Genomic DNA, 230,686 nt, shown 5'->3' with positions numbered 1-230,686 from the left:
GAGGGCTTCGAGTTCGCCTCCGAGGAGGCGCGGGAGCAGTCGTTCGAGCTGCTCGCGAAGCTCACGAAGGACATGCAGGACGCCTTCCTGTCGCGGCGGTCGAGCGAGCTCCGGCGCATCGTCTCGGTGGTGCACGTCGTGCTCGTCGACTTCTTCACCGAGCGGCTCGCGGGGAGCCTCGGCGACTTCGCCGCGCGGGTCGTGCGGGACGCCAGGACGTCCGAGGGCAGGGCGTTCGCGTACAAGGTGACGAGCGAGGCGTTCCCGCGCTTCCGCGCGGCGTTCGAGCGGCACCTCATGGTGATGCTCGTCGGGTTCGCCGAGGACGAGCTCGTCGCGCAGCTCGCCGACACGGCGGGCTCCGAGCGCGACGAGACGATCCTCTTCATCACCGACCCGCACCTCTTCAGCATGATCTGCGGCGAGGTCTGCGAGGGGCTATACGAGTTCCTCTGCAACGAGGGCTTCCTCGATCTCCCGCCCGACTGGCGCCGCGCCTCGACCGCGCCGACCGACGGCTGATCCACGGTCGACCTGCGGCCGACCGACGCTGAACGACGCTGAACGACGGCCGCCGACGAACCGCTCACAGAACGCTCACCCAGGAGACACCCAGGGACATCATGAGACGTCACGACGTCGCGCGAGCGGGCTCCGGCCTGCTCCTCGCTCTCACGCTGCTCGCCGGATGCGCGCGCGGCCCCGATGTGGACGCCTCGGGGCTCGCGCTGCGGCGCGTGGTCATCTACAGGAACGGCGTCGCGTACTTCGAGCGCCGCGGGCTCATCGACGCCGATCAGGTGACCTTCCGCGTGCGCAAGGAGAAGGTCGGCGACTTCCTCGCGACGCTCGCGGTCATCGAGGCCGGCGGCAGCAGCGTGCGGAGCGCGTCGTTCCCTGTCGAGGTCGACGACGGCGCGGGCGACGACGACGCGCCGCCCGGGCCCGAGGTGACGACCGCGCCGCGGCCGCCGGACGACAAGGGCGCGAACGCCGGCAAGAAGACGGGGGACGAGGACGAGCTCGAGAAGGTGAAGCTCACGCTCGACGGGCGGGAGCACGACCTCGTCGTCGGCTACGTGGCCGAGACGCCTGTGTGGCGGCCCTCGTACCGGCTCGTGATGGGCGCGGGCGGAGCCCCGGGCGCCGCGGGCGGCGCTCCGGGCGCCGCGTCGAAGCAGGCGCACCTCCAGGCGTGGGGCATCGTGCAGAACCTCTCCGGCGAGGACTGGAAGGGGGTGAAGCTGTCGCTCGTGGCGGGCGCGCCGCTCGCCTTCCAGGCGACGCTCGACCAGGCGGCGATCCCGCCGCGCCCGATCGTCAGCGACCAGGGCGAGGTGATCGCGTCCGTGCCGACGAGCGAGACGACGCTCGCCTCCGAGGCCGCGCCGCCGCCGCCGCCGCCCGCCCCGATGCCGATGGACGCGCCGCTGGCCGAGGCAGGCGCGGCCGACGCGTACGCGCCCGAGGCCGAGGAGGCCCAGGCCGCCGGCAGGCCAGGGGCGATGAGCCGGGCCGAGGCGGCCAAGCCGGCCGCGAAGCGCGCGACGGTGCCGCACGCCGCTCCCGCGCCGGCGGCGGCGCCGCAGTGGAGGGGGGCGGCGCCGGTCCAGCAGCCGAAGTCCATGGAGCCCAGGCCGATGAACCCCTCGCCGCCGCGCAACGTGAGCGCCCTCGCCGCCGTCGCGATGGAGGCGGGCACGACGCGCTACGACATCCCGTTCCCTGTCGACATCCCCGACCGGAGCGCGACGATGGTCCTGCTCCTCGCGAGGCAGGTGCCCGGCGAGTCGATCTTCCTGTTCGCGCCGGACGGCGGCGTCCCCGCGTCGAGCTCGCACCCGTTCCGGGTGGCGCGCTTCACGAACAACACGCAGGGGCTGCTCGAGCGCGGCCCCATCGCGGTCTTCGAGAACGGCGCGTTCCTCGGCCAGGGCATGGTCGAGCCGCTGCCGCCCGGCGCCACGACGACGGTGCCGTTCGCGCTGGAGCGGGGGCTCGCGGTCGACACCACGCGCGAGGAGAGCGCCGAGGGCGCGCGCCTCGCCAGGATCGAGGGCGGCGCGCTCGAGATCGAGCGCGACTGGGTCACGCACACGAAGTACGCGATCCGCAACGGCGGCGACGCCGCGGCGAGGACGCTCGTGAAGCACCCGCGGCTGCACGGCACGCGCCTGCACGCGCCGCCGAAGGGCACCGAGGACAACCTCGGCACGGGCAGCGCGCTCGTGCCGATCGACCTGCCGCGGCGCGGGACGGCGGTGCTCGACGTCGACGAGCGGCGGATCTTCCGGCAGCAGATCGACTGGCTGAGCCAGCTCGCCGACGACGCGGTGCAGGCCTACCTCAAGGACCCGCGCGCCGACGCGGCCGTGGCGAAGCAGCTCGGCCAGGCCTGGGAGATCCGGGGCAAGCTGCGCCCCGCCATCGACGAGCGCGACAAGATCCTCGCGGAGCAGCAGCGCCTCGAGCAGCAGAGCCACGAGCTCCGCCAGAACCTCCGGGCCATCGAGAAGAACCGGACCGCCGACGAGCTCCGCCGCGAGCTCACGGATCGGCTCGCGAAGGCCTCGGTGCGCCTCGACGAGATCACGAAGCGCGTCATCGTGCTCGAGATGCAGATCAACGAGCAGCAGATCCGCTTCCGCGATCTCACGAACGAGATCAAGCTCCTCGCCCCGCTCTCCCCGGTGCGCGCCGCGCCTGCAGCGCTCCGCTTCGGGCTCTGATCCGGGCGCTGCTCGCGCCATGGTCCCGGTGGGGATGGCGGTCATCCCCACCGGGCGCGACGCCGTCCGGCGGGCGTCGCTCCTCGCCGACGACCTCGCCTACGACCTCGCCGGCTTCGTCGCGCTGGGCGGCTGCCGCACGGTGCCCGCGTGGGTCCAGCTCCGCTCCATGCCCGTGGCGAGCCAGGCCACCTCGACGCGCTCGCTCCCGAAGACCGCGGCGACGCGATCGCCCCACTGCGCGGGGGCGGGGAGCTCCACGCTCTTCTGCTCCTTGATGCTGCCGAGCGCCTCCGCGCCGACGAGGAACGTGGCGATCCCCTCGCTCGCGAACGCCGACACAGCGGTGCTCGGCACGAACGGCGCGACGACCGCGCGCACCGACGAGAGATCCGTCGCGCGCTCCGCGACCGCGCGCACCTCGTCGAGCGTCGACAGCACGAGCGCCACGCCGCCGCCGGCCGCCTTGCCCTCGGCCGGCGCGGCCTGCGCCTTCTCGTCCGCGGCCGCCGCGGCCGGCGGCGCCGCCTCGGCCGGCGCGGGGGCCTTGCGCCCGCGCGCCCCGACCGCCGTGCGCCCGTTCCCCTTCGGCACGCCCGCGAGCACGTCGAGCGTCAGCGGCCCCTTCCAGGGCACCGCCGGCGGCGCCGGCGGCGGCTTCTTCGTGCTCACCTGCTCGCCCTTCTTGTCGCGGAGGATCAGCACGTCGTCGGTCGGCAGCGCGCGCGGCACGGTCACCCGCACCGGCCGCTTGAACGACCGCGGATCGCCCACCGCGCCCGTGGCCACCGCGTAGGCCAGCGTCTCGGCCGAGGCCACGACGAACGACGGCGCCCCGGCGATGCGCGGCTCCGGATCGGCCGTGCGCAGCGATAGCCCGCCGGGCGGCGGCGGGTAGATCTCGGACGTCACGACGCGCCGGTCCGGCTCGACGATGCGCGCGCCGGTCGCGACGAGGTCGACGAGCGCGCCCGACTGCGCGAGCACCTCGAGCACCTGCCGCGACGGCGGCGCGACGAGCAGGTCGAGGCGCGAGGGGACGCGCTTCGACTTGAGCAGCAGCGCCGCCGCGAGCATGTCGCGCAACGTCACGCCGGAGTCGCCGCCGAGGACGACCTGCGCCACCGGCTTGCCGGCGAGATCGCGCACCGGCCGCACGACGCCCTCCTCGTCCATGAGCAGCGGATCGACCGTGCCGAGGTCGATCGACACGACCTCCTCGCACGGCGCGCCCGGATCCGGCACGAGCGCGCGGTGCGCCTTCGACCTGCGCTGATCGCGGAGGAAGACCTCGGTCTTCTCGTCGCTCACGAACAGCGCCGCCGCCGCGCCCACCTGCGGCGCGATGCCGCAGAGCACCGCGCGGTCGCCCACAGAGAGCAGCCGCGCGCTCGGCCCGGCGAACTCGAGGATCACGGGCGCGTGGTGCTCGCCCTCGATGCGCCGCACCACCTCGTCGAGGTTCCTGCGCAGGAGCTCGAGCGCGACGTCCCGCGCGCACACGAACGGCCGCACCCGGCCCGAGAGGTGGATCTGCACGCTGCGCGGCGGCCGGAGCCAGGCCGAGCCCGTGGCGAGCGCCTGACCGAGCTGGCTCGGCGACACGACGAGCGACAGCATGCCGATGCCGCCGACGGTCGCGAGCCGCGGATCGTCCGTGAGGGCGAGCCGCGCCGGCGCCGCGAAGCGCTCCAGGTGCACCGGCGCGGGGAAGCCGATCCCCGGCCGCGCGATCGGGATGTTGTAGGTCGGGAACTCGGGCGACACCGAGTGCGGGCTCCCCTCGTCGACGTCGGCGAGCGAGCTCGCGTCGGCCACGCAGGTGCCGTCGTAGGCCACGGCCACCTCGACCGGCGTCTTCTTCATGCCCGTGGCGATGGCCTCGGCCAGCGCGCGGGACGGCGCCCTCGAGAGGATTACCTGGTCGACCTTGACCTGGACGAGATCACCGCGAAGCTGAGGATCCGTCGCCCTCCCGGCGAGGATCTTCTGGGGCATCGTGCGGGGGGGATCCCCGGCTCGCGCACGCATAGATGTTGGGCCGTCCTTGTTTCTTGCTGAGCTGGGGACGGCGCACGCCGTTCCCGACCACGTTTGACGTCCTCCCGCCGGCGAGACGCGCCGTCGGGTTCGCCCCGGGCATCGCCGCGGACGAAAGAACGGCCGCACGTTAGCCGCTCGCCGGGACAAGGGTCAAGGCGTGCTTTGGAGCGGGCCCCTTGGGGCGGGAATCGCCCGGCTGGGACCAGGATGCAAGAGGCAAAGCGCCCGCGCCGTTCGGCGCCGTTCCGCGCCTGTTCAGCCGGTCCCACTCTTCCAACGTTGCCCTTGTTCCCTTGTTGCGCTCGCGCCGCCGCTGCCGGGCGGGCGGCGCGGGCGGCGGCGACGCGCGCCGGCGCCCGGACCGGGCGCGTATGACGTCGGGTCAGGTTCGTTTGTTTTCCCGATCGTGCCGCGCTTGGGTAGTCTCGGCGCATGTTCCAGGCCGTGCTGAAGGAAGTCGTAGAGAACACCGAGGGCGGCATCGCGACCCTTCTCATGGATTTCGAGGGGATCGCGGTCGACAGCTACTCCAAGCCCGGGGCCGCGTTCGACATCACCACCATCGGCGCGGAGTTCAGCGTCGTGCTCAAGTCGATCCAGCGCGCCGCCGAGATGCTCGACGCCGGCAACGCCGCCGAGATCGCCATCCAGGCGGAGAAGGTCACGACGCTCATCCGCGTCGTGAACAGCTCGTACTTCGTGGCCTTCTCGATGACGCCCGACGCGAACATCGGGAAGGCCCGGTACCTCCTGCGCACCAAGGTGCCGGTGCTGCTGAAGGAGCTCTCCTGAGCAGCTTCAGGATCTCGGTCATCTCCGGGCCGAACCTCGATCGACTGGGCAAGCGCGAGCCAGCGATCTACGGCACGGCCACGCTGGATGACATCCACCGCGCCGTCGAGGAGGCCGCGCAGGCCCACGGCGCCTCGGTGTCGTGCATGCAGTCGAACTGCGAGGGAGAGCTCGTGACCGCGATCAGCCACGCCGGCGATCGCGGCTTCCACGGCATCCTCCTCAACGCCGGCGCCTACACGCACACGTCGATCGCGCTGTACGACGCGATCCGCGCGAGCGCCCTCCCGACGGTCGAGGTGCACATCTCCAACCCCGACGGCCGCGAGCCGTTCCGCCGCCGCTCGCGCATCGCGCCGGCCTGCATGGCGCGCGTCGCGGGCTTCGGTCCGAGCTCGTACGTGCTCGGGTTGCTCGGGTTGCTCGGGCACCTGGAGAAGGTCCGACCGGACGAAAGAGGTTGAAGATGCGCCGTCACTCTGGTTGAAAGGCGGCAAACATCGATGGCCGAACGTCCTTCCATGAACATCAACCTCAAGCAGTTGCGGGCGCTGGTTCGCCTCCTCGAGAAGCGCAACGTGAGCGACTTCGAGTTCGAGGACGAACACGTTCGCATTCGTCTCACGCGCGGGGGCTTCGCGCCGCAGGCCGGGGCGCAGCAGCTCGCGCCCGCCGCTTTCCACATCCAGAGCGCGCCGGTCGCGCAGCCCGCTCCGGCGCCCGCGCCCGCTCCGGCGGCCGCCGCCGCGCCGCCGGCGCTTGCGGCGGCCGCGCCCGCGCCCGCCGCCGCGAGCGACGAGGGGGTCACGTACGTCACCTCGCCGTTCGTCGGCACGTTCTACCGATCGCCGTCGCCCGACGCGCCGCCGTTCGTCGAGGTCGGCGCCACGGTCCGCGTCGGCCAGGCGCTCTGCATCATCGAGGCGATGAAGCTGATGAACGAGATCGAGGCGGACGCCCCCGGCACCATCGTCGAGATCCTCGTCGACAACGGCAAGCCGGTCGAGTTTGGCCAGCGTCTCTTCAAGGTGCGGCGCAGCTAGCGCTGCCCGGGCGAGGGTGCCGTGTTCCAGAAGATCCTGATCGCCAATCGCGGCGAGATCGCGATGCGCGTCATCCGCGCCTGCCGCCTGCTCGGCATCCGCACGGTCGCGATCCACTCCGAGGCGGACGCCGCGGCGCTGCACGTCCGGTTCGCCGACGAGGCCGTGTGCGTCGGCCCGGCCGACGCGTCGAAGAGCTACCTCAACATCCCGCAGATCATCGCGGCCGCCGAGGTCACGGGCGCGGACGCGATCCACCCGGGCTACGGGTTCCTCTCGGAGAACGCCAAGTTCGCCGAGCTCTGCAAGAAGTGCCGCCTCACCTTCATCGGGCCGAGCCCGGAGGCGATGCGGACGTGGGGCGACAAGGTCTCCGCGCGCGAGGTCGCGAAGCGCTTCGGCATCCCGATGCTCAGCGGCACCGGCGTGCTGAAGAGCGCGGCCGACGCGGCCGAGCAGGCCGAGCGCGTCGGCTACCCGGTGATCCTGAAGGCCTCCGGGGGCGGCGGCGGCAGGGGGATGCGCATCGTCCGCCACGCCGGCGAGGTGCAGCGCTCGTTCGAGATCGCGACGCAGGAGGCCCTGACCGGCTTCAAGAACCCGGACGTCTACCTCGAGCGCTACGTCGAGTCGCCGCGCCACATCGAGTTCCAGGTGCTCGCCGATCAGCACGGCGGCGTGTGGACGCTCGGCGAACGCGAGTGCTCGCTCCAGCGCCGTCACCAGAAGGTGATGGAGGAGTCGCCGAGCCCGGCGATGGACAGCGAGAAGCGCAGCCAGATGGGCGACATCATCCGGGCCGCGATCCTCGAGACCGGCTACACGGGCCTCGGCACGCTCGAGTTCCTCATGGACGAGCGCGGCGAGCTCTACTTCATGGAGATGAACACCCGCGTCCAGGTCGAGCACCCGGTGACCGAGATGGTGACCGGCGTCGACCTCGTCGCGCAGCAGATCCTCGCCGCCGCGGGCGAGCGCCTCTCGCTGCCGGACACGCGCCCGTGGAGCTTCCGCGGCCACGCGATCGAGTGCCGGATCAACGCCGAGGATCCGCGCTCGTTCGTGCCGTGGCCTGGGCTCATCACGGAGTACCACTCGCCGGGCGGCGTCGGGATCCGCGTCGACTCCGGCGTGTACGGCGGCTTCCGCGTGCCGAGCTCGTACGACTCGCTGGTCGCCAAGGTGATCGCGCACGGCGCGAACCGAGCCGAGGCGCTCGCGCGGCTGCGGTGCGCGCTCGACGAGTTCATCGTCGGCGGCATCCGCACCAACATCCCGCTGCACCAGGCGCTGCTGCGGGATCCGGACGTCATCGCGGGCAACATCTCCACGCACACGATCGAGCGCGTGGTCTCGCAAGGCTTCTGACCGCGGCGCAGGGCGCCCGCCGGGCCGGCGCCGCCCGCGTCGACGCGGGCGCGCCCGGCGGCGCGCGCGCGGCGGCCCCTCGGGACGACCGCGATGGAGCGCGCGTCGCCGTGCGAGCGGGCGGCGCGCGGTCGCGCCGCGCGCCGGCGAGCGCAGGCGTTGCGCGATCGCGGCGAACGGCGCCACGCGCGCGTCGCGAGGCCGACGAATGTTGCCCGAGAGGCGGGTAGCAGGCGCGGCCCGGTGCTACTTTACGTCGCCATCGAGATCAGGTGAGCAAACCCCTTGAAATAGAAAGCATTTGCCGCGGGTATGGAAGCGAACGCTGGAGTGCAGGCTGACTTCTCTTCGTGGGTGCAGGCGACCTCGGACGCTTCCGAGCTCGAGCTCGGAATCCCTGGCTTCGGCTACGCCGACCTCTTCGACCCGGCGAAGCTCGCCGAGCTGACGGAGCGCTTCGAGACCTACTTCCGCGCGTCGGACGAGGGCGCCTACGCGCGCTTCGACGCGTACCGGACGTCGTTGCTGTCCGCGCAGGCGGCTGCCTCCGGCGCCAGCGGCGACGCGGCCCGGCCCGCGCTCACGCCGGAGCAGGTCTCCGAGGCGCTGCTCGCGGCGGCGCCGCACGTCGGCCGCTTCGTGGCCCGGCTGTTCCGCGTCGAGCGGGAGGTGCAGGCGCAGATCGACGCGACCCTCGAGCGGAGCGTCCTCTGGGATTTCAAGCGGGAGTTCTCGAAGAAGCGCCTGTTCAAGCCGAGCCCCGGGAAGGCGTGGCAGGGCACGCACGTCGAGGCGGCGCACGCGGCGCGGCGGTCGCTCGCGGCCATGGGCGCGCCGGCGAGCGCGCTCGACACCGGCTCCGCCGCCGAGGAGCTCGCGATCGCGCGCGCGACGCTCGCGCTGATCGAGGTCGACGAGATCGCGCGCAAGGCGGCCAAGGCCGGCGGCGCGAAGTGGACGGACGAGCTCCGCGCGCGGGCGGCGAAGTCCCGCGCCGCCCTGCGGGAGGACCCGGCGCTCGCGGAGCGCGTCGCGCAGGCGGTCGCCGTCGCGGGCGACGCGCCCACCGAGGCCGAGGACGCGGCGGTCGTCGCGTTCGCGCTCGACGCCATCGAGGCGTGGCTCGCGGCGCGGCGCGCGGACGAGCACGACCCGGCGCGGCGCTGGCCGACGCTGAAGGCGCCGCGCACGCTCGACTACCAGGCGCTCGTGCAGCTCCACAAGAAGAGGGACCCGGGCGGCAGCGGCTCGGCCGAGCTCCTCGTCGGCCCCGAGCACCACCGGCGGGATCGCGACGGCTTCGCGCTGACCGACCGGCGCGCCGGCCCCCGCGAGGTCGAGAGCCAGGTCGACTACTGCCTGCTCTGCCACGATCGCGACAAGGATTCGTGCTCCAAGGGCCTGCGCGACAACAAGACCGGGGCGATCAAGTCGAACCCGCTCGGCGTCGAGCTCCACGGCTGCCCGCTCGACGAGAAGATCAGCGAGATGCACACGATGCGCGGGAAGGGCGAGTCGATCGCCGCGCTCGCGCTCGTCTGCATCGACAACCCGATGTGCCCCGGCACCGGCCACCGCATCTGCAACGACTGCATGAAGGCGTGCGTCTACCAGAAGCAGGATCCGGTCGACATCCCGCAGATCGAGACCGCGGCGCTAACGGACGTGCTGTCGCTCCCGTGGGGCCTCGAGATCTACGGCCTGCTCACGCGGTGGAACCCGCTCGACGCGCTCAGGCCGCACGCGCTCCCGTACAACGGGAAGAACGTGCTCGTCGTCGGCCTCGGCCCGGCCGGCTACACGCTCTCGCACCACCTCACGCGGCAGGGCTTCGCGGTCGCGGCGATCGACGGGCTCAAGATCGAGCCGCTGCCTGTCGAGCTCACGGGCGACGAGGCGCGCCCGCCGCGGCCGGTCCGCGACTTCAAGCGCCTCTACACCGAGCTCGACGAGCGCGTCCTGCTCGGCTTCGGCGGGGTCAGCGAGTACGGGATCACCGTGCGGTGGGACAAGAACTTCCTCACCGTCCTCTACGTCACGCTCGCGCGGCAGCGCCTGCTGCGCATCTACGGCGGCGTGCGGTTCGGCGGGACGGTCGACCTCGACGACGCCTTCCGGCTCGGGTTTCACCACGTCGCGATCGCGGCGGGCGCGGGGCGGCCGACGATCATCCCGCTCAAGAACAACCTCGCGCGCGGCATCCGCAAGGCGTCGGACTTCCTGATGGCGCTCCAGCTCGCCGGCGCCTACAAGCGCTCGGCGCTCGCGAACCTGCAGGTGCGCCTGCCGGCGGTGGTGATCGGCGGCGGCCTGACGGCGATCGACACCGCGACGGAGCTCGCGGCGTACTACGTCGTGCAGGCCGAGAAGACGGCGGACCGGATCGACGCGCTCATCGCCGAGCGCGGCGAGGCCGCCGTCCTCGCGATGTTCGACGAGGAGGAGCGGGAGTTCGTCGCCGAGCAGCGGCGCCACGCCGAGGAGATCCGCGACGAGCGCGCGCGCGCCGCGCGCGAGGGGCGGCCGCCGCGCTTCCAGGGGCTCGTCGACGCGTGGGGCGGCGTCTCGCTCGTCTACCGCAAGCGGCTCATCGACTCGCCGGCCTACCGGCTGAACCACGAGGAGGTCGCCGCGTCGCTCGAGGAGGGGATCCGCTACGTCGAGAACCTCGCCCCGGTCGAGGCGGTGCTCGACGAGCGCGGGTGCGTCGCGTCGCTCGTGTTCGATCGCCAGGCGATCGTCGACGGCAAGTGGCGGAGCACGGGCGAGATGGTGTCGATCCCCGCCCGCACCGTGTGCGTCGCGGCGGGCACGAGCCCCAACGTCACGTACGAGAAGGAGCGCCCCGGGTCGTTCGCGTTCGACAAGTGGCGTCAGTTCTTCCAGCCGCACCGCGCGTACGTCGGCGAGGACGGCGCGCTGAAGGTCGAGCCGGCCCAGCCGCGGGAGGGCTTCTTCACGAGCTACAACGACGGCGAGCACGCGGTGAGCTTCTACGGCGACAACCACCCGCACTACGCGGGGAGCGTCGTGAAGGCGATGGCGAGCGCGAAGGACGCGTACCCGTCGGTCGTCGCGCTGTTCCAGCGCGACCTCGCGCGGCTCGGCGAGGAGCCGCAGGCGGCGCGCGACGCGCGGCGGCGCGACCTGTTCGCCCGCCTCGATCGCGACTTCGTCGCGGTCGTCGAGCGGGTCGAGCGCCTGACGTCGACGATCGTCGAGGTGGTCGTGCGCGCGCCCGCGGCGGCGCGGAAGTTCGAGCCGGGGCAGTTCTACCGGCTGCAGAACTACGAGGTGAGGTCGCCGGTGATCCGCGGGACGCGGCTCGCGATGGAGGGGCTCGCGCTGACGGGCGCGTGGGTCGACAAGGAGAAGGGGCTGCTCTCGCTGATCGCCCTCGAGATGGGCGCGTCGTCGCGGCTGCTCGCGGCGCTGCGCCCGGGCGAGGAGGTCGTCGTGATGGGGCCGACCGGGACGCCGACGGACATCCCCGAGGGCGAGACCGTGCTGCTCGCCGGCGGCGGGCTCGGCAACGCGGTGCTCTTCTCGATCGCGAAGGCGCTCAAGGCGCGCGGCGACCGCGTCATCTACTTCGCCGGCTACCGCCGGGGCGAGGACCTCTTCAAGCAGGACGAGATCGAGGTGGCGACCGACCAGGTCATCTGGTGCACGGACGGCGGCGCGGACATCCCGCCGCGGCGCCCGACGGACCGCCATTTCCGCGGCAACATCGTCCAGGCGATGCGGGCCTACGCCGAGCGGCACCTCGGCGGCGAGCTGGCGAGCCTCTCGGAGGTCCGGCGCATCATCGCCATCGGCTCGGACAAGATGATGAACGCCGTGCGCGAGGCGCGGCACGGCGTGCTGGCGCCGCACCTCGATCCGAAGCACGTGGGCATCGCGAGCATCAACTCGCCGATGCAGTGCATGATGAAGGAGGTCTGCGCGCAGTGCCTCCAGCGGCACGTCGATCCGGAGACGGGCAAGGAGACGCTCGTCTTCTCGTGCTTCAACCAGGATCAGCCGATCGACCACGTCGACTTCAAGAACCTCGCCGCGCGGCTCCGGGCGAACACGGTGCAGGAGAAGCTGTCGAACGCCTGGCTCGATCACCTGCTCGCCGAGCGCCCCGATCTGCGGCACGTGTGACGGCGGCCGCGGCGAGGCGGTCGCCCGGGGGCGCGTCGCGCCTCGGGCGACCGCGCGCCGGCTCGCGGTCAGCTCCCGGCCGGCAGCTTGATCTTCGGCTCCTTGGGGTGGCGCCGGTACAGCAGGATCGTCCGGCCGAGGGTCTGCGCGACCTCGGCGCGGAGCCGCTCGGACAAGGACTCCGCGACGTCGCCCAGCTCGTCGGGGCACTCGGTGCCCAGGCGCACCTTCACGAGCTCGTGCCGCTCCAGCGCCGTGTCGACGGCCGCGACGACGCCGTCGGTCAGGCCGGCCTTGCCGAGCTGCACGACCGGGTCGAGGTGATGCCCCAGCGCCCGGAGGTGGCGGCGCTGCTTTCCAGTGAGATCCAAAGCGTTCGGCCTTTCTTGGGGCGCCCGCGCTGATCGGGCCCGTCCCTGGACCGACATCTCGCGGGCGCGTGCCGGGTCATACCGGCCCCGAGGCAAGAGGAAAAGGGGCGGGCGCTCCGCGAAGGCCGATGCATGGTGGGTGTACAGGGGTAAATGTGCGATAGTCTCGATGCCCGATGCCCGATGCCCGACGCCTGATGCCCGACGCCTGATGCCCGACGCCCGGCACGAGCGGGCGGGGTGTTGTCGCCGGGCGCGTGCGCGCGCCCATGGGCGTTGCGCGTGCGCGGTCCTGCGTCCCGGGCCGCTCAGGGTTTTGCTTGACGTGGCCCCCCAACAGGCATCCCCTGGATAGAGCGGCCGGCGTATCGACAGGGGATCGAGCGCTCGGATCGACGGAGACATGGGCTCATCGGGCGAGCGAGAGGCGGTACCGACGCAGGACGGGGAGCTCCCTCGTCTGGATGAGGCGGCGGACCCGATCGAGCTCACGGTCCACGACGAGGTGAGCCCCTGCCCGTACCTCGACGAGGTCGACGCGCGGATGCCGCTCCGGGTGCCCATCCGGCCGCTCACGCGGGCGGAGTTCGACCGGAGGCTTGTCTCGGGCAACCGGCGCCACGGCAAGCTGCTCTACCGCACCCAGTGCCCCTCGTGCCGCGCGTGCGAGCCGATCCGGATCCTCGTCAGCGACTTCGTCCCCGGGCGCACGCAGCGACGCGTGCTCCGGCGGGGCGAACAGATGATCGACGTCGAGATCGGCCCACCCGTGACCACGCGGGAGAAGGTCGCGCTGTACAACAGGCACAAGCACGGCCGCGGGCTGATGCGCGACGACGGCCCCCTCGGCGCGGCGGGCTACGAGGCGTTCCTCGTGGACAGCTGCTGCGAGACGTTCGAGATGCGCTACCGCGTGGGCGGGCGCCTCGTCGGGGTCGCCATCGTGGATCGCGGGCTCGAGTCGCTGTCGGCCGTCTACTCGTTCTACGATCCCGCGCTCGAGCCGCTGAGCCCCGGCGTCTTCTCGATCCTGAAGCAGCTCGAGCTGTGCCGCTCCTGGGGCCTGCGGTACCTCTACCTCGGCCTGTACGTCGAGAAGTGCTCGCGGCTTGTCTACAAGGCCCAGTACCTGCCGCACGAGCGGCTCATCGGCGGCCGCTGGCAGCGCTTCGACCGGAACGCACCGGCGGCGCCGTGACCAGAGCGCGCCGCTGGATTGCGTGAGCGCTCCGGTTCATGAACGGCCCATGTGGAACCGCACCCCGGCCTTGATCGCGTGCGCTGTGCTCTCGGCCCTGCTCGCCGCCGCGTGCGGCCAGACGAGGCCGATCTTCGACCGCGGCGGCGGCGGTGCGGGGGGCGGCGGCTCGTCGGCGAGCGGAGAAGGCGGAGCGGGCGGAGCAGGCGGCGGGCCGTCCGGTGACGACGGCGGCGGGGCAGGGTAGGGGGCGCCCATCGTCCGCGGCCCGGTTGTGTCCTCGCATCGCCGGGCCTAGACCGCTCGGGTGCATCCGCTCGCAGAGAAGGTCCTCGCCCGCGACACGCGCGCGACGGCGCGGGCCTGCCGGCTCGTCGACGATCGCGCCGGCGACCATGCCGCGATCCTGAAGGATCTCTTCCCCCACACCGGCCGCGCCTGGGTCCTCGGCGTGACGGGCAACCCGGGGGCGGGCAAGAGCACGCTCACAGACCGGCTGATCGGCGCGTTCCGCAACCAGGATCGCCGCGTCGCCGTGGTGGCTGTCGATCCCACGAGCCCGTTCACCGGCGGCGCCATCCTCGGCGACCGCATCCGCATGCAGGCGCATTTCGGCGATCCCGACGTGTTCATCCGGTCGCTCGCCACCCGGGGCGCGCTCGGCGGGCTGTCGCGCTCGGCGATGGACGTCGCGCGGGTCCTCGATGCATGGGGCGCCGACGTGATCCTCGTCGAGACCGTCGGGGTCGGGCAGGACGAGCTGGAGATCACGCGCATGGCGCACACGACCCTGGTCGTCGCGGCGCCCGGGATGGGCGACGAGGTGCAGGCCATCAAGGCGGGAATCCTCGAGTGCGCCGACGTCTTCGCCGTGAACAAGGCCGACCGGGATGGGGCCGACGCGGCGGTGCGCGACCTGGAGCTCATGATCGCGCTCGGCGGCGAGGTGGCGAAGGCCTCCGGGCGGGCGCGCGGGCACAGCGCGGCGGCGCTCCACGCCCGCGCGGCGGGCGCGGCGGGTCCGCTCGGCGAGCCGTCCGAGGGGCCCTGGACGCCGGCGATCGTGCGCACGGTGGCCACGCGCAACGAGGGCGTGGCGGCGCTCGTGGACAGGCTGGAGGCGCACCGGGCGTGGCTGTTCGGCACCGAGGCCGGCGCGTCGCGCCGGGAGGAGCGCCTGCGCGAGGCGATGCACGTGCAGCTCCGCGACGCGCTCACCGACGCCGCGGTCGTCGCGCTAGGCCCCGCGCTCGATGCGGCGGTACACGCCGTCGCGCGGCGCGAGATCGACCCCTACACGGCGTCGGAGCGGCTCGTCGAGTCGTTCCGCACCGGCGCCGCCCCGCCGGGCGACGGGGCCTGAGACTTCGAGGCAAAGACACGAACACGCAAAGACGCGGAGGCGCGGAGACGCGAAAAAGAAGATATCCTGGATTCTGACGCCATCGCGTCTTCTGCGTGTTCTTTGCGTCGATACCCCGCGAGGCAGAGCTCGAAAGGGATCTCTGACCTGGAGGTTCAGTCGATGCACCGATCCAGCGCATCCTTCTCGCGCTTGCAGGCGACATCCCACTTGTAGTCGCGGCAAATTCCCGTGTCGTCCTCGCACGCGAGGAGCTCTTCGTACCTGTCGAGACAGCCCCTGCGGTCCGCGTCTTCGTACCTGGAATCGTAGCGATCGAGGCAATCGCCGTACTTGCGATCGTCGCACCCCTCGCAGTCGCACTTGTAGTCGCAGAGATCGCGCTCCAGCCGGCCGCACGCGGCGGTGAAGAGGCAGGTGAGCGCGGCTATCAGGGGCAGAGCCTTCATCACGTCAGTCTACCCTGCGCCCTCGGCGCCAGGTCAACACGCAGCTCGCGGCGGGCGCGTCGAGCTGCGGTGAGCCGCGCTGACCTGCTCCACGTCTGCACGTCTGCCCTCAGCGGGCTCGACGCGCGACCTGCTCCGCGTCGACGGCGCTCACGGCTGCGCGGCGCGGCGCCGGGGTGGGCGCGGCGGCTTTCGCCCGACGTTCTCCGCGCGGAACGCGCTCGGGCACGCGTCGCTGATCCCGCAGCCTCCGCACGCCGGCTTCCTGGCGAAGCAGATCCGGCGGCCGTGGAAGACCAGCGTGTGGGACAGCATATCCCGGTCGCGCTGCGGGAAGAGCGCCCCGAGATCTCGCTCGATCTGCTCCGGCTTGTCGCTCTTCGTCCATCCGAGCCGCTGCGCCAGGCGCTGTACGTGGGTGTCGACCACCACGCCTTCCGGCGCGCCGAAGGCGACGCCGAGCACCACATTCGCTGTCTTGCGCCCGACGCCAGGCAGCTCGACGAGCTCGGCCAGCGTCCTCGGCACCTCCCCGCCGTGCCGCTCGATGAGGTCCCGCGCGAGCCCCACGATGTTCCTGGACTTCTGGTTGAACATGCCCATCCCGAGCCGGCGGAGCAGCGCGGCGATCTCGGCGGGATCGGCGCCCGCGAGCGCGCGGGCGTCGGGGTATGCGCCGAACAGGTGCGGCGTCACCTTGTTGACGAGCACGTCCGTCGTCTGGGCGCTCAGCACCGTGGCCACGAGCAGCTCGAACGCAGATGTGTGATTCAATTCACAATGCGCGTCCGGGTGCAGCACGCGCAGCCGCGCGTAGATGGCCTGGGGCGGCGCGCCGGGCCGCGCGCGCGCCGGCGCCCGGGCCGCCGCGGGGGGCGCGGCCGCCCTCGCACGGTCAGCGGCGGCCGCCGGCGGGCGCCGCGCGCTCCGTCCGGCGGTCGCCGCCCCCTGCGCGGGGCCGCGCTTCGATGTCTCAGCTGACGAAGGCGCGCTTCCGCGTCTCATGCTCATCGAGGAGCTTCTCGACGCTCGCGAGGGCGTTCTCCACCGACTCCTGCACCATCTGCAGCACCGTCGTCGCCGAGCCCTTCAGCGCCTCGTAGTAGCGCTGCCGCTCGGTCGAGTGGATGATCGACGGGGGCAGGCCGGTGCGCAGGAGCAGCATGTTCATGAACAGGCGCGCGACCTTGCCGCTGTCGTTCGGGAACGGATAGACCCGGAGCAGATCGTAGTGCGCGCGCGCCGCGATCCGGATGCCGTTCCGCGTCTTCCGTGTCTCGGGGTCGTTCAGCCAGTCGATGATCTGCCGCACCTTGTAGGCGATCTTGTCCGGCGGCGCGTACTCGTGGAAGTAGAGCCGGTGCTGGGGGATGTCCTTGCGGTATTTCACCGTCTTGAGGTCCCCCTCCTCCGGATGGAGGATCAGGTACAGCTTCTTCACGCAGTCGACGGTGACCGGCGCCCGCTTGTTCTCGCCCTGCTCGCGCACGTACGCGATGGCCTCCTTGTGGCGCCGGATGTCGTCGTACGTCGGCTGAAGGCTCGAGTCCGCGACGAGCGGCGCCGGGCCGCTGAGCGCCGCGCGCAGCTCGTCGAACGTGTAGACCACGCCTTCGAGCGCGCTGTCGTGATAAATCCACGACATATCGAGGCTGTCGATGTAGCGCCGCCGGAAGTCCTCGGACTGCGCGTTCAGCCGCTGCTCGATGAGCGCGCTGCGCTCCTCGATGGTGGCCCGCCGCGGGGGCGGCAGCATCGGGAGGGGCAGCGTGACGATCCGCGGCGGCTCCCGGAGCGGGACGCGGCCCGATCGGCGCTCGATGGACGCCGCGCCCTTTCCCTTCGCCGTGCCCGGCCGCACGCTCTTCTTCTCGGAGACCGGCCTGTCGCTCGCGCGCTGGGGCCTGTCGCTCGCGCGCTGGGGCCTGTCGCTCGCGCGCTGGGGCCTGTCGCTCGCGCGCTGGGGCCTGTCGCTCGCGCGCTGCGGCTTGTCGCTCGTCCGGCGCGGGCGCTCCGCCTCGACCGGCGCGGCCTGCTCCCCGCCTTCCCTGAGCTTCAGCCTCTCCTTGAGCCTCGGCTCGTCGTCGGACCTCAGCTTCTTCTTCTTCTTCCGGAGCTTCGTCGGCTCGGCCGCCTGCGCCGCGAGCGCCCGCTCGGAGCGCGCCGCGACCTTCCTCCGGACGAGCCTCGGCTTCGCGGCCTTGACCCGCGCGAGCCTCGGCTTCGTGCCCTTCGTGGCCCGCGCGACCCGCTTCTTCGCGGCCTTCGCGCTCCGCGCCCGCCCGGCGACCGCCCTGGTCCTCGCCGCCCTCGGCTTCGCGACCCGGGCCCTCGTCACCCTGGCCTTCGTGGCCCTGGCCTTCGTGGCCTTCGCCCGCGTCGCCTTGGCCTTCGCCGCCCTCGCCTTGACCTTTGTCGCCCGGGCCTTCGCCCTGGCCTTCGTGGTCCTCAGCTTGGCGGCGGCGCGCGTCGACCTCGCCTTCGTCCTGGCGGCCGTCTTCTTCGCCTTGGCCGCGCCGGCCCGCTTCGCGGCGGCGCGCGTCGTCTTCTTCGCCTTGGCCGCCGGTTTCTTCCTGGCGCTCGTGCGGGTCGCCCGCGCGGGCGCGCGCGTCGCCTTTCGCCGCGCCGGGGCCGCCGACTTGCGGGCGGTCGCCCGTTTTGTCGTGGCCTTCCGGCGCTTTGCCGCCTTCACGGCCGAGGTGCGTCGCGCAGCAGGACGAGAGGCCGCGGCCTTCCGCTTCGGCTTGCGCGCGGTCGATCGGGCGGCAGGTTTCGCCTTCCGCGTCCGCGCTGTCGCGGCAGCTCGCCTGGAGCTCGCCGCGCTGGCCTTGGTCGCTCTCTTCCGGTCTTTTTTCGAAGTTTTTCGGGTCTTCTTTGCCGCCATGGGCGTGCTTTCACACAATCGCTCAGGCTGCCCGCTGCCACGCTGCGGCGAGCTAACATACGATCGAAAGGGCCTAATGCCGGCCCGCAGCCTAGCAATTTGAGGATTTATCCGTCAACCAGTCCGGTGCGGAAGTCTGCCGAGAGCGACCCCCCCGGGGCTGGATCGTTCCTGATCCAGGAAGCGCGCTGCGACGTGCGGCGCTCGCGGCGGGGCGGCGCCGCCGGGGCTGCCCCGCCGCGAGCGGGCGCCCTCCGGGGGCCATTCCCGGCGATCTCCATCATCATCCACCCCGCGCGGGCTCAGCTATCGACGTTGATCCCGAGCCGCTGCCGGACGGCGAAGTACTCCTCGCTGACGGCGTAGAGCAGGAGCTCCTTGAGCCGCTCCTTCTGGTTCACGGCGGCGCTCGGGTCGTCGGCCGCCTTGATCATCTCCTGCGCCAGCTCGAGGTCGTTGGCGAGGAGGAACCCGGCGCGGTCGGCCGTCAGGTCGATGCCCGACACCCAGCGCTTCAGATCGATGGCGCCGGCCTGGAGGAGCTTTGTCACGACGCTCGCGAGCTGATCGCGCGACGGCCCCACGATGATCGGATCGAGGGCGGCCAGGTTCTCCATCACCGGCCCCTCCAGCTCCTTCGTGATCGGGAACGTGGGCGAGATCAGCTTGATCGCCGCGAACAGCCAGGCGCGCAGGCCGGTGCCCGTCGGCACCAGGTGGCGGATGTACATGCCCGGCCGGTAGTAGGTGAGGTGGCGGGCGGCGATGAACGCCGCGGCCTGGGTGGGCAGCTCCATCTGGAGCGCCGCTGCGCCGAGCACGATCGCCGGCACGTGCGCGTGGAGGAACGAGACGCCGCCGCCGTCGTTCGGGTTCTGGAACGTCAGCGGAGGATCGAGGCCGAGCACGCCCGCGGCGTAGTTGAGCGTCTGCGACATCGGGTAGGGGTGGCGCGCGAGGTCGATCTGGTAGGCGAGCTGGTAGCCGAGCTCCTCCAGCGACTGCCCGTTCTTCCTCAGCACGGCCGGCTCGATGACGCCGAAGATGGCGGTCAGGAGCGGGTCAGCGTCCGGGTGGATGAGCCCGGTCGCCCACCCCTCCTCGTCGAGCGGCTGCTGCGCGGCCGCCACCGTGTCCGGGCGCAGGCGCCGGAAGAAGCGCTCCTCGTCCGGCTCGGCCGCGCTCAGGCAGCAGAGCGCCTGGCAAAGGCAGAAGGCGGCGTCGGCCCGCTTCGTCTCGGTGTACAGCTTCCGGAGCAGCCGGTAGGACTCCGGCCGGTACGGGTTGCGGCGCAGGATCGGGATCTGCGCGGCCACCGCCTTGTCCAGGTACTGCGCGGGGCTCTCGGCGTAGAGGCCGGCGAGGAGCTCGTTCCGCTCCTCGTTGTCCGGATCGAGCGTCTGCGCCGCCTCGTAGGCGTCGATCGCGTCGCTCATCCAGCCGAGCTTGTCCTTGTAGAGGACGCCCAGCCGGTCGAACGTCTCGAGCATCTTCGCCGTGTCGTTCTCCTCGGTCGCCCGGTCGAGCTCGACCTTGAGCAGGCGCTCGACGTCCTCGTGGTCGCCCTTCTCGCCGCGGATCTCGATCGCCTCCGCGAGCGCCCGGGTGAGCGACGGATCGAGCTCGAGCACCTCGTCGTAGAACCGGGCGGCCCGGTCGAGATCGCCGAGCTGCCGCGCGCTCACGATGGCCGCCGTGTGCAGGTACTTCGCCTTCTGCCGCTGGTCGTCGATCTTGGCGGCGAGCTTCAGGACGATGTCGACGAGCTTCGACCAGTCCTTCTCCTCGCTGTAGAGCTGCATCAGCTTGGTGAGGATCTTCCGGTCGTCCGGCCGCTCGTCGAGCGCGGCCACGTAGCTCTTCGCCGCGCGCGTCCGGTCGTTCAGGTGCGTCGCGAGCAGGTCGCCGATCTCGAGCAGGAGCGCGCTCCGCTCGTCGCCGCTCACGACGTCGAGCCGCCGGTGCTTGAGGCGCACGACCTCCTCCCACTCCCCCTTGGCCTCGAAGACCCTGGAGAGGAGGGCGAGCGGGGCAGGGGACTCCGGGACGAGATCGGCCGCCTCGTTCAGCGGCCCGATCGCCCCCTCGGCATCGCCGGCCGCGAGCCTCGCCTCGCCGAGCCGGAGCAGGGCGTCGGCCCGCTCCCGCTCCGGCAGGCCGGCGCCGAAGCGCTCCACGAGGCCCTCGTAGAGCTCCGCGGCCTCCCTCGCCCGGCCCGCGTCGAGGTTGACCTTCGCCGCGCGCGAGATCGCCGCCGGGTCGTCGGGCGCGAGCGCGAGCAGCGCCTGCACCGTGCCGATCGCCTTGCCGCTCGAGCCGCTCTTGCTGAGCGCGTCGACGTAGCGGAAGAGCAGCTTGAGCCCCTGCTCCCTCGGCAGGGCGTCGGCCCGGTTCGCGAGCGACTCGTAGTGGCGCGCCGCCTCGAGGAAGCGGCCGGCCTCGAACGCGAGGTCGCCGGAGATCATCAGCCCGAGCATGCTCGTCGGGTCGAGGTCGACCGCCCGCGTCGCCGCCTCCGCGGCGCGCGCGTCGTCCTTCACGCGCTCCCGGAGCAGGAGCGCCATCTCGCCGTAGAGCCTGGCCTTCGCGAGGTTGCCCTCCGCGGCCTCGGCCTCGCGCGCGATGAGCTCGACGGCGCTCGTCGCGTCGCCCCGGGCGAGGTAGGCCGCGCGAAGCGCCGAGCTCGCCCCCGCGCTGTGCGGCTGCGCGTCGAGGGCCATCTTGTAGCGCTCGATCGCCCCGTCCCGGTCGCCCTTCTCCTCGAGCAGCTTCGCCGCGCGGATCCAGAGATCCGCCCGGCTCTCCGCCGTCTTGGCCGTCGCCGCGAGCGACTCGATCGCGCTGAGCGCCGCCGCCGCGTCGCCGGTCGCGGCCCGCACGTGCGCCAGCGACTCGAGCGCCCCGGCGTGGTGCGGGTCGATCGCGAGCACCCGCTCGTACGCCTTGCGGGCGCGCTCGGGCGACCCGATCTGCTCGAGCAGCACGCGCCCCATCGCGAGCAGGATCTCCTCCCGGCGCTTGTCGTCGGGGACGATGCCCAGCTGCCGCTCGTAGAGCGCCACGACGTCCTCCCACCGCTCGAGGGCGCGGTAGTGCCGCCCGAGCGCGACGAGCGAGCCCTCGTGCGCGCCGTCGATCCGGAGGATGGCCTCGAGGGCCTCGGCCGCCTTCGCGTGGTCGAGGAACTCCTCGTCGTAGAGGCCGGCGACCCGCTCGTGGAGGTTGATCTTCTGGCGCGGCGTCGCGCTGACCTCGATCTGCCGCTCCAGGTTCTGGAGGAGCTCCCTGTAGCGCCCGGCGCGGCTGTAGATGCGATCGAGCCCGCGCAGGGCGGTCAGGCTCGTCGGATCGAGCTCGAGCGCCGCCTCGTAGCGGCGCGTGGCCTCGTTCAGGTCGCCGAGGCGGTCCTCGTAGAGCTCGGCGAGCTTGCACATCGCCTCGACGCGCTCCTCGCCCCGCAGCGCCTCCGCGCGCCGCTCCAGGATCTTCGCGTAGCCGGCGTGGTCCTCCAGGCGCCGGTAGATCCGGAGCAGCGCGTCGCTCGTCCTCGTGTGGCCGGGGTCCTCCGCGAAGATCTGCTCGTACAGGTCGCGCGCGCGGCCCGCGTCGTTCAGCTTCGTCTCGAGGAGCTCGGCGGCCGCCGCGCGGAGGTCGCGCGCCTCGCCCGGGGTCGCGGCGCGGTCGGCCCGCGAGAGCAGCACCTGGACGAGCTCCTGCCACTGCTGCGCGCGGCGGTAGACCTGCGCGAGCCCCTCCAGCGCCTTCTCGTTCGCCGGGTCGAGCCCGAGCACGAACTGGAAGCACGGGATCCCGAGGTCCGCCCGCGCGACCTTCTCCGCGTACCAGGGCCCGAGCCGGTTGAAGAGCGCGATCTTCGGCTCGGGGGCCATCGCCTCGTCGGTGCTCGCCTGGCTCAGGATCTGGAGCGCCTCGGCCCAGATCTTCATGTCGCTGCCGGCCGCGCGCTCCAGGTCGACGGCGTACGCGTCCTGCTCGGGATCCTGGGCGAGCGCCTGCGCGAAGGCGAACACCCCCTGATCCTTGTCGTCGAGCTCCCGCACGTAGAGGTGCCCGATCTCGTTCAGCGCCCGGGCGCGCTCTCCCGCGCTCTCGGCCTTCTCGCTGCGCTGGAGGAGCATCTCCACGAGCTCCTCGTGCTTGCCGAGCGCCTTGCGGAGCTCCTCGAGCGCGCTGAAGGCGATGTCGTCGCCCGGATCGCGCTCGATCAGGCCCACGTAGACGGCCTCCGCCTTGTCGTGGAGCTTGCCCTTCTCGTAGATCCGGGCCGCCCTGAAGTGGAGGAGCTTCTTCGCCGCGGCCGCCTCGGCGCCGCCGTCGGCCGCGTCGATCTGATCGGCGGCCATCGCGAGCGCCTCGGCGACCCGCCCCGGGTCGGCGCCCTGGTCGACGGTCGCCTCGACCGCGAGGGCGAGGTCGGCCTCGGTGGGGCTCGCGACGAGCCGATCGATGAGCTCGTCGAGCTGCGCCTCGCTGATCGTCGCCCCCTTCTGCGGCGGCTTGCCGAACAGCTCGACGGCGTCGAGCGCCGCGCGCACCTCCCTCGGCCGGCCGTCCGGCGACTTCGCGAGCAGGCGGCCCGAGAGCTCGTCGACGTCCTTGCCGACCCACCCGCGCGGCGCGACGGCGCTCGGCGCGGGCGGCGGCTCGGTGAGGTGCGCGACGGCGACGTCGACGGCGGCCGCCCCCGAGAACACGGGTTTGCCCGTGAGGAGCTCGAAGAGCAGCACGCCGAAGGCGTAGAGATCGCTCGACGTGCCGACGCCCTCGCCGCGCAGCTGCTCGGGGCTCGCGGTCCGGACGAGCTCCGGGCTCGACCACCCGGCGCCGAGCCGGTCGCCGCCCACGTCGACGAGCACGGGGAGCGGCTGGCCGTCCTCGTCGCGGGCGACGATCACGTTCTCCAGCTTGAGCGCGCCGTGGACGAGGCGGCGCTCGTGCAGCGCGGCGAGCCCGCTCAGGATCCCGCGGAGCAGCGGCCTGGCCTCGTTGATGTGGAGCGGCCCCGATCGCGCGAGGCGCGCCGAGAGCGGCAGCCCGTCGATGTGCGTGTACGCAACGAACGCGCGGCCGCCCACGATCCCGGCCTCGACGCCGCTCGCCAGGTTCTCGTGGCGCACCTGCGCGGCCAGGCGGACGTGGGTGAGGAACCTGCGCAGGGCCCGGCCGTCGCGCGTCGCCTCGCGCCGCAGCACCTTGAGCGTCCGCGGCTCGGTCCCCCGGGTCGCCGCGTAGACGAGGCCGCGCGGCCCCTCGTCGATTTTTCTCGTGATGACGTAATCGCCGAACGTCTCGCCGGCTGCGAGCTCCTCGGGGAGGCTGAGCCCCTGGGCGCCGAGGGCGCGGACGCGGGCGTCGACCTCGGCGCGCGAGGCGATCACGGCGTCGATCAACGCCTCGATGGCGTCGACCTCGACGCAATGGTCCGTGAGCGCGCGTGCGAAGGAGGCCTTGGAGGCGTTGCCGCCGATTTCGGCCGGGTTGAAGCCGAGGAGGTCGGACGACAGGGCCATCATTTCATCAAGCGAGAAGAGGCGCTCGAGCTCGCCTCGGACGATATCAATGGACATGGGTCTCCTCGGGCCGAGCCCTCGTGCCGGTGAGCGCGCGGCGCTGCCGGCCTGCCGGACGGCGGGGCGTGCGTCATGCTAGCGAAGCTTGCGCCTCCATGCGACCTCCGACGACGTCCGGTGTCGCCGGCGTGACAGGTGGTCGCGGCCGCGCGTCGGCGGCGGTCGACGGGGGCATACGTCGGCGCGGCGCGCGGCCATGCTGCGCGATCTGCGGCGCGCGGGCGCGAGGCGACCGCGCGCAGCGCGCCGTCGTGTCGACCGCTCGATCGGGCGAGATCCGGTGGGGCAACGCGGAGTTGCAGGAACGTTGGAGGAAAGTTGACAGGATTGCATGCGATGTGCGAGCGGATGGCTGTGCGTCGAATAGCGCTGTTCCTGGAGCGGACCCTCCCCATCGCGGTGCTCATCGTCGCGGTGGTGGGCGCTCCGATCATGATCTTCTCGCCACAGGGGTTGCCGCGCCTGCGGGAGCTCGAGAGAGAGCTCGCTGACGTCGAGGAGGAGAACGCCGAGCTCGGGCGGCAGATCGAGGCGCTCCGCGGCAAGGTGGCGCGCCTCCGCGACGACCCGACCGCCGTGGAGCGGATCGCGCGCGACAACCTGGGTCTGGTGCGGCAGAGCGAGGTGGTCTTTCAGTTCTCCCGCTGACGACTCGAGGGCCCGGCCTTCTCGAGGGCTGTTGTCGTATCGATCCGCAGGGCTCGTCCGGAGAGCGCCCAGCCTGATCACGTGAGCTCGCCCGGCCGGCACCGCCGCCGGGCTCCCCGGCGCTCCTCGATGGGGCGCGCGGCGAGGCGTGTTCGCGCCGCGCGGCCGGCCCGTCCATCCCGCGGGCTCTCCTTATAGAAACATCGGCAGACCGGTCGTCACGAGGTGCCGGCGCGCCGCGCGACGCTGGTGACCGCGCGCCGCGTGACGCGCCGAGGTGCCGGCGCGCCGCGCGACGCTGGCGACCGCGCGCCGCGCGCCGCGTGACGCTCCGAGGTGCCGGCGCGCCGCGCGACGCTGGCGACCGCGCGCCGCGCGCTGGCAGCGTCCTTTCTGGTATCGTGTGGCGAGTGTCGCTAGACCTGGGCCGTCTCCTCATCTCCGTCGGCGCCGTCTCCAAGGCTGAGGTCGAAGCCGCCCTCTTCGTGGCGGTCCTGCGGGGCATCTCGTTCCCTCGCGCCCTCATCGACCGCGCGGCGATCAGCGAGCGCGCCCTGGAGGAAGAGCTCGAGCGCCGCGGCGGCCTCGCGCTGCGACAGGTCGTCGGCGCCCGCGAGCTCGTCGCGCGCCTGCCGCGCGCCATGTGCCGCCGCCTCGGCGCCGTCCCGATCCGCGTCGATCCCGGCGTCGGCACCATCGACGTCGCCGCCGCCGACCCGCTCGATCGCCACATCGCCGACGAGTTCAGCTTTCACCTCGGCGCGCCCGTGCGCATCTTCCGCGCCCCGATCACGGCGGTCGAGGAGGCCATCCGCGCCCTGGAGCTCGACGAGCGCGAGCAGATCCCCGTCCGCTCGCGCCGGGCGACCCCTGCCTTCCCGCACGGCGCGCCGCAGTCGACAATCCCGCCGCCGCCGTCGTACGAGGTGCCGATCCCGCTCATCCGGCGCGCCTCGGTGCCCTCCTTCGACGAGCCGGGCCTGCTCGATTCGGACGCCGGCAACGCGGGCCGCCGCGGTCCGGCGCACAACGGCCACGCGTTGCTGGCCGACGTGCCCGCGTCGCAGGAGGACCCGATCCTGCCGCTCCGCCACGCCAAGGCCGCGCCCGGCGCCCGAAGCGCGCGCGCCTCGTCGTCCTCTCCGGTCGCCCGGCGGCCGCTGGACGAAGGCCGCGGCGCCGGCGGGGCCGCGCGGCGCGCGCCGGCGCCCGAGCCGCCTGCCGTCTCGTTCCCGCCGCCTCCGCCCGTCGAGATCTCCCCGCCCTTCAAGCTGCTCGCCTCGATCATGCCCCCGAGCTCGCACGGCCCTGACAGCGGGACGGACAGCGGCGGGCGCGAGCCGGCCCCCTCGACTCGTCGGCTCGGCCGCCTGCCGCTCGACGCCACCTCCGGGCCCGCGCCGTCGTCGGCGCGCCGGGGCTCCGCCGACGCGGCGTTCCCCTCGTCGCGCGTCGGCCGCCGTCCGGAGAGCGCCGCGCCGCCGTCGAACCGGCGCGCCGGACGGCTCCCGGCGTTGCCCCCCGCGCCCGAGCCGGATCTCGCCGATGCGCTCGACGACGAGCCGCCGCCGCAGCCGTTCGTCGATCTGAGCGACGTCATCGACGCGCTCTACCTCGCGCGGACGCGCGACGACGTGGTGCGGCTCGCCCTGCGGGGGCTGCGCCTGCTCGCGCGGCGCGTCGCCATCTTCGCGGCGCACCGCGGGGTGTTCCGTGGGTTCGCCTGCAACGCGGAGTTCGGCGATCAGGAGGCGCTGCGGAAGCTCACCCTCCCGATGGATCAGCCGAGCGTCCTCGCGACGGCGGTGGCGACGCACCTCTACGTCGGGCCGATCCCTGGCACGCCCACGCACGCGCCGCTGCTCGACGTCATGGTCAACCCGAGCCTCGACGTCGCCGCCGTCGCGGTGCAGGTCGTCGGCCGGCCCGCGATGATCCTTGTCGCCGACCGGATCATCGACCCCTCGAGCGGCGCGCGCCGGATGGTCGAGCTTGCGCGCGCGGTCGGCGAGGCGTTCAGCCGGATCCTGTCCGCGCGCGCGTGAGCCGCCGCGCGAGCGCCTCGGCCGCGACGACCCGCGCGTGCGGCGCGGGCGCGGACCGCGATCGCGCTGCACGAGGCCACGCGGCGCGCGGCGCAGGAGCTCGCGCGCGCCGGCGGCATCGCCCGCGTCCAGGATCACCGCGCGCGCCGGGCTCCAGGGCCCCGGCGCGCAGCGCGCGCTGTGCGGCGATCGACACCGTCTGCGACAAGGTCGCGACGATCATCGCCCGCACGGACATGACCCGCGGACCGCAGGGCGCGCGGGGGCGAGCGCGCGGCACGCGTCGGGACGAGCGTGCGCCGCGCGTGAGGGCGAGCATGCGCCGCGCGTGAGGGCGAGCATGCGCCGCGCGTGGGGATGAGCACGCGACGCGCATCGGGATGACCACCAGGAACGCGTCGGGTGGAACATGTAGCGCGCGTAAGGGGGCGCTCAGCGGACGATGTCGGCGCGCACTGTGGAGAAGCGCGTCGAGAGAGCGCGATACGCGGTCGGAGCGTTGCTGATCGCGGCCACGCGCGCGCACCCCGCGGCGCGCCGCACGCGCACGACGCCGCAGGCGCTCGCGCGCATCGACACCACGATCATGGCGCGGAGCACGAGCCGATCGGCGCCTCCTCGACGCCGTGACGATGCGCGTGAGCATCGCCCCGACCTGCGATGTGTTGCGCGCGCGGTCGTCGGCCAGCGCCGGCACGTGTCGTAGATCTGAACGCTGGTCATCTAACCTGGCGTCGTCGGCGCGCAGGGGCCGGCGTGGCCGATCGCCGCTGGGTCCACGGCGCGATCGCGCAGGTCGACGGCGCGCCGCACCCTGTATTTGCCGCTGTTTCAGCGCCCCGGCCGCGTCTCGCGCGCCGCGCGGCGCGCGCCACGATGCCGGCCTCGCGTTGCAAACCTGCGCGCCGCGGCTTTCATCTGCGCAACCCAGGAAGGAAAATCCCGATGCTTGTCGCCGTGCAAGTGCGCGTCGCCAGAACTCAAGAGGTGTGATTTTCCAGTGTGTCTGTTCGCCGTGATCTGTTCGCTTCGCGTGTCGCAGGAATTTTCTCGTGCCAGGAGAAATGAGTACGCTCCTTTCGAAATTTTTTACAATCCGGAACCCTTTTTCTGAACGTCGGTCAGATTTGGCTATCCGACTGAGGGTCAAATCGGGTTAAGGCATTTGGGTCTCTTCGAATTCGCGTGGACAGCGTGATTCGCCTCCCCCGAAAGGAGCTTCAAATGCATCCTGCAAAGCCGCACCAGAGCAATGTGGTCACCCGTAAGTTCGCGGTGGTGGTCGCTGGTTTGACCGCCGTTGTGGCTGGTTGCTCGGCAGACGTCGGCGACGCCAACACCGAGGCAGTCGGCACCAACCAGCTGGGATTTGACGACTTCGAGCGGACCGTTTTCCGCGAGCCTGATACCGGCGTCTACATTGTTAACGGGGACACGCCTGTCGTGGATGTCAAGCATCTACGCGAGTTCTGGGAGACGCATGTGCGCGATGGTGCGCTGATCGTCAACCAGTCTGGCCGGAGGGACGTTGTCTGGACGACGGAGCAGCGGCGCAATCTCACCTACTGCGTGAGCACGAGATTCGGGGACAGGTACGAGGAGGTCGTGGCGGCGATGGAGGAGGCCGGCAGGGCGTGGGAGGAGGTCTCCGACGTCGACTTCATTCACGTGGAGTCGGCCGACTCGGGCTGCACGTCGAGCACCAGCAGCGTCCTGTTCGACGTGAACCCCGTGAACGCGGGCGGCCAGTACCTGGCGCGCGCCTTCTTCCCCGGCCAGTCGAGGTCGACGCGGAACGTGCTGATCGACAGGACCTCTTTCGGCAGCACGCAGCCCGACCTGACGGGCATTCTCCGCCACGAGCTGGGGCACACCCTCGGTTTCCGGCACGAGCACACCCGTCCTGAGGCCGGCTCCTGCTTCGAGGACAACAACTGGCGCGCCCTCACGGAGTACGACGGAGCGTCCGTCATGCACTATCCCCAGTGCAACGGCTCCGGCGACCGGACGCTCAACCTCACGGACAAGGACATCGACGGCGTCCGGTCGCTCTACGGCGCCGCGGCCGGCGGCGAGGGCGGCGGCGGCGAGGGCGGCGGCGGCGAGGGCGGCGGCGGCGAGGGCGGCGGCGGACGGCCGGTCACCGAGACGTTCAGCGGCCGCGTCGCGCGGGGGGCGTTCGATGCGGTCGGGCCGGCCGAGGGAATCGAGGTCGTGCCGGGGACGACGTTCACCGTCGTCATGACCGGGACCGGAGATCCCGATCTCTTCGTGAAGTTCGGCTCTGCGCCGACGGCGAGGTCGTTCGATTGCCGGCCTTACCTCAGCGACGCCAACGAGACCTGCACGATCGAGGTCCCCGCGGGCGAGACCCGGGCGTTCATCAAGGTGCACGGCTACACGGCCGCGACCTACGACATCGAGGTGAGCTACTCCGCCCCCGGCGAGCCCGCCTCCGGCGGCGGCACCGCGACGACGACGACCTTCGAGGGATCCATCGCGCGGCGCGAGACAGCGTCCCACGGGCCGATCGCCGTCGTCCCGGGCACGTCGCTCCGGGCCGTGATGAGCGGCACCGGCGACCCCGACCTCTATGTTCGGTTCGGCGCGGAGCCCACGCTGAGCTCCTTCGACTGCCGTCCTTACCTCGACGGCGCGGACGAGACCTGCGAGCTCACCGTCCCGGAAGGGCAGTCCCAGGCCTTCCTCCTCGTGAACGCATACTCGACAAGCACGTACACCGTGAACGTCGAGCACACGAAGCCCTGAACCGCCGTACGCGCGGAGCGCCAACGCAGGAGAGGGGCGAGGGGCGGCGAGGATCGCCAGGGCGCGGAGAGCCCGCGCCGCGGAGGGACACCGAGGACGGCCATCGCCGCTTCGCGGTGTCCTCCGTGAACGCTCTTACCGATCTCCAGCCCGTCCGCGGGTGGGCTCATCCAGAGCGCCAGCGCGCGGCAGCGACACTCCCGCCCTCCTCGCAGGCGGTCTCCATGGCCGCGTCGCCGAGGGGGAGGGAGGTGATGAACTCCTCATCCACCGACAGCGCCGCATCGCCGAGCACCACGAACGTGTCGCGGCCGTCCTCGACGACGAGCTGGTCGCCGAGGATCTCGTGGCTTTCGGCGGTGACGTCGTCGAAGAGGCGGGCGCTCGGCGCCGCTTGCGCCGCCCGCCGCGCGACCCACGCCGCGACCGGCGTCACCATCGAGCCCACCGGCGCATAGATCGTGGCCCCGCCGGTCGGGATCCTCACGAAGCCCGGCGCCTGGCCGGCGCGGCGGAGCAGCGCGGCGCCGTGCTGTGGATCGAGGATCATCCGCTTCACAACGCCTGCGGCGTCGCTGAGCGAGACGTCCGCGTAGACGAGGCGACCCGCGGCGTCGAGCTCGGCGTATTCGCGCAGGACGCCGCCGGGCCGGAGCGCGCCTGCCGCCGCTGGGCCCCCGCCGGCCTCCGCGCGCGACCGGCGGGTCTCGCTGGAGAGGGTCTCCGACCCATCCGGTCGGATCCGCCGCTCGACCCGGCTCTGCGCGCCGGCGGCGCCGAAGAACGTGTAGACCTTCATCTCGGCCCTGGCGCTCGTCTCCCCCGGAAGGCAGGCGGCTGCCGCTCCGGCGACGCGGTCAGCGACCGGATTTGCGGCCGGACTTGTCGCGCCGTCGCCACATCCCGCGAGCAGGCTGCCCGTGAGCGCGACGGCGAACAGTGAGGTGCATGTACTCATACCCACTCTTCGCCCGCGCCTCCTGTTTATTTCATGACCGCTCTTTTTCGACGGAGCGGCTCGCGCCGGGCAGGCAGGGCGGATGCGGCCCGGGGTGGGCGCGTCCCCGGACGCCACGACGAGACCCTGCGGGAAGCGCGCGGGCGGCATGCTGGTGGAACGCGGGCGCACGCGGGAAGCGCGCGGGCGGCATGCTGGCGGAACGCGGGCGCACGCGGGAAGTACGCGGCGCGCTCGCGAGGAAATCGACCTTCGCACCGCGGTGAATGATAGGCTGCACGCGCGGATCCCTCCTGGGACGCTGCTGCTTGCCCATGCCGAACGAGACCCCTCACGCTCTTCGCTTCACCTGGCTGCTGGCCGCGCTGCTCGTGGAGTCCGTGGCGTTCGCCGGATGCATCGGCGATCCGTTTCAGGTCGGGGGCGGCGCCGGGGGAGGCACGGGCGGCAGCGGCGGCGACGAACCAAAAGGCGGCGGCGGCGGCGAACCGATGGGCGGCGGCGGCGCGGGCGGCGCGACCGGCGGGGGACCGCCGTCGGTCCCGGTGACGTGGCCGGACTCCGCGACGAAACGCTGCTCGGATGGCACGATCGTGCTGGAGCAGTGCCCGGAACCGTCCGAGCCCTTCTTCGGACAGGACGGGAGCTACGAGATCGCCGTCCCCTCGTACACGGAACGCGAGGGCACCGTGCGGGACTCGGTGACCCGGCTGGTGTGGGAAAAGCCGCTGGAGAGCGAGACGCTCATCTTCGCCGCCGCGAAGGAGCACTGCGACGCCCTCGCCGCCGATCAGCTCGGCGGCGTGACAGGGTGGCGCCTGCCGACGCTGCGCGAGCTCGTCTCCATCCTCGATTTCGGCCACACGACGGCGTTCCAGGACGTCTTCGGGACCATCCCGGGCAGCGTCTACTGGTCCGGGACCGACGTCGCCGGCACGCAGAGCTCGTTCGCGTGGGGCGTGCTCACCAGCGACGCGAGCATCGGGTTCTACCCGAAGGAGAACAGCGCCAACGCGCGGGTGCTCTGCGTCGGGGGCGAGCAGGCGATCCCGCCGGCCGATCTGTCGTCGTTCGGCGAGGAATGGGCGCTCGATAGCTCGACGGGGCTCGTCTGGCAGCGCCAGCACGCCCTCGGTACGTTCGACTGGAGCGGCGCGCTCGCGCACTGCGAGGAGCTCACCCTCGCCGGCAAGAGCGACTGGCGGTTGCCGAGCGCGAAGGAGCTCCTCTCCATCGTCGATGATCAGCGGCTTGGGCCGGCGACCGACCCGGAGATCTTCTCGAAGGCGTCGAGCAGCTTCTGGTCGTCGACGCCCGCCCTCGGCAGCGCCGACAGGGCCATCGTCGTCAACTTCAACAACGGCGCGTCGCAGGACAACTCGGTCCGCGATCAGCGGCTCACGCGCTGCGTTCGCTCCGACCGGTGAGCGCCGGCCGCTCCGGCGCTCACCGGAGCGGCTCAGCCCCCGGGCTTGACGAACTTCAGGACGAAGCGGTCGCTCTGGCCCCGCTTCTCGCCCGCCACCATCGGCGACGCGTTCCAGTCGCGCGTGTCGGCGGGGGTCCGGAGGAAGGTCGCCTCGGCCGCGAGCCGGAAGCCGGCCCGCTCGACCTCCTCGCGCACGACCTTCTCCTCGATGCGGTGGAGCGTCTTCACCTCCGTGACCCCCGTCGCGTCGCGCCCGCTGTGATCGATGATCGCGAACACGCCGCCGGGCTTCAGCGCGCGGAAGATCGCGCGGTTCATCGCGGCGCGGTCGACCTCCAGCCACACGGCGTCGTGATAGAAGAGGATGAGGAACACGGCGTCGAGATCGCGCGCCTCGGGCGGCAGCGGGTCGTCGAGCTCGCGGTCGACCCGGACCACCGGCTTCATCACCGGCTTCTTCAGCCGCTCGCTCCACGGCTTCTCGGCGAAGCGCTCGAGGACGAAGCGGTTGTTCTGCGCGTAGACGACCCCGCTCGGGCCGACCGCCCGCGCCAGGAGCTCGGCCGTGTACCCGCCCCCGGCCATGAGCTCCGCGACCTTCATCCCCGGCTGGATGCCGAAAAAGGCGAGCGTCTCCGCGGGCTTGCGTCCGGCGTCGAGCGCCTTGTCGGCGTCCGCGCGATCGGCGGCGTCCACGACGGCGCGCAGGGCCGCGGGCACCTCGACCGAGGTGACCTGGGACGGCGCCGGAGCGGCCGCGTCGCTCGGCGCGGGGGACGTCGCGGCCGGCGTCGCGTCGGGCGAGGCGGGCGGCGCGGAGGGCGGAGCGGCCGGCGCGGCGGGGGGCGCGGAGGAGCAGCCGGTGAGCGCGGCGAAGGCGAGGGCGAGGGGGGAATGATGGCGTCGCACGCCCGCGCTGCTAGCCGAGCGGGCTCAGCGCCGCAAGCGGGTCGACGGCGGCGCGCGGCGCGCCGCGGCGGTCAGCGCAGGTGGACGACGGCGGTGCCGGCGCCGGTCAGCGCAGGTGGACGACGGCGGTGCCGGCGCCGGACACCGTGACGGAGAGCTGCTGCGTGCGGGCCGGGTCGGCCCCCGAGGTCGCGCGCAGGTTGAAGCTGCCGCACGGCCAGCGGTACTCACCCGGCGCCCGCACCTCCTCGGGGCCGCCGGCGACGAGCCACGCCTCGCCGGCGTCGATGCGCAACGCGCCCTGGCACGTCGCGGCGCCCGGGTCGGCGCCCGGCGCGGGCGCGGCGCCCGGGTCGGCGCTCGCTGCCGGAGCGGGGCGCTGCAGCGGCACGAGCGCCGCCCTCGCCGCGGCGGCGACGTGCGCACGCGCCACGGCCGACGCGCGCTGCGCCGCCGCGGGGTGCGTCGCGCTCAGCCGGCCCCGGCTGACGCGCACGCCGGCGATCGCGATGCCGACGAGCGCGGCGCACGCGATCGCCGCCGCGAGCAGGCGCTGCCGCGCCGCCCCGGCCGCCGGGACGGCCACGCCGGGCGCCGACGACGGAGGCCGGAGCTCGTCCCGCGTCCGCGGGGCCGCGCCGATCGCCGCCTTCGCGACCGGGGCCAGGAGCGGATCGAGCGAGCTCTCGTCGCCCGAGGGAGGCGCGACGGCGTGGAAACCGCCGCTCAGCGGGGCGCTCGACGGCTCCGGGAGCGCCGCGTCGGCGCCGTCGAGCGGCTCGAGCCCGCCGGAGGGCGCCTGCGAGGGCGCGCCAGGGCGCCGCGTGACGCGCAGGGTGAAGGGAGCGTCCGCGTCGGCGCGCGTGAGCTCGCCGCCCTCGAGATCGTCGTCGTCGCCGGGGGGCTCGGACGCGGGGGAGACGGATGTGGGCGGGCCCGCCGGGCGCGACTCGGGCGGCTCCCTCAGCGCGGTGTTCACGAGGGCCGCGAGGTCCTCCGGCGCGGCGATCGCGTGGCCCGCCTCGCGCAGCGCCTCGATCGCCTCCAGCATGGCGCTGGCGTCGGGGAAGCGGTCCTCCCGGCGGGGCGCGAGCGCGCGCGCGAGCAGCGCCTCGAGCGCGGGGGTGACGTCGGGGCGCAGATCGCTCGCGCGCAGCATCTGCCCCTCGCGCGCCGCCGCCATCCGCGTGGCGGCGCTGGTCCCGGGGAACGGCCGCTCGCCGGTGAGCATCTGGAAGAGGACCACCCCGAGCGCGAACAGGTCGGCGCGGGCGTCGACCTGCTCCCCGTCGAACTGCTCGGGCGGCATGTAGGTCGGCTTCCCGACCAGATCGCGCCGGGCAGCGTCGCCGGCGCCCCCGCGCACGGCGATCGCCACGCCGAAATCCGCGATCTTCACCGCGCCGCTCAGCGAGATGAGCACGTTCCCCGGGCTCACGTCGCGGTGCACCATGAGCCGCCCCTCGGCGGCCGAGCGCTCGTGCGCGTAGCCCAGGCCCTTGAGCACCTCGGACGCGACGAAGAGCGCCACCGGCACCGGAAGGGACTCCCCGCGCGCCCAGAGCCACCTGCAGAGGCGACCCAGATCCGTCCCGGATACAAATTCGAGCACCAGGTAGAAATCGCCCGCTTCATCGATGCCGAAGTCGAGAACCGCATCGATGTTGGGGTGCTCGAAGCGGGTCATCATGCTCGCCTCGGCCAGGAAGAGCTGCCGGAGGTCGTCGCTGCCGGCGTGCATCGGGACGATGCGCTTGATGGCGACCGGGACCTCCGCGCCGTCGGGCCCGAGCGCGACAGCGCGAAACACCTCGCCCATCCCGCCGCGCGCCATCCGCGGTCCGATGGCGTAGTGGCCCAGAACAACCCCCCTCGGTGGCGCGCTCTCCACGGTGCCCCGAATCTAAATGGCACCCAGGGGGCGGGTAAAGGGGCGAGCGCGCTCGACCACCGGAGATCCCCGGTCTGGATTGCACAAATCGACTCGCGGCGTTCGTGTCATCGACGGAATTGCGCCGTTCCGGCGCGGCGCGGGCGGCTGCGACCCGTCCGGGGCGCACATTCGCGCGGGGGCGCCGGCGTGAGGCGCCTGGCGGCGGATGTCGCTCGATCTGCGCGCGTCTGATACAAGTCCGCTCCGGACATGACACACGCTGCCTCGACCGAACCGACTCCGGTTGTCTTCATCACGGGCGCCTCCGCTGGATTCGGCGCCGCCATTGCCCGCCGCTTCGCCGGCCTGGGGGCCCGTCTGGTCCTCGCTGCGCGCCGTCAGGACCGCCTGGAGGCGCTCGCCGCGGAGCTCACGGGCGGGGGAGGGAGCTCGCCGGGCGGCGGGCGGGCTGCGGCGGTGCACGTCGTCCGGCTGGACGTCCGCGACCGGGCCGCCGTGGACCGGGCGATCGCGGATCTTCCGCCGGAGTTCTCCGAGGTGTCGGTCCTCGTCAACAACGCGGGCGGCGCGATCGGCCTCTCTCCGGCGCACGCGGCGGATCCCGACGACTGGGAGCAGATGGTCGACACGAACATCAAGGGACTGCTGTATTGCACGCGGGCGCTGCTGCCCGGCATGGTGGCGCGCGACCGGGGGCACGTCATCAACATCGGCTCGGTGGCCGCCGAGACGCCGTATCCCGGGAGCAACGTTTACGGGGCGTGCAAGGCGTTCGTCGCGCAGTTCTCGCTGAACCTGCGGGCGGATCTCCTCGGCAGCCGGGTGCGCGTCACCGACATCGAGCCTGGCCTCGCCGAGACCGAGTTCTCGCTCGTGCGCTTCAAGGGCGACAGCGATCGCGCCGCCGCCGTCTACCAGGGCGTGAAGCCGCTCTCGGCCGAGGACATCGCCGAGGCCGTCGTCTGGTGCGCGACGCTCCCGGAGCACGTCAACGTGAACCGGCTGGAGCTGATGCCCGTCATGCAGGCGTTCGCCGGCTTCGCGGTGAAGCGCAGCTAGAGCGACGAACGGGCTGAAGAGGCGAAGAGAGAACGAGAATTTAACGCAAAGGCGCAAAGACGCAAAAAGAGATCTCTTTCTTTGCGCCTTTGCGCCTTTGCGCCTTTGCGTTGATCTCAGGGCTTCCAAGTTGGTCGTGTGCTATAGCCACGTCGCCCAGGCTCACCCCTGGGTGCAGGAGAGAATAAAACCACAGAGGCACAGAGGGCACAGAGGGGAGAAGAAGAGAGGGAGGGGAAGAGAGCCAGAATTGATTGTTCTCTCCCTCTCTCCTCTGTGCCCTCTGTGCCTCTGTGGTTCGTCTCTCTCTATCTCTCCCCACGGAACCACGAACGCCATGGGCTCAGGCCTGGTGGAGCAGGAGCGCCAGGAGGCCGAGCGCGGCGCGCTTGCGGAGGCCCTCGACGGACTCGGTGGCGCCGACGCAGAGAGGGCAGCCGGCCTTGTCGCAGCCGCACCCCGAGATGAGCTGCCGCGTGCGCGCGAGCAGCTCGTCGCGCTGCTCGTAGATGCGCTCGGCGAGGCCGACGCCGCCAGGCACGTTGTCGAACAGGAACAGCGTCGGATCGAAGACGCCGGCCACCTCGCTGCCGGGCGGGACCTCCGGCGCCCGCGCCTCGCTGCCGTCCTCGAGCGTCTGGCCGATGTCGCGCGGATCGCACATGAGCGAGAGCGTCGCGACCGTCTCCAGCGCCCGCGCGATGCCGCGCAGCCCGTCGATGGCGGTCGCGCGGCCGAGGCCGAGCTCCTCGCAGAGCGGCTCGGGCACCGTGAGCCAGAACGACGTCGTGTGCATCTGGATGTCGGGCAAGCGCACGTCGCCATAACCCGTGTTCTCGTGCGTGTAGAACTTGATCTTCTTGTACCCGACCACCTTCTCCACGATGCTCACCTCGCCGAACGACGCCGCCGCCCGGCCGAGCGGGGCGGTCGCGCTCTCGTCGAGGATGCTCACCTTGCGGTGCGTGAGCGCGGTCGTGAAATAGTCGGGCACGACCTTCGTCACGAAGGCCTTGTGGTTCTCGTAGTCGAGCCGCTCCACCTGGTACTGCTCGCCGTCGTGCTGGTAGATGGCCTGCTCGTGGAGCATCGTCGGCGCGGCGCGCCAGTCGAGCTCCGCGAGCGTCTTGCCGTGGGCCTTGTCGATGATGACGAAGTTGTCCCAGCCCACGGATCGCAGGCTCACGTGGTTCGCAGGGTAGGCGTCGGTCGCCCAGTGAAAGCGATCGTTCGACTCGTGGACGACCCCGTTGTCCTGGAGGAAGCGGAGCGCCGCCACCGTGTCGTCCGGCGGCATCGCCGCGTAGGACTCGCCCTTGAGGAACGGCAGCTCGAACGCGGCGCACTTGAGGTGCTGCACGAGGACCTCGGTGTTGTGCGGGTCGATGCGCGCCGACTCGGCACCTCGCTCGAGCAGGTAGTCCGGGTTCCGGGCGAGGTATTGATCGAGCGCCGCGCTCGTCGCGCACAGGACGGCGATGCTCGTCTTGCCGCGCCTGCCCGCGCGGCCGAAGCGCTGCCACGTCTCGGCGACCGAGCCCGGATAGCCGGCGCAGATCACCGCGTCGAGCTCGCCGATGTCGATGCCGAGCTCGAGCGCGTTCGTGGCCACGACGCAGAGGATCTCGCCCTCGCGCAGCCCCCGCTCGACCCGGCGGCGCGTCTCCGGGAGGTAGCCGCCGCGGTACGCCATGATCGCGTCCTCGGCCCCGATCTCCTTGCCGACCCCCTCGCGCAGGTACTTCAGCATGATCTCGACCGAGTTGCGCGACTGGCCGAACACGAGCGTGGGCACCCGGGCGCGCGCGAGATCCCCGGCGAGGCGCACCGCGCTCTTCAGGGTGCTGGCGCGCACCCCGAGCTCGGCGTTGACCACGGGCGGGTTGTACAGGAAGAAGCGCCGCGGGCCCCGCGGGGCGCCGGACTGATCGATGAGCTCGATCTCGTCCTCGGCGACGCCGAGCAGGCGCGCGGCGTGCGCCCGCGGGTTGCCGATGGTCGCGGTCGCGCAGAGGAACGTCGGGCTCGATCCGTGGAAGGCGGCGACGCGGCGCAGCCGGGCGATGACGTGGGCGACGTGCGACCCGAACACGCCACGGTAGGTGTGCAGCTCGTCCAGCACGACGTAGCGCAGGCGCTGGAACGTCCGCGCCCAGTGCGCGTGGTGCGGCAGGATCCCCGCGTGGAGCATGTCGGGGTTCGTCATCACGATGGGGCTGCGCTCGCGCGCCGCCCGCCGCGCGTCGCCCGGCGTATCCCCGTCGTAGACGATCGCCGGGATGGTGAGCCCGGCCTCGCGGATGAGCGCGTGGAGGCCGGCCTCCTGGTCCCGGGCGAGCGCCTTCGTCGGGTAGAGGTAGATCGCGCTGCCGCCCTGGCCCGACGCGGCGCCCTCGGCCAGCGCGTCGAGCACCGGGAGATGGAAGCAGAGGCTCTTGCCGCTCGCGGTGGGCGTCGCGACGACGACGTGCCGCCCGGCCCGGGCGGGCTCCGCCGCGCCGAGGGCGTCGACGCGCGCCTCGCGGGCGGCCGAGAAGGCCCGCGCCTGGTGGTCGTAGAGCCGCGTGATGCCGCGCCGCTCCAGCGCGCCGCGGAGCGCCGGCGAGAGCGCCTCGGGCATCGGGGCGGTGCGCGCCTCGGCCGGCGGCATCTCGCGATCCGCCGTGAGACACGGGCGAACGTAGCCGGAGGCAAGCCACGACGAGATGACCGTCTCGACGCCGGTCTCGATCTTCCAGGGGGGCGACGGCATGACGCGGGTATACTAAACAGATGCGCCGTGTCGCTCAACCGGATCGGGAACGGCGGCCGCGGCGGGGGGATCGGCCTGGCACCACCACGCCGGACCGATCAGGCGGCGCGCGGCGCGGATCCGGCGCGAGGGAGACCAGGGCCCGCGCGGCAGGCGCGCGTACGGGGGAGAGGGCATGTCCGATGTCCGCGGGCGAGATCCGCTGTTCGCGGGAGATCCGCTGTGCGCTGGACCGGTGCGCGGCCGAGGTCCTGCTCGCGACGCGCGACGCACGCTGTCGGATGACCCGTTTGCGCGCAACCGCTGGGAAGCGCGGATACGGCGCGTGAGGCGATGGCTCAGCGTCGCCGTGGCTCCTGCTGCCGCGACGGACAGCGGGCTGCGCGCGGCGTGGGCGCGCTAGGGCGCGGCCCGAGGGCCCGCGGGCCTGGTGTGCTGGTTGCCTGAGGATCGAGCCGACCGGCGACGGAGATCCGGAGTCGAGTCCCACATCCGCTGTTTGACCCGCCGTTCCTGGGCGACCGCGCGACCGCGCGACGGCGCGCACGGGGCCGGCCACGAGGTGTTGACCATGAGAAAGGCAGTGATCTTGGCGCTCGCCGGCGCGTCGGCGGCGGGGTGCGCCGCGCGCGCGCCGACGTTCGACGAGCGGCTCTTCGCGTCGCAGGCGCTGATCCGGACCGCCGAGGAGGTCGGCGTCGAGGAGATCCCGCGGGCGGATCTCCACCTCCGCCTCGCGCGGGAACAGGTGCAGAGAGCGCAGCGGCTGTCGGCCGAGGGGGCGCCCGATCGGGCGCGGCGCATGCTCCTGCGCGCGCAGGCGGACGCGGAGCTCGCGATCGCCTGCGCGCGCGAGGCGCGGGCGCAGGCCCTCGCGCGCGAGGCGCTCGGGGAGGTCGGATCCATCCAGGAGGGGCTCCGCTAGGGGCGCGGGAGGAGGCGCAGCGATCATGCGATTCAACCAGGGGACGGTGGCCATGCTGCTCCTCGGCGGGCTCCTCGGGTGCGCGAGCACCCCGCTGCCGCCGAAGGAGCTCATCAGCGCGAGGAAGAGCTACGAGCGCGCCCGGGCGAGCGCGGCCGCGGAGCTCGCGCCCATGGACCTGCACGACGCCCGCGAGGCGCTGGAGCGCGCGGAGCGCGCGTTCGCCGACGAGCACGAGCTCACCGAGGCGAGGGACCTCGCCTACCTCGCGGATCGCCGCGCGCAGCTCGCCGAGGCGCTCGGGCGCATGGCGGCCGCGGAGCGGCAGCGCGGCGCGGCCCTCCAGGCGTACGGCGAGCTGCACCTCGCGCTGCGCAGGAAGCGGGCGCCCCCGGCCGATCCGGTCCATCCGGGGGAGCCGCCCGCGCAGCAGGTGACGCCGACGGCGCGGGCGCGCGCGTCCGGCGGGGAACGCCCGCTGGTGATCATGAAGGGGCGGTGAGCTGATCCGGAGCGGCCGCGACGCCTCGGACCGGGAGCGGCGCGACGCCTCGGACCGGGAGCGGCGCGACGCCTCGGACCGGGAGCGGCGTGACGCCGCGCGTCCTGCGGCGAGCGGCGAGCGGCGAGCGGCGAGCGGCGGCGAAACGATGGATGAGCACGGCCGCCGTCGGCGCCGGCCCTGCTCCCGGCCGTTTGCTCCGCGCTCTGGCATCGCGTAGAAGCGAGGACGATGTCCTCCGACGGACCTCACGCACCGCACGAGCCGCACGGGTCGCTGGCGCCGCGAGCGTCGACCGCCGCCCACCTGCTGCCGGACGAGATCCCCCCGGGCGAGCGGGCCTCGCTCACCTTCATGGCGATCGTGGCCTCGGTCTCGTGCGCCGCCGATCTGGCGACGAAGGCGTGGGCGCACGCGCGGCTCGCGGGGTTCGACCCGAAGCGGTCGGGCCCGAAGGTGCTCACGGTCATCCCGGACCACCTGGACTTCATCTTCGCGCAGAACCCCGGTGGGGCCTGGAGCTTCCTGCGCAGCCTCCCGGACGGGCTGCGGCGGCCGTTCTTCCTGTTCGTCTCGGCGGCGGCGATCGTCTTCATCTTCTCGATCTACCGGCGCGTCCACAGGGACCAGACCGCGATGAAGTGGGGCCTCGCGCTCGCGCTCGGCGGCGCGATGGGGAACCTCGTCGACCGGATCCGCTACGGCTGGGTCATCGACTTCATCGACGTGTACGTGTCCCGCGGTGGCCAGGAGTTTCACTGGCCGACGTTCAACGTGGCCGACATCGCGATCGTCGCCGGGGTCATCCTGATGTCCACGGACATGATCGCCTCCGCCCGCAACGCGAGCGCGCCGGCGGCCGACGCCGGCGGCGCCTCCGCGAGCCCTGCAGGCGGCGACCCTCCGCTCTCGGCCGAGGCGCCCCCGCCCGCTCCTCCCGCGAGCTGACCGGCGGCATCGCCGGAGGGCGCAGCCGGGCAGGCTGGGCGCCCGGGACCGGAACGGGGAGCCGGGACACGCGGAGCGGAGGGCACGGATGTGCGAGACGTGCGGGGCGACGCGGAACACGCGCGGGGCGATGCGGAAGACGCGCAGGAGCCGCGAGACGCACGACGCAGCGCGCCCGCGGAGGGAAGCCTTTGCCGGAGCGCTCCGTTTGTCGTAGAGGAACGCGTTCCGCATGACTGAAGACGCGACGCCGCGAGATGCCGCCGTGGAGACAAAGGGTGCCGACGCGGAGCCGGAGCGCTCCGCGCGCGTGGACGCGCCGGGAGGCGAGCCGCCGGCTCGCGCCGGACGCAGTGAAGAGGAGCGCGGCTCCTCGCCGGACGGAGACGCCGACGACGTTGTCGCGCCAGCGGCGCCCACGTACCGCCCGTCATACCCGTTCCTGCTCGGCGTCTCGTTTGTCACGCTCGTGGCCGACCTCGGGACGAAATGGTGGGCCAAGGACCGCCTGGAGCCGCGGGTCCTCGCGGAGCTCGCCGACGCGCCGCGGCCGCTCGCGTTCCGGAAGATCGAGGTGATCAAGGATCACCTGAACCTGATCTACGCGAGGAACCACGGCGGGGCGTGGGGCATCCTCGGCGACGAGAGCGAGGCGATCCGCCGGCCGTTCTTCCTGCTGATCTCGCTCGCCGCGATCGCCTTCATCGTCTCGCTGTACCGGAAGCTCCACCCGTCCCAGATCGCGCTCAAGTGGGGGCTGCCGCTCGTGCTTGGCGGCGCGCTCGGGAACCTCGTCGACCGCGTCCGCTACGGGTACGTCATCGACTTCATCCAGGTCCGCTTCACGCCGACGTTCGTGTGGCCGACGTTCAACGTGGCCGACATCGCGATCGTCGTGGGCGTCGGGCTGATGGCGATCGACATGTTCTCCCCGCGTCGCCCCGAGCTCGCGGAGAAGACGTCCGGCACGCCCGGAGCCAAGGCTTCCGCGAGCTGACCATGCGTCCCGAGCTGTTCCGCCTGCTCGACGTCGCGTTCCCTGCCTACTTCCTCCTGCTGCTCGCGGGCTTCCTCTTCGCGACGGCGGTGGGCGCGCTCTGGGCGCGCCGGATCGGCGAGGATCCGGACGTGGTCGTCGACCTGGGGCTCGCCTGCCTGCTCGCGGGCGTCGTCGGCAGCCGGCTGCTCCACGTCGTCGCCGACGGCTACTTCTGGGATTACGTGCACCTGTGCACCGACCCGTCGCAGGTCGACTGGAAGGTCGAGCAGGCGCTCTGCGAGCCGCGGTACCACGGCGTCTGGGACGCCGCGAAGGGGGTGTGCCATCCGACCGAGCGCGACTGCCTGGCGTGGGCGAAGTTCTGGGCCGGCGGCCTCACGTACTACGGCGGCTTCATCGGCGCGTCGGCGGCGGCGTACTGGCTGCTCAAGCGCGACAGGTTCCCGTTCTGGAAGGCGGCGGACATGGCGGGCTTCGCCGTCCCGCTGGGCCTCGGGTTCGGCCGGATGGGGTGCCTGCTCGCCGGCTGCTGCTTCGGCATGCGCACCGACGGGGCGCTCGGGCTCTCGTTCCCGCCGAACAGCCCCGCCAGCGAGGCGCAGTTCAAGCTGCACGAGCTGGTGAGCCCGCGCGTGCCGTCGCACCCGGTGCACCCGACGCAGATCTACGAGTCGGCCATGTCGTTCGCGATCGCGGCGATCTGCATGCTCTACGTGCACGGGCGGAAGCGGTACGACGGGCAGGTCTTCGCGACGTTCCTCGGGCTCTACGCGCTCGGGCGCTTCACGCTCGAGTTCGCGCGCGCCGACGACCGCGGCGGCCTCCTCGGCCTGTCGACGTCGCAGCTCATCGGCGTCGCGATGGCTGCCGTCGCGGTCGCGATCCACGTGATGCGCAGCCGCAAGGCGGCGCCCGCCGCACCGGCGCCCGCGGCCTGAGCGCCGCGGCAAGGCCGTGAGCGCCGCGGCAAGACCGCGAGCGCCGCGGCAAGACCGCGAGCGCCGCGGCGAGGCCGCGAGCGCCGCGGCAAGGCCGCGAGCGCCGCGGCAAGACCGCGAGCGCCGCGGCGAGGCCGTGAGCGCCGCGGCGAGGCCGTGAGCGCCGCGGCGAGGCCGTGAGCGCCGCGGCGAGGCCGTGAGCGCCGCGGCAAGACCGCGAGCGCCGCGGCCATCCCGGCCGCGAGCCGCGCGGCCGGTCCGTGTCAGCCCTGCGTGACTTCCTTTTCCTTGCGCTTCTTGTAGGCGGCGCGCTGGGCGTCCGTCGGCGGCTTGCCGAAGACGTACGCGAGGCCGATCGAGCCCACGTAGAGCAGGCACATCGGCACGGCCATGACGAGCTGGCTCGTGATGTCCGGGGGCGTGAGGATGGCCGCCAGGATGAAGGCGCCGAACACGAACCAGCGGCCGAACAGGATGAGCTGGAGGTAGTTGATGACCCCGGCGATGGAGAGGAACAGCACGATGAGCGGGATCTCGAAGATGATCCCGAACCCGAGCAGGAGCTGGGCGACGAAGTCGAGGTAGTCGCCCATCATCACGGTCGGCGTGATCGTGATGTCGCCGCCAACCGTGCCGGCCATGCTGAGGAAGTAGCCGAACGAGATCGGGAAGGCCGCGCGCCAGCCGAACAGGCCGCCGCCGACGAACAGGAGCGTCGAGAACAGGACGAACGGGATGACGTAGCGCTTCTCGCGCGCGTAGAGGCCGGGCGCGACGAAGGCCCAGAGCTGGTAGAAGATGAACGGCGAGGCGAGCGCCGCGCCGCCGATCATCGAGAGCTTGAAGTACGCGACGAACGCGGCCGCGGGCGCGCCGAAGTGGAGCGACGGGGTGCCCGGCAGGCTCTGCTCCCGCCACGCCTGCACGAACGGGACGGTCAGGAAGTGGAGGAGCTGCTCGCGCACCTCCCAGCCCACGACGCACGCCGCGAAGAACACGAGCACGCTCCGGACGAGCCGCTTGCGCAGCTCATCGAGGTGCTCCCAGAACGACATCGGCTTGTCTTCGGAGAGATCCTCCTCCGCGGCGCTCGCCGCGCCGCTGGACTCCGGAGAATCGCCCTTCGCCGCCACCTGCTCCTGGCTCATGACGCCGCTCCGCTCCCTGGCGCGCCCTGAACCGCCGCCGCCGTCTCGGTCACCGTCACCTTCTCCGTTGCCGCCGCCGCCGGCGCTGCTGCCGCTCCTGCGGGCGCGGCCGACGCCGCCGGCGCTGCTGCCGCTGCGTCCGTCGTCGCAGCGGCCGTCGGCGCTGCTGCAGCCGCCGCTGCGGGCGCCGCGGGCGCCGCCGTCGCGGCGGGGCTCGTCGTGCCTGCGGTCTCCGCGTCGATCTCGGCTCCGTACGCGTCGCAGCCGAGGACGGGGTACTCGCGCTCCCGGAGCGGCTGGACGGCCGGCGGGGGCGGGGGCTCGGGCTCCGGCTCCGGCGGCCTGACGCGCGGCGTGGACGCGACGACCGTGCCGACGGACGCGGCGGCGTCGCGGATCGGCGTCACGAGCGTCTCGATGACGTTGACGCGCGACAGGGAGCGGAGCTCGCGGATCTCGCGCTCCAGCCCCTCCTGGCGGATCAGATCGTCGATGCCGCTCTGCGTCCGGAGCTCGGTCGTCATGCGGCGGAGCTTCGCGATCCAGCTGCCCGCCGACCGCATCATGGCAGGCAGCCGCCGGGGGCCGACCACGATGATGCCCACGATGATGAGCACCACGATCTCGCCGAAGCTGAAGCCGAACACCGGCGCAAGCTAGCGCGCGCGCGGGCGGGGATCCATAGCGACCCTCACGCCGGCCGCGGCGGCGCGCTCGGCCCGCCGGCAGCGCCGTCCGGCGCCGCTCGGGGCCGCGAGGCCCCGCGGCCGCCCGAGCGCTGCGCCTCGGCCTGCGATCGCGCGAGCTGCCCGCAGGCCGCGCCGACGTCGCCGCCGCCCGAATAGCGCACGATCGACCCGACGCCGGCCGCCGCGAGCACCGCGCGGAAGGCCGCGAGCCGCGACGAGCGCGCGAACGGATCGGCCGCGGCGCTCCGCGGCTCGGCGGCGGCCCGGTGCCCGGCGTCGGCGGCGCCGGGCACCGGCAGGGGCGCGTCGGCCGCGCCGATGGCGTTGTACGGGATGAGGCTGAGCCGCGGCGAGACGCCGTGCTGCGCCGCGAAGCCGCGGACGAGCGCGGCCAGGCTCGCGGCGTCCTCGTCCGCGTCGTTCTGATCCGCGAGGAGCGTGTACGCCCACATCGGCGCGTGGCCCGTCGCGCGCGCGTGCTCGCCCACGGCGGCGAGCACCTCCTCGAGCGGGTGCGCGCCGTCGATCGGCATCAGCAGGCGCCGCCTGCCGGGGCGCACCGAGCCGAGCGAGAGGCCGAGGCGGACCCCGGGGACCTCTGCCGCGAGCCGCCGGATGCCCGACGGCAGCCCCGCGGTGCACACCGTGATGTTGCGCATGTCGATCGCCTGCGCGCTCGGCTCCGAGAGCACCCGGATCGCCTGGATGACGCGGTCGGCGTTGGCGAGCGGCTCGCCCATGCCCTGGAACAGCACGCCGTGGACGCGCGCGCCGCCGCCCGCGCGCTCGGCGGACGCGTCGAGATCCCGGCGGATGAGCCGCACCTGCTCGACGATCTCCCAGGCCTCCAGGTTGCGCGTGAGCCCCATGCGCCCCGTGGCGCAGAAGGCGCACGCGAGCGCGCAGCCGACCTGCGAGCTCACGCACGCCGAGTACCGCCCCGGCCGCTCGAGCGGGATGCGCACCGACTCGACCGTCGCGCCGTCGTCGAGGCGGAAGGCGTACTTGACGAAAGGATCCTCGGCGCTCGCGCGCCGCTCCACGAGCGCGAGCGTCCTGACCTCGCCGATGGCGCGCGCGGCGTCGAGCGCGGCGCGCCGGACGGTCGCGGGCGCGCGCGCGGGCAGCTCCCCGAGCCGGTGCGCCAGCGAGACGATGCGGCGCGCGTCGGTGATGTCGATGCCGCACGCCGCGGCGAGATCCGCGGGGAGCACCGCCTGGAGCGCGAGGCGCGGGCGGCGGTCGTCCGTGCTGCTCTGGGGCGCGCTGCTCTGGGGCGCGCTGCTCTGGGACACGCTGCTCGGCGCGCTGCTCTGGGGCACGCTGCTCGACGGCGCGCTGCTCTGGGGGCGGAGATTCACGGCCGGTACCGACTAGCGCGCCAGGGCGGCCCAGTCTACGGTCGGCCGCGCATGCTCCGCCCGATCCGCTGGATGTGGCGCGGTAGCGCGTCGCTCCTGGCGGCAGGGCTCGGCTTCTTCGCGCCGTTCGGGCACCACGATGGTGCACCTCGGGGGGCGGTGACGGCGGCGTTCTGGCGTCGTCGGTGCCTCATCGAACGGCTCCTGCTCGCGCCGCTCGCGCCGGACATCGCGATCGCGATCGCGCCCGGCGCCGTCCGGCGCGATCGCGATCGCGCATCCGGGCTGAATCGCGGCCGCAAGTCCATGGATTCACATCAGATATCGTCGGCACACGGGCTGCAACGGGCGGCGCTCGGAGAGGAGCCCGACGCCGATGATGATCCGAAATACCCCCGACTCGTCCGTCACGTTCTCGCTCGCGGAGCTCGCGAAGATCGAGGAGGCGCGCGTGCGGGAGGAGCACCTCCAGCGCGCGCGAGCGCGCGAGCAGGAAGCCCGCGAGCAACGCGAGGCAGACGCGCGCCGGCGCGCCGCCGAGGCGGCGCGGGCCGCCGCCGAGGCCGAGGCGCTGGCGCAGCGCGAGCGGGAGCAGGCCGAAGCGGAGGCGCGCGCGCAGGCGCGGGAGCGGGCGGCGCTCGAGGTCGCGCGCATCGAGGCTGAGGCGAAGGCGCGCATCGAGGCCGACAACGCGGCGCGCGCGCACGAGCTGGCCGTCGTCCACGCGCGCGCCGAAGGCCGGCGCCGCAGCCTGGTTCACGCGCTCGCCGCCGGGCTCGGCCTCGCGCTGTGCGGCGGCGCGGCGGCCGCGTACGGGGCCGCGCAGCACGTGGCGAGCCTCCAGCAGGAGGCCCGGCGGCTCCGCGACGCGCAGGCGGCGCTGGCCGAGGAGCGCGAGAGCGCGAGGGCGGCCGAGCTCGCGGCCCTCGATCGGCGCCACGCCGCGCTGCGCGGCCGGCCCCTCGCCCGCGACGCCGAGGAGGCGCGCGCGACCGCCGAGGCGGCGCGGAACGCCCTGGATCCGCGGGCGCTGAACCACGACAGGCTGCGGGCGTTCGCGGACGCGCTCGACGCGCTCGACGCGCGGATCGACGCGCTCGAGAGGGTCGCCGCGCTCGATCGGCGCCACGCGGACCTCGCCGCCTGGGCCGCCGAGCGGCGGCGGCCCGAGGCCACGGCGGCGGCCCGGGCCGCCGCGGCGCGCGCGAGGGCGGGCGCCGACGAGGGCGCGCTCCGCGCCTACGAGGGCGCGCTCACGCAGCTGCGGGAGGCGCTCGCCCGGCCTGCGGCTACGGCGCCGGGCCCGCAGCCGCAGATCCGGCCCCCGCAGCCCGCGTGCACGAACCCGGGGGACCCGATGTGCGGTCTCGACGGGCGGCCCCTCTGAGGCCCCGGCGCGGCGCTTCCCACGCTCCGGAGGTGCGTGGCACCCTGCGAGGAGAATGGCCAAGGACGTGCCGAGCACCAGCGAGCACCGGAGCCCGGTGCGGCCCGAGGCCGGGCGGCGGCGGCCGGCGCTCGTGTGCGCCTTCCCGCGGCCCATGGCGTTCGCGCTGCCCGACTCCGGGACCGTCATCGGCCGCGCCTGGCTCGCCGAGCGCGGCCTCGCGGACACGGAGGTGTCGGGCAGGCACCTGCGGATCGATCGCGCCGGCGGCGCGCTGCGCGTCGCGGACGTCGGGTCGCGCAACGGCACCTGGGTGAACGGATCGAGGCTCGCGCCGCGCGACCTCACGCCCCTCGATGACGGCGCTGTGCTGAGGCTCGGGCGCATCCTCCTCGTCTTCCGCGAGGAGCTCCACGGCCCCCTCGACCCGGCGCCGCCCGTGGGCGGGCTCGTCGGCCCGTACGGCCTGCGCGCCGTCGCGCAGCCCCTCGGCGCCCTGCCGCGGAGCCGCGCCGGCAACGTGCTCATCGAGGGGGAGACCGGCGTGGGCAAGGAGCTCGTCGCGCGCGCCGCGGCGGCGGCGCTCGGGCGCGCGGCGCCGTTCGCGGCGGTGAACGTGGCCGGCGTCGCCCGCGGCGTCTTCGAGTCGCAGATGTTCGGCCACGTGGCGGGCGCGTTCTCGGACGCGCGCAGCGCCGCGCCCGGCATCGTCGTGGCCCACGACGGCGGGACGCTGTTCCTCGACGAGATCGGCGAGCTCGACCTCGATCTCCAGGCGAAGCTCCTGCGGCTCCTGGAGAACCGCGAGGTGCTGCCGGTCGGGGCGCAGCGGCCGGTCCACGTGAACGTGCTCGTCGTCGCGGCGACGAACCGGGACCTCGAGGAGATGGTGGCGCGCGGGGCGTTCCGGCGCGACCTCCTGGCGCGGCTCGCGATGGCGCGCATCCACGTGCCGGCGCTCCGCGATCGGCGCGAGGATCTGTTCAGCGTGGCGTGCGAGCTCGCGCGGCGCGCGGGCGCCGCGCTCCCGGCCGAGGCGGTCGAGGTCGAGGCGATGGAGCGGCTGCTCCTCGATCCGTGGCCGAGCAACGTGCGCGGGCTCGACGCGGCCCTCGCGGCGGCGCGCCGCCTCGATCACGAGCCCGGGCTGCGGCTGTGGGCGATCGAGGAGGTGCTGGGGAAGGCGCCGGACGACCAGAGGGCAGCGCTCACGCAGGAGCTCGTCGAGGCCGCCCTCGCGGCCGCCGGGGGCAACGTGACGTCGGCCGCGGAGCGGCTCGGCGTCTCGCGCGGCAAGCTGCTGCGCTTCCGCAAGCGCACGCAGGGAGGGGAGTGATCGCGCCTGGTTCTACCCGCCACGAGCCCTGCCGGGGATCCGGAGAGAGATTTCGACGCAAATTCCGACGTTTCCGGTTGCGCAGCATCGATCGGCAGGTGCGGGAACCAGCAGGATTGACGTTGTAGACGCCATGTCCCTCTGATGCCTGGCCACTGAAAGTTTCAATAGGACCACAGATGACCTTCATCACGCTGCCATACTCGTCGGGTGACCGTCCACCTCTTCATATCCGGCCCGGCACCATCGATTTTTTATTGAAGGAGGAGGACGGGACGCTCCTCAATGAGCTTCATGGACGTCGCTACCTGGAAAGCCGCTCGATCGAATCCTTGTTGAGCGTCATCCAGGGGGATGAGCCGCTCGTGGAAGTTTCATTCCTGAAGAGCTCGACGCGTGTGCGTGGATACATTCGCCCTGGTGCGATCGAGCTCATCACGGCTGTGGGGGGCGTAACGAGGGTACACACTTCACGTGATCGAGATTGCAACCTCGCAGAGTCGCCGAGCGAGTTGATGGCCAGGCTTCCCGATGAGGCGTTCGACTGTGTGCACAGCGACGATGGACAGGCGGTTTATTTTCGGCGCGATCGATTGCTTGGAGTATCTCCCCTTGAATGTTCGTCCATCTATGCCTACAGCTTCGACAGCCGGGAGCGTGTGTACAGCGGCCAGTTCGAGCCGAGCTGGGTGACGGACATGACAGCCGCTCAGGTCAAACGCGGTCGAGCATTTTTCCGGGCGAACCGGATGAAAGGCTTCCGGGTGGACCAGGATGGGAATAGTGAACTGCACGGGGCGGTCATGCTTGCGGGCCTATCGGCCGAGGCTGTGCTGAAAGTATGTCCGATCGCGCATCCGGTGTCTTTTGCGCAGTGCGCCGCCGGGCAAGGTGGAACGGAATATAGATACGATTGGGTGTTGGAGCGGGACGCGATCCATGCGATCGTTCCGAGGAACCCTGGGATGAACTGGGACACCAGTGTCGGTGTCCCATTTCTAGGTCTCGACACGATCGATCCGGTCGACAAGCTTCTGGCTCAGCTTGATCTGGCGTCGTTTGTTCGGTTGACCCGAAGCTCGGCCGGACGCGGTCCGAACGTTCCATGGGAGTACGACCCCCGGCATCCGTGGGCCTACTATCGACCGGAATCCATTCTGGCCATGGAAGCGAGAGACGACGGGACAGCGATCGCGACGAGGACCAGCTCGCATATCGTCGATGAAACACCGGAAGAAGTTCTGGGGGCCCTGGTGGGCGCAGCCTGCCGCACGTGTCCTGGCACGATCTCTGACCCGCAGGGCTAAGGGGCCTTGGCGGTGAAGACCTAACTGGTCGGGACGGGGGGTGTCGCCTCGCCGGCCCGGAGGGGACGAGCTTCGCCGGCTTCCTCCGGCAGAACAGGCGCGGGCTTCCGGATGTCGTGGTGGAAGGCCCGGGAAGGTGCGGAGGGTCGTCGCCGACGCGACATTGACGATGACGCCGCTCTTCTGCTTCACCATATGTGGGATCACATGCTTCATGCAGAGCCATGGTCCCTTGAGGTTGGTATCGATGACTCGATCCCAGTTCTCCTCGGTGCTCTCCGCGGCAGGGGTAAGATCTCCCAGGATACCTGCATTGTTGATCAGCACATCGATCCGCCCGGAGCGGCGGAGGGCGGCGTCCACGAGGTGGCGGATGTCGGCGTCCTTCGACACGTCGGTCTGGACGAAGAGAGCCTTGCCGCCCGTCGCCTCGATAGCAGATACCGTCTCCCGTCCATTCTCGGCGTTGCGGTTGGCCACCACCACGCTGGCTCCCTCGCGCGCCAGCGCGAGCGCCGTCGCTCTCCCGATGCCGGTCCCTCCACCTGTCACGATCGCGGTCGCTCCCTCGAATCTCTGCTTGGTCATGTTCTCCCTCGAATCTTCGTGACGACTTGTACCGTCACGCATCGAGGGATGAAGGGAATCCAAACGTATCGGAGACGTCAAGCCCTCACCTGCGCAACCTGCCCCCGTGTGGACATCCTTTGGTGCAATCCGACACCTCTGCTGGAATCGCAACGCTCTCTCATGCGTGCGCCGAACATGTCGAAACCACGAGGAAATTGGGGGGTTGAAAGGCCGAGGCGCAGAGGGACAGCGGAAGATCCGCAAAGTCTCTCCCATCTGCACCTCTATCACTATTTTGCGTTCCCAGCGTGCTCGGTGTTCTAAATAGCCGATCCCGAATCGGCAACAGGCGAGCTGAGTACCGGCCGCAGGCTCGCGGGCGACCCCGGGTACGGGGCGAGGGCCTCCAGGCAATCATCCACCTCCTCGACGAGTTGGTCGATGCTCGCGCACCGATGGTTGCAGGTGACGTTGTCGTGGACCTGCTTCCAGACACGTTCGATGCGGTTGTACTGGGGCGCGTACGCCGGCAGGAAGTGCAGCACGAGCTTGCCTCCCGCGGCCTCGACGAATGCTCGGGTCTTCTTGCTCGTGTGGATGCCGAAGTTGTCGACGATGACGTGCAGCCGCCGGTAGCGCCGGTAGCGGCGCAGCAGCGCGGCCAGCGCCGCGATGAACAAGTCGCTGCTCTTGCGAGCGCCGAACGCCCACGTCAGCTTGCCCGAGCCGATCGTCAGCGCGCCAGCGACGTCGCGCTTCTGGTTGTTGCCGGGCGTGAGCACACGCTTCTGCCGACCGCGCCGCATCCAGTCGAGCCCGAGCCGCGGGTTGAGATCGACATCCATCTCATCGGCGTAGAAGGCGATCTCGTCGCGAGGCAGGCTACGGATCAGCGTGCGGATCGCTCCGATCCTGCGGCGCTCGCGCGACTTCGGCCACGGGCAGCGGACGACGGGACGGGGGCGCTTGCGGCGCGCTCCCATCGCTCGCAACAGCCGACCGATGTGGCCGACGCTCAGGCGCAGTCCGGTGTCGCGTTCGAGCTGGAGCGCCAGCAGCTCGCGCATTCACGTCGGCCGTGCCCAGCCGAAGTCCTGCGGGCTCGCGTCGAGCAATCGCTCAAGTCGCCGCCGGTGCGCTGCAGATACCTTGAGGCAAGCTTTCCGTTCAAGCACTTGGAATTGCTGGCGTTCCCGAATCAGGATCGGGAATTTAGCGGTGCGCGCGGAACTGGAGAGCACGCCGGTCGCCGCGGTGATCCGGCTGCAGCCGGCGCTCGCGGCGTTGACCGGCGACGGCGCGGTGGCGTTGGGGAGTGGCCCGAGGAAGATCGGCCGCGAACCACCGAGTTAGCCGTGCCGCCAGGCATCGATGGGGGCGCGTACCCCTGAGCTCGGTCTTGCCCTGAGGGCGGCTGCTCGGCGGGGAGTCGTTCTCAACGTCGCGCTACGTCGAGTGGGCCGTGCTCATGAAACGTACCTTTGTGTTCGATGCTTTGAGGTCGAGCGGCGGCTCCTCCAGATCGCGCTCGGCAGGGGCTCCGACCCGCGGTTCTACGGAGTCTTGGCGCAGCGGAAGCCGATGCTCCAGCCGCGCGCCGCGGAAGCGCTCGGGCGGCGGTGCGCGGAGCGCACGTACTGGCTCTCGACCGTATCCCACCCGCCGCCGCGGAGCACACGGCGGGAGTCGTCGCAATCGTCCCTGTCGTAAGGGCAATAATGGCTCTCGGTCCACTCCCACACGTTACCGGCCAGGTCCAGGGCGCCGGCGGGCGATTTCCCGGCCGGCGATCGCCCGACGGGGGCGGTCGCCGGGGCCGCGTCGTCGTCGTTGTACATGCGAGGCCACGGGCCCTTGCCGATCTTCTCGAGCCGCTCCGTCAGCATCCGGCTGCACTCCGCGCCGCAGGCGTTGAGGCGCTCGCCCGAGGGGGGCGCGTGGCCCCAGGGGTAGGTCCAGGCGTCCTTGCCGCGCGCCGCGAGCTCCCACTCCGCCTCGGTGGGCAGCCGCTTGCGGGAGGCGGCGCAATACGCCTTCGCCTGGTACCAGTCGACGCAGTTGATGGGGTGGTCCGGCGCCTCGGGGCCGTTGCAGAACTGGCTCCAGAAGGCGCGGCCGTTCGGCGTGAGCCCCTCCGACTCGACGGTTCGCAGCGGGCGCTCGCAGGATTCGCAGTCCCAGTAGGCCTTCACCGTGACCTCGGTGACGTCGAGGCAGAACGCCTTCACCGTCACGCCGTGGCGCGGCGTCTCGTCGCTCGGCGTCTCCGCGTCGGCGTCGGAGCCCATCTGGAACTCGGCGTCCTCGATGAGGACCATGCCGGCCGGGCAGCCACCGCCCGACGCGGCCGGCGGAGGGCGCAGGAAGAGGTACACCCCCGCGCCCGCCGCGCACGCGGCGGCGAGCGGCACGGCGCGCCGAAGGCGGGGGGCGCGCGCGCCCGAGGGGCCCCGCGCCGCGGGCCGCTCCGCGACGGGCGCGTGAAGCGCCGTGTGGCCGGCCGCGGGGTCGGCGGCGGAGCTTGCTGTCGCAGGGGCGCCCGAGGTCGCGAGCTCGCCCGCGCTCGAGATCGCAGGCCCTCTCGCGAGCTCGTCCGCGCCCGAGGCCGCAGGCTCGCTCGCCAGCTCGCCCGCGTCGTGCGGCGCGCCCCGGAGATCGACCGGCGCGGCCACGGTCGTGGCGAACGCCGCAGGGTGGTGGCGGCCCGCGAGCGCGTCGACCTCCACGATCGGCGCCGCCAGGCCAAGGAACGCGTCGACCATCTCGCGCGCCGACTGGAATCGGCAGCTCGGATCGACGGAGAGCGCCTTGGCGAACCAGTCGTCGATCGACCCCGGCAGGCCCGGCCTCTGCTCGGTGGCGGGGCGGAACTTCCCCTTCAGGACCGCCGCGCCCACGGCGACGAACGAGCTGCCCTGGAACGGCAGCGCGCCGGTCAGCGCCTCGTAGAGCACGACGCCCAGCGACCAGAGATCCGAGCGGAGATCGACGTCCTTGCTCCCCTCGAGCTGCTCGGGGCTCATGTAGGGAGCCGATCCGATCACCATCCCGGTCTCGGTGAGCGCCGGGTTCGCCGCCGGCACCGCCGCGTCGCCCGCCATCTTGGCGACGCCGAAGTCGAGCACCTTGACGAAGAGCGGGTATTCCTGGCTCCCCTCGGTGATGAAGACGTTGTGGGGCTTGATGTCGCGGTGCACGATGCCGTGCTCGTGGGCGCTCTCGAGCGCGCTCCCCACCTGCCGCACGAGCGACCTCGCGGTGTCGAAGCTGAGGCGGCCGCCGCGCTCGAGGAGCTCGGCGAGCGAGAACCCGCGCAGGAGCTCCATCACGAGGTACGGCACGGCGCCGTCGACGGCGCCGTAGTCCATGACCCGCACGACGTGCGGGTGCGCGATCCGCGCGGTGGTCCTCGCCTCCCTCTGGAAACGCGCGACGAGGGAAGGGCTCTGCGCCACCCGCTCGGGGCGGATGAACTTCACCGCGACGTCGGTGTCGAGCGCGAGGTGCCGCGCCGCCCACACGACCCCCATCCCGCCCTGCCCGAGGGGCCTCAGCAGGTGCAGCTTGTCGGCGATGACCGCGTCAGGGCGGAGCTCCACGGTGCGCCGGCGATGGTACCACCGGCGCGCCGGCGCCCGTGGCCTGGCGCGCTGGCCCAGGCGAGGGCTGGCGCGCCAGCCCCGGCCGTGCGCCACGCGCGCATTTCGAGCGACCGATGACACGCGCGGAGAGGTTCGTCAGGGAAATGCAGACCACGGTCGGTCGAGGGCGTCTCGCGTGGACGTGGCGGCGCGGCCAGCGGCGGGCCACAAAGGGGGCGTATGCCGCTCAGCGAAGCGCTCGCCGCCGCCGATCCGCTCGACGCCCTCCTCGCGCTCCTGCGGGGCAAGCGGATCGTGGCGCTGACGGGCGCGGGGTGCAGCACCGAGTCGGGCATCCCGGATTACCGCGGGCCCGAGACGCGGCGCCGCGCGCGGAACCCGATCCAGGGGCGGGAGTTCTCCCGCTCGGCCGAGATCCGGCAGCGTTACTGGGCGCGCGCCGTGATCGGCTGGGAGCGGTTCTCCCGGGCCGAGCCGAACCCGGCGCACCGCGCCCTCGCGCGGCTCGAGCAGGGCGGGCTCGTCGAGGGCCTGATCACGCAGAACGTCGACGGCCTTCACCAGGCGGCCGGCAGCCGGCGCGTCATCGAGCTGCACGGCAGGCTCTCCGAGGTCGCCTGCCTCGAGTGCGGCGCGACGGAGGCGCGCGCGGCCCTGCAGGCGCGGCTCCTCGCGCAGAACCCCGGCTGGCTGCGGCTCGCGGCCGACCTCGCGCCCGACGGCGACGCCGATCTGCCCGCCGAGCACGTCGCCGGCTTCCGCGCGCCGCCGTGCCTCCGCTGCGACGGGCCGCTCAAGCCGCGCGTCGTCTTCTTTGGCGAGAACGTGCCCAGGCCGATCGTCGACGAGGCGTTCGCGCTCGTCGACGCGGCGGACGCGCTCCTCGTCGTTGGCAGCTCGCTGGCGGTCTTCTCGGGCTACCGCTTCGTGCTGCGCGCCGCGCAGCGGGGCATCCCGATCGCCATGGTCAACCTGGGCGAGGCGCGCGGCGAGGAGCTCGGCGCGCTGAAGGTCGAGGCCCGCGCCGGCGAGGTGCTGCCGCGCCTCGCCGAGGCGCTGACGGGCGCGCCCCGGCCGGTGGGGTGGATCAGCCGAGCCGGTACATGACGTCGGTGCGGAGCACGTACTTGCGCCCGCGCGTCACGGCGGCGCCCCGGTGGAGCCGCCGGTGCTCGAACACGAGCGCCATGCCGCGCTGCGGGGCGATGCTGGAGGCGCCCCAGAAATCGGTGGTGCCGCCCTCGAAGCCGTCGTTCAGGTAGATCATCGCGGTGAAGAGGCTCCGCTCGGCCTCTCGGACGAACGATCCGTCGCCGTGCCAGTTGAAGAACTCGCCCTCCGTGTAGCGGTAGGTGCGGAAGCGCTCGTTCAGCCCGACGGCGTTGTGGGCGCCCCAGCGCAGCGGCATCCACGGCGCGAGGCGCTCCCAGAGGCACAGGGCGAGGTCCGGGTCGTCGAGGAGGACGCGGCCGTTGTTTCGCACCTCGAGGTTGACAACGTCGGTCCCGCCGATCGGCGCCTGCTCGAAGCCGTGCTCCTCGGCGAGGCGGATGAAGCCGTCGCACTCCTCGGGCGACAGGAGGTTCGTCACCGTGAAGATGCGCAGATCGTCGGCGTAGGCGGTGCGCTGGGCGGGGCGTTCGGCGTGCATCGTGCTCATGCGGGGAGGATGTGCCCGGGCGGACCGGATCCGACAGGGCGGGACCGGGCAGGACCGGGCAGCGGGTTGCAGGGCACGGCGCGGGGCCGGTCCGGGCGCGGGGCCGGTCCGGGCAGGACCGGGCAGCGCGGTGGACAGGAGGGCGCTGGACCGGTCCGGGCAGGACCGGGCAGCGCGGTGGACAGGAGGGCGCGGCGTCGCCGATCATCGAGCGCTCGCAGCGATGGCACGGGTCCCGAGGAAGGGCCGCGGCGCGGAGCCCGCGGTCCGTTTCAACCACACGCTCCTCCAGAGGGCGCGGATCGAGCTCGGCCTGACGCAGGAGCAGGTCGCCGCGTCGATCGGCGTCGATGTGCGGACCTACCGCCGCTACGAGTCGGGCGCGGTCAACGATCCGCGGCTCGGCTTCTCGGTCAGGAGCCCGTCGCGGCGGCGCATCCTCGAGCGGCTCGGCGCCGAGCTGGGCATCGCCGAGGCGGAGCTGCTCATCGGCGAGGCCGGGGGCCCGGAGGCGGAGCTGCTCGTCGGCGAGGCCGGGGTCGCGCCGGCGGAGCAGGCTGCGGCTGCGGCGGAGGCGCCCGCCGCCGCCCCCGCGCCGCCGCGGGCAGGCGCCCCGGCGTGGCGCCCGCTGCACGCGCACACGCTCCAGCGCGCGCGGCACTTCGTCGGGCGCGCGGACGTCCTCGAGCGGCTCGCCGCGTGGGCCGACGCGTCGCCGCCCCGGCCCCGGGTCCTCGCGCTCCTCGGCGTGGGCGGGGCGGGCAAGACAGCGATCGCCGAGCGCTTCCTCCAGGGCCTCGGCGACGCCGCGCGGCCCGGCGGGGTGCTCGTCTGGAGCTTCTACGACGACCCGAGGACCGAGGCGTTCCTGGACCAGGCGGCGGCCTACTTCGCGCCGCGCGCGGGCGCCCCGGGCGCGCCCGCGCCGCCCGCGCCGGCGTCGCCCGGCGAGCAGCTCGCGCGGCTCAAGGAGGCGCTGGGGCAGGGGCCGCCGCACCTGCTCGTGCTCGACGGGCTCGAGGCCGTTCAGGCCGAGGGTGGCGGCGGGCGCGCGCACGGCGAGCTCCGCGACGCGCTCCTCCGGCGGCTGCTCTGCGCGATCGCGGCCGGGCTGGGCGGCGCGCGGGCGCTCGTCACGTCGCGCTTCGAGCTCGCGGATCTCGCCGCGTGGGACGACGGCGACGGCGGCGGGCTCGCCGCGATCCGGCCGGCGTCGCTCTCGCCGGACGACGCCGCGTCGCTCCTGCGGCGCTGGGGCATCCGCGGCGACGACGGGGCGCTGCGCGGGCTGTTCGAGCGGACGGGCGGCCACGCGCTCTCGGTCGCCGTCGTCGGCTCGTATGTCGGCGCGTTCCTCGGCGGCGACGCGGGGCGCCTCGCCGTGGCGCGCGCCGCGGAGCTCGCCGAGGTCGAGCGCGACGACGTGCTCGCCCGCCGCCTCGGCTCGGTGCTCTCGGCCTACGCGCGCGCGCTCCCGCCGGGCGAGCGGGACCTGCTGGCGCGCCTGTCGGTGTTCCCGGCCGGCGCGGGCGAGGCGGCGCTGCTCCAGCTCGCCCGCGCCGGCGGCGAGCTCGCGGGCGCCATGGCGGGGTGGGGCGCCGCGGAGCTCGCGCGCGGGCTCGCGCGGCTCGAGCGGCTGGGGCTCGTGTTCGCGGCGCGGCAGGGCGAGCCCTGCTACTCGACGCACCCGTTCGTGCGGCAGCACTTCAGGTCGCTGCTCGGCGTGCCGCCGGAGCGCGTCCACGCCGCGGGGAGCGCCGCGCCGCCGCCGCGCCTCGGCGGCGCGCCGCGCCGGCCGCCGCGCGAGCGGCCCGCGCTCGACGCGTACGAGGCCGTCCTCGTGGAGCTGCTCGGCGCCGGGCGCGCGGCGGAGGCGTATGACATCTACGCGATTGGCCTCGGGGGCTTCGCGACCCTCGGGCTCCAGCTCGGCGACATGGCGCGCGGGGCCCGCATCCTGCGCGCGTTCGCGGGGGGCGACGACCCGCGGGGCATGCCGGCGTCGCTGCCCGCGCGCGCGCGCGCCGCGCTCGCGTACGACGCGGGGCTCTACGCGGGCGCGCTCGGCGATCTCGCGTTCGCCTGCGCCTGCTACGAGGCGCACAACGAGGCCGCCGAGGCGCTGGCCGACCCGGCGCCGCTCGCGACGGGCCTGCGCACGCTCGCGTACACGCTGCGGCTGCGCGGCGATCTCACCGGGGCACGCCGGCTCGTCGAGCGCTCCGCGGAGGTCGCCGAGCGCGGCGCGGATCGCGCCAACGCCGTGCGCGCGCTGGCGCTGCTCGGCGCGGTGCTTCACGACCTCGGCGAGGTCGAGGCGGCGGCCGGGCGCTTCGCGCGGCTGCGGGCGATGGGCGACGCGCCGTTCGCGCGCCGCGGGCTCTGGGAGTCGGAGCACGACCTCGCGCTCGGGCGCCCGGGCAGGGCGCGCGAGGCGACGGAGCGGAACATCGCCGTGTGCCGGCGGCGCGGCTGGGAGGGGCACGCGGCGCACGGGCACACGCTGCTCGGCCTGGCGCTGCTGGACGGAGGTGGCGGGGGCAGGGGCGGCGACGGCACGGGCGGGGGCAGGGGCGGCGAGGGCGGTCGCGGCGGCGACGTCGCGGCGGCCGAGGCGCACCTCGCCGAGGCGCGGCGCTGGGTCGCGGCGACGGGCGAGGTGGAGGTCGCGCTGCGGTGCCACGAGCTCGCGGCGCGGATCGCGCTGGCGGCGGGGCGGCTCGACGAGGGCGCGCGGCAGGCGATGGAGGGGCAGCACGTGGCCGAGGCGTGCGGGTTCGGCCCGTTCCGCGCGCGGCTCGCCGTCGTCGCCGCGCGGTGCGCGCTGGCGCGCGGCGACGACGGCGCGGACGGCGCGGACGGAGCGGCCCCGGCGAGGGCGCTCGCCGGGTCGGCTGTCGCGTGGGCGGGCGAGGACGCGTGGGCGAGGGCGGACGCGCTGCACTGGGCGGGCGTCGCCGCGGCGCGGGCCGGCGACGCGCCGCGCGGACGGGAGCTGCTCGCCGAGGCGGCGGCGCTGAGGGAGCGCCTGCGGCACCCGGAGGCGGGCGTGTCCCGGGAGGCACTGGCGCAGCTCGGGTGAGGGGAGCGAGCGTGCAGCGTCCCGCGTGAGATCGCGCCGAACGGAGCGCGGGGCGCTGTCTTCGCTCCCTTTCGTGCTCTGGCCATCGGCGGTGATCGCGCCTGTGTAACCTCTCGCTGTCGCCGTCAGGTGACGTCGATCGGTCCTTGCGCAGCTTCCGCGAGCGGCTGCGTCGGCTGCACTCCCTTACTTCGCACGGAGCGTCCATGTCCTGCCGACCTTTCTCCCGCATCACCTCGTCCTTCATCGCCCTCTCGCTTGCGCTGGGGGCATCCGGCCCAGCGCTGGCCGCGCCTGTCGTCATCGCCGAACCGGTGGCGCCGCTGCCCACGGGGGAGGGCGCCGGCCTGTGCGGCGTGGTCCGCACCTCGTCCGACCCCTTGAAGAACTTTGGCCTCCTCGACAAAGAGGACTTCATCGAGGGGGTCAACGCCTTCATCGACGAGGGGCAGCCCGACCTCGCGAGCTTCGAGGTGAGCACGCCGCTCGATCTCTCGAACAACAACGACACCGGATCAGCGCTGAGCTTCGGCGACTTTCGCGACGCTGTCGCCGGCTGCCCGGCAGGGGGGTGCGACTTCGCCGAGAACGACCCGAGCGCGTCGTTCGGCATGCGCCTTCGCGGCTACCTGGCCGTGCCGCCCGAGCACGTCGATCAGCCGCTCCACTTCGGCTTTTACGCCGACGACGCCGTGGCCGTCGTGATCTACGACGCCCTGCAGGCAGCGCATCCGGTGGTGGTGCGGCCGACGGCGCTCGGCTTGCCGAGCTGGCGCATGACCAACACCGTCACGTTCGCCCGGGAGGGCCTGTACCCGATCGAGATCCTTTATGTCGCCGTCGCCGAGCACTCCGCGCTCGAGATGTCGGTCCTGGTCGGCGAGTTCGAGGATTTCGAGCTGGGCGTGAACGAGAACGGCAGCGTGAGCCTCGCGGAGTCCGGCTTCACGCTCGTCGGGCCAGCGTCGTTCCATCGAGCCCTGCCCGGCGACGCGACACAGGACGAGGCCGCCTGTACGCAGTGCGGCCGCGAGTTCGTCGGCCTGGCAGGAAACAACGGCTGCGGTGAGGGCGCCTTCTGCAACAGCGCTGCGCTGTGCCAGCCGTGCGTGCTCAACGACTACTGCGGGCCATCCTGCCAGCGTTGCGACGGCCATACGCCGCGCTGCGCTCTCGTGGATGGCACGCCGGCGTGCGTCGCGTGCGTGAGCGACGCGGACTGCGATGCCGGCGAGGTCTGCGACCTCGACGAGCATGCCTGTGTCGCGCCGCCGCCCGAGCCCGGCGAGGGCGGCGCAGGCGGCGCTGGCGGCGCAGGCGGCGGGGGCGGCGCAGGCGGCGCTGGCGGAAACGCGACACCCGGGCCGGGCTCGCCGGGCTCCGAGGAGGGGGGCTGCGCGTTCCGGGCCGGCACCCCGGGCCAGAGCGACGGCGGGCTGGCGCTCGCTCTCGCGGGTCTCGGGATCGCGCTCGCTCGCTGGCGGCAGCGCGCGTCCGCGCGGTCGGGCGCGCCCGGGGCGCGGGCGCCGCGCTGAGCTGCCGCGGGGCTGCGGCGACGAGCGAGCGCGCCCGGGGAGGCGAGCCGAGCGCGCCCGGGGAGGCGAGCGTCGCGCCTGGCTGCAGCGGGGCTGCGGCGAGGGGCGCTCGCCGATCAGGCCGTCACCGGGGCGCGCCGCAGCAACCGCTGCAGGATGTCCGTCGTCTCGGCGCTCCGCTTGAGTCCGGCGAGGCGCTCCTCGATATCGCGCTTCAGCACGGCCGCCATGACGGGCTCCAGCACCGGGGCGAGGACCCGCGGGCGCGCCGTGAAGTTGTAGCGGAAGGTGACGCGCGTCCGCCGCGGCGACAGCGCCTTGAAGAGCCACGCGCCCGAGAACAGGCGGAAGACCGGCGGCCCCTGGGTCATCGTGATGGCCACCTGCTCGGGCGGGTTCATCGTGATGTACCGGGCCTCCATCGACAGCCCGTTCTTCGCCCGCACCCACACCCGCACGCCGACGGCGGGCTCTGTCGCGCCGTCGCGATACCGCATCTCGCGGAGGAACGGGTCCCACTCGAGCCGGAGATCGTGGTCCTGCGCGAGCGCGAAGAGCTCGTCGGAGGCGGCGTCGATCTCGGCGGTGGTCTGGATCGTGGGCATGGCGGTCAGGAGGATAGAGCCGCGGGGAGCGCGGTGGCGAGGGCCTCGGTCTCTCGGGCTTGCCTCAGGCCAGCGAGGTCGCGCGGCTCCGGAGCTCGAGGGCGTGCTCGCGAGCGCGTCGATCGCGAGCACGCCCCGCCGGTGCGGCGAATGCCGGTTCGTTGACGTCCCCCGAGGACCCATGTAGCCCGCCTTCATGGATCGATCGGTGTTCGGTTTCGCTTACATGACCGTGACCGTGGTCGCGCTGGGCGGCTGCAACCGGGGATACCAGACGGCAGCGGAGCTCGAGACCGCCGAGCGCGGGCCGACCCACTGTGCCAGCTCCTGTCATGAGCTCGGGATGCGGATGTCCGCCTTCGTGCTCGTCGACCGCGGCGTGGCGGGATGCGTGTGCGAGCCTGTTCAGGCGCCGGCAGGCGCCTATCCCGCGCCTCCTCCGGCTGGCGCGCCACCGGCGGGCGCCTATCCCGCGCCGCCCCCGGCCGGAGCGCCGCCGGCCGCGCAGCCCCAGAGCCGCGCGTCGGCCGGGGCCGCGGCGGGCTACGCCGTGCTCGAGGCGCAGCGGCGGCAGGAGGAGCAGGCGCAGCGGGCCGGGGTAGAGGCCGCGCGGCCGAAGTGAACCGAGGCGGGTGCGGGCCGCATGATGCGGCCCTCAGGATGGCCACGGTTGGCTCTGTGGGGAGCAGGCGTGGCATACTCGGCCGGACCGATGAACGAGCCGGCGCGCAAGATTCTCTACACCCATGCCGAGTACCTCGAGCAGGAGCGGGCGAGCCCGACGAAGCACGAGTTCCTGAACGGTGAGATCTTCGCGATGGCCGGCGGAACACCGGAGCACGCGCGCCTGTCCGCGAGCGTCATCGCCGAGCTCCGGGCGCAGCTCCGCGGGCGTCCCTGCGCGGTCTACGCCTCCGATCTGCGCGTCCGGGTGCAGGCGACCGGGCTGTCCACGTATCCTGACGTCAGCGTTGTTTGCGGGAGGCTGGAGCGCGATATCGAAGACAACGACGCAGCGCTCAACCCGATCGTCCTGGTCGAGGTAGGTCTACCGAGACCCGCTCGCGCAGGCCCCGCCAGGCGCGCAGGCGTGACCGTGCGGCGCAGGGGCTGCCGAGCGCTGGGGGGCTGACGCTCGTCGGGCGGTGGCATCAAGGCCGTGGTGGCAAGGATCGGAGGTGCGGCAGCGGGCGGGGAGCCCTCCCGCGGGGGGTCGCATCTGCGGACGGGAGCGGCTGTGCTCGCTCCGGACACGGCCGCCATCACCGGCTCCAGCACCGGGGCGAGGACCCGTGGGCGCGCCGTGAAGTTGTAGCGGAAGGTGACGCGCGTCCGCCGCGGCGACAGCACCTTGAAGAGCCACGCGCCCGAGAACAGGCGGAAGACCGGCGGCCCCTGGGCCATCGTGATGGCCACCTGCTCGGGCGGGTTCATCGTGATGTACCGGGCCTCCATCTTTACCCGGTCGCGCCGCATAACGTACGCTCGAAACGTACGCCCGAAACGTACGCCCGGAAGCGGTCGCGCGATCGATGATGCGCGCGGCGGCTGGGCGCGACGATCGACGGGTCACGAGGCGCATTCATGGCAGAGCTGGGCGCGTACACGTTCACCGCGAAGCTGCACGAGAGCGCGGGCGTGGTGATCCATCGGGCCGTCCGCGCCAGCGACGGCGCCCGCGTGGTCGTCAAGATCGGCAAGGGCGGGCCGCTCGCGCCGGCGATCCACGGCGCGCTGCGGCGGGAGTTCGCGCTGCTGCGATCGCTCGACCTGCCGGGGGTGATCAAGGCGCACGCCCTCGAGACGCTCGGCGACGAGCTCGCGCTGGCGCTCGAGGACTTCGGCGGCCGCTCGCTCGATGCGCTGTTCCACGCCGGCGCCCTCGACCTCGCGGCGGTGCTGGCGATCGGCGTCGAGGTGGCGGGCACGCTCGATCTGCTGCACCGCTATCCGCTGCTGCACCGCGACGTCAAGCCGCACAACATCGTCTATAACCCGGCGACCGGGCAGGTGAAGCTCATCGACTTCAGCCTCGCGATCGCCGGCGGCGAGGACCGGGCGCCGCGCGTCGACGCGGGCGCGGGCGCGGGGATGGCGGGCACGCTGGCGTACATGGCGCCCGAGCAGACCGGGCGGATGAACCGGCCGGTCGACGCGCGCTCGGACCTGTACTCGCTCGGCGTCACGCTCTACGAGCTGGTGACCGGGGTGCTGCCGTTCGAGGCCGGCGACGCGATGGAGCTGGTCCACAGCCAGCTCGCGCGCGTGCCGGTCGCCCCGGCGGCGCTGATGCCGAACGTGCCGCAGGTGCTGTCGGACATCATCATGAAGCTGCTCGCCAAGGCGGCCGAGGATCGCTACCAGAGCGCGGCCGGGCTGCGGGCCGACCTGCAGCGCTGCGCGGCCGCGTGGGCAGCGACGGGGACGATCGAGCCGTTCGCGCTCGGCAGCGCCGACCGGCCGTCGACCCCGCGGATCCCGCCGCGCCTGTACGGACGGCAGCAGGAGATCGACGTCCTGCTCGCGACCTACGCCGGCGTCACCAACGGCGCGCGCACGCTGCTGCTCGTGCGCGGGCCCGGCGGCGCCGGTAAGTCGGCGCTGGTCCGGACGCTGGCGGCGCCGGTCGCCCGCGGCGGCGGGTTCTTCGTCGCCGCCAAGTGCGATCAGTACGACCACGGCGCGCCGTACGCCCCGATCGTCGCGGCGCTGCGCGAGCTGTGCCGCACCCTGCTGACGGCCGCGCCCGCGGACCTCGAGGCGTGGCGGCGCGCCCTCGCGTCCGCCCTCGGCAGCAGCGGCAAGCTCCTCACCGATCTCATCCCCGAACTCGAGCTCATCGTCGGCCCGCAGCCCGATGTCCCGCGGCTCGGCCCCGCCGAGTCGCAGAACCGCTTCAACCTGATCTTCACCGCCCTGCTGCGGGTCTTCGCCGCCGCCGACCACCCGCTCGTGCTCGTGCTCGACGATCTGCAGTGGGTCGACCCGGCGTCGCTGCGCCTCGTGCAAGAGATGCTGCTCGACGCCGAGTGCAGGCACCTGCTGGTGCTCGGCACCTGCCGCGACGACGACGTCGGCGGCGGGCACCCGCTGCCGGCCGCGCTCGCCGATCTGCGCGCGGCGGGGGTCGAGGTCGGCGACGTGCCGCTCGGCCCGCTTTCGCTCGCCGACGTCGAGGAGCTGCTGGCGGACACGCTGGTGATGGAGCGGCCGCAGGTCGCCGCGCTGGCGCGGATCGTCGGCGAGAAGACCCACCATAACCCGTTCTTCATCGGCCAGTTCCTGCTGTTGCTCGCCGAGGACGACCTCCTGCGCTGGGACCCCGCCGCGTGCCGGTGGGGGTGGGACGACGCGCAGGTGCAGGCGCGCGACGTCACCGACAACGTCGTCGCCCTCGTCACGAGCAAGATCCGCCGCCTGACCCCCGCGGCCCAGCGGCTGCTGCAGCGGGCCGCGTGCGTCGGCTATCGCTTCTCGTGGCGCGTGCTCGCGGCCGTCGGCGGCGACGGCGACGGCGACGACGCCGCCGCGGCGCTCGGGGAGCTGGTCCGCGAGGGCCTGGTGGTGCCGCTCGCCGGCGGCGAGGGCGACGATCTCCACCGCTTCCTCCACGACCGCGTGCAGCAGGCCGCCGACTCGCTGCTGGCGAGCGAGGTGCGGGAGGCGACGCACCTGCGCGTCGGCCGGCTGCTGCGCGACGCGTACCCGGCGGGCGTGCCCGACGAGGCGCTGTTCGACGTCGTCGGCCACCTCGACCTGGCGCTGCCGCGGATCGGCGGCGACGAGCGGCTCGACCTTTCGCGGCTCAACCTCCGCGCGGGCCGGCGGGCGCGCGCGGCGACGGCCTACCACGCGGCGCGGCAGTACTTCCAGGCCGGCTGCGAGTGCCTCGGCGCCGACCCGTGGGCGCACGGGTTCGAGCTCGGGTTCGCGCTGCGCGTCGAGCTGGCCGAGTGCGCGTACCTGTGCGGGGCGTTCGCCGAGGCCGACGCGCTGTTCGAGGAGGCGCTCGCGCGGGCGCGCTCGCGCGAGGAGCGGGCGCAGGTCTACGACCTCCGCGTCCTCCTCCACGCGGCGATGGGCGACTTCGCGGCGGTGGTCGCGGCCGGGCGCGCGGCGCTCGCGATGTACGGCATCGGCCTGCCCGACGAGGGCCCGGCGCTGCAGGAGGCCGTCGCGGCCGCGTTCGCGGCGGCCCACGAGAACCTCGGCGAGCGGCGGATCGGCGCCCTGCTCGACGCCCCGCCGGCGCGCGACCCGGACGTCGAGATCGTGATGCGGCTCCTCGCGTCGATGTCGGGGCCGGTGTTCGTCGGCAGGCCGGCGCTGTTCCCCCTGATCGTGCTGCACATGGTCAACCTGTCGCTGCGCCACGGCAACGTCGACGGGTCGGACTACAGCTACGCGGTGTACAGCATCCTGCTCGCCGGCGTCACCGGCGAGCTCGGCGAGGCCTACGAGTTCGGCGAGCTCGGGGTCAAGCTCAACGAGCGCACCGGCAACCTGCGCACCCGCTGCATGGTGCACTTCTTGTTCGGCACGTCGGTCGTGTTCTACCGCCAGCCGTACTCGGCCGGCGAGGAGTACCGCGACTCAGCGCGCCGCGTCGCGCTCGAGGTCGGCAACTTCGCCTACGTGTCGTTCTACTGCCTGCAAACGGCCGCGCTGGCGCTGATCGCCGACGCCGACATCCGCGGCGCCGCGGCCCGCATCGACGACGTCACGGCGCTCCTGAGGAAGACCCGCGACGTCGCGTCGACGGCGGTTGTCGAGTTCATGCGCCGCGTGGTCGTCAACTTGATGGGCGAGTCGGCGACGAGCGCCCTCGGTGGCGACGGCTTCGATGAGGACGCGTTCGTCGCCAGCATGCCGCCCGGGGGGCTCGTGCCGTGGCTCTACGCGGTCAGCAAGCTGCGCCTCGCCTACCTGTACGGCGAGCACGAGCGAGGGCTCGAGCTCGCCGCCCGCGCCCGCGCGCTGCACGAGAGCGGCGCCGGGGCCGGGCACGTGTACTCGCCCGAGCAGTACGCCTATTCGGGCCTGGTCGCCGCGGCCCGCTGGGACGCGGCCGGCGAGGCGGAGCGCGGGGCGCTGGCGCAACGGCTCGAGCGCGAGCGCGCGGCCCTGCGGCCGTGGTCGACGAGCAACCCGTCGCAGCTCGTGGCGCTCCAGCACCTGCTCGACGCCGAGGCGGCGCGCCTGGCCGGCCGCGACGCCGAGGCGATCGCGGGCTACGAGCAGGCGATCACCGAGGCGCAGGCGCGCGGGCTCGTGCTCCACGCGGCGCTGGCGAGCGAGTGCGCGGCGCGGCTGCACCTGCGCCGCAAGCGTCGCGCGCTGGCCGCCGCCTACCTGCAGGACGCCCACGTCGGCTTCGCCCGCTGGGGCGCGGCCGCCAAGGCGAGCCAGCTCTTGCTCACCCACGCCGACCTGCTCGCCCCGCCCGCGCCCGCCCGCGCCGGGCACAGCACGGGCCGCTCGACGAGCACCAACCGCCTGCACGGCGGCGGCTCGCTCGACCTCGAGGGCCTGATGCGCGCCGCGCAGGCGGTCGCCGGCGAGCTGGTGCTCGACCGGCTGCTCGACCGCCTGATGCGGATCGTGATGCTCCGCGCCGGCGCCCAGCGCGGCTTCCTGCTCGTGCCGCGGGGCGAGGACCTGTCGATCGCCGCCGAGATGCGCGCGGCGCCCGACGAGGTCCGCGTCGGCCTCGACCAGCCGATGCGCGACGACGCCGCCCTGGCGACGTCGGTGGTCCGCTTCGTCGCCCGCAGCCGCGAGGGCGTGCTGCTCGGCGACGCCGGCGCCGAGCCCCGCTTCGCCCGCGACCCCTACGTCGCCAGCCAGCGCCCGCGCTCGGTGCTGTGCTTGCCGCTGCTCCACCAGGGCCGGCTGTCGGGGATCCTCTACGTCGAGAACAACGCGACCCGCGACGCCTTCGCGCCCGAGCGCGTCGAGCTGCTGCAGCTGCTGTCGGCGCAGGCGGCGGTGGCGATCGAGAACGCCCGGCTGTACGCCAGCGTGCAGCAGGCCCGCGAGCAGCTCGAGCAGCAGGTCGAGGCGCGCACGCACGAGCTGCAGACCGCGCTCGAGCAGGTCCAGGTGGTCAACGCCGACCTGGTGCGCCAGGGCGAGGCGCTGCGCGAGGCCCACGCGCAGACGCGCCGCGAGGTCGTCGAGCGCGAGCGGGCCGAGCGCGAGCGGTCGGCGGCGCAGGCGGAGATCTTGCGCGTCCAGGAGGAGCGCCTGGCGGACATGGCGGCGCCGCTGCTGCCGATCACGGACAGCATCATGGTGATGCCGCTGATCGGGCTGCTCGACGACGCCCGCGCGTCGCAGGTGCTCGAGACGGCCCTCGAGGGCACGGTCCGCGCGCGCGCGCGGGTGGTGATCCTCGACATCACCGGCGTGCGCCAGCTCGACGCCGCCCCGGCGGCGATCCTCGCCCGGACCGCGAGCGCGCTGCGCCTGGTCGGCGCCCAGGCGATCCTCACCGGGGTGCGGCCCGAGGCGGCCCAGCAGCTCGTCCGCAACGCCGCCGGCCTCGACGGCCTGCTGACGCTCGGCACGCTGCAGAGCGGCATGGCCTACGCGCTCGCCTGTACCCGCGGCTGAGGCGCCGGCGCCGCGGCCGGGGGGCGTTTCGGCGGCTCCGTGGCGAGGAGTCACCGTCGCGGTCGTGGGCGAGCGAGCTCGCTTGCCAGCGGACGGGCGTACCCTTGCTCCATGGGGCGGCGCGCTCCAAGGCGCCCGAGGTGGAGGCGGCGGGGATCGCAGGTGCGGCAGCGGGCGGGGAGCCCTGCCGAAGGTGGATTCGCGTGCGGGGACGGGAGCGGCTGCGCTCGCTCCGGAAAATGCGGGCGATTGTAACGCCCGGGCCTCCTCGCGGGATGAGCGGGTGGACCCGACGAAAGGACCTCATGACCGCGCCTTTCACCCTGCACCACCCGTCACGTACGATGTCTCACATGCCCGTGTCGCGACCCGCGATGGTCGACCTCCGGCTGGATCCGGGTGGCGACGTGATCCTGAGCTGGACCGAGGCGCCTGGCGCCAGGAACAAGATCCTCCGCCGCGACGAGATAGCGCACATCCAGCGCTTGGCCGACGCGGTAAGCCTCGCGGAGGCTTCTGGACAGAGCGCCGCGATCGTCAGCTCCCGCACGGCTCTGAGCGCTGCGCTGTTCGAGCTGCTGGACGGCCCCGAGCGCGCGCTCGCGCAGCGCATCACGAAGGCAGAGGCCGAGCGCCGCCGGCTCGATCTCGTCGTGCGCGCGCGGAGCGACGACCGCGGCGCGCTGCGCTCGCACCCCGCCACGTGGATGCGGTGGGAGCTGCTGCCGTTCGCGGAGACGCGGCGCCGCGGGGCGCCGCCGCTCACGGTCGTGCTGCAGCTCGGGCCCCAGGACCTCGGCGTGCCGTACGTGCTGGAAACCGGCGGCCTCCGCATCTTGTTCATGGCTTTCTCTCCTCACGACGCGCCGCCGGAGCTCGATTTCGAGCGCGAAGAGGAGGAGCTGCTCGCCGCGATCGCACCCATGGCTGAGCGCCGCCGCGCCCGCCTGCGCGTCGTCGAGGAGGGCACGCTCGACGATCTTCGCGCGGCGCTGCTCGTCGAACGCTTCGACGTCGTGCACCTGAGCGGACACGGCGTGCTGACGCCCGACGGCCCGCGGCTCGTCATGGAGGATGCGTTCGGCGGCAAGCGCCTCGTCTCACCGGCGGAGCTCATCGACGTGCTGGAGCGCGCGAAGGCGATGCCGGAGCTCGTGATGGTGTCGTGTTGCCACAGCGCCGAGGTCCGTGGTTCGGTCGCGAGCTTCGCGGCGGAGCTCGTGGCCGCGGGCGTGCCCAACGTGCTCGGCTGGACGCGTCCGGTTCGCGACGATCTGGCCACACTGGCCGCGTCGTCGCTGTTCGAGCAGCTCGCCGCCGGCAAGACCCCGGTTGAGGCAGCGCAGGTCGCGCGCGACCGGATGCGGCGCACCGAGGAGGGGGCGCCCGCGCCTTCGTATGCCTGGGGGACGCTGCACCTCGTCAGCGGATCGGCGGCTGGCTTCCGTATCGACGACGGCGCCGCGCCGCTCAGCGAGCGCGTCGATCGCGACGAGATATACAAGTTCCTGGGCAGCCAGATGCGCGTGCTCCAGACGGGCTTCGTGGGCCGGCGACGGCTCGTGCAGCGGCTGCTCCGCGTGCTCCTGCGCGGGCAAGACGTGCAGAAGAGCGGAGCGCGCGACGTGGCAGGCGCGTGTGTCTTCGGGATGAACGGCGTCGGCAAGTCGTGCGCGGTGGGTCGGACGATCGAACGCGCCAAGCAGCACACGCCGGAGCTCGGTGTGGTGGTCCTGCATGGCGCGATCGACGAGCGCGGTGTGCTCGAGGCGTTCAAGGAGGCCATTGCCGTTGGAGACGAGGCCGCCGAGAAGCTCCTCGCACGCGCCGACGAGAGCGTGTTGCAGCGCGTGCGGCGCCTGATGGAGCACTGGCGCAGGCGTCCTCTCGTCATCGTGCTCGATGATTTCGAGCAGAACCTCGAGCGAAGCACGGGCGGTCCCTGGCTCGTGAAGCCCGAGGCGGCCGCGCTGCTCGAGGCGCTCCTGCCCACCTGCGCCACCGGCAAGCCGAAGCTCTTGATCACGTCGACGGCCGAGTTTCGGGTCCCGGGGGCGAACGACCGGGCGCTCGCCTTCATACCGCTCGGCCCGTTCGACAGCGCGGCCGTGAGGAAGCTCTGGATGCGTGGGCAGGCGTCGAACGAGCTCGCGAGCGTTTCGCTCAAGAGCTGGCACGACCTCGCCAAGCGGCTCGGCCGCAATGCGCGTGTCCTCGCCTGGGCGCGCGCGCTGCTCGCGCGCAAGACGGACGAGGAGCTCGCCGCCGTCGCTGCCAGCGCGTCGGCGAAGCTGCCGGTTTGGGCGCCGGGCGACGAGGCGAGCGAGGAGAAGCACGCCGAGCTGGCGCAGATGTTCTTGCGCCACATGGCCTACGATCAGGCCAAGGCGGCATTCGGTGAGCCGGCGATCGAGTTCGTGAGGCGGGCGCGGGTCTTCGAGGCCGCGGTGCCGAGGGAGGCGTTCTCGGCGCTGACAGAGGGGCTCGCCGTCGATATCGACCGGGACCTGGACGTGCTGGCGAGCTGGGGGCTGCTGGAGGTCGGTGAGCTCGACGGCGCACGGGCATACCGGGTGAGCCCGCTCGTAGAGCCGCAGTTCGAGGTGGCCGACGCGGCGCGGTGGCACGAAGCGGCGGCCGAGGCCTGGGAGACGCTGGCCGAGAAGGCGGCGTCCGGTGCGGTGTGGATCGAGCGCACCGAGGCGGCGTGGGAGCATGCGCTGCGCGGCGGGAATGTTGCGCGCGCGGAGCGACTCGCGCGCCGCATTGACGCCGCACTCCACAATGCGGGTCTCTACGCCCACAACCTGTGGCTGGCCGAGCGCCATGTGGAGGCGCTACCGGAGTCGCCGTTCGGACATCAGTGGCTCGGCTACGCCGAGTTCAAGGCGGGGCGGTCTCCGGCTCGCGCTGCGGAATGCATCCGGCGAGGTCATGCGCTTCTGGTCCGTGCGCACGGCACGGAGGAGCACCCCTCGGTGGCCGCGTCGCTGCACGCGCTGGGCGGCGTGCTGATGGCGCAGGGCGACCTTGCGGGAGCGCGAAAGGCGCTGGAGCGCTCGCTGGCGATCGATGCCAAGGTGCACGGCACGGAGGAGCACCCCTCGGTGGCCGCGTCGCTGCACGAGCTGGGCGGCGTGCTGAGGGCGCAGGGCGACCTTGCGGGAGCGCGAAAGGCGCTGGAGCGCTCGCTGGCGATCGATGCCAAGGTGCACGGCACGGAGGAGCACCCCTCGGTGGCCGCGTCGCTGCACGAGCTGGGCGGCGTGCTGAGGGCGCAGGGCGACCTTGCGGGAGCGCGAAAGGCGCTGGAGCGCTCGCTGGCGATCCAGGCCAAGGTGCACGGCACGGAGGAGCACCCCGAGGTGGCCGCGTCGCTGCACGAGCTGGGCGGCGTGCTGAGGGCGCAGGGCGACCTTGCGGGAGCGCGAAAGGCGCTGGAGCGCTCGCTGGCGATCGATGCCAAGGTGCACGGCACGGAGGAGCACCCCGAGGTGGCCGCGTCGCTGCACGCGCTGGGCGGCGTGCTGAGGGCGCAGGGCGACCTTGCGGGAGCGCGAAAGGCGCTGGAGCGCTCGCTGGCGATCCAGGCCAAGGTGCACGGCACGGAGGAGCACCCCGAGGTGGCCGCGTCGCTGCACGCGCTGGGCGGCGTGCTGATGGCGCAGGGCGACCTTGCGGGAGCGCGAAAGGCGCTGGAGCGCTCGCTGGCGATCGATGCCAAGGTGCACGGCACGGAGGAGCACCCCTCGGTGGCCGCGTCGCTGCACGCGCTGGGCGGCGTGCTGATGGCGCAGGGCGACCTTGCGGGAGCGCGAAAGGCGCTGGAGCGCTCGCTGGCGATCGATGCCAAGGTGCACGGCACGGAGGAGCACCCCTCGGTGGCCGCGTCGCTGCACGAGCTGGGCGGCGTGCTGAGGGCGCAGGGCGACCTTGCGGGAGCGCGAAAGGCGCTGGAGCGCTCGCTGGCGATCGATGCCAAGGTGCACGGCACGGAGGAGCACCCCTCGGTGGCCGCGTCGCTGCACGAGCTGGGCGGCGTGCTGATGGCGCAGGGCGACCTTGCGGGAGCGCGAAAGGCGCTGGAGCGCTCGCTGGCGATCGATGCCAAGGTGCACGGCACGGAGGAGCACCCCTCGGTGGCCGCGTCGCTGCACGCGCTGGGCGGCGTGCTGATGGCGCAGGGCGACCTTGCGGGAGCGCGAAAGGCGCTGGAGCGCTCGCTGGCGATCCAGGCCAAGGTGCACGGCACGGAGGAGCACCCCTCGGTGGCCGTGTCGCTGCACGCGCTGGGCGGCGTGCTGAGGGCGCAGGGCGACCTTGCGGGAGCGCGAAAGGCGCTGGAGCGCTCGCTGGCGATCGATGCCAAGGTGCACGGCACGGAGGAGCACCCCTCGGTGGCCGCGTCGCTGCACGCGCTGGGCGGCGTGCTGATGGCGCAGGGCGACCTTGCGGGAGCGCGAAAGGCGCTGGAGCGCTCGCTGGCGATCCAGGCCAAGGTGCACGGCACGGAGGAGCACCCCGACGTCGCGACCACGTACGCGGCGCTCGCAGACGTGCTGGGTAGCGAAGGACGGATCGAGGAGGCGGTCGCGATGAACTACCGTGCCCTCGAGATCCGCGACCAATGCTTCGGTACGCGGAACCATTACATGTCGGCCGAGACCGAGGTGGCGCTCGCAATGTTGCTCTTCCGCCTCGGCCAGCAGGACGAGGCCGGCGACCTCCTCCGACACGCCCTTCAGGTCCTCGCCGAGCAGGTACCGAACCACCCCATCCTGCAGCAGTTCCGCGCCCTGATGCAGGACCAGCCAGGCTAACCTGCATCCCAGTCGTGCCCCTCGCTGACCTCCTCGCCCAAGCCGCCGTGCTCTCGGCCCCTTCCGACGCGACCGATCTCGCCCCGCTGCGCGCGCTCCTCTTCGGGCGTCTGCGCGCGTCGGGCTGGGCGCCCTCTGGCGCCCTGCGCGGCCGTCCTCCGCGCCTCTCCGACAGCGACGAGGCCCTGCTCGCCGCCTTCGTCCGAGGCGACGCCGCGGCCTTCGACGCCCTCTTCGATCGCCACGCAGCCCGCCTCAACGGCCACGCGCGACAACGGCTGCAACTTCATGCCGCCGATGCTGCCGACGCCGTGCAGGAAGCCTTCCTCGTCCTTTTCCAGAAGGCAGAGGCCGTGCTCGCCCACGACCCCGTGAACGTCCCTGGCTTCCTCTTCGGCACCTTGCGCAACAAGGCGGTGCGCGTCCTGGCCGCACGCTCGCGCGAGGCAGTCGTCGGCCCGATAGACGACGATGAGCTCTCCCTCGACGAGGACGGCCTCGCTGCGCTGCTCCGGCGCGAAACCGCGGAGAGGCTCGCCTCGCTTCTGGAGCGCGCTTGCAATCCGCTGGAGCAGGAGGTCGTCATCATGGGCCTCGACGATCGCGACGGCCCCGAGATCGCACTCGCTCTCGGCATCACCCCGAACCACGCACGCGTGCTCCGTCACCGCGCCCTGCGCAAGCTACGCGAGGCGCTCTCTCACGAGGAGCCGTCATGATCCCGTCGCCCTATCCGGCGCCGCCCGCCTGCACCGACCCGCAGTTCGGCGCGCAGGCGACCCAGGCCCTCGGTCTGCTCCCGCCGACCGCCGTCGCCGCGCACCTCGTTGTCTGCCCCGCCTGCCGCCTCCAGCGCGCCGCCTTCGCCGGCCTCGACGCCCACGCCGTCTCGCCCACGCCGGCCCTCCGCGCCGACCTGCGCCGGCTCGCGCTGCGCCGGCTTCCCAGGCCCTAGCGCCCCCGCGGCTCATCTCAAAAGCCGGACGTCGCGCCAGCGGAGCACACGTGGACGATTCCACCGCGGCAGCTTCGTGCCAGGCGGCGCTGCGCATGTCCGATCGTATGCCGCAGGGCCTGCGGAATGACACTACGTGTATCCCGCCGTTTACAGATCGGCCTGCGAAATGACACTACGTGTATCCCGCCGTTTACAGATCGGCCTGCGAAATGACACTACGTGACCACAGCCATTCCCGCCCCGGGCTCCGTGGCCACGGGGGCGCCTCCCACCGCAGCCACGTCCCCCTCGCGACGAGATCCTGCGCTCCTTCGAGCACGCATCCGGCGAGCACACATCCGGCGCCGGTGTGGCCCGCGGTTGCGCTCGCCTGGATCTACGTTCCCGGAATGGCCAAAGCCAGAACCAAACAACAGCACACCGGGAAGGCGCCTGTGGCGGCTCCCACGGCAACAACCACCTACCACGCCTGCTACAAGCGCTTTGCCCCGCTGGCCGCGGAGATCCCGGAGCGCGAGGTCGAGGTCTGTCGCGCGGACGTGCGGATCGCCTTCGCCAACGTGAAGCGCGGCGTCCAGGCCGCCTGCGCCGATCCGGCGCGCATCCGGCGGGCGCTGCCCGAGCTGCCGCTCGATGACGTCCTCGCGCTGCCGGACCTCGGCCGCGCCCTTGTGTTCGCCGCGACGCGCATCACGGCGAGGCCCGCGAGCTCGGGTGAGATCGAGGCGAAGCTGGCGATCGTGACCGAGCTGCGCGAGCCGATGCTCGCGCTCGCCGAGACCCTGGCCAAGCGCGGGCTCCTGCCGAAGGACGTCGTGGCCGAGATCCGGGCCGGTAGCGGCAAGTACGACCTGGCCAGCGACGGGATGGCGCTGGCCCACCTGTACGAGGAGCACGCGGATGCGCTCCGCGGAAAACACCCCTTCACGCGCGAGGAGTTCGAGCAGCTCCGCGAAGCCAGCGAGTGGCTTCTCGACACCCTCACCCCCGAGGGCGCCCGCCGCCCTGTGACGAAACAGCGCGGCGAGGCCGAGAAGATGCGCGATAGGCTCTGGACCCTCCTGGTCCGGCGCCACGCGGACCTCCGGAAGATCGCCTATTACTTCCACGGCGACGCGTTCGAGGATGTCGCCCCGAAGCTCATGTCGCGCCTGTCGAGCGCTGCTGCCAAGGACGCGGGCGAGGAGGTCGAGGCAGAGGAGGGTGTCGACGACGACGCCACCGGCGAGGACGCCAGCGGCGGCGCGGGCGAGCAACCGCCCATCCCGCTGTCTCCGTAAGCGGGCCGCGTCCCAGCGCGCCGCGCGCGCCCGCCGACGCACGCGCGGCGCGTGCCCACCGACGGCGCCGCGCGCGCCCGCCGACGCACGCGCGGCGCGTGCCCACCGACGGCGCCGCGCGCGCCCGCCGACGCGCGCGCGGCGCGTGCCCACCGACGGCGCCGCGCGCGCCCGCCGACGCGCGCGCGGCGCGGAACACAAACGGGCCCCGGGAGCCCCCCGTAACTAAGGGGATATGAGCGCACCTCTCTCGTCCCCCGCCGGCACCTCCCGCGACCGCACCTGGAACGCCCTTCATACAGCCGCAGTGGAAACGCTCCCCGGCGCCTTCAGGCTCATGGGCGTGGCCGAGGCCGACATCGACGACCTCCTTCAGGAGGTCCTCCTCGCCACGTACCGGACCCTGGATCGGTTCGACCCCGACTGGGCCCCGCCTGAGAGCGAGGCCGGCGATCTCGCGCGCTGGCACGCCCGGCGCCAGCACCGCAGCGCCGAAGAACGATGGGTGTTCGGGATCGCGTGGCGGAAGGTCGGCCATTACCTGGAGCGCGCGTATCGCCGCCGCGAGGTGTCGCACGGCCTGCTGCCGACGTCGTGCTCCGAGGCCGTCGATCCCGCGCCGCTCAGCGAGGAGCGCGCCGTGGAGCGCGAGCGGCTGGAGCTCGTGATCGACGTGCTCTGGACGCTGGCCCCGGAGCGGCGGCTCCTCCTCGTGCTGCACGAGGCGTACGAGGTGCCGCTGGTCGAGATCGCGCGGGAGCTCGGCATCAACTACAACACCGCCACGAACCGGCTGCGCCTCGCCCGCGAGGACTACCGCGCCGCCGTCAAGCGGTTGCGCCCGGAGCACCGAGACGTGCTGCGCGGGTGCTGGCTCGGGTTGCCGCTGGCATCGGAGCTCCTCGTGCGCGAGGAGGGCGGAGCGATCGCGCCGGCGTCGTGTGAGATCAGCCCTCCTGCGCCACCGGCTGAGCGGGCGCTGCCCGTGTCGTCGTCGCCGCCTGCATCGTCGCCGCCCGCGCTGCCGCCGCCTGCGTCGTCGCCGCCCGCGCTGCCGCCGCCTGCGTCGTCGCCGCCCGCGCTGCCGCCGCCGTCCGCGCTGCCGCCGCCTGCGTCGTCGCCGCCCGCGCCTGGACCCATGGGGGCAACGCGCGTGCGTCCCTGGCTGGGCGAGCTGGGGCGCGCCCTTGGGTGGAGCGCGGTGGGCGCTGGAGGCGCCCTGGGTTTGCTGTTTGCGCTCGCGCCGCCGCGGCCGCTCTGGGCGGACCGTTTCGGCCCACCGGTGGAGGCGCTGTCCGCGGTGACGGCGCTGTCCGCGGCGCGGAGCGCGCCGGTCGAGGTGACGCCGCAGGAGATGCCGGAGCCGCAGCCGCCGCAGCCTGTCTCGCCGGCTCCCGACGCGACGCTCCGGCGCGACGTGGCGCCGCGTCCAGCGCCGGCGGCAGGCGCGCGGGAGGACTCGTTCGCAGAGGAATACCGGCTGCTCGACGCGGCGCAGGCGGCGCTCTCCGCGGGCGACACCGCCGCAGCGCTCCGGCACATCGCGCTTCATGAGCAGCGGTTTCCGACCGGTCGGCTCAGGTCGGTGCGCGAGCGGATCCGGAAGCTCGCGCAGGCGCGACTGGCCCGCTCCGCGGAGGGCGCGGCGAAGGAAGAGCCGTCGCGATGAGCTGGTCTCACCACGGGCGGGCTCGGCACGCGCGGCCTGCGCGCTGCGTCCTCGGGCCGCTCTGGCGCTGCGTCCTCGGGCCGCTCTGGCGCTGCGTCCTCGGGCCGCTCTGGCGCTGCGTCCTCGGGCCGCTCTGGCGCTGCGTCCTCGAGCCGCTCCGTGCCGTCCGGCGAGGGGCGTTGGCCGCTGCCGCCGTCCTCGGCGCCGCGTGTCTCCTCCGCGCAGCGGAAGCTCGCGCCGAGGCGGAGCTCCGTCCGAGCGCGGCGCGGCTCGACTACGTGCGCGGGCGAGGCGCCGAACGCTGTCCTGACGCCTCGTTCCTGCGCGCGGAGGTGGCGCGGGTGGCCGGCGCCGACCCCTTCCGGGACGACGCTCCGCTGCTGGTCTCGGTCAGGATCGAGCGCCAGGGGGCCGAGCTCGTGGCCTCCCTGGCGCTGCGCGAAGGGCAGGGGAACACCCGGTGGGCCGACGGGCTGACCACCAGCAGCGCGTGCGAGGTGCTCGTCGCCGGCGTGGGCCTCGCCATCGCGACGCAGCTCCTGCGCGCGTCAGAGCGGGCGCCGGCCGAGCCTCCGCCGGCCGAGCCTTCGCCGGCCGAGCCTTCATCGCGCGGGCCTGCACGGGTTTCGCGGGAGCCGCCCCAGGCTCCGCCAGCCGCGCACGCGCCGCGCGGCGCGCCCGAGCCGGCGGCCGGGGCTGCTCCGGAGCCACCTCGCACGTTTGCGCCGGAGCCGCCAGGTTCGCCGGTCAGGGCAGCGAAGGCAGATCCTTCCGCGCCGTGGCGGATCGAGGCGGGGCTCGGGGCCACCGTGGGGCTGGGGATCACGCCGGGGGTGGCGGCCGGGACGACCCTGGCCCTCGGCGTGCGCTGGTCCGACTGGTCGGTCGCCGTGGAGGGGCGGGGGCTTGTCTCGCTGGCGAAGGAGGTCGCCGACATGCGTATCCGCACGACGGCCTTCACGGTGTCCAGCCTGGCATGCGTTCGCGGCCGCCCCCTGTTCGGCTGCGGACTTGCGACGCTCGGTGCTGTCCGGTTCGTCCCGGAAAACCCGTGGAACATGCGTGTACGCCGCAAGGCCCTGTTCGGGGTAGGGGCACGGCTCGGCAGCGCGTGGCCACTCTCGGAAAGGTGGTCGGCGTACGGTTACGTCGAGGCGCATTGGATCGTGGAGGATGCGCTGCTCCGGCGTCAGGGCGACGGGGGCGAGACGGCTCCACCCGTGAGCTGGTCGTCACCCCCGCTCGCGGCAGCGCTCGGGTTGGGGGTCACGGCCTTGTACTGAGCGAGGCGTGATCTGTAGACCCGTGCTCATCGGGACCACCGGACCCATGGCAATTTTTCTGCGGAGCACGTAATGCGTGATGGGACAGAAACGATGACGTGGGCTGTTCGTTGTAAGCTGCCGGCTCTCTCCTGTAGTTTGCTCGGCATGCGCATCTTCTACGGCATGCTGGTGGGGCTGTTGTTGTCGGGCTGTGGTGAAGATCCGGTTGTCTACGGGCCTTGTCAGCCTCAGGAGTACGGCAATCCAGGCTGCCCGTACCCCGAGGCGGGCACCGGGGATGAGGGCGGAGGCGGGGACGGGGGCGCAGGGGGTGCCGGTGGTGCCGGCGGCGGCGACGAGACCGCCTGCGCCGGTGACTGCATCCCGCCGGCGCCCCTCGGCTGGTTCGGTCCGGCGCTGCTCTGGTTCGGTCCGCCGGACCAGGCGCCGGACTGCCCCGCCGAGGCGCCGAACGTGGGCTACGAGGGCTTCGCTGACCTGTCGCCGGCGCCGCTCGCCTGTGCCGCCTGCCTGTGCGACCCGCCGGACGCGGCCGCGACGTCGTGCCAGCTCCCGCTGGGCTGGTCGGCGCACGCGGCGACGTGCGCCATCCCTGCCCCAGACACCGTCGAAACGGCCTTCGCGGCGCCCGACGGCTGGGACGGCGCCTGCACCGCCGCGAACGCCATCCCGGCCGGCCAGGACTGCGGCGGGCAGCCGTGCGTGCAGTGGCTCTCCGTCGAGGCACCGACCGTGCTGGTGACCGCCGCCTGCACGCCGAGGGTGGACGAGCCCCCGCCGCCGGAACGCCTCGATCCGTGGCAGACCCGGGCGCTCGCCTGCGTGCCCGGCGCCTACACCGAGTGCCCGGGCGACCGGAGCACCTGCATGCCGTCGCCGGAGCAGCCCGGGGTCCCGCCGCCAGGCGGCTTCCTGACGTGCATCTTCCACGAGGGCGACGTGACGTGCGCGGAGCCTTACCTGGCCAGGCACGTCTTCTACGGCGGCGCCGACGACACGCGCGGCTGCTCCGAGTGCGCCTGCGGGGAGCCGGAGGGGGCGTCGTGCACGATCATGGCCTCGGTCTACAGCGACGGCGCGTGCACGGACCTGCTCGCGTCAAACATCGTGAGCTCCATGACGCCGTTCTGCGGGGTCACGCCGCCCGGGGTCGCCCTCGGCAGCAAGTCCGCGGAGGTCGTCGCCGTGGATCCCGGCGGCTGCGCGCCGAGCGGGGGTGAGCCGGTCGGCGAGCTGCTGCCGGAAGCGCCATCGACGTTCTGCTGTCTGGCGTAGCCCTCGCAGGAGCCATCAGAAGCACAGCACCTGCTTCCACGCACCAGGAGGCCGGCCAGGGATCCGGAGCGAGAGATCAACGCAAAGGAGCAAAGGCGCAAAGGCGCAAAGGCGCAAAGAGGAAGGGCAGAATTGTGCATTTTTGCGTCTTTGCGTTCTTGGCGCCTTTGCGTTGATCTCTCGCTCGACCCCGCGGCACACAGCTTGCCATGCACCCCGCCCGGGCGACGCGGCCGTCTCATGCCGAGATCGCCCGGCCCCGGAGCAAGGCGATGGACGGCGCAGCCAGGGACATCTTCGTCATCAGCGATCTGCACATCGGTGACGGCGGCGCGCGCGACAACTTCGAGTCTGGCAAGAAGACGCCCGAGCTGCGCGCATTTCTCGACCACGTGGGCAGCGAGGGAGGCGAGCTCTTCCTCCTCGGCGACGTCTTCGAGCTCTGGCAGATGAACCTCAGCCTGCTGCTCGTGAAGCGGCGGGCGCTCCTCGACCAGCTCGCCTCGCTGCCGCTCGTCTACGTGCCCGGCAACCACGATGTCGACCTCCTGCACTTCATCGACACGGACTTCCTCCATCACCCCTTCTTCGCCTGCATGCGCGCGCCGTTCGGCCGGGAGCTCGGGGGCAGGCGGTTCCGCTTCTGCCACGGGCACGAGAGCGACCCGTTCAACGCGGGGAATGACCCCGGCTTCGGCCGCATGCTCTCCATCTTCGCCGGCCTCTTCGAGGACCAGAACGGCTCTCCCGTCCTCAGGAGCGGCGAGAGCGTGGAGGACGTCCTCGAGCAATTCGGCGACTCGATGCTCACGATCTGGAAGCACGCCCTCGCGACGGTGAGCCAGCGCGGGGCGAGGGGCGAGGCGAGAGGGGATGTGCGCCCCGGCTCGGCGCTCACGCCGGTGCAGAGCCCGGGACGGCTCGGCGAGCACGTCGTCGGGGTCCGGGCAGAGCTCGAGCGGGGCGACCACGACGTGGCGGTGCTCGGGCACACGCACAAGGCAGGTCGTATCGGCGACTGGTACTTCAACAGCGGCGCATGGGCCGGCCCCCTCAACTCGTTCCTTCGCATCTCGCCCGACGGACACGTCCGCTATCTGGAGTGGAAGGACGGGCGCGCCGTCGAGCGAGAGATGCCCGTCGTGCTCCCGGGCGCGAAGCCCGGCGGCGCACCTCGGCCGGCGAAGAACCCCGTCGCCGCGGCCCGCTCCGCCGTGAGGGCGCTGTTTCCGAGGCCGACCCGGCCGGAGCGCTCCCGGTGGATCCTCATCGCGCAGGGCGCCCTCGCGATCTCGGTCGGCGCCGGCGCCCTGACGATCTCGGTGGGACACGGCGCGTCCGCGGGGTGGCGGCTGCTCGTCTCGGCCTTCGCCGCGTACGCGCTGCTCGACGGCGCCCTGTCGCTGGTCGGCGCATCGCGCGAGCCGCCCGTCAGGCGCCTCCTCTCGCTCGTGCGCGGCGTGGCGAGCGTCCTGCTCGGCCTCCTCGTGCTCCGCCGCGGTCACGTGGTCGAGATCTTCGTGATCCTCGCCGGCATCTCGGCGTTCATCGCCGGCGCGCTGCGCGTCGCGGCGTCCGTCGTGCTCAAGGGCATGGTGGAGTCGAGGTGGCTCTTCGCCGCGGGCGCCGGCGCGATGCTCGCCGGCCTCGTCCTGCTCGCGATGCCCGCGTCGGCGGTGCTGCTCAAGCTCGTGCTGGCCGGCTACCTCTGTTACTACGGCGCGGGGGAGCTCATGGCCGGCATCTTCGGGCAACGATTGCCCAGGGCGGCCGGCTCCCGCGCCCTCGCGTGAGCGTCGCGTGAGCCTGATGGCGCGCCGAGGGACCTGTCCGTCCAGGGCCGCGGCCCGGGCGCACAATCGCGCCCGGGCCGCGCGCCGTTGATCTACGCTGCCGCGCACCCCGGCACGCCGGCGGCCGAGCGCGCAGGAAGCTGCTTCCCAGCCTCCAGGTGCGACCGGGCGCCGGCCGCTCTCGCAGCCCCGGCGCGGGCCCACCCGCCCCCGCCGCGCGCCGCGCAGGGCCGAGGGCCCAGCGGAGCTCCAGCCATGAACATCCCCCTCCCGATGTCTCCCTCCCGCGCCTCGCTCACTGGCCGCGCCTCGCTCGCCGCCCTCGCCGGGCTCGCCTCCCTCGCCGCGTGCGCCGCGCCGCACCCGCCGCCGGCCGGGCCGCCCCCGGCACCGCCGCCGGCCCCCGCCGCCTCCCAGGCCGCGCCGCCGGGGCCGCGCTTCGACCAGATCCCGCGGCTCGACTTCAACCGCATCGCGGTCGAGCTCGACCTGCCGCTCTTCTGGACCGCGGACAGGAACAGCTCGGGCGCCGTCGAGCCCGACGAGGTCGCCGCGCTCTGGCACCACACGAAGGCGCCCGCCTGGGTCGCCGCCGGGGCGTTCACCCCGGAGTTCACGTCGGCGTACGCCGCGATGGTCAAGATCAAGGCCGAAGGGCACCCGCGCGCCGGCCTCGACGACGCCGAGAAGCGCCGCCGCGACGCCGTGCTCGCCGAGCTCGCGGCCGGCCGTCCGTCGCTCCTCCAGTCCGACTTCCGCGGCGCGCCGGCCGAGGACCGGGCCATCGTCGGCCACCTGCTCAAGGTGGCCGAGCTCATCGAGCAGCTCCACGCGAAGCAGCTCGGCTCCGCCGGCATGGCCGACAAGATCCCGCCCGACGATCCGGCCAGCCGGGCGCTGTTCTGGCGCAACCAGGGGCCCTGGTGCGAGCAGCCGAGGACCCGGAACGATCCGAGCTGCAGCGCGGTGCCGGGCAACCCGCCGCGCATCACCGGCGCGTACCCGGCGCGGCTCCAGCAGGACAGGAAGTTCTGCGCGGCGCTCGAGGCGCGCCCGGACCAGCAGGCGCTCCTTTCGCCCTTCACCGTGGTCGTCGAGCAGGGCGGCGCGCTCAAGGCCGTGCCGTACAGCGAGGCGTACAGGCCCGAGATGGAGGCGGTGAGCCGCGAGCTCAAGGCCGCGGCGGAGGCGATCCAGAGCCCCGGCGAGGCGGCCTTCAAGGCGTACCTGCTCGCGGCGGCGCAGGCGTTCCTCGACAACAGCTGGGAGGCCGCGGACGAGCCCTGGTCGAGGATGAACGCCGAGAATTCGCGGTGGTACCTGCGCGTCGGGCCGGACGAGACGTACTGGGAGCCGTGCAGCCGCAAGGCGGGCTTCCACATGAGCTTCGCGCGCATCAACCAGGAGTCGCTCACCTGGCAGAAGAAGCTCGAGCCCGTGAAGTCGGACATGGAGGCGGCGTTCGCGGCGCTCGCCGGCGCCCCGTACAAGGCGCGCCAGGTCGCGTTCCACCTGCCCGACTTCATCGACGTCGTCGCGAACGCCGGCGACTCGCGCGCCGCGACCGGCGGGACCGCGGGGCAGAGCCTGCCGAACTGGGGCCGGGTCGCGACCGAGGGGCGCGGCCGCACCGTGGCGATGGTGAACCTCCTCCAGGACGACGACACGCGCGCCGCCCTCCGGGAGGCCACGGCGTCGCTGTTCTGCAAGGCCACGATGGAGAGCGTGTCGCTCGAGCGCCCGGTCGCGACGCTGAGCACGGTGCTGCACGAGGCCGCCCACAACCTCGGCCCGACGCACAACCACAAGGTGAAGGGCAAGACCGAGAGCGAGATCTACGGCGGCCCGCTCGCGTCGATGCTCGAGGAGCTGAAGGCCCAGACCGGCGCGCTCTACTTCAGCGGCTGGCTCGCCCAGAAGGGCGTGATCGACCCGACGCTCGCCCGCCTCTCCGAGGCGAGGGACGTGATCTGGGCGTTCGGGCAGATCGGGCAGGGCATGTACACCGCCGGCGGCGAGCCGCGGCCCTACGGCCAGCTCGCCGCGATCCAGCTCGGCAGCCTGCTCGACGCGGGCGCGATCGGCTTCCACCGCGGCGAGGTGGCGGCGAACGGCACGGACAAGGGGTGCTTCTCGATCCAGGCGGACAGGATGCCCGCCGCGGCGGAGGCGCTCGCGAGGACGGTGCTCGGCCTCAAGGCGCGCGGCGACAAGGCGGCCGCGCTGCGCCTGCGCGAGACGTACGTCGAGAAGGACGGGGCCTGGAAGGGGCTGCGCGGGGTGATCGAGGAGCGCATGCAGCGCATGCCGCTCGGCAGCGTGATCTACGCGATCGAGCTGTAGTCGTGACCTCGGCGCAGCCCGACGAGACGGCCCCGCCTGCGCCCGCCGGCGCATCGCCCCGGGCGCGCGGTGGCCGCGCGCGCCGCGCCGTCGGCCTGCTCGCGCTGGTGGGCCTGCCAGCGCTCGGCCTCGGCGAGCTCGCGGCGCACGTCCACTTCAGCCGGCGCGCCCCGGCCTTCGACGACTGGGGCGAGGTGAAGGCGCCCCTCGCGGCGATGAAGCAGCCCGGGGACCTCGTCGTCGTCGCGCCAGCGTGGGCCGATCCGGCGGCGCGCCGCGCGCTCGGGGACGAGCTCCTGCCCCTGCGCGACGCGGCGAGGCCCGACGAGAGCCGCTACGCGGCCGCCGTCGAGATCAGCGTCCTCGGGCAGCGCGCCGAGGAGCTCGCGGGCTTCCGCGAGGAGAGGCGGCAGGAGCACGGCCGGTTCGTCCTCCGGCGCCTCGTGAACCCGTCGCCCGCGCGCGTCGTGTACGACTTCGTCGACAAAGTCGCGCCAGGGTCGGCGGACGTGCGCGTCACCGACCCGCCGGCCGCGTGCCGCTGGAACCCGCGCGCGCGCGTCGCCGCCGGGGGGCTCGGCGGCCACCCGACATTCCCGGCCGAGCGCTTCGAGTGCCCCGGCGGGCCGTTCTTCAACGTCGGCGTCACCGTGATCGCCGACGAGGAGTTCCGCCCGCGCCGGTGCATCTGGTCGCACCCGCCGCGGGACGGCGCGATCGTCACGCGCTTCCGCGGCGTGCCGCTCGGCTCGGTGATCCGGGGGCACGCGGGCATGTACTGGATCATCGAGCGGGAGCAGAAGGGCGCGCCGGTCACGCTGTCCGTGCGCGTCAACGGCGCGCCCGTGGGGGAGGCGACGCACGTCGACGGCGACGGGTGGGCGGCGTTCGAGTTCCCGCTCGGCGCCCACGCGGGCGCCGCGAGCGCCGAGGTGGAGTTCGCCGTGACGTCGCCCGACTACACGCACCGCCACTACTGCTTCGAGGCGGACACCCGATGACGCGAGCCGCGCGGCCCGCCCCCCTCGCGCCCGCCGACGGCGCCATCGCGCTCGCGTTCGCCGCGGCGTACGTCGCCCTGCTGCTCGCGACCGCGGGCGACCTCGGCTACGCGCGCGACGAGGGGTTCTACTTCGTCGCCGCGAACCGCTACGGCGCGTGGTTCCAGGCGCTCGTCGAGGCGCCGCGCGCCGCGCTGGCTCCGGAGGCCGTCGACGCCGCGTGGTCGGTGAACCGCGAGCACCCCGGCCTGATCAAGTCGCTCTTCGCGCTCTCCAACCTGGTGCTGCAGAAGCGGCTCGGGCTCTTCGCCATGGAGGGCACGAGCTACCGCTTCCCGGCCATGGTCCTGTCGGGCGCCGGGGTCGCGCTCGTGTACCTCTGGGGCACGCAGGCGCGCGACCGGATCGCCGGCGCGTCCGCCGCCGTGCTCTTCGCGATGCTGCCGCGGTACTTCTACCACGCGCACCTGGCGTGCTTCGACGCGCCGATCGTGACCGTGTGGGCCCTGTGCGCGTACGCCTACTGGCGCGCGCTGCGGGACGGCGGCGCGCTGTGGCCGGTGCTCACCGGCATCGCGTTCGGCCTGGCGCTCGACACGAAGCACAACTCGTGGTTCTTGCCGATCGTCTGCGTCGCGCACGCGGTCGCCCTGGAGCTCAGGGAGCGCATCGTCGCGCCCGCCGCGCCGCCGCAGCAGCAGCGAGGGGCCCGGCGGTCGCTCGCGGCGCTCGCCGCGATGGCGACGATCGGCCCAATCGTCTTCTACGCGCTGTGGCCGTGGATCTGGCGCGACACGCTCCCGCGCCTGCGCGAGTACGCGTCGTTCCACCTGAACCACGAGTACTACAACATGGAGTTCCTCGGCCGGAACCACTGGACGCCGCCGATGCCGAGGGCCTACGCGCCGGTGATGACGGCGGCGACGGTGCCCGTCGTGACGCTCTGCCTCTTCGCCGCAGGGCTGTGCGCGAGCGCGCGCGAGCGCCTGCTGTATCCGCTCGCGTGCGCGGCGGCGCGGCTCGCCCCGCCCGGCGGCGCGGGGGCGCTCGCGTCGGTGCGCGCGCTCGCCGCGCGGCTCCGTCCGCCAGCGCACGACCCCGGCGGCACGGCGCTGCTCTGGTTCCTCGCGATCGCCGCCGTGTACGGCGCCTGGCTCTCGCCGAGCACGCCGATCTTCGGCGGCACGAAGCACTGGATGACGGCGTACCCGTTCATCGCCCTGTTCGCCGGCGCGGCCTTCTCCGCCGCGGTGAGGCGCGCGCGCGTCGCGCTCCGCGCGCTCCTCCGCGCCCGGCGCGGCGCTGGGCTCCTCCGCGCCCGGCGCGGCGCCGGCGCGAGGCCAGGCGCCTTCGCGCGCGCCCCGCGCAGCGCCGCGCTCGAGCGCGCCGCGCGCGGGCCGCTCGTGCCGGCGCTGCTCGGGGCGGCGGTGGTCGCGGCGCCGATCGCCGAGACGCTTCACGCGCACCCGTGGGCGCTGTCCAGCTACACGCCGCTCGTCGGCGGCCCGCCCGGCGCGGCGACCCTCGGGCTGAACCGCACCTTCTGGGGCTACACGACCGGCGCTGTCGTCGACTACCTCAACGAGAACGTCCCGCCCCGCGGGACGGTGTACGTTCACGACACCGCCGGCCCGGCGTGGGACATGCTGCTGCGCGACGGGCGCCTGCGAAAGGACATCCGCGGCGTGGGGGCTGTCGCGGGCGCGGACTTCGCCCTCTACCACCACGAGAAGCACATGCTCGGGCAGGCGTACCAGGCGTGGGTCGCGTTCGGGACCACGCGCCCGGATCACATCGCCGGCCTCGACGGGGTGCCGGTGATCCTCGTCTACCGCAACCCGGCCCGCTGAGCGCCGTCAGCGCTTCTTCGCCGCCGCCTTCTTGGCGGGCGCCTTCGCCGCCTTCTTCGCCGGAGCCGGCGAGGTCGCCCTCTTGGCGGGCGCCTTCGCCGCCTTCTTCGCCGGCGCAGCCACAGCCTTCGCCGCCGCCTTCTCGGCCGGGGCGGCCGTCTTCTTCGGCGCGGCGGCCGCCTTCTTCGCCGGCTCCTTCTTCGCGCCCCGGCCCGCCACCGCCCTCGTCTTGCTCGCCGCGGGCCGCTCTGCCGCCGGCTCGGCCGGCTTGCGGAGCCTCGAGGACGCCGCGGGCTTCCTGGCGCGCGCGTCGTCCTCGCCGTCGAGGTCGTCGTCCTCGTCCTCCAGATCGTCGTCCTCGTCGACATCCTCGTCGTCGAGGTCGTCGTCGCCCTCCTCGAGCTCGTCCTCCAGGTCGTCGTCCTCGCCGTCGAGGTCGTCGTCCTCGTCCTCCAGATCGTCGTCCTCGTCGAGCTCGTCCTCGTCGTCCTCGTCGTCCTCGCCGTCCACCGCACGCGCCGGCGCCGGCGCCGGCGCGGGCTCGCGGCGCCGTGACGACGGCGCGTCGGCGCGCTGCGGCGCGGCGGACGGCTTGCTCGCCGCGCCGAGCTCGTTCAGCGGCTCGCCGAGCACGGCGGCGATCTCGCGCGTGAAGTCCGTCATGTGGCTGTCGACCTCGAGCGCGTCCTGCTCGGACAGCGGCGTGAGCCTCAGCCGGAGGCCCCGGTCGCCCACGAGCTCCCACGACGCGGCGCAGCCGCCCTCGCGCAGCATCCTCGAGGCGATCGCGTCGATGCGCTGGCGCAGGCCGTTGCGCGCCCCGGCCTCGATCCGGCGCTGGAGCTCGAAGCGGCGCTCCATCATCGGCAGCGCCACGACCTTCGCCTCGACGAGCTCCGAGAGCTCGTCGGCCACGGCCTCCTCGAGCTCGAGCCGCGCGTCGGGATCGCTGCTCTCGACCGAGAACGTCGCCTCGCGCAGCTCGGCGTCGTAGCCCGTGAGCTTGCCGCCGGCGGCCTCGGCCGCGCGCGCCAGCACCTCGCGCAGCACCTGCGCCGGCGCGCGCTTGCCGACCGTCGACGCCACGTACCCGAGCGTGTCGAGCCGCACCTGCACCGGGCCGTCGTCCTCGAGCGCGAGCTCGGGCCGCGGCCCGAGCAGCGCGTCGCGCATCACCCGGAAGACGTCGCGCTTGATGACGTTGTCCTCGGTGAAGATGTCCTCGACGTGCTCGGACTCCATCAGCGTGCTCGTGAGGCTCGCGACGAGCTCCTCGACCTGATCGTCGAGCTCGTCGCTGCCGAACGTGCTCGTGACCTCTCCCTCGACGATCGCATACGGCTCGAGCCGGGGGGTGATGGCCGCGATGACGCCGGACATCTTCTCCTCGAGCTCGCGCGCGAGCGCTGTCGCGCCGCCCCTGGCCACGAGGATGTGCCCGTGCGCCTTGAGCGCGTCAACGATGCTCGTGGAAAGTCGGCGGGAGAGATTGCGCTCGTTCACGAGGCGCGCAGCTTACACGGTTTGCGCGGGCTGGCGATACGAGACCGCGGGTCAGACGTGCTCAGGGGTCGTTCTCGATCACCTTGATCAGCACGCCGCCGATCCGATCCGGGATCGCCGCGCGCGCCGCGTCGGCCCCTCCGGACCGGACGCTGACGCGCACGATGAAGCCGACCCCGTCCTCCCGCTCGACCCCGATGCCGACACACCACGGCTCGCCGCCGATCTTGGCCTTGAGCTCGTCCTTGGCCCGCCGGGCCGATCCCACGTCGCTCATCTCGTTCACCTCTCCTGGGTTCTCGCGCGCCGAGAGACGCCTCGCGCGCTCACTCGCTGTAACCGACCGCCAACACCTGCCACGTCGCGGGCGCGTCGGCGACATCGACGATGCTCGCCGCGAACGTCCCGCTCGCAGAGGGCGCGAGATCCCCGTCTCCCACGGGGATCTGGCTCACGCCGACGACCTTCCCGTCGGCGCCGTAGAGCGACACGATCGCGAGCACCGACCGCGCCGTGAAGCTCGACTCGTTCGTGATCCTGCCCGACACCTGGTAAGGGCTCTGCCCGCGTGTCGGCGTGAACTTCGTGTCCGCGATGGCGAGCTTCGCGAGCTTGCCACGGAAGGACGCGGCCGCGGGGGCGATCTCGGCCTTGAACGTGGCGAGCGCGGCGGGCCTCGGCGTCGTGAGCAGGCACGGGACCTTCTCGCCCGGCGGCAAGAAGCGCACCTGGGTCGCGCAGTCGCCGCTCGCGAGGGCGGCGCCGCGGGCGTCGTAGAGCGTCACCCTCGCGCTGGGGGCGCCGACGGGCAACGTCCCCGTGTTGTGGATCTCGCCGACGACATGGTGGAGCTTGCCGGCGCGGGACGGAAAGCCCCGGAGGTCGCGGATCTCGGCGCCGAGCACGCCCCGGTCCGCGCCCGCGTCGGGCCCGTCGACGAGCCCGTCGAGCGTCGACGCCGGGGGGAGCGGCGCAGGCCGCGCGGCGATCTCGCGGGCCGCGACGCCCGCGGTGACGTAGATGGCCACCGCGCCTGCAAGGATGCAGAGAAGGAACACGGCGCCGCAGCCGATGCCGAGGTAGAGCGCGAGGTGCGAGCGCCTCGGCGGCGGCCTGAACGGCGCGACGCTTCCATGTCCCGGCGGGGCGCCGAACGGCGGCGGAGGCTGACCGCCCCAGCCCGGAGGGCCGTAGCCGCCCGGAGGGCCGTGGCCGCCCGGAGGGCCGTAGCCGCCGTAGCCGCCGCCCGGAGGGCCGTGGCCGCCGTGGCCGCCGCCCGGAGGGCCGTGGCCGCCGGGAGGGCCGTGGCCGCCGTGGCCGCCGCCCGGAGGGCCGTGGCCCCCCGGCGGGGGGCCGCCTGGCGGAGGGCCGCCGGGGGGGTGGTTCGCCGCGCCGCGCGGCGCGCCCTGCTGGTCCATGGCCCGCGCAGTATGCCGGAGAAGAGGCCTCCCGGATCAACCCCGCGGCGCGCGGGGCATCACAGGTGCCGCCGCGCGATCTCGGCCCACGTGCCGGTCGGCTCGAGCTCGAGGTACCTGCGCCAGCACGGGCGCGCCTGCGTGGGATCTCCGACCTGCTCGTACGCCATCGCCAGGTTGTAATAGGCGTCCGCGAAGCGCGGATCGCTCGCGATGGCCCCGCGGAAATAGCGGATGGCCTCGGCCGCGCGGCCGCGCTCGAGCATCACGTAGCCGAGGTTGTACTGCGCCTCCGGCTGGTGCGCGTCGAGCTCGAGCGCCTTCATGTAGAGCGCCTCGGCCTGCTCCTCGGCGTTGCGGCGGAAGCAGATGTTGCCGAGGTTCGTGTACGCGATCGCCAGCCACGGATCGATCTCGAGCGCGCGCCGGTAGAGCGCCTCGGCCTCGTCCATCGTCGACGGGTCCTCGTCGAGCTGGCTGGCCTGCATGTAGAGCTCGTACGCCGTGCGCGCGCGCTCCCTGCCCACCTTCGGGCGGAGCACGCGCACCACGTCGTCGCGCAGGTCCTTCACCTCGAAGTCGAGCACCATCTGCCCGGTGAGCGGCTCGAACGCGCCCGACGCGCTCCGGACAACGACCGCCTTGCCGTCGAAGGCGACGCGCAGCTCGGCGAGGGGGCGCGTCACCTTGGGCAGCGCGGAGCGGATGTTGTCGATCGCCCGCGCGACGTCGCGCAGGCGCACCTTGCGGGCGAGGAGGTCGCGCGCGGCGCGCAGGGCGATGAGATCCGAGAACGTGTACGCGCGCCGGCCGCGCCGGCGGCCGCTCGGCGGCGCGATGCCGGCGCGATCGAGCGAGCGCAGTCGCCCGGGCGAGATGCCGAGCAGCCGCGCGACCTCCGTGCCGGTGAACATGTCGGTGACCGGCTCGCGCGCGCCCGGCGCGGGCAGCGGCGCGTCCGGCTCGCCGGCCCGCGGGGCGGGCGGGGGCTCCGACACCCGCCCTCCACCAGGGCCGAACACGACGTGGATCACCTTGTCGGAGTCGCCGGAGGCGGAACGGTCCTTCTTGCTCATCGCAGCGTCGCCGGCTCCGCGCCGAGGTTCGGCGGAGGCAGAGCGCGTCGTGTGGAGCCTACCTCGCCCAGGGCCGGATGGCTCCCGTTCTTCACGAGGAAAGGCGCGTCAAGCGGGCACGGTGTTCGGTGGATCTTTCGCATGGCGATCATGCGCCCGAGGGGCGCGCCGTCTTCGGCGAGGTGAGCAGCACGCGCGCCGTGACGTCCACGGTCAGCGCGAACGAGGTCGTGGCCGCGCGCTGCGCGAGCGCGCAGCGGATCTCGGCCTGCATCGGGCCGAGCGGGCCGCCGGCGCGCGCGGTCGCCTCGCGCTGCGCGACGCGGAGCGCCCGCAGCCGGAGGTGGGGGTCGAGCGCGAGCGCACGGTCGAGCGTCGGGTCGAGCGGCGCGTCCAGCGGCAGCGCGACGAGCAGGCTTGTCGACCCGTAGTACACGAGCGCGCCCTCCTCGTTGCGCGTGCCCCCTTCGCTCAGCACGTCGGCGTGATCGAACAGCGCGTGAAGGCGCCCCGTCGAGCAGGTCACGAGCTCGACGCGCCGCCGGCAAAAGAGCGGCGGGATCTGGACCTTCGCCAGACCGGGACCTGGGAGACGCTCGCAGCGCGGCATTGCGATCGCGATCGTGGCATCGCCGCGCGCCGCTTCCCAAAACCGCGCGGAGATCCGCACAAAGTTGCGGCGACACGCGCTTTGTGCGGGACGCAGCGCCGCGCGCGTCCGCCACGAATTTGGCCGTGCGGGGCGCGCCTTGCCAGGATGCGCGCCGCACCGAAGGGGGCGACGCGCGTCGTCAGGATGCGCGCCGCGCCGAAGGGGGCGACGCGCGTCGTCAGGATGCACGCCGCGCCGAAGGGGGCGAAGGAGCGACCATGAGCTACACGGGTACGGAGCGCCGCAGGCACCGGGTCTTCATCACCCGCAACACGGAGTATCACGTCCGCGACGACATCTGCGTCGCCGTCCGCGACAGGGCCGCGCGGAAGTTCAGGCCAGCCCACCTCGCGCTGCACCTGAAGCTCCAGGGCGCGGTCCGGATCAACCCGAACGGCGTCGTGATCCCGGAGCCGCAGAACGCGCGCGTCGGCGCCCCGATCTACTTCACGCAGGTCGATCCCGACGGGCTGGAGCGGCAGATCGTGACGAGCCGCGTGGAGAAGATCGAGCGGCCCGAGAAGAGCACGGTGATCGAGTACCCGTCGTGACGCGCGCCGAGCGCGCCCTCCCGGCCGGCGTGGCCGCCGGCGGGAGGGGGGGCGCGCCGCGCTCGTCGCGGCGAGGTCGCGCGGCGACCGCGCGCTGCCGGGGAGCGGCGCGCGCGGCGGCGGTCAGCCGAGCGTGCAGAAGCCTTCGTAGTCGATGTAGCTGGTGATCGTCGGCGACTCGCCGCAGGCGGGGCAGTTCTTGTCGCGGCGCAGCTTGAGCTCGCCGAACTTCATGCGCAGCGAGTCGTAGGTGAGGAGCCGGCCGATGAGCGGCGCCCCCTTGCCGAGGATCAGCTTCACCGCCTCGGTCGCCTGGATCATGCCGACGAGCCCCGGGAGGATCCCGAGCACGCCCGCCTCCTGGCAGCTCGGGGCGAGGTGCGGGGGCGGCGGCTCCGGGTACAGGCAGCGGTAGCAGGGGCCGACGCCCGGCATGAACGTCGTCACCTGGCCCTCGAAGCGGAAGATGGATCCGTGGACGACGGGCTTCTTCTTGAAGACCGACGCGTCGTTCACGAGGTAGCGCGTGGGGAAGTTGTCGCACCCGTCGACGATGACGTCGAACTGGTCGAAGATGCGGTCGACGTTGGAGCTGTCGACGCGCTCCTGGAACTTCACGACCTTCACGTCGGGGTTCAGGTCGCGGATCGCCACCTCGGCGCTGTCGACCTTGGGCATGCCCACGCGCGAGGTCGCGTGGAGGACCTGCCGCTGGAGGTTCGAGTTGTCGACGACGTCGGCGTCGACGAGGCCGAGCGTCCCCACGCCGGCGGCGGCGAGGTACAGGGCCGCCGGGCTGCCGAGGCCGCCGGCGCCGAGGAGGAGGACCTTGGAGGCGAGCAGCTTGGCCTGGCCGACCTCGCCGACCTCGGGCAGGAGCAGGTGGCGCGAGTACCTGTCGCGCTGCGCCTCGGTGAGGCTCGGGGGCATCTCGACCGGGTAGTTGAGGTCCTTCCAGCGGACGAAGCCCGGGTTGGCGCTCTCCACGTTCGTGTAGCCGAGCTCCTGGAGCGTCTTCGCGGCCAGCGCCGAGCGCGTGCCGCCGGCGCAATAGGCCACGATGTGCGCCGACTTGTCCGGCAGCTTCTGCTCCACTTGCATCTCCAGGAAGCCCCTGGGGATCGAGATCGCGCCCGGGATGTACCCGGCGCGGTACTCCTCCTTCTCGCGCACATCCAGGAGCACCACCGGGACCTTTTCGTCGAGGCGGCGCTTGAGCTCGCTCAGCGAGAGCTCGCGGATGGACTTGCGGACGTCGGAGATGAGGTCGCTATAGGTCGTAGGCATCGTGGCTCCTCAAGAGACTGGGAGACTTAGGTGCGTCGCGCTACGAGTCAACGACGGACGGAGGATCGCGGTTTTCCGGCCGGCAACGCTAGCGGCTGGCGGGGAGGAGGTCGGGCCTTGACCGGAGCGAGGCGAGCGGCTCGTCCTTCTGCTCCCCCCCTGCGCACTGGATGCGGGCCACCCGGCCGGTGGGCGGGACGGCGTCGACGATGGTCGCCGGCTCGTTCTCGGACTTGCAGAGGGCGAGCACCCGGGTGCCCGGGGGCAGGCGCCCGCTGCGGAGCTGCCTGCGCTTCAGCGTGACCTCGACGTCGTCCGCGAGCCGCCGGACGACGATGTCGTCGCCCCGGACCGCGCTCACGACGCCGAGCTCGAGCGTCGGCTGCTTCTCCCGGAGGGGGCCCCAGACGCGCTCGCCCTCGAGCTGGTCGTTCGGCGGCAGCCAGTCGACCGTCGGCTGCGCGGCGAGGCGCGGCAGCGGCGCCCACCCGATCGCGGCCTCGAGCGCCGTCGCGAGCACGCCCGTGCCGGGGTCGACCGCGGCCACGAGGGCGCGCTGCTGCGCCTGGCCGAGGACCCACACGGGCGTCGAGGGCGCGAGGCGCCGCTTCGCCTCGCCGTCGATGCTCGAGGCGGGCGCGAGCGCGACAGCGCCGTGGGTCCAGCGCTTCTCCGGCCTCTTCATGGGCGTCATCCGGACCCGCATCGCCTCGACCCACGCGGCGAGCGCGTCGCGCTTGCGGTCGAGCGCCTCGGGCAGCGCGCTGCTCCCCGGCAGCTCGCCGACGCCCGGCGCGGGCGCCTCCCAGCGCAGCAGCGCGATGGTCTCGTCGAGCTGCGCCAGCGTGGCCGCCGCGTTCTGCGCGCCGACCGCCTTGCCCGCGAGCTCGGCCAGCCGCGGCGCCGCGGCCGCGCGGACGCGCCCGAGCAGCGCGCGCCCCTGCTCCTCGGAGGCGTCCCCCCGCTTGACGGCGGCGTCGAGCTTCCCGACCGCGTCAGCCCAGCGCCCGGCCTCGACGTCCGGCTCGACCTGCGCGTAGAGCGCCTCGGCGATCGTGGCGTCGAGCTCCGCGGTGAGCCGCTCCGCGCTCGCGTCGCCGAGGGCGTTCCTCGTCGGCGCCGCCGCGAGGAACGCGCGCGCCTCCGCGAACTTGCCGGCGGTGGTCGCCGCGTCGACCTTCCCGTCCGCGCACGCGACGGCCTGGGTCGCCACGAGCTTCCGGACCTCCTGCGTGAACGCCTCGCTCTTCAGCTCATCCATCCGCGCCGACAGCGTGGCGAACGCGCCCTCGCAGTCCCGCTGCTCGAGCAGCGCGTCGGCCTCGGCGGCCCACTGCTTCGCCTCGCGCCGGTCGACCTTCTCGCGCAGCTCGCCGATCTCGTACCGGTGCGAGTCGACGCCGAGGCCGCTCGCGCCGTCGAGCAGCGCGCGCGCATCGGCGTAGCGCCTGTCGGACAGCGCGCGGCCCGCGTCGTCGATGCGTCGCCGGCTCTCGGCGATGCGCGCCATCTCCGCCGTGACGGCGGGGCGCGGCTCCGGCCGCGCGCCGGTCTCGGCGGCGCAGCCGGCCGCGGCCGCGAGCGCGGCGAGGACGATGGAGATGGGACGACGGAGCAGCGGCGCCGGTGAACGCGGAGGCATAGGGACAGGACTCTTCCATCGTACCCGGAAGATCGCCAATGCCGTCCCCACGGAGGGTTGCTTGACCCTGCTGCCCTCACGCTCTACGTGAAATCCCCGTGAGCAACGACGCTACGCGCGGGACGGGCGCCCCCCGGGCAGAGGCCGAGGGCGAGCGCGTGTTCAGCGCGCCGAAGATCACGATCAGCCGCGTCTACACGCGGCAAGGGGACGGCGGGCTGACCCGGCTCGTCGGCGGGCAGCAGGTCCCGAAGGACGACGCGCGGATCGAGACGTACGGCACGGTCGACGAGCTCAACGCGCTCGTCGGGGCCGCGCGGCAGACGTTGCTCGAGCTCCTGCCGGGCGCGCCCGCCGGCAGCGCCGAGCGGCTCGGCGAGCTCGGGCGCACGCTGCTGCGCGTCCAGCACGAGCTCTTCAACCTCGGCTCGATCCTCGCGACGCTCCCCGAGGACGTCCACCCGAAGCAGCCCCGCGTGACGCAGGCGGAGATCGCGCTCCTCGAGGCCGAGATGGACCGCTGCCAGGCCGATCTCGCGCCGCTGCGGTCGTTCGTGCTCCCCGGCGGCTCGCGGCTCAACACGGATCTGCACGTGGCGCGGACGGTGTGCCGCCGGGCCGAGCGCTGCTGCGTGCGCCTCGCGCAGGCGGGCCACGCCGATCCGCTGGCGGTCGGTTACCTGAACCGCCTGAGCGACGCGCTCTTCGTGTGGAGCCGCTGGGCGGCCGCGCTCCTCGGGACGCCGGAGATCCTCTGGGAGCCCGACGCCTCGGCGAGCGGCGCCAAGTCGCCGCCCGCCTGATCCGGGCCGCCGTTGCCGGGGCAGGCGCGCAGCACGAGCGCCCACGCGAGCGCGACGTAGGCGTAGCCGAGCAGCGCGTCGATCACCCAGTGGTGGTTCAGGTAGATCGCCGCGAACAGCATGAGCGCCGCGTAGGCGAGCTGGACGGCCAGGGACGGCGCGCTCGCCGCGCGGCGCGTCGCGAGCAGCCCGTAGAGCGGGTACGTCACGTGGAGCGACGGCAGCGCGCCGTAGACGGTCGCGCCGCGGCTGTACAGGTCGCGGAAGTACGTGATCCCGAGCATCGCGTCGACGCGCAGCAGCGCGGCGGGGGAGCTCTGGGCGGCCGGATCGATCGCGCACCCGTGGGCCTGCACGTACCAGGGCGGCGCGGCGGGCAGCAGGCGGTAGGTGATGAGGCCGAGGAGGTGCGTCGTGAACGCGAGCCAGGCGAACCGGCGCGCCGCGACGGCGTCGCTCCGGTAGACGTGGATCCAGTGCGCCAGCATCACGGGCACGTAGGCGCCGTAGGGGATGGCGCAGAGCAGATCGAGCGCGGGGCGCTCCAGCCCGGCGAGCAGCTCGCCGGGGGTGAGCCGCCGGCCGCCCATCTCCACGCCGAAGAGCGCGAGCTCCGCCGCGCGCAGCTCGCAGCCGAGGACGTCGCCCGGCGCGGCGGGCGCGCCGCCGAGCTGCTTCGTGGCGTCGTACGCGAGGAACAGGAGCAGGAACGGCAGCGCGTTCAGGAAGAACCGCCGCGAGCGCTGGCTCGCGTACACGCTCGTCGCGACGAGGGCGGCCACCGCGAGGTGGTCCCAGCGCGCGGCGCCGCGCCTCGTGAGGAGCGCGGCGTACGCGAGCCACGGCAGCGCCGGGAGCCACCACAGGCGACCCCAGAGGGCGCGCGCGTGCCGGATCAGGATCACAGCGGCGCGCTCGTCGCCTTGCCGCTCCCGAACCGCCGCCCGCGCGCGGCCCCGGGCTCGCGCGCGGGCGCCCTCGTTCCAGGGAGCTCCGCCGCGTCGGCCGCCGCGAGGAGCGCGCGCGTCCGCTGCACGAGGCGCACGCCGGCGACGAGCCCGACGCCAGCGACGAGGGCGAGGCCCGCGAGCGTGATGGGGTAGGGGAGCGCGCCGGTGAGCCGCGCGGTGGGGACGGCCGGGCCGAAGACGAGCGCCGCGACGACGTAGGCGAGGCGCTCGTGCCGGCGCATCAGCCCGTTCGGCAGCGCGATCTGGTAGGCGTCGGCCTTGGCGCGCGCGTAGCTCACGAGCGACGAGGCGACCATGGCGACGAGCGGGATTGCGAGCGCGGCGGGGTGCGCGCGGTAGAAGACGGCGAGGCCGATGAGCGGGGCCGCGTCGGACAGGCGGTCGAGGCACGAGTCGAGCACCGCGCCGGCGCGCGACGCCCTGCCGCCCCCGCGCGCCACCATGCCGTCGAGCGCGTCGAGGATGGCGCTCGACACGAGCAGCGCGGCGCCGGCCCGGAAGCGGCCCGTCGCGAGCAGCGGGGCGCAGGCGATCGACAGCGCGAGCGAGAGGTAGGTGAGGGCGTCCGGCGAGACGCCGAGGCGCACGAGCGCGCGGGCGGGAGCGTGGAACGACCAGTAGAAGGCCTCGACGACCGGGCCGGGGAGCAGCGCGCTCCCTGGAGAGGCGCCGAGCCGAGGCATCGTCGGTCGGCCGTGGCGCGCGACGCGCACGGCGTAGGCGCCGAGCACGGCTGTGCAGATTAGGATCGCAAGGGCGCAGGGGAGGACGACCACGGCGAGGGCGATTGCAGGGTTCGAGCCGGGGCCGCCGCGGGAAAGGCCGTGCCGCCGCGGGCGGTCGGGCTGCGCCGGGGGCTACCGGCAGCGGATGCGAGAGAGGCGGATGCCTCGCTCCTTCTCCGCGTAGGCGACGCCGAGATCCTGTCCTGTCCAGGCCAGCGCCGGGAACCTCGCGGGCCCGTCGCCGCTCACCGTGAGCTCGACGCCCGTGGGCGTGAGATCCGGGCTCAGGAGCGTCACGAAGACGGCCGGGTACCGGTCGCGGAACTGGTAGTACGCGACGGCGAGGCGCTGCCCGGTCCACGCGAGCGCCGGCCAGTTCGCGCTGCCTTCGCCCCGCGAGACGACGACCTCGCTGGACACCTCGTCCTGCGCGGAGATCCGGACGGCGCGGATCTGCTCCGCGCCGCCGCGGGTGTCCTCCCACACGAGGAACGCGTCGTCGCCGCCGAGCGCGACGCGCGTCAGCTTCGCGGCGACGCCCTGGTGCGCGATCGGATCGAGCGCCGTGTTCCCCTGGCCCGGCCTGGCGAAGAGGATCGTGTCGCCCTGGGTCCACGCCAGCGCGGTCCTCTCGCCGTCGGTCGCCACGGCCGGGAACTGCGCCCGATCCAGCGGCGTCGCGCTCCCGAGCGCGCCGCCGTCGATCGCGCCGAGCTGCGCCCCGCCCGCATCCATCCACGCCACGAGCACCCCGTCCCGGCTGGCGGCGGCGATGGGCCACGACTCGGCCGCGCCGCTCCTGGCCAGCTCGAAGGCGGCCCCCTGGACCGCGCCCTCCAGCGTGGCCCGGCGGCCGCGCACGACGCTCCCCGTCCCGTCCTTGTCCTGCCAGAGGATGAGCAGCCCTTGCCCGTCGCGCTGGACGCTCGGGTGGCTGGAGATGCCCGGCCCCCCCTCGATCACGGCATCCCGCAGCCTGTTCCCGTCCGCGTCGAGCACGGCCAGGTGGACGTCGCCCTCGTCCGCCCCGCGCTGCTGCCAGGCCACGGCGAAGCCCGCCCCGGTCCAGGCGATCGACGGCGTGGCCGCGTCGCCGCTGCTCACCTCCAGGCCCTGGTCCGCTAGCGTGCAGGCGGCGGCATGGCTCTCGGTGCCCCCGCCGCCGGTCGCCGTTCCGCCGGTCGCGCCGCCGCCGCCGGCCGCCGTTCCGCCGGTCGCGTCGCCGCCGGCCGCTGCTTCGCCGACCGGCTCGCCGGAGCGGCAGCCCCACGTGGCGGCGATGAGCGCCGCGCCGGTCGCGCCAACAATCCAGTACCTCATGGTTCCCCCGTTGCGTGGTGATTGCGTGGTGATGAGAGGCCCTCGGCGCGGCGTGCGCCGGGCAGAGGCCGCGCCCCAGGCCTCGGGGCCTCGGGTCCGGCGCGGCGACTCCCTCCGCCACCGGGACGGCGGGAAGCGGGTCGCCGTGCAGGACGACCGCTGCTCCTCCGTTCGATGTCCGCAGGGTCAGCCGGTCGCGGCGACGCCGCGCGCCGGTCGTCGATGGCGCGGCGCTTCCGGGCGCGAAGCCCGCTTCGCGCAGCGCGCGCGGGTCGAGGGCGCCGCGCTCCTCGCGCGGCCCTCCGGGCGCTCGCGCATCGGCGCTGCCCTGACTGGAACGCGCGCGGCGCGCGCCGTTCCGACGCCGTTACTCGTCGTCCTGCTGCGGCTGCAGCGCCTCGGCGACGGCCGCGAGCACATCCTGCGCGGCCTCGAGCTTGCGCCGCGGCATCGCCTTGAGCGCCTGTCGCACGGCCGCCTCCACCGTCCCGGTGCGGAGGCTGTCGAGCTCGCGCCCGCGCGGCGTGAGGCCCAGCAGCGCGCGGCGCCCGTCGTTCGGATCGACCCGTCGCTCGATGATGCCGCGCTCCTGCAGCCGCTTGAGCACGCCGGTGAGGGTGCTCGGGTGGAGCTGCATGATGTCGGCGAGCTGTCCGGCGGAGATCCCGGGGTAGCGCCCGACGATGCGGATGACGAGCCGCTGCGGGCCCGTCACGCCCATCTTCGCCTCCATGCGCTTCGACGTGGACTGCAGGCCGTGATCGACGGCCCACAGCAGCTTCATGAAGTCGAGCACCTCGCCCAGCCGGGAGCTCTTCTCGGGAGGGGGGGCTGCCTGAGACGACCGCATCGCCGACGCTTGCTAGCTCGCCCGGACGCAGACGGCTAGTGCCCGGTGTCCGGAGCCGCGCCGGGGATCCGGAGAGATCTCGACGCAAGGGCGCCGCGACGCAGCGGCGCCAGAACGGGAAAATCCTCTGTATTTTTGCGATCTTGGCAGCTTCGCGCGCCGCGGGGCGGAACCGCGGCGCTGCGGCTGACCCCGCGGACGCCGGGGGCGGGGTGATGGGCAGGGAAGGGCGACCCGGGGGCGCGGCGACAGGCGACGAGGGCGGGGCAGGGGGCCGCGCGGCGTCGAGCAGCGCACATCACGGCCGCTGTCTCCGCGCTTTGCCGTAGCGCGGGCGGACGGTTTCGGCGCAAGATCGGCGCCGATGAGCTGGGCACGGCGAGCCGCTCTGTGGACCGGGCTCGGCGCGCTGATCTGCGGCTCCGGCGCGGCCGTCGGCCAGGCGCCCTCGGTGCGCGCCTCGTTCTCCGCGGCGTACCGCGCCTTCCGCGATCCCAGCCTGCTCGATCGCGCGCCGGCGGAGGCCCCCGCGGTGGGCGCGTGCCCGCCGCCCGTCGGCGACGCGCCGCCGGCGCTCACGGCGCTCCTCGTGCGCGAGTTCCAGCCTGCGACCGACGAGGATCTCGAGGACCCCGAAGGCATGGCGCTCGCCGCGCTGGCGATGCCGGACCTCGACGTCCCGCTCACGCGGCGCACGATGCGGTTCGTCCGCTTCTTCGCCCAGTCCGACGAGGGCCGCGCCGTCTTCCAGCGCCGCTTCCGGCGCGCCGGCGCGTACCGCGAGATCATCGAGCGCTCGCTCCGCGAGGCGGGCCTGCCGGAGGATCTGCTCTGGGTCGCTGCGGTGGAGAGCGGCTTCGATCCGCGGGCCGTCTCGCCGGCCGGCGCGGCGGGGCTCTGGCAGTTCATGCCGAGGACGGGCGAGGCGTACGGCCTGGAGCAGTCCGAGTGGATCGACGCGCGCATGAGCCTCGCGCGCGCCACGCACGCCGCGACCGCGCACCTGCGCGATCTGTACGAGCGCTTCGGCCGCTGGGATCTGGCGCTCGCGGCGTACAACCTCGGCCACGAGGGCGTCCTCCGGGCGCTGTCGAAGGTGGCGGCGACGCGCGACCCCGAGGCGCGCGGGCCGATCGGGCTCGCCGAGCTCGCGCAGGCCGGCGCCATCCCCAGGGAGACAGCGGACTACGTGCCGCAGATCGTGGCGTTCGCGATCGTCGCGGCGAACCGCGCGCGCTTCGGGCTGGACCTGCCCGACGTCGCGCCGCTCGCGCCGCTCGACCTCGGCGAGGTCGCGGTGCCGCCGGGGACGCGGCTGCGCACCATCGCGCGCGCCGCGGGCATCTCGACGGCCGTGCTGCGCGAGCACAACCCCGAGCTCCTGCGCGATCGCGCCCCGCCGGGCCGCGCCGACCACCTGATCGCGCTCCCCGCCGATCGGATCGCGCGCGCCATGGCGCTCTTCCCCGCCTACCTCGATCACGAGGAGCTCGACGAGGAAGCCGACGCGCCGGCGAACGCGCCCGCAGCGCTGGGCGCCGGGCCGTCGCCGGACGGCGCGCTCGCGTTCGGCGACGCGTCGCTGCCGCCCCGCCCCCTGTCGCTCGGCCGGAACCGGCTCCCGCTCTTCACCCCGCCCGGCCAGGTGCCCGCGCCGATGCCGCTCCTCGCCAACCCGGAGGCGCTGGAGGCGAAGCTCCCGGTCGTGATGATCGGCGGCGGCGTGGGCTTCCGCCCTTCCTTCGAGGACGACCCGCTCGGCCTCCGCAGCGGCCGCCTCTTCGCGGCGTCGCCCTTCGACGGCGACGCGCCGGGCGCGCGCGGGGCGCTCAAGGGTCGGGAGGCGGAGATCGAGAAGCAGATCGCCCTGCTCGCGGGCGCCGGGCGCGAGCAGGTGCAGCGCTTCCGCCTCCCGAGCGGCATCGCGGTCGACCTCCGGGAAGATCCCGCGGCGCCGCTCGTCTCGATCAGCGCGGCGGTCGCGGTGCCGGCGCGGTCCGGGGGCGACGCCGGCCCCGCGCTCGCCAGCGAGGCCCGCGTCGCGATCACGGTGCCCCCGCGCGACCTCGAGGTCGGGGTCGATCTCGTCGCGACGCGGCTCCGGATGCTGCTCGGCGAGGCGAGCGCGGCGCGCGTGGCCGAGCTCAGGAGGCAGGCCGCCGATCCCTCGCGGCGCGCGCTCGAGCGGGCGCCGTACGGCCGGTCGTGGATCGCGCTCGGCGAGGCGCTGTTCCCTGCCGGCCACCCGCTCGAGGGCACCTTGATCGGCGCGCGCGGCGACGCGGGCTCGGCGAGCGAGCTGCTGCTCACCGAGTCGCTCCGGCGCGAGCGCGACGCGGCCCAGGCGACGATCGCGCTCTCGGGCGACGTCTCCCGCGCGGCGGTCGAGCAGCCGCTCTCGCGCGCGCTCCAGCGCTTCGCCGCGGAGCCGGAGCGCCCGGTCGGGCCGCACCCGCGCGAGGAGCGGCTCGCGCTCGAGGACGCTGTGCCCTCGCCGCGGCTGCTCTACGGCTGGATCGCGCCGCCGGAGGGGGGCGCGGACGAGGCGTCGCTCCGGGTGGCGATGGAGATCCTCACCGGCCCGCGCGTCGCGCGGCTCGCGAAGGCGCTCGTGACCGAGGGGCAGCTCGCGTCCGAGGTGACGGGGCGGCTGTCGCTCGGGGCGCGGGCGAGCGTGGCGGCGGTGGAGCTCACGCCGGCGCCGTCGCGCAGCGCCGCCGAGCTGGAGGAGCGCCTCGACGCCGAGCTCGCGTCGCTCGCCACCTCGGGGCCGACCTGGAAGGAGCTCTCCCTCGCGAAGGCGCTGCTCAAGATCGACCTGGAGAAGGAGCTCGCGCGGCGCGCCGCCGTCGCCCGGCCTCCCGCGTTCACCGCGTCTCCCCGGCCCATCACCGATCTGCGGCTGCGCGCCGCGCTCGACCCGGGCAGCCTGCCGCGCCTGCTGCGCGCGCTCGACGAGGTCGAGCCGGCCGACGTGCGCGCCGTCGTCGCGCGCACCTTCGGCCGCGAGCACCGGGTGATCGTCGCGACCTGGCCGCGCGGCGGCTCCGGCGCTGGCGCGGCGAGCGGGCTCGCGACGGCCGCCGCGTCCTCGCCCGCGCTGCCCGCGTCGCCCGCGCTGCCCGCGTCGCCCGCGTCGCCCGCGCTACCCGCGTCGCCCGCAGCGACCCCGCCGCCCTCACCGTAGCCCGCCACCGTCGCGTCCACCGCGTCGTCCGCGCTGGAATATGAGGGGATTCGTGCGTTCAGCACACCGCATGCCAGTAGAGTTTCTCACGGTGGACCTATGAACAGGTATGGACTTCTGGCATCAATCGGAGATAGCACGGGAGAATGACGACCCCTGTAAAGCCGCTGATGTCTGCGGCACCAGCGAGCGAACACGCCGCACCGTTCCAGGAGACCGCCTATCGGACCTCCCGCGCCTTGCCGGTGGAGAGCGCGAAGCCGGCGACCCTCGTGACGCGAAGCGGCGTCGTGGACCGCGCGACGCGGGCCGCGAGGGTGGCTGCCGCCGAGACGCTGTCCGGGGTCTCCGAGCTGCCTTCGCTGCTCGACCAGGTGCACGCGGTCGTCGCGCTGGAGGAGCCGGTGCTGCGCAACCTGCTCATCACGCAGTGCTACTACGAGCTCTCCGCGGAGCTCGTGAGGCTGCTCGGCGGGAGCAACGCCCACTGGTGCTCCTTCGCCACGTGGGCGTCGAAGACCGCGGGGCGGTTCATCCGCAACGAGGAGGTGCCCACGGTGCTCCGTCGGCTGATCCTCTCGGGCGAGGACGATGGCGAGGGGTTCCTGCCGCGCCTCAGCATCACGAGGCTGCGCGGTCAGGGTGGGCTCGATCGGGACAGCGCGCCGAGCGTCAGCGCGATCGATCCGCTCACCCCGTGGTGGGGCCACGGGCTCGGGCTGATGGATGTGCCGGAGCGGATCCTGACCGAGCTGAGCTCCGACATCGCGCTCGGCAACCTCAAGGTGTTCGAGGAGCTCGGGCCGCTCTTCGCCCGCATGATCCAGCTCTACCGGGCCTGCCCGCGGCCCGGCGACGCGCAGCTCGAGGCCCTGCTCGACGGGCTCCTGCCGGGGCCGTCGCCGGAGGGCGGGCAGGGGCTGCTCCGCAGCGCGGTGGAGCACTACCACCGGGCGATGCTCACCGAGGACAGGGACAAGAGGGCCGAGCTGATCCTCCTCGCCAACGCGCGCGTCGGGCTGCATGAGCAGGTGCGGCTCCAGCCGTACATCGCGCGCGCGCTCAACGCGCCCATCCGCTGCATGATCGAGACGGTCCGCTCGCCCGGGCAGAGCCTGCCCAAGGCGCTGCGGTCCATGTTCCAGGACAAGCTCGACAAGGTGCAGGCGCTCTGGCGCCTGGCGGCGACGAAGGAGATGATGACCATGCGCCTGCCGGACGAGATCCTCGAGCTCGGCCGCGATCTGCCGGCGCCGCCCGGGTCGCCGCTCCACTGCCCGGAGCTCGCGACCATCGAGGATCGCGAGCTCTACGAGCTCCTGCGCGAGTACGACGCGCACGACCACACGACGACCGGCTGCGGCGCCGAGGACTGGGCGTCCCTGAAGGAGCGCATGAGCTACATCCTCGAGCTGTTCCGCTCGCGGCAGAGCTGCGCGCGGCTCCTCGAGCGGCCGTTCAACCGCGACCAGCACGCCGAGATCCTCGCCTGGCGCGTGCCGATGCCCATCCACGGCGAGCTCTAGGCCGGCGCAGCGCTGGCCGCCGTCTCGCCCACCGCGCGCCTACGCGCGCCGTTCCTGCCCGTCCAGCGCGTCGGCGCGCGCGCCGCGGCGCTCTGCGATGTGCGTCGCGAGGCCGAGCGCGCCCTGCTGCTCGGCGATCTCGCGCCCCTTCCGGAAGGCGGCCTCGGCCTGCGCGCGCGCCTCGGCGGCGGTCGGCGCGCCGCGCGCGAGGGCGATCTCGCCCTGGAGCCGGTAGAGCTCGGGCTCGAAGTAGCGCTCGTCGCTCTTCTCGACGAAGTCCAGCGTGTCGGCGAGCAGCGCGCTGGCCTCGTCGACGTTGCCCGCGCCGAGCTCCGCCTCGACGAGCGCCGCGCGCCAGTAGCTCAGCGACACGCGGCTGCCGATGCTCACCAGCATGTCCAGGCCCCCGCGGATGCGCGCGGCGCCCTCCGCATGGCGCGCGCGCGCCGCCTCGCCGGCGGGCCCCTGCGCGGCGCGCGCCGCCGTCGCCCAGCCGAGGTCGATCTGGCTCAGCGCCGCCCAGTGGGGCATGCCCACCTCCTCGGCGAGCTTGCTGAGCACGAGCGCGTGCGCCTCCGCGCCGCCGAGGTCGCCGAGCAGGCAGCACAGCACGGCGGCGAAGTGCTCGACGAAGCCGCGGCTCACGGGCTGGTTCAGCTCCTCGCACAGGGCGATCGCCTCGTCGACCGAGGCCTTGGCGCGCTCCGGCTCGCCGAGGTGGAACGCGATCCAGGCGAGGTGCGACAGCGAGAACGCCGCCGCGTCGTGGCCGAAGAGGAAGGCGAGCGGCAGGTGGTGCGCGGGGTCGTAGATAGAGAGCACCTTGTTGAAGTGATCGCGCGCCTCGTGCAGGCGCCCTCGCAGGAAGCGCGTCGCGCCGAGCGCCTGGTGGGCTCCCAGCGAGATGCCGGCGTCGCCCGTGCTCTCGGCGAGCGCGAGGAGCTGCTCGCCGTGCTGCTCCGCCAGCGCGTAGTCGCCGCGGACGTGGAAGAAGATCCAGAGCCCCCACAGCGCCGGGAAGAGCTGCGGCGACGAGCCCGCCTCGCGGCAGAGCGCGTGCGCGCGCGCGTACGTCGCCTCGACCTCCGGGGCCGCGTAGCCGCGCGTGATCATCAGCGGGACGCCGAGCGTCGTCTGCAGCGTGATCTCGTCGCGCGCGCGCTCCTTCGTGTCCGGGAGCTGCTTCAGGAGCTCGAGCCCGCGGCGGAGCTGGCTGATCGCCTCGGCGTGCGCGGAGGAGATGAGCGATGCCTCCCCCGCGCGCTGCCACGCGGCGACGGCGGGGCCGATCAGCGCGGCCTCGGTGTAATGCCGCGCGAGCAGCTCCGGCGGCGTCTCGGGGAAGCGCTCGGCGAGCACGGCCGCGATGCGCGCGTGGTACACCTGCCGCGTGCTGCGGAGCAGCGACTGGTAGGCCGCGTCCTGCACCAGCGCGTGCTTGAACGTGTACGTCGCGCGCGGCGGGCGCCCCCGCTGGAAGAGCAGCTCGGCGTCGACGAGCTGCGCGAGCGCCTCGCGGAGCGCCGCGGGGCTCGACGCCATGAGCAGCGGCTCGGCGCCCGCGCCGCCCGCGCACAGCTCGAGCGCCTCGTAGCCGAACGAGCGACCGAACACCGCGCCGAGCTGGGCGACCTCCTTGGCCGGGCCGAGGCGATCGAGGCGCGACATGAGCGAGTGCTGGAGCGTGGTCGGGATCTCGAGCGCGCCCATCCACCCCTGCGAGGCGCCCTGTGAGCCGGCCGGCTCCCCCGCGTCCGCCTTCGCGGCGGCCGACTCGAGCACCATGCGCGTGAGCTCCTCGGCGAACAGCGGGACGCCGTCGCTGCGCTCCGCGAGCGTCCGGATCACCTCCTTCGGCACGGCCTGCTTGGCCTGCGCGCCGCTCGTCGCGTAGGCGCCCGCGAGCTGCTGGACGAGCGCCTCCATCCGCTCGGCGCTGAGCGGGGCGAGGTGGATCTGCGTGAAGTGCGATCGCAGCGGCCACGGCGGCGTGAACGTGGGGCGCGCGGTCAGGAGCAGCAGGAGCGGCGACGGCCTCCCCTCGTCGATGAGCCGGCCGAGCAGCTCCAGGGTCGACGGGTCGGCCCAGTGCAGGTCCTCGGCCGTGAGCACGAGCGGCTGCCGGTCCGCGAGGCCGAGGAAGAGCTGCAGGAGCGAGGCGATCGTCTCCTGCCGCTGGCGCTGCGGCGTGAGCGCCGGCGCGGGGTGGCGCCCCTCGGTCGGGATCGACAGCAGCGACGCGAGCAGCGGCACGGCGAGCGGCCCCGCCTCCGCCTCGGCGAGGAGCTCCTCCAGCCGGTCGAGCCTGTCCTCGCCCTTCTCCGGCGCCGCGCCGCCGTCTCTCGACGCCGCCCTTCCGCTCAGCGTGCTGGCGCGCTCGCGGTCGCCAGCGAGCAGCGCGTTGAGCAGCTCGATCACCGGGTAGAACGCGCTGTTCTGGAGCTGCGGCGAGCTGCGCGCCTCGAGCCACAGGTGCGGCGTCCCGGCCAGCCGGTCGCGGAACGCGCGCACGCTCCGCGACTTGCCGATGCCGGCCTCGCCCGTCAGCAGCACGACCTGCCCGGCGCCGCCCGCGGCCCGCATCCACCGGACCGCGAGCTGATCGAGCTCGTCGTCGCGCCCGACGAGCGGGGTGAGCCCGCGGTGCATCCTCGCGTCCAGCCGGTCGCGCGCGGTCGTGCGCCCCTGCACGGCGAACACCTCGATCGGCTGGCGCGCGCCCTTCGGGCTGATCTCGCCGAGCGCGTCGACGTAGTAGTAGCCCTCGATGAGCGTCTGCGTGGCGCGGCTGACGAGCACCGTGCCCGGCTCGGCGTGCGCCTTGAGCTGCGTCGCGGCGTTCAGCGTCGGGCCCGCGAGCGAGGGCACGGCGTCGCTGTCCGCGACGACGACGATCCCGGTGTGCACGCCGACCTGCACGGACAGGGGCAGCGAGACGAGATCGCGCGTGTTGAGGCGAGACATGTGCTCGACCAGATCGAGCGCCGCCTGCACGGCGCGCAGGGCGTCGTCCTCCCGCGCCACGGGGTGGCCGAAGTAGGCGATCGTCTCCTCGCCGGGCGAGCGGAGGAACACCCCCTCCTGCGCCCCGATCACCTGGGCGCACGCGGCCTGGTACATCTGGACGAGCTCGTGGAACGCCTCGCTGTCGACCGTGTCCGCGATGCGCTCGGCGCTGGCGAGCCCGCAGACGAGCACGGTGAGCTGGCGGCGCTCGCCGCGGGCGGTCGCGGGCGCCTGGCGCGTGCCCGGCGGGACGCTCGGGCGCGACGTGAGCCGCGCGGCCACCGGCGTCAGCGGCCCGTCGGCGGTGCCAGGGTGGCGCGGCGGATGGATCGACGCGTTGCGGATCGGCCTCGGCGGCTCGGAGGGCGCTATGCTGCGGCCCGCCATCGCGAGCGTCGGCGCTGCGCCGAGCCGGGCGTCCTGCCGCTGCTGCTCGGAGGACCGCAGCGCCGATCCCGGCGGCGCGCCGAAGTCCTCGGAGTCGACGAGCTGCGTCTCCACGTTCGCCTCGACCGGCTCCGCCGGCCGCGTCACGACGGCCCGCTGCTCCAGCGCGCCGCCGCGCTCCCCTGGGGCGCCGACGTGGCCCGGATCGCGGGGGAGCGGCCACGGGATCGTGCTCACGTCGCACGCCTCCAGCAGCTCGCACGCCTCGCGGGCGGACCGGAAGCGGTGCGCCGGCGACTTGGCGGTCGCCTGCTCGAGGAGCGCGCCGAGGGGATGGCCGCGGAGGGCGCGGGGTATCGGCACCGGCTCGGGGCTGAGCTGGCGGAAGATGACCTCGGCGACGGTCGCCTCGTGCATGACGGGCGCGCCGATCAGGCACTCGAGGAAGGTGAGCCCCCATGCGTAGATGTCCGCCGCTGTCGTCGGCGTGGACTGCACGAGCTGCTCCGGGGCCATGTAGGCCGGCGTCCCGTTGAACTCCCCGGTGGGCGTGAGCGCGCGGTAGTCGGCGGAGCGCGCCTCGCCGATCAGCGCGGCGATGCCGAAGTCGAGCACCTTGGCGTGCGTCCGCTTGCCGGATCCGGCCACCATGATGTTGTGGGGCTTGAGGTCGCGGTGCACGACGCCGCGCTCGTGGGCGAAGCCGATGGCGTCGAGCACCTGGAGCATCAGCCGCTTCGCCTCGTTCGGCTCGACGCCCCTCGTGCGCTGGCAGCGCGCGCTCAGCGTCTCGCCGTCGACGTACTCCAGCGTGAGGTAGAGCTCGCCTCCAGGCAGGCGTCCGGCGTCGAGCAGCCGCACGATGTTCGGGTGGCTGAGCTGGGCGATGACCTGCATCTCCCGCTCGAAGCGCGCCTCCTGGGAGCCCGCCTCGCGCGAGCGCCGCAGCGCCTCGGGCCGCAGCAGCTTGAGCGCCACGCGCTGGGTGGTCACGATCTGGCGCGCCTCGTAGACGACGCTATGACCGCCGCTGCCGAGGTGGCCGAGCACCTGGTACCGGCCGTCCACGAGCGCGCCGACCTCGAGCAATCCATCGCGAGCGGACATCTCCCCGATCTCTTACCGCCGAACGCCGCCGGAGTGGACCGCGAACGCCGCGACCTGCCCAGGTTGATCGCTCGCGGCGTCCCGGGTTGTCGGAGCGGCGACGACGTCGGAGCCGACCGGGGCTCCCTGCGCTGCCGTGCCGCGTGGTGGCTCGCTTGGTCCTGCTGCGCTGGCCGTGATTCAGACAACAGGGATCACTTCGGCTTGAGCGCGTGGTGCGGGGCAACGAGGTCTGATACCCTCGCGCTCGATGGGCAATGCCCCGCATTCCGGCAGCATGCCGCCACCTTCGAGTGGTCGGGGCCAAGGGACGCTCCTCTACGCCGTCGACGACGAGGAGAGCAACCTGGACCTCATGGAGCGGGCGCTCCGCTCCGGCTACCAGGTCCGCACCTTCGGCGATCCGCGCCGCGCGCTCGCGGCGGCGGTGAAGGAGCCGCCCTCCGTGGTCGTCGCGGACTACCGGATGCCCCACTTCAGCGGGCTCGCGCTGCTGCGCGAGCTGCGCCGGCAGGGGCTGAGCTACGTGCCGGTGCTCGTCTGCGCGCCCACGGACGTGGAGCAGATCCAGAAGATCTCCCGGGAGAGCGCGACGTTCCGGATCATCACGAAGCCGTGGATCGCCTCGGACCTGCGCCGCCAGGTCGACCTGGCGGTGAGCCTTCACCAGCTCCAGGCGTCCCGTAACCCTCGCTGAGCGGAGGGCGCCCTGTGGCCTCGCGGCGCGGTCTCCAGGGCGAAGTGGCCGGCTCGCCGCCGCGCGGGGCGGGCTCGCGGCCGCGGCGCGGAGCCGTCAGGCGGCCCCGGTGAACGCCCGATCCATCGACGTTGTCGCGCTCGAGCTGCCGCAGCGCTTCGGCGACCCGCGGGGTTCGCTCGCCGAGGTCGGCCGTCTCCTCGGCTCTCCCGCGGCGAGGGGGGCCGAGCTCGCGCTGCTTCCCGAGCTCATCGTCACGGGCTACGTCTCGCCGAGGGGCCACAGCGATCTGCGCCGCTTCGCGGAGCCGCTCGACGGGGACTCCGCCCGGCGGCTCGCCGAGCTCGCGCGCGCGCACGGGATCGCCCTGGCGGGCCCGCTCGTCGAGGAGAGCCGTGGCCGCCTCTACAACAGCCTGCTCGTCTTCGATCGCGACGGGCGCCGCGTAGGCCATTACCGCAAGCGTCACCCGTGGTTCCCGGAGCGCTGGGCGGCGCCGGGCGACCTCGGGACCCCGGTCCTCGACCTGCGCGGCGTCAAGGTGACCGCCGCGATCTGCTTCGACGTCCACTTCGTCTCCGACGACGCGGGCGGCGCGCTCGACGAGGCCGATCTGCTGCTCTTCCCGACGGCGTGGGTCGATCCGCCCGGGGAGGGCGACGCGCGCGCCGACCTCCTGCCCGCGCTGGCCCGGCGCCATCGCATTGCGGTCGTGAACGCAAACTGGGGGCCGTCCAGCCCGGCGCTCGACGGCCAGGGGGGCTCGCGCATCCTCGACGCGCGCGGGCGCACGGTCGCGGCGGCGCCGCCCGGCGCGGGGCCGAGCGTCGTGCGCGCCGCCCTGCGCCTCGCGCCCGATCCGCGCGACGGCTGAGCGACCTCGGGGAGCGCCGGCGCGCCGCGCGGCGCCCGAGAGGGGGCTTGCTCGCGCTCAGGCGAACGGCAGCGCGCTCAGGTCGACGTTGCCCCCGCTCAGGATGACGCCGATTCGCGCCCCCTGGACCTTGCGCAGGAGGACCGCCGCCGCGGACACCGCCGCGCTCGGCTCGATGAGGATCTTCATCCGCTCCCCGACGACGCGCATCGCCTTGACGATGTCATCCTCGCTCACGGTGACGATCTCGACCCCGCGCTCGCGCAGCACCGCGAAGGTGAGCTCGCCGAGCGCGCTGCGGAGCCCGTCGGCGATCGTGGTCGGATCGTTCGAGGGGAGGATCCTGCCCTCGCGCAGCGATCGCGCGGCGTCGTCCGCCGCCTCGGGCTCGGCGCCGACCGTGCGCGCGCGCGACAGCGCGCTCGTCGCAATGGCGGTGCCGGAGAGCAGCCCGCCGCCGCTCACGGGCGCGACGACCGCATCGAGGTCCTCGACCTGGCTCGCGAGCTCGAGCGCGGCCGTGCCCTGGCCGGCGATGACGAGCGCGTCGTTGTACGGATGGACGAGGACCGCGCCCGTCTCGGCGAGCACGCGGGCGATCGTCTCCTCGCGCGACCGGAGCGTGGGGGCGCACGGCACGATGCGGGCGCCGTAGCCCTCGACGGCCGCGCGCTTCACGGCGGGCGCGTTCGCTGGCATGACGATGTGCGCGGGGATGCCGCGGATGCGGGCGGCGAGCGCGAGCGCGGCCGCGTGGTTGCCCGACGAGTGGGTCGCGACGCCGCGGCTCGCCTCGTCGTCCGAGAGGGCCATGACCGCGTTGCACGCCCCGCGGAACTTGAACGCCCCGGCCCGCTGCAGGTTCTCGCACTTGAAGAAGACGCGCGCCCCCGCGATGCCGTCGATCGTCCGGCTGGTCATGACGGGCGTCACGTGGGCGTGCGGCGCGATGCGCTCGGCGGCGCGGCGGATGTCCTCGATCGTGGGCAACGGGCTCATGGGACGCGCATCGGAGCGCGGCCCTGGCCCGACGTCCACTGCGCGCGCCCGGGCGGCGCCCGCGAGCGCGGCGCCGCTTCAGAACAGGTCGGCCGCGATGCCGTCGGCGAAGACCCAGGCGGCCCGCGGGACGCTGAGCCGACCGCCGGCCCTCGCGAGGCGGCCGGCGCGCTCGAGCCGCTCCGCGGCCCTCCGCCGCGCCGGGCTCCACGCCGGCACCCCGAGCGCCGCCGCGGCGGCCTCCAGGTCGAACCCCTCGCGCAGCCGGAGCCCGAGCATGATCCGCTCGGACAGCCGCGTCTCCGGGGCGAGCCGCTCCTCGCTCTCGACGGGGATCGCCTCGCCGCCGCCGGCCATGGCGGCCATGTACCGCTCCGGGCTCACGATGTTCCGATAGCGGACAGCGAACGCCTCGTCGCGGTCCCCGGCGCCGGCCGACTGCAGGCCCCACCGCGGATCCGGGCGCGCCACCGTCCCGTAGGCGGCGCACCCGAGCCCGACGTAATCGACGCCCTGCCAGTAGCCGAGGTTATGGCGCGCCTCGTGGCCCGGCTTCGCGTAGTTCGAGACCTCGTAGTGGGTGAACCCCTCTGCCTCGAGCGCCTCGTCGATCGCGAAGAACGTATCCGCGACCCCGTCGTCTCCGGCGAGCGGCAGGCGCCCGCGCCGCGCGAGCTCTCCGAACGAGGTGCCTGGCTCGACGGTGAGGCTGTACGCCGAGATATGGCTGACGCCGGTCGCCGCCACAGCGCGCGCCTCGGCGGCGGCCTGCTCCGGGCGCTGCTCTCGCGCCTGCTCGGCTGTCCCGATCGCGACTCCATAGATGAGATCGCCGCTCACGCGCGGCATCCCGGACCGGAGGGCCGCCGCGAGCGCGCCCAGCCCGCCGTCCGGGTCGTGCAGGCGCCCGAGGAACCGGAGGCGTTCGGCGTCGAGCCCCTGGACGCCGACGCTCAGACGGTTGACCCCGACCGCTCGGAACGCGCGGGCCCGCTGTTCATCGAGCGAGGTGGGGTTGCACTCGACGGTCACCTCGAGGTCCGGCGAGAGCCGGCCGGCCGCTGCGGTGATCGCCGCGAGCACCCTGCCCATCTCGTCCGGCTCCCACAGGGACGGCGTCCCGCCTCCGAAGAAGACGCTGCGAAGCTCGCGCTCGCCGAGCGCCCCCGCCCGCCTCCGGAGCTCCGCGAGCACAGCGTCGGCATAGCCGCGGTGATCGATCGCTTCCCGCGCTTTCGCGAACGAGACGAAGTCGCAGTAGGGACACTTCTTGAGGCACCACGGGAAGTGGACGTAGGCGGTGATCGGCTCCATGGAATCCACAAATCAGACACGACGGGACGAACAGGCGGGAGCGGCAGCCGTCAGACATCGGACAGGCGTCAGCAGACGTCAAACAGACACGAACGGACCCCAACAGATGCAAGCGGACGCGAACAGACGCAAGCAGACGCAGACGGGGACGCTGGCGAGGACGCAAACGGGGACGCGAACGGGCATGCGGACCGACGCGAGAACGGCGCGCCGGCGGAGCGCGCTGCCGGCGCCGGGCACGCGCATGGTGACACAATTGCGGGGCCTAGATCGCGGTGTTAGCGTGCAAAAGGGAGGGGGCGCATTGCGCCCGCCGAACTCTTCATGCTGACGTTGACGGAGCTTGTCGATCGCGTTCGAACCTACCAGCCGGCTGCAGACGTCGATCTCATCGCCCGCGCCTACGCCTATAGCTCTGACGCTCACCGTGGGCAGACCCGCAAGAGCGGCGACCCGTACTTCTCCCACCCGGCGAGCGTGGCCGCGATCATCACCGAGCTCAAGCTGGACACGGCGAGCGTCTGCGCCGGGCTCCTGCACGACGTCGTGGAAGATACCCTCGCGACGACCACGGACATCGAGAACAGCTTCGGCCAGGAGGTGGCGTTCCTCGTCGACGGGGTGACGAAGCTCTCGAAGATCAACTTTGCCTCCAAGGAAGATCGGCAAGCCGAGAACTTCCGCAAGATGCTGGTGGCGATGGCGCGCGACATCCGCGTGCTCCTCGTGAAGCTGTGCGACCGCCTCGACAACATGCGGACGCTCGAGTTCATGAAGCCCGAGTCGCAGGACCGGATCGCGCGGGAGACGATGGAGATCTACGCCCCGCTCGCGAACCGCCTCGGCATCGCGCGCTTCAAGAGCGAGCTCGAGGATCTGTCGTTCAAGTACATCGAGCCGGAGGCCTGGGCGGATCTGTCGCAGAAGGTCAAGACGACCGCGAAGGAGCGCGACAAGTACATCCACGAGGTCTCGAAGGTGCTCTCGGCCAAGCTCGCGGAGCAGGGCTTCGCGGTCGACGTCACCGGCCGCGCGAAGCACCTCTACTCGATCTGGCGCAAGATGCAGGCGCAGCAGTGCGACTTCGATCAAGTCTACGACGTCATCGCGTTCCGCGTGCTCGTCGAGTCGGTCGCCGACTGCTACGCGACCCTCGGCGTCATCCACTCGCAGTGGACCCCGGTGCCCGGCCGCTTCAAGGACTACGTCGCGCTGCCCAAGCCCAACATGTACCAGTCGCTGCACACGACGGTGATCGGGCCCGGGCGCGAGCGGATCGAGATCCAGATCCGCACCCACGAGATGCACCGCGTGGCGGAGCAGGGCATCGCGGCGCACTGGAAGTACAAGGAGCGCAACTCCGGCGGCATCGACCCGAAGGACGCGGCGCGGTTCGGCTGGCTCCGCCAGCTCATGGAGTTCCAGAAGGAGCTCAAGGACCCGGCCGAGTTCCTCGAGAGCGTCAAGGTCGATCTGTTCCAGGACGAGGTGTACGTCTTCACGCCGAAGGGGGACGTGCGCGTCTTCCCCCGCGGCTCGACGCCCATCGACTTCGCGTACGCGATCCACACGAAGGTCGGCGAGCACTGCTCGGGAGCGCGGGTCAACGGCGCCATCGTCCCGCTCCGCTCGAAGCTCCGGAACGGCGACGTTGTCGAGGTGATGACCAACCCGGGCCAGCACCCGTCGAAGGACTGGCTCGATTACGTCACGACCAGCCGCGCGCGCGCGAAGATCCGCAACTACCTGCGCACGGAGCAGCGGGAGAAGTCGCTCAAGCTCGGCCGTGAGCTCCTCGAGAAGGAGATGCACCAGCGGAGCATGAGCCTGAGCCGCCTCACGAAGAACGAGGCCGAGCTGCGCAAGGTCATGGAGCGGTTCGGCGTCGCCTCGCCCGACGAGCTGTTCATCGCGGTCGGCTACGGCAAGGTGAGCGTCCGCGCGGTGTGCGAGTTCCTCGCGCCCACCCCCAAGGAGAACGAGAAGGGCACGCCGCCGCCGCCGCCCGAGTCGATCAAGGAGGGGCGCATCGAGTCGCTCGTCCGCAAGGTCACGGGGCGCGACAGCACTGGCATCCGGTTGAACGGGATCGACGATGTCCTCGTTCGCTACACGAAGTGCTGTAACCCGCTCCCCGGCGACGAGATCGTCGGCTTCATCACGCGCGGCCGCGGCATCACCGTCCACCGCCGCAACTGCGCCAAGGCGTTCGACACGGACCCCGAGCGCCGCGTGGAGATCTCGTGGGACTCGCGCGCGAAGATCAACCGCCCGGTGCAGATCAAGGTGATGACGGCGAACCGTCCGGGCATCCTCGCGACCGTGGGCCACACCTTCCACGAGCAGGGCATCAACATCAGCGAGGCCACCTGTCGTGCGGGCGACGACGGCCGGGCGATGAACACGTTCACCTTCCTCTGCTCCGACCTCGCGCAGCTCAAGAGCGTCATCCGGCGCCTGCAGCGGATCCCCGGCGTGATGGCCGTCGAGCGGACCTGAGCTGGGCCGGGCGCGCGCGGCGCGCAGCGCCTGGAGCAGGCTCAGCGCCGCAGCGAGCTCAGAAAGCGTGGCGAGCTCAGCAAGCGCGGCGAGCGCCGCAGGGGCAGCGGGCTCAGCGACCGCGGCGCCCGCGCGCCCGGGACGGCCCCCCCGCGGCGCCGGGGGTGGCGTCCGCGAGCGCGCGGGTGAGGGGACGGCCGAGGTCGCCGCCCGGCTCGTGGCGCGCCGCGACGTCCTGAACTTTGCGGACGAGCCGGGTCACGTCGTTGTGGCGCACCGGGGATCCGGCCGAGGCGCGATCGCAGAAGAAGGTCCGGCACCCGAGCGGCCTCGCGGTGTAGATGGCGCAGCGGCCGGCGTCGGTGAGCATCGGGCACCGCCGCTCCGCGGCCTGTGGCAGCACGCGCCGGCGGCCCACGTCTCCGCCGGACGCCGGCGGATCGGGCGCTGCGGTCCCGCCGGCTCGCACGATTCCCAGGAGCGCGCGGGGGCCCCCTCGGGCTGCGATCGCGCGCCGGACGGCAGCGAGCTCGATGGACGTGACGTACGGCTCGCGACCCGTGATGCCGAACCGACAGCATTCGGTCGACGCCTGGCAGGTCCATCCACGGAAGGCCTCTTCCGCTTCGCGGTACACGGCCGAGAGCTCGGCGAGCAGCTCGGCTTCAGCGACGGGGGGCTCAGGGGACGCGGTGCGGCGCATTCGTCGGAGATCTCTCGTGCGGGTCGCGCGGAGCATGGCCGGCGCGAGGCGGCCGTGGGGCGGGGTAGGTGACGCTGGGCGGAGCCCCGGCGCTGGGCGGAGCCCCGGCGCTGGGCGGAGCCCCGAAGGAGCGAGCGTAGTCCCGCGCGCGTCCGCCGCGAAGCGGCAATCCGGGGTCCTGCCGGGAGCCCTGCCGCGCAGCACCAGCCGCGTCCGTTCTGGAGCGAGCTGCCCCTGCGACGGCCTGCGGTGTCCGCGACCGCGCCGGCGGCTGTCGTGGGGCCGCGCGCGGGGCAAGGTGGGCGGCGACCGCGCACGCGCTATCCTCGCGATAGATGTCGGTTCTACGCCCGAAGCTTCGAGCTCTGGAGGTCGTCGTCATCCAGGATGAGCACCACGGCCGCGCGCTGATGCTGCGCGACACCGAGGGCATCGCGCCGTCCCCCGTGGTCGTGCCCGCCGCGAGCTCCGCGGTGCTCGCGCGCTTCGACGGTCGGCGGTCGATCGATGAGATCGCGCGAGAGGTCTCCCGGTCGGCGGGCCAGCACGTGGACGCCGCTCACGTGTCGCGGCTGGCGGACGAGCTGGAACGCGCCTGGATGCTCGACAGCCCGCGGTTCCACGCGCGCCGGCGGACCGTCGTGCAGTCGTTCGACGCGGCGCCGATCCGGATGGCCGCCCATGCGGGCGGCGCGTACCACGGCGATCGCCTGAGGCTCGCCGACTTCATCGAGCGGCAGTGCCTCCGCGCCGCGCGGCCGCAGGGCGGGGCGCCCGGCGGCGCCGCGCTTCACGGCGCGCCGCGGCGCATGGTCGGGCTCTGCGCGCCGCACATGGACCTCTGGCGCGCCGCGGTCGGCTACGGGCACGCTTACGCCGCGCTGGAGCAGGCGCTGACCGGCCCGGGGCTGGAGAAGGTCGACACCTTCGTCCTGCTCGGAACGTCCCACGCTCCGATGCGCCGCCCGTACGCGGTCTGCGAGAAGACGTTCACGACGCCGCTCGGCCCGCTCGATCCAGATCGCGAGATGATCGCCGAGCTCGCGGCGGCGAGCCGGTTCGACGTCCACGAGGACCAGTACCTGCACAAGAACGAGCACTCGATCGAGTTCCAGACCGTGTTCGTCCGGCACCTCCTCGGCGGCCGCGCAGCGAAGATCGTGCCCATCCTCTGTGGCCTCTCGGATTGTCAGGCGCGGCGCCGCGACCCCGCGCAGGACGACCGCGCCGAGTCGTTCCTGAACGCGCTCGGCGACGCGCTGGCGAAGCGCCGCGATCGCGTCCTCGTGATCGCGGGCGCAGATCTGGCCCACGTCGGCCCTCGCTTCGGCGACCCCGCGCCGCTCGACGAGCGCCAGCGGAGGGCGCTGCGCGATCGCGACCTGGCCTCCATCGAGCGCGCGACGTCGATCGACCCGCCGGGCTTCTTCGCCGACGTCGCGCAGGATCTCGGCACGCGTCGCGTCTGCGGCCTCGGCCCGATCTACACGCTGCTCCGCGCGCTCCCGCCGTCGTCGCGCGGAGAGATGCTGCACTACGAGCAGTGCATCGATCCCGACGAGGGATCGATCGTCAGCCACACGTCTCTCGGATTCTACGGTTGAGGCGTCGCGCCTGACGCACGGCGCGCGCCGGCGCTTTGTCGCGGGCGGCGCCTCGCCGTCCGCCGCGACGGCGTCTCATTGCGGAGGCGCCTCCGGGAGCCCCTCGACGCTGGCGCGCCGCGAGGCTCCCGGGAGCGCGAGGGGCGATCGGCTCAGCCGCGCGGGACCCGGCGGCGCGCGATGTCGAGGCCGAGCCGGTCGGCCTCGCGGTAGATCGCCTGCCGCGACATGCCGAGGGCGCGCGCCGCCGAGGCGACGGAGCCGTTGGCCCGGGCGAGGGCGTCCTCGAGGCGGGCGCGCGCGAGCGACGGATCCGTCGCCGGCGGCAGGTTCGGCTTCACGCGCGGCCCGCGCGAGAGCGAACCCGCGATCGGGGTCACGGAGAGCGGCCCCTCCGGCGAGGCCTGGGCCGCGGTCACGATGGCGGACTCGAGCTGCGGAACCCCGCCCGGCCAGCCGGCGCGGACGAGCGCCTCCAGGAGCTGCGGCGTGAAGCGATCGAGGCCGATCGCGTTGCGCTCCGCGATGTCGCGCACGATGAGCGGCACGTCCTCGCGCCGCATCTCGAGCGTCGGGATGGTGACCCGCTTGCCCGAGAAGAGCGACGCGAACCACGGCGCCACGCGCCCGTCGCCGGCGGCCCGATCGAGCGGCTGCCCGGTCGTGGCGATGATGCTGACGCCGTTCGAGCGGCCGACCGAGTGCGCGATCTCGAGCTGCTGCGGGCGCGGGAGGCGATCGGCCTCGAGGACGAGCCACGTCATCGGCCGCGCGCCGGGCGGGATGACCGGCTTTGTCTCGGCGCTGCCGTCGACGACGAGCGTCTCACCCAGCCCCTCGCGCACCGCGGCGGCGAGGCGGGCGAGCGTGCGCTTGCCGACCCCGGGCGCTCCCTCGATGCAGACGCTGGAGCCCGCCTGCACGAGCTTCATCACCGGGTCGATCCAGTCCTTGCGCTGCTTCGGGCCGAAGACGAGCGGCCCGAGGCGCGACGGCGCGCCGTCGTAGAGCGCGAGGTGCCGCTCGACGAAGACCGCGAGCTGCTGGCCGAGGCGGACCACGTCGCCGTGCATCACGCCGATGCGCCGGGCGCGGACGCCGTTCACCCACGTGCCGTCGTGGGTATCCATGTCCTCGATGTAGCAACCGTCCGAGCGGACGCTGATCTTGGCGTGCTCCGGCGCGACCCCGTGCCCCTCGATGCGCCCGTCGCGCGCGGCGCTGCCGATCACGGCGCCATCCATGAGGCTCACGATCCGCGGCGGAGCGTCGAGCCCGATCAGGACGAGCCCCCAGCCACCATCGTCATCCTGTCGCTTGGCGTGGACTCCGGACCGGTACTCCTTCTGGAGGACCGGCGCCGCCGTCTCTGCAACGTCCACTCGCAAAGCAGTCTGTTCGTTCATGCTCCCCCCAAGTCCAAAAGACCTGCCTGGTCGACCCAGGCCAACCAAGAGCGCGCCGAGCGGCGGGCACCCTTATGATGTAAGAGCGCGCCTCACGGTGCCGCTGTCACGAACGCGAGAGCTTTTCTTGAGCGGCACCGAGCGCGGTGCTGCCTGGCGAGCCCCCTCGCTCGCAATGGCCACACAATACTCGACCAGAGCGGCTGCGCAACCTGCCGGCGACGGAAGATCCTCGGTTTTGTTTCTGAGTGCTTGACTATGGCCACGCCGGTTGGTACTCCTCCGCCACGCATCGACGGAGACGAGCTCCGGTGATGACCTGACGCGAATCAGGAATTCTCCGATAAGCGTCTTGAGACAGCGTTTTCCGATTGATTCCGATTGCGTCTCGATTCAGGTGCCCCATCGCGGCACCACCCAGGCAACTGGCGTCTGCGGGAGTAACTCAGTGGTAGAGTGCAACCTTGCCAAGGTTGACGTCGCGGGTTCAAATCCCGTCTCCCGCTCCACAACATAGGCTCTGCAACGGCGAGCAACCCTGTGAGGCCGGTGTGACCCACCGGCCTCAGGTGTTTTGTTCCACCGCGCGGTCCCCGGGGAACGCGCCGGGCGCCGCGGTGGCCGCCGCGGCGATCGATGGCGCGATCGGTGCGGCGATCGATGCGCCGGGTGGCGGGCCTGTGATACGAGCATTCGCCTCATGTCGGCTCCGCTCCACGAGCGCCTGCGCCTGCTTGCCCATAGCCTTGAGCGGCAGTTCCTGGGCAAGGACGAGATCATCCGCCTGCTCATGATCGCGGTCGTCGCGGGCGAGCACTGCGTCCTCCTCGGTCCGCCGGGGACCGCGAAGAGCGCGCTCATCCGCACGCTCGCCGAGCTGATGCAGGCCCGGTACTTCGAGTACCTGCTCACGCGCTTCACCGAGCCGAACGAGATCTTCGGCCCGGTCGACATCGGCGCCTTTCGCGAGGGCGTCTACCGCCGGAACACCGCGGGGATGCTGCCTGAAGCGGAGATCGTCTTCCTCGACGAGGTCTTCAAGTCGAACAGCGCCATCCTGAATGCGCTGCTCACGCTGCTCAACGAGCGCAAGTTCTCGAGCGGCGGCCAGGTGATCCGCTGCCCACTCATCAGCGTGTTCGCGGCATCGAACGAGGTGCCTGGCGACGAGACGCTGACGGCGATCTTCGACCGCTTCCTCCTGCGGGTGCAGTCCGAAAACCTCGACGCCTACCACTTCAGCGAGCTGCTCCAGCGCGGCATCCAGCAGGAGATCCGGAACATGGCCGGCGAGCCGCTCCGCCCGCTCGTCGCGGCGCGCGAGCTCGCGGAGCTCGGCCGGGGGTTCGGCGCGCGGATGAACTTCAGCGACGCGTTCCTGTCCGCCTACAAGGGGCTGGTGTTCCAGATCCGCGCCGAAGGGATCTCGCTGTCGGATCGCCGGGTCGTGAAGATGCTCAAGCTCTTCGCCGCGAGCGCGTACCTCGACGGCCGGCAGGTCACGGACGCGAGCGATTTCTTCGTGCTCAAGCACATCTGGAACAACCAGGATCAGGCCGCCATCCTGGAGGGCATCGTGCAACCGGTGCTCGAGGCGTTCTTCCGCGAGCACCCGGATCGCCGCCGCGTCGGCGCGCTCGGCGTCGGCGTGGAGGCGCTCGCCGCGGAGATCGATCGCATCCGCCAGATCCTCACGGGCGGCGCCGCGCTCGGCGACGTCCAGCTCTTCAGTCAGCTCAAGGCGCTCGGCGAGATCAAGCAGGCGCTCGCCGGCATCAATGACGCCCGGGCCCGCGAGCTCGAGGCCCGCGTGTCTCAGCTCCTCGAGGCTTCGTTTCGGAGCGGGCGGTTCGCGCAGATCTAGCCGGGCCGGGGCCGGGCGCGCCCGGCGCGGCGATGTTCGCCCTGGAGCGCGACCGCGGCTGAGCCGTGGCCGGACCGGGCGCGCCCGGCGTGGCGATGTTCGCCCTGGAGCGCGACCGGGGTTGAGCCGTGGCCGGACCGGGCGCGCCCGGCGTGGCGATGTTCGCCCTGGAGCGCGACCGGGGTTGAGCCGTGGTCGGACCAGGCGCGCCCGGGGCGCCGGCGCCGGTCCTCGCGCCTGCCCGGGGCGGCGCGGGCGTCCGGCTGCGCGCGGCCGGGGCGTCGGCCTCCGGCGCGGATCGAGGGGACGCCTTCGCGCTCGACCGGGCGGCTCCGGCGGCCCGGCGATGATCGACCGGCCCAGACGACGCGCCCATCATCGCGCCGCGGATCCGCCTGGGCACGCCGAACGCCTCGCGGATGTGGAGGAGCTCATCCACCGTCAGCGCGCGCCACTCGCCGGGCCGGAGCCGCTCCGAGGTGACGCCGGCGAACGTGGTCCGGGCCAGGCGCATGACGGGCCAGCCGGTCGCCTCGCCCATGCGCCGGATCTGCTGGTTACGGCCCTCGCGAAGCGTGACCTCCAGCCACGTCTTGTCGCCCTCGTGGCGCAACAGCCGCGCTTCGGCCGGCAGGGTGACCCCGTCCTCGAGGCGGATGCCCTCGCGCCACGGCGTGAGGTCGTCCTCGCTCATGACACCCTGGACCTTCAGCACGTAGGTCTTCGGCACGCCGCCGCGCGGATGGAGCAGCGCGTTGGCGAAGTCGCCGTCGTTCGTCATGAGCAGGATCCCGCTCGTCGCGAAGTCGAGCCGACCCACGGGGTAGAGCCGCGCGCCCATGCCGCGTACGTAGTCGGCGACGGTCGGACGCCCCTCGGGATCGCGCAGGGTCGAGACGACGTTCCGCGGCTTGTGCAGGGCAACGTAGACAGGCACCTCGGAGACCAGGCGCTTGCCGTCCACCTCGATCCGGTCCTTCTGCCGGTCCGCCTTCAGGCCGAGCTCGGTCACGACGCGACCGTTCACGCGCACCCGCCCGGCCAGGATGAGCTCCTCGGCGGCCCGGCGTGAGGCGACCCCGGCGCGCGCAATGATCTTTTGTAGACGTTCTTCCATGGTGTTTTCAGGACCTGTGCCGACGCGGCGCTGCCGGCGGACGGCTCTGATAAGCACGCCCCCCGCGCGGCGTCGACCGACCTCGGGCGCACGCTCCAGAGAACCGAGGCCGCGCCCGACGCGCGGCGCCTTCACGCCCGTTGACGAGCGCCTGCTGCTGCGGGCTCGCCAGAACGGGCGCGGCGCCGTGCGTCGGGCGGGCGAGACGGACCTTCAGGCCGGCGGAAGGGGCCGCGCGCTATTTCTCGTTCCCGGAAGGCTCCGCGTTGCCGCCGCCGTCCACGGCCTCGTTCGCCTTGTCCGCGGCGCCCTGTTCCTCGGCGGATTTCTTGGCGGCCGCCGCGGCTGCCTCCTCTTCTTTCCTGCGCTCCTCGTCCTCGACGCGGCGCCGCAGCTCGTTGTCGTGGTCCCACCGATCGACCCGCTCGTCGGCGTCGATGTCCACGCCCATGCGCTCGAGCCGGCCCATGCGGTAGATCTCCCAGACGTCCGGCTTGCCGTCGCGGTTCGTGTCCCGCTTGATGCGCGCGAGCTTGCCGCCGCTGTAGTACTTCCACTCATCGGGGTTGCCGTCTCGATCGGAGTCGATCCTCGCCTCGGCCAGCCTCCCGCTGGCGAAGGTGAGCCAGGTGTCGATCCGGCCGTCGTAGTTCGCGTCGGACTCCTCGTGCAGGCTCTCGCCCTTGTCGTTGTAGCGGCGGACGACGTCCTTCACCCCGTCGAAGTTGGTGTCGATCTCGCGGCAGACGAGCGCGCGGTGGCGGTCCTCGCCGGAGCCAACGATCTGCCAGACGCGCCGCACGTTGGGCTGGATCGCGCCAGGCCCCGCGGTCTCGCTCGCCTCGCGATCTTCTCTGCCCTTCCACTCGCACATCGAGCGATCGTCGATGCTGCCATCGGCATTGCGAGCCGCCTCGATCTTCGGCGCCTTTGCGCCTTCGAACCCCGGATCCGAGCTGCACGCCGCGCCGAGCAGGCTGAGCGCGGCCAGCGCGATGAGCGCCTGTCCTCTCATGTCATGGTCCCTTCTTCACGGCCGGCTGGCTCGCAGCGGGCGCGGAGCCGGCGGGCGCGGCGCTCGTTCCCGGGGCCGGCGTGGGGGCGGCGCCCGCGGTCTGGGTAGCCGCGGGGGCGGCGCCCGCGGCCTGGGTCGATGCGGTCGCAGCGCTCGCGGGCGCGGCGCCCAGGGCCGCGGGCTGGCCCGCGGCGCTCGCCGCCCCGGCTGCCGGGGGCGCAGCGCTGCCCGGCGGGGGCGCGATCGGCTTCGGCGCGCCGTACGACTCGCCGCACAGATCCACCACGCTGGTGGGATCGGGCTTACCGTCGGCGTTCTGATCGGTCGCCACGACCGCGCACTTCTCGTCGTTCGGGTTGTTGAACTGCCACCACTGGTCGATGATCTGATCGCCGTCGGAGTCGCGCTCGCGGCGCACGAGGCGCGACCCCTCGTAGTGGTCCCAGGTGTCGAGCTTGTCGTCGAAGTTTGTCTCGCGCTCCTTCAGCACGACGGCGCCGCGCTCGTAGTGCGCGATCTCGTCGGCGCGCCCGTCGCGGTCGAAATCCGACTCGCGGCGGCGCTCGGCGCCCGTGGCGTCGTAGTAGATGAACGCGTCGATCGCGCCGTCCAGGTTCAGGTCGACCACACGGCAGACCTCGCGGCCGTCCTGCTTCACGTGGATGATGTCGGGCACCCCGTCGCCGTTCACGTCGACCTTCTCCGCGGAGGCGGAGTCCTTGTCGCAGGGCTCGTGGACGATCGCCGTGTCCCGCTCGCCGGTGGCGCTCTTCGCGCGGGGAGCCGCCGGCGTCGACGAGGCGCAGGCAGCGACAAACATGCTCATCAGGGCCACGAGCGAGCACCTGGACGACGGCCAGGCGAGCGGGAATCGCGTCATCAAGAGATTCCTCCGGCGGGCCCTGGACTTTCGGGATAGAAGCTCGACGCGCCGGGCGAGCTGTCCCGACGCGGACCAGCTTCGGCCGCAGTCTAGACCGCGGCGCGTTCGCACATCAAGAAGCCCACGGGCGGCGCGAGGACGGCAACAGGCGGCAACGGGCGGCAACGGGCGGCAACGGACAACGGGCAACGGACGGCAACGGACGCGACCACCGGCGCGCACTGACGCACACACCGAGCGCGTCGACCCCAGCAGCGCCATTCCGATTGACAACACACGTACCGGCATCTAGGGTAACGTCTTGTCAGTCGTACCCTTCGAGACTGGCGGGTTTACCCTCCCGGGCGTGACATGTCGCGGAAGAAAGTCTCGACGACCATCTACATCACGCCCGAGCAGGCCGAGCGGCTGAAGATCCTGCACGAACGCACCAAGGTCCCGATCGCCGTCTACATCCGCGAGGGAATCGACCTGGTGCTCAAGCACTACGAGCACGTGCTGCCAGGGCAGATGTCGCTGGAGAGCACGCCGGCCCCTCCGCCACCGACCCCGAAGAAATGACCCATCGCCGGTACGCGCGCCCGCGCTGGCCCGCGACCACGACGGAAGGCCGGCAGGCCCCGGGAGCCCGGGCCCGGGGGGGGGGAGGTACGGGCGCCCGGACGCGGCGTTGCTGTCCGGGCGGATAGCTTCGCGGCGCGGGTCGCGCTAGGAGCAAGCGCGCCGCGGTCCCACCACGTCCCTGCGGCGCTCGCAGGGCCGCGCGCCGCGGCTCGTTCCCCAGAGGGGCGCGGACGTGTGGTCCGCTCCTTCGCATCTTGGTCGAGGCCGCGCGCTGCGGCCGCTAACGCTGGTCAGGGCGCCGCGCCCCGAAGCTCGCTATGCCTGTCGATTCCAAGCTCATCCGCAACTTCTCCATCATCGCCCACATCGATCACGGCAAGTCCACGCTCGCCGACCGCATCCTCGACGTGACCGGGGCGCTCACCGCCCGCGAGCAGAAGGAGCAGTTCCTCGACAAGATGGAGATCGAGCGCGAGCGCGGGATCACCATCAAAGCCCAGACCGTGCGGCTCGACTACACGGCGAAGGACGGGCAGACGTACCGGCTGCACCTCATCGACACGCCAGGGCACGTCGACTTCAACTACGAGGTCTCGCGCAGCCTCCAGGCCTGCGAGGGCGCGCTGCTCGTCGTCGACGCCACCCAGGGCGTCGAGGCGCAGACCCTCGCGAACGTCTTCCTCGCGCTCGACAACAACCTCGCGATCATCCCCGTCCTCAACAAGATCGACCTGCCGTCGGCCGACACCGAGCGGACAACGCGCGAGATCGAGGACGTCATCGGCCTCGACTGCTCCGGCGCCATCCCCGCCAGCGCCAAGACGGGGATCGGCATCGCCGAGATCCTCGAGGCGGTGGTCTCGCGGGTCCCGGCGCCCCAGGGCGACCCGAACGCGGCGCCGCGCGCGCTCATCTTCGATAGCTGGTACGACAGCTACCGCGGCGCGGTCGTCATGGTGCGCGTCGTCGACGGCATCCTCCGCAAGGGGCAGAAGGTCCGCTTCCTGGCGACCGGCCGCGACTACGAGATCACGGAGATGGGCGTGTTCACGCCCCACGCGACCGCGATCACCGAGCTCGGGCCGGGGGAGGTCGGCTTCCTCGTCGGCAACATCAAGAGCGTTGTCGACACGAAGATCGGCGACACGGTGACGGACGCCGTCCACCCCGCGACAACGCCGCTGCCGGGCTTCAAGGAGGTCAAGCCGATGGTCTTCGCCGGGATCTTCCCGACGGACTCGGCCCAGTACGAGGACCTCCGCGACGCGCTGTCGAAGCTCCACATGAACGACGCCGCGTTCGTCTTCGAGCCCGATACGTCCGAGGCGCTCGGGTTCGGCTTCCGGTGCGGCTTCCTGGGCCTCCTCCACATGGAGATCATCCAGGAGCGGCTCGAGCGCGAGTACAACCTCGACCTCATCACGACAGCGCCGAGCGTCGTCTATCACTGCTACCTGAGCGACGGCACGATGAAGTCGATCGAGAACCCGGCGAAGCTGCCGCCGCCGAACCTCATCGATCGCATCGAGGAGCCCATCTTCCGGATGACGGTCCACGTGCCGTCGTCGTACGTCGGCGCGGTCCTCGCCCTGTGCCAGGAGCGGCGCGGGGAGCAGAAGTCGATCCAGTACGCCTCGTCCGACCGCGTGATCATCACGTACGACATGCCCCTCAGCGAGGTGCTCTTCGACTTCCACGACAAGCTGAAGAGCGTGTCGCGCGGCTACGCGTCGATGGACTACGAGCTCGTCGGCTACCGCGCCGACGACCTCATCAAGCTGGACATGCTGGTGAACGGCGACCCGCTCGACGCGCTGAGCGTCATCGTGCACCGGGAGAAGGCGTACGCCCGGGGCCGCGACCTCGCCGTGAAGCTCAAGGACATCGTGCCGCGCCAGCAGTACGAGGTCGCCATCCAGGCGGCGATCGGGACGAAGGTCATCGCGCGCACGACCGTGAAGGCGATGCGCAAGGACGTGACCGCCAAGTGCTACGGCGGCGACATCAGCCGCAAGCGCAAGCTCCTCGAGAAGCAGAAAGAGGGCAAGAAGCGGATGAAGATGGTCGGCAGCGTCGAGATCCCGCAGGAGGCGTTCCTCGCCATCCTGAAGATCGACTGACGCGGGGGGCTGGAAGGCGGGCGGGGGACCCGCGGCCACGCGAGCGTGGCGGCGCGCGTTCACCGCCCGTATAAGCTGCCCATGCCGCCCGCCCCTGTCCGCCTGCGCGCTCTGCGCGCGGCGCCCCCCGTCCTTGCCCTCGGCCTCGCCGTCCTCGCGTGCGACGACCCGCCCGCCCCGGCGCCGGGGGCGTCCACCGCTGCGCCGCCGGCCTCAGCGAACGCCGCGCCGGCGGAGAGCGCCGCGGCGCCCCCCGCGACCGCAGAGGCCCGCAAGCGGGAGATGCCGCCGCGGCCCGTCCCGCTCGGGTCGAGCGGGCCGATCCAGCCGAGCGCCCCGCCGGAGCAGCAGATGATGGCGATCCAGTACACGCTCGCCATGGTGTCGCCGCAGCCGACCGATCCGCTCGTCGACAAGGCCTACCTCGACGCCATCCTGCCCAAGCTCGCCGTCGCCGTGCGCACCGCGGACAAGGGCAAGACCCCGCCCAACCCGGTGAAGGCGACAAAGGGGAACCGGAAGATCGAGGTCGACATGGGCAAGGGGTGCACGGAGCGGACCCCGTCGAACCTGCTCGCGCAGCGGGCAGGCTCGTCCCTCAGGGAGGCGTTCGACGCGGGCGTCCTCGTCGTCTCCTGCCACGACGCCCTCTGGGAGTGCCACCAGTCGACACGGGATCCGAGCGACGTCCTGTGTCACGCAGCGCCCCGGCGCTGAGCGTGGTATGGGCTGCGTCTGCCATGCAGGAGACGCTTGCCTACTCGCTCCCCGGCGCCGCCGACGCGCTCCCCCGACCGGATCCGCTCGCCGCGCTGGTCGCCGACCTGAACCGCGATCGCCCGCCGCTCGCCCGGCTGCGCCATGACGCCACCATCGCGTTCGGCCCCGCCATGCGCGTCGAACGCTTCGTCCTCGGCAACGGGCTCAAGGTGCTCGTGCTCGTCGACCCGTCGGCGCCCGTGATCTGCCTGCAGACCTGGTTCGGCGTCGGCTCGCGCCACGAGCGCATCGGCAAGACCGGCATCGCCCACCTCTTCGAGCACCTCATGTTCGGCGAGACGGAGAGCGTCGCGCACGGCGCGTTCGACCGCATGCTCGAGGAGGCCGGCGCCGAGACGAACGCGGCGACGTTCCTCGACTGGACCTACTACCACACGAACCTGCCGAAGGACGCGCTCGAGCTGACCCTCCGCCTCGAGGCGGAGCGCATGGCGCGGCTCGTCCTCCGCGACCCCCAGGTGTCGAGCGAGAAGGAGGTCGTCGCCAACGAGCGGCGGCAGCGCGTCGACGACGACGTCGACGGGGCGGTGAGCGAGCTGCTCTACAAGGAGGCGTTCAGGAAGCACGCCTACGGGTGGCCGACCATCGGCTGGATGGAGGACATCAAGGGCTTCACGACCGAGGACTGCGTCGAGTTCTACCGGACGTACTACGCCCCGAACAACGCGGCGCTCGTCCTCGTCGGCGACGTCGCGCTCGATCACGCGCTGCGCGCGGTGCAGGACAGCTACGGCGCCCAGGAGTCGTCGAGGATCCCGGTCGAGGACGTGTGCCCCGAGCCGCCGCAGACCGAGGAGCGCCGCGCCGAGGTGACGAAGCCGACGGCCACGCACAAGGTCGCGATCGGCTACCGCTCGCCGGCGCTCGGCGACTTCGATCACGCGCCGCTCGTGCTGCTGAACGAGATCCTCTTCGCCGGCCGGTCGTCGCGCGTGCACCGCGCGCTGGTGCAGGAGCAGGAGATCGCGAGCGAGGTCCGCGGCTGGGTCGGCTCGTTCCGCGACCCCGCGCTGTACGACATCTACCTCTCGGCGCGCGGCGAGCACACCGGCGACGAGCTGCTCGCGGCCCTCGATCCGCTCCTCGACGCCGTGCGCCGCGCCCCCGTGAGCGAGGCGGAGCTCGACCGGGCCAAGGCGCGCATCGAGCTCTCCCTGCTGCAAGGGCTCGAGACCGTCGCCGGCAAGGCCGAGCAGATCGGCTTCTACGAGACGGTGCTCGGCGATCCCGCCGCCCTGTTCGAGCGGCTCGCCGCGTACCGCCGGGCGACCGTGGGGGACCTCTTGCGCGTGGCGCGGCGTTACCTGGTGAGCTCGGCGCGGACGGTGATCCACGTGATCCCGGACGGATCGAGCGCCGACGAGGACGAGGGCGAGGAGAGCGAGGAGGCATCGTGAGCCAGAGCGTGAAGAGCGGCCTCGCCTGGGGCGCGGAGGGGCAGGGCAGGGGAGCGCCGGGCGGGCGGGTGGCGCCGCGGGACGGCGCGGTGCTCGTCGAGACGAGCCACGCGCTCCCGATCGTCAGCATCGTCGTCGCGTTCCGCTCCGGCGCGGCGTTCGACCCGGTCGGGCGCGAGGGGCTCGCCCGGATCACGGCGCGCATGCTCCGCCGCGGCGCCGAGGGCTACAGCGCGAACGAGATCGAGGAGACGATCGACGCGCTCGGCGGGGAATTCGGCGCCGACGTGGCGACGAGCGCGACGACGGTGCACTTCGAGGTGATCAAGCGATCGCTCGACCGGTTCATCGATCTCGGGGCCACGCTCCTCGCGCGCCCGACCTTCTCGCCGCCCGAGCTCGCGCGGCTCCTGCGCGAGGCCGAGGCCGAGCTCATCGAGGCGCGCGACAGCGATCGCTCGCTGTGCAGCCGCGCCTTCCGGCGGTGCCTGTTCGCCGGGCACCCCTACGGCCGCCGCATCGCGGGCACCATCCCGACGCTGCGGGAGATCACGCGCGACGACGTCGCGGCCTTCTACGCGCGGCACTACACCCGGCGCAACGCGATCGTGGCCATCTCGGGCGACGTCGAGCCCGCCGAGGCGCACGCGATCGCGGAGCGCCTGCTGGCCGGCCTGCCCGAGGGCGAGCCGGTCGCCGATCCGGTGACCGAGCCCGAGGGGCGGCGGGGGCGGTGCCTCGTGTTCGTCGACAAGCCCGAGCGGACGCAGACGCAGATGGTCATCGGCGGGCTCGGCACCGACGCCCACGACCCCGACCACATGGCGCTCCTCGTCGCGAACACCGCGTTCGGCGGCACGTTCTCGTCGCGGCTGATGCAGGAGGTGCGCGCGAAGCGCGGCTGGTCTTACGGCGCCTCGTCGCGGGCGGGCTTCGATCGGCACCGCGACGCCTTCACGATGTGGACCGCGCCCGCGGCGCAGGACGCCGCCGCCTGCCTCTCGCTGGAGCTCGATCTGCTCGAGGCGCTGCGGCGCGACGGGGTCACGGAGGACGAGCTCACGTTCGTGAAGCGCTACCTCGTCCGCTCCCACGCGTTCGAGATCGACACCGCGAGGAAGCGCGTTCACCAGCGGCTCGAGGAGATCCTGTACGACCTGCCCGAGGGCTATCACGAGACCTACGTGCAGCGGGTCGAGGCGGTCACGCTCGAGGAGGCGAACGCCGCCGTGCGGCGGCGGATCTCGGAGGACGACCTCGTGATCGGCGTCGTCGGGACCCACCAGGAGATCGGCGAGGCGGTCGCCGCGGCCATCCCGAGGTTGGCCGAGGTGAAGGTCGAGCCGTACGACCTCGAGTAGCCGGGGCGCTGCCCGATGACGCTCCGCCGCGAGGCGAGCCGTCCGCGACGCGGGGGTGCGAGCCCGTCGTGAACGGCCTTGCTGCGCGGCCGTGCCGCTGCGGCGCCGTCCGCGCGGCAGAGCAGGCCTCAACGCGCAGGCGGCAGCAGGATCGCGCGCGCGACCGCAACCGCCGCCCGGGGCCGGCATCCAAGGCGCTGCTTCTTCGCGAGGACGGGGCAGGGCTTGCGCTGCGCGTCCAGACGTCCGGAGCGATCGGTCGCGATCGCGCCGCAGGGGACGTGCGGCTTCCCGTCCGGCACTTCCGGGCGCCGGCTCGCGAGGGCGAACGACGGGAGCTTGCGATGAAGGCACGAACGATCAACGCGCCGGTGCTTGCCGTGGCGATCGCGCTCGCCGGGCCCGCCGCGGCGGCTGTCCCGATCACGATCACCCACCAGGGGCGCCTGTTCGACGCGGCAGGCCAGCCGATCGACGACACGCTCGACGTGGTGTTTGCGCTCTACGACGCGATCGACGCGCCCGTGCCCATCTGGAGCGAGGTCCACACGATCACGTTCGACCACGGGTACTTCTCGGTCGATCTCGGCGAGGTCGCGCCCATCGACAAGCCCGTCCTCGACGGGACAGCGCGCTACCTCGGGATCACGGTGGGCAACGACCCCGAGATGGTTCCGCGCGCCAGGGTGGCCAGCGTCCCGTATGCGCTCCAGGCCAGCAATGTGTCCGGCGACATCACGCCGAACTCGATCTCGATCGGCGGTCAGCTCGTCATCGACAGCAGCGGTCTCTGGGTCGGCCAGCCTGTCGGCCTGAAGGGTGAGCCTGGGCCGTCCGGTCCTGCCGGACCAGTGGGGCCCGCCGGCCCGCCCGGCGTCGCGGGGCCCCCGGGTGTACAGGGAGCGGCGGGTCCACCAGGACCGCCCGGCGTCGTCTCGAGCACCTCGGTCTCCGGCGCGGGCCTCGATCCACGGATGACACCGCAGTTCCTCGCGGCGCCCGCCACGGTGAGCGTGACGGCCCTGGGGCAGCGCATCGTGGTCGTGTCCAACAAGGCGCTGGGCACCGACGAGACCCCCGCGGACAAGCTCCTTCTCTGGATCTGCTCCCAGCAGATCGCGCCGGTAGGGGAGCTCACCCCCGCGGGGACCGGCGTCTATGCGCTCCAGCTCCCGGCGAACACCAGGATCAGCATGGGGCTCAGCGCCGTGCTCTCGCTGCCGCCCGGTCAGTACAACGTCGGTCTTTGCGGGAGGTCCGACAGCCCCTTCTGGACCAACAACGATTACTCCTACACATCCGCTGTCGTCACCATGGAGTAAGGTCGAGCCGGGCGGATGATCTCGCGCACGGCGAGCTGCGCCGCGCGCGCCCCGGCGACCCCACCATGCAGAAGGAGCTCCTGACCCCCGCGGCGATCCTGCTCGGCAGCGTCTTCATCGCGGCGGGTCTCTACTTCGGGCTCCAGCGCGCGGCGCCGCCGGGGTCGGCGGCGGCCGCGTCCACGGAGGAACCTGCTCCGCGGCAGCCGGCGCCGCGCGCCGCGCCCGCAGGGACCGTGGCCGCATCGCCGGGCGAGCTCCAGAAACGCGTCGAGGCGGACGCCATCAAGGCGCTCGAGGCGCGGCGGACGCTCTTCGTGAAGCAGTGCTGGGAGCCCTCGCTCAAGAAGAGCGCCACGCCGGCGCGCGCCAGGTACCTCTTCAACATGACCTTCGACGAGTCCGGCAAGGAGATCGCCCGCGGCATCAGCGAGGTGCGGGGGATGGACCGCCCGGACGCGGCGCAATGCCTCCGGATGATCCCGCTCGGGATCGCGGTGCCGCCGCCCGGAGCCCGCGTCGCCGTCGAGGTCGAGATGATCCTGCCGTGAGCGCGCGCCCGCTGCGGCGTCACGCTGCGGACGCGTCCGCGCCGCCGTTTGGTGCGCGATGGGCGCTGGGCTAAGGTCACGCCGTGCCTTGGCTTGCTGAGCTCGCCCTGCACCTGTACCGCGCGCTGCACCTGCTCGTCCTCACGGTCGTGCCCACGTGGCTATCGCCGGAGCCGATGCCGCCGCGCGCGCTCGCCCTCGCGGGGGCGCTCTCCGCGGCCGCGCTCGCGTCGGCGCTCGGGCTGTCGGCGTGGTTCGCCGCGCGGCTGGAGACGCGGCTCGCAAGGAACGGGGCGGCGCTCTTGTGGCTCGCGATCGCCACGGCGCTCGCGGCGGCGCTCTACTACCGCGGGCCGCGCGCGCCGCTCGCGCAGGGGGTGTTCCTCGTCGCCGCGCCGCTCTGGGCGGCGCTGGCGACGCTCGCCTCGGCCGCGGCGGAGCGCTGGCTCGGCTCGAGCTTCAAGCACCGGCGGATGGGCGCCGCGATCGTGGTGATCGGCCTCGGCGCCGTCCAGGTGTTCGGAGCGTCGTCGCTGCTCGGGTCACGCGAGCGGATGTGGTGGGCGGCGCTGCGCCGCGACGGCGCGCACCTGCGCGCGGTCGACGAGCTGACGAGGCCGCTCCTCGATCAGCGAAAGCAGGGCGACCTCGACGGCGTCGCCGCGCGCTGCCTGAAGATGCACCCCGCCTCCGCGGCGCCCGCCGCGCCGGCGACGTGCGCCTGCCTCGCCCTGCGCGCCGAGGCGAGGCTCCACGCCCGCAACGCCGGCGCCGCCCTCCGCGACGCGGAGGCCGCGCGCGAACGATGCCCCGAGCAGAAGGGCGCGCGCGCCGTCCTGGCCGAGGCGCTCGCCGTCGCGGGGCGCACGGAGCGCGCGGAGGCCGAAGCGCGTGCCGCGCTGGAGGAGGGCGGCGACCCGTCGCGGCTCCGCTACGCGCTCGCGCTCGCGCTCGAGCGCGCGGGCCGCGTCGCGGAGGCCAGGGCCGAGGCGGAGCGCGCGATCGAGGCGGGCGCCGGCCGGAAGGCGCAGCTCCTCGCGGGAGCGCTCGCGATCCTGACCGGGGATCTCGACGGGGCCACGGCGCGCCTCGCGCCGCTCGCCCAGCAGGACCCTTCCGACGCCGAGGCGCTCTACAACCTCGCGCTCGTCGCCGACAAGCGCGGCGACTACAACGGCGCGCGCCAGGGCTACCTCGCCGCCCTGAAGGCCGACCCGAGGAACGCCGACGCGCGGTACAACCTCGCGCTGCTCACGTTCCGCGCGGGCATCGTCGACGAGTCCCGCCACCACGCGCGCAAGTTCCTCGAGGCGTTCCCCGAGGATCCGCGCGGTAGCCAGCTCGCGCGGACGACGGGCACGCCAGAGGGCGCCGCGCGCGACGGCGGCTCGCCTCCGTCGCGCGCCGGCGGGCGACGGCCTGCGCAGGATCCCGCCGGGAGCTCGGGCCCTCGCTGAGCTCCGCGCGTCGGCGATCTCGCCCACCACCCGCTCCCTGACGCGCGGCACAGCCGCTCGCGCCCGGCGCCGCCGTCCCGCGCGGCAGACGCGGCGGGCGCGGCAGGCGCCGCTGCGACGCGCGCGCCCAGGCCGAATCGCGCGATTGCGCCTGGCAGCTCCTTCATTTTCGCGCGGCGCAAACGTGACCCTGGACGGCCACCTGTGGTATTCCGAAGGTCTGGGAGGCTGCGTGACACCCGCCGCGGGGACCACCGTTGCCGATCGCTTTCGCCTGGTGCGTCCGCTGAGGCAAGGCGGGATGGGCTCGGTGTGGCTCGCCCAGCACATCGGCCTCGACATCCCGTGCGCGATCAAGTTCATGCACGCGCAGGGGGTCTCGAAGGAGGTGCGGCACCGCTTCGAGCGGGAGGCCAAGGTCGCGGCGCAGATCCGCAGCCCGCACGTCGTGCAGATCCTCGACCACGGCGTCTGGAAGGGGACGCCGTACATCGCGATGGAGTACCTCGAGGGGGAGGACCTCGACACCCGCATCCAGCGCGTCGGTCGACTCGATCCGCACGACACGATGGCGATCACCGCGCAGGTCGCGCGCGCCCTCACGAAGGCTCACGCGGCCGGCCTTGTCCATCGCGACCTCAAGCCGGCGAACATCTTCCTCGTCAAGGACGACGACCGCGAGATCGCGAAGGTGCTCGATTTCGGCATCGCGAAGGACAGCACGCCGAAGGTCACCTCCAACACGAAGACCGGCTCGCTGCTCGGGACGCCGGCGTACATGAGCCCGGAGCAGGCGCAGGGGACCAAGAGCATCGATCATCGCTCGGACCTCTGGTCGCTCGCCGTGGTCGTTTTCGAGTGCCTGACCGGCAGGCTCCCGTTCGACAGCCAGGCCTTCGGCGATCTGCTCCTCAAGATCATGGTGCGGCCGCTGCCGGTGCCGTCGCAGCTCGCCCCCGTGCCGCCCGGCTTCGACGCCTGGTGGGCCCGCGCCGCGTCGCGCGAGCCGGACGCCCGCTTCCAGAGCGCGAGGGAGTTCTGCGACGCGCTGGCGGTCGCCCTCGACATCGCGAGCGACAGCATCGAGCCGAGGACGAGCCTCACCGGCATGTTCCGCGCGCCCGGCGATCGCATCTCGGTGGAGGTCGGCTTCTCCCCGCGCTCGCAGGAGGGCGCGACGCTCCTCGACGCGGGACCCGACAGCGCGGCGCCTTCGTTCGGCAACGCGGCCACGCTGGTCGCCTCCTCGGAGGCCAAGATCGAGCCGATCTCGGCGAACCCCGTCCCCACGGTGGCCTCGCCTGGCGAGGCAGCGGGCGCGGCCGCGATGGCGGGCCGCCAGATGCGGTCGCAGACCGCCAGCGCCCTTGTCTCGGTCGTGTCGCCCCCGACCCGGCGGCCCGTCGTCGTGCGCGTGATCGCGGCCGCCGGGGCCGCCGCGGCCGTCCTCGTCGCGGTCGGCGTCTTCCTCCTGCGCGGCGCGGGCCCGGCCGCCCCGGCGCAGCCGCTCGCGCAGCCGGACGCCACGGCGTCGGCGTCCGACGCACCGCGTGGCCCCGAGGTCGCGACGCCGGCCGTCGCGCCGGCGAAGGATCCCGAGCCGCCGGCGCCCGCGGCCTCCGCTGCGCCGGCGCCCTCGTCCTCCGCTGCGCCGGCGCCCTCGGCCAGGGCGGCGCCGACCGGTCCGCGCGCGCCCTCGGCGCAGCCCGCTCAGGTGAAGCAGCGTTCCCCCGCGCCGTCGGGTACCGTGCGTCGCAAGCCGAAGCCGACCGACTTCGGCATCTGACGTTCACCGCAGCACCTCGCTCGGACCTCGCTCGTATGGCTCGTCGACCAGGAATCGCTGCTTTGCTGCTCGCGCTGACGTGCGCGCCCGCCGCCCTCGCACAGGTCTCCGACGCCGATCGCGCCACGGCGCGCTCGCTCGCCGTCGAGGGGCAGGAGGCCCTCGAGCAGAAGGACTTCACCGCCGCGCTCGATCGGTTCAGCCGCGCGGACGCCATCATCCACGCGCCGACGTTGCTGCTCGGCGTCGCCCGCGCGCAGGTGGGCCTGGGCAGGTTGATCGCGGCGCACGAGTCGTACAGCCGCATCCTCCGCGAGGGGGCGCCGGAGGGCTCGCCCGAGCCGTTCTTCGAGGCGATCGCGGCCGCGCAGCGGGAGCTCGACGCGCTCGCCCCGCGCATCCCGCAGGTGCTCCTGACGGTGCGCGGGCCGGACGCCGTCGACGTCACGATCGACGGCGAGCCCGTTCCGCGCGCCGCGCTCGGGGTCCGGCGGCCGGTCGATCCGGGCGAGCACACCGTCCGCGCGACGGCGGCGGGGTTCGCTGCGGCCGAGGTGAAGCTGACCCTCGCGGAGGGCGCCCGCGAGACCGTCACGCTGGAGCTCGCGCCGCTCGCGCCGCCGCCCGGCGCGTCGCCTCCGCCCATCACGCGGGCGCCCGACGCGGGGCCCGTCGCTTCCGGCGGCGGCGCCCGCACGGCGCTGGGCATCGCCGCGCTGGGGCTCGGCGGCGTCGGCCTCGCGGCCGGCGCGGTGGGCGGGGTGCTCGCCATCGGCAAGCACGGCGACCTCTCGGAGCGCTGCCCCGGCAACCGCTGCGACCCCTCGCTCCAGGGCGAGATCGACAGCTACCACGCCATGGGCACCCTCTCGACGATCGGGTTCGTCGTCGGCGCCGTGGGCGTCGGCGCGGGGGCCGTCCTCCTGCTCACGGCGCCGAGGTCACAGCGGCGCACCGGGATATGGATCACACCGGTCATCGGGCTCGGCTCCGCGGGAGCGAAGGGGAGTTTCTGATGCGCCAGGCGTTCGGGATCGGCGTGGTGCTCGGGGTGGCCGGGATCGCCGCGGCGTGCACCAGCGTGCTCGGGGACTTCGAGGTGGGCGGGGCCGGTACCGGCTCGACGGGGGGACCCTCCGGGTGTCCTGTCGGCACGGCCGACTGCGACGGCAACCCCGCCGACTGCGAGGTCAACGTGAGCGACGATCCGCAGAACTGCGGCGCTTGCGGCGCGCGGTGCCTCGACGACGGGACGTGCGCCGCGGGCGTCTGCGATGGGGTCACGGAGATCGCGCGCGGGTACCCGACGATGGAGTCTCCGAACGCCAAGTTCCTCGTCATCTACGGCGACGAGGTCTACTGGACGGCCGGCGAGGGCCGGGGCGGCAGCGTGCAGAAGGTGTCGGTCCTCGGTGGACCGGTGACGACCATCGCCGCCGATCAGAACGCTCCGTACGGGATCGCGGTGAACCAGGGGGGCGTCTTCTGGTCCAACCTCAACGACACGAACATCCTGCGGGTGAACCACGACGAAGCGGGCGCGCCGAAGGTGGTCTTCGACTCGGACTACGCGACCCTCGGCGTGGTGGCGGACGAGACCGACGTGTTCTGGGCGCAGCGCGCCGGCGGCATCGGCGCCCCCGGCCGCGGGAGCCTCATCGGCCGGATCCCGATGTCCGACGGCCTGGCCGACGACGCGTTTCACGAGGACAGCGCCGTGTCGCCGCACCTCATCGCGCTCGACGACACCCACGTGTACTGGGTCGACCGCAGCGAGCGCGGCTCGGTGAACAAGACGTCGCGGGAGGACGGACAGACGGCCAGGCTGATCGAGAATCCGCAGGCGTATCCGTATGCGATCGCGGTGGACCGGGACCACGTCTACTGGACCAACAGCCCCCGCGATCGGAGCAACGACGAGCGGGGCGGCGTGATGAGGGCGCCGAAGCGCGGCGCGCGGGACGCGACGCGCCTGTGGTCGCCCGACGAGGACCGCGACATCGCGAACTCGACCCCCGACTGCATCGCCGTGGATGACAACGACGATTTCGTCTACTGGACCGATCAGGGATCGAGCCGCGTCCTGCGCAAGCGCAAGGACGGCAGCGGTCGCCAAGAGGTGCTGTACGAGCGGGGGACGCCGCGCGGCATCGCGCTCCACGGCGACCACGTGTACTGGGTGGACGAGAAGAACAACGGCGCGGTGAGGAAGATCCGCCGCTGACCGGTGGCGAGACGAGCGCGCGGGGCGAACGAGCGCGCCCGCGCGTCCGATCAGCCCGCCGCGTCGCGCAGCCGGTCGACGTCGACGCCCAGCCGGCCCGACATGTCGTCGGCGGCCGAGACGACGCGCGCCCCCTGGATGATGTCGCGCGCCATCAGCTGCGTGGAGAGGATCGCGCAGAACGCCATGTCGTCGGTGTTGCTCATCGACTTGCCGCCCGTCCTGCGGCACTTCGCGACGAGCGACGCGACGGGCTGCGCCTGCCAGATCCCGGCGTCCTTGATCGCGTCCGGCGACAGGCACGCCTCCACGTAGTCCGGCGTCCCGCTCCCGAAGAACGGCTGCACGACGGGGGCGCGGTACGGCTGCTTCTTCCGCTCGAGGACGCCCGGCGGCAGGAGGTCGCCCATCGCGCGCTTCAGCACGTGCTTCTCGTCGAGGGTGCGCAGCTTCAGCGTGTCCGGCAGCGCGTCCGCCACGTCCATCACGTCGGGATCGAGGAACGGGAAGCGCCCCTCGACCGAGTTCGCCATCATCATGCGCTCGCCCTGCGACGAGAGCAGGTAGCCCGACAGCAGCGTCGTGATCTCCAGGTACTGCGCGCGCGCGAGCGGCGTCCAGCGCATGAAGTCGCCGGGGAGTTGCTCCCTCAGGCGATCGGCGGCCGCCGCCTCGCCGACGCCCTCGCGCATCGCGGGATCGAGCATCAGCTTGATGCGGCTCGTCGCGTCCCACCGCGGGCGGTGGGAGTAGAACGGGTCGTCCGTCTGCGCGAGGTTCCGCCCGAAGAAGGCCTTGGCCATCTCGACCTGCGCGACCGGAGACCGCTGGAGGTAAGGGTAGAGCCGGAGCAGGAGCTGGGGTCGGAGCTTGCTCTCCGGGTGGCGCGCCCAGAAGCGGCGGACCCGGTCCTCGCGGAAGATGTCGTAGCCGGCGAAGAACTCGTCGGCGCCCTCGCCGGTCAGCACCACGCGGTAGCCGCTCTGCCGGACGAGGCGCGCCAGGATGAACAGCGGCGCCGGGGCGGTGCGCAGGAGCGGGGCCTCGGCGTGGTAGACGACATCGGGGAAGACGCGCGCGATGTCGGCGTCGCCGCACTGGATCGAGGCGTGGGAGGTGCCGAGGTGCGCGACGGCGGCGCGCTGGTACTCGGCCTCGTCGAACTCGCGCTCGGCGAACTCGACCGAGAACGTGCGCAGCGGCACGTCGCGGTTCGAGGCGATGAGCGCCGCGACGATCGTCGAGTCGAGCCCGCCGCTCAGGTAGCTGCCGACGGGGACGTCGGCGCGCAGGCGGATCGTCGAGCCGCCGCGGACCGCCTCGCGCACGCCGGAGACGAGCGGCGCCTCGTCCGCTACCGGCGCGCGCCCGACGGGGAACTCGGGCCGGTAGCGCACCGAGACGCGCGGCGAGACGTCGCGATCGAGGTCGAGCGTCGCCACCGCGCCCGGCGGGATCTGCTGGATGGCCTCGTACGGCGTGAGCGGGGCGACCGGCGCCCAGAAGGTCAGCGCCTCGTCGAGCCCGTCGCGCGAGATCGCGCGGGGGATGGTGGGGTCCTGGAAGAGCGCCTTCACCTCGCTGGCGAACCGGAGGACGCCGCGGTGGACCGTCCAGAAGAGCGGGTTGATGCCGACGCGGTCGCGCGAGAAGAACGCGCGCCGCCGCTTGACGTCCCAGAGGACGAACGCCCACTGGCCGTTCAGGCGGTCGACCATGGCCTCGCCGTACTCGGCGTAGGCGTGGATCAGCGCCTCGGTGTCGCTCTTCGTCCGGAAGTGGTGGCCCTTCGCGGTGAGCTCCTCGCGGAGCTCGATGTAGTTGAAGATCTCGCCGTTGAAGCAGACCCAGAGCGTCTCGTCGGCGTTGGCCATCGGCTGCCAGCCGCCGTCGAGGTCGATGATCGACAGGCGCGCGTGGGCCAGCGCGACGTGGCGATCGCGGTAGATGCCGAAGCCGTCAGGGCCGCGATGGCGGAGCGCGCGGGCCATCCGGAGGGCCAGATCGCGGTCGGGGTTCGGCGCCTCGGTGCGCAGGTTGATCAGGCCAGCGATACCGCACATATCAGATGAGCTCGCTCTTCTTGACCTTGCCGCTCGCCGTCTTGGGCAGGGCGTCCATGAACTCGACGAACTTGGGCACGGCGACCTCGTCGAGCTCGGACCGCACCCGCTTGCGGACGTCGTCCGCTGTCACCGCGGCGTCGGCGGCCTTCACGATCGCGGCCTTCACCGCGACCCCGAGCACCTGGTCCGGCACGCCGACCACCGCCGCCTCGACGACGCCGGGGACCTTGCAGATCACCGACTCGACCTCCAGCGGGCTCACCTTCTCGCCGCGGGTCTTGATGATGTCGTCCTTGCGCGCGACGAAGTAGAGGTACCGGTCCTCATCCATCTTGAAGAGGTCCCCCGTGTGCAGCACCACCTCGCCGGGGAGGGGCCCCGGCCGGAGGGCGCGCGCTGTTGCGTCTGGATTTTTCCAGTAGCCGCGCATCACGTTCGGCCCGCGGACCACGAGCTCGCCCACCTCGCCCGGCTCGGCCCGCGTGCCGTCCTCCCGCTCGATCCAGAGCTCCTCGTTCGGCATCGCGATGCCCACGGAGGACGGCCGCTCGAGCGCCAGGGACGGGGGCAGGTAGCAGACGCGCGTGCACTCGGTCTGGCCGTACATCGCGTAGAAGGCGACGTTGGGCAGGAGCTCGCGGAGGCGCAGGAGCTGCGGCGCCGGGAGCCCGTACGCGGCGTTCGTCATGTACCGGAGCGCCGAGAGATCGGCCTTCGCGAAGTTCTTGAGCGAGAGCATCGACGCGAAGATCGTCGGCACGCCGGCGAAGCCGGTGGCGCGCTCCTCGGCCATCTTCTGGACGATGGGCCACGGCATCGAGAAGCCCTTCTCGAGGACGACCGTCCCGCCGAACGCGTGGGTCACGAGGAGCTGGAAGAGCCCGTAGGTGTGCGACAGGGGCAGCACGCAGAGGATCACGTCGTCCGCCGTGTGCTCGAGGTACGCGCCGATGGCCGCGGTGCTGTTGCGGAGGTTCTGGTGCGTCAGCATGACGCCCTTCGACTCGCCGGTGCTGCCGCTCGTCCAGCAGAGCGTCGCGAGGTCGAGCTCTATCGCGCGGCGCTCGGGCGCCTCTCCGGGCGCGCCGGCCAGCGCTTCCTGGAAGTCGCGCCCCTCGGGCGGGGCGCCGGCGGCCGCGGGCGAGGCGCCGCTCAGGAACGTCGCGGCCGGGCGTGCGCCGGGCGGGAGCTCGGCCACGGCGGCGAGGGTCTCGCGCATGCCGCGCGACGCGACGAGCGCGCGGGGCTCGGCGAGCTCCATCACCTGGCCGAAGCGCCGCGGCCGCATCGCGGTGCCGAGCAGCGACGGCACCCCGTCGGCCCGGAGCGCGCCGTAGTAGGCGACGACGGCGTCCACGCCGTTGTCGAGCGCGATCATGACGCGGTCGCCGCGGTGCACGCCCGCCTCGCGGAAGAGGGCGGCGCAGCGGTCGGCGAGCGCGTCGAGCTCGCGGTACGTGAGCCGGCGTCCCTCGGAGACGAGCGCTGCGTGGTCGGGGCGCGAGGCGGCGAACGATCGCAGCGCCGAGTCGATGAGGAAGCGATCCGTGCGCGGATCGCGACGAGCGGTGTGCTGCGTGCTCATGCGCCCCCCGGGTGTTCTGGTCAGTTGCTGCTCTTCTTGCCGTTCACGTAGGTGACGAGCCGGGCGATCGAGCCGAAATTCTCCGGCACCATCTCCTCGTCGGCGACCTGGATGCCGAGGTCCTGCTCGAGGAACTGGACGATCTCGAGGACGGCCGTCGAATCCAGGATTCCCTGGTCGAGCAGGGGGACCTCGGCCCCGAGATCGGCGGTGGCGCCCCGGTAGCCGAACGAGGTGACCAGGAAGTTGCGAATCGTCGATTCGATGCTGGAAGTGCTCATGGAGTTAGCCTTTACGTCTATCACCCTCCAGGCTTTCCTGTCGAGGGTGGTCGGCGCAGCGTCGAACGCCGCAGGGCGTGCCCGCAGCGACGGAAAAGCGCGCGGCGGTGTCGCGTGGTCTTGCGCGGTGTCGCGTAGTGTTGCGTCGAGTCGCGCGACGGCGTCGCGCGCTGCAGGTGAGATCGCGACTCGCGATCTCATCGCCGGCCCGAGCTCGTCAGGCGTGGTCAGAGCCGCGGACGAGCAGCGGCTGGGCGTGGAGGTACTGCGCTACCCGGCGCTTGGCCTCGATGTCCTTGAACACGCGCTCGACCTGCTCCGGCGTGATGCCGACGGCGGGCGCCGCCTCCGCGGCCGGGACCTTGTTGTTGTAGGCGTAGAGGCAGAGGTCCATCTTGTCGTACGGGAGCGCGAAGTAGAACTCGTCCTGCCCCTGCGGCATCGAGAACGTGTCCGTCGTCGGCGCGCGCTTGCGGATGTCGGCCGGGACGCCGATGTGCTCGGCGAGCGCGTAGACCTGGCTCTTGTACAGGTGCGCGATCGGCTTGAAATCCGCGGCGCCGTCGCCCTGCTTCACGAAGAAGCCCTGATCGTACTCGAGCAGGTTCGGCGTGCCGGCGACCGCGTAGTTCAGCCTGTCGGCGTGGTAGTACTCCATCATCTTGCGGATGCGCTGCTTGAAGTTCGTCGCGGCGACGAGCTGCAGGTAGGCGTTCAGGGGCATCCGCTTCACGCGCGGCTCCTCGCCGGGCGGCTGCGCCGTGAGCTGCGAGACGTTGAGCCGGTCGCTCTCGAGGATCGAGGGCAGCGTGATCTTGAACTTCCAGCTCTCGTTGTAGTCCGGGTAGACCATCCGGATCGCCTCGTCCTGCCGCTCGTAGCAGCGGAGACCGGTCAGCGCTGGCTTGATGTTCTCGATGACCGCCTCGATGCCGAGCTGTTCGGCGAGCATCTTGCCGAGCCGGAGCGCGTCGTCCGAGGTGTCGCGCTCCGGCATGAAGAGGCCGAGCACCTTGTCCTTGCCGAGCGCGCGGACGCACAGCGTCGAGACGACGGAGCTGTCGATCCCGCCCGAGATCCCGACCACGGCCCCGCGCTTCCGCAGCGTGCCGAACACCTGATCCCGGATGGCCTTCTCGATCTCTTGCGCTACCGCCGGGGCATCGATCCTGAGGACGTCTCGCGAAAACATGGTTGGCTCCACCCTTTCAAAAAGATGGACCAGACTATTAAAACCGAGCGCGGCAGGGAACCCCGTTCGCCCGAAGCCGTCGCGGGGCGACGTCGCGCGCGGGAACGGCGCGCAGCGGACCGCGAGGACCCGCGAGAGGAAGACGCCGGAGCAGGTGCCCGCCCGCGCTGCCTGGCCGCGCTGGCCAGATGTCCGGCGCGCCGCCCGCGGTTGTGCTGTTGTGGCTCGTGCGCTGGAGGGCTGCGTCTGGCCGGGCCGCGTCGGGCCCGGACGCGTCAGCTCGCGGGCGTGGTCCGCGGCTCGCCGGTCGCGGAGAACTCGTTGGACTCCGCGGCAAGCACCCAGAGCACGGCCATGCGGACCGCGACGCCGGCCTCGACCTGGTCGAGGATCACGCTCTGCTTACCGTCCGCGACGCGCGGATCGATCTCCACGCCGCGGTTCATCGGCCCCGGGTGCATCACGATCGCGTCCGGCTTGGCGAGCGCGAGCCGCGCCGGGTTGAGCCCGAAGGTGCGGCTGTACTCGCGCGTGCTGGGGAGGAAGCTGCCGCTCAGCCGCTCGCGCTGGACCCGCAGCATCATCACCACGTCGGCCCCCTCCAGGGCGGGCTCGATCCGGTCGTAGAGCGTCGCGCCGAGCGACTCGCCCGCGACAGGCAGGAGCGTGCGCGGGCCGGCGAAGCGGACCCGCGCGCCCATCGTGGTGAGCAGGTGCGCGTTCGAGCGGGCGACGCGGCTGTGGACGATATCGCCGCAGATCGCGACCTCCAGCCCCTCCAGTCGGCCCTTGGCGCGGCGGATCGTGAACGCGTCGAGCAGCGCCTGCGTCGGGTGCTCGTGCGTGCCGTCCCCCGCGTTGACCACCGCGGCGCGCGTGCGCGCGGCGACGTGGTGCGGCGCGCCCGACGCGGCGTGCCGGATGACCAGCACGTCCGGCTGCATCGCCTGGAGGTTCTGCACCGTGTCGAGCAGCGACTCCCCCTTGACGGCGCTCGAGGTGGAGACGCTGATGTTGATGACGTCGGCGCTGAGCCGCTTTCCGGCGAGCTCGAACGACGTCCGCGTGCGCGTCGACGGCTCGTAGAACAGGTTCACCACGGTCTTGCCGCGGAGCGTGGGCACCTTGCGCACGCTCCGCCGGGAGACGTCGAAGAGCGACTCGGCCGCGTCCAGGAGCGACACGATCTCGGGCCTGGAGAGCCCCTCGATGCCGAGCAGGTGTCGGTGCGGGTAGATCCTCCTCATGCGCTGGCTCACGTCCCTTCCGGGGGAGAGGGGGGCTCCGACAGCTTCGCGTCGGCGGCGGTGACGAGAGCCCAGAGCTCGCCCGCGCGCTCCACGACGTCGACGCGCTGGCCGGGGGCGAGCTCGACCGCGCGGACGACGTAATCGGGGTGAATCGGCAGCTCCCTGCCGCCGCGATCGACGAGCGCGACCAGCTCGATCCGCCGCGGTCGGCCGTAGTCGAGCACCGCGTCGACCGCCGCGCGGATGGTGCGGCCGGTGTAGATCACGTCGTCGATCAGCACGATGCGCCGGCCGTCGACGGGGAAGGAGATGTGGCTTGGGCCGATGCGCGGGTTCGGCAGGGCGGTCGCGGCGTCGTCGCGGTACAGCGTGATGTCGACGGCGCCGACGGGCGGCGCGTGGCCCTCGATCTCGAGCAGCAGCGCGGCCAGCCGTCTGGCCAGCGGCTCGCCGCCCCGTCGAATGCCGATCAGCGCCAGATCCTCCACGCCGCGGCCGCGCTCGGCGATCTGGAGCGCGACGCGCCTCAGGCCGCGCCCGATGGCGGCCGGGTCGAGCAGAGCTTCCATGGCGCGGCGAGGGCTAGCACAGCGGGCGCCGCGAACCCAAGGGCCGCGTGCGCCGTCCGCAGGATCGCCCGTCCGAGCGCGGGAGAGCGCTGCGCTCTTTCGTCGTCGCGCGCCGGCGCGGAGGGCGGGCGGCGCGGCACCGCGGCGCCGCGCCGCTCAGTCGGGCTGGTGGAGGACGCGCTGGGTGCGCTCGAGGAAATAGAACCGCTCGAAGCCCGCGCGCTGGAACGTGAGCGCGCCGAAGCCGTTCACCGCGATCGCGGCCGCGCCGAGGGCGTAGAGAGGCACGCCGAAGCGGCGACCTCCCACGGCGATCATGGCGAAGAGGAACGGGGCGAAGTCGTTGGAGAAGCGGTAGCCGAACTGGATCCAGCCGCTGTTCTGGTAGAAGAGGCTCGGCAGCGCGACGGCGAAAGCCGTGGCGGCGAGCGCCCAGAAGATGGGCGGCGTGCGCCGCGGCCAGATCGCCCACGCGTAGATCGGCGTGGTCACCCAGAGCGCGAGCCCGTGGGCGTTGATCTGGAACGGCGCGCCCGGCACCTGGGTGTACGGCAGGCTGGTGAGCACCACCGCGAGGTTGCGCGGCAGGTAGTGGTAGGAGAAGAGCCCCCACTTCTCGATGCGCGCGCGCCAGGCGATGTGGAGGTAGCGGTGCCCGAACTCGGTCGCGTCGCCGAACCGCGCGTGGTTGTGCCAGAGCAGCACGGCGAGCACGAGCGCGGCCGGCGCGGCGAAGAGGGCGAGGCGGCGCAGGACGGCGCGCGTATCCGGGCGTTCCGCGCCGCCCGCGCGGAGCGCCTCGTGCAGGAACAGCGGCGCGGCGAAGCCGAGCGGCGTCCGCGTCGCGAACCCGAGGCCGAGGGCGAGGCCCGCCGCGAGGGGGTGGGCCGCGTCGAGGGCGCAGTAGAGATAGACGCACGCGAGCGCGACGCCGACGACGTGCGCCGCGAACCACACCGTCCCTTGCACCGCGCTGAACCAGTAGACGCTCCCGAGCGCGAAGAAGATCGAGAGCGCGGCGTTCTCCGCCTGCGTGCGGCGGCTGCGCCGCGAGGCCGAGAGCTTCTCCAGGGCGAGGAAGAGGACGGCCGGGCCGACGCCGGCGAACGCCAGGAAGAACTGCCCGTCGCGCACGCGCTCGGCGCCGCCGGCGAGCTGGACGAGGGGCGCGATCAGGACCGCGGGGAAGGGGGGGAAGCTGATGTAGTAGCGGTCGCCGAACACGGCGAAATCGTTGCCGCCAGCGTAGGCCGGCGGCGGTCCGCCGAGGTCGAGCCGGCCGTGGAGCCACGCCTCGGCGAGCAGGGCGTAGTGGTTGTAGGGCGTGTGGGCGGCGAAGATCGCGCGCGAGGCGCTGACGGCGTACACGAGCGTCACGAGCGCGTAGATCGCGAGCGCGATCCTCGCGCGCCGACCCGCTCGCCGTGCTTGCCCTGAAGACTCCGTCTGCTGCTCTGCGGCGCCCGCGGCAGAGGCCTCGGGCGTGGCGCTACGGTCCATGCACCGGCGACGCTACCACGCGGGCCACCGTGCGGACCCGAACGGACGGGGGCCGCCGTGGCGAGCCAGAGGAAGCCCGGCGGAGGAGCGGAAAAGCGGTCGCGGCGATCCCAGCTCGGTCTTGCGAGCCAACGCACCCCGCGCTAAACGCTCCGCTTTCACTGGCCCGGAACCCATGTCCCAGTTTGCCGTCTCCGCCAATGACATCGACATCTCCGGCATCTCGCTGGACGTGCCGCTCCCGACCGACTGGTTGAGCGCAGAGCTCGCCGATGCCGACGTCACCGGGCGCGCGCCAGGGCACCTGTCGGCCCGCCTCTCCCGGACGGGGAACGAGATCGTCGTGCGCGGCCGCGTCAAGGCGCCTGTCGCCACGCCCTGCGCGCGGTGCCTCTCGCCCGCGCCGCTCGACATCGACGCCGAGCTCTCGCTCCTGCTGCGCCCGGCCCCCAAGGCCGAGAGCCACGGGCAGGGGGGGCACCGGCACCGCCGCGACGACGCGGGGCGCAACGGGTCGGCGAAGGCCGAGACCAGGACAAAGGAGCCCGAGTACGAGTTCTCGGCCGAGGAGGCCGACGTCGACGCCTACGACGGCGAGACGGTGGTGCTCGACCCCTTCATCCGGGAAGCCATTCTCCTCGAGATGCCGAACTTCCCCTTGTGCTCGGAGGCTTGCCCGGGTATCGGTCCTGCCGCGTCCCGAGAGGACCGCGAAGGCGGGTCCTCGACCCTCGCCGGTGGGGCGGTGGAGGAGGACGAGGCCGCTCCGGGCCTCGACCCGCGGCTCGCGCCGCTCAGCGCGCTCCGAGACAAGCTTGGACAGAAGCCCAGCGCCTCTGACAAGCGCGCGCAACCAGCCTCGACCTCCCCGGCCAGTGCCGGGACATCGAAGAAGAAGACCAAGAAGGAGTAGCTCCGTGGCCGTCCCCAAGAGGAAAACCACCCCCAGCAAGCGCGACATGCGGCGCGCCAACCACGACAAGGTGACCCCCGTCCAGCTCGTCTCCTGCGAGAACTGCGGGGAAGCCCGGCTCCCGCACCGCGCCTGCGGCGCGTGTGGGCACTACAACGGGCGCAAGGCGAAGTCGACCAAGGCGACCGCGGCCTCATGACCGGGGCGGGTGCGCGGACGCCGGCGCGCGAAAACGCTGCGCCCGCGCACCTGGGCGCGGCGCGGGCGCGCGCGAACGCCGACGCGCGAGGGCCCGTCGCATGAGCGCCGCGCGGCCGAGCAGCCGCATCCTCGGGACGGGGAGCTACGCGCCCGCCCGGGTGCTTCACAACACCGATCTCGAGAAGATCGTCGACACCTCCGACAGCTGGATCAGCGAGCGGACGGGCATCCGCCGGCGCCACATCGCCGCCGACGGCGAGGTCACGAGCGACATGGCGTCCGCCGCCGGTCGCTCGGCCCTGGCGGCCGCGGGGCTCTCCGCTGCCGACCTCGACATGATCATCGTCGGGACGATCAGCGGCGACTACCCGATGCCCGCCTGCGCTGTCTACGTGCAGCAGAAGCTCGGCGCCGAGGAGATCCCCGCCTTCGACATCTCGGCGGCCTGCGCGGGCTTCGTCTACGGGCTCACCATCGCCGATCAGTTCATCTCGAACGGCGTGGCCCGGCACGTCCTCGTGATCGGCGTCGAGCTGCTCTCGCGCATCCTGAACTGGAAGGACCGCACGACGTGCGTCCTGTTCGGTGACGGCGCGGGCGCGGTCGTGCTCGGGCCCGCGTCCGGCGACGGTCGGGGCATCGTCTCGACGCGCATCTTCAGCGACGGCGCGCTCGCGAACTCGCTCGTCATCCCGGGCGGCGGCACGGCCGAGCCGCTCACCGTCGAGGGCATCGAGCAGCACCGCAACAAGGTCCACATGGTGGGCCAGGACATCTTCAAGGTCGCCGTGAAGAACCTCTCCAGCGCCTCGCAGATCGCGCTCGAGACGGCGGGCATGACGGCCGCCGACGTCGACTGGGTCGTCGCCCACCAGGCGAACCTGCGGATCATCAGCCAGGTCGCCGCGCGGCTCGGCCTGCCCCTCGAGAGGTTCGTGCTCAACATCGAGGAGTACGGCAACACCTCGAGCGCCTCCATCCCGATCGCCCTCGACGAGGCGGTCCGCGACGGGCGCATCAAGCCGGGTCACAACGTCCTGTTCTGCGCGCTCGGCGCCGGCATCTCCTGGGGCGCGTCCGTCGTCCGGATGTGAGCAGGCCATGCGGGCGCGCCGGCGTTGGGGTCGAGATCTGCGCGTCGCGGCGGCTGAGCTCGCCCGTCGCTCCAGCGTGATCGGGGCTCGGCGGGCGCCGGCCTCGTGACGTGGCTCGGGGACGGACGTCGTCCGCCTCCTCTGCTTGGACGTGAGGACAAACGTGAAAATCGCTTGGCTATTTCCTGGGCAAGGGGCGCAAGAGGTGGGGATGGGCAAGGCCCTCGCGGAGGTCTCGCCCGCGGCGCGCGGCGCGTTCGAGCGGGCGGACGCCGCGCTCGGTGAGCCGATCTCGCGGCTCTGCTTCGACGGGCCGATCGAGGAGCTGACGAAGACGAGCAACACCCAGCCCGCCATCGTCGCCACGAGCTGCGCCGTGGCCGCGGCGCTCATCGAGCACCTGCCCAACCTCGAGCCGCCGCTCTACGCGGCCGGCCACTCGCTCGGCGAGTACAGCGCGCTCGTCGCCGCCGGCGCGTTCGAGATCGAGGAGGCGGTGCGGCTCTGCCGGATCCGCGGCAGCGCGATGCAGGAGGCCGTGCCGGCGGGCGAGGGGGCCATGGCGGCGCTCATCGGGCTCGATCAGGACGTTGTGGTCGCGATCTGCGCCGAGGCGGCGAAGGGCGAGGTGGTCGCGCCGGCGAACTACAACGGGCCGGGGCAGATCGTGATCGCCGGCCACAGCGGCGCGGTCGCCCGGGCGGGCGAGCTCGCCGTGGCCCGCGGCGGCAAGTCGATCCCGCTCAAGGTGAGCGCCCCCTTCCACTGCGCGCTGATGCGGCCCGCGGCCGAGCGCCTGCGCCCCGAGCTCGAGCGCACAAATCTCAGGCCGCTCGCCTTCCCGGTGATCGCGAACGTCGACGCCACGCCGAACGCCGACCCGGAGCGGGTGCGCTCTCTCCTCCTGCGGCAGGTCGACGGGACCGTCCAGTGGATGAGGACGATCGAGCGCATGGCGGAGGACGGCGTCACGCACGCCCTCGAGATCGGCCCTGGCAAGGTGCTCGCCGGGCTGGTCAAGCGGATCACGAAGCAGATCAAGGTGCTCAGCGTGAGCGACATGGCGGGGATTGAGCGCGTGAGCGCGTTCCTTTCGGAGGCATAGGCATCCATGTTCGACCTAACGGGCAAAGTTGCGATCGTCACGGGCGGATCGCGGGGAATTGGGCGGGCTGCGTCGGAGGCGCTGGCGGCGCAGGGCGCGCACGTGGTCGTCACCTACGTACGCGGCGAAGCCGAGGCGCGCGCGGTCGTCGACGCGATCACCGCGCGCGGCGGCAAGGCCGAGGCGCTCGGCTTCGACGTCGCGGACCTGCAGGCGACCGAGGCCGCCATCGCCGAGGCGGCGAAGCGGCTCGGCAGGCTCGACATCCTTGTCGCGAACGCCGGCATCGCGATCGACGGCCTGCTCCTGCGGATCAAGGAGGAAGACCTCGACCGCCTGTTCGCCGTCAACGTGAAGGGCGCGATCGCCTGTGCCCGCGCCGCGACCAAGGTGATGATGCGCGCGCGCACGGGCCGTATCGTCTTCCTCTCCAGCGTCGTGGCCGAGATGGGCAACGTGGGCCAGGCGGCGTATGCCGCGACAAAGGCGGCCCTGCTCGGCGTGACGAAGTCGCTTGCCCGCGAGTACGCGGGGCGCGGCATCACCGTCAACGCCGTGGCGCCGGGGTACATCGACACCGACATGACGACGACGATCAGCGCCGAGATGAAAGAGGGCCTCACCAAGATGGTCCCGCTCGGGCGTACGGGAAAACCCGAAGAGGTCGCCGCGGCCATCGCATTCCTGTGCTCGGACGAGGCGAGCTACGTGACGGGCGAGACGCTCCGCGTCAACGGCGGCATGTACGTCTGAGCGCGACGGCCTGCGCACCTCGACAGCCGCGCGTTGTGCCCCCTGGCAAGCGGCAAACGAGGCGCACACGAAAAAAGCGGCCGCTGGTAATTCGATGATGCAACGCTGAGAGCGATGGGCTACTAGGGGGTCCGTTTTCCCGGGAGGAATACCATGGCTGAAGGTCGCGACATCACGGCCGAAGTGAAGCGGATCATCAAGGAGCAGCTCGACGTCGAGGAGTCTCACATCAAGCCGGAAGCGTCGTTCATCGACGATCTGGGCGCCGATTCGCTGGGCCTGGTGGAGCTTGTCCTGGCGTTCGAAGAGGCGTTCGAGATCGACATTCCGGACGAGGACACGGAGAAGATCCGGACTGTCCAGGATGCGATCAACTACATCGAAGGGCACACCAAGAAGTAGCGTCCCCACCGCCCTACCGGACGCGGCGTCACCATGGAGGGTTGACGGCCACGTGGGCCAGCGAAGGGCCAGCTCTTCGCCGAAGCACGTGTTCGCACCTCTGTGGTGGCGCTAGGGCAAAAAAAGCCATGGAACGCGTTGTCATCACCGGCATCGGGCTCGTAACGCCCAACGGAATCGGGACGCAGGCCACCTGGCAATCTTTGCTGGCTGGTCAGTCCGGTATCGCACCCATCACCCTCTTCGACGCGAGCACCTTTCCGACTCGCTTCGCCGGCGAGGTGAAGGGGTTCGCTCCGGAGGAGTACATCCCCAAGAAGAAGGTGAAGGAGATGGGCCGCTTCGCCCAGCTCTCCATCGCCGCCTCGCAGATGTGCATGCAGGACGCGGGGATCGAGCTCACCGAGGAAGACCGCGATCAGTGCGGCACGTTCATCGGCGTCGGACTCGGCGGCCTCGAGTACCTGTTCCAGCACTCGATCACCCTCCACGAGAAGGGGCCCCAGAAGGTCAGCCCCTATTTCATCCCGACGGTGATCGCCAACCTCGCCGCCGGGCAGGTGGCGCTGGCGCTCGACCTCCGGGGCGTGAGCTACTGCAACACGAGCGCGTGCTCGTCGAGCGGCCACTCGCTCGGCGAGGCGTTCGAGTGGATCCGCCGCGGGCGCTCGCACCTCATGCTCGCGGGCGGCGCGGAGGCGACGATCACCGGCCTCGGCATCGGCGGCTTCTGCGCGATGTTCGCGCTGTCGCGCCGCAACGAGGAGCCGCAGCGCGCGAGCCGCCCCTGGGACAAGGGGCGCGACGGCTTCGTCTGCTCCGAGGGCGCCGGGTCGCTGCTGCTCGAGTCGCTCTCCCACGCGAAGAAGCGCGGCGCGAAGATCTACGCGGAGGTCGTTGGGTACGGCGCCTCGTGCGACGCGTACCACATCACGAAGCCGGCGCCCGACGGCGCCGGGGCGCAGCGCGCGATGAGGATGGCGCTCGAGGACGCGCGGCTCGCGCCGGACGCGATCGACTACATCAACGCGCACGGCACCTCGACGCCGCAGGGCGACGTCGAGGAGACCCGGGCGATCCTCAAGGTGTTCGGCGACCACGCGGCGTCGAAGCGCCTCTGGGTGAGCTCCACCAAGTCGGCGATGGGCCACCTGCTCGGGGGCGCCGGCGGCGTCGAGGCGGCGGTCTGCGCCCTCGCCCTGCGCGACGGCAAGGTGCCGCCGACGCTGAACCTGGACGATCCCGATCCCGAGTGCACCCTGGACTACGTGCCGTTCACCGCGCGCGACCGCCGCATGAAGCACGTGATGTCGAACTCCTTCGGCTTCGGCGGGACGAACGTCTCGCTCGTGCTCTCGCAGTTCGAAGACTGACCGCGCGCGGCGCTGGATGGCTCGATGAAGTGCCCATTTTGCGGCCACCTCGAGGACCGGGTCATCGACTCCCGCGCCGGCGGCGCGGGAGAGGTGATCCGGAGGCGGCGCGAGTGCGCCTCGTGCGAGCGGAGGTTCACGACCTACGAGCGCGTCGAGGACATCCTGCCGACCGTCGTGAAGAAGGACGGCCGCCGCGAGCCGTTCGATCGCCAGAAGCTCGTGCGGGGGCTCCGGATCGCTTGCAACAAGCGGCCCGTGTCCACCGACCAGATCGAGGTGATCGCCGACGCGATCGAGCGCGAGGCGCAGGAATCCGAGCGGCGGGAGATCTCGTCGACCGAGCTCGGCGAGCGCGTGATGAACCACCTGCGCACCCTGGATGAGGTCGCCTATGTCCGGTTCGCAAGCGTCTATCGCTCCTTTCGGGATATCGACCAGTTCATGGTCGAGCTTGGCAAGCTTGTGAAGGCCAAGGCGCCCTAGTAGATCCGGCACTTCGATGCCAGCGAAGCCCTCCAGCCCCGATCCCGACTTCGACGCCGCGATGATGCGCCTCGCCATCGAGGAGGCGCACAAGGCGATGCCGTCGCCGAACCCCCCGGTCGGCGCGGTGGTGGTGAACACGGCGGGGGAGGTCGTCGCCGTCGCGCACCACGCGCGCGCCGGCGAGGAGCACGCGGAGGGGCTTGCCCTCGCGACCGCCGGGGACGCGGCGCGCGGCGGGACGCTCTACGTGACGCTCGAGCCCTGCAACCACGAGGGGCGCACGCCGCCCTGCGTGGACGCGGTGCTGAGCGCCGGCATCAAGCGGGTCGTCGTCGGCGCGACCGATCCGAACCCGGGGGTGGTCGGCGGCGGCGCGCAGCGCCTCAGCGACGCCGGGCTCGCCGTCGAGATCGGCGTCGCCGCGGGCGCCGAGGCCCGCGCGCTGATCGCGCCCTGGACCAAGTTCATCACGACGGGCATCCCCCACATCGCGCTCAAGCTCGCCCTGTCGCTCGACGGCCGCATCGCGACGCGCACCGGGGCCTCCAAGTGGGTCACCGGCCCGGAGGCGCGCGCCAAGGTCCAGGAGCTGCGCTCGCGGCACGACGCGGTGGCGATCGGCATCGGCACCGCGCTCGCCGACGACCCCCGGCTCACGCTGCGCGAGCCCGGGATGGCCCCGGGGGGGCGGAGCCCCATCCGGCTCGTCTTCGACACGCGGCTCCGGCTGCCGCTCCACACGCGGCTCGCGCAGACGGCGCGGGAGGTGCCGACGTGGGTGCTCACGGGCGCCGACGCGCCCGAGGCGGCCGAGCAGGTGCTCGTCGACGCCGGTTGCGTCGTCCTTCGCGCGCCGACCTCGGCCGAGGGCCGGGTCGACGTGACCGCCGCGATGCGCCTCTGCGCCTCGCAGGGCATCGTCTCCATCCTCGTGGAGGGCGGCGCCGAGCTCGCCGGCAGCCTTCTCGCGTCGCGCCTGCCGGACGAGCTCCACGCCTTCGTCGCCCCGATCCTGCTCGGCCCGCGCGGCCGGCCCGGCGCCGTCGACTGGGCCGGCCCGGACACGCCGGGGGACGCGCCCCGGATCGTCGATCCGCGCTGGGAGCTCTGCGGCCGCGACGCCTACGTCAACGGCCCGCTCGCGTTCCCCGCGCGGAGCTGACAGGCCTACCGCGCGCGGGCGAACCGGCCCGTCGCGCGGAGCTGACAAACCCGCCGCGCGCCGGGCGAGCCGGACCGCCCCGCGGGGCGAACCGGCGAGCCCGCGCGGCTCAGCTCGCCGCCTCGGCGCCGCGCTTCTGCATCTTCCGCTGGACGATGCGCTTCTTGAGGGTGCCCATCCGGTCGATCATCAGCACGCCGTCGAGGTGATCGAGCTCGTGCTGGATGGCGACGGCGAGCAGGCCGTCGGCCGCGATCTCGAACGTCGCGCCGTCGCGCCCGCGGGCGCGGACGGTGACGCGCTCGGCGCGCTTGATGTCCTCGCTGATGCCGGGGAACGACAGGCACCCTTCGGGGCCGGTCTGCTGCCCTTCCTGCCGGACGATCTCCGGGTTGATGAACACGAGGAGGTTGCTCGGCTCGTTGTCGGCGGCGATGTCAACGAGGAAGATGCGGTGTGGCTCCCCGATCTGCGTGGCCGCGAGGCCGACGCCGGGCGCGGCGTACATGGTCTCGGCCATGTCGTCGATAAGCTTCGCGATCTCGGGCGTGATGTCCCCGACCGGCTCCGCCTTCTGTCGCAGGCGCGGATCGGGATAGTGGAGGATGGTGCGGATGGCCATGGCTGCTCAACAGCATAACCTCCGTTTCACGCGGGCGCTCGTCAAGACGCTCTCGCGGCTCTCCAGACGTCCTAGCGGTTTCTGCGGAACGAGGTCGACGTGTCGACCGTGAGCCCGCGGGACTGAAGATCTTCCACGATGTCCGGCACCAGCCCGGAAGGGTGGAACGTCCCCTCGAGCGCGCCGCCCGCGGCCGTCCGCTCGACCACGAACGTGAACACGTCGCGAATGGCGATCTGCCCGCCCTCGATGCCGAGCTCCGCGATGCGGAGCACGCGGTGGCGGCCGTCGCGGAGCAGCGCGATCTCGATCGCGAGGTCGAACGACGACGCCAGCCACTCGCGCGCCGTCTCCGGCGCGATGCCGGGGCGGGTCGCGGCGATGTCGGCGGGCAGGCGCGTCACCGCCTGCCGCAGCGTCGGCGCGCGGGCGGCCGCGAGCACGCCGTCCATGCCGCCGCCGATGGCGTCGACGACCTCGGCCGCGACGTGGCCCGAGAACGAGCTCACGACGAGCCGCTCCGGCCGGATGCGCGCGGCCGACTGCACCGCCCGCGTCCGCTCCGCCGCCGTGCTGCCGAGCGCGATCGACAGCGTGTTCGGCTGGTCGAGGACGAGCTCGTCCTCGTCCTGGAGCACGACGAACCGGTCGTCGGGCTGCGCCGCGGCCGCGAGCGCGCCGAGCAGCCAGCTCGTCCCCGCGTCGCGCGTCCCCGTGACGAGGAGGTTGCCGCGCCCGATCACGCACTGGGAGAGCAGCCCGGCCATGGCGCGCGAGATCGTCCCGTTGCGCACGAGGTCGTCCAGCGTGACGTCGGGGCGCTGCGGCTTCCGGATCACCAGCGTGGCGGTCGCGGCCGGCGGGAGCACGGCGAAGAGCCGCCGCCCCTGCGGCAGGATCCGCTCGACGAAGCGCGCGCCCTCCTCGAGCGGCTGCCCGGCCATCCTGCACAGCCGGCGGATGACCCGCTCGACCGCGCGCTCGCTGCTGAACCCGACCTCCGCGATGACGCGGCGGCGACCGTGCATCGCGATCACGTGGTCGTGGCGGAACACCTGGATCTCGCTCACCTCGGCGTCGTCGAGCAGGCGATCGAGCGGACCCAGCGTGAAGAGCTCCCGCTGCGCGTCCGCGCGGAGCGCGTCGGCGTCGACCTCGGGCGGGAGCTCGCCCGCCGCGCGGGTCGCCTCGGCGCTCTCGGCCACGGCGCGCTCGAGCCGCTGGGCGAGCGCGGCATCCGGCGGCGCCCCGCCGTCGAGCGGCGCGAGGTCGACCGTCTCGGCGAGCCGCTCCATGAGCCGGCCGAGCGCCCTGCGGTGGGCTACGGCCTGCGCCGAGTCGCCCTGTCCCCGGTCGACCCGGTCCGAGACGGGCGGGATGGCGCGCCGGCTGGGGATGGGGACCACGCTCGGGTGCACGGCGACGTTCGCGCCGCCCTGCGGCTGCACCGCGACGGTGTTCGCCGCGCCCTGCCCCGGCAGCGGCGTCGCGGTCGGCGACGGGCGCGCCATCTGCGTGGTCGGGTTGCCAGGGTAGCCGCGGCCGTCGCGCGCCGCGGGGGCGTTGGGCATCGCCGGAGGGACGGGCAGCGGCGGGACGGACGCGCCGCCCTGCGGTCCCCCCGGCACGAGCGGCGGGCGGGGCGAGGGGATGCGCGGCGGACCGGGGACGGGCGCGGCCGCGTCGACAGACTCATCCGGATCGTTCTCGAGGGGGAAGTGGCTGATCACGCCCTGGCCGGTGCGCGACGGCTCGCCCTTCTCGTTGATGAGCGGCAGCGGCGCCGACCGGTGCAGCCCCTTCTCGGCCGACGGCGGCGCGGCGCGATCGGGCAGGTACGCCGGATCGCCGCCGGCGCCCGTCTCTTCCGGCACGCGCACCGGAGGCGCCGTGCTGTCCGGAGGCGCCGTGCCGGCCGCGGCCGTCTCGATCCTCAGCACGAAGTCGCCGATGTAGATCTTGTCGCCCTCGCGGACGATCGTCGCCTGGGCGATCTTCCGGCCGTTGACGTACGTGCCGTTCGTGCTCTTGAGATCGGTGACGATGAAGCGCCCGTCGCGGAAGAGGAGGCGGGCGTGCCGCTTCGACACGTTGCCCTTCGGCAGCATCAGGTCGTTGCCCTGGACGCGGCCGACGTTGATCTCTGTCCGGTCGAAGGTTTCGCGGCGCTCCGCGCCCCCTTTCTCGCTGATGATCACCGAGAACATCTCGTCGCCTCGCGGGGCCAGGGCGGAGATGGGACCCGATGCCCTCGCCACGCCATACGAGCAAGCTCGAACAGACATGTCAACGAGATGCCTGCGATTCGTGCCGCCGGGCGGCGAGCGGGCGGCGCCGGGCGCGCGTCCGCCGCGCGCGAGGGCACGGCGGACGCGCGCGAGCGCACGGCGGACGCGCGCAGGCGAGCGGCCCGGGAGACCGCGCCGGCGCGCTGCCGCGCCGGAGGGGCGCCAGCGCCGATGCAGTCCGAGCGGCGGCGGCCCAGGCTGAACCCGTCGTTGTCGTCGCCGACGCACGGCGCCCTGCGCTGGTCCCCCGCGCCGCCGCGGCGCTCGTGCGGCTCGCGTGGCGAGCCGCGCATCGCGCCGCGTCGCTCGACGTTCCACGGGAGCGGAGAGGACGAGCTGCGCGTGGCGGACCGCGCTGCCGACGGGGTGCGCGACGGCACGGCGCGTCCGGAGCGCGACGGCCGCTGCAGGACGTGGCGAGGCCACGATGGAGAGGGCGGCGTCCTGCGCGGGCCGTCGCACAACGTTCTTCGATAAGAGCGCAAATCTTGACGGGCGCGCGAATTGTGCTTCGCGGCAAGCCCCTCATCGATCGTGCTCGCGTGGTCGCTGTCAGGAGTTGCTGTACGCCGGAGCATTCGCATCGGGGTCTGCCGCAAGGCGCGACTGCCGGTCAGGTGGGTACTGCCTCGATCGCGCTCCGTTCGAGCCATCATCGCTTGACCTTGGCGCGTCGGGCCGTTTACGTTGGCGCCGCTCGGACCGGGGAGAATCGTCGAAGTTACCGCGCACGCACAGCAACCAGCGTCTGGGCTACCGCCCTGCGCAACCTGGATTTGTCCACGAGGGGGGTTTGCTGGAACCAGCCAAGCCCGCATCGGAATGAGGGACCGCAGCCGCGGTCTACTCCCGACTCCCAGCCTGCGCGCCTCGGGTATCGACGAGCTCTGAAGTGGAGGAAATATGGCAGTTGGCAAGGTTAAGTGGTTCAACGATGAGAAGGGTTGGGGCTTCATCAAGCAGGAGACTGGCCCCGACGTCTTCGTTCACTATTCGCAGATCAACGGGGAGGGGCGCCGCCGTCTGTTCGAGGACGAGACCGTTGAATTTGAGATCAAAGAAGGTCCCAAAGGTCTCCAGGCGGTCAACGTGATCCGCGCCACCGCCTGAATTTCCTCCTGACCAGAGCCCCACCGGACTGCCCGCGCAGCGCTCCCGCTGCGCTCGAACCACCTCACCTCCGAGCCCGATCATCGCGCGCCCGCAAGGCGGGTCTCCGCGCGTGGCGGATGGTCTGCGCGCCGTTCCGGTGGGGCGCTCGGCAGGGCGCCGAGCGCTTTTTGTTCGCGTGATTGGGCGCCCGGCGGAGCGCCGGGCGTTTCTCTTGCGTGGTGGGCGCCCGGCGGAGCGCCGGGCGCCGGGAGCGCTCATCGCTGGGGAACCGGGACCTCGCGAAATGCCTCTTGACCCGGGACGAAGCGATGGGAGCTGATGCCCTTGATCGCCCCCGCGTCGTCGACCTCGTAGACGTTGAATCCGGCCATCCGCTCGTCACTCTCGTGCAGGAGCGAGGCGCTGGCGGCGCCCACGGCGTCGATGTGGCCCCGCTCGGTGTGGAGCTTCCGGTGGATGCGCCGGTGCAGGTGTCCGTGCAGCAGCAGGCCGCGGCTGACCTGCCGGAGCAGCCGCCCCTCCGCCGCGGCGTCCCCGAGGCCTTCCAGCAACGTCTTTGCCCGGCTTGTCGGGTTGTGGAACGGGTGGTGCTGCAGCACGATCGGCGTGCGTCGTCGCACCTCCGGGTGCGCCAGCACGCGCTCCAGCGCGCGCAGCTGGACCGGGCCGAGCCGCCCCGAGGCCACCAGCGGAGGGCGCGGCCACGCCGTCGAGAGGCCGATGAACGCCACCGGCCCGCGCAGGTGCACGAAGGGAAACACCGAGCTACCGTCATCGCGGGCAGCGATGCCTCCGTCGCTCGTGGGCGGCGTGTCGAGGGGGAGATCGGAGCGCAGGTACGGCGCGAAGTACCGGGAGAACCGCTGCGAGCGATGCGCGCCCTTCGTGTACGCGTCGTGGTTCCCAGGGACGATGCTCACCCGGTCGGGAGCAAGCCCGAGATCGCGCTGCAAGAAGTCGCGGACGAGGACGAACTCCCGCTCGAGCGCGAGGTTGGAGACGTCGCCCGTGATGACGACGTGGTCCACGCCGAGCCGCCGGATCTCCCTCGCAGCGGCGTGCACCGCGTGCGGCTTGTGGATGGCGCGGCGCCGGAACCGGAGGTTGATGTAGCCCGTGAGCCGCTTGTTCAGGAGCCGGAACGGGATGGCCCCCTCGAGCGACAGGAGGTGCAGGTCAGAGAGGTGCGCGATCCTCACGGGCGCCAGTATGGGCCGTTCCCGCGCCGCGGCCAACCACCGTGCGGGCTCATCGAGCGCGCGCCCACCCCGTGCGCGCCCACATCGTCCTGCGCGCGCGCATCGTCCTGCGCGCGCACATCGTCCGCACCTCAGGCGTCGCGCGCGCAGCGGAAGCCGCGCCACGCGCGGCGGCTGGTCGGCACGTCGTGGCCGCGCGCCGCGCCGCGCATCCACGGCCGACCCTGGATGTAGCTGCCGCCCCGCAGCACGCGCTCCTCCCCCATGTCGGGCCCGCGCGGGTCCTTCGCGCTGCCGCTTGGATACTCGGGATGGTAGTAATCCGCGACCCACTCCTCGACGTTGCCGGCGAGATCGTCGATGCCGTCAGGGGTCCGCCCGGCGACGAGCGAGCCCACGGGGGCCAGCTCGAGGAAGCCGTCGCTGTCGTCGAGCTCGTCGAACGAAAGCCGCCCGTGGTTCGCGTGGAAGGGGTTGTAGACATGGCCCCACGGGTAACGACGCCCGGCGACGCCGCGCGCCGCCCGCTCCCATTCGGCCTCGGTCGGAAGCCGGCCGCCGGCCCAGGCGCAGTAGCGTTGCGCATCGTTCCACGAGACGAGCACCACCGGGTAATCTGGGCGATCGAAGCGCTGCCCGCCGGAGGCGTAGGGCGGCTCGGTGCAGAGTCCGGCCGAGACGCACCGGCGGTAGCTGGCGACCGTCACCTCGGTGCGGTCGATCCAGTAGTCCGACAGGTACACCTCGTGCGGCACGAGCTCGTTCGCGAAGCTCGCCTCGGTCTCCTCGACGCACAGCTCACCGGCCGGCTCGAGCTTGCAGAGCGTCACCGCGTGCGCGATCTCGACCTCGCTCGAGCCCATCGTGAAGCTGCCGGCGCGCACGAGGACGGCGGGAGGCCCGGGCGTGCGCAGCGCGACGACGCTCGCGGGCGAGCGCGCGCGCTGCCCGCCGCTGCCCGCCGGGAGCGCGGCCTCCGAGGCCGCCGGGAGGCGCGGGGCGCGCCGCGTGCGGGGAGGAGGAGCAGCCACGCCGACCATGGAGACCGCGAAAAGCGAGGCCAGCGTGGCCAGCGTGAGGAGAGCCGCCGGACGCATGTCGGAGGCGTAGCATGGTCCAGGCTCGCGGACTGTTTCCGCCTCTTCCGACCTCGTCGGAGGCGCCGGAGGCAGTCGTCTCGGACGTCGTGAGCGCCGGGGGCCGGCCATCGGGCGCTCGCTCCGACGTCGCGCGTCGCGCGTCGAGCCGGCGCGCGACGCGCCGCAAAAGTGCGCCGGACGCCGAGGAGCGATAGACTCGAGGGGCTCGATGTCAACCCTGATGGACAACGCGAACACGACGGGCGCGGAGGTCGACGCCGCGGTGATCGAGGCGCTGCACGAGGCGTTCGAGAGCGGGGAGCTCGTGCTCTTCGTGGGGGGAGGCATCTCGGCCGCGGCCGGGCTGCCGACGTGGCGCCAGCTCGTCGATCTGCTCGTCGAGAGGGTGCGCGAGCAGGTCGGCGACGACGTCGTGACCGCCGAGGTCGCGGCGCTCGCGCGATCGCAGCGCTACAGCGAGGCGCTCGGCGCGGCGGAGCACGCGCTCGGCGCGGCGGAGTTCAACGCCTTCGTCGAGGACGCGCTGGACGACGAGGGGCTCGATCCGCCGAGGATCGCGCTCGCGATCGCCGCGCTGCGGGACAAGCTGCGCGCGGTGCTCACGACGAACCTCAACCGCCTGCTCGAGCGCGCCTTCGGCGAGGACTGGGAGACCCTGTGGCGCGTCACCGACGACGTCGCGTGGCGCCGGCGCATCATCCTCAAGCTGCACGGCACGCTGAAGGAGCCGGCGAGCTGGGTCTTCGCGCGGGATCGCTTCCTCGCGTCGATCGCGGCCCCCGCCGTGCGCAGGTCGCTCACCGCCGTGCTCTCGAAGTGCCCTGTGCTCTTCATCGGCTTCGGGCGCGCCGACGGCAACTTCGACGAGATGCTGTCGGACATCCACGCGCTCTCGGGCAGCTCGCCGCCGCCCCGCTTCGTGATCGTCCCGAGCGCGAGCCTGACGCCTTACCGCCGCACGACGCTCGTCGACATGGGGTTTTTGCTCCTGCCGTACGACACGCCCGACGGCAGCCACGACAGGGCGCTCGACATCCTCGATCGCATGAGGGCCCCCCGCGCGCGCGGGGCGGCGACGGCGTCGCGCTCGTCGCGCTCGATCCTGCCGCCCCCGATCCCCGACCTGGAGCTGCCGCCGTCGTCGTCGCCGCTCGGCTTCCCGGCGTACGATCTCCCGCCGGACTCGGCCGGCTACGACGACACGGCCACGATGCCCGGGGCGCTCGGCGCGCCGCGGCGCGACCGCGCGTCCGAGCCGCCGGCGAGCCCGATCGAGGTGTTCTTCTCGTACTCGGAGAGCAACCGCGAGCTGCGCGACAAGCTCGAGACGCACCTGGCGATCCTCAAGAGGAAGGGCGTCATCCGCGGCTGGCACGACGGCGAGATCGGCGCCGGCGAGGAGCGCGACCAGGCGCTCGCCGATCACCTCGAGACCGCGAGGGTCATCCTGCTGCTCATCAGCGCGGATTTCCTCGCGTCGGACTTCTGTTACGACGTCGAGATGCAGAAGGCGATCGAGCGCCACGAGCGGGGTGAGGCGCGCGTCATCCCGGTCATCCTCGACGCCTGCGACTGGGAGGGCGCGCCGTTCGGCAAGCTGGCCAGCCTGCCGCGGGGCGGGCGCCCCGTGACGAGCTGGGTCAATCAGAGCGAGGCCTTCACCGACATCGCCAAGGGGATCCGAAAGCAGGTCGAGCAGCTCACCCAAAACCCCCCGTAGGCTCACCGACGACCGGCGCCCAGCCGGTGAGCCAATCGGAGGTGCCACCGCCGCCCGGGATCGTCAGCCTCCCGGCGTGGAGCAGCCGGAACCTCGCCGCGCGCGAGGATCTGCTCGCCGAGATCGGCGCCGCGCTCGCGAAGCGCGGCGTGGCGCCGCTCTGCGGGCTCGGCGGCACCGGCAAGACAAAGCTGGCGATCGAGTACGCGTACCGCAACGTCGGCGCCTACGACATCGTCTTCATGATCGACGGCCAGAGCCCGGCGACGATGGACGCCGCGTTCGTCGCGCTCGCCGCAGAGATGCGGCTGCCCGAGCACGAGCTGTCGGATCCGGCCCGCGCCGTCGCGGCGGTGCGCAGCAGGCTCGGCCGCCGCGGGCGCTGGCTCCTCCTGTTCGACGGCGTGCGCGATCCGGTCGAGGTCGAGCCCTACCTCCCGAGCGCCTCGCAGGGCGGCCACGTGATCGCGACGTCGCAGAACCCGATATGGCGCGGGCTCACGACGGTGAACGTCCGCGGCATCGAGCGCGCCGAGTCGGTGAGCTTCCTGCTCCGGCGCACCGGCGAGACCGACGCCGAGGCGGCCGACGCGCTCGCGGAAGAGCTCGGCGATCTGCCGCTCGCGCTGGCGCAGGCCGGCGCGTACATCGAGGAGACGGGGCGCCCGCTCGCGGAGTACCTCGCGCTGTTCCGCCAGCGCCCGGCCGCGCTCCTGGAGCGCCCGGTCAGCTTCCCGGTGACGGTCGCGACTGCGTGGGAGAGCGCGCTCGCCGCCGTGTTCAGCCACCAGGCCGCGGCGGAGCTCCTCAGCCTCTGCTCGTTCCTGCCGATGGACGCGATCCCGCGGCGGTCGCTCGGCGAGTACGACCCGCTCGCGCTCGACGACGCGATCGCGGTGCTGCGGCTGCACTCGCTGATCGAGGTGCGGCCGCAGACGCTCAGCGTCCACCGCCTCGTGAAGATCGTCGTCCGCAACCAGCTGCGACGGGACGACCGTCGACAATGGATGGAAGCGGCGCGCCGCATCGTCCAGGCTTCCGGCAGGTTCTCCCCCGGCACGGAAGAGGAACGCGAAGGTAGGACGGAGCCGGATTCGGGGTAAGGCACACCCCATGAAGAGGATGGAGGTTCGACCCACATGTATCCGCCGAGAGCGTCATATGCCGTCTCTTCCTGGGTCTTTCCCGACCGCGTATTCTCGTTGCGCTTCAGGTCCGTCGTGAGACCTTAAGGCCCGCGAGAGGAACTATGGTTGCCTTGGCGACGAGCCCCGCCGACGTGTTCTTCTCCTACTCCCCGAGGGACGAGGACCTACGGCCCAAGCTCGAGACCCACCTCGACGCGCTCAAGCGGCAAGGGGTCATCCGGACGTATCAGGGCTTCGCGCTCGGCGGTGGCAGGGAGCGGCGCGAGGCGATCGCGGCGAGGCTGCGCGAGGCGCGGGTGGTGTTGCTGCTCGTGAGCGCGGATTTCCTCTCCGCCGACGCGTGGCTCACGCCGGAGATCCGGGAGGCGATCGCCCGGCACGACGCGGGTGAGTGCCGGGTCATCCCCGTCATCCTGCGCCCCTGCGCGTGGGAGAAGACGCTGCTCGGCGAGCTGCAGCCGCTGCCGAACCGCGCGCGGCCCGTGACGAGCTACCCCAACCAGAGCGAGGCGTTCACCGAGATCGCGAAGGGGATCCGGAGCGCCGTCCGCGAGACGGAGCCGCCGACGCAGAGGCCGGTCGCTCGCAGGCCGTCGAGCTCGCCCGACGCCGAGCCGCACATCAAGAAGCTGCCGCCGCGCAACCCGAGCTTCACCGGGCGCGACCGTCTCCTCGACGAGCTGCGCAGCGCGCTCACCACGGGCGGACCGGCGGCGCTCACGCAGGCGATCAGCGGCCTCGGCGGGATCGGCAAGACGCAGCTCGCCGCGGAGTACGCGCACCGGTACGCGAGCCAGTACAACGTCGTCTGGTGGGTCCGCGCCGAGGAGCCGGCGACGGCGGCCGAGGACTTCGCCCGCCTCGCCGCGGCGCTCGACCTGCCGGAGCAGAACGAGGCCGACCAGCGGATCGCGATCGAGGCGGTCCGCGCGTGGCTGTCGCGCAACGACAGGTGGCTGCTCGTCTTCGACAACGTGAACGACCCGAAGGACGTGGCGCCGTACCTCCCGCACCCGCGCACCGGCCACATCCTCATCACCTCGCGCAACCCGAGCTTCCGCGGCATCGCCACGCCGCTCACCGTGCCGGCGCTCGATCGCGCCGACTCGGTGAAGTTCCTGCTCGGTCGGACGGGGCAGAGCGACGAGCGCGCCGCGGAGAAGCTCGCCGAGACGCTCGGCGATCTGCCGCTCGCGCTGGTGCAGGCGGCGGCGACCATCAAGGAGACGAGGTCGTCCATCGCGACCTACCACGCGGCCTTCGGCGATCACCAGCGCGAGCTGTTGCTCCGGGGCGTGCCGATGGACTACCCGACGCCGGTCGCCACCACCTGGGGCCTCGCCTTCCAGGAGGCGCAGCGCTTCTCGCCCGTCGCCGTCGATCTCCTCAGCCTGTGCGCGTTCCTCGCGCCCGACGACATCCCCCGCGAGGGCCTCGCCGACGCCGCGCCGCACCTGCCGCCGGCGCTCGCGGAGGCGCTGAGCGACCCGCTGATGCTCGACGAGGCGGTCGCCGCGCTCCGCCGCTACTCGTTCATCGACGTGCACGAGGGCGCGCTCTCGGTGCACCGGCTCGTGCAGGCCGTGGTCCGCGATCGCCTCGCGCCCGAGGACCGGCGGATATGGGCCGAGGCCGCCGTCCGCCTCGTCGAGCACGCGTTCCCCGAGAGCAGCGACGACGTGGAGACGTGGCCGTTCTGCGCCCGCTGGCTGCCGCACGCGCTCGCCGCCGCGAGCCAGGCGGAGGCCCACGACGTCGCGAGGGAGGTGCGCGGGCGGCTCCTCGCCAGGTTCGCCGTGTACCTGCAAGGGCGCGCGGCGTTCGCGGAGGCGAAAGGGTACCTGGAGCGGGCCCTCGCGCTGCACGAGGCGGTGTTCGGCCCCGACGATCCGAAGGTGGCGGCCGTGCTGCGCAGCCTCGGCAGCGTCCTCCACGATCTGGGCGACCTCGGCGGCGCGCGGGCCCACCTGGAGCGCGCGCTGGCGATCGACATCGCGAGCGTCGGCCCCGATCACCCGGACGTCGCGCGCGACGTGAACGACCTCGGCAGCGTGCTCATGGATCAGGGCGATCTGCCCGGCGCGCGCAAGCACCTGGAGCGCGCCCTCGCCATCGACGAGGCGACGTACGGCCCCGACGACCCGAGCGTCGCGATACGGCTCAACAACCTGGGCGCGCTCTTCCGCGATCTCGGCGACTTCGCGGGCGCGCGCGTGCACCTGGAGCGCGCGCTGGCGATCGACATCCGCGCCTACGGGACGGACCACCCGACCGTCGCGATCGGCCGCACGAACCTCGGCCGGCTCCTCCACGATCTCGGCGACCTGAAGGGCGCGCGCGAGCAGTTCGAGGAGGCGCTCAAGATCGACGAGCACAGCTACGGCTGCTACCACCCGCGCTTCGCGCTGGCGCTGAACAACCGCGGGCGCGTGCTGCGCGATCTCGGCGACCTGGCCGGGGCGCGCGCCGACTTCGAGCGCGCGCTCGCGATCGTCGAGGACACGTACGGCCCGGATCACCCGGACGTCGCGCGGGACATCAACAACCTCGGCAGCGTGCTGCGCGATCTGGGCGACCTGGAGGGCGCGCGGGCGAACTTCGCGCGCGTGCTGAAGATCGCCGAGGCGACGTACGGACCGGACCACCCGGCGGTGGCGATCGGCTGCAACAACCTCGGCAGCGTGCTGCAGGCGCTCGGCGAGCTGCCCGGCGCGCGCGAGCAGCTCGAGCGGGCGCTCGGCATCGCGCAGGCGACGTACGGTCCGGATCACCCGGTCGTGGCGAGCATCGTGAACAACCTCGGCCGCGTGCTGCAGGCGCTCGGCGATCTCTCGGGCGCGTGGCAGCAGATCGAGCGCGCCGTGGCGATCGCCACGAAGGCGCTCGGGCCGACGCACCCGTCCGTCCAGATCTTCTCGCGGAACCTCGCGCGCCTCGGCGACGCGCTCGGCGGCGGCGCCGAGGCGACCTGAGCGCTCGCGGGCCAAGGGCGGAGGTGACCTGGGCGCCCGCGTAGAGCGCGCGGAGGCGACCTGGGCGCCCGCGGAGAGTTCGCGAGGCGCTCGCGCCAGCGTCGGTTCAGCGGGGCGGGCAGGGCGGGGGAGTCGACGCCGGGAGAGGCCCCGGCGTCGACTGCGTGTCGGCTGGCTTCGCGCGAGGAAGTGAAGGCTAGCCGATCAGGATCTGCGTCGGGTGCTCGAGGAGCTGGCGCAGCACCTTGAGGAAGGTCGCGCCGACGGCGCCATCGACGACGCGGTGATCGCAGGAGAGCGTCATGCTCATGCGCCGGCCGGGCACGACCTGCTCGCCGCGCACGACGGGCTCGCGGCGGACCTGGCCCACGGCGAGGATCGCCCCCTCGGGCGGGTTGATGACCGCGCCGAAGTTGTCGATCCCGTACATGCCGAGGTTCGAGATCGAGAACGTGCCGTTCGCCATCTCCTCGGGCCGCAGCTTCTTCGCCTTGGCGCGCCCCGCGAGCTCGCGCACCTCGGCGGCGATCTCGAGCACCTGCTTGCGGTCCACGTTGCGCACCACCGGCGTGACGAGCCCCTCGGGGACGGCGACCGCCACCGAGATGTCGACGCGCCGGTGAACGAGGATCGCGTCCGAGGTGAACTGCGCGTTGCACTCCGGGACGCGAACGAGCGCGATCGCACACGCCTTGACGAGGAGGTCGTTGAAGCTGACCTTCGCCGGCTTCTCGCCCTCGCCGGCGGTCGCCGCGAGATCCGCGTTGATCTGCTCGCGCAGCGCGTTCAGCGGGTCGGCGTCGACGTCGATCGAGAGGTAGAAGTGCGGGACCGTCTGCTTGGACTCGGTGAGGCGCCGGGCGATCGCCTTGCGCATCATGCTGAGCGGTCGCACCTCCGGCGCGGCGAGCTCGCCCGGCGCGGTCGCCGCAGGCGCGGCCGCCGCCGCCGGCTTGAGCCCCTCGAGGTCGCGGGCGACGATGCGCCCGCCCGGACCCGTGCCAGCGACGTTGCTCAGGTCGAGCCCGCGCTCGCGGCCGAGCTTGCGCACGTAGGGCGACGCCTTCACGCGCCCCCCGGACGACGGCTGCGGCGCCGCCGGCTGCGTGGGCGGCGAGACCGCTTCGCCTCGCGCCGCGGGCGGCGCGGTCGTCGCGGGCGCGTCGCCGCTCGGCGCCGCGGCGGCGGCCGCCTCCGGGGCGCGCTCCCCCTTCGGTTGAGGCTCCGGCGCGCTCTGCTTCTGCGCCGGAGCGCCGCCGCCCCCGGCGAGGTTGCTTACGTCCTCGCCCGGGGCGCCGATGATCGCGACAGGCTGGCCGAGCTGAACCACGCTGCCCGCAGGCACGAGGATCTTGAGCAAAGTCCCTCGATCGAAGGACTTGTACTCCATGGTCGCCTTGTCGGTCTCGACCTCTGCGAGCAGATCGTCGATGTCGATCGTGTCGCCTTCCTTCTTGTGCCAGGCACTGATCTGCCCCTCCTCCATGGTCGGGGACAGCTTCGGCAGTTCCAGAACCTTCGCCATGGGTCTATCAACCTTGATCGGGGATGTGCGTCCGCTCAGTCAGCTTTTGTAGAGAACGCGGTGAACGTTTTCGATGATCCGCGCCGCCTGCGGGATCACGTACTGCTCCAGCCGTGCGTTGTAGGGCATCGGGACGTCGAGCGTCGTCGCGCGCAGCACGGGCGCGTCGAGCTCGTCGAACGCGAGCCGCTGGATGCGATCGGCGATCTCCGCGCCGACGCCGCCGTACGGCCAGCCCTCGTGCGCCACGACCGCGCGGTGCGTCTTCGTGACGCTCCGCACGATGGCCTCCTCGTCGAGCGGGCGCAGCGATCGCAGGTCCACGACCTCGGCGCTGATCCCCTCCTTCTCGAGCTCGGCGGCCGCCTCGAGTGACACGTGCACCATGCGGCTCCACGAGATGATCGAGACGTCCGTCCCCTCGCGCACGATCGAGGCGACCCCGAGCGGCACGGTGAAGTCGGGGTCGTCGGGCACCTCGCCCTTCACGCCGTAGAGCGTCTCGCTCTCCATGAAGAGCACCGGGTTGTCATCCCGGATGGCCGACTTGAGGAGCCCCTTCGCGTCCGCGGGCATCGCGGGCGCGAGCACCTTGAGGCCGGGGATGTGCGCGTAGAAGTGCTCCATCGAGTGCGAGTGCTGCGAGCCGACCTGGCGCGCCGAGCCGTTCGGCGCGCGCAGCACCAGCGGGATGTTGAGCTGCCCGCCGGACATCTGCCGGAGCTTCGCCGCGTTGTTGAGGATCTGATCGAACGCCACGGCGGAGAAGTTCCACGTCATGTACTCGACGATCGGCCGGAGCCCGACCATCGCGGCGCCGATCGAGATGCCGGTGAACCCGCTCTCGGTGATCGGCGCGTCGATGACGCGCTTCGGGCCGAACTTGTCGAGCATCCCCTCGGTCACCTTGTAGGCGCCCTGGTAGTGCCCGACCTCCTCGCCGACGAGGTACACCCGCTCGTCGCGCTCCATCTCCTCGATCATGGCGGCGCGAACCGCCTCCCGGAATCTTAGGACGGTCATCGCGCAAAAGGTCCTGCATAGGTTGTGGGCTCGAGCACCTCGGGCCCGGGTTCGGGGCTCTCCTCGGCGAAGCGGACCGCATCGGCGATCTCCTCTTCCACCTCTCTCTCGATCGCCTCGAGGGCCGCCTTGTGCCCCTTCTCCTCGAGCTCGACGCGCGATCGCAGGAGCACGTCCTTCCTCTTTCGCTCCTCGAGCTCCTCCTTCGTCCGGTACTTGCCCGGATCGCTCATCGAGTGGCCGCGGAAGCGGTACGTCCTGATCTCGACGAGCGTCGGCTCCGAGTTCGTGCGCGCCCGCGCGATCGCCTCGCCGAGGCGGTCGCGCACCTGGAGCACGTGCTCGGAGTTGAAGCGGTCGCGCTCCATCCCGTAGGCGAGCGCCTTCTGCGAGACGTCCTCGACCGAGAGAGTCCGGGAGAGCGGCGTCCCCATCGCGTACTCGTTGTTCTCGCAGACGAACACGATCGGCAGCTTCCAGAGCGCCGCGAGCGACATGCCCTCGTGGAAGTCGCCGATGCTCACGGCGCCCTCGCCGAAGAAGACCATCGAGACCCGGTCCTCGCCGCGGTACTTCGACGCGAACGCGGTCCCGACGGCGATCGGGATGTGACCGCCGACGATGCCGTAGCCGCCGAGCATGTTGTGCTCCTTGTCGAAGAAGTGCATCGAGCCGCCGAGCCCCTTCGAGCACCCGGTGACCTTGCCGTAGAGCTCGGCCATCGCGGCGCGCGCGCTCATGCCGCGCGCGAGCGCGAGGCCGTGATCGCGGTAGGTCGTCATCACGTAGTCATCGGGGCGGAGCGCCGCGACCGCGCCGACGGCGATGGGCTCCTGACCGATGTACAGATGAAGGAACCCACCGATCTTGCTCTGCGCGTAAGCGCGGGCCGCTTCTTCCTCGAAGCGGCGTATCTGGAACATCTTTCGGTAGAGCGACAGATGGAGATCGTCGCCGTTGGTCTGGGTAGTCATCGCGGAGATCTCAGGGGGCAAGACAGCACTTCAGTCGGTCACCTGCGCAGCGGTCGGCGTGATGAGGGCGCTCCGCCGGTGCCCGCGAGGGCACAGGCGAGGCGCTGGGCATCGGCCGTTCCGGACAGCGACGGCGCTTACTCAGGCTCCTTTAGGGGAGTTTTTACCTCGTGACAACGCATCCGCGCTCTCTGCCGTTCAACGCGCGGCAGCATCGGCCGCTCCGGCGTCGGGCGCGCCCGGCTCGTTGCTCTCCAGCGCGCCGGGATCGTTGGTCTCCGGCGCGCCCGGCTCGTCGGTCTCCGGCGCGCCGATGTCGGTCGGCTCCGGCGTCCCCGCGTCCCCGGCCTTCTCCTGCTCCTCGTCTTCCGGGATGGCGACCGACGCGGGCCGGCTCGGCGCGCTGCCCGCCGGGCTCGCGCCGGGCTCCGCGCTGCCCGTCGCGCGCGGCGCGGGCGCGGCGGTCTCCCCGGGCTCGTGCTTCGATCGCGCGGGCCGCGCCGACGGGGCGGCGCGCGGCCGCGGCGCCGACGGCTCGGCCTCGGCCGCGGACGACGCGGCCGGCGCCGTCTCCGCGGGGGGCGCCTCGGCCGGCGCGTCGGTCGGGCGCATCGCCGTGCGGACGAGCAGCATCGCCGTCGCCGCGACGACGGCGGCGCCGAGGACGATCTGCCCCGTCTTCCGCTCGCGGGGCGGGAAGTCGTTGTCGAGCGGGTCGGCGCGCAGCGCGCCCGGCTCCGTCGCCAGCGCCGCGGGCGCGGCGATGGGCGGCTCCAGCGTGCGCCTCGGCATCTGGCTGGACGCGGCCCACTCGAGGCTGTCGGCGAACGCGGCGCCGAACGCGTCGCAGCTCGGGAACCGGTCCTCGGGGCGCTTCGACAGGCCGCGCGCGAGCACCAGATCGAGCGCCGACGGCACGCCGAGCTCCCGCGCGATCGGCGGCGGCTCGTCGCTCGCGATCTTCGACGCGACCGAGACCGCGTCGTCGCCCGGGAACGCGCGCTTGCCGGAGATCGCCTCGTACATGACGGCGGCCAGCGAGAACTGATCGCTCTCGGGCGAGAACTTCCCCGCGCGGAACGTCTCCGGCGCGCTGTACGCGGGCGTCCCCATCAGCCCACCCTGGTGCGTCAGCGTCGAGTCCGGGATGCGGGCGATGCCGAAGTCGGCGATCTTGCCGCCCTGCGCGGAGAGGATGATGTTCTCCGGCTTGATGTCGCGGTGGACCACGCCCGCCCGGTGCGCGATCGTGAGCGCCTCGCCGAGCTCGCGCGCGAGGCGCGCCGCCTGCGCCGCCGAGAGCGGGCGCTCGAGGAGCTGCTGCTTCAACGTCGGCCCCTCGACGTACTCGAACACGAGGTAGAGCCCGAAGTCCGGATCCTCGCCGACGTCGTGCAGCGTGACGAGGTTCGGGTGCGTCACGCGGGCCGCGGCGCGCGCCTCGTGGCGCATGCGCACGACGAGCTGCTCGCGGACGTCGCGCGGGATGCGGAGGTCGTCGCGCAGGTGCTTCAGCGCGACGTCGCGATCGAGCAGCGGATCGTGCGCGAGCAGCACGCGCCCCATCGCCCCCTCGCCGAGCAGGCGCCGCACGTGGTAGCGGCCGAGGGCGGCGGGCAGCGCGGCGCAGTCGCTCGGCTGTCCGAGCGCGCCGCTGCCGCCATCGGGGGACGAGGATCCAGGCACGTCGCGTCGTTTCTATCCGTCCGGCGGCCCCGGCGGAAGGCCTGGCCGGCGTCCGGCTTCCGGTTATGCTCTGCCGCGGCGCGCTCCGGGTCGACGGGCGGCGCTCGAGGCTCTGCGGAGGCGGTTCCGCGAGCCCCGGCGGCACGCGGTACCCCAGGGAGGCGCAGCGAGCACAGATGAGCACCGAGAGCGCGTCAAAGCCGGCCCGGACTGCCGGAGCTACGAAGAAGCGAGGCAAGGCCAAGTACATCGTGCTCCTCGGCCTCGTGTTCTCCATCGTCCTCGCCCAGCAGACCGGGCTGCTCGGCTTCGGCCTGGCGCACCTCCGCGCCGCCACGTTCCCGAGGGACGAGTCGCTGCTCGAGTATGTCCACGGCAGCGCCCCCGGCGTGGTGATCGTCGACCCGCACCAGCTCGACCTGAAGGCGCTCGGCGCGGAGGGCGGCTCGGTGCGGCAGCACATCGAGCGCACCCGCGACGACGTCAAGAAGGCGACGGGCGTCGACCTCGGGTTCGACGTGGACAAGCTGATCCTCTCCCCGTCGCTCGTCGTCGCGCGCGGCCGCTTCGACGAGCAGAAGCTCGCGCAGCGGCTGGCGGAGCACAGCTACGTGCAGGCCGAGTACAAGGGCGTGAAGTACCTGCTCCGCGCCGGCGAGGATGCGATCGCCGTGCGACACGGATCGATCCTGCTGTACGGCGCCGAGGCCGACCTCCGGGCGAGCATCGACGCCGAGGAGGCCGGCACGTCGCTGGCGAGCCGGGAGGAGGCCACGTCGCGCCTCGCGCACATCGGCTGGGATCGCCCCGTGCTCGGCGTCGCCCTGCTGTCCGACAGCAAGCCGAGCCTCCGCGCGATCCTCACCGGCTCCACGGGCCCGCGAGCCGTCTCCTTCGGCGTCTCGACGAAGGGGGGGATCGCCGCGACCGTCGCGATCGACGCCGCGTCGGGCGACGCGGCCGAGGAGCTCCGGAAGCTCCTCGAGGAGAAGCGCGCGAGCGCCGACGCGCTGCAGGCGATCGCCGGCCCCGAGGCCGGGGCAGCGCTGGCCGAGGTCGCGAAGCGCGCGACGCTCACCGTGGATCAGGGGGCGGGCCGGCTCACGGTCCAGGTGGACGTGCGCCCGGAGGAGCTCGATGCGCTGGCCAGGGCCGGCCAGAAGGCGGCCGGCTCGCTCGGGGAGGCGTACAAGAACGTGCGGCTGCTCCAGCTCCTCGCGCCTGGCCCGTGACGCCGTCCGCCGCGGCGCGGCGCGCGCCCGGCTAGCGCTCGGCGCAGCGCGGGCACTGCGCCTCGACCCGATCGGTCGCGCTCTTGACGCGGGTGCGCGCGGCGCCGCACCGCTGGTCCGCGTCGCCGGCGAGCCCGCAGAGGTGCTGCGCGGCGCGGCTCATCGAGGCGAGCGCGCTGCACGCGGTCTCGCACGGCGTCGCGGCCACCTTGTCGGCTTCGGCCTTCTTGCTCGGGCGCTCGGCGCCGGCGGCCGTCGCCCGCGGCGCGCTGTCGGAAGTCGCCGGCGGCGCTGGCGCCGGCGAGGGCGTCGTCGCCGTGGCCGGCGGGGGCGCGGCCGGCGACGACGACTCCAGGACGATCCGCCCCTCGCGCCCGCCCGGCGCGCCGAGCACCCGGTCGAGCTCGCCCTCCGCGCGCTCCAGCGCCGCGAGCGCGTCCTCGGCCGTCCCGGGGGGCGGCTCCTCCTGCGGCGGCGTCATGGTCGCTCCGGCGGGCTCCGGCGCCATGGGCGCGGGCGCCTGCGCGGCGGCGCCCCCGCCGCAGCCGGAGAGCGCGACGACGGCGCCGATCCACAGGGGGGCGGCTGCGGCAGACCAAGCGTGGTGTCGGTTCATCGGTCCTCCTGCGCCTGACGCGCGGCGCGCGGCTTTCGGCTCATCGCCGCGCCGCGCAGCCCGCGCGCGCCGCGCGCGACGATCCTGCTCGCGGCGGGGCGCAGGTTGACGTCCGCTCCGTGCGCTATGCTCGCGGCGATGAATCTGCTTCGACCGATCGGCGCACTCGTTCTGGCTCTCGGACTGATCGCAGGCTGTCAGCGGAGCAGCTCGCGCCGGCCTCCGTCACAGCCGTCGTACGGCCAGGGCTACCCGCCGTACGGCGCGCCTCCGCAGGGCTACCCGCAGCAACCCGGGTACCCTCCGCCGCAGCAGCCCGGGTACCCGCCGCAGCAGCCCGGGTACCCGCCGCAGCAGCCCGGGTACCCTCCGGCGCAGACCGGGTCCGCTCCGGCGCCGACCTTCAACGTGCCGACGGTGCCCGGGCTGCCGGTGCTCGGCGATCCCATCAACGACATCAACCTCGCCTGGCTGCAGTCCGAGGCCGGCGTCGTGATGGGCGCGCTGATCGGCGCGCTGCCGTCGGCCGCGCAGCAGAAGGTGAGGGGCATCCCGTTCATCGCCGATCCCACCGTGGGCGAGGTGAACGCGTTCGCCGGCTGCGACGACCAGCGGATGCCGTTCATGGCGATCACCGACGGGCTGCTCGAGATCCAGGCGCAGATCGCGCAGTTCAAGGCGACGGACGAGATCTTCGGGACGAGGAAGCTCGACGAGTTCCTGCGGATGCTCGCGCAGCGGCAGCGGCCCGGGCAGCCGATCATCCGACCGCCGGCGGGCTTCATCGATCCGGCGCAGCACACGGATGCGCGCAAGGTCGAGCGGCAGCGCCAGCTCTACCACGAGCAGCTCGCGTTCGTGCTCGGCCACGAGCTCGGCCACCACCACCTCGGGCACACGGGGTGCGCGAACGGGCAGGGCGGGAGCCGCGGCGTCACGCCCGGGGATCTCGGGCGGCTCCTGTCGCGCGCGCTCCCTGTCTTCAACCAGCCGAACGAGATCGCGGCGGACGTCGCCGGCGTGAACAACCTGCTCAGCGCCGGCGTGCGGCGGCAGGGGTACCGGTGGACGGAGGGCGGCGCGATGCTCACGCTCGGCTTCTTCGCGTCGCTCGATCAGCTCACCCCCGCCGCGATCCTGTTCGCCTTCGAGCAGACGCACCCGCACCCGCTGCTGCGCCAGCCCGTCGTCCAGCAGACCGCCAACACCTGGCGGCTGACCGGCGGCGCGACCGGATTTCCGTTCCCCGGCCTCGGCGGCTGAGCCCCGGCATTTCTGCGTCCACGCGCGCTCGCGAGCGCTCGCCTGGGGGGCGCTCGCGCCGCTTCGGCTTGACGCGACCGCGCGGCGCTCCTCCCATCGCCGCCGCGAAAGGAGTCGACCATGCAAGAAGGGCTCGGGATCGAGGACATCAAGGAAGGCACGGGCGCCGAGGCCAAGCACGGCCAGCTCGTGACCGTGCACTACGTCGGCACGCTGACCAACGGCAACAAGTTCGACAGCTCGCGCGACCGCGGCCAGGGCTTCTCGTTCAAGCTGGGGGCCGGGCAGGTGATCAAGGGGTGGGATCAGGGCGTCGCCGGAATGAAGATCGGCGGCGTCCGCAAGCTGACCATCCCGCCGGAGCTCGGCTACGGCGCGCGCGGGTTCCCGCCCGTGATCCCGCCCAACTCGACCCTCCTCTTCGAGGTCGAGCTGCTCTCGGTCAAGTGATCGCCGCGCCGCCCCCGCGCCGCCGATGATCGCGCGCGTCGCCGTGCACGGCGACGCGAGCGATCGCGGCGGGCGTCTCGCCCGCCGTTCGGCTCACGGCTTGATGGGGGCGCCGCACTCCACGCAGAAGCGGTTGCCGATGAAGAGCTCGTGCTTGCAGTGCGCGCACCGCGCGACCCGCACCTCGGTCGGGCGCTTCGCGGGCTTCGCCGGCGGCGGCACCTCCTTCACCGGGGCCTTCGGGGCGGCTGCGACCGCGACGTAGCGGCCCGAGCCCGCGGCCGCGCGGGAGCGCCGGTCCGTGAACGGCACGGCGGCCATGCGCTGCGCCCTGCCCGCGGCGCCGTGGGCGTGGCTCCGCAGGCCGCCGTCCGCGATGGCGTGGAGCTGCTGCGCCGCGACGCGCTCGCCGTCCGACGCGGCGGCAGCCTCGAGATCGACCTCCTCGACGGGCGGCTGCCTCTCCCGGACCGACGCCGCCGGCGGGAGCGTCGCGCCGAACTCGTCGATGCGCTGGGGCCGGGTGTCCTCGAGCTCGACGCCGTCGATCGGCTCGTCGTCGAGCGCCTCGGGCTGGATGCGGACGATCAGCGCCGAGATGTTGTCGGTCCCGCCTGCCTCGTTGGCCATCGCGATGAGCAACTCGCAGGCCTCGTGCGGGTCCTGCGTGATGTCGAACACATCGAGGATCTGCTGCTCCGAGACCATCCCGCTCAGACCGTCGGAGCAGAGCAGGAAGACGTCGCCGGGCTGGATGCGCTCGGAGCGGATGTCGATCTTCACGGCGTCCTTCATGCCGAGCGCGCGCGTGATGATGTTCTTCGGGAGCCTCGCCAGCTCCTCCTGGCTCAGGTCGGGCTTGAGGGCGAGCGCGTCGTTGATGAGCGAGTGGTCCTTCGTGAGCTGCTCGATCTCGCCCTGCCGGATCCGGTAGCAGCGGCTGTCGCCCACGTGGCCGACGTGGATCTGCTCCGTGTCACACGACACGTAGGCGGCGACCACCGTCGAGCCCATGCCCTGGTGCTGGCTGTAGGTGTTCGAGATGACGAACACATCGTGGTTCGCCTTGCGGATCGCGGCGAGGACGCGCCGCGCTCCCGGGTCGAGATCCTGCTCGTCGGCCGGGACGGGGCCGGGCAGGACGCCGGACCGGGTCGCCTCGAAGAAGTTGTCGAGCGATCGGGTCGCGAGGGCGCTGGCGACGTTGCCCGCGTTGTGCCCACCCATGCCGTCGGCCACGACGAACAGGCCGAGCTCGGACTTCACGAGGACGTTGTCCTCGTTGTGCTTCCGCTGGCGTCCAACGTCGGTCACGGCAGCCGCGACGGGTCGGGTGCGGCTGCTCGTCCTGAACTCGCCCATTCGCGGCTGATTATACCTGCCCAGCCCTGCGGACCGCCCAGATTCCGGCTGCTCTACCGGTGGGCTGTCCCCCCGGCGCCCGATGCCTGGGCGGCGATCCTCCGAGACATACCGGCCGACGCGTGGGGCGTACGCGTGCCGCGGGGCACGGGATCCAGCGCGAGCCGCAGGCCCACCTGGAAGAACCCGTAGGGCGCAGCCCTGGAGCTCTCGCCGGGACGCGAGAGGTAGGTGCCAGCGTCGAGCTCGGCGAACAGCCCGACGCCGAGGGGCGACACGGGGTAGAAATCGGCGCCCAGGGCGATACGGGCGACGTCGAGCCCGTGGAACACATGGTCGGAGGTCGCCGGACTGGCCGCGGAGCCCTCCGACCAGGTGAGCACGGCCCTCCGGTACCCCACGCCGTAGCTGATCCAGGGGTCGATCGCGAGGCCCTGGGCGACGTGGTAGACGAGCCCGAGGCCCAGGTCGAGGCTCTGGCCGGAGCAGCCGTTGCACCCTCCCGCCGCGGAGAGCAGGGCGTAGGAGCCGCTCGCTTCGAGGACCGCGTCGCGGCTCAGGCCGATGCCGATGTTGGCGCCGAACGCGAGCCCCCCGGAGACCCGCTCGCTGACCGGCTGGCCGGCGGCCAGGCTGCCGAACGGCTGGCTGTAGCCGGCCCGCGCCTGGAGCAGGACGTGCCCGCTCCGCTCGTCAGGCCCCGCGGGGCGCTTCGTGCCGGCTTCCGGCCCGAGCTCCTCGTCCTCCTCGGCGGCGGTCGTCGTCCTTTGATCTGCCGGCTGGGCGAGGGCCTGGTTGGCCGAGAGCACCCAGCCCGCTGCCGCAACGCCGAGCGCCGGCGCGGTCCACCTTGTCGAGCGCGATCCCACGAACGGCCTCTAGAACAGCGCGGTCCCGAGCGCAAAGGGGGCGGTGGGCCCGGAGCCAGGAATGTCGAAATGCCGGCCGGGCGGGACGAGCGACGCAACTGCGCCCGGCGCGGCGACGACAGACCTTCTCGACATGGACAACGCACCCATCCTCCGCGAACGCGAAGAACGCGACGAAGACGACAGCTACCCGGGGCGCATCACGTCTGCCACGTCTGCCACGTCTGCCACGTCTGCCACGTCTGCCACGTCTGCTTACGGCGCCCCTGCGCCCTCCGCGCCGGTGGCGGCGCTGCCCGAGGTGGAGCCCGGCGGCGCCTCCTGCGATCGGCCCGGCCCTGCCGCTCATCTCGGCGAGGCCCCGCCGATCCGGGACGCCACGCGCGAGCTCCTGGACGACCGCGAGGAGCTCGCCACGGTGTGGCTCCGTTGCGAGCACAGCGGCGGCGGCGCTCAGGCGCACATCGCCGTCGCGCCGGGCGCCGAGCTCACGCTGGGCAGCGGTCCGTCCGCAGACGTGCGGATCGACGATGTCACGGTGAGCGCTCGCCACTGCCGGGTCGCGCACCGCGGGACCTCGATCGAGGTGACGGATCTCGGCTCGCGCAACGGCGTGCGCGTAGGCGGCGTGCGGGCGCGGCAGGCGGCGCTGGTGCCGGGCGGCTGCTTCGAGATCGGCCGCACGGCGCTGTGGATCGAGGCCGCGCGGAAGGTGCCCGAGCTCGAGGAGGGGCCGCCGCTGCCGTCGCTCGTCGGCCGCTCGCGGCCCATGCGCCAGCTCGCGGCGGCGGTGCGGCGGGTCGCGCCGCTCCAGCTCCCGGTGCTCCTGCGCGGCGAGTCGGGCACGGGCAAGGACCTTGTCGCCCGGGCGATCCACGCGGAGAGCACCCGCGCCGACAAGCCGTTCGTCGTGCTGAACGCCGCCACCATCCTGCGCGAGCTCGCCGAGTCGGAGCTGTTCGGCCACCGGAGGGGCGCGTTCACCGGCGCGCTGCGGGACAGGCGCGGCGCGTTCGTCGAGGCCAGCGAGGGCACGCTCTTCCTCGACGAGATCGCGTCGCTGTCGCTCGAGGTCCAGGCGAAGCTGCTGCGCGTCGTGGAGGAGGGGGTGGTGCGCCCGATCGGCGCGGAGGGGCCGACGCCGGTGAACGTGCGGCTCATCGCCGCGACCTGCGAGCCGCTCGAGACGCTCGTCGTCGAGCGCCGGTTCCGCGCGGACCTCTACGAGCGGCTCGCTGTGTGTCGCATCCAGCTCCCCGCGCTGCGCGAGCGGCCCGACGACATCCCCCGCCTGGCCGAGCACCTGCTGGCGACCTCGGAGGTCGGCTTTCGCCCGCTCACCCCCGGGGCGCTCGTCGCGCTGAGGTCGCACCGCTGGCAAGGCAACGTCCGGGAGCTGCGGAACGTGCTCATCCAGGCCGCGCTCCGCGCGAAGGGCCCCGTGCTCCCCGAGCACATCACGGCGGTCATCGCCGAGCGCGAGCCACCGCCGCGCCGGAAGATCACGCCGGCCGACGCGCTCCGCGCCTTCGAGGAGGTCGGCGGCAACATCAGCGCCGCCGCACGGCTCGCGGAGATCCCGCGCTCGACGATGCGGGATCTGCTCCGCGCCGCGAAGGAGCGGTGAGCTCGGGGCGGGGGTGGGGCGGGCTCTCCCGGGCGCACGCGCTGGCGGGGGGCTGTGCGCGGCGGCGCGCGGTCCTGATGCGCTCGCCGTGCGCCGGGCGCCCCGCCGGCGGCGCAGCGCAGCTCGCCCAGCACGCCCGGGACGCGTGCCAGCACCCGCTGGTACAGCCCCCCGCACCTGCTGGTACAGCTCCCCGTAGCTGCCGGTACGGCTCTCCAGACCTGCTGGTACGGCTCCCCGTAGCTGCTGGTACGGCTCTCCAGACCTGCTGGTACAGCCCCCGTAGCTGCTGGTACGGCTCCCCGTAGCTGCTGGTACGGCTCCCCGTAGCTGCTGGTACGGCTCCCCGTAGCTGCCGGTACCGCTCCCCGGACCTGCTGATGCGGTTCCTGGCCGCCTCGGCGGCGCTGTCTGTGTTCCCGGTCCGCTGGGCTCGGTTCGCGCTCCGGCCGCTGGGGCGCATCTCGGGCGCGCTGGCGCAGAGCCCCGGCGTCGGCACTGTGCTCTCCGGGGCGGCCGAGTCCCCACGGCGCTCCGGCTCCGCAGCACGCTGCGCGCCCGCGGCGTTCGCGCCGCGGATCTCGACGACGTCACTCTTCCACGAGGAGCTCTGGATCGCAGCGCTCGACAGCACGGCCGCGCGCGAGAGGCGCATGCTCGCCCGCGGACCTCGGTGTTCTAGAACGTGCCCCCGACGCTGAGGGAAGCCTGGCCCGGCGCCACGAGCGGCGCGATGCGGGTGACGCGCGGACCGGCGGACGCGGTCTTCTGCTCGCTCGGGTACCAATCGATCATCGCGTACGTCGCGGTGCCCACGACCCCGACGCCGAGGAGGACCCAGCCCGTGATCGCCCAGGGGAGCGCGCCGTCGTAGGTGTCCAGCTCCTCCCGGAGGCTCCCGCACGCGTTCTCGAAGCCGGGGAGGTCGCCCGAGGGATCTTCGCGCCGACCGCACGGCTGCGTCCGGCGCTGCGCAGGGATCGTGCTCTCGTTCCTCGCGACGAACGCCTTGATCTCGTTCCCGATGTCCTCGGCGTTGCCGTTCGCGTTCGTCGCGATGGCCGTGCCGACGATCCCCATCACCAGGCCGACGCCCGCGACGCCGGTCCCCACCCAGGCGAGCGGCTTGCGCGTGTACCAGTCGAAGAACGGCTCGCGACCGCTCGAGGCCTGCTCCGGGCCCATCGTGCCCATCGTGTTGCTCGTCGAGAGCGTGAATCCGCCGGAGCTCGTCGGGGCCGCGGGCGCCGCGGTTGGCGCCGTCGTGCCAGGGGTCGCCGTGCCGGGAACAGGCTGCGCGGTGCCCGCCGCCGGGGGCTGCGCTGGCGTCGGCATCGCCCCTGCCGGCGTGGCTGACGTCGGCGCACCGGGCGGCGTGGCCGGCCCGGGCGTCGGCGTGCCGGTGATCGGCGCAGGGGGCGCGCCGGTGGTTCCGAGGGTGAGCGTCGCCGGTGTGGCCACGCCGATCTTCGCGTCCACCTGGGTGGTCGCCGACCGGTCCAGGTACGTCGCGAACAGGGTGTGCTTGCCCGGGGTCACGAACACCGGATCGGGCAGCGGCGCCTTGCCGACGAGGACGCCGTCGATGCTGATGTCCGCGCCGTTGGCGTCGGCGACCACGACGATGAAGCCCGTCCTCCGCTTCACGTCGGCGATCGCCTTCTCCGCGGCGGCGCGCTGCTCCGGGGTCGCGGTGGCGTGCTCGCGCAGGAACTGCTGGAGGTGGTTGCCGGCGTCCTCGAGGTGGTTCGAGCGGAGCTCGCTCTGTCCCAGGTTGAGCAGCACGGCCGGGTGCTGCTTGAGCGTGTAGACCTGACGAAACGCCATGCGCGCTTCCTCGAAGCGACCGGCGTCGTACGCCTTGACACCGTCCTCGTAGCGCTGGCGGGCGACCTCCGTGACGGGATCGGACGACTGCGCGAAGCTCAGCGGCTCGCTGAACGGGGAGGAGGTGAGGCCGGCCTCGGTGAGCAACGCCGGAGCGATGAACGAGAGCAGGAGGACGGGGGCGCAGGCGCGTGTTTTCATGGCTCCTCAGGTCGGGCTTCGCCTCGACGGCGTCCGCGGAAGGTGACGACTGCAGCAAGCCTCGCTGCCGAGGCGAGGGACGTGGGCGCTTCAGAACGGCGCATCGCGGATGATGCCGCCGCCCTTGTTGCCGCCGGCCGAGCTCGGTCCACGCTGCGTCGGCGCTGCAGGCACAGGCTTCTTCGCGGGGGTCGTCGTCTTCGGCGCTGGCGGCGCCGCGGCGGGCGTCGCTCCGGCCCTGGACGGCGCGGCGGCGGAGGACGGCGTCGCTGCGGGCGCAGGAGCGCTCGCCTGCGCGGAGGCGCTCGGCACCGGCGCCGGCGCGATCGCGGCGCCCTCTGCGGCGGGCGAGGCGCCGGCGGTCGCCTGGGACGTGGCGGCCGGGGGAGCGGCGGGCACCGCGGTCGGCGCCTCCGCTGCGGCCGGCGCCGTTGCGGCAGGAGAGGCTGGCGTGGGCGTGGGATCGGCGCCGTCGCGGCCCGGGCCGAGGACAGCGCGGCCGACGAAGAACAGGAAGGCCGCACCCACGACCGCGATGCCGATCCGCAGCGCCGTCTTGTTCGGCGTGGAGACGGGGATCTCGATCGGATCGTGATCTTCCGTGCGGACGGCGGACGCGGTCACGGTATCGGCGCTCCCCGCCGCCGGATGCGCACCGCGAGAGCGCGTTCGCGCCGCCCGCGTCGACCGCGGCCCATCGGCGGGAGGCGGGGAGGGGGCCGACGCCGGGGGCGCCTGCGTCTCCACGGCCTGCGCGCCGGCCACGGTGTCCGGCGCCGCGGTTCGCGCGTCGGCCACGGCCGCCGGTGCGCTGGCCACGGCCGCCGGTGCGCTGGCCACGGCCGCCGGTGCGCTGGCCACGGCCGCGTCAGCGGCCCGCGCGTCGTCCGCCGGAGCCGGCTCACCCACGCCCACACGCGTTTTTCCGGCCGGAGCGGGAGGCTCGCCCCGCTTCTCCGCGCCGACCTCCGGCGCGCTGGCGCTGCCGGCGCTTCCCGTCTCCCGGGTCTGCGCAAGCGGCTCCGGCGATCGCGCGCCGCGCAGCTCGTCGCTGCGGCCCGCTCCTCCAGCGTCGCGGGGCGCGGGCTCCGGTGCCGCAGCGCCCTGCGGGTCGTCTCCGACCGCGATGGTCGGGACACCCTCGATCACGGTATCCGACACGGCGGACGCGCCCGCCGGGGGCGCCTCGCGCACGCCGGCGGCGGGTGTCGCAGCTGCGGCTGCGGGCGCTGCAACCGCCGCCGGAGGCGCCGCCGCGGCAGCAGGGGAGGACTCCCTCCCCGGCTCACGGCGCGCATCGAGCGCCGCCGCCAGGGGCGCGCCCGGCACCGTCGGCTGCGCCGCTGCGGGGGCGACGGCGTCCTGTCCGGGGGCGCTGCCGCGCGCCTCTCCCCGGGCGAACGGCAGCTCGTCGAACGCCTCCCAGGACGGCCGGATCGACGACGCGATCCGCTCGGCCTCCTCCGCAGAGAGGGAGCGCTCTTCAGGTTCCGCGGTCGTCTGTCGCTCCCCCGCAGTCATGGCTGTGGGAACTTATCACCCGCGTCAGCCGCACCGCAATTCTGGCGACGGATCCTTGCGCTGCCTGCCCCCGCGCGGCGGCCCGCACGCTCCGGGAGGTCCTGCGCGGCTCAGCCGCCGCGGACCTCCCGCAGCAGCGCGTCATCCCAGGTGTCGGCGACCTGGCTCACCGTCGTGATGATATCCTCGAACTCTTCGTACTCGAGCGCGCTGAGCCGCCGGAGGCAGCGCACCACGACCTCGTTGCGCGACCTGTCGATCGCGAAGGCCGCGTCCGAGGTGGCGATGAAGCTGAGCTCCAGGAGCCTCCGGTAGAAGGCCTCACGCCCGCTCAGGGGCACGGCCATGATGGGAGAGAACACCATCAGGACGCCCTGCGCCTCCAGCACGTTGATGCCGATGGTCGCGCTCCCGTGCTGGAGCTGCGCGTACCCGGTCTCGTCGAGCGCGCTCGTGCCCGCGCCGCCCGGCGACCCACCCCCACCTCGAGAGCTGGCGGCGTACCGGGCGAGATACGCGTTGACCATGCTCGTCGCGTCGGCAAACCTCTCCCCCGACGCGCGATCCGCGTAGAGGGGTGCTGTGGATGAAGTGGGCGTGAGGTCGGGCACGTGAAACCTCCGGGACGTATCGCCGTTCTCTCGTCGCGCAGGGCTGACAGGGCCGACCCGGCGAGTCGGCGTCACACCACCCCAGCGCAGCCCCATCGTAACGCCCTGGCGTTCGCGAGGATCACGCTTTTTGCAGCGATCGCGCACGCGCTCGGGTGCGGCGCCGACGGCGACGCGCCCGCCGCGCCGCCCGCGCCGTCCGACGAGCAACGCGCCGCCGCGCTGCTCGATCCGGGCGCGCGGCTCCCACCCCGCGCCGAGACGGTCGCCCTCGCCGATACGATCGCGATCGCGTCGTCGCGGGCCGGCGCGCCGGCGCAGGCGGCCTCGCTGGCGGAGCTCGCCGGCGATCTCCGCGTGCGGCTCTTCCGCCTCGACCAGGCGGCCACCGACGCGCGTGAGGCGATGGAGCTCTACACCGCGGCCGCGATCGCCTTCCGCGCCTCCACCGATCCGGCCCACGTGGAGCGCGCCTGCCAGGCCGAACGCCGCCGCGCCCTGCTCGCCGGCGAGCTCGCCCGCGACGCGGCCGTCGCGTACCGCGAGCTCTACCTGGTCTCCCGGCGCTACGCGGCCCTCGCGCCGCCCGCGCCGTCCGCCGGCGCGCCGTCTGCCGGCGCACCGCCGTCGCGCTCGACGTGCCTCGGCGCGATCGCCGTCGCGCTCGCGCAGGCGGCCGCGTACCGGCCGAGCGGCGAGGCGCTGCGCGCGCTGGAGCACGAGGGGCACCGCGTCGAGGGCATCGCGCTCGCGCTCGCGCCGGGGCACGCGCCCGTGCCCTCCGCCGCACCGGCGAGCGCCGCGAGCCCCGCGAGCGCCGCGCCCGTGCAGGTGACCGCCGCCGACGCCGGCGGCGGCGATCTCGTCGTCGCCCCCCGGGCGACCGCGTCCTCGGGTCCAGTGAAGATCACCGCGATCGAGCGGCACGGCTCGGACAAGGGGGCGCGCGTCGTCGTCGCGCTCTCCGGGCCGACGACGTTCGACGTCGGCACGCTGCCGGCGGACGAGAGCGCCGGCAAGGACGCCCGCGTCTTCGTCGACATCGCGGGGGCGACGTCGCGCGGCATCGCGCGGGAGATCGAGGTCGGCGGCGTCCTGCGGCGGGTGCGCGTCGGCGTGCAGCCGAAGGGCACGCGCGTCGTCCTCGATCTCGCCCCCGACCTGTACCGCCGGGTCTTCTACCTGCCCGAGCCGTTCCGGATCGTCATCGACGTGAGCACCCGCCCGCCCGTGCGCGACGACGAGCGCAAGCCGGGCGGCGCGCGCGAGGTCCGGCGCGTCGCGATCGATCCGGGGCACGGCGGCAACGACACCGGCGCGGTCGGCCCCACCGGGCTGAAGGAGAAGGACGTCACGCTCGACGTCGCGCACCGCGTCGCCCCGCTCCTCGCGCGCGAGCTCAAGATCGAGACGCTCCTCACCCGCGACAGCGACGTCTACGTCCCGCTCGAGCTCCGCACCGCGCGCGCGAACGCGTTCCACGCCGACCTGTTCGTCTCGATCCACTGCAACGCGAGCGAGAACGGCCGCGCGCGCGGCGTCCAGACCTTCTCGCTCGCGCCCTCCCGCGACGTCGAGGCGCCGTCGGCGAAGCTCGCGGCGCGCGAGAACGCCCCCCGCGCCGCGAGGGCGGGGCAGGGCGCAGGCCCCGACGATCCCGAGTCGCGCCTCGAGGTCGAGGCGATCCTGTCGAACCTCAACGTCGGCGACATGGCGGCCCGCTCGCGCCACTTCGCCGAGCTGCTCCAGCGGGCGTCGCTCGCCTCGCTCGCGCCCCGCTACCCCGACACGAAGGATCAAGGCGTGAAGGGCGCGGGCTTCTTCGTCCTCGCGGGCGCCGACATGCCGGCCGCCCTGTTCGAGACCGCGTTCATCTCGAACCCCGAGGACGAAGCCCGCCTCGCCACCGCTGATTTCCGGCAGAAGATGGCGGACGCCATCGTGAACGCGATCCGCGCCTACCGCGAAGGCAAATAGGGCGGCTGGGGCAGACGGGGTAACGGGGGAGGGGAGCGGCGCCGCCGGCCTGCGCGGGCGTCGCCCGCGCGCGGCTCACCCCCGCTCGAGGCCCATGAGCCGCTCGAGCGAGTCGCGCAGCTCGCCGGCCTCGCCCTTCTTGATGAAGTCGTAGGCGCCGGCCTCGGTGGCGTTCTTCTTCATCTCCTCGTGGTTCGAGTACACGATACAGCGGATGTGCGATGTCGCGTCGATCGAGCGGAGGCGCTCCAGGCAGCGCACGCCGTCGAGGCCCGGCATCATGACGTCCAGGATGAGCGCGTCGGGCTGCAGGTTGCCCACCGCGACGAGGGCGTCGAACGGGTCCTGGAACGTCGTCAGGTCGAACCGCCGCGAGAGGGTCTTGCGGAGCGCGGCGAGGACGGAGGGGTCGTCATCGACGACGACGACCTTCGGCTTGCCCATCCGCAGGATCTCCGGGATGGGGTAGCCGTACTTGCGGAGGAAATCGAGCACGTCCAGCCGCCGGAAGCGGAGGTGCCGTCCGGGCGTGCGGAAGTGGCGGATTTCCCCCTTGTCCGCCCAGTTGTGGATGGTCTTGAGGTCCACCTGGCAGAAGCGCGCGACGTCGCTCGCGGTGAACAGCTCGGGCTGCGTCGTGTTCTCTTTCGGGTTCGTTTCCATGGCTCACTCCTCGAGATCAGGCGTCGCCGGTACGGAGGGGGCATTCGTCCGGGGGGCTTCGAGACTGGTCGGCACGGGTGGATCCGGGCTCTCGTTCCTGTTTGATGTGGATCGGGGATCCACGCGCGCAGGGCTCTTCGGCGACGAAGCGGCCCTCGCGCAGGACATAACGGGTCGGCCCCTCGGCGCGCCGCTCGCGGGCCTCGTGCGAGGGGTCTCCCGGCAGCGCCAGGTACGGCGGCTCGCCCCCGTCGCCCGGGACGAAGCGCGGGCAGATCGGCAGGAGCGACTGGCGCTCCGCCAGCGCCACGGCGCTGCGCACGTCCGCGGCCGCGGACAGGAGCTCGAGCGTGCGGGAAGTCGGCGGGGCGAGAAATATCTCGCCACGCTCGGCGCGCTCCAGGATCGCGGTCGGCGCGGCCCAGAAGCTCATCGTCGTCTCGTACCCGTCGTGTCGTCCGACCTGGCCGCGCGGCAGCGGCAGCAGGAAGAAGCGCGCGTCGAAGCGGCGCGGCTCGGCGAGTGGGGTGATCCATCGGGCCCATGGGACGAGGGCCCCGAGGGCGAGCTTCAGGCCACGCCGCTCGAGGGCCGCGTCGAGCGGCGTCCCGGCGGCAAGCTCCCGCCCGAGCGCGTCGATCGCGTCGCCGGACAGCGCCGCGTCGGTCGGCAGGATCGCCCCTTCCTCCAGCGTCTCGCGGCACGCGGCCACGCACAGCGCCCGCGCCGGCGCCTCGTCCGTCGCGAACGCGGCGGCGCGCGCCGGCGGCTCGGTCGCCCGATCCACCCAGACTTCCGCGCCGTCCTGCGCGTCCACCTTCCCACCGGGGAACACAACGGCGTCCCCCATGAAGCTCGAGCTCGCGTGGCGGCGCACGCAGAACACCTCGAGCCCAGCGCGACCGTCACGGAGGACGATCACCGTGGCGGCGTCGCGAGGTCGTACCGGGTTTCGGTTCTGATCAAAATCCAGCAATCTAGGATAAATTTGTTCCACGTGAGCTGTCTTTCGTCAAACCGTCCTCTGCGTCGCGTTTCCGGCGTGCTCTGCGGTGAGCATGCCTGTTTGGGGCCAAAGCGGCCGCCCTTTCCGGCGGCTCGGGGGCTTCCCGTAGACGCTTTCCAACCTCTCCCGACGCCGATGCCGCGGGCGCGCGAACGGTCTCGGCCGTGAAGCGTCACGGGGCGTGTGGCGCGTGGCGCGTGGGACGTCGGATCGCGGAGTTCGCCGCGGTTCCACGGTCGAACTCTGCCGTTGACGGAGGCTCGTTGACGGGCTCGGTGCTCACGCCTAGAATCCCGCGCCTCGCAATTTCGGGGGGCTGTCTGGCCTCTCCGGACATGTCGCGGAGCCGAAAGCCCCGTTCCTGCAGCCGGGGGTCAGCGCCCCGCGGCTTGCATGCGCCAGGGAGCTCAGACGGCAGCGCCGCACGGCGCATTCGACGCGAGAGGACCTATGAACAAGGCCCAGCTGAAAAAGTTCAAGACCCTGCTTGAGACGAAGCGCGACGAGATCGTCAAGAAGGCCAAGCAAACGCTGACCGAAGACATGATGCTCGACGCGAACGATCTCCCGGACGAGATGGATCTCGCGTCGAGCGAGTACCTGCAGTCGTTCACGTTCCGCCTCCGGGGCCGCGAGAAATCGTTCCTCGACAAGATCCAGAAGGCGCTCGTCAAGATCGAGGACGGCACGTTCGGCAAATGCGAGGAGTGCGAGGAAGAGATCTCGGCGAAGCGCCTCGAGGCGCGCCCCGAGACGAGCCTCTGCATCCGCTGCAAAGAGGACCAGGAGAGGGTCGAGAAGGATTACGGCTGACGCCGCGCCGCGCGGGGGCCGCCGGGGGGCGGCCGCCGCGCGCGAGGGGTCTGCGCGTCGTACGGGCGTGCGCTCCGCCTCCGGTCCATGTCGTGCGGACCGGGCGGGGCCACGCCCGTTTTGCTTGCCTTGCTCGTCTCGTTATTTGCGGGCCGCCGCGCGGCCGCGCGGCGGCTGCGGGCTGCGGCGCTTGGCCGCCGCGAGCACCTCGCGCAGGTACGCGCCGGTGAACGACGCCTCCACCTGCGCGACCTCCTCGGGGGTGCCGGCGGCCACGATGGTGCCGCCGCGCTCGCCGCCCTCGGGGCCGAGATCGATCACCCAGTCGCTGCAGGCGATGACGTCGAGGTTGTGCTCGATCACGAGGACGGTGTTCCCGGCGTCGCGCAGGCTCATGAGGCTCGCGGTGAGCACCTCGATGTCCGAGAAGTGAAGGCCCGTCGTCGGCTCGTCGAGCACGTAGAGCGTGCGGCCGGTCGCCTTACGCGCGAGCTCGCGCGCGAGCTTCACGCGCTGCGCCTCGCCGCCCGACAGCGTCGTCGCAGGCTGGCCCAGCGTGATGTAGCCGAGGCCCACCCGCGCGAGCGCGGCGAGCCGCTCGCGGACGCGGGGGAGCGCCTCGAACTGCTCGATCGCCTGCTCGACCGTGAGGTCGAGCGCGTCGGCGATCGACATGCCGCGGTAGAGCACCTCGAGCGTCTCGCGGTTGTACCGGCGCCCGCCGCACGTCTCGCACGTGACGAAGATGTCGGGCAGGAAGTGCATCTCGATGCGGAGCACGCCGTCGCCCTGGCAGGCCTCGCAGCGGCCGCCCTTCACGTTGAACGAGAAGCGGCCCGCCTTGTACCCGCGCGTCCTCGCCTCCGGCAGGCCCGCGTAGAGCTCGCGGAGCAGCCCGAAGACCCCGGTGTACGTCGCCGGGTTCGACCGCGGCGTGCGGCCGATGGGGGCCTGATCGATCGAGATCACCTTGTCGATGTGCGAGAGGCCCTCGATCCCGTCGCACGCGCCGATCGGCGCGGAGCTCCGGTAGAGCTCGTTCTTCGCGGCCGGCAGCAGCGTGTCGACGATGAGGCTCGACTTGCCCGAGCCGGACACGCCGGTGACCGTGCAGAACAGGCCGACCGGGATCTCGGCCGTCACGTCGCGGAGGTTGTGCGCCCGCGCGCCCGCCACGCGGATGAAGCGCCCGTCGGGGCGCCGGCGCTTCGTCGGGATCGCGAGCTGCTTCTTGCCGCTGAGGTACGGGCCCGTGATCGACGCGGGATCGGCGCTCAGCTCCTCCGGCGTGCCCTGCGCCACCACGTTGCCGCCGTGCACGCCCGCGCCCGGGCCCATGTCCACGACGTGGTCGGCCGCGAGGATCGCGTCGCGGTCGTGCTCGACGACGACCACGGTGTTGCCGAGGTCGACGAGCCGCCGGAGCGCCTCGAGCAGGCGCGTGTTGTCGCGCGCGTGCAGGCCGACCGAGGGCTCGTCGAGCACGTAGAGCACGCCGACGAGCGCGGCCCCGATCTGCGTCGCGAGGCGGATGCGCTGCCCCTCGCCGCCGGACAGGGTCTGCGCGGAGCGGTCCAGCGTGAGGTAGTCGAGCCCGACGTCGATGAGGAAGCCGAGGCGGGCGATCACCGCCCGGAGCAGCGGCTCCGCGATCGCGCGCTCGCGCGGCGCGAGCCCGCCGTCCGCCGGCGCCTCGCCGTCGCCGCGCGGCGCCCCGTCCTTCGGCGGCATGAGCCCCTCGAGGAAGACGCGCAGCGTGCGCAGCGGCAGGGTGCCGACGTCGGCGATGTTGCGGTCGCCGAGCCGCACGGCGAGCGCCTCGGGGCGCAGGCGCCTGCCGTCGCAGGCGTCGCACACCCGCGTGATGACGAAGCGGCCGATCTCGTCGGAGAGCGCGGCGCTGTCCTCGTCGGGATCGGCCTCCTCCTCGTCGCCGAGGGCGGGCTCGCCGCTGCTGAGCAGGCGCTCGAGCCGCGGGATGATCCCCTCGTACGCAGCCTTCTTCTTACCGCGGCCGCCCCCCGGCTCGCTCCCCTCGAGGATCGCCTGCCGCACGGACGCCGGCAGCTTCGCCCACGGGACGTCGGGGTCGCAGCCGAGCGCCTGGACGGCCCGGTCGGTCTCCGCGGCGAGCGAGAGCGACCCGCGGCGGCCCCAGGCCACCACGGCGCCCTCGCGGAGCGTCCGGCGCGGGTCGGGGACCACGCGATCCGGATCGATGCGGGTGCGCGCGCCGATGCCGTCGCAGGCCGGGCAGGCGCCGTGGGGGCCGTTGAAGGAGAACATCCGCGGCTCGATCGGCGGCAGCGAGATGCCGCAGTCGATGCACGCGAAGCGCTCGCTCATCCAGAGCGGCTCGATCTTCATGCCGTCGCTCGAGATGTCGACGAGCAGCCGGCCCTCGCCGAGCTTCAGGGCGAGCTCGACCGAGTCGGTGAGCCGGCCCTTGATGCCCTCCTTGACCACGATCCGGTCCACGACCACGTCGAGGTCGTGGGCGCGCGTGCGGTCGAGGACGATCTCGTCGCCGAGGTCGACGATCTCGCCGTCGATGCGCGCGCGCACGAAGCCCTCGCGGCGCAGCCGCTCGATGTCGAGCTTGAGCTCGCCGCGGCGGCCCCGCGCGATGGGCGCCATGATCGTGACCCGCGTCTTGTCCCCGAAATCGAGGATGCGGTCGACGATCTGCTGCACGGTCTGCGCCTCGATCCGCTTGCCGCACGCGGGGCAATGCGGGGTGCCGACGCGCGCGAAGAGCAGCCGGAGGTAGTCCGAGATCTCGGTCACCGTCCCGACGGTCGAGCGGGGGCTCTTCGCCAGCGCGCGCTGCTCGATGGCGATCGCGGGCGAGAGGCCCTCGATCGACTCCACGTCGGGCTTGGAGAGCTGCTCGAGGAACTGCCGCGCGTACGCGGAGAGCGACTCGACGTAGCGGCGCTGCCCCTCCGCGTAGATGGTGTCGAACGCCAGGGACGATTTGCCCGACCCGCTCGGGCCGGTGATCACCACCAGGCGGTCGCGCGGAAGCGACACGCTGACGTTCTTGAGGTTGTGCTGCCGAGCGCCTCGAACGACCAGTCGATCCATAGGGGGAACCGGAGAGCTATCACACACGGAAGCGGGCGTGGCGGCGGTCCTGCGCGCCGGCGCGCTCGTCGCCCGTCGCTCGGGCGCGCCGTGGCGCGGCGCGGCGGGCAAGGTCTTCCTGTGGTCTTGCGATTCTTCTCACGTCGCTGCGCTGCGAGCTGGACTATGAGGGGGCGCGCAGGGTGACGTGGAAGCGCGGTTGAGGAGTGTCCTTGGGGCGGTCGGCGCCGGCGTTGCGCTCGGCGCCGTCGCGCTCCTGGCGCGGTACGCCCCCGAGCTCGAGGCGCTGCTGCTCATGCCGTCGTCTCCGCCCGGGCGCCTTGCCGCGCCGCGTTCCGCGGAGCCGGCGGCGCGGTCCGTCCACCCGCCGCCGGCCGGCTCGGCCGCTGGGCCCGAGGGCGCGGCCGCTCGGCCCGAGGGAACGGCCTCCTCGGCGCCGGGCGCGCCCACCGCGGCCCCGGCCCCGCGCGGCGCGCGCCGGCGGGCGCCTCTGGCCCCGCCCGTCGACCCGTTCGCGGACGACCCCGTGGCGCGCGCCGCGTGCCCGGCCGACATGACCCTCGTGGAGGGCGACTTCTGCCCGTCGCTTCCGTACATCTGCGCGCGCGGCGGCGACGGGGTCGGCCACGGCTGCCCCGAGTACGCGCGCGGCGCCCGGTGCCAGGCGGCCGTCGACCCCCGGCGCTACTGCATCGACCGCCACGAGTGGCCGAACCGGGTGGGCGAGCTCCCGCGCGTCTACGTCGACTGGCACGAGGCGAAGGCGCTCTGCGCCTCGGTGGGCAAGCGGCTGTGCCGGCGCTCCGAGTGGATCCTCGCTTGCGAAGGGCCGAAGCGCCTGCCGTATCCTTGGGGCTTCGTGCGCACGCCGAGCCCCTGCAACATCGATCGCGCGGCGATCGCGTTCGATCTCGGCGCGCTCCACGGCGAGGCGACGCGCGAGGAGGAGATCGCCCGCCTGTGGCAGGCCGATCCGATCGGCTCGCACCCGAACTGCATCAGCGCTTACGGCGCGTACGATCTCTCCGGCAACGTCGACGAGTGGACCGACAACCTCGCCGACGATCCGGACACGGCGCGCCCGGCCACGCTCAACGGCGGCTACTGGGGGCCTGTGCGGAACACCTGCCGCCTCACGACGGGGGGGCACGGGCCGACCTTCAAGTTCTACCAGGCCGGCTTCCGTTGCTGCGCCGACACGGTGGACGGCGTCGTCACGCCTCCGCCGCGGCCGTTCATCGATCGCGACGGCGAGAAGGACGACGTGTACGACTGACATGCGCGAGCGCATCGCCTTCATCGCCGCCCTCATCGTCGCCGCCCTGGTGAGCGCGCTCCTCTTCGCTCCCCGGTTCCAGCGGCCGCGGGAGCCGCTCGACGCGGCGAGCGCTGCGCCGCAGGTCAGCGTCGCCCCGCCGGAGCCGGCGCCGCCCCTGTCCGCGCTCGCCCCGCCGGCGCCCCCGCCGCTGCCCGCGTACGTGCGCGTCAACCCGGCGAGCGCGGCGGCGTGCCTCTCGGGGATGGTGCTCGTCGACGGCATCTACTGCCCGTTCGTGGGGCACCGCTGCGCCGCCTACATCGACGAGGAGAAGGACGTCTGCGCGCGGTTCGAGCCCGAGGTCCTCTGCGAGGGGCGCCTCCAGCACCGGCGCTTCTGCATCGACGTCTTCGAGTACCCGAACATCGAGGGCGTCCGCCCGGCGGTGATGGTGAGCTGGCTCGACGCGGAGCGCGCCTGCGCGGTCGAGGGCAAGCGGCTCTGCTCCGTCGAGGAGTGGGAGTTCGCGTGCGAGGGCCCGCAGATGTGGCCGTACCCCTATGGAATCGCGCGCGATCCCGAGGCCTGCAATATCGACCGGAAGATCGCGATGCCCGTGCTCGAGGTGTTCTCCGACCCGTGGAAGATCTCCGCGGAGGTCGAGCGGCTCGATCGCCGCGTCGCGTCCGGGGAGATGCACCGGTGCGTGAGCCCGTTCGGCGTCCGCGACATGACCGGCAACGTCGACGAGTGGGTCGACAACGCGCTCGGCAGGCTGGACGACAAACCGTTCCGGTCGACGCTGAAGGGGGGCTACTGGGGGCCGATCCGGTCGAGGTGTCGCCCGGTCACGTCGACGCACAACCGGTGGTTCCGCTTCTACCAGGTCGGGTTCCGGTGCTGCGCCGACACGCTCGACGGGGGCAAGGCCGTGGCCCCGGCCGACAAGACGGCGCGCATCCCGCGCCGCAGCCCCATGGCCGGTCCGGGCGGGCGGCAGGGGCCGTGAGGGACGGCTGCCGGTGGGCACGGGCGGCTGCTGCGCCGGCGACGTGCCTGGCGCGGCGCCCCCCCCGGCGTACGCCCGCGCGCCGCTTCGCGGCCGGCTCCGCCACGGCCGGGCCATCGCGGCCGGGCCGCCGCGGACCGCGGCGAAACCACGGCGGCGACCGCGGCCAACGGTCGGGCCAGAGCGCTCCCCTTCCAACGGCGCGCCGCTTGGACTACGTTGCCCGCCGGTGCTTCAAAGGGTGGACCCGAACAGGGGCTCGCCCCCGCACCAGGGCCTATAGCTCAATCGGTCAGAGCCCCCGGCTCATAACCGGGCTGTTCCTGGTTCGAGTCCAGGTGGGCCCACGAAAGCCACGAACACAAGGAGACAAGGAATCACGTGAGCATCCGCGAGCAGATCGCATTCCTCGAAGAGCTGTCGGCCATCGACAGCGACATCCGCCGCATCGATGAGCAGCTCGACAAGCAGCGCGGCAGCCTGGAAGGGATGCGGTCCGAGCTGAAGCGGCTAGAGGAGCGGCTGAAGGGCGATCGAGAGACCCTGGCGGCGATGGAAAAGACGCGATCCGAGCTCGTCGTCGAGCTCCGCCAGATGGCGACGCAGATCGAGCGCTCGCGCGAGAAGCTGCAGCGCTCCCGCAACGAGCGCGAGTCGAACGCGGCGCAGCGCGAGGTCGAGGAGCTGCGCAAGCTCCATCGCGATCGCGAGGAAGAGATCGAGCGGCTGAACTCGGCCGCCGAGGGGGCGCGCACGGCGATCGACCAGGCCGAGGCGAAGCGCGTCGAGCTCGCGGGGGCGATCGATGGGAGCGCGCCGGGGACGCAGGCGTCGCTCGCCGCGCTCGAGGCCGAGCGCGCCCAGCGCGCCGAGGCGCGCCAGCAGGTGGTCAGCAAGCTGCCGGTCGTCCTGTACCGCCGCTACGAGTCGATCCGCACGCGCAGGCCCGTCGCGATCGCCCGGACGTACGACGGCACGTGCCTCGGCTGCCATCTCTCCGTGCCGCCGATGATGTTCCAGAAGATGCGCCGGCAGGAGGAGTTCGAGCGGTGCCCGAACTGCAACCGGATCCTCTACTACATGCCGCCAGAGCCCGCGCCGGGCAGCTCGCCGCCCGCGGACCCCTCCCGCGCCTGACCCCGGGGGCGGCTTGAAGACCTGCTCCGCCTGCTTCAGGCTCTTCTCGCACGACAGCGGCTTCTGCCCGGTCGACGGCCAGCGCCTCATCCCGGTCGCCGAGGCGTCGCCGCCCAGGAATCCGGAGGATCGACGCGTCGGCGCGACCCTCTGCGGCGGGCGCTACCAGATCTGGCGGATCGTCGCGGACGGGGGCATGGGGCGCGTCTACCAGGCGCTCGACCTCCAGGCCGGCCGCAGCGTCGCCCTGAAGATCCTCCACCCCGAGGTCGCGCTCGACGAGGTGAGCGTCGAGCGGTTCCACCGCGAGTTCCAGGTCAGCGCGTCGCTGCCGCACGAGCACATCGTCGAGGTGCTCGGCTTCGAGAAGACGGAGGACCAGAGCTTCGCGCTGGTCATGGAGTACCTCGAGGGCGAGGAGCTGCGGACGGTCCTCAAGCGCGACAAGGTGCTGCCCCCCGAGCGCCTCGTGCGGATGGTGTCGCAGCTCGCGCTCGGCCTCGCGGAGGCGCACGAGCGCAAGGTCGTCCACCGCGATCTCAAGCCGGACAACATCTTCCTCGTCGGCACGCGCGACGGGGACCGGGTGAAGATCCTCGACTTCGGCAGCGTGCGCGACAACAGCGAGGGGGCGAAGAAGCTCACCGTCGTCGGGACGACGATCGGCTCGCCGTTCTACATGTCGCCCGAGCAGGCGCAGGGGCTGCTCGCGCTCGATCATCGCGCCGACGTCTGGTCGGTCGCGGCGATCGTCTTCGAGTGCGTCACGGGGCGCGTCCCGTTCCACGCGTCGACAGGCCCGATGATCCTCGTGGCCATCATGGGCAGCAACCCGCTGCCCCCGAGCGAGGCGGGCAAGGCGTACGGGGTGCCCGCGTCGCTCGACCCGGTGATGGAGAGGGCGTTCATGAAGAGCCCCGAGGCGCGCCTCGAGTCCGTCGGCCTGCTGGCCGACGGCGTCGGCCGGGCGTACGGCCTCGCGGGGTCTCACCGCGACTGGGCGTACATGCCGCAGGACGAGCTCGCGGCGCGCATCCGCGCGGCGCTGCCGAACCTCCTGGGCCGCCAGCAGAAGGCCCCCGAGGCTGCGGGCGCGACGCTCGCGGGCGCGGACGGCCGCCACGTCGCCGCCGCGATCGCTGCGCCGTCGCCGGGCGCAACCGACGCGTTCGCCGAGGATATCGTGATGGGGGTGCCGCAGCGCCTGCCGCGCTGGGTCGTGCCCGCCATCGCCAGCGCGGCCGTGCTGCTCTGTGCGCTCGTCGCGCTGCTGATCTCGCGCTGAAGACGCGCTGCGCCGTCGCTCTTCGGGCGCGCCCGCCCCTGAAGGCGCGCGCTCGACGCGCCGCCGCATGAAAGGCGCGCGCTCGACGCGCCGCCGCATGAAAGGCGCGCGCTCGACGCGCCGCCGCTGAAGACGCGCGCTCGACGCTGGCGCGCGGCACCCGTCCTCCCCGGAAGCCGGGGGCCCCAGGTTCGCGCGGATGCCGGCGCTGTGTTATTTGTGTTGACCATGAGCACTCATCCTTCAACTCGGACCCGCAAGCCCCTCTCCGCCGCGACGTGCCTGATCGCGCTCACCGGGATCGCCGCGCTCGGCTCGGGATGTAACCAGAGCGAAGCGGCGACCTCTCGCGCAGCCGAGGCGCCCCCCGCAGCACCTCAGGGCGGAAAGTCGAAGGTCGAGGATGCGGTCTACACCCTCGAGATGAAGCCGACGGGAACGTACACGGCCGGCAAGGAGGGGCTCGTGGAGGTGTCGCTCGTCTCGAAGGGCGAGTACCACATCAACGACAAGTACCCCATCAAGTTCAAGGTCACCGAGCCTGCCGCCGAGGGCGTTTCGTACCCGAAGCCGCTGCTCAAGCGCGAAGACGGCACGTTCGAGGAAAACAAGGGCGTCCTCAAGGTTCCGTTCGTCGCGTCAAAGAAGGGGAAGACCAAGGTGGCAGGCGTGCTCTCCTTCAGCATCTGTAGCGCCGCGAACTGCTTGATGCAGAAGCAGGAGCTCGAGGCGGTCATCGACGTGCAGTAAGCAGAGCGGTAAACTCGGCCCCACGTGAACAACGACACCTCCGGTTGCCGGGGGGGCCAGCCCGGCGCGGTTGGCCCCAGCCAGACAGTCCAAGGCAGCGCAGCGGAACGGGCCCGGAAGGCCCTCTCCGAGCTCGATGCCATCGCATCGTCGATGGCCCGGCGCTTCAACGAGGAGCAACGGGTCCTCTCCTTCCAGCAGTTCCTGGAGCTCTTCGCCTCCAATCCGGTCCGGTACGGGCGTGACGCGGCCCGCTACGTCCGCGACATGTTCGATCACTTCGGCACGCGGACGATCAAGAAGCCCTGGGGAGAGCTGACGCGCTTCCAGCTGTTCGATCTGCCGTGGGAGCTCCCCGCGAGCGATCCGGCGCAGCAGCGCGGGCCCGCCGCGGCCTCCTATCACGGCCGGGATTTCGCGCTGATCGGCCACGAGGAGCTCCAGGCGGAGGTCTACCGGGTGCTCTGCAACTTCGTGCGCGAGGGCAGGGCCAACCGGCTCATCCTGATGCACGGGCCGAACGGATCGGCGAAGAGCACGCTGGCCGGCTGCATCCTGCGCGCCCTGGAGCACTACTCGACGCTCGACGAGGGCGCCCTGTACCGCTTCCACTGGGTGTTCCCGAGCCGCAAGACGATGCGTGGCTCGATCGGCTTCGGCGGCGACGTGAAGGCGAGCGCCGCGGACGGGACGAGCTACGCGCACCTCGAGGACGATCAGATCGACGCCCGGCTCGTGATCGAGCTCAGGGATCATCCGCTCTTCCTGCTCCCGGTGCGCGAGCGCCGGGCGCTCATCCTGAAGCTCTACGAGGACGCCGGCGCGACGGAGCCGCCGCCCGAATGGCTGATGAGCGGCAAGCTGTCCCACAAGAACCAGCAGGTCTTCGAGGCGCTGCTCGTGGCGAGCGGCGGCTCGCTCGTGGAGACGCTGCGGCACGTCCAGGTCGAGCGCTACTTCATTTCGCGGCGCTACCGCGTCGGCGCCGTCACCATCGGGCCGGAGCTCTCGGTGGACGCCGGCGAGCGGCAGATCACGGCGGATCGCTCGCTCGCCTCGCTCCCGACGTCGCTCCAGGCGACGACGCTCTTCGAGGCGCACGGCGAGCTCATCGAGGCCGCCGGCGGCGTGCTCGAGTTCAGCGACCTCCTGAAGCGGCCGCTCGACGCGTTCCGCTACCTGCAGCTCACGCTGGAGACGGGCGAGGTCAGCCTACCGCAGCAGACGCTGCAGACGAACGTCGTCATGGTCGGCAGCGCCAACGACGTGCACCTCAACGCCTTCCGCGAGCACCCCGAGTTCCCGAGCTTCCGCGGGCGCTTCGAGCTGCTGCGCGCGCCGTACCTCCGGAGCTACGTCGACGAGCAGACGATCTACGACACGCAGATCGTCCCGTTCGTGACCCGCCACGTCGCCCCGCACGCGACGCGCGTGGCCGCGCAGTTCGCCGTGCTCACGCGCATGCGGCAGCCGGAGGCGAAGCGGTACCCCGACGCGCTCGCGCCGCTCGTGTCGAGCCTCACCGCCGTCGAGAAGATGGAGCTGTTCGCGACGGGCACGGCGCCGGAGCGGTTCGACGCCGAGGCGCAGAAGGTCCTGCGCGCGGGCATCGAGGCCATCTACCACGAGAGCGACGCGTCGGTGGACTTCGAGGGGCGGCTCGGCGTCTCGCCGCGCGAGGTGCGTACGCTCCTGCTCGACGCGGCGCAGAGCCCCGATCACGCCTGCCTCTCGCCGTTCGCCGTCCTGTCGGAGCTCGACGCGCTCTGCAAGCGGCAGGCGGAGTACGACTGGCTCAAGGAGAAGCAGCTCGCCGGCGGCTACCACGACCACCGGCTCTTCCGCGAGGTCGTGCGCACGCGCCTGCTCGACACGATCGAGGAGGAGATGCGGTCGGCCAGCGGCCTCGTCGACGAGACCCGCTACGCCGAGCTGTTCGACCGGTACATCTCCCACGTCGGCGTCTGGGTGAAGGGCGAGAAGATCAGGAACCCGCACACGGGCGACTTCGAGAACCCGGACGAGCGCATGATGCGCGAGGTCGAGGCGCTGCTCGGGGTTCGCACGAAGCACGACGACCATCGACGCGGCCTGATCTCGACGATCGCGGCGTGGGCCATCGACCACCCCGGCCAGAAGATCGTGAACGCGGTCGTGTTCCCGCAGCAGATCCGCAAGCTCCGCGAGGCGGTGTTCACGGAGCGGCGCAAGGGCGTGGCGCTGCTCGTCCGCGACCTCGTCGCGCTCCTCCGCGACGCGCAGGGGGACGGCGCGCCGGACAAGGGCTGGGGCGAGCTGCGCGAGGAGGAGCGCCGGAACGCGACGCGCGCGCTGGAGCGGCTGCGCGGGATGGGCTACTGCGATCGCTGCGCGCTCGACGCCGCGAGCGCGCTGCTCCGCGCGCGCTTCGCGGAGCTCGTCACCTGAAGCGAAGCATGATCATCGACTCGCACTGCCACGTCGATCCGCGCCACTTCCGCGAGGGGGCGGACGCCGTCCTCGACCGCGCGCGGGCCGCCGGCGTCGGCGCGTTCGTGGTGGTCGGCGTCGACGCCGACCTCTCCGCGGCGCGCTTCGCCGCGGACCTCGCGGCGCGGCGCGCCGACGTGCACGCCGCGGTCGGCGTCCATCCGCACGACGCCTCCGCCGTCGACGACGCCATGCTCGCCGAGCTCGAGGCGCTCGCGCGCCGCCCCGAGGTCGTGGCTGTCGGCGAGATCGGGCTCGACTATCACTACATGCACTCGCCGAAGGACACGCAGCAGCGCGTCTTCGCCGACCTTGTCGCCCTCGCGCGGAGGGTGGAGAAGCCGATCGTCATCCACACGCGCGAGGCGGCCGAGGACACGCTCGCGATCCTGGAGCGCGCCGGGGCGAGCGACGTGGGAGGCATCATCCATTGCTTCTCCGAGGATCGCGCGTTCGCCGAGCGCGCGCTCGCGCTCGACTTCGACCTCTCGTTCTCGGGGATCGTGACCTTCAAGACCGCGCGCGCGATCCAGGAGGTCGCCGCGTGGGCCCCCGGCGACCGGATCCTTGTCGAGACCGATAGCCCCTACCTGGCGCCCGTGCCGTTCCGGGGGAAGCGGTGCGAGCCGGGGCACGTGCTGCACACGGCCCGGTTCGTCGCGGAGCTCCGGGGCGAGCCGTTCGAGGCGCTCGCCGCGCGCACCGCGGAGAACACCCGCAGGCGGCTGCGGCTCCCGAAGGCCGCCGCGTCCGACACACCCGACGCGATCACCGGCTGAGATCGGCCCCTGCAGTGCGAGCCTCCGTCGCTCGCGTGAGGCACGCCTCGAGGCATAGTGAGAGGACGATGGCGCAGAGGTCTCGCGACGACGGCCGCCGGATCGCCTCCGCGTGGGCGCTCTCCGTCGCTGCCCACGCAGGGCTCCTCGGCGCCGGCGCGCTGATCGTCGCGCGCTCGCTGTCGGCGCAGGAGGTGGCGCTCGCGCGCACGGCCCTGACGCCGGCCGCTGGGAGCGCGCCGATCGAGATCGAGCTGCCCGTGATCTCCGACGGCACGCTCGACAGCGCGGCGGCGGCGGCGCCCGAGCGGCCCGCGCGCCTCGCTCGTGGCGGGGGAGAGGGCGCGCCGCGGCCGGACACGGGCGCGCCGGGCCGCGGCGGAACCGACGCGACCGAGCTGCCCGCGCTGAACCTCGCCGACAGGGACGACGCGACGTTCCTGTCACCGGAGGTCCGCTCGCGCCTGGACAGGAGCCAGATCCAGCGCGTCCGCTCGTCGTCGCAGCGCGCGTCGCGCGAGGACTGGCGAGCCAGCCGGGAGCCGATGGAGCTCACCTTCCTCGCGGGCGGTCGCGCCGGCCGCCGAGCGGAGCGGCGCGCGCCGGCCGAGCGCGATCCCTCGGTCGGGGCGCGCGATCGCGGGGCGCCCGAGCAGCTGGGCAGCGCGCTCGGCGCTGCTGCCAGGCCCCGGGGCGCCGAGGACGCGGCCGGTGCGCCTGCGGCGCCCGGGGCGACCGTACCCGTGGGCGCGAGCCCGCGCGTCGCCGGCGGGGCCACGGAAGGAGGCGAGCGCGCGTCCGCGGGGCTGGGCGTGCGCGATGGACGGCCTGGCGCGGATCACCGGGAGAGCGCGGCGGTCCCGCTGGCGCGGCCGATGGTCGCCCTGGGTACGCCCTCCGTCCCCGCCGGCGCGGCGGGGCGTCCGAACGACACGGTGGACAGCGAGCAGGAGGTCGCAACGGCGATCCAGTCGCTCGTCCACGCGAGCACGGCCGGGGGCGCGCGCGGGCTCGGCCCCGGAGGTGAGGCAGGGCCGGGGGCGACGGGCTCGGGCGGCGTGGCGGGCCCCGGGGCGCGCTCCAGCGCGCTCGGCTCGGGGCACGGCCGGCTGCTCGACAACGACCCGCTCGATCGGCGGCGCAGCCTCTACATGCGGCAGGTCATGGCCAAGCTGCACCCGCTCTGGGCCGACGCCTTCCCGAAGTGGGCCGCAGGCGAGGGGCTTCAGGGGACGGTGATCGTGACGTTCGTGATCCGCGCGGACGGGACCGTGGCGAGCGCGTCGGTGACGCGGCCGAGCGGCATCCCCGAGTTCGACGAGAACTGTCGGCGCGCGGTGTTGCGGGGCGCGCCGTACCCTCCGGTTCCCTCCGAGCTCGGCGAGAGCTTCCGGTGGTCGATGCCCTTCGAGGCGAGGAACCCCGCGGTCTTGCCGAAGCACCCGGCGCACGATCGATGATCCCGGACTACACAAACCGTGCGACCCTGCGACTCCCGCATGGAACATGGAAGAAGCGCGCTGGACGCTCTTCGCGCGCACGAAACAACGCTTGACAGTGTGGAGACGGGGCGGTACTAGTCCGCCCTCACTTCTGCCGAAGTAGCTCAGCTGGCTAGAGCAGGCGTTTCATACGCGCCGGGTCGGGGGTTCGATTCCCTCCTTCGGCACCAGGAATGGTGAAATGATGGCCGTCGGCCGCTGACCTCCCACAGGGGGGCTCGGCGATCGCGATGAGCTCATCAGGGTAGGACGTGGACGAGGGGTTCCCCGTCGCCGTACACGGGGCGTGCCTGCGGTTCGCAGTCCCGTCGCGGCTCGACGCCGTGGCGTACGCCAGAGCGCCCTGGGGCCGCGCACGGCCGTGGCGGTAGAGCAGGGGGCCGCGACACGTCAGGAGGCGCGGGCAAGACCGAGCACCTCGGTGCAGCCTCGCGCGTCGCCGGCGCACATGAAGCCGCGCGGGCGGATTGCGTACCAACCCCGCCGCCCGGCCGCTGGCGCATCGCGCGCGCCGACGCCATGAGAGGCGCGTGCGCCTTCGCCCCGCGCTGGTGTTCCTCCTGCTCGCGCCGTACGCCGTGATTTTCTATGGTTTCCTGGCGCTGCGCCGCGCCACCGCGTCGTTCCGACCGCGGCATCCATGGCGCACGTGGGTGGACTCGAACCTCCTCGTGGGCGGGTTCCTGCTCCCCGGCGACGTCGCCGAGCTCCAGCGCCTCGGCGTTCGCGCGGTGATCAACGTGTCCCGCGAGCTCTACGACCCGGTGCTCGCGCTGCGCGCCGCGGGCGTCGAGTACCTGCGCGTGCCGTGCTGGGACATGTGCGCCCCCACGATCGAGGAGGCCGCGCGCGGCGTCGCGTTCATCGAGCGGCACATCGGCGCCGGCCATCGCGTCCACGTTCACTGCGCGAGCGGCGTGGGCAGGAGCGTCACGCTGGCGCTCTGCTACCTCGCGACGCGCGGCGGCCTCGAGGTTGCCGAGGCGATCGCCTTGCTCAAGCGGCAGCGCCCGCGCGTCGCGCTGCGCCCGGTGCAGCGCGATTTCGTCGAGCGCTACGTCGCCTGGCACCGCGCGCAGGGGGGCGGCGCGGATCGTGAGGGAGCGGCAGAGGCTGCGGAAGCAGCGGTAGACGACGCGCGCGCGGCGCTGTCCTCGATCACCTCCTGCGCAGGAGAGACCTCAGGCTGAAGAGCCCCAGCGCGGGCGCCGCGACGGCGAAGGCGCCGCCGCACGACGCGAGGATGAGCGCGGCGCCCCACGGCGTGGCGGCCAGCGCGTCCGGCAGCGCGGCCCGGAGCGCGACGCCGCTGCCGACCGAGATCGCCGTGAGCGCGGCGACGCGGCCGATCCGGATCTGATCCAGCCCGAGGCTGCCGATCTCGCGCCGTATCCGGTGCGCGAGGGCGAGCGCCTCGACCCATCCGGCGACGACGGCGCCGAGCACCACGCCGAGCACGTCGAGGCGCTGCATCAGCAGGAGCGCGAGGCCGGTGCTGACGAGCACCCGGTAGAGCGCATAGCGCGCCGGCGTCCTCGTGTCCCCCAGCGCGAACGACGCGGTGATCAGCACGCGCCCCGCGGCGTTGCCGAGCAGCGCGAGCCCGTAGGCGCACACGAGCGGCTCGACCCGCGCCGTCGACGCGCGGTCGAACGTCCCGGTCTGCAGCAGCAGCGTGATGAGCTCCCGCCCGAGCAGCATGAACACGGCCGTCGTCGGCACGGTGAGCACCGTGAGCCGCGCGAGCGACGCCCCGAGGCGGCGCGACAGCGCCTCGTTGCGCCGCGCGACGTCCGCCTCGGCCGTGTCGCGCGCCATCTCGGGCAACGCCACCGCGGCCTCGCCGACGCCGAGGACGCTCATCGGCAGGAGGTAGACCGTCTGCGCGTAGTTGAACGCCGCGTTCGCGCCGGTGCCGAGGAAGCTCACGAGGAGCGTGTCGACGAGCCCGGAGACCTGGATGATCCCGCGCCCGAGCAGCGCCGCCGGCAGCTTCCCGCTGGCCTCGCGGACGCTCGGGTCGCGCGCGTCGAGGCGCGGCGAGAGCCCGCCGAGCAGCCTGCGCGCCGACGGGAGCAGCAGCGCGAGCTGCAGCGCGGCGCCGGCGAACGCGCTCCACGCGAGCGCCTCGGCGAGCGGCTCCCCGCGCATCCCGAGCCACGCCCCGCACACGAGCAGCCCCGCGATCTGCGCGGCGCTCCAGGCGACCGGCGCCGCGTAGGGGAGAAAGAACCGCCGGTGCGCGTTCAGCACGCCGAGCCCCCACGCCGACAGCACGAGCAGACCGGTCATCGGGAAGACGATCCGGACGATCCGGGTCGTGCTGGCGAGCTTCTCCTCGCTGAAGCCCGCGGCGACAAGGAACGACAGCCACGGCGCCGCGAGCACGCCGAGCGCCGACGCGGCCGCGGCGGCGACGAGCAAGAGCCCGAGCGCGGAGAGCGCGAAGTGCGCGGCGCGGCGGGCGTCGCCGGCCGCCCTGAGGCGGGCGTAGACGGGGATGAAGGTCGCCGAGAGCGTCCCCTCGCCGAGGAGGTTCTGGGTGATGTTCCCCGCGCGGAACGCCGCGGCGAGCACGTCGGCGAGCTCGGATGTCCCGAAGAAGTGCGCCGTCACCCGCTGGCGGAGCAGCCCGATCAGCCGCGAGAGGATGATCCCCGCGGTGACCATCGCCGACGACCGCGCGGCGCTGGGCGCCGCCCGTCCGGCGGCCGGCGTGCCTGCCCCGGCCGCCGCGGGAGCGCCCGAGGCGGCGTTCGCCGGCGTGGTCCCTGCCTGTGCGGCGGCGGGCGGGTCGAGATCGGGCGGCACGGCGGCGCTTCTATCAGACCTCTCGCCCCCGGGCGACCTCGGCGCCCTCGGTCGTTCGGCCCGCCGATCAGTCCCTGAGCCTCGCCGCGCCGAGCCGCTCGGCGTTCGCCAGCACGCGACGCGCGATGTTCGGCCCCTCCCCCCGGCGGTCCAGGCGCCGCGGGATGATCCCGCGCTCCGCCGCCTCCCACAGCTCCGGCTGGGAGATCCCGGTCTCGGTCCGCGCGCGGAGCTGCGACAGGGAGATCTCGACCTCGGGCAGGACGATCGGCGGCTGCGGGTCGCGGAGGAGCGCCGGGTCGATGCAGCACGAGAGATCGTTCGCTCCGGCCGAGCGCGCGTTCAGCGACGGGATGCCGAAGCGCGCCTCCAGCGTGCGGATGACCGACGCGTGATCGAGCACGGTGCTGACCGCGCAGCCCCTCCGGACGAACGGGCCCGCGACGATCGACGGGACCCGGAACCCGAGCTGAGCGAACAGCGGATCGTCGTCCGTCGCCGCGGGCGGCGCGACGTGATCGAAGAAGCCTCCGTGCTCGTCGTAGGTGATCACGAACAGGCACTGCCCCCACTGCGGGCTCCTCGCGAGCGCGTTGTAGATGCTGGCCATGAGCACCTGTCCGAGCTGCACGTCGTGATCGGGGTGATCGTCGTTCGCGGCGGCGCCGAAGAACTGGGGATCGATGATGGAGAACGCGGGGAGGACCCCCGCGGCCGCGTCCTCGAAGAATCGCTCGATCCCGGAGACTCCCTTGAACTTGAAGTACGCGCCCGAGCACCAGGGCACGTCATGGTAGTAGTTCCTGCTCGAGATCCCTGCGTCGCTCAGCAGCTCGAACACGCTCGTGAACCCGGTGACCGGCACGTTCCTGGAGACGCCCCGCGACGTGGCGCCGTGCAGGAAGAACCGGTTGGGCCAGGTCGGGCCGAGCACCGAGCAGAACCAGCGCTCGCAGACCGCCGACGCGTCCGCGAGCGCGTAGAGGATCGGCAGGTGCTCGCGCACGTGATACCCCATCACGTCGCGCTGGTGTGGCCCTGCGTGGGCGACGACGAACCCGTCGTTGCGCCCCTGATTCCACTGCGCGTGCGCCGCGTCCCAGCCGTGCGGCGGGTCGGCGGGCGTGAAGGTGTCGAGCTCGAACGGCGAGACCGTCGCTCCGTCCAGCGCCAGGTTCGACTCCCTCCCTGTCAGGCCGTCGATCTGCCGGCCCTCCCTCAGCAGCAGCGAGCCGAGGTAGTGGTCGAACGAGCGGTTTTCCATGCAGAGGACGACGATCGTGCTGATGGGCGAGAGCAGCTCGGCCGGGCTCAGGCCCAGCGTCTCCGCGCATCGATCCGCAGGAGCGCCGCCCGCTCCGCCGTCTCCCGCCTGTCCCGAGCCGTCCGCACCTCCTGATCCGCTCGCGGCTCCTGCGCCGCCCGCGCCGCCGTTCCCTCCCGGATGCCCCGACCCCGACGCGGCGTTCTCGTCCAGCGCCGCGGTCTCCGCGGCGCTGCACCCGAACGTCGCGGCGCCGAGCGCGGCGCCGAGCCCCGTCAGCACATGGCGGCGGGTGAGAGGATCATGCGGCAAACCATTCCGTTTTTGCATCACACACAGGATCCTCAGGAACGCTGGGCCGCGGAAGGACTTTTGGTGCCATTTCCGCCCAACGGTGCCTGGGGATACTCGAGCAACACATGAGCACGCCCGGCACGTGACCTGCGCGTTACCCGGAAAACCTTTCTTTTCGCGGGGTCGGCCGGGTGGTATGAGTAGAAATCGCGGGGGCCTACGTCTGTACTCTGTCACCATCCGATGAGCTCAAATCCGCTCCCAACTACGCCCGCCGGGATGGACGCCGTCGCGAACGGCCGAACGCTGCGGCCGCTGCGGCTGTGCATCGTGGACATGAACAATGGCCACGTGAACCAGGCAATGCGCTGCCTGCGCGGGCTCGCCACGGCGTTCTTCGAGCGTGTCCAGATGTACAATCCGGGCGTCGCCTGCGAGGTGGTCGAGGTATCGCCCCGTGACACGAACGCGCCCATCCCGGCGGATTGCGATCTCTACCTGTCCTCGGGGGGGCCCGGCTCGCCGTTCGATGGAGAGGGCGAGCCCTGGATGCTCGACTTCGGGCGCTTCGTGGACGGCGTTGTCGAGTCGGCGATCCGCGGGGGCGCGGACCGACGGGCGCTCTTCGCGATCTGCTACTCGTTCGAGCTCATCGTCCACCATTACCGGCTGGCCGACGTCGTGCCGCGCGCCGATCGCAAGTTCGGCGTCATGCCCATCTACACGACCCCGCTCGGCCAGCAACATCCGCTGTTGGCTCCGTTCGGCGACCGTCTCTTCGCCTTCGAGCACCGCAACTGGGAGGCGGTGAATCTCGACGAGCGCCGGCTGGGCTCCTTCGGTGGCCAGCTCCTGGCCCGCGAGAGCCGGGACGGCGTCTCGAAGGGTCGGGCCATCCTCGGGCTGGACGTCGCGCCGGGCGTCGAGGCGGTCCAGTTCCATCCGGAGGCGGATCGCGCGGGCGTCATGAGCTGGGTGGCGCGCCCCGAGCAGGCCGCCGCCTTCAAGGCGGCCTACGGCGAGGTCACCTACCAGGCGATGCTGCGCACACTTGACGATCCCAGGCGGCTCGCGCGCACGTACGCGTTGGTCATCCCGGGCTGGCTCGGGCGCTGCTTCAACGAGATCGCCGGCCCCCGCGGCTATGCGGCGCTCCCGCCCCTCGAGGATCTCCCGTGCACGCGCTTCGACGCGCACTGCCGCGCCGAGGAGCTGGCCGCGGCCTCGGGGAGATCCCCCGGCTCGGGTCACGACGTCGCGCGCGGCGCCTGACCAGGGCATCTCCAAGCCGGGGTAGCTACACGCTGGCGCCATATTTCTGAAACGAACGAGAAAGCAACGCGGCCTCGCCACGCGATGCGGCTGACGCACGCGACGTAACCGGCGTGACTGAAGTAACCGACGTGACCGACGTGACCGACGTGATCAACGTGACCGACGTGACCGACGTCACAGTGCGAGATGCGACCGACAGGCGCTGCGCGGTCACGAGCGGCGCAGCGCTCGTGACCCATGCGAACGGCACGAACGACGCGGACGAAGCGTGCGCGCGACGACCGGGTGCTCGCGCCTTGCGCGGTGGCCTACGTACGGCATATGGTCATGAGATAAAGGATGAGCGCGAGCAGGGCTCGCGACCCAGCATCCGACGCCGGGGACCCCTCGGGCACGCATCAGAGAGAACGTATGGATCACTCGCGTCCGGCCGCTCCGAGGAGTTTCCCTTCGCCGGACGCCCACAGGCCCGGCGCGCCTGACGAGGGGCACGCGGAGGGCGACTCGCCCCAGCAAACCCCGGTCCCGCAGCCCTACGCGTCGGCCGGCGATCCTGCCGCACAGGAGGCCCAGATCGAGTCGCACCTCTCGGTGACCGACCCGATCGCCATGTCGCAGATCCGTGATGCGCTGGAGCAGCTCAGCCGCGGGCGCGGGACGCAGCCGCACGTGCTGCTCATCATCTACCACCGGCACGGCGCCGAGACGGTGCGGCTCACCGAGGGCGTGGCGGTCGTCGTCGGCCGCGATCCGACCGCCGACGTGGCGATCCCCGAGCGCAGTTTGTCGCGGCGCCACGCGCGCTTCACGTTCCAGCGCGGCGACGTGCTCGTCGAGGATCTCGGCTCGACGAACGGCACCTTCCTGAGCGGGGAGCGCGTCGAGCGGGGCATCCTGAAGCCCGGTGACGAGGTGGTGCTCGGGGAGATCACGGCCTCGCTGCGCGTCATCGCGAGCGCCGAGCTGCCGGTGCTCAACCTGGACGTGCTGGACGCGCCCCGCGTCGGCGCCGAGCGGCGAAAGCTGCCGAGCGTCGATGACCTGATGGGCGGACCGACGCCGGCAGGCGGGATGCGCGCGCTCAACGAGGAGGGGCTCGTGATGCGCAGCCCCGCGATGCGGCCGGTGCTCGAAACCGCGATGCGCCTCGCGCGCTCGTCGGCCCCCGTGCTGGTCCAGGGCGAGACCGGGACGGGCAAGGACGTGCTCGCGCGGCTGATCCACGAGGCCGGTCCGCGCCACAAGAAGCACATGATCCGCGTCGGGTGCAGCGGCGTCCCCGCGCAGCTCCTGGAGAGCACGCTCTTCGGCCACGAGGCCGACGCCTTGCCCGGCGCGACCCGGGCGCAGGAGGGCGTCTTCGAGACGTGCGCGGGCGGCACCGTTGTGCTCGACGAGGTGGGTGACCTCCCGCCCTCGTTGCAGGCCGCGCTGCTGCACCTCCTCGACACCGGTCGCATCGTCCGCGTCGGGTCGACGAGGGAGATCGAGGTGGACGTGCGGATCGTCGCGACCACCTACCGCGATCTCGAGGCGATGTGCGAGGCGGGCACGTTCCGCTCGGACCTCCTCTACCGGCTCAACGCGGTGCCGCTGCGCATCCCGCCGCTCTGCGAGCGACGCGAGGACATCGCGCCGCTGGCGCAGCGCTTCCTCCGGCAGGCGAACGAGGTCCACCGCCGCAACGTGCGCTCGCTCGACCCGGAGACGATCGCGCTGCTGGAGCAGTACCCCTGGCCCGGCAACGTGCGCGAGCTGCGCAGCGCCATCGAGCGCGCCGTCGTCATCGCTCGGGGGAACGTCATCGCGCCGCTCGACCTGCCGGAGAGCATCCAGGCCGTCCCGGCGCGCAAGCGCTCCACGCCGCCGCCGCCGGACCGCCCGCTCGCGGAGGTGGCGCCGCCCGGCTCCGGGCCGATGATCGGGCTCAAGGCGCAGATGGACCGCCTGGAAGCCGAGATCATCCTCGACGCCCTGCGCGCGACGAACGGCAACCTGGCCATGGCGGCGCGGCGGCTCAGGATGCCGCTGCGCACGCTGCAGGAGAAGATCGCCAGCCACGGGCTAAGGCGCTCCGACTACCGCGACGGCCCGCCGTCGCGCTCGAAGTAAAGCCCGGGAGCCGCTCGCCGCCGGGCGGCCCGCCGTCGCGCTCGACGTGGCGCGCGAGGCGGCGGACGGGCGCCGCGAACGCTGGCGCCTCAGCCGCCGTCAGCCTTCGTCTGCTCTCTTCAGCTTTCGTCCTGCAGCACCGCCAGGGCGGCGTTGTGCCCGCAGGCGCCGTGGACCCCGGCGCCGGGGTGCGCGTATGAAGAGCCCAGGTACAGGCCGCGGACCGGCGTCCGGTAGCGGAAGTAGGGGAACACCGGCCGGAAGAAGATCTGGTGCCGGATGTCGGCGGAGCCGCCGCCGAGATCGCCGCCGATCAGGTTCGCGTCCATCGCCTCGAGATCGTCCGGCGCCCAGATCCTCCGGGCGAGGATCCGCTGCCGGAAGCCGGGCGCGAGCTCCTCGATCCGCGCCTCGATGCGGTCGGCGAAGCGCTCGCGCGCGTCTGCCCAGCCGCCGTCGATGGAGGAGGGGACGCGCGAGTAGGCGTAGAGCGTGTGGCGCCCGGCCGGCGCGCGGGTCGGATCGGCCAGCGACTGCTGCCCGATGACGAGGTAGGGGTGCTCGGGGAGCACGCCGGCGCGCACCTGCCGCGTGAACTCGGCGAGATCGTCGAGGCTGTCGCCCGCGTGCACGACGGCCGCGCGCGCCGCGTCCTCGTGCGACCACGGCGCCGGACCGTCGAGCGCCCAGTCCATCTTGAAGGTGCCGAACCCCTGGCGGAACCGGCGCATCGCGCGCTGGACCCGGGCGGGCACGAGCTGCGCGTCGAGCAGGCGGAGGTAGAGCGTCGGCGCCGCGACGTCGGCGATGATCGCATGGCGGGCGGCGATCTCCTCGCCGTCCGCGAGCTGGACCGCGGCCGCTCGACCCTGCCTCGCGATGATCTTCTCGACGCGGGCGCCGCAGCGGAGGGTGCCCCCGCGCTCCTCGACGCGCCGGAGCAGGGCGCGCGTGACCGCGCCGGCGCCGCCCTCGGGCACGGCGAAGCCGCCGCTCGAGGCGAGCAGGGTCAGCATGAAGCCGACGATCGCCCCGCAGGGATCCTCCGGGCCCACGTCGGTGTGGAGGGCCAGGCCGGGGACGACGCGCCGCGCCGCCTCGGTCCGGAAGGTGCGCGTCGCGAAGCCGCGGCCGCTCGAGAAGGCCACCTGCGCGAGGCGGAGCAGGTTGAGCGGGCCGAAGCGCAGCATCGACCCGAGGGCGGGCGGCGTGGACAGGAGCGCGTTCAGCATCCGCTCGCGCGTGGCCGCGTGCCAGCCGGCGATCCGGCGCCACGTGGGCCCGTCCTCGCCGAGCGATCGAACGGTCGCCTCGACGTCGCGCGCGATCGACGCGCACGTCCCGTCGGGCGCCGGGTGGGCGCTGTCGACCGGCGCGTGCCGCCAGACGAGGCCGGCGCCCGGCAGATCGAGCGGCAAGAACGCGGGGCTCGTCTGACCGAAGGGGAAGAACGCCGCGCCGAGGTCGTGGAGGAACCCCGGGAGCGTCACCTCGCGCGTGCGCACCGCGCCGCCCGGCTCCTGCTCGGCCTCGAGCACGAGCACCGAGAACCCGGCGCGGGCGAGGTACGCCGCCGCCGTGAGGCCGTTCGGCCCCGCTCCCACAACGATCGCGTCAGGATCTCGGCTCTGCATCGTCATCTGCGGCCCCTCAGCCCACGAGCTGCGCGCTCGGCATGGTGCGGTTCGAGGCGATCGCCTGGCCGCTCCTCCCCAGGACCAGGACGCCGATCGGGATCACGTCGGGGAACATCGCGACCCCGCGCTGCGCGGCGCGGGCGGGCGCCACGCCGTCGGCGAGCCAGTCGTAGATCGTGCGCGCGAGCAGGCGGCGGGCGATCTCCTCGCCGACCCCGGTCGCCGCCACGGCCCCGTGCGGGCCGGCGTAGATCCCGGCGCCCATCAGCGGCACGTCCCCCACGCGTCCGCGGAGCGCGTAGGTCGACCCGCCCGTCGACGCCGCGGCGGCGAAGCGGCCGTGCGCGTCGCGCACGACGGCCCCGACGGTGTCGCACTCGATCGGCTCGGCGTCGAAGTTCCAGAACCGCTTCGCGCTGAGCGCGTGGAACCGCGCCGCGTCGTCCGCGTAGTCGCCGTCGTCGCCGTCTCCGCGCAGCGTGACGAGGGCGCGGGCGTGGCGCTCGCGCGCCTCGTCGGTGATCGGGTCGTGGTCGGCGAACCCGAGCCGGCGCGCGAACGCGGTCGCCCCCGCGCCGGCGAGGAGCAGGTGCGGCGTCTCCATCACCTTCGCGGCGACAAGGACGGGGTTCTTCACCCGCTCGACGCACGCGACGGCGCCGAACCGCCCGTCGCTGGCCATCACCGCGGCATCCATCTCGATCGTCCGCCCGTCGAGGCGGAGGTTCGAGCCCGTCCCGGCGTTGAAGCGCGGGTCGTCCTCCAGCCGCGCGGTCGCCGCGATCGCCGCGGCGAGCGCCTCTCCGCCCGCGTCGAGCGCGCCGAGCGCGTCGTCCGCGGCCCTGGCGCAGCCCTCCGGCCCGCTCTGGGGGGCGGTCACCCCGCCGTGCGTGAGGATGGCGTACTTCACTCGTGTCCCTGCGCGTACCATGGCCGGGCCCCGCCGCGAAGCCGGCCGGGCGCGCGCCGCGCGCGAGGGCCGCGCGGGACGCAACGACCGGCGTGGGCGCGAACGGCGCGGCCTCGTGGATCAGGGAGGCCCCCGGTGCCGGGCTGGGCCGCTGCGCTCGACACCCTGCCGCGCTCCTGATACGTCGCGCGCTGAGTCCGGGAGCGGGCCCGGCGCCGCCGCCCGCCCGCTCCACGACGAGCGCGGCCAGGGCGAAGGCCGCCTGCGAAGCCGCCCAGCGAGGAGAGCAGAGACCGTGGCCAAGAACGAAGCGCCGAAGACCGCCATCACGCCCACGCGCAACGAGGACTACCCGGAGTGGTACCAGCAGGTCGTGCGCGCGGCCGATCTCGCGGAGAGCTCCCCGGTCCGCGGTTGCATGGTGATCAAGCCGTGGGGCTACGCGATCTGGGAGAACATCCAGCGCGAGCTCGACGCCATGTTCAAGGCGACCGGGCACAAGAACGCCTACTTCCCGCTGTTCATCCCGAAGTCGTTCCTCGAGAAGGAGGCGGAGCACGTCGAGGGGTTCGCGAAGGAGTGCGCCGTTGTCACGCACCACCGGCTCGTGCCCGGCCCCGGCGGCGGGCTCATCCCCGACCCCCAGGCCCGGCTGGAGGAGCCGCTCATCGTGCGCCCCACCTCCGAGACGATCATCGGCGCGGCGTTCGCGAGCTGGGTTCAGAGCTACCGGGACCTGCCCTTGCTGATCAACCAGTGGGCGAACGTCGTGCGCTGGGAGCTGCGGACGCGCCTGTTCCTGCGGACGGCGGAGTTCCTCTGGCAAGAGGGGCACACGGCGCACGCGAGCGAGGCCGAGGCGCGCGAGGAGACGCGGTGCATGCTCGGCGTCTACGCGACGTTCGCGCGCGACTTCATGGCGATGCCCGTCCTTGAGGGGCCCAAGACCGCGAGCGAGCGCTTCCCTGGCGCTGTCGACACCTACGCCATCGAGGCGATGATGCAGGACCGCAAGGCCTTGCAGGCCGGGACGAGCCACTTCCTCGGCCAGAACTTCGCGAAGGCGAGCGGCATCAAGTTCCAGACGAAGGAGGAGACCGAGGAGTACGCGTGGACGACGTCCTGGGGCGTGTCGACGCGCCTCGTCGGCGGGCTCATCATGACCCACAGCGACGACGACGGCCTGGTGCTCCCGCCGCGCCTCGCGCCCGCGCACGTCGTCATCCTGCCCGTGTACCGGGGTGACGACACGCGCGCCAAGGTCGACGAGTACATCGACGGGCTCGCGAAGGAGCTCCGGGCGCAGCGCTTCGGCGAGCGGCGCGTCGAGGTCGAGATCGATCGGCGCGACATCCGCGGCGGCGACAAGCAGTGGGAGTGGGTGAAGAAGGGCGTCCCCCTCCGGATCGAGATCGGGCCGCGCGACGTCGACGGCGGCGTCGCGATGGTCGCGCGCAGGGACCGCTCGCCCAAGGACAAGTCGAGCATGGCGCGCGCGGAGCTCACGGGGCGCATCACCGAGATCCTCGGCGACATCCAGGCGACGCTCTACGCGCGCGCGCTCGCGATGCGCGACGCGAACACGCACGTGATCAACAGCCGCGCCGATTTCGACGCGTTCTTCGCGTCGAAGGGGGACAAGGAGTCGCAGGGAGGGTTCGCGCTGGCGCACTGGTCCGGCGATCCCGAGGTCGAGGCGGCGGTGAAGGACGCGCACAAGGTGACCATCCGCTGCATCCCGACCGGCGGGTTCGAGGGGGCGCCGTGGGCCGACGCGCTGTCCGGCGAGGGCCAGTGCATCTTCACCGGCAAGCCGAGCCCGCGGCGCGTGGTGTTCGCGAAATCGTACTGAGCCGCGGGGCGCGCGCCTCAGCGGCCGAACGCGGGCAGCACGTGCTCGGCCAGGATCGCAGGGAGCAGCCGTAGCTGCGCGCAATGCCCGCCGGGGCCCGCCCCGGCGTAGCCGCGCACGTAGAGGCTGCCGCCGTCGTACATCCGGGTGAGCCGCAGCGCGTCGCCCGCCTCGTCGGCGCCGCCCGAGGGCGCGCCGTCTCCGCTGGCGGTCACCGCGATCGGGCTGGCCCCGATCTCGTCCAGCAGGAAGGTGGCCACCTCGCTCGTCGACGCATAGCCGCGCGTCGGGGTCTCGGTGTGCGTCAGGTAGAAGAGCGGCGCGCCGCGCGCGGCCGCGCCGGCCAGGGCGACGTACGGGGCGAGCTGCCCGGGCACGAGCGACGTCTGCCCGGGCATGTAGGCGCCGTAGAGCGAGTCGAGCAGGATCAGCGCGTCGACGTGGCTGCTCCCGCGCTCGATGATCCTGCCGATCGCGCCCGATCCAGCGCTCCAGGACGACAGCGCCAGGCGGCGCGCGCGCGCGCCCGCGACGCCGGCGGCGCTCGCGACCTCGCGGTCGATCGCCTGGAGGAGCGCGTCCCAGCCGCCGCCTTCGAGGGCGCGCGCGTACTCGCTCGATCGGGTGCCCAGGTCGACCCCCGCGATGACCAGCCCGAGATCCCTCGGAGCGAGCTGCTTGCGCACGGGCTCCGCGCCGTGGAAGTGCACGAGCAGGTCGTAGCCGCCGTCCGCGCGGATCGCGCGCGCCGGCGGGACGAGGAGCCTGCCCAGCGGGAGGGGGTGCCAGCGCTCGTAGACGCCGAAGCCGTGGTCGGCGAAGTCGCACCCCGCCTGCGCGTCGTGCTGCGCTTCGTGCTCGACGAGCGCCGCGCGCTCGATCTCGCCACCCCTCGGCAGCGGCGACGGCTCCGCGGGCGCGCTCGCCGCCGGCGGGGCAGGCGACGCGCCGCTGGCGGGGGCGTCGCTGCGGCGCAGCGCGAGGACCCCGCCGAGGACGACCACGCTCGCCGCCAGGAGGAGCGCGTCGCGGAGCTGCCGCGCGCTGCGGCCGCTCAAAACCCGGGGTTGGTCACGGTCGGGACCCACTTCGTCGATGGAGGTTTGCCCGGGGATGCTCGGCGCGCGCTCGCCGCGCCGGAACCGGCGGCCTTCGCGCCCGTCGCGGCGGCGCTCGACGCCGGCGGCGCGGGCCTGGCTCCCTGGGGTGGAGCGACCGTCCCGCGCTCCTCGGGGACGGCGGCGTCGCTCGCCGCGGGCGCCGGCGCGGCGCCCGCGCCGGCGCTGCTCGCCGTGGCCGCGACGGCGCCGGACGAGCTCGGCGGCGCGCCGGCCGCGCCGGCCGCGGCCACCGCGCCCGCGCTGCCGGCGAGCACGATGAGCTGCTCGGGCGACACCTGCTCGGGCGGCGACGGTCGCCAGAGCCACACGAGCCCCGCGCCGACGGTCGTGACGAGCGCGAGCGCCACGGCTGCGACGAGCGTCCCCGAGCGACGCCGCGTCGCCGGGACCTCGATCGGACCGAGCGGCGTCTCCTGGCCCGGCGAGCTGTGCGGCTGCGCCTCGGGCAGCATGTGCTGCGAGAGCGATGCAGCGCTCGCGCGGAGCGTGGGGGCGTCGGCGTTCGGATGGCCGGCGGGCAGCTGCGTGAAGAAGAACTCGCTGATGCTGTCGCGGACGAGCATCACCTCGGGCGGCCGAGAGGCGCGCTCGTCCAGCGTGCGGACCGTGTCCCGGAGCGCCGCGCGGCGGCGCTGGTTGCGCTCGCCGAGCAGCCTGCGCACGAAGGCCCCGATGTCGTGGTCGGTCACCGGCGGCTCCTTCGCCAGCACGGACTCCAGCGCGTTCTCCAGCTCGAGCATCGTCTGGTAGCGCCGGTCCGGGTCCTTCTCCAGGCACGTCATCAGCACGTGCTCCAGCTCGGCCGGGAAGTCGGGGTTCTTCAGGCGAGGCGCCAGCGCCGGCCGGGAGATGATCTGCTTCAGCGTGAGGAGGTCGTTCTCCGCTGTGAAGGGGTGTTCTCCCGTCGTCAGCTTGTAGAGGACGATCCCCATCGCGAAGATGTCGGTGCGCCTGTCGACCCGCTCGCCCCGCGCCTGCTCCGGGGACATGTACGGCACCTTGCCCTTGATCTGCCCCGCGGTCGTGTCGCTGTGCGCCCGGTTCGTCGCCTTCGCGACGCCGAAGTCCACGAGCTTCACGTGGCCGTCGTACGTCACGAGGATGTTCTGGGGCGACACGTCGCGGTGCACGAGCCCGAGGAGCTGGTCGTCGTTCTGCGGGTCCCGGAGCTCGTGCGCGGCGTGCAGGCCGAGGCACGCGCGGCTGAGGATGCGGAGCACGATGCGCAGCGGGATGGCGACGCCGCTCTTGTTCGCCGCCCGCGCGATGACCGACAGCGCCTCGCCGTCGACCCACTCCATCACGATGTAGAGGACGTCGTCCTGCTCCCCGAGGTCGAGGATCTCGGCGACGTTCGGGTGCTGGATCCCCGACGCGAGCCGCGCCTCCTCGAGGAACATCGTCTCGAACTGCACGTCGTCCGAGAGCGACGGCAGCATCGTCTTGATCGCGACCGTCTTCTGGAAGCCGCGCAGCCCCTTGCGGCGCGCCGCCCACACCGTGGCCATCCCCCCCTGCGCGATCGGCAGGAGGAGCTCGTACTGCCCGAGCTCCTTTCCCGGCAACAGCTCAGGTTGGGGGATCATGGCTTCGTGCGGCGCCCTCCTGACCGAACCGCGGGAGCTCGGGCAGCCCGAGCCAGTCTAGCATCCGGACCGCGCGGTAACGCTATGTGGTGAAGCTCACGAAAGCATCGCCCTGGAGGCGCCTCCTCGGGGCCGGGGGGCGATCAGGCGCCGGGCGGGACCGGCTGACCCCAGAGCTGCTGGTAGATCTCGCTGAGCTTCCGGTGCGTCTCGGCCGAGAAGCCGTTGACCGGATAGGGCCAGCGGAAGCCGTCCCCCATGGCCTGGTTGCACGAGAACGAGACGAGCAGGTCGACCGGCGTGGGGTTGTTCGGTCGCACCATCGAGATGCCGAGGCCGGGGTAGAAGCAGTTGCCGCGGTCCGCGGTGAAGCTGTCCTCGTCGCCGAAGACGTCCAGGATCTGATCCTTGAGCTCCTCGTCGATGTCGCTGCTCGTGAGCTGACGCTGCTGGAGGATGACGAAGTTCTTGAAGCGGGGCTGCGCCGGCAGCACCGGAGTCGCCGCCGTCTGCCCGGGGATGAGGTTCGGCGGGATGAGGCCGGGGAGCGCCTGCTGCAGACCCTGGAGAGCGGCCTGCCCCATCTGCTGGAGCTCGGGCGGGATCCCCGGGATGAGCGTGGGGGCGCCGGTCGTCGGCACCGGCGTCGGGGCCAGCTCCTGCCCCTGGAGGCGGAGCACCGTGATCTGCGCCTTGTCCATCTCGTCGAACGGCGCCGTGCGGGCGGCGCAACCGACGACGAGAGGGGCCAGCAAGGCGAGGCCTGCGAGTGTACGGGTGGTGAGGTTCATGTTCACTTTGACGTTCATCTAGCACGGCTATGCGCGGGAATGTGAACAGCGACCGCGCGCGGCAGGCCTCGCGCGCGGCCGCCCACCTCCCGGCGGGCTTCACATCGTGCTCGCGCCGAACTCGTAGAGCGCCCGGATCTCGCCGAGGCGCGCCGTGATATCGGCCCGGGTCACCGCGGCGATCCGCTTCGTGCCCACGGCCTCGACGCAGAACGAGGCGGTCGCGGTCGCATGGAGCATGGCGCGCCGGAGCGCGAGGGCCGTGATCTCCGGCTGGCACGCGAGATAACCGATGAGCCCGCCGGCGAAGGCGTCGCCGGCGCCTGTGGGATCGATGACGTCCTCGAGCGGGAAGCCCGGCGCCGCGAACACGCCGTCCTCGTCGAAGAGCAACGCGCCGTGCTCGCCGCGCTTGATGATCAGCCGGCGGGGGCCGCGGGACAGGATCTCCTTCGCGGCGCGGCGGATGTTGTACTTGCCCGAGAGCTGGCGCGCCTCCTCGTCGTTCACGACGAGCGTGTCGATGCGGCGCAGCATCGCCGCGACCGTCTTCGGCTCCCCGTCGATCCAGAAGTTCATCGTGTCGGCGAGCACGAAGCGCGGTGACCGGACCTGCTCGAGGACATCGAGCTGGAGCGCGGGGTGGATGTTGCCGAGCAGGACGAAGGGCGAGTCGCGGTACGCCTCCGGCAGCTTCGGCGCGAACGACGCGAACACGTTGAGCTGCGTGTCCAGCGTCGTTCGGTGGATGAGATCCACGTCGTAGCGCCCGGCCCAGCGGAAGGTCTTGCCAGGGACGCGCTCGACGCCCTCGACGGCGATGCCTCGGGCGCGCATCGCCCCGAGCGTCTCCTCGGGGAAGTCGTCGCCGACCACGGCGACGGTGCGCACCGGAGCGAAGCAGGAGGCAGCGAACGACGCGTAGGTGGCTGAGCCACCCACGACGTTCTTCGCGTTGCCGGAGGGGAGCTCGAGGTCATCGAACGCCATCGAGCCGATGATGAGGATCGCGGAGGGGGTCGTCACAGGCAGCCTCCTTAGCCAGATTTGCGCGCAGCGGCTAGCCGCGCGTGTCGTTTCGGCGACGCCGCGTGCGCAGCAGCGACACCGCCCCCCGCGGAGAACCAGACCGCCCGCCGTGCCGCGCGGCGGAGCGAGCACGGCCCTGGCGCCGCCGGGCGGCCATGCCCGGCCGGCGGCGCCGGGCGGCCGCGCTCAGTCGGCCTTCTGCCGGGGGCCGACGAGCCACTCGAGCCGCGCCTGCGCGTCGGGCGACGTCGCGCCGGCCGAGGTCATGATCGATTTCTGCAGCGCGTGGCGGGCGGGGCTGTGCGACACGTCGGGGAGATCGTGGGCGAGGGCCTTCGCGACGTTCCGCGCGTGCACGATGTTGCGGTTCAGCACCGCGATGACCGCCTCGACGCTCACCGCCTCCTCCGACACGTGCCAGCAATCGAAGTCGGTCGTGAGCGCGAGCGTCGCATAGGGGAGCTCCGCCTCGCGCGCGAGCTTCGCCTCGGGCAGGTTGGTCATCCCGATGACGTGCGCGCCGAAGGACCGGAACATGCGGCTCTCGGCCCGCGTCGAGAACTGCGGGCCCTCGATGCAGACGTACGTGCCGCCGCGGTGGACGCGCGCCCCGGTGGCGCGCGCCGCGTCGTGAACGGCGGCGGCCATGATCGGGCACACCGGATCGGCGAACGGCACGTGGGCGACGAGGCCGTCGTCGAAGAACGTCGAGATCCGGCGCTTCGTGAAATCGATGAACTGGTCGACGACGACGAGGTCGCCGGGCTCGATCTCCTCGCGCAGCGAGCCCACCGCGCTCACGCTGAGCACGTGCGTCGCGCCGAGCATCTTCAGCGCGCAGATGTTCGCGCGGTAGTTGATGCTCGACGGCGAGAAGCGGTGCCCGCGGCCGTGGCGCGGCAGGAAGAGGACGGTCGCGTCGCCGCCCCGGACCTGGCCGCGGAGCACCACGTCGCTCGGCAGGCCGAAGGGGGTGGACACCGAGACCTCCTCGACGTCCTCGAGCCACCCCATCTCGTAGAGCCCGCTGCCGCCGATGACGGCGAGCACGTCGTGCGTTGCGCCCTTGCTCATCGCTCGAACCTCCGCTCCGCGAGCAGCCGCTCGCAGAGGAGCGCGCGTCGCTGCCGGCGGCACCGCTCGGCGAAGACGAGCGACCGGAGCTGCTCGTAAGCGCGGTTGATCTCGTCGTTCACGATCACGTAGTCGAAGAAGCCGTAATGCTCGATCTCCCCCTTCGCGTTGCGGAGGCGGCGGAGCGTCGTCGGCTCGTCCTCGGTGCCGCGCCCGCGCAGGCGCCGCTCGAGCTCGGCGAGCGACGGAGGCAGGATGAACACGGCGACCGCCTCGGGGAGGCTCGCCTTGATCTGCCGCGCGCCCTGGTGATCGATGTCGAACAGGACGCCGCGCGCGGTGGCGCGCGCGATCTCGATCTCCTTCAGGCTCGTGCCGTAGAGGTGATCATGCACCCGGGCCCACTCGGCGAAGGCGCCGATGCGGATCATCTGCTCGAACGTGCTCGGGTCGACGAAGTGGTACTCGCGGCCGTCGACCTCGTTCGGGCGCGGGCGCCGCGTCGTGTGGGAGACCGAGAAGCGCAGATCGGGGAACTCGCTGCGCAGCCTCCCGCAGAGCGTCGTCTTCCCCGCGCCGGACGGGGACGACACGATGAGGAGGAGGAAGTCGTCACTGAGTGCTTCGGTCGACATGCTCTCCTGTCACTCGATGTTCTGGACCTGCTCCCGCAGGCGTTCGAGCTCCACCTTCATCGCCACGACGTGATGGGAGATGGCGGCGTCCTGCGCCTTGGAGCCCAGCGTGTTCGCCTCGCGTACCATCTCCTGAAGCAGGAAGTCGAGCCTCCTTCCGCAGGGGTCGCTGCCCGGCGCCGAGAGCGCGCCGCCGAACTGGTCGAGGTGGCTCCGCAGGCGGGTGATCTCCTCGGTGATGTCGCTGCGCTCGGCCAGCAGCATCACCTCGGCCTCGACGCGCGCGGCCTCGAAGCCGGCGTCCACGCCGTGGAGAAGGCGCTCGACGCGCTCGCGCAGGCGCCGCCGGAGCGCCTCGCGCGCGTCGTCCGCGCGCGCCACGACCTCGGCGGCCAGCGCGCGGAGCGTCTCCACGCGGCCGCGCATGTCGCTGGCGAGCGCCTCGCCCTCGCGGTGGCACATGCCCTCCATGGCGTCGATCGCCCGCTCGATCGCCAGCTTGAGCGCGCCGCGGACGGTCGCGATCTCGTGGCCGCCGGCGGGCGCGAAGAGGTCCGGCACGGCGCAGAGCAGCGACAGCGGCACGTCCGCGCCCGGCGCGAGCTCGTCGCGGAGCTCGGCGAGCGCGCGGAACGCCGCGCGCGCCTTCGATTTGTCGAGCATGCACGGGGCCAGCACCGCGCCCTCGGTGCGCACGATGATCTCGATGCGCCCCCGGCGCAGGCGCTCACGCGCCACCTGCTCGGCGAACATCGTGAGGTCGACGAGCTCGCGCGGGAGCCGCGCGCGCACGTCGAGGAAGCGCTGGTTCACCGAGCGGATCTCGGCGACGACGCGCCCCTCGGTGAGCGAAGCGTCACCGAGCCCAAAGCCGGTCATGCTCCGCACGCGCCGCTCCGCTCTACCTAGCTCGCCTTGTGCCCGCCGTCCGCGCCCGCCTGGGCCTTCGGCAGCGGGACGTTGCCGCACGTGACCGTCGCCGACGCGGCGGCGGGGCCCTTCTCGCGCAGCGTCTTCAGGTACGTGACGGTGGGCGCGATGCCGTCCTCCCAGCGCACGCGCGGCGCGTACCCGATGAGCTCGCCCGCGCGCGAGATGTCCGCCAGCGAGTGGCGGATGTCGCCCGCGCGCGGCGGGAGGTGCTCGACCGCGACCTCCCGCCCGAGCACCCGCGAGATCTCCTTGCAGAGCTCCTTCAGCCCGATCCTGCGCCCGCCGGCGATGTTGATGATCTCGCCCTTGAACTTCTTCGGCGACGTCGCGGCGAGCAGGTTCGCGAGGACGGTGTTCTCGATGAAGCAGAAATCGCGCGTCTGCTCGCCGTCACCGTAGATAGGAATCGGCCGGTTCTGGAGGGCGGCGTCGATGAACCGCGGGATCGCCGCGGCGTAGGCGCCGTCCGGCGTCTGGTTCGGCCCGAAGACGTTGAAGTAGCGGAGGCTCAGGGTCTCGATGCCGTAGATGCCCGCGAAGACCTTCATGTAGTGCTCGCACGCGAGCTTCGTGACCGCGTACGGCGACAGCGGCATCGGCTCCATCGCCTCGTGCTTCGGGAGGAGCGGCGTCTCGCCGTACGCGCTCGACGACGCGGCGAAGATCACGCGGCGCACGCCCTGCCGCCGCGCCACGTCGAGCACCGTGACCGTGCCGCCCACGTTGACGGCGTTCGACTCGACCGGCGTCTCGACGCTGCGCGGGACCGAGCCGAGCGCGGCCTGGTGGAGGATCACCTCGACGCCCTTCGCCGCGTCCGCGACCGCCGCCGCGTCCCGGATGTCGCCGGTGATCCGCTCGATCAGCGACTGGTGCGGGAGCCCGTCGAGGTTCTCCCACCGGCCCGTCGCCAGGTTGTCGAGGACGCGGACCCGCTCCCCCGCGGCGGTCAGCGCCGCGACGAGGTTGCTTCCGATGAAACCGGCACCGCCGGTGACCAAATAGCGAGGCGTGGACATGTGCGTGCTCCCCAGCGGGCGCCTACTTCTTCTTGAAAAGGTTGTCGAGCTTGCTGCGCGAGTCGGCGATGCGCTTCGAGTTATCCTCCGGTACGCCGTTCTTGAACGTGAAGAAAGTACAATAGTTCGCTCTTTCCCGGTCCGGGATGTACTCGGCGATGTGCTCCTTGCACTGGTTGTGCGCGGCCGGGTCCCAGTTCTCGCAGTTCTTGCAGCAGTGGAGGTCGACGCCGCAGTGGGGGCAGGTGTCCGCGCGCTGGAGCTTCACCTCGAAGATGAGCTCGTTCTTGCATTTATGACAGAAGTGCCGCTTCGCCTCGACCTTCGGAATCCAGCTCATGATGTCCTCCGGTACCACGACGAGCCCCGATCCGGCAGGCAGAACGTTCCATGAGGGGGGCCGGTCGGGCACGGTGCGTCTTTATCCCACAAACGTTTCCCCGGGGAACGACCTCGTCCGGCGCGGACGGCGCGCCGGCCGCGAGGGCGTGTTGCGGAACGATGCGCTCGCCGTGGGGCTGCGCGGGTGCGTGGCGCGGAGCTCGTCCGCCCGGCGCGGAGCGGTTTACACGAGCCCCTTGCGCCGCTGGATCTCGCCCATGACCCGCTGGTACTCGATCTCCCAGGTGCGAGAGCCTTCCTGCACGTGGCGGAGCTTGCCGCGCACCTCGGTGTCGAGCGCCTCGTCCATCTCGAGGTACTTCCGGAGGATGGGCCTTATCCGGCGCCGCAGGTCGTGGTCCTCGACGAAGACCTCGTCGACGTTGTTCGAGTGCATCAGCATCTCGAGCAGCTGGTCGAGGAGATAATCCATCGTTTCCTCGCCTGTCTTGATCCCCTTCTGTTCCGCGGCCAGGCGCTTGACCCGGTTGAACTCGCCCTGGGGGAGCCCGCGCGCCTGGAGGATCTCTTTGGCCCGCTCGGTCGCTTCGCGCTCGGCGTTCAGGTAGCTCGTGAACACCGACTCGATGTCGAGCGCGACCTCTTTCTTCGACGCGCACTCGATATCCCGATTGTCCACGAGCGCGCGGACGATTTCTTCTGTGAGAGGAGTAATTTTGCCGCTAAAGAGGCGCATCCAACGTCCGTAGCTGGAGGAGCGGTCGAACTGGCTCCCCCGTGCAGGGGTTCATTCACGGGGCGTGCCCGGCTCAAACCGAAAGGTACGGGCCGCGTCTCCGGGATGTCAACGCAAGTAGGAGGGTTCCGGCGCAAGTCGGAGCCGCCCGGCAGGTGGGGCCCCCGGAAACAGCAGGACCGCGACACCGCAAACCGCAGGAGCAGCCGCGATGATGATGGGTAAGGATGCGATGGCACGGAGCGTCAGGGTCCAGCCTGGCGCGCTCGGGAACGACGGTGGACTCGACCTCGATTCGCGCAAACGTCGGGTTGTCCGGCGGGGCGCGATCGGCAATGCGGCATCCCCGGCCACGCAGGCAGCGCTGGCCGACGGGGGGACCATCCAACGCGTCGCGAAAGGGCGTCACCTCGTGACGCAGGGCGACGCGGCGACCGCCCTGGCGATGCTGAGCCTCGGCCGCGTCCGGCTGGTGCGAGGGATGAGCGACGGGCGCAGCCTGTCGCTCGGGTACAGAGGGGCCGGCGACGTGCTCGGCGAGGCGGCGCTCGGCGGCGTCACCGCGCACCGGGAGAGCGCCATCGCCACCGAGGACGTCGAGGCGCTCATCGTCCCGCTGGCGACGGTGCGCAACCTCATGGCGAGCGACGCCAACTTCGCCGCCGCGATCGTGACCACGCTGGTCGAGCGCCATACGGACACCGAGGAGCGCCTTGCCTCGATGCTCTTCCGCAACGTGGAGGCCCGTCTCTGTGAGTTCCTGCTCAAGGCAGCGACGCGCTGGGGCATCCCCGACCCGCGCGGGGTGCTCATTTCCGCGCCGTTCACCCATCAGGAGATGGCGAGCATGATCGGCTCCACGCGCGAGACCGTCACGCTCACCCTCGGCGACCTCCGCCGCAAGGGGGTGATCGAGATCGACCGCCGTCGCATCGTCGTCCTCGATCGCGACGCGCTGAAGGCCCGCATCTGAGCCCGCTCGCCCGGCGGCGTCGTCGAGGGGGAAACGCCCCGCCGCCGCGCCGCCCGCCGCCGCCCAGGCGGCTCGCCCCGCGGCCCCCGCTCCGATCGCCCGACTGCTCCCGGCGTCGCAGCGGCGCCCGCCGCCCTGCTCCAGGCGCAGCTTCCATCACGGACCCGCTCCCAGAGCTCCTGCGGGGAGCTCCGGCTGCTGCCGGGTCCGCTCGCTCGAGCGCGCGCTGGGCGGCCCCGCTCCGGTCCGCCGCTCACGCGTCCGCTCGCTCGCGTCCGCGCCGGGCGGCCCGCTTCGGTCCGCCGCTCACGCTGCGCAAGCGTCCGCTCGCTCGCGTCCGCGCCGGGCGGCCCGCTTCGGTCCGCCGCTCACGCTGCGCAAGCGTCCGCTCGCTCGCGTCCGCGCCTAGCGATCCCGCTTCGGTCCGCCGCTCACCGGGTCGCGCGTGGAGCGGACGCCGAGCTTGAGCCTTCGCATCACGGCATGCTTCTGCCGTTCCTTGTACCGGGCGTGGCTCGCGTCGCCGACCTCGTTCGCCGCCTCGGTCTCCCGGTCGATGAGCTGGAACTCGCAGAGGACGAAGATGATCGGCCCGAGCGCCCAGGCCGCGGGCGGCGCCATGTCGAGGATCTCGGCGGGCAGGCGCACCGGCAGATCCACGACGAAGTGGATGACGCGGTAGCTCCGATCGCTGAAGGTGTTGTCGCCGGCAGTCAGCCCGTCGTCCACGTCGGTCTGCAGCGCCTCGAGCATCGGCTGGAGGTAGGGGCGCGTCTCGCAGTAGCTCCGGAACCGCAGGATCGTGTTGGTGCTCTCGCCGGGCACCACGTAGTTGAACGGGAACAGCCGCTCGGACAGGTACAGCAGGACGGGCAGGAGATCGTCCACGGTGCGGCAGACGATGCGAAAGCGGAGCTTGTCGTAGATGGCCGCCGCGGTCGTGTCCGTCTTCGAGAGCAACTTCGTGTAGAGCGAGTCCTTGTTCTTCCGCCCGCCGATGAACTCGGTGATCGGGAAGCCCGCCGCGAGCATGCCGCCGATCACCCGGTAGACCTTCTCCTCGACGAGGTGGAAGACGTCCTGGTCCGACATCGGGATCGAGAAGAGGAGCTCGCGCCCGGCCAGGTGATGGATGATGTGCATCGCCTTGAGGATCGTGCAGGCGCAGAGCTGACGGTGGCCCTTGCCCGAGGCGAGCATCAGGATCTCCTCGACCGACGCGCGCGCGACCGGGCTCGGGATCGGGAACTCGAAGTGGCGGCGCAGGTACGCGATCGCCTCGTTCTTGACGCTCTCGAGGTGCGCGCGATCCCCCGGCTCGTCCGGCCGGAACTCCTGCGCGAGGAGGAGCTCCCGCGCGGCCTGCTCGTTCTCGAGGTTGAGCCTCCGCCAGTCGATGACGGACTCGCCGCGCAGGATGAGGTGCACGGACTCGAGGTCCATGAGCGTGAACTCTTCAAGCCGCTTGAGCCGGCCGGCGGAGGCGTCGTGCGTCATGACCTCACGCTCCCCGAGCGGTAGCGCCAGCGTCGCCAGACGCCCGGGGAACCGTCGCGTCGACGCGCAGCAGGCGGGTGCTGGGCGAGAAAGTCAGGAGACAGGGGCGTTCGGCGGGGCAGGGCGAGAGCTCGGGGTGCGACCGAGCGACAGGGTGCCGAGGAAGATGCCGATCGTCAACGCGACGACGGCAGCGTGGCCGAGGTAGGCGCCACTGCAACCAATGGCAGCGAACGGGGCGAGCGCAGCCAGATACCACGGGGTGATCCTCATCGGTTCTCCTTCTTCGCCTCCAGCGGCACTGCTCGAGCCGCATGGTCGCTCCCTCCCGGGGGGCACCACGGTGCATCACGATCGTCCCGGGCAGAGCGTGTAAGTCGTTGTAGGATAAGGTGCCACGCCCTGCTGCTGCGGGCCAAGAAGTAGCGGCTCCGGGGGGAACGCATCAAGGGAATTCGTTCTCACTTTCCATTCCCACTCGAACCGCCGGCGCTGCATACGAAAATTACTGAACGAAAACAATGGGTTGTTGTTCAGGTTGGAGCTCTTGCATCAGGGGTGGTCCGCGGCCCGCTGGACGCGAGGTGATGCTTGAAGGACACGCGCCCAACGCACGGCCCTGCCTGGCTTGTCAGTTTCCGGGAGTCAACGGTCTCGTGCGCTGGCCGGCCACGGTTGTGCAGTGGCATCCGTCCAGCCAGGAGGGGGGCTGTTCAGGATCGGGTGGGGGGCGGTTCAGCGCCGGGCGGCAACGCGGTTCAGCGCCGGGCGGCAGCGCGGTTCAGCGGACGGGGAACGTGATCCTGGACGCGTCCCCGAGCGTGATCGCCCGGCTCGTGACGTCGCGCCCGCGCGTCCTCCCCACGGCGATCTCGAGGTCGTAGAGGCCGTCCGGGAGCCGCACCTTCGCGAGGACCGCCTTCGGCGCGGTCCCCTCGGCAAAGCGCCAGGTGCTGCCATGGACCGGCGCCGCGTCGGTCGCCACGTCGCCGGAGGAGCGATCCGTCCAGGTCATGTCGAGCTGCACGACGGTCGACGCGTCGTCGAGACGCAGCTCGATCTCCCGTTCCTCGGGCATTCCCTTGAAGAGGACGCTCCCCGCGAGCAGCGCTCCTGCGACGAGGATCGCGGGGGCGAGGCGCCTGGTCCAGGCGGGGCGCGGGGCCGGCTCGGCCGGCGGGGCGCTCGGTTCGTCGTCGACGAGTTCCTGAGGGGTCGAGCTCATGAGCTTCAGCGGGCGGCGCGGCTCGTGCGGATCCGCTTCACCAGGCCGTCGATCACCTGCTGCGGGAGATCGAAGGGGGGCATCTTGTTCTTGCCCTTTCTGATCGTCTCCGCCATCTGCGCGTCGGTCACCCGCTCCTGCCACGCCGCGTCGGTCAGGTCGGGGGCGCGGACCATCGGCCCCTGCGGCCCGTCGCCGCGGCCGGCCCTGCCGTGGCAGCTCGAGCAGTTCCGCTGCCAGGCGAGCTCGATGAGCCCCTGATCGGTCTCGTTCGATGCGACCGGGCGAGCGGCGACCTTGCCTCCCTGGCCCTCGTTGGGGCTCGGCGGATCGTGATCGGCCGGCGTCCATTCGCGGACGTCGCCCGGCCCGGGATCGCAGCCGAAGAGGCCGACGGAGAGGACGGCGGCGCCAAGGAGGCGAGCGAGGGGCTTGTCGTGGCGTCTCCGCATGTCGTGGAGGACTACGGATAGTGAAGATGGTGGGGGAGGCAAGAAAGAAGGACGAGGGGACGGAACCCGCGGCCGGCGCGCCAGGAAAAGGCGCGCCGGCAGGGTTCGCGTCAGCCCTCGGCGCGCCGGGGGCGCGGCGTGGGCGGCCTGCGCGCGTGCGCGGGCAGGGCGCGCGCGCACGGCGGAGGGGTCACTTGCAGGGATCGCCGGCGACCTTGCCGCCGCCGTCCACCGGCTGCTTGTCGACCGCCTTGCCGTCGATGGCCGCGATGAAGAACCCGGTGCGGCGGTTCTGGGCCTTGCCCTCGGGCGTGTTGTTGTCGGCGACCGGCTTACTCTCGCCGAAGCCGACGGCGATGAAGCGCTTGCAGTCGTGGCCCTTCGCGACGAGCCAGCGAGCGACCGACATCGCGCGCTTCTCCGACAGCGTCTGGTTCAGGGCGTCGTCGCCGTCCGAGTCGGTGTGGCCTTCGATGCGGAGCAGGCTGACGTCCTTCCGCTGCTTCAGGAAGTCGTCGACGATGCTGAGCACCTCGTCGCTCTCGGGCAGGAGCCTGTCGCTGTTCGTCTCGAAGACGACCGGCCCCGGCAGCTCGACCTGGTTGCCCTTCAGCTTGAAGGTCATCTTGAAGCGCGGGCGGGGCTTCTTCTCCTCCTTCGGCTCCTCGGGCTTCGGCTCCGCGGGGGGCGGCGGCGGCGGGGGTTCCGGCTCCTTGCTGCCGGCGTTGAACGAGGCGCTGGCCGTGCAACCCGCCGTCACGGCGGCAGTGCCAACCATCATCGCGGCGCACAGAACGGAAGCGACGTATCTACGCATGGACGTTGTTCTCCTCTGAGGGCACGAGCCAGAGCTCGCGTCGGCAACCCGCCGGGCTGACGCGCTTGGACGGCAGCTCGCCATGAATCTTCACCGCCGTCGGGCATTTGCGTGGTGGGCGCATCGAAGCGACGCCGCCTTCTAGCGAAAACTCAGGACGAACGAAACCGGGAACAGGGCGCCGCCGTGGACCCGCGCAAGCGGACGGACCGACAACCCACGCCGCCGAGGCCGCTCTCGCTGCGCGCGTACCCTGGACGGGCGGGGTCGTTCTAGAGACGCTCGCGAGGCGCGCGACGGCTCATGGGCGCGCACGATCTTCGCGAGCGTCGTGCATGGCGCGCGCGGCGCGAAGGACGCGAACGGGCCGGCAGATCGAGCTGCTCGCGCAGCGCAGGTGGGTTGGAGGGAGAGGGGAGGGCACCCGGGAGGTGCCCCAGGGAGAGGCCCGCGGAGCCGTGGGCGAGGGGTCGTGCCGCAGAGGGATCGCGAGAGCGCGCCGCGTTCAGCCGTCGCCCGCGCCGCCTGCGCCGCCGTCGCCCGCGCCGCCGTCGCCTGCGCCGCCGTCGCCCGCGCCGCCGTCGCCCGCGCCGCCGTCGCCCGCGCCGCCGTCGCCCGCGCCGCCGTCGCCCGCGCCGCCTGCGCCGCCGTCGCCCGCGCCGCCGCCACCGCCTTCACCTTCGGGCGCTTCCCCGCACGGCACGCCGGTCGCCTCGGCAGGGGGCGCGACCTCGCCGAGCTGGACCTGCTTCGCGGTGAACCCGAGGCCGATGGAGATCGCATCGCACTCCCGGCTCGGATCCTGGCTGCCGTCTTTCATGATGTCCGAGGCGCGGCGGACCTGGTCGAGGATGGTGTCGAGCCCCGGGCCCTCGCAGACGCCCGGCTGGACGGCGCCGATGACGCTGCGCAGCTCCTCGACGAGGACGGACGTCTCGAGCACGCCCGCGAGCGTGCCTTTGACCACCGACTTGTGGTCCGGCGCGAGATCCATCGCGATCCGCACGTTGCGGATCGTGAGGCCGATCGTGGTGCCCGAGAACGTCAGGTTCAGCTTGAAGCTGGCCTGGGACTCCGGGCCCGACACCCACGTGTTGTCGACGACGTAGCTGGCCGGGAACACGACCTTGGCGCTCTCGATGTCCTGCGCGTCCTCGAGCAGCTCCGGGACGACGGGCCACTTGTCGCTCCCGTTCCACGAGGGCGCCGTGCCGAGCGTGGCGCCGCCGTAGAGCTTGGCGGTGAGCGGGTTGTAGGACGCCTTGTCGCCGAGGCCTTCGAGCTTGAAGATCACGGTGAAATCGCCGTTGCCGATGGCCTCGGTGACCCGGGTCGACGGGTCGCTCAGCAGGGTGGCGATGAGGCCGACGAGCCTGCTCCCGAAGGCGTTGTCGATGCCGTCGACGCCGTCCGGATACACGTCGGAGGGGGGCGCGCCGTCGACCGGCTTGCACAGGTCCTGCGATACGGTGCTGGACACCTTCCCATCGAGGTTGAAGCCGTACTGCTTCCAGCTCCCGGCCATCTTCTTCCCGTCGCGATCCGTCTCGCCGAGGAAGAGCCGGTCGATGCCGAACGCGACGTCCTCGCCGTCGCCGGGCTGCACCGGTCCTGGCGGGGGAGGCTGACCGGGGTCGACGTTCGTGCCTCCCGCAGGATCCACAGGATCGGAGCCGCAACCGGCGACGGAGCCGGCAACCGAGGCAACCGACAGGAGCGTCGTCGCCAGATAGACCGCGACGGCGATACGGGAATGACGCATCATCGACCTCACTTTCTGGAAACCCCACCCCGGATCAGGCAAGTGCTCTCAAGCGGGCGCACATGCTAGCGCCGGCCCGCGCGCCTCATCAAGGACGATCCCCGCTGCGCCATGCGCTATATGTGAGCGCGGAAGCAAGCGCTGGCAGGTCGCCGAGATGCCTTCCGATTCCTGGTTCCTGATTCCGTCTCGCGTGCTCCCTGGATCTCCGCCTTTCTCGGATCGAATCGCCATGAGAAGCCCCCTGGAAGTCTGCTGTGACCGCTGAGTTCATCCACCTCCACGTGCATTCGCAGTACTCGCTCCTCGACGGCGCGCTGCGCGTCAAGGACCTCGCCGCGCGCGCCAAGTCGCTCGGTATGCGCGCCGTCGCCCTGACGGATCACGGGAACATGTTCGGGGCGATTCAGCACTACAAGGCCTGCAAGGACCAGGGCATCGGCGCGATCATCGGCTGCGAGGTGAACGTGGCGCGCAGCTGGGGCGCGTCCGCGGGGCAGGTGTCGCGCTCGGGCGCGGACGAGACGCCGGTCGATCACCTCGTGCTGCTCGCGGCGTCCGAGGAGGGCTACAAGAACCTCGTCCGCATCGTCTCGAAGGGGCACGTCGACGCCGCGAGCGGGCTCGCGCCGAGCGTGCGGCTCGACACGGTGGCGCAGTACAGCGCGGGGCTCATCGGCCTGACCGGCTGCATGGGCGGCGTGCTCGCCCAGCGGATCCTCGAGCAGGGCGAGGACGAGGGGCGCGAGGCGCTCGGCCGGCTCAGGGACTGCTTCGAGCCGGGGAGCCTCTACGTCGAGCTGCAGGACCACGGGCTCGTCGAGCAGTCGGTGCTCAACGGCATCCTGGCCCGGGCGGCGGGGGACCTCGGGCTGCCGCTCGTCGCGACGAACGACGCGCACTTCGGCGCGCGCGAGGACGGCGAGGGGCAGCTCTACCTGTCCTGCATCGCGGCGAACCGGACGTTCGCCGAGGCGAGCGAGGCGCACCACGGCAGCTTCGAGATGTTCCTCAAGCCCGCGGACGAGATGGCGCACCTCTTCCGCGACCACCCGGAGGCGGTCCGCTCGACGCTCGAGATCGCCGAGCGGTGCTCGGCGCTCAAGCTCAAGCTCGGAAAGCCGATGCTCCCGCGGTTCCCGCTGCCGAGCGGGTTCGACGACCCGGCGTCGTACTTCCGGCACGTGGCGCACGAGGGGCTCACGGCGCGGCTCGCCCAGATCGCGCGGGGCGGCCGGAAGGTCGACGAGGCGGTCTACAGGGCGCGCCTCGACATCGAGCTCGACGTCATCGTGAAGATGGACTTCCCGGGCTACTTCCTCATCGTCTGGGACTTCATCAAGTACGCCAAGGACCACGGTATCCCGGTCGGGCCGGGCCGCGGGTCGGGCGCGGGCTCGCTCGTCGCGTACGCGATGGGGATCACCGACCTCGACCCGCTCCCGTACAACCTGCTGTTCGAGCGCTTCCTGAACCCGGAGCGCGTCAGCATGCCCGACTTCGACGTCGACTTCTGCATGGACCGGCGCGACGAGGTCATCTCGTACGTCACGAAGAAGTACAGCAAGGAGGCGGACAAACCCTCCGTCGGGCAGATCGCGACGTTCCACGAGCTCAAGGCGCGGAGCGTGATCAAGGACGTCGCCCGGGCGATGGCGTTCCCCGCGAACGAGGCGCAGAAGATCGCGAGCCTCATCCCGCAGAAGAGCCCGGGGATCATGTACACGATCCCCGAGGCGCTCGACATCGAGCCGAAGCTCAAGGCGCTCAAGGAGAGCGACCCCACGGTCGCGGAGCTCCTGAAGCAGGCGCAGAAGCTCGAGGGGCTGACGCGGCACGCCGGCATGCACGCCGCCGGCGTCGTCATCAGCGAGGGGCCGCTCTGGGACCACGTGCCGTGCTTCAAGAACGGCGAGCAGCTCGTCACGCAGTACTACAAGGACGACGCCGAGCTCGCCGGCCTCGTCAAGTTCGACTTCCTCGGGCTGAAGACGCTCACCGTGATCGACATCGCGGTGCGGCTCGTGAACGCGCGGCCGGACCTCGTCGGGAAGGAGGGCGCGCGGTTCGACGTCAACACCGTGCCCCTCGACGACGCCGCCACCTACGCGCTCCTCCAGTCGGGCGAGACGACGGGCGTGTTCCAGCTCGAGTCGAGCGGCATGCAGCAGCTCTTCAAGGACCTGAAGCCGGACGCCTTCGAGGACATCGTCGCCGCCGTGGCCCTCTACCGGCCGGGGCCGCTCGGCACCGGCATGGTGAAGGACTTCGTCGACTGCAAGCACGGCAGGAAGCCGATCGAGAAGATGCACCCGCTCGTCGACGAGCTCCTCGTGCCGACGTACGGCGTCATCGTCTACCAGGAGCAGGTCATGCAGATCGCGCAGAAGCTCGCGGGCTACACGCTCGGCGGCGCCGACCTGCTCCGGCGCGCCATGGGCAAGAAGAAGCCCGAGGAGATGGCGAAGCAGAAGGCGGTGTTCGTCGACGGGGCGCTGAAGAACGGCGTGAAGGTCGAGGACGCCGAGCGGATCTTCGGGCTGCTCGAGTACTTCGCGGGCTACGGCTTCAACAAGAGCCATTCGGCCGCGTACGCGCTGCTCACGTACCAGACGGCTTACCTGAAGGCGCACTACCCGGTCGAGTTCCTGTGCGCGCTGATGACGGCGGACCGCGACAAGATCGAGAAGGTGGTGCGGATCATCGCCGAGGGGCGCGCGTGGGGGGTCGAGATCCTGCCGCCCGAGATCAACGAGTCCAAGACGGACTTCACCGTCGTCTACAGCGCCAAGCCGGTGACGAGCGGCAAGCGCGTGACAGGCACCCGGCGCGGCGGCTCGCGGGTGAGGGACCCGTACGATCCGAAGATCCGCTTCGGGATGGGGGCGATCCGCGGCGTCGGAGAGTCGGCGCTCGAGGCGGTCCTCGAGGCGCGGGAGGCGGGCGGCGCGTTCTCGGATCTGTTCGACTTCGCCGAGCGCGTCGATCCGCGGCGGGTCAACAAGGGGGTGTTCGAGGCGCTCGTGCAGTGCGGCGCGTTCGACGCGAGCCTCCAGGCGCGGGGCATCTCGCGGGCGCGGGCGTTCGCCGCGATCGACAGGGCGCTCGAGCGCTCGCGCAGCGCGAGCAAGGAGCGGAACAGCGCGCAGATCGGCCTCTTCGCGGCGGTCGCGTCCAAGAACGAGGTGCGGCTCGACGACTACCCGATGGTCGAGGACTGGGACCTGCGCGAGACGCTCTCGCGCGAGAAGCAGTCGCTCGGGTTCTACGTCTCGGGGCACCCGCTCGACAGGTACGGCGTGGATCTGAACCGCTTCGACGTGACCGGCGTGAGCGCGCTGGCCGGCATGGATCCGTGGTCCAGGGTGCGCGTCGGCGGGATGGTCGAGGGCTACCGCGAGCGCATCTTCAAGGGGGGCGGCGGCAAGATCGCGTTCTTCGTGC

Annotated in this window: 176 protein-coding genes, 3 tRNA genes and 3 pseudogenes (2 of these 182 only partly in view); 98 read left to right on the top strand and 84 right to left on the bottom strand. The window is 72.8% G+C overall.

All coding sequences use genetic code 11. The features are described 5' to 3' along the window. Together WMF24_RS20500 and WMF24_RS20495 are read left to right on the top strand one after the other, a co-directional pair. Positions 1–522, top strand: partial view of a hypothetical protein gene (locus WMF24_RS20500; protein ID WP_437738113.1) — the final stretch only. It extends 588 nt beyond the left edge of the window; only the last 522 of its 1,110 coding nucleotides appear in the window; its start codon lies beyond the left edge, outside the window; it ends in the stop codon at positions 520–522. A 101-nt stretch (positions 523–623) separates the two neighbouring features. Next, positions 624–2,729, top strand: coding sequence for a hypothetical protein (locus tag WMF24_RS20495; protein ID WP_437738112.1), 2,106 nt, complete (start codon positions 624–626; stop codon positions 2,727–2,729). A 99-nt stretch (positions 2,730–2,828) separates the two neighbouring features. On the opposite strand, the gene WMF24_RS20490 is transcribed toward WMF24_RS20495, so the two are convergent. Further along, complete coding sequence (locus WMF24_RS20490) at positions 2,829–4,727, bottom strand: aconitase family protein (protein ID WP_437738111.1); 1,899 nt, start codon at positions 4,725–4,727, stop codon at positions 2,829–2,831. Between the two features lie 477 nt (positions 4,728–5,204). Here WMF24_RS20490 and WMF24_RS20485 point away from each other — a divergent pair, with 477 nt between their 5' ends. The 5 genes from WMF24_RS20485 to WMF24_RS20465 all read left to right on the top strand — a co-directional run bounded on the left by WMF24_RS20485 (position 5,205) and on the right by WMF24_RS20465 (position 12,124). Continuing rightward, positions 5,205–5,564: a roadblock/LC7 domain-containing protein gene (locus WMF24_RS20485; RefSeq protein WP_061617885.1), complete on the top strand. Its 360-nt coding sequence runs from the start codon at positions 5,205–5,207 to the stop codon at positions 5,562–5,564. Continuing rightward, complete coding sequence (locus tag WMF24_RS20480) at positions 5,561–6,028, top strand: type II 3-dehydroquinate dehydratase (protein ID WP_437738828.1); 468 nt, start codon at positions 5,561–5,563, stop codon at positions 6,026–6,028. Before WMF24_RS20485 ends, WMF24_RS20480 begins: the two co-directional genes overlap by 4 nt. Positions 6,029–6,085: 57 nt before the next feature. Further along, positions 6,086–6,607 (top strand): acetyl-CoA carboxylase biotin carboxyl carrier protein, encoded by a 522-nt coding sequence (accB, locus tag WMF24_RS20475; protein WP_437738110.1) that lies wholly within the window; start codon positions 6,086–6,088, stop codon positions 6,605–6,607. Positions 6,608–6,628: 21 nt separating this feature from the next. Continuing rightward, positions 6,629–7,975, top strand: a complete 1,347-nt coding sequence (accC, locus tag WMF24_RS20470; protein ID WP_437738109.1) for an acetyl-CoA carboxylase biotin carboxylase subunit — start codon at positions 6,629–6,631, stop codon at positions 7,973–7,975. A gap of 312 nt (positions 7,976–8,287) precedes the next feature. Further along, positions 8,288–12,124 (top strand): FAD-dependent oxidoreductase, encoded by a 3,837-nt coding sequence (locus WMF24_RS20465; RefSeq protein WP_437738108.1) that lies wholly within the window; start codon positions 8,288–8,290, stop codon positions 12,122–12,124. A gap of 68 nt (positions 12,125–12,192) precedes the next feature. Here the strand turns inward: WMF24_RS20465 and yhbY are convergent, their stop codons facing one another. Continuing rightward, positions 12,193–12,495 carry a ribosome assembly RNA-binding protein YhbY gene (gene yhbY, locus WMF24_RS20460; RefSeq protein WP_437738107.1) on the bottom strand — a complete coding sequence of 101 codons (303 nt, stop codon included), beginning with the start codon at positions 12,493–12,495 and terminating at the stop codon, positions 12,193–12,195. 403 nt (positions 12,496–12,898) lie between these two features. On the opposite strand from yhbY, the gene WMF24_RS20455 reads away from it, so the two are divergent. The 3 genes from WMF24_RS20455 to meaB are packed head-to-tail and all read left to right on the top strand — an operon-like array spanning position 12,899 to position 15,056. Continuing rightward, the gene (locus WMF24_RS20455; RefSeq protein WP_437738106.1) at positions 12,899–13,693 is read left to right on the top strand and encodes an arginyltransferase; all 795 of its coding nucleotides are present in this window, start codon (positions 12,899–12,901) and stop codon (positions 13,691–13,693) included. A gap of 49 nt (positions 13,694–13,742) precedes the next feature. Continuing rightward, complete coding sequence (locus tag WMF24_RS20450) at positions 13,743–13,940, top strand: hypothetical protein (protein ID WP_437738105.1); 198 nt, start codon at positions 13,743–13,745, stop codon at positions 13,938–13,940. Positions 13,941–14,000: 60 nt separating this feature from the next. Then, positions 14,001–15,056: a methylmalonyl Co-A mutase-associated GTPase MeaB gene (meaB, locus tag WMF24_RS20445; RefSeq protein ID WP_437738104.1), complete on the top strand. Its 1,056-nt coding sequence runs from the start codon at positions 14,001–14,003 to the stop codon at positions 15,054–15,056. A 155-nt stretch (positions 15,057–15,211) separates the two neighbouring features. Here meaB and WMF24_RS20440 read toward each other — a convergent pair whose 3' ends face one another. From WMF24_RS20440 to WMF24_RS20430, 3 genes are all read right to left on the bottom strand, one after another. After that, positions 15,212–15,505: a hypothetical protein gene (locus tag WMF24_RS20440; protein WP_437738103.1), complete on the bottom strand. Its 294-nt coding sequence runs from the start codon at positions 15,503–15,505 to the stop codon at positions 15,212–15,214. A gap of 150 nt (positions 15,506–15,655) precedes the next feature. Continuing rightward, entirely contained in the window at positions 15,656–16,510 is an 855-nt protein-coding gene (gene nth, locus WMF24_RS20435) for an endonuclease III (protein ID WP_437738827.1), read from the bottom strand. After that, on the bottom strand, positions 16,479–17,366 hold the full coding sequence (locus WMF24_RS20430) for a Fic family protein (protein WP_437738102.1): 888 nt from the start codon (positions 17,364–17,366) through the stop codon (positions 16,479–16,481). Before WMF24_RS20430 ends, nth begins: the two co-directional genes overlap by 32 nt. Between WMF24_RS20430 and WMF24_RS20425 the strand changes: the two genes are divergently transcribed. Continuing rightward, entirely contained in the window at positions 17,326–18,492 is a 1,167-nt protein-coding gene (locus WMF24_RS20425) for a hypothetical protein (protein ID WP_437738101.1), read from the top strand. The two genes, WMF24_RS20430 and WMF24_RS20425, sit on opposite strands and share 41 nt — an antisense overlap. Positions 18,493–18,691: 199 nt before the next feature. On the opposite strand, the gene WMF24_RS20420 is transcribed toward WMF24_RS20425, so the two are convergent. Then, the gene (locus WMF24_RS20420; RefSeq protein WP_437738100.1) at positions 18,692–23,977 is read right to left on the bottom strand and encodes a protein kinase domain-containing protein; all 5,286 of its coding nucleotides are present in this window, start codon (positions 23,975–23,977) and stop codon (positions 18,692–18,694) included. A gap of 351 nt (positions 23,978–24,328) precedes the next feature. Here WMF24_RS20420 and WMF24_RS20415 point away from each other — a divergent pair, with 351 nt between their 5' ends. The 3 genes from WMF24_RS20415 to WMF24_RS20405 all read left to right on the top strand — a co-directional run bounded on the left by WMF24_RS20415 (position 24,329) and on the right by WMF24_RS20405 (position 29,442). After that, positions 24,329–24,628 (top strand): FtsB family cell division protein, encoded by a 300-nt coding sequence (locus tag WMF24_RS20415; protein ID WP_437738099.1) that lies wholly within the window; start codon positions 24,329–24,331, stop codon positions 24,626–24,628. Positions 24,629–25,038: 410 nt separating this feature from the next. Beyond that, positions 25,039–26,673 carry a hypothetical protein gene (locus WMF24_RS20410; RefSeq protein ID WP_437738098.1) on the top strand — a complete coding sequence of 545 codons (1,635 nt, stop codon included), beginning with the start codon at positions 25,039–25,041 and terminating at the stop codon, positions 26,671–26,673. A 1,224-nt stretch (positions 26,674–27,897) separates the two neighbouring features. Continuing rightward, the gene (locus WMF24_RS20405; protein ID WP_437738097.1) at positions 27,898–29,442 is read left to right on the top strand and encodes a pre-peptidase C-terminal domain-containing protein; all 1,545 of its coding nucleotides are present in this window, start codon (positions 27,898–27,900) and stop codon (positions 29,440–29,442) included. 166 nt (positions 29,443–29,608) lie between these two features. Here WMF24_RS20405 and WMF24_RS20400 read toward each other — a convergent pair whose 3' ends face one another. Next, entirely contained in the window at positions 29,609–30,400 is a 792-nt protein-coding gene (locus tag WMF24_RS20400; RefSeq protein WP_437738096.1) for a hypothetical protein, read from the bottom strand. Between the two features lie 314 nt (positions 30,401–30,714). Here WMF24_RS20400 and WMF24_RS20395 point away from each other — a divergent pair, with 314 nt between their 5' ends. Continuing rightward, positions 30,715–31,827 (top strand): DUF1566 domain-containing protein, encoded by a 1,113-nt coding sequence (locus WMF24_RS20395; RefSeq protein ID WP_437738095.1) that lies wholly within the window; start codon positions 30,715–30,717, stop codon positions 31,825–31,827. A 32-nt stretch (positions 31,828–31,859) separates the two neighbouring features. On the opposite strand, the gene WMF24_RS20390 is transcribed toward WMF24_RS20395, so the two are convergent. Together WMF24_RS20390 and WMF24_RS20385 are read right to left on the bottom strand one after the other, a co-directional pair. After that, complete coding sequence (locus WMF24_RS20390) at positions 31,860–32,738, bottom strand: class I SAM-dependent methyltransferase (RefSeq protein WP_437738094.1); 879 nt, start codon at positions 32,736–32,738, stop codon at positions 31,860–31,862. A gap of 106 nt (positions 32,739–32,844) precedes the next feature. Continuing rightward, complete coding sequence (locus WMF24_RS20385; protein ID WP_437738093.1) at positions 32,845–34,572, bottom strand: protein kinase domain-containing protein; 1,728 nt, start codon at positions 34,570–34,572, stop codon at positions 32,845–32,847. A gap of 309 nt (positions 34,573–34,881) precedes the next feature. Here WMF24_RS20385 and WMF24_RS20380 point away from each other — a divergent pair, with 309 nt between their 5' ends. Then, entirely contained in the window at positions 34,882–35,691 is an 810-nt protein-coding gene (locus WMF24_RS20380) for an SDR family oxidoreductase (protein WP_437738092.1), read from the top strand. Between the two features lie 343 nt (positions 35,692–36,034). Here WMF24_RS20380 and WMF24_RS20375 read toward each other — a convergent pair whose 3' ends face one another. After that, a complete protein-coding gene (locus WMF24_RS20375) occupies positions 36,035–38,443 on the bottom strand; it encodes a DEAD/DEAH box helicase (RefSeq protein WP_437738091.1) in 2,409 nt (802 codons plus the stop codon). A gap of 571 nt (positions 38,444–39,014) precedes the next feature. Between WMF24_RS20375 and WMF24_RS20370 the strand changes: the two genes are divergently transcribed. The 5 genes from WMF24_RS20370 to WMF24_RS20350 all read left to right on the top strand — a co-directional run bounded on the left by WMF24_RS20370 (position 39,015) and on the right by WMF24_RS20350 (position 42,756). Then, complete coding sequence (locus tag WMF24_RS20370) at positions 39,015–39,368, top strand: DUF4398 domain-containing protein (RefSeq protein WP_437738090.1); 354 nt, start codon at positions 39,015–39,017, stop codon at positions 39,366–39,368. A gap of 25 nt (positions 39,369–39,393) precedes the next feature. After that, positions 39,394–39,870: a DUF4398 domain-containing protein gene (locus WMF24_RS20365; protein ID WP_437738089.1), complete on the top strand. Its 477-nt coding sequence runs from the start codon at positions 39,394–39,396 to the stop codon at positions 39,868–39,870. Positions 39,871–40,101: 231 nt separating this feature from the next. Continuing rightward, a complete protein-coding gene (gene lspA, locus WMF24_RS20360; RefSeq protein WP_437738088.1) occupies positions 40,102–40,818 on the top strand; it encodes a signal peptidase II in 717 nt (238 codons plus the stop codon). A gap of 265 nt (positions 40,819–41,083) precedes the next feature. Next, positions 41,084–41,815 (top strand): signal peptidase II, encoded by a 732-nt coding sequence (lspA, locus tag WMF24_RS20355; RefSeq protein ID WP_437738087.1) that lies wholly within the window; start codon positions 41,084–41,086, stop codon positions 41,813–41,815. A 2-nt stretch (positions 41,816–41,817) separates the two neighbouring features. Beyond that, positions 41,818–42,756 carry a prolipoprotein diacylglyceryl transferase gene (locus WMF24_RS20350; RefSeq protein WP_437738086.1) on the top strand — a complete coding sequence of 313 codons (939 nt, stop codon included), beginning with the start codon at positions 41,818–41,820 and terminating at the stop codon, positions 42,754–42,756. A 263-nt stretch (positions 42,757–43,019) separates the two neighbouring features. On the opposite strand, the gene tatC is transcribed toward WMF24_RS20350, so the two are convergent. Genes tatC through rlmN form a run of 3 tightly spaced genes read right to left on the bottom strand, consistent with a single transcriptional unit; the run spans position 43,020 to position 45,954 of the window. Then, positions 43,020–43,904, bottom strand: coding sequence for a twin-arginine translocase subunit TatC (gene tatC / locus WMF24_RS20345; protein WP_437738085.1), 885 nt, complete (start codon positions 43,902–43,904; stop codon positions 43,020–43,022). After that, on the bottom strand, positions 43,901–44,551 hold the full coding sequence (gene tatB / locus WMF24_RS20340; protein WP_437738084.1) for a Sec-independent protein translocase protein TatB: 651 nt from the start codon (positions 44,549–44,551) through the stop codon (positions 43,901–43,903). Before tatB ends, tatC begins: the two co-directional genes overlap by 4 nt. Positions 44,552–44,595: 44 nt before the next feature. After that, positions 44,596–45,954 carry a 23S rRNA (adenine(2503)-C(2))-methyltransferase RlmN gene (rlmN, locus tag WMF24_RS20335; RefSeq protein ID WP_437738083.1) on the bottom strand — a complete coding sequence of 453 codons (1,359 nt, stop codon included), beginning with the start codon at positions 45,952–45,954 and terminating at the stop codon, positions 44,596–44,598. Between the two features lie 376 nt (positions 45,955–46,330). Between rlmN and WMF24_RS20330 the strand changes: the two genes are divergently transcribed. From WMF24_RS20330 to WMF24_RS20320, 3 genes are all read left to right on the top strand, one after another. After that, the gene (locus WMF24_RS20330) at positions 46,331–47,341 is read left to right on the top strand and encodes a hypothetical protein (protein ID WP_437738082.1); all 1,011 of its coding nucleotides are present in this window, start codon (positions 46,331–46,333) and stop codon (positions 47,339–47,341) included. A 55-nt stretch (positions 47,342–47,396) separates the two neighbouring features. Further along, complete coding sequence (locus tag WMF24_RS20325) at positions 47,397–48,677, top strand: sigma 54-interacting transcriptional regulator (RefSeq protein ID WP_437738081.1); 1,281 nt, start codon at positions 47,397–47,399, stop codon at positions 48,675–48,677. A gap of 179 nt (positions 48,678–48,856) precedes the next feature. After that, on the top strand, positions 48,857–49,984 hold the full coding sequence (locus WMF24_RS20320) for a hypothetical protein (protein ID WP_437738966.1): 1,128 nt from the start codon (positions 48,857–48,859) through the stop codon (positions 49,982–49,984). 135 nt (positions 49,985–50,119) lie between these two features. Here the strand turns inward: WMF24_RS20320 and WMF24_RS20315 are convergent. From WMF24_RS20315 to WMF24_RS20305, 3 genes and pseudogenes are all read right to left on the bottom strand, one after another. After that, positions 50,120–50,572 (bottom strand): annotated as a pseudogene (locus tag WMF24_RS20315) (SDR family NAD(P)-dependent oxidoreductase); the annotation flags it as partial. Between the two features lie 302 nt (positions 50,573–50,874). Beyond that, positions 50,875–51,621 carry an IS630 family transposase gene (locus WMF24_RS20310; protein WP_437737450.1) on the bottom strand — a complete coding sequence of 249 codons (747 nt, stop codon included), beginning with the start codon at positions 51,619–51,621 and terminating at the stop codon, positions 50,875–50,877. A 486-nt stretch (positions 51,622–52,107) separates the two neighbouring features. Next, the gene (locus WMF24_RS20305; RefSeq protein WP_437738080.1) at positions 52,108–54,153 is read right to left on the bottom strand and encodes an SUMF1/EgtB/PvdO family nonheme iron enzyme; all 2,046 of its coding nucleotides are present in this window, start codon (positions 54,151–54,153) and stop codon (positions 52,108–52,110) included. Positions 54,154–54,375: 222 nt separating this feature from the next. On the opposite strand from WMF24_RS20305, the gene WMF24_RS20300 reads away from it, so the two are divergent. Then, positions 54,376–55,263 carry an NAD-dependent protein deacetylase gene (locus tag WMF24_RS20300; RefSeq protein ID WP_437738079.1) on the top strand — a complete coding sequence of 296 codons (888 nt, stop codon included), beginning with the start codon at positions 54,376–54,378 and terminating at the stop codon, positions 55,261–55,263. Here the strand turns inward: WMF24_RS20300 and WMF24_RS20295 are convergent. Then, complete coding sequence (locus tag WMF24_RS20295) at positions 55,244–55,816, bottom strand: 2OG-Fe(II) oxygenase (RefSeq protein ID WP_437738078.1); 573 nt, start codon at positions 55,814–55,816, stop codon at positions 55,244–55,246. The two genes, WMF24_RS20300 and WMF24_RS20295, sit on opposite strands and share 20 nt — an antisense overlap. A gap of 223 nt (positions 55,817–56,039) precedes the next feature. On the opposite strand from WMF24_RS20295, the gene WMF24_RS20290 reads away from it, so the two are divergent. Both WMF24_RS20290 and traA read left to right on the top strand, forming a co-directional pair. After that, complete coding sequence (locus WMF24_RS20290) at positions 56,040–58,898, top strand: helix-turn-helix domain-containing protein (RefSeq protein ID WP_437738077.1); 2,859 nt, start codon at positions 56,040–56,042, stop codon at positions 58,896–58,898. A gap of 206 nt (positions 58,899–59,104) precedes the next feature. Continuing rightward, positions 59,105–60,433, top strand: a complete 1,329-nt coding sequence (gene traA, locus WMF24_RS20285) for an outer membrane exchange protein TraA family protein (RefSeq protein ID WP_437738076.1) — start codon at positions 59,105–59,107, stop codon at positions 60,431–60,433. Positions 60,434–60,549: 116 nt separating this feature from the next. On the opposite strand, the gene WMF24_RS20280 is transcribed toward traA, so the two are convergent. Continuing rightward, positions 60,550–61,038 carry a type II toxin-antitoxin system RatA family toxin gene (locus WMF24_RS20280; protein WP_437738075.1) on the bottom strand — a complete coding sequence of 163 codons (489 nt, stop codon included), beginning with the start codon at positions 61,036–61,038 and terminating at the stop codon, positions 60,550–60,552. A 196-nt stretch (positions 61,039–61,234) separates the two neighbouring features. Between WMF24_RS20280 and WMF24_RS20275 the strand changes: the two genes are divergently transcribed. Continuing rightward, positions 61,235–61,660: a hypothetical protein gene (locus WMF24_RS20275; protein WP_437738074.1), complete on the top strand. Its 426-nt coding sequence runs from the start codon at positions 61,235–61,237 to the stop codon at positions 61,658–61,660. A gap of 90 nt (positions 61,661–61,750) precedes the next feature. Next, positions 61,751–62,170 (top strand): Uma2 family endonuclease, encoded by a 420-nt coding sequence (locus tag WMF24_RS20270; RefSeq protein ID WP_437738826.1) that lies wholly within the window; start codon positions 61,751–61,753, stop codon positions 62,168–62,170. 128 nt (positions 62,171–62,298) lie between these two features. Here the strand turns inward: WMF24_RS20270 and WMF24_RS20265 are convergent. Further along, positions 62,299–62,472 (bottom strand): annotated as a pseudogene (locus WMF24_RS20265) (SRPBCC family protein); the annotation flags it as partial. 150 nt (positions 62,473–62,622) lie between these two features. On the opposite strand from WMF24_RS20265, the gene WMF24_RS20260 reads away from it, so the two are divergent. Further along, a complete protein-coding gene (locus WMF24_RS20260; RefSeq protein ID WP_437738073.1) occupies positions 62,623–67,653 on the top strand; it encodes an AAA family ATPase in 5,031 nt (1,676 codons plus the stop codon). Positions 67,654–68,006: 353 nt separating this feature from the next. Next, the gene (locus WMF24_RS20255) at positions 68,007–72,473 is read left to right on the top strand and encodes a tetratricopeptide repeat protein (protein WP_437738072.1); all 4,467 of its coding nucleotides are present in this window, start codon (positions 68,007–68,009) and stop codon (positions 72,471–72,473) included. Here the strand turns inward: WMF24_RS20255 and WMF24_RS20250 are convergent. Further along, positions 72,470–72,838 carry a hypothetical protein gene (locus WMF24_RS20250; RefSeq protein WP_437738965.1) on the bottom strand — a complete coding sequence of 123 codons (369 nt, stop codon included), beginning with the start codon at positions 72,836–72,838 and terminating at the stop codon, positions 72,470–72,472. The genes WMF24_RS20255 and WMF24_RS20250 overlap by 4 nt on opposite strands. Here WMF24_RS20250 and WMF24_RS20245 point away from each other — a divergent pair. The 10 genes from WMF24_RS20245 to WMF24_RS20200 all read left to right on the top strand — a co-directional run bounded on the left by WMF24_RS20245 (position 72,752) and on the right by WMF24_RS20200 (position 85,928). Further along, on the top strand, positions 72,752–73,192 hold the full coding sequence (locus tag WMF24_RS20245; RefSeq protein ID WP_437738825.1) for an RNA polymerase sigma factor: 441 nt from the start codon (positions 72,752–72,754) through the stop codon (positions 73,190–73,192). The two genes, WMF24_RS20250 and WMF24_RS20245, sit on opposite strands and share 87 nt — an antisense overlap. Beyond that, the gene (locus tag WMF24_RS20240) at positions 73,189–73,428 is read left to right on the top strand and encodes a hypothetical protein (protein ID WP_437738071.1); all 240 of its coding nucleotides are present in this window, start codon (positions 73,189–73,191) and stop codon (positions 73,426–73,428) included. Before WMF24_RS20245 ends, WMF24_RS20240 begins: the two co-directional genes overlap by 4 nt. Positions 73,429–73,820: 392 nt before the next feature. Further along, a complete protein-coding gene (locus tag WMF24_RS20235; RefSeq protein ID WP_437738070.1) occupies positions 73,821–74,711 on the top strand; it encodes a hypothetical protein in 891 nt (296 codons plus the stop codon). A gap of 307 nt (positions 74,712–75,018) precedes the next feature. Beyond that, a complete protein-coding gene (locus WMF24_RS20230; protein ID WP_437738069.1) occupies positions 75,019–76,380 on the top strand; it encodes a sigma factor-like helix-turn-helix DNA-binding protein in 1,362 nt (453 codons plus the stop codon). Further along, positions 76,377–77,663, top strand: a complete 1,287-nt coding sequence (locus WMF24_RS20225) for a hypothetical protein (RefSeq protein WP_437738068.1) — start codon at positions 76,377–76,379, stop codon at positions 77,661–77,663. Before WMF24_RS20230 ends, WMF24_RS20225 begins: the two co-directional genes overlap by 4 nt. A gap of 147 nt (positions 77,664–77,810) precedes the next feature. Next, positions 77,811–78,941: a hypothetical protein gene (locus WMF24_RS20220; protein ID WP_437738067.1), complete on the top strand. Its 1,131-nt coding sequence runs from the start codon at positions 77,811–77,813 to the stop codon at positions 78,939–78,941. Positions 78,942–79,150: 209 nt separating this feature from the next. Then, entirely contained in the window at positions 79,151–80,734 is a 1,584-nt protein-coding gene (locus WMF24_RS20215; RefSeq protein WP_437738066.1) for a metallophosphoesterase, read from the top strand. A gap of 255 nt (positions 80,735–80,989) precedes the next feature. Next, on the top strand, positions 80,990–83,077 hold the full coding sequence (locus WMF24_RS20210; RefSeq protein WP_437738065.1) for a hypothetical protein: 2,088 nt from the start codon (positions 80,990–80,992) through the stop codon (positions 83,075–83,077). 2 nt (positions 83,078–83,079) lie between these two features. Further along, positions 83,080–84,078 carry a hypothetical protein gene (locus tag WMF24_RS20205; RefSeq protein WP_437738064.1) on the top strand — a complete coding sequence of 333 codons (999 nt, stop codon included), beginning with the start codon at positions 83,080–83,082 and terminating at the stop codon, positions 84,076–84,078. Next, positions 84,075–85,928 carry an ArnT family glycosyltransferase gene (locus tag WMF24_RS20200; RefSeq protein WP_437738063.1) on the top strand — a complete coding sequence of 618 codons (1,854 nt, stop codon included), beginning with the start codon at positions 84,075–84,077 and terminating at the stop codon, positions 85,926–85,928. Before WMF24_RS20205 ends, WMF24_RS20200 begins: the two co-directional genes overlap by 4 nt. 6 nt (positions 85,929–85,934) lie before the next feature. On the opposite strand, the gene WMF24_RS20195 is transcribed toward WMF24_RS20200, so the two are convergent. The 5 genes from WMF24_RS20195 to WMF24_RS20175 all read right to left on the bottom strand — a co-directional run bounded on the left by WMF24_RS20195 (position 85,935) and on the right by WMF24_RS20175 (position 90,535). Then, positions 85,935–87,431: a hypothetical protein gene (locus WMF24_RS20195; protein ID WP_437738062.1), complete on the bottom strand. Its 1,497-nt coding sequence runs from the start codon at positions 87,429–87,431 to the stop codon at positions 85,935–85,937. Between the two features lie 61 nt (positions 87,432–87,492). After that, positions 87,493–87,708: a hypothetical protein gene (locus WMF24_RS20190; RefSeq protein ID WP_437738061.1), complete on the bottom strand. Its 216-nt coding sequence runs from the start codon at positions 87,706–87,708 to the stop codon at positions 87,493–87,495. Positions 87,709–87,757: 49 nt separating this feature from the next. Next, positions 87,758–88,849 (bottom strand): FxLYD domain-containing protein, encoded by a 1,092-nt coding sequence (locus WMF24_RS20185; RefSeq protein ID WP_437738060.1) that lies wholly within the window; start codon positions 88,847–88,849, stop codon positions 87,758–87,760. A gap of 59 nt (positions 88,850–88,908) precedes the next feature. Further along, the gene (locus WMF24_RS20180) at positions 88,909–89,925 is read right to left on the bottom strand and encodes a tetratricopeptide repeat protein (protein WP_437738059.1); all 1,017 of its coding nucleotides are present in this window, start codon (positions 89,923–89,925) and stop codon (positions 88,909–88,911) included. 148 nt (positions 89,926–90,073) lie between these two features. After that, entirely contained in the window at positions 90,074–90,535 is a 462-nt protein-coding gene (locus tag WMF24_RS20175; RefSeq protein WP_437738058.1) for a hypothetical protein, read from the bottom strand. Between the two features lie 260 nt (positions 90,536–90,795). Here WMF24_RS20175 and WMF24_RS20170 point away from each other — a divergent pair, with 260 nt between their 5' ends. Next, on the top strand, positions 90,796–91,128 hold the full coding sequence (locus tag WMF24_RS20170; protein ID WP_437738057.1) for a hypothetical protein: 333 nt from the start codon (positions 90,796–90,798) through the stop codon (positions 91,126–91,128). 123 nt (positions 91,129–91,251) lie between these two features. Here the strand turns inward: WMF24_RS20170 and moeB are convergent, their stop codons facing one another. Together moeB and WMF24_RS20160 are read right to left on the bottom strand one after the other, a co-directional pair. Then, positions 91,252–92,415 carry a molybdopterin-synthase adenylyltransferase MoeB gene (moeB, locus tag WMF24_RS20165; protein WP_437738056.1) on the bottom strand — a complete coding sequence of 388 codons (1,164 nt, stop codon included), beginning with the start codon at positions 92,413–92,415 and terminating at the stop codon, positions 91,252–91,254. 88 nt (positions 92,416–92,503) lie between these two features. Then, positions 92,504–94,057, bottom strand: a complete 1,554-nt coding sequence (locus WMF24_RS20160) for a hypothetical protein (RefSeq protein ID WP_437738055.1) — start codon at positions 94,055–94,057, stop codon at positions 92,504–92,506. A 98-nt stretch (positions 94,058–94,155) separates the two neighbouring features. On the opposite strand from WMF24_RS20160, the gene WMF24_RS20155 reads away from it, so the two are divergent. Beyond that, the gene (locus WMF24_RS20155) at positions 94,156–94,860 is read left to right on the top strand and encodes a cob(I)yrinic acid a,c-diamide adenosyltransferase (RefSeq protein WP_437738054.1); all 705 of its coding nucleotides are present in this window, start codon (positions 94,156–94,158) and stop codon (positions 94,858–94,860) included. Positions 94,861–94,907: 47 nt separating this feature from the next. Here the strand turns inward: WMF24_RS20155 and WMF24_RS20150 are convergent. From WMF24_RS20150 to WMF24_RS20135, 4 genes and pseudogenes are all read right to left on the bottom strand, one after another. Continuing rightward, a pseudogene (locus WMF24_RS20150) lies at positions 94,908–95,450 on the bottom strand (phosphatase PAP2 family protein); the annotation flags it as partial. 311 nt (positions 95,451–95,761) lie between these two features. Beyond that, positions 95,762–96,562 (bottom strand): CDP-alcohol phosphatidyltransferase family protein, encoded by an 801-nt coding sequence (locus WMF24_RS20145; protein WP_437738053.1) that lies wholly within the window; start codon positions 96,560–96,562, stop codon positions 95,762–95,764. A gap of 126 nt (positions 96,563–96,688) precedes the next feature. Continuing rightward, positions 96,689–97,876 carry a hypothetical protein gene (locus tag WMF24_RS20140; protein WP_437738052.1) on the bottom strand — a complete coding sequence of 396 codons (1,188 nt, stop codon included), beginning with the start codon at positions 97,874–97,876 and terminating at the stop codon, positions 96,689–96,691. Between the two features lie 367 nt (positions 97,877–98,243). Continuing rightward, a complete protein-coding gene (locus WMF24_RS20135) occupies positions 98,244–98,726 on the bottom strand; it encodes a MarR family winged helix-turn-helix transcriptional regulator (protein WP_437738051.1) in 483 nt (160 codons plus the stop codon). A gap of 364 nt (positions 98,727–99,090) precedes the next feature. On the opposite strand from WMF24_RS20135, the gene WMF24_RS20130 reads away from it, so the two are divergent. After that, on the top strand, positions 99,091–101,913 hold the full coding sequence (locus WMF24_RS20130) for a transglycosylase SLT domain-containing protein (RefSeq protein ID WP_437738050.1): 2,823 nt from the start codon (positions 99,091–99,093) through the stop codon (positions 101,911–101,913). 245 nt (positions 101,914–102,158) lie between these two features. Then, positions 102,159–103,439: a hypothetical protein gene (locus WMF24_RS20125; RefSeq protein ID WP_437738824.1), complete on the top strand. Its 1,281-nt coding sequence runs from the start codon at positions 102,159–102,161 to the stop codon at positions 103,437–103,439. 39 nt (positions 103,440–103,478) lie between these two features. Here WMF24_RS20125 and WMF24_RS20120 read toward each other — a convergent pair whose 3' ends face one another. Further along, positions 103,479–107,939, bottom strand: coding sequence for a protein kinase domain-containing protein (locus tag WMF24_RS20120; RefSeq protein WP_437738049.1), 4,461 nt, complete (start codon positions 107,937–107,939; stop codon positions 103,479–103,481). Positions 107,940–108,216: 277 nt separating this feature from the next. On the opposite strand from WMF24_RS20120, the gene WMF24_RS20115 reads away from it, so the two are divergent. Beyond that, the gene (locus WMF24_RS20115; RefSeq protein ID WP_437738048.1) at positions 108,217–108,636 is read left to right on the top strand and encodes a response regulator; all 420 of its coding nucleotides are present in this window, start codon (positions 108,217–108,219) and stop codon (positions 108,634–108,636) included. Positions 108,637–108,745: 109 nt separating this feature from the next. Next, positions 108,746–109,510 carry a carbon-nitrogen hydrolase family protein gene (locus WMF24_RS20110; RefSeq protein WP_437738047.1) on the top strand — a complete coding sequence of 255 codons (765 nt, stop codon included), beginning with the start codon at positions 108,746–108,748 and terminating at the stop codon, positions 109,508–109,510. A gap of 57 nt (positions 109,511–109,567) precedes the next feature. On the opposite strand, the gene WMF24_RS20105 is transcribed toward WMF24_RS20110, so the two are convergent. Together WMF24_RS20105 and hemW are read right to left on the bottom strand one after the other, a co-directional pair. Beyond that, positions 109,568–110,509 (bottom strand): pyridoxal-phosphate dependent enzyme, encoded by a 942-nt coding sequence (locus tag WMF24_RS20105; protein ID WP_437738046.1) that lies wholly within the window; start codon positions 110,507–110,509, stop codon positions 109,568–109,570. Positions 110,510–110,587: 78 nt separating this feature from the next. After that, complete coding sequence (hemW, locus tag WMF24_RS20100; RefSeq protein WP_437738045.1) at positions 110,588–111,823, bottom strand: radical SAM family heme chaperone HemW; 1,236 nt, start codon at positions 111,821–111,823, stop codon at positions 110,588–110,590. A gap of 324 nt (positions 111,824–112,147) precedes the next feature. On the opposite strand from hemW, the gene WMF24_RS20095 reads away from it, so the two are divergent. Then, positions 112,148–114,322, top strand: coding sequence for a RelA/SpoT family protein (locus tag WMF24_RS20095; RefSeq protein WP_437738044.1), 2,175 nt, complete (start codon positions 112,148–112,150; stop codon positions 114,320–114,322). A gap of 112 nt (positions 114,323–114,434) precedes the next feature. Here WMF24_RS20095 and WMF24_RS20090 read toward each other — a convergent pair whose 3' ends face one another. Further along, on the bottom strand, positions 114,435–115,025 hold the full coding sequence (locus WMF24_RS20090; RefSeq protein WP_437738043.1) for a YkgJ family cysteine cluster protein: 591 nt from the start codon (positions 115,023–115,025) through the stop codon (positions 114,435–114,437). A 335-nt stretch (positions 115,026–115,360) separates the two neighbouring features. Here WMF24_RS20090 and amrB point away from each other — a divergent pair, with 335 nt between their 5' ends. After that, the gene (gene amrB / locus WMF24_RS20085) at positions 115,361–116,629 is read left to right on the top strand and encodes an AmmeMemoRadiSam system protein B (RefSeq protein WP_437738042.1); all 1,269 of its coding nucleotides are present in this window, start codon (positions 115,361–115,363) and stop codon (positions 116,627–116,629) included. A 152-nt stretch (positions 116,630–116,781) separates the two neighbouring features. Here amrB and WMF24_RS20080 read toward each other — a convergent pair whose 3' ends face one another. Continuing rightward, on the bottom strand, positions 116,782–118,011 hold the full coding sequence (locus WMF24_RS20080; protein ID WP_437738041.1) for an FHA domain-containing protein: 1,230 nt from the start codon (positions 118,009–118,011) through the stop codon (positions 116,782–116,784). A gap of 458 nt (positions 118,012–118,469) precedes the next feature. Between WMF24_RS20080 and WMF24_RS20075 the strand changes: the two genes are divergently transcribed. Both WMF24_RS20075 and WMF24_RS20070 read left to right on the top strand, forming a co-directional pair. After that, a tRNA-Gly gene (locus WMF24_RS20075) sits at positions 118,470–118,544 on the top strand. Positions 118,545–118,735: 191 nt separating this feature from the next. Beyond that, positions 118,736–119,899 carry an AAA family ATPase gene (locus tag WMF24_RS20070; RefSeq protein ID WP_437738040.1) on the top strand — a complete coding sequence of 388 codons (1,164 nt, stop codon included), beginning with the start codon at positions 118,736–118,738 and terminating at the stop codon, positions 119,897–119,899. Here WMF24_RS20070 and WMF24_RS20065 read toward each other — a convergent pair. The 3 genes from WMF24_RS20065 to WMF24_RS20055 all read right to left on the bottom strand — a co-directional run bounded on the left by WMF24_RS20065 (position 119,811) and on the right by WMF24_RS20055 (position 122,857). Continuing rightward, entirely contained in the window at positions 119,811–121,016 is a 1,206-nt protein-coding gene (locus WMF24_RS20065; RefSeq protein WP_437738039.1) for a pseudouridine synthase, read from the bottom strand. The two genes, WMF24_RS20070 and WMF24_RS20065, sit on opposite strands and share 89 nt — an antisense overlap. A 238-nt stretch (positions 121,017–121,254) precedes the next feature. Further along, positions 121,255–122,031, bottom strand: coding sequence for a hypothetical protein (locus WMF24_RS20060; protein WP_437738038.1), 777 nt, complete (start codon positions 122,029–122,031; stop codon positions 121,255–121,257). 1 nt (position 122,032) lies between these two features. Continuing rightward, on the bottom strand, positions 122,033–122,857 hold the full coding sequence (locus WMF24_RS20055) for a hypothetical protein (RefSeq protein WP_437738037.1): 825 nt from the start codon (positions 122,855–122,857) through the stop codon (positions 122,033–122,035). Positions 122,858–123,265: 408 nt separating this feature from the next. Here WMF24_RS20055 and WMF24_RS20050 point away from each other — a divergent pair, with 408 nt between their 5' ends. The 11 genes from WMF24_RS20050 (at position 123,266) to WMF24_RS20000 (ending at position 136,476) form a co-directional block, all read left to right on the top strand. Beyond that, a complete protein-coding gene (locus WMF24_RS20050; RefSeq protein WP_061619353.1) occupies positions 123,266–123,475 on the top strand; it encodes a ribbon-helix-helix domain-containing protein in 210 nt (69 codons plus the stop codon). A gap of 320 nt (positions 123,476–123,795) precedes the next feature. Beyond that, complete coding sequence (gene lepA, locus WMF24_RS20045) at positions 123,796–125,598, top strand: translation elongation factor 4 (protein WP_437738036.1); 1,803 nt, start codon at positions 123,796–123,798, stop codon at positions 125,596–125,598. Positions 125,599–125,679: 81 nt separating this feature from the next. Beyond that, the gene (locus WMF24_RS20040) at positions 125,680–126,315 is read left to right on the top strand and encodes a hypothetical protein (protein ID WP_437738035.1); all 636 of its coding nucleotides are present in this window, start codon (positions 125,680–125,682) and stop codon (positions 126,313–126,315) included. Between the two features lie 23 nt (positions 126,316–126,338). Further along, positions 126,339–127,775 (top strand): M16 family metallopeptidase, encoded by a 1,437-nt coding sequence (locus WMF24_RS20035; protein ID WP_437738034.1) that lies wholly within the window; start codon positions 126,339–126,341, stop codon positions 127,773–127,775. Beyond that, entirely contained in the window at positions 127,772–129,136 is a 1,365-nt protein-coding gene (locus WMF24_RS20030; RefSeq protein WP_437738033.1) for a M16 family metallopeptidase, read from the top strand. The genes WMF24_RS20035 and WMF24_RS20030 overlap by 4 nt, the downstream gene beginning before the upstream one ends. Positions 129,137–129,480: 344 nt before the next feature. Then, positions 129,481–130,458, top strand: coding sequence for a hypothetical protein (locus tag WMF24_RS20025; protein WP_437738032.1), 978 nt, complete (start codon positions 129,481–129,483; stop codon positions 130,456–130,458). Between the two features lie 65 nt (positions 130,459–130,523). Beyond that, positions 130,524–131,009, top strand: a complete 486-nt coding sequence (locus tag WMF24_RS20020; protein WP_437738031.1) for a hypothetical protein — start codon at positions 130,524–130,526, stop codon at positions 131,007–131,009. An 83-nt stretch (positions 131,010–131,092) separates the two neighbouring features. Next, positions 131,093–132,466, top strand: coding sequence for a tetratricopeptide repeat protein (locus WMF24_RS20015; RefSeq protein ID WP_437738030.1), 1,374 nt, complete (start codon positions 131,093–131,095; stop codon positions 132,464–132,466). A gap of 184 nt (positions 132,467–132,650) precedes the next feature. Next, positions 132,651–134,252 carry a serine/threonine-protein kinase gene (locus WMF24_RS20010; RefSeq protein ID WP_437738029.1) on the top strand — a complete coding sequence of 534 codons (1,602 nt, stop codon included), beginning with the start codon at positions 132,651–132,653 and terminating at the stop codon, positions 134,250–134,252. A 62-nt stretch (positions 134,253–134,314) separates the two neighbouring features. Further along, positions 134,315–135,268: a hypothetical protein gene (locus tag WMF24_RS20005; RefSeq protein ID WP_437738028.1), complete on the top strand. Its 954-nt coding sequence runs from the start codon at positions 134,315–134,317 to the stop codon at positions 135,266–135,268. Further along, positions 135,268–136,476 (top strand): lipoprotein receptor, encoded by a 1,209-nt coding sequence (locus WMF24_RS20000; protein WP_437738027.1) that lies wholly within the window; start codon positions 135,268–135,270, stop codon positions 136,474–136,476. Before WMF24_RS20005 ends, WMF24_RS20000 begins: the two co-directional genes overlap by 1 nt. 50 nt (positions 136,477–136,526) lie before the next feature. Here the strand turns inward: WMF24_RS20000 and asnB are convergent, their stop codons facing one another. The 7 genes from asnB to WMF24_RS19965 all read right to left on the bottom strand — a co-directional run bounded on the left by asnB (position 136,527) and on the right by WMF24_RS19965 (position 144,919). Next, positions 136,527–138,539 (bottom strand): asparagine synthase (glutamine-hydrolyzing), encoded by a 2,013-nt coding sequence (gene asnB / locus WMF24_RS19995; RefSeq protein ID WP_437738026.1) that lies wholly within the window; start codon positions 138,537–138,539, stop codon positions 136,527–136,529. A 1-nt stretch (position 138,540) separates the two neighbouring features. Next, complete coding sequence (locus WMF24_RS19990; RefSeq protein ID WP_437738025.1) at positions 138,541–140,127, bottom strand: class I adenylate-forming enzyme family protein; 1,587 nt, start codon at positions 140,125–140,127, stop codon at positions 138,541–138,543. Positions 140,128–140,147: 20 nt separating this feature from the next. Next, on the bottom strand, positions 140,148–140,408 hold the full coding sequence (locus tag WMF24_RS19985) for an acyl carrier protein (protein WP_020736522.1): 261 nt from the start codon (positions 140,406–140,408) through the stop codon (positions 140,148–140,150). Between the two features lie 217 nt (positions 140,409–140,625). Next, entirely contained in the window at positions 140,626–141,600 is a 975-nt protein-coding gene (gene nadE / locus WMF24_RS19980) for an NAD(+) synthase (RefSeq protein WP_437738024.1), read from the bottom strand. Positions 141,601–141,875: 275 nt separating this feature from the next. Continuing rightward, positions 141,876–142,847, bottom strand: a complete 972-nt coding sequence (locus WMF24_RS19975; protein ID WP_437738023.1) for an aspartate carbamoyltransferase catalytic subunit — start codon at positions 142,845–142,847, stop codon at positions 141,876–141,878. Between the two features lie 8 nt (positions 142,848–142,855). Next, the gene (gene pyrR / locus WMF24_RS19970) at positions 142,856–143,419 is read right to left on the bottom strand and encodes a bifunctional pyr operon transcriptional regulator/uracil phosphoribosyltransferase PyrR (RefSeq protein ID WP_437738022.1); all 564 of its coding nucleotides are present in this window, start codon (positions 143,417–143,419) and stop codon (positions 142,856–142,858) included. A gap of 156 nt (positions 143,420–143,575) precedes the next feature. Continuing rightward, complete coding sequence (locus tag WMF24_RS19965) at positions 143,576–144,919, bottom strand: hypothetical protein (protein ID WP_437738021.1); 1,344 nt, start codon at positions 144,917–144,919, stop codon at positions 143,576–143,578. Between the two features lie 175 nt (positions 144,920–145,094). Between WMF24_RS19965 and WMF24_RS19960 the strand changes: the two genes are divergently transcribed. The 9 genes from WMF24_RS19960 to ribD all read left to right on the top strand — a co-directional run bounded on the left by WMF24_RS19960 (position 145,095) and on the right by ribD (position 152,411). Then, positions 145,095–145,832 (top strand): YceD family protein, encoded by a 738-nt coding sequence (locus tag WMF24_RS19960; RefSeq protein WP_437738020.1) that lies wholly within the window; start codon positions 145,095–145,097, stop codon positions 145,830–145,832. A 4-nt stretch (positions 145,833–145,836) separates the two neighbouring features. Then, positions 145,837–146,031 carry a 50S ribosomal protein L32 gene (rpmF, locus tag WMF24_RS19955; RefSeq protein WP_437738019.1) on the top strand — a complete coding sequence of 65 codons (195 nt, stop codon included), beginning with the start codon at positions 145,837–145,839 and terminating at the stop codon, positions 146,029–146,031. Positions 146,032–146,131: 100 nt separating this feature from the next. Next, positions 146,132–147,127, top strand: a complete 996-nt coding sequence (locus WMF24_RS19950; RefSeq protein WP_437738018.1) for a beta-ketoacyl-ACP synthase III — start codon at positions 146,132–146,134, stop codon at positions 147,125–147,127. 163 nt (positions 147,128–147,290) lie between these two features. Further along, a complete protein-coding gene (gene fabD, locus WMF24_RS19945; protein ID WP_437738017.1) occupies positions 147,291–148,232 on the top strand; it encodes an ACP S-malonyltransferase in 942 nt (313 codons plus the stop codon). Between the two features lie 6 nt (positions 148,233–148,238). Beyond that, a complete protein-coding gene (locus tag WMF24_RS19940) occupies positions 148,239–148,985 on the top strand; it encodes a 3-oxoacyl-ACP reductase family protein (RefSeq protein WP_437738016.1) in 747 nt (248 codons plus the stop codon). Between the two features lie 153 nt (positions 148,986–149,138). Beyond that, a complete protein-coding gene (acpP, locus tag WMF24_RS19935) occupies positions 149,139–149,387 on the top strand; it encodes an acyl carrier protein (protein WP_061612542.1) in 249 nt (82 codons plus the stop codon). 128 nt (positions 149,388–149,515) lie between these two features. Then, entirely contained in the window at positions 149,516–150,760 is a 1,245-nt protein-coding gene (gene fabF, locus WMF24_RS19930; protein ID WP_437738015.1) for a beta-ketoacyl-ACP synthase II, read from the top strand. A gap of 24 nt (positions 150,761–150,784) precedes the next feature. Next, the gene (gene nrdR, locus WMF24_RS19925) at positions 150,785–151,246 is read left to right on the top strand and encodes a transcriptional regulator NrdR (RefSeq protein ID WP_436609725.1); all 462 of its coding nucleotides are present in this window, start codon (positions 150,785–150,787) and stop codon (positions 151,244–151,246) included. A gap of 16 nt (positions 151,247–151,262) precedes the next feature. Beyond that, complete coding sequence (gene ribD / locus WMF24_RS19920) at positions 151,263–152,411, top strand: bifunctional diaminohydroxyphosphoribosylaminopyrimidine deaminase/5-amino-6-(5-phosphoribosylamino)uracil reductase RibD (RefSeq protein ID WP_437738014.1); 1,149 nt, start codon at positions 151,263–151,265, stop codon at positions 152,409–152,411. Between the two features lie 109 nt (positions 152,412–152,520). On the opposite strand, the gene def is transcribed toward ribD, so the two are convergent. Then, positions 152,521–153,033, bottom strand: coding sequence for a peptide deformylase (gene def, locus WMF24_RS19915; RefSeq protein ID WP_437738013.1), 513 nt, complete (start codon positions 153,031–153,033; stop codon positions 152,521–152,523). Between the two features lie 71 nt (positions 153,034–153,104). Continuing rightward, the gene (locus WMF24_RS19910; protein WP_437738012.1) at positions 153,105–155,240 is read right to left on the bottom strand and encodes an ATPase, T2SS/T4P/T4SS family; all 2,136 of its coding nucleotides are present in this window, start codon (positions 155,238–155,240) and stop codon (positions 153,105–153,107) included. Positions 155,241–155,327: 87 nt separating this feature from the next. On the opposite strand from WMF24_RS19910, the gene WMF24_RS19905 reads away from it, so the two are divergent. Then, positions 155,328–155,798 (top strand): hypothetical protein, encoded by a 471-nt coding sequence (locus WMF24_RS19905; protein ID WP_437738011.1) that lies wholly within the window; start codon positions 155,328–155,330, stop codon positions 155,796–155,798. A 426-nt stretch (positions 155,799–156,224) separates the two neighbouring features. Next, positions 156,225–156,431 (top strand): cold-shock protein, encoded by a 207-nt coding sequence (locus tag WMF24_RS19900; protein ID WP_012236438.1) that lies wholly within the window; start codon positions 156,225–156,227, stop codon positions 156,429–156,431. A gap of 257 nt (positions 156,432–156,688) precedes the next feature. Here WMF24_RS19900 and WMF24_RS19895 read toward each other — a convergent pair whose 3' ends face one another. Both WMF24_RS19895 and WMF24_RS19890 read right to left on the bottom strand, forming a co-directional pair. Continuing rightward, positions 156,689–157,633 (bottom strand): metallophosphoesterase family protein, encoded by a 945-nt coding sequence (locus tag WMF24_RS19895; protein ID WP_437738010.1) that lies wholly within the window; start codon positions 157,631–157,633, stop codon positions 156,689–156,691. A 131-nt stretch (positions 157,634–157,764) separates the two neighbouring features. Next, positions 157,765–158,730 carry a formylglycine-generating enzyme family protein gene (locus WMF24_RS19890; protein WP_437738009.1) on the bottom strand — a complete coding sequence of 322 codons (966 nt, stop codon included), beginning with the start codon at positions 158,728–158,730 and terminating at the stop codon, positions 157,765–157,767. A 211-nt stretch (positions 158,731–158,941) separates the two neighbouring features. Here WMF24_RS19890 and WMF24_RS19885 point away from each other — a divergent pair, with 211 nt between their 5' ends. From WMF24_RS19885 to fxsT, 3 genes are all read left to right on the top strand, one after another. Then, positions 158,942–160,453: an SIR2 family protein gene (locus WMF24_RS19885; protein WP_437738008.1), complete on the top strand. Its 1,512-nt coding sequence runs from the start codon at positions 158,942–158,944 to the stop codon at positions 160,451–160,453. 26 nt (positions 160,454–160,479) lie between these two features. Then, positions 160,480–161,556 carry an ATP/GTP-binding protein gene (locus tag WMF24_RS19880; protein WP_437738007.1) on the top strand — a complete coding sequence of 359 codons (1,077 nt, stop codon included), beginning with the start codon at positions 160,480–160,482 and terminating at the stop codon, positions 161,554–161,556. 146 nt (positions 161,557–161,702) lie between these two features. Next, on the top strand, positions 161,703–164,573 hold the full coding sequence (gene fxsT / locus WMF24_RS19875) for an FxSxx-COOH system tetratricopeptide repeat protein (protein WP_437738006.1): 2,871 nt from the start codon (positions 161,703–161,705) through the stop codon (positions 164,571–164,573). Between the two features lie 196 nt (positions 164,574–164,769). Here the strand turns inward: fxsT and WMF24_RS19870 are convergent, their stop codons facing one another. From WMF24_RS19870 to WMF24_RS19855, 4 genes are all read right to left on the bottom strand, one after another. Further along, entirely contained in the window at positions 164,770–166,098 is a 1,329-nt protein-coding gene (locus WMF24_RS19870) for a pyruvate dehydrogenase complex dihydrolipoamide acetyltransferase (RefSeq protein ID WP_437738005.1), read from the bottom strand. Positions 166,099–166,137: 39 nt separating this feature from the next. After that, a complete protein-coding gene (locus WMF24_RS19865; RefSeq protein ID WP_437738004.1) occupies positions 166,138–167,121 on the bottom strand; it encodes a pyruvate dehydrogenase complex E1 component subunit beta in 984 nt (327 codons plus the stop codon). Continuing rightward, positions 167,118–168,095: a pyruvate dehydrogenase (acetyl-transferring) E1 component subunit alpha gene (gene pdhA / locus WMF24_RS19860; RefSeq protein ID WP_437738003.1), complete on the bottom strand. Its 978-nt coding sequence runs from the start codon at positions 168,093–168,095 to the stop codon at positions 167,118–167,120. The genes WMF24_RS19865 and pdhA overlap by 4 nt, the downstream gene beginning before the upstream one ends. A gap of 198 nt (positions 168,096–168,293) precedes the next feature. Then, entirely contained in the window at positions 168,294–169,781 is a 1,488-nt protein-coding gene (locus WMF24_RS19855) for a protein kinase domain-containing protein (protein WP_437738002.1), read from the bottom strand. Positions 169,782–169,957: 176 nt separating this feature from the next. Between WMF24_RS19855 and WMF24_RS19850 the strand changes: the two genes are divergently transcribed. Continuing rightward, positions 169,958–171,013, top strand: coding sequence for a hypothetical protein (locus WMF24_RS19850; RefSeq protein ID WP_437738001.1), 1,056 nt, complete (start codon positions 169,958–169,960; stop codon positions 171,011–171,013). Between the two features lie 31 nt (positions 171,014–171,044). Here WMF24_RS19850 and WMF24_RS19845 read toward each other — a convergent pair whose 3' ends face one another. Further along, the gene (locus tag WMF24_RS19845; RefSeq protein ID WP_437738000.1) at positions 171,045–171,629 is read right to left on the bottom strand and encodes a hypothetical protein; all 585 of its coding nucleotides are present in this window, start codon (positions 171,627–171,629) and stop codon (positions 171,045–171,047) included. Positions 171,630–171,767: 138 nt separating this feature from the next. Between WMF24_RS19845 and WMF24_RS19840 the strand changes: the two genes are divergently transcribed. Continuing rightward, the gene (locus WMF24_RS19840) at positions 171,768–172,892 is read left to right on the top strand and encodes a M48 family metalloprotease (protein ID WP_437737999.1); all 1,125 of its coding nucleotides are present in this window, start codon (positions 171,768–171,770) and stop codon (positions 172,890–172,892) included. Between the two features lie 120 nt (positions 172,893–173,012). Then, on the top strand, positions 173,013–173,342 hold the full coding sequence (locus WMF24_RS19835) for an FKBP-type peptidyl-prolyl cis-trans isomerase (protein ID WP_437737998.1): 330 nt from the start codon (positions 173,013–173,015) through the stop codon (positions 173,340–173,342). 93 nt (positions 173,343–173,435) lie between these two features. Here WMF24_RS19835 and WMF24_RS19830 read toward each other — a convergent pair whose 3' ends face one another. The 3 genes from WMF24_RS19830 to WMF24_RS19820 all read right to left on the bottom strand — a co-directional run bounded on the left by WMF24_RS19830 (position 173,436) and on the right by WMF24_RS19820 (position 175,708). After that, positions 173,436–174,656 (bottom strand): Stp1/IreP family PP2C-type Ser/Thr phosphatase, encoded by a 1,221-nt coding sequence (locus WMF24_RS19830; RefSeq protein WP_437737997.1) that lies wholly within the window; start codon positions 174,654–174,656, stop codon positions 173,436–173,438. A 101-nt stretch (positions 174,657–174,757) separates the two neighbouring features. Beyond that, positions 174,758–175,573, bottom strand: coding sequence for a hypothetical protein (locus WMF24_RS19825; protein ID WP_437737996.1), 816 nt, complete (start codon positions 175,571–175,573; stop codon positions 174,758–174,760). A 9-nt stretch (positions 175,574–175,582) separates the two neighbouring features. After that, positions 175,583–175,708 (bottom strand): hypothetical protein, encoded by a 126-nt coding sequence (locus WMF24_RS19820; RefSeq protein WP_437737995.1) that lies wholly within the window; start codon positions 175,706–175,708, stop codon positions 175,583–175,585. A gap of 148 nt (positions 175,709–175,856) precedes the next feature. On the opposite strand from WMF24_RS19820, the gene WMF24_RS19815 reads away from it, so the two are divergent. Continuing rightward, the gene (locus WMF24_RS19815; RefSeq protein ID WP_437737994.1) at positions 175,857–177,200 is read left to right on the top strand and encodes a sigma 54-interacting transcriptional regulator; all 1,344 of its coding nucleotides are present in this window, start codon (positions 175,857–175,859) and stop codon (positions 177,198–177,200) included. Positions 177,201–177,878: 678 nt separating this feature from the next. Here WMF24_RS19815 and WMF24_RS19810 read toward each other — a convergent pair. The 3 genes from WMF24_RS19810 to WMF24_RS19800 form a co-directional block, all read right to left on the bottom strand. Further along, positions 177,879–179,228 (bottom strand): tetratricopeptide repeat protein, encoded by a 1,350-nt coding sequence (locus tag WMF24_RS19810; protein ID WP_437737993.1) that lies wholly within the window; start codon positions 179,226–179,228, stop codon positions 177,879–177,881. A gap of 90 nt (positions 179,229–179,318) precedes the next feature. Further along, the gene (locus WMF24_RS19805; RefSeq protein ID WP_437737992.1) at positions 179,319–179,852 is read right to left on the bottom strand and encodes a hypothetical protein; all 534 of its coding nucleotides are present in this window, start codon (positions 179,850–179,852) and stop codon (positions 179,319–179,321) included. 1,007 nt (positions 179,853–180,859) lie between these two features. Next, the gene (locus WMF24_RS19800; RefSeq protein WP_437737991.1) at positions 180,860–181,276 is read right to left on the bottom strand and encodes a YbjN domain-containing protein; all 417 of its coding nucleotides are present in this window, start codon (positions 181,274–181,276) and stop codon (positions 180,860–180,862) included. Between the two features lie 84 nt (positions 181,277–181,360). Between WMF24_RS19800 and WMF24_RS19795 the strand changes: the two genes are divergently transcribed. Beyond that, the gene (locus tag WMF24_RS19795) at positions 181,361–183,337 is read left to right on the top strand and encodes an N-acetylmuramoyl-L-alanine amidase (protein ID WP_437737990.1); all 1,977 of its coding nucleotides are present in this window, start codon (positions 181,361–181,363) and stop codon (positions 183,335–183,337) included. 75 nt (positions 183,338–183,412) lie between these two features. Here the strand turns inward: WMF24_RS19795 and WMF24_RS19790 are convergent, their stop codons facing one another. Further along, positions 183,413–184,000, bottom strand: coding sequence for a response regulator (locus tag WMF24_RS19790; RefSeq protein ID WP_437737989.1), 588 nt, complete (start codon positions 183,998–184,000; stop codon positions 183,413–183,415). A gap of 16 nt (positions 184,001–184,016) precedes the next feature. Continuing rightward, on the bottom strand, positions 184,017–184,997 hold the full coding sequence (locus WMF24_RS19785) for an NUDIX hydrolase (RefSeq protein WP_437737988.1): 981 nt from the start codon (positions 184,995–184,997) through the stop codon (positions 184,017–184,019). 459 nt (positions 184,998–185,456) lie between these two features. Between WMF24_RS19785 and WMF24_RS19780 the strand changes: the two genes are divergently transcribed. Continuing rightward, positions 185,457–185,819 carry a TraR/DksA family transcriptional regulator gene (locus WMF24_RS19780; protein ID WP_436609750.1) on the top strand — a complete coding sequence of 121 codons (363 nt, stop codon included), beginning with the start codon at positions 185,457–185,459 and terminating at the stop codon, positions 185,817–185,819. Positions 185,820–185,960: 141 nt separating this feature from the next. Here the strand turns inward: WMF24_RS19780 and uvrA are convergent, their stop codons facing one another. Beyond that, entirely contained in the window at positions 185,961–188,906 is a 2,946-nt protein-coding gene (uvrA, locus tag WMF24_RS19775) for an excinuclease ABC subunit UvrA (protein ID WP_437737987.1), read from the bottom strand. Between the two features lie 199 nt (positions 188,907–189,105). Here uvrA and WMF24_RS19770 point away from each other — a divergent pair, with 199 nt between their 5' ends. The 11 genes from WMF24_RS19770 (at position 189,106) to WMF24_RS19720 (ending at position 200,285) form a co-directional block, all read left to right on the top strand. Beyond that, positions 189,106–190,182 carry an SUMF1/EgtB/PvdO family nonheme iron enzyme gene (locus WMF24_RS19770; protein ID WP_437737986.1) on the top strand — a complete coding sequence of 359 codons (1,077 nt, stop codon included), beginning with the start codon at positions 189,106–189,108 and terminating at the stop codon, positions 190,180–190,182. Between the two features lies 1 nt (position 190,183). After that, positions 190,184–191,173: a formylglycine-generating enzyme family protein gene (locus tag WMF24_RS19765; protein ID WP_437737985.1), complete on the top strand. Its 990-nt coding sequence runs from the start codon at positions 190,184–190,186 to the stop codon at positions 191,171–191,173. A gap of 273 nt (positions 191,174–191,446) precedes the next feature. Continuing rightward, positions 191,447–191,520: transfer RNA gene (locus tag WMF24_RS19760), tRNA-Ile, on the top strand. Between the two features lie 34 nt (positions 191,521–191,554). Further along, positions 191,555–192,310 carry a zinc ribbon domain-containing protein gene (locus WMF24_RS19755; protein ID WP_437737984.1) on the top strand — a complete coding sequence of 252 codons (756 nt, stop codon included), beginning with the start codon at positions 191,555–191,557 and terminating at the stop codon, positions 192,308–192,310. A gap of 13 nt (positions 192,311–192,323) precedes the next feature. Next, a complete protein-coding gene (locus tag WMF24_RS19750; protein WP_437737983.1) occupies positions 192,324–193,595 on the top strand; it encodes a serine/threonine-protein kinase in 1,272 nt (423 codons plus the stop codon). A gap of 228 nt (positions 193,596–193,823) precedes the next feature. Then, positions 193,824–194,345 carry a hypothetical protein gene (locus tag WMF24_RS19745; protein ID WP_437737982.1) on the top strand — a complete coding sequence of 174 codons (522 nt, stop codon included), beginning with the start codon at positions 193,824–193,826 and terminating at the stop codon, positions 194,343–194,345. Between the two features lie 153 nt (positions 194,346–194,498). Beyond that, positions 194,499–196,772, top strand: coding sequence for a PrkA family serine protein kinase (locus tag WMF24_RS19740; RefSeq protein ID WP_437737981.1), 2,274 nt, complete (start codon positions 194,499–194,501; stop codon positions 196,770–196,772). 8 nt (positions 196,773–196,780) lie between these two features. Next, positions 196,781–197,593 carry a TatD family hydrolase gene (locus WMF24_RS19735; protein WP_437737980.1) on the top strand — a complete coding sequence of 271 codons (813 nt, stop codon included), beginning with the start codon at positions 196,781–196,783 and terminating at the stop codon, positions 197,591–197,593. A 68-nt stretch (positions 197,594–197,661) separates the two neighbouring features. Then, entirely contained in the window at positions 197,662–199,053 is a 1,392-nt protein-coding gene (locus WMF24_RS19730; protein WP_437737979.1) for an energy transducer TonB family protein, read from the top strand. A gap of 135 nt (positions 199,054–199,188) precedes the next feature. Continuing rightward, positions 199,189–199,265 (top strand) — tRNA-Met (locus WMF24_RS19725). Between the two features lie 360 nt (positions 199,266–199,625). Continuing rightward, positions 199,626–200,285, top strand: a complete 660-nt coding sequence (locus tag WMF24_RS19720) for a protein-tyrosine phosphatase family protein (RefSeq protein ID WP_437737978.1) — start codon at positions 199,626–199,628, stop codon at positions 200,283–200,285. On the opposite strand, the gene murJ is transcribed toward WMF24_RS19720, so the two are convergent. Then, positions 200,254–201,906: a murein biosynthesis integral membrane protein MurJ gene (gene murJ, locus WMF24_RS19715; protein WP_437737977.1), complete on the bottom strand. Its 1,653-nt coding sequence runs from the start codon at positions 201,904–201,906 to the stop codon at positions 200,254–200,256. The two genes, WMF24_RS19720 and murJ, sit on opposite strands and share 32 nt — an antisense overlap. 67 nt (positions 201,907–201,973) lie before the next feature. Further along, positions 201,974–203,482 (bottom strand): alkaline phosphatase family protein, encoded by a 1,509-nt coding sequence (locus tag WMF24_RS19710; protein WP_437737976.1) that lies wholly within the window; start codon positions 203,480–203,482, stop codon positions 201,974–201,976. Positions 203,483–203,743: 261 nt separating this feature from the next. Between WMF24_RS19710 and WMF24_RS19705 the strand changes: the two genes are divergently transcribed. Continuing rightward, on the top strand, positions 203,744–204,736 hold the full coding sequence (locus tag WMF24_RS19705) for a hypothetical protein (RefSeq protein WP_437737975.1): 993 nt from the start codon (positions 203,744–203,746) through the stop codon (positions 204,734–204,736). A gap of 414 nt (positions 204,737–205,150) precedes the next feature. Further along, positions 205,151–206,851 carry a sigma 54-interacting transcriptional regulator gene (locus tag WMF24_RS19700; protein ID WP_437737974.1) on the top strand — a complete coding sequence of 567 codons (1,701 nt, stop codon included), beginning with the start codon at positions 205,151–205,153 and terminating at the stop codon, positions 206,849–206,851. 119 nt (positions 206,852–206,970) lie between these two features. Here WMF24_RS19700 and WMF24_RS19695 read toward each other — a convergent pair whose 3' ends face one another. Next, complete coding sequence (locus WMF24_RS19695) at positions 206,971–208,491, bottom strand: phytoene desaturase family protein (protein ID WP_437737973.1); 1,521 nt, start codon at positions 208,489–208,491, stop codon at positions 206,971–206,973. A gap of 10 nt (positions 208,492–208,501) precedes the next feature. After that, a complete protein-coding gene (locus WMF24_RS19690; protein ID WP_437737972.1) occupies positions 208,502–209,398 on the bottom strand; it encodes an isoaspartyl peptidase/L-asparaginase in 897 nt (298 codons plus the stop codon). 295 nt (positions 209,399–209,693) lie between these two features. Here WMF24_RS19690 and proS point away from each other — a divergent pair, with 295 nt between their 5' ends. Beyond that, positions 209,694–211,250 (top strand): proline--tRNA ligase, encoded by a 1,557-nt coding sequence (gene proS, locus WMF24_RS19685; protein ID WP_437737971.1) that lies wholly within the window; start codon positions 209,694–209,696, stop codon positions 211,248–211,250. 17 nt (positions 211,251–211,267) lie between these two features. Here proS and WMF24_RS19680 read toward each other — a convergent pair whose 3' ends face one another. From WMF24_RS19680 to WMF24_RS19635, 10 genes are all read right to left on the bottom strand, one after another. Then, positions 211,268–212,308 (bottom strand): hypothetical protein, encoded by a 1,041-nt coding sequence (locus WMF24_RS19680; RefSeq protein WP_437737970.1) that lies wholly within the window; start codon positions 212,306–212,308, stop codon positions 211,268–211,270. Continuing rightward, positions 212,305–213,957 (bottom strand): serine/threonine protein kinase, encoded by a 1,653-nt coding sequence (locus WMF24_RS19675; protein ID WP_437737969.1) that lies wholly within the window; start codon positions 213,955–213,957, stop codon positions 212,305–212,307. Before WMF24_RS19675 ends, WMF24_RS19680 begins: the two co-directional genes overlap by 4 nt. Positions 213,958–214,100: 143 nt before the next feature. After that, positions 214,101–214,766 carry a hypothetical protein gene (locus WMF24_RS19670; protein ID WP_437737968.1) on the bottom strand — a complete coding sequence of 222 codons (666 nt, stop codon included), beginning with the start codon at positions 214,764–214,766 and terminating at the stop codon, positions 214,101–214,103. Positions 214,767–214,847: 81 nt separating this feature from the next. After that, entirely contained in the window at positions 214,848–215,774 is a 927-nt protein-coding gene (locus WMF24_RS19665) for a PfkB family carbohydrate kinase (protein ID WP_437737967.1), read from the bottom strand. A 189-nt stretch (positions 215,775–215,963) separates the two neighbouring features. Continuing rightward, complete coding sequence (gene mtnP / locus WMF24_RS19660; protein WP_437737966.1) at positions 215,964–216,851, bottom strand: S-methyl-5'-thioadenosine phosphorylase; 888 nt, start codon at positions 216,849–216,851, stop codon at positions 215,964–215,966. Then, a complete protein-coding gene (gene gmk, locus WMF24_RS19655; RefSeq protein ID WP_437737965.1) occupies positions 216,848–217,486 on the bottom strand; it encodes a guanylate kinase in 639 nt (212 codons plus the stop codon). Before gmk ends, mtnP begins: the two co-directional genes overlap by 4 nt. Positions 217,487–217,495: 9 nt before the next feature. Beyond that, positions 217,496–218,365, bottom strand: a complete 870-nt coding sequence (locus WMF24_RS19650) for a YicC/YloC family endoribonuclease (RefSeq protein ID WP_437738823.1) — start codon at positions 218,363–218,365, stop codon at positions 217,496–217,498. 26 nt (positions 218,366–218,391) lie between these two features. Beyond that, the gene (locus tag WMF24_RS19645) at positions 218,392–219,438 is read right to left on the bottom strand and encodes an SDR family oxidoreductase (protein WP_437737964.1); all 1,047 of its coding nucleotides are present in this window, start codon (positions 219,436–219,438) and stop codon (positions 218,392–218,394) included. Between the two features lie 22 nt (positions 219,439–219,460). Beyond that, the gene (locus WMF24_RS19640; RefSeq protein ID WP_437737963.1) at positions 219,461–219,706 is read right to left on the bottom strand and encodes a hypothetical protein; all 246 of its coding nucleotides are present in this window, start codon (positions 219,704–219,706) and stop codon (positions 219,461–219,463) included. A gap of 297 nt (positions 219,707–220,003) precedes the next feature. Next, positions 220,004–220,516, bottom strand: coding sequence for a DUF507 family protein (locus WMF24_RS19635; protein ID WP_437737962.1), 513 nt, complete (start codon positions 220,514–220,516; stop codon positions 220,004–220,006). Between the two features lie 211 nt (positions 220,517–220,727). On the opposite strand from WMF24_RS19635, the gene WMF24_RS19630 reads away from it, so the two are divergent. Then, positions 220,728–221,489, top strand: coding sequence for a Crp/Fnr family transcriptional regulator (locus WMF24_RS19630; protein ID WP_063827109.1), 762 nt, complete (start codon positions 220,728–220,730; stop codon positions 221,487–221,489). Between the two features lie 405 nt (positions 221,490–221,894). On the opposite strand, the gene WMF24_RS19625 is transcribed toward WMF24_RS19630, so the two are convergent. The 6 genes from WMF24_RS19625 to WMF24_RS19600 all read right to left on the bottom strand — a co-directional run bounded on the left by WMF24_RS19625 (position 221,895) and on the right by WMF24_RS19600 (position 227,245). Then, a complete protein-coding gene (locus tag WMF24_RS19625; protein WP_437737961.1) occupies positions 221,895–222,986 on the bottom strand; it encodes a TIGR04552 family protein in 1,092 nt (363 codons plus the stop codon). A gap of 93 nt (positions 222,987–223,079) precedes the next feature. Continuing rightward, on the bottom strand, positions 223,080–223,259 hold the full coding sequence (locus WMF24_RS19620) for a hypothetical protein (protein ID WP_020736450.1): 180 nt from the start codon (positions 223,257–223,259) through the stop codon (positions 223,080–223,082). 508 nt (positions 223,260–223,767) lie between these two features. Further along, positions 223,768–224,211, bottom strand: a complete 444-nt coding sequence (locus WMF24_RS19615; RefSeq protein WP_437737960.1) for a hypothetical protein — start codon at positions 224,209–224,211, stop codon at positions 223,768–223,770. A gap of 5 nt (positions 224,212–224,216) precedes the next feature. Further along, positions 224,217–224,663: a c-type cytochrome gene (locus tag WMF24_RS19610; RefSeq protein WP_437737959.1), complete on the bottom strand. Its 447-nt coding sequence runs from the start codon at positions 224,661–224,663 to the stop codon at positions 224,217–224,219. Positions 224,664–224,853: 190 nt separating this feature from the next. Next, positions 224,854–225,444, bottom strand: coding sequence for an OmpA family protein (locus WMF24_RS19605; protein WP_437737958.1), 591 nt, complete (start codon positions 225,442–225,444; stop codon positions 224,854–224,856). Positions 225,445–225,985: 541 nt separating this feature from the next. Further along, on the bottom strand, positions 225,986–227,245 hold the full coding sequence (locus WMF24_RS19600; protein ID WP_437737957.1) for a hypothetical protein: 1,260 nt from the start codon (positions 227,243–227,245) through the stop codon (positions 225,986–225,988). Positions 227,246–227,499: 254 nt separating this feature from the next. Between WMF24_RS19600 and dnaE the strand changes: the two genes are divergently transcribed. Further along, a protein-coding gene (dnaE, locus tag WMF24_RS19595) for a DNA polymerase III subunit alpha (protein WP_437737956.1) crosses the window boundary here: on the top strand, positions 227,500–230,686 show its 5' portion. 452 nt of this gene lie beyond the right edge of the window; only the first 3,187 of its 3,639 coding nucleotides appear in the window; the start codon lies at positions 227,500–227,502; the stop codon falls past the right edge of the window.

The sequence above is a fragment of the Sorangium sp. So ce1335 genome, from assembly GCF_051521615.1.
Lineage (GTDB): Bacteria > Myxococcota_A > Polyangia > Polyangiales > Polyangiaceae > Sorangium.
The sequence above is the reverse complement of the archived record's forward strand: the minus strand, read 5'-3'. Positions and strand labels throughout refer to the sequence as shown.

What these genes read in the sequence shown, in the direction of transcription:
- traA (WP_437738076.1), top strand. Translation starts at nt 59,105, where the DNA reads ATGTCCTGCCGACCTTTCTCCCGCATCACCTCGTCCTTCATCGCCCTC.
- WMF24_RS20040 (WP_437738035.1), top strand. Translation starts at nt 125,680, where the DNA reads ATGCCGCCCGCCCCTGTCCGCCTGCGCGCTCTGCGCGCGGCGCCCCCC.
- mtnP (WP_437737966.1), bottom strand. Translation starts at nt 216,851, where the DNA reads ATGAGCAAGGGCGCAACGCACGACGTGCTCGCCGTCATCGGCGGCAGC.
- WMF24_RS20220 (WP_437738067.1), top strand. Translation starts at nt 77,811, where the DNA reads ATGCGCATCTTCTACGGCATGCTGGTGGGGCTGTTGTTGTCGGGCTGT.
- WMF24_RS20270 (WP_437738826.1), top strand. Translation starts at nt 61,751, where the DNA reads ATGAACGAGCCGGCGCGCAAGATTCTCTACACCCATGCCGAGTACCTC.
- WMF24_RS19850 (WP_437738001.1), top strand. Translation starts at nt 169,958, where the DNA reads ATGAGCACCGAGAGCGCGTCAAAGCCGGCCCGGACTGCCGGAGCTACG.
- nadE (WP_437738024.1), bottom strand. Translation starts at nt 141,600, where the DNA reads ATGTTTTCGCGAGACGTCCTCAGGATCGATGCCCCGGCGGTAGCGCAA.
- WMF24_RS20105 (WP_437738046.1), bottom strand. Translation starts at nt 110,509, where the DNA reads ATGAGCCCGTTGCCCACGATCGAGGACATCCGCCGCGCCGCCGAGCGC.
- WMF24_RS20415 (WP_437738099.1), top strand. Translation starts at nt 24,329, where the DNA reads ATGGCTGTGCGTCGAATAGCGCTGTTCCTGGAGCGGACCCTCCCCATC.
- WMF24_RS20255 (WP_437738072.1), top strand. Translation starts at nt 68,007, where the DNA reads ATGCCCGTGTCGCGACCCGCGATGGTCGACCTCCGGCTGGATCCGGGT.
- WMF24_RS19675 (WP_437737969.1), bottom strand. Translation starts at nt 213,957, where the DNA reads ATGATCCCCCAACCTGAGCTGTTGCCGGGAAAGGAGCTCGGGCAGTAC.
- WMF24_RS20200 (WP_437738063.1), top strand. Translation starts at nt 84,075, where the DNA reads ATGACGCGAGCCGCGCGGCCCGCCCCCCTCGCGCCCGCCGACGGCGCC.
- WMF24_RS19610 (WP_437737959.1), bottom strand. Translation starts at nt 224,663, where the DNA reads ATGCGGAGACGCCACGACAAGCCCCTCGCTCGCCTCCTTGGCGCCGCC.
- WMF24_RS19800 (WP_437737991.1), bottom strand. Translation starts at nt 181,276, where the DNA reads ATGGTCAACGCGTATCTCGCCCGGTACGCCGCCAGCTCTCGAGGTGGG.
- WMF24_RS19635 (WP_437737962.1), bottom strand. Translation starts at nt 220,516, where the DNA reads ATGCGCCTCTTTAGCGGCAAAATTACTCCTCTCACAGAAGAAATCGTC.
- WMF24_RS20350 (WP_437738086.1), top strand. Translation starts at nt 41,818, where the DNA reads ATGCGTCCCGAGCTGTTCCGCCTGCTCGACGTCGCGTTCCCTGCCTAC.
- WMF24_RS19905 (WP_437738011.1), top strand. Translation starts at nt 155,328, where the DNA reads ATGCCTGCGATTCGTGCCGCCGGGCGGCGAGCGGGCGGCGCCGGGCGC.
- WMF24_RS19870 (WP_437738005.1), bottom strand. Translation starts at nt 166,098, where the DNA reads ATGGCGAAGGTTCTGGAACTGCCGAAGCTGTCCCCGACCATGGAGGAG.
- WMF24_RS20310 (WP_437737450.1), bottom strand. Translation starts at nt 51,621, where the DNA reads ATGCGCGAGCTGCTGGCGCTCCAGCTCGAACGCGACACCGGACTGCGC.
- WMF24_RS20485 (WP_061617885.1), top strand. Translation starts at nt 5,205, where the DNA reads ATGTTCCAGGCCGTGCTGAAGGAAGTCGTAGAGAACACCGAGGGCGGC.
- WMF24_RS20115 (WP_437738048.1), top strand. Translation starts at nt 108,217, where the DNA reads ATGCCGCCACCTTCGAGTGGTCGGGGCCAAGGGACGCTCCTCTACGCC.
- pyrR (WP_437738022.1), bottom strand. Translation starts at nt 143,419, where the DNA reads ATGGAAGCTCTGCTCGACCCGGCCGCCATCGGGCGCGGCCTGAGGCGC.
- WMF24_RS19965 (WP_437738021.1), bottom strand. Translation starts at nt 144,919, where the DNA reads ATGGACCGTAGCGCCACGCCCGAGGCCTCTGCCGCGGGCGCCGCAGAG.
- WMF24_RS19600 (WP_437737957.1), bottom strand. Translation starts at nt 227,245, where the DNA reads ATGATGCGTCATTCCCGTATCGCCGTCGCGGTCTATCTGGCGACGACG.
- WMF24_RS20450 (WP_437738105.1), top strand. Translation starts at nt 13,743, where the DNA reads ATGTGGAACCGCACCCCGGCCTTGATCGCGTGCGCTGTGCTCTCGGCC.
- WMF24_RS20135 (WP_437738051.1), bottom strand. Translation starts at nt 98,726, where the DNA reads ATGCGGTCGTCTCAGGCAGCCCCCCCTCCCGAGAAGAGCTCCCGGCTG.
- hemW (WP_437738045.1), bottom strand. Translation starts at nt 111,823, where the DNA reads ATGGAGCCGATCACCGCCTACGTCCACTTCCCGTGGTGCCTCAAGAAG.
- fabF (WP_437738015.1), top strand. Translation starts at nt 149,516, where the DNA reads ATGGAACGCGTTGTCATCACCGGCATCGGGCTCGTAACGCCCAACGGA.
- WMF24_RS20170 (WP_437738057.1), top strand. Translation starts at nt 90,796, where the DNA reads ATGAGCTACACGGGTACGGAGCGCCGCAGGCACCGGGTCTTCATCACC.
- tatC (WP_437738085.1), bottom strand. Translation starts at nt 43,904, where the DNA reads ATGAGCCAGGAGCAGGTGGCGGCGAAGGGCGATTCTCCGGAGTCCAGC.
- WMF24_RS20000 (WP_437738027.1), top strand. Translation starts at nt 135,268, where the DNA reads ATGCGCCAGGCGTTCGGGATCGGCGTGGTGCTCGGGGTGGCCGGGATC.
- WMF24_RS19790 (WP_437737989.1), bottom strand. Translation starts at nt 184,000, where the DNA reads ATGGAAACGAACCCGAAAGAGAACACGACGCAGCCCGAGCTGTTCACC.
- fxsT (WP_437738006.1), top strand. Translation starts at nt 161,703, where the DNA reads ATGGTTGCCTTGGCGACGAGCCCCGCCGACGTGTTCTTCTCCTACTCC.
- WMF24_RS20490 (WP_437738111.1), bottom strand. Translation starts at nt 4,727, where the DNA reads ATGCCCCAGAAGATCCTCGCCGGGAGGGCGACGGATCCTCAGCTTCGC.
- WMF24_RS19735 (WP_437737980.1), top strand. Translation starts at nt 196,781, where the DNA reads ATGATCATCGACTCGCACTGCCACGTCGATCCGCGCCACTTCCGCGAG.
- WMF24_RS20290 (WP_437738077.1), top strand. Translation starts at nt 56,040, where the DNA reads ATGGCACGGGTCCCGAGGAAGGGCCGCGGCGCGGAGCCCGCGGTCCGT.
- WMF24_RS20215 (WP_437738066.1), top strand. Translation starts at nt 79,151, where the DNA reads ATGCACCCCGCCCGGGCGACGCGGCCGTCTCATGCCGAGATCGCCCGG.
- WMF24_RS20325 (WP_437738081.1), top strand. Translation starts at nt 47,397, where the DNA reads ATGGCCAAGGACGTGCCGAGCACCAGCGAGCACCGGAGCCCGGTGCGG.
- WMF24_RS20065 (WP_437738039.1), bottom strand. Translation starts at nt 121,016, where the DNA reads ATGGAAGAACGTCTACAAAAGATCATTGCGCGCGCCGGGGTCGCCTCA.
- WMF24_RS19780 (WP_436609750.1), top strand. Translation starts at nt 185,457, where the DNA reads ATGAACAAGGCCCAGCTGAAAAAGTTCAAGACCCTGCTTGAGACGAAG.
- gmk (WP_437737965.1), bottom strand. Translation starts at nt 217,486, where the DNA reads ATGTCGACCGAAGCACTCAGTGACGACTTCCTCCTCCTCATCGTGTCG.
- WMF24_RS19745 (WP_437737982.1), top strand. Translation starts at nt 193,824, where the DNA reads ATGAGCACTCATCCTTCAACTCGGACCCGCAAGCCCCTCTCCGCCGCG.
- WMF24_RS20090 (WP_437738043.1), bottom strand. Translation starts at nt 115,025, where the DNA reads ATGCGCCGCACCGCGTCCCCTGAGCCCCCCGTCGCTGAAGCCGAGCTG.
- WMF24_RS20385 (WP_437738093.1), bottom strand. Translation starts at nt 34,572, where the DNA reads ATGGCGCGCGGCGGGATGGGCGAGGTGTTTCGCGCTGTCGCGCTCGGG.
- WMF24_RS19670 (WP_437737968.1), bottom strand. Translation starts at nt 214,766, where the DNA reads ATGAACGTCAAAGTGAACATGAACCTCACCACCCGTACACTCGCAGGC.
- WMF24_RS19885 (WP_437738008.1), top strand. Translation starts at nt 158,942, where the DNA reads ATGTCAACCCTGATGGACAACGCGAACACGACGGGCGCGGAGGTCGAC.
- WMF24_RS19960 (WP_437738020.1), top strand. Translation starts at nt 145,095, where the DNA reads ATGTCCCAGTTTGCCGTCTCCGCCAATGACATCGACATCTCCGGCATC.
- WMF24_RS19730 (WP_437737979.1), top strand. Translation starts at nt 197,662, where the DNA reads ATGGCGCAGAGGTCTCGCGACGACGGCCGCCGGATCGCCTCCGCGTGG.
- WMF24_RS20455 (WP_437738106.1), top strand. Translation starts at nt 12,899, where the DNA reads ATGGGCTCATCGGGCGAGCGAGAGGCGGTACCGACGCAGGACGGGGAG.
- WMF24_RS20180 (WP_437738059.1), bottom strand. Translation starts at nt 89,925, where the DNA reads ATGAGCAAGAAGGACCGTTCCGCCTCCGGCGACTCCGACAAGGTGATC.
- WMF24_RS20425 (WP_437738101.1), top strand. Translation starts at nt 17,326, where the DNA reads ATGGACGCCGCGCCCTTTCCCTTCGCCGTGCCCGGCCGCACGCTCTTC.
- WMF24_RS20175 (WP_437738058.1), bottom strand. Translation starts at nt 90,535, where the DNA reads ATGCCGCGCTGCGAGCGTCTCCCAGGTCCCGGTCTGGCGAAGGTCCAG.
- WMF24_RS20095 (WP_437738044.1), top strand. Translation starts at nt 112,148, where the DNA reads ATGCTGACGTTGACGGAGCTTGTCGATCGCGTTCGAACCTACCAGCCG.
- WMF24_RS20465 (WP_437738108.1), top strand. Translation starts at nt 8,288, where the DNA reads ATGGAAGCGAACGCTGGAGTGCAGGCTGACTTCTCTTCGTGGGTGCAG.
- WMF24_RS19620 (WP_020736450.1), bottom strand. Translation starts at nt 223,259, where the DNA reads ATGAGGATCACCCCGTGGTATCTGGCTGCGCTCGCCCCGTTCGCTGCC.
- WMF24_RS19975 (WP_437738023.1), bottom strand. Translation starts at nt 142,847, where the DNA reads ATGAGGAGGATCTACCCGCACCGACACCTGCTCGGCATCGAGGGGCTC.
- WMF24_RS19910 (WP_437738012.1), bottom strand. Translation starts at nt 155,240, where the DNA reads ATGTTCTCGGTGATCATCAGCGAGAAAGGGGGCGCGGAGCGCCGCGAA.
- WMF24_RS20260 (WP_437738073.1), top strand. Translation starts at nt 62,623, where the DNA reads ATGGCAGAGCTGGGCGCGTACACGTTCACCGCGAAGCTGCACGAGAGC.
- WMF24_RS20295 (WP_437738078.1), bottom strand. Translation starts at nt 55,816, where the DNA reads ATGAGCACGATGCACGCCGAACGCCCCGCCCAGCGCACCGCCTACGCC.
- WMF24_RS20405 (WP_437738097.1), top strand. Translation starts at nt 27,898, where the DNA reads ATGCATCCTGCAAAGCCGCACCAGAGCAATGTGGTCACCCGTAAGTTC.
- WMF24_RS19705 (WP_437737975.1), top strand. Translation starts at nt 203,744, where the DNA reads ATGGACGCCGTCGCGAACGGCCGAACGCTGCGGCCGCTGCGGCTGTGC.
- WMF24_RS19700 (WP_437737974.1), top strand. Translation starts at nt 205,151, where the DNA reads ATGGATCACTCGCGTCCGGCCGCTCCGAGGAGTTTCCCTTCGCCGGAC.
- accB (WP_437738110.1), top strand. Translation starts at nt 6,086, where the DNA reads ATGAACATCAACCTCAAGCAGTTGCGGGCGCTGGTTCGCCTCCTCGAG.
- WMF24_RS20420 (WP_437738100.1), bottom strand. Translation starts at nt 23,977, where the DNA reads ATGTCCATTGATATCGTCCGAGGCGAGCTCGAGCGCCTCTTCTCGCTT.
- WMF24_RS19615 (WP_437737960.1), bottom strand. Translation starts at nt 224,211, where the DNA reads ATGAGCTCGACCCCTCAGGAACTCGTCGACGACGAACCGAGCGCCCCG.
- WMF24_RS20380 (WP_437738092.1), top strand. Translation starts at nt 34,882, where the DNA reads ATGACACACGCTGCCTCGACCGAACCGACTCCGGTTGTCTTCATCACG.
- WMF24_RS20210 (WP_437738065.1), top strand. Translation starts at nt 80,990, where the DNA reads ATGAACATCCCCCTCCCGATGTCTCCCTCCCGCGCCTCGCTCACTGGC.
- WMF24_RS20320 (WP_437738966.1), top strand. Translation starts at nt 48,857, where the DNA reads ATGACCTTCATCACGCTGCCATACTCGTCGGGTGACCGTCCACCTCTT.
- WMF24_RS20400 (WP_437738096.1), bottom strand. Translation starts at nt 30,400, where the DNA reads ATGAGTACATGCACCTCACTGTTCGCCGTCGCGCTCACGGGCAGCCTG.
- acpP (WP_061612542.1), top strand. Translation starts at nt 149,139, where the DNA reads ATGGCTGAAGGTCGCGACATCACGGCCGAAGTGAAGCGGATCATCAAG.
- WMF24_RS20130 (WP_437738050.1), top strand. Translation starts at nt 99,091, where the DNA reads ATGAGCTGGGCACGGCGAGCCGCTCTGTGGACCGGGCTCGGCGCGCTG.
- WMF24_RS20300 (WP_437738079.1), top strand. Translation starts at nt 54,376, where the DNA reads ATGCCGCTCAGCGAAGCGCTCGCCGCCGCCGATCCGCTCGACGCCCTC.
- WMF24_RS20365 (WP_437738089.1), top strand. Translation starts at nt 39,394, where the DNA reads ATGCGATTCAACCAGGGGACGGTGGCCATGCTGCTCCTCGGCGGGCTC.
- WMF24_RS20160 (WP_437738055.1), bottom strand. Translation starts at nt 94,057, where the DNA reads ATGCCTCCGCGTTCACCGGCGCCGCTGCTCCGTCGTCCCATCTCCATC.
- WMF24_RS19990 (WP_437738025.1), bottom strand. Translation starts at nt 140,127, where the DNA reads ATGAGCACGCAGCACACCGCTCGTCGCGATCCGCGCACGGATCGCTTC.
- WMF24_RS20140 (WP_437738052.1), bottom strand. Translation starts at nt 97,876, where the DNA reads ATGAGGTACTGGATTGTTGGCGCGACCGGCGCGGCGCTCATCGCCGCC.
- WMF24_RS19900 (WP_012236438.1), top strand. Translation starts at nt 156,225, where the DNA reads ATGGCAGTTGGCAAGGTTAAGTGGTTCAACGATGAGAAGGGTTGGGGC.
- WMF24_RS20225 (WP_437738068.1), top strand. Translation starts at nt 76,377, where the DNA reads ATGAGCTGGTCTCACCACGGGCGGGCTCGGCACGCGCGGCCTGCGCGC.
- WMF24_RS19845 (WP_437738000.1), bottom strand. Translation starts at nt 171,629, where the DNA reads ATGAACCGACACCACGCTTGGTCTGCCGCAGCCGCCCCCCTGTGGATC.
- WMF24_RS20280 (WP_437738075.1), bottom strand. Translation starts at nt 61,038, where the DNA reads ATGCCCACGATCCAGACCACCGCCGAGATCGACGCCGCCTCCGACGAG.
- lepA (WP_437738036.1), top strand. Translation starts at nt 123,796, where the DNA reads ATGCCTGTCGATTCCAAGCTCATCCGCAACTTCTCCATCATCGCCCAC.
- WMF24_RS20050 (WP_061619353.1), top strand. Translation starts at nt 123,266, where the DNA reads ATGTCGCGGAAGAAAGTCTCGACGACCATCTACATCACGCCCGAGCAG.
- WMF24_RS19765 (WP_437737985.1), top strand. Translation starts at nt 190,184, where the DNA reads ATGCGCGAGCGCATCGCCTTCATCGCCGCCCTCATCGTCGCCGCCCTG.
- WMF24_RS20020 (WP_437738031.1), top strand. Translation starts at nt 130,524, where the DNA reads ATGCAGAAGGAGCTCCTGACCCCCGCGGCGATCCTGCTCGGCAGCGTC.
- WMF24_RS19950 (WP_437738018.1), top strand. Translation starts at nt 146,132, where the DNA reads ATGAGCGCCGCGCGGCCGAGCAGCCGCATCCTCGGGACGGGGAGCTAC.
- WMF24_RS20495 (WP_437738112.1), top strand. Translation starts at nt 624, where the DNA reads ATGAGACGTCACGACGTCGCGCGAGCGGGCTCCGGCCTGCTCCTCGCT.
- WMF24_RS20190 (WP_437738061.1), bottom strand. Translation starts at nt 87,708, where the DNA reads ATGAGCGACGTGGGATCGGCCCGGCGGGCCAAGGACGAGCTCAAGGCC.
- nth (WP_437738827.1), bottom strand. Translation starts at nt 16,510, where the DNA reads ATGAGACGCGGAAGCGCGCCTTCGTCAGCTGAGACATCGAAGCGCGGC.
- WMF24_RS20070 (WP_437738040.1), top strand. Translation starts at nt 118,736, where the DNA reads ATGTCGGCTCCGCTCCACGAGCGCCTGCGCCTGCTTGCCCATAGCCTT.
- WMF24_RS19650 (WP_437738823.1), bottom strand. Translation starts at nt 218,365, where the DNA reads ATGACCGGCTTTGGGCTCGGTGACGCTTCGCTCACCGAGGGGCGCGTC.
- lspA (WP_437738088.1), top strand. Translation starts at nt 40,102, where the DNA reads ATGTCCTCCGACGGACCTCACGCACCGCACGAGCCGCACGGGTCGCTG.
- WMF24_RS20235 (WP_437738070.1), top strand. Translation starts at nt 73,821, where the DNA reads ATGGCCAAAGCCAGAACCAAACAACAGCACACCGGGAAGGCGCCTGTG.
- WMF24_RS20185 (WP_437738060.1), bottom strand. Translation starts at nt 88,849, where the DNA reads ATGGACCAGCAGGGCGCGCCGCGCGGCGCGGCGAACCACCCCCCCGGC.
- WMF24_RS19820 (WP_437737995.1), bottom strand. Translation starts at nt 175,708, where the DNA reads ATGTCGAGAAGGTCTGTCGTCGCCGCGCCGGGCGCAGTTGCGTCGCTC.
- WMF24_RS20240 (WP_437738071.1), top strand. Translation starts at nt 73,189, where the DNA reads ATGATCCCGTCGCCCTATCCGGCGCCGCCCGCCTGCACCGACCCGCAG.
- WMF24_RS19890 (WP_437738009.1), bottom strand. Translation starts at nt 158,730, where the DNA reads ATGCGTCCGGCGGCTCTCCTCACGCTGGCCACGCTGGCCTCGCTTTTC.
- nrdR (WP_436609725.1), top strand. Translation starts at nt 150,785, where the DNA reads ATGAAGTGCCCATTTTGCGGCCACCTCGAGGACCGGGTCATCGACTCC.
- WMF24_RS19865 (WP_437738004.1), bottom strand. Translation starts at nt 167,121, where the DNA reads ATGACCGTCCTAAGATTCCGGGAGGCGGTTCGCGCCGCCATGATCGAG.
- WMF24_RS20375 (WP_437738091.1), bottom strand. Translation starts at nt 38,443, where the DNA reads ATGCCGTCGCCCCCCTGGAAGATCGAGACCGGCGTCGAGACGGTCATC.
- WMF24_RS20025 (WP_437738032.1), top strand. Translation starts at nt 129,481, where the DNA reads ATGAAGGCACGAACGATCAACGCGCCGGTGCTTGCCGTGGCGATCGCG.
- WMF24_RS20275 (WP_437738074.1), top strand. Translation starts at nt 61,235, where the DNA reads ATGGATCGATCGGTGTTCGGTTTCGCTTACATGACCGTGACCGTGGTC.
- WMF24_RS20395 (WP_437738095.1), top strand. Translation starts at nt 30,715, where the DNA reads ATGCCGAACGAGACCCCTCACGCTCTTCGCTTCACCTGGCTGCTGGCC.
- WMF24_RS20440 (WP_437738103.1), bottom strand. Translation starts at nt 15,505, where the DNA reads ATGAAGGCTCTGCCCCTGATAGCCGCGCTCACCTGCCTCTTCACCGCC.
- WMF24_RS19695 (WP_437737973.1), bottom strand. Translation starts at nt 208,491, where the DNA reads ATGACGATGCAGAGCCGAGATCCTGACGCGATCGTTGTGGGAGCGGGG.
- WMF24_RS19625 (WP_437737961.1), bottom strand. Translation starts at nt 222,986, where the DNA reads ATGACGCACGACGCCTCCGCCGGCCGGCTCAAGCGGCTTGAAGAGTTC.
- WMF24_RS20370 (WP_437738090.1), top strand. Translation starts at nt 39,015, where the DNA reads ATGAGAAAGGCAGTGATCTTGGCGCTCGCCGGCGCGTCGGCGGCGGGG.
- WMF24_RS19840 (WP_437737999.1), top strand. Translation starts at nt 171,768, where the DNA reads ATGAATCTGCTTCGACCGATCGGCGCACTCGTTCTGGCTCTCGGACTG.
- WMF24_RS19630 (WP_063827109.1), top strand. Translation starts at nt 220,728, where the DNA reads ATGATGATGGGTAAGGATGCGATGGCACGGAGCGTCAGGGTCCAGCCT.
- WMF24_RS20330 (WP_437738082.1), top strand. Translation starts at nt 46,331, where the DNA reads ATGATGATCCGAAATACCCCCGACTCGTCCGTCACGTTCTCGCTCGCG.
- moeB (WP_437738056.1), bottom strand. Translation starts at nt 92,415, where the DNA reads ATGCCTACGACCTATAGCGACCTCATCTCCGACGTCCGCAAGTCCATC.
- WMF24_RS19645 (WP_437737964.1), bottom strand. Translation starts at nt 219,438, where the DNA reads ATGTCCACGCCTCGCTATTTGGTCACCGGCGGTGCCGGTTTCATCGGA.
- def (WP_437738013.1), bottom strand. Translation starts at nt 153,033, where the DNA reads ATGGCCATCCGCACCATCCTCCACTATCCCGATCCGCGCCTGCGACAG.
- WMF24_RS19740 (WP_437737981.1), top strand. Translation starts at nt 194,499, where the DNA reads ATGGCCCGGCGCTTCAACGAGGAGCAACGGGTCCTCTCCTTCCAGCAG.
- WMF24_RS19985 (WP_020736522.1), bottom strand. Translation starts at nt 140,408, where the DNA reads ATGAGCACTTCCAGCATCGAATCGACGATTCGCAACTTCCTGGTCACC.
- WMF24_RS20120 (WP_437738049.1), bottom strand. Translation starts at nt 107,939, where the DNA reads ATGTCCGCTCGCGATGGATTGCTCGAGGTCGGCGCGCTCGTGGACGGC.
- WMF24_RS19835 (WP_437737998.1), top strand. Translation starts at nt 173,013, where the DNA reads ATGCAAGAAGGGCTCGGGATCGAGGACATCAAGGAAGGCACGGGCGCC.
- ribD (WP_437738014.1), top strand. Translation starts at nt 151,263, where the DNA reads ATGCCAGCGAAGCCCTCCAGCCCCGATCCCGACTTCGACGCCGCGATG.
- uvrA (WP_437737987.1), bottom strand. Translation starts at nt 188,906, where the DNA reads ATGGATCGACTGGTCGTTCGAGGCGCTCGGCAGCACAACCTCAAGAAC.
- WMF24_RS20055 (WP_437738037.1), bottom strand. Translation starts at nt 122,857, where the DNA reads ATGAGCATGTTTGTCGCTGCCTGCGCCTCGTCGACGCCGGCGGCTCCC.
- asnB (WP_437738026.1), bottom strand. Translation starts at nt 138,539, where the DNA reads ATGTGCGGTATCGCTGGCCTGATCAACCTGCGCACCGAGGCGCCGAAC.
- WMF24_RS20035 (WP_437738034.1), top strand. Translation starts at nt 126,339, where the DNA reads ATGCAGGAGACGCTTGCCTACTCGCTCCCCGGCGCCGCCGACGCGCTC.
- amrB (WP_437738042.1), top strand. Translation starts at nt 115,361, where the DNA reads ATGTCGGTTCTACGCCCGAAGCTTCGAGCTCTGGAGGTCGTCGTCATC.
- WMF24_RS19940 (WP_437738016.1), top strand. Translation starts at nt 148,239, where the DNA reads ATGTTCGACCTAACGGGCAAAGTTGCGATCGTCACGGGCGGATCGCGG.
- pdhA (WP_437738003.1), bottom strand. Translation starts at nt 168,095, where the DNA reads ATGACTACCCAGACCAACGGCGACGATCTCCATCTGTCGCTCTACCGA.
- WMF24_RS19605 (WP_437737958.1), bottom strand. Translation starts at nt 225,444, where the DNA reads ATGATGGTTGGCACTGCCGCCGTGACGGCGGGTTGCACGGCCAGCGCC.
- WMF24_RS19810 (WP_437737993.1), bottom strand. Translation starts at nt 179,228, where the DNA reads ATGAAAACACGCGCCTGCGCCCCCGTCCTCCTGCTCTCGTTCATCGCT.
- WMF24_RS20060 (WP_437738038.1), bottom strand. Translation starts at nt 122,031, where the DNA reads ATGAGAGGACAGGCGCTCATCGCGCTGGCCGCGCTCAGCCTGCTCGGC.